General features: G+C 73.1%; 178 protein-coding genes, 5 tRNA genes and 2 pseudogenes (1 of these 185 only partly in view). 114 read left to right on the forward strand and 71 right to left on the reverse strand.

Annotated elements, in window-relative coordinates; translation table 11 throughout:
- The 7 genes from ACZ3IG_RS02000 to ACZ3IG_RS02030 form a co-directional block, all read left to right on the forward strand.
- Positions 1-463 carry the final stretch of a rod shape-determining protein gene (locus ACZ3IG_RS02000; protein ID WP_006133575.1) on the forward strand. Its footprint begins 557 nt before the window's first position, so 463 of the gene's 1,020 nt are visible here — the last part of the coding sequence; its start codon lies off the left edge, out of view; the stop codon is at positions 461-463.
- A gap of 231 nt (positions 464-694) precedes the next feature.
- The gene (gene mreC, locus ACZ3IG_RS02005) at positions 695-1,642 is read left to right on the forward strand and encodes a rod shape-determining protein MreC (protein ID WP_467428089.1); all 948 of its coding nucleotides are present in this window, start codon (positions 695-697) and stop codon (positions 1,640-1,642) included.
- 14 nt (positions 1,643-1,656) lie between these two features.
- Entirely contained in the window at positions 1,657-2,328 is a 672-nt protein-coding gene (mreD, locus tag ACZ3IG_RS02010) for a rod shape-determining protein MreD (protein WP_467428091.1), read from the forward strand.
- A 260-nt stretch (positions 2,329-2,588) separates the two neighbouring features.
- Positions 2,589-4,856, forward strand: coding sequence for a penicillin-binding protein 2 (gene mrdA, locus ACZ3IG_RS02015; protein WP_467428093.1), 2,268 nt, complete (start codon positions 2,589-2,591; stop codon positions 4,854-4,856).
- Positions 4,853-6,052, forward strand: coding sequence for a rod shape-determining protein RodA (rodA, locus tag ACZ3IG_RS02020; RefSeq protein ID WP_467428095.1), 1,200 nt, complete (start codon positions 4,853-4,855; stop codon positions 6,050-6,052). The genes mrdA and rodA overlap by 4 nt, the downstream gene beginning before the upstream one ends.
- A gap of 62 nt (positions 6,053-6,114) precedes the next feature.
- Entirely contained in the window at positions 6,115-7,626 is a 1,512-nt protein-coding gene (locus tag ACZ3IG_RS02025; RefSeq protein ID WP_467428097.1) for a CYTH and CHAD domain-containing protein, read from the forward strand.
- Between the two features lie 89 nt (positions 7,627-7,715).
- On the forward strand, positions 7,716-9,665 hold the full coding sequence (locus ACZ3IG_RS02030; protein ID WP_467428098.1) for a TIGR03960 family B12-binding radical SAM protein: 1,950 nt from the start codon (positions 7,716-7,718) through the stop codon (positions 9,663-9,665).
- A gap of 72 nt (positions 9,666-9,737) precedes the next feature.
- On the opposite strand, the gene ACZ3IG_RS02035 is transcribed toward ACZ3IG_RS02030, so the two are convergent.
- Positions 9,738-10,706, reverse strand: coding sequence for an SDR family NAD(P)-dependent oxidoreductase (locus ACZ3IG_RS02035; RefSeq protein ID WP_467428101.1), 969 nt, complete (start codon positions 10,704-10,706; stop codon positions 9,738-9,740).
- Positions 10,707-10,814: 108 nt separating this feature from the next.
- On the opposite strand from ACZ3IG_RS02035, the gene ACZ3IG_RS02040 reads away from it, so the two are divergent.
- The 13 genes from ACZ3IG_RS02040 (at position 10,815) to ACZ3IG_RS02100 (ending at position 30,711) form a co-directional block, all read left to right on the forward strand.
- Complete coding sequence (locus ACZ3IG_RS02040) at positions 10,815-11,480, forward strand: TetR/AcrR family transcriptional regulator (protein ID WP_467428103.1); 666 nt, start codon at positions 10,815-10,817, stop codon at positions 11,478-11,480.
- 117 nt (positions 11,481-11,597) lie between these two features.
- Positions 11,598-12,668 carry a hypothetical protein gene (locus ACZ3IG_RS02045; protein ID WP_467428105.1) on the forward strand — a complete coding sequence of 357 codons (1,071 nt, stop codon included), beginning with the start codon at positions 11,598-11,600 and terminating at the stop codon, positions 12,666-12,668.
- A gap of 48 nt (positions 12,669-12,716) precedes the next feature.
- On the forward strand, positions 12,717-13,493 hold the full coding sequence (locus ACZ3IG_RS02050) for a TIGR03936 family radical SAM-associated protein (RefSeq protein ID WP_467428106.1): 777 nt from the start codon (positions 12,717-12,719) through the stop codon (positions 13,491-13,493).
- A gap of 278 nt (positions 13,494-13,771) precedes the next feature.
- Complete coding sequence (locus ACZ3IG_RS02055; RefSeq protein ID WP_467428107.1) at positions 13,772-18,190, forward strand: Rne/Rng family ribonuclease; 4,419 nt, start codon at positions 13,772-13,774, stop codon at positions 18,188-18,190.
- A gap of 304 nt (positions 18,191-18,494) precedes the next feature.
- Positions 18,495-18,815, forward strand: a complete 321-nt coding sequence (rplU, locus tag ACZ3IG_RS02060) for a 50S ribosomal protein L21 (RefSeq protein WP_004931419.1) — start codon at positions 18,495-18,497, stop codon at positions 18,813-18,815.
- 14 nt (positions 18,816-18,829) lie between these two features.
- On the forward strand, positions 18,830-19,084 hold the full coding sequence (gene rpmA / locus ACZ3IG_RS02065) for a 50S ribosomal protein L27 (RefSeq protein WP_215169040.1): 255 nt from the start codon (positions 18,830-18,832) through the stop codon (positions 19,082-19,084).
- A gap of 103 nt (positions 19,085-19,187) precedes the next feature.
- On the forward strand, positions 19,188-20,624 hold the full coding sequence (gene obgE / locus ACZ3IG_RS02070) for a GTPase ObgE (protein WP_467428111.1): 1,437 nt from the start codon (positions 19,188-19,190) through the stop codon (positions 20,622-20,624).
- Between the two features lie 167 nt (positions 20,625-20,791).
- Positions 20,792-22,231, forward strand: a complete 1,440-nt coding sequence (locus ACZ3IG_RS02075) for an FG-GAP-like repeat-containing protein (protein ID WP_467428113.1) — start codon at positions 20,792-20,794, stop codon at positions 22,229-22,231.
- A 214-nt stretch (positions 22,232-22,445) separates the two neighbouring features.
- The gene (locus tag ACZ3IG_RS02080; RefSeq protein WP_467428114.1) at positions 22,446-23,999 is read left to right on the forward strand and encodes an alkaline phosphatase D family protein; all 1,554 of its coding nucleotides are present in this window, start codon (positions 22,446-22,448) and stop codon (positions 23,997-23,999) included.
- 136 nt (positions 24,000-24,135) lie between these two features.
- Positions 24,136-25,326 (forward strand): hypothetical protein, encoded by a 1,191-nt coding sequence (locus tag ACZ3IG_RS02085; RefSeq protein ID WP_467428116.1) that lies wholly within the window; start codon positions 24,136-24,138, stop codon positions 25,324-25,326.
- Between the two features lie 226 nt (positions 25,327-25,552).
- Positions 25,553-27,049 (forward strand): D-ribitol-5-phosphate cytidylyltransferase, encoded by a 1,497-nt coding sequence (locus ACZ3IG_RS02090; protein WP_467428117.1) that lies wholly within the window; start codon positions 25,553-25,555, stop codon positions 27,047-27,049.
- A 177-nt stretch (positions 27,050-27,226) separates the two neighbouring features.
- Positions 27,227-29,302 (forward strand): hypothetical protein, encoded by a 2,076-nt coding sequence (locus ACZ3IG_RS02095; protein ID WP_467429158.1) that lies wholly within the window; start codon positions 27,227-27,229, stop codon positions 29,300-29,302.
- A gap of 185 nt (positions 29,303-29,487) precedes the next feature.
- Positions 29,488-30,711: a glycosyltransferase family 2 protein gene (locus ACZ3IG_RS02100; protein WP_467428119.1), complete on the forward strand. Its 1,224-nt coding sequence runs from the start codon at positions 29,488-29,490 to the stop codon at positions 30,709-30,711.
- A 132-nt stretch (positions 30,712-30,843) separates the two neighbouring features.
- On the opposite strand, the gene ACZ3IG_RS02105 is transcribed toward ACZ3IG_RS02100, so the two are convergent.
- Both ACZ3IG_RS02105 and ACZ3IG_RS02110 read right to left on the reverse strand, forming a co-directional pair.
- Complete coding sequence (locus tag ACZ3IG_RS02105) at positions 30,844-32,988, reverse strand: hypothetical protein (RefSeq protein ID WP_467429159.1); 2,145 nt, start codon at positions 32,986-32,988, stop codon at positions 30,844-30,846.
- 176 nt (positions 32,989-33,164) lie between these two features.
- The gene (locus tag ACZ3IG_RS02110; protein ID WP_467428121.1) at positions 33,165-34,601 is read right to left on the reverse strand and encodes a polysaccharide pyruvyl transferase family protein; all 1,437 of its coding nucleotides are present in this window, start codon (positions 34,599-34,601) and stop codon (positions 33,165-33,167) included.
- A 183-nt stretch (positions 34,602-34,784) separates the two neighbouring features.
- Here ACZ3IG_RS02110 and proB point away from each other — a divergent pair, with 183 nt between their 5' ends.
- The 5 genes from proB (at position 34,785) to ACZ3IG_RS02135 (ending at position 39,754) form a co-directional block, all read left to right on the forward strand.
- Complete coding sequence (proB, locus tag ACZ3IG_RS02115; protein WP_467428122.1) at positions 34,785-35,915, forward strand: glutamate 5-kinase; 1,131 nt, start codon at positions 34,785-34,787, stop codon at positions 35,913-35,915.
- Positions 35,916-36,057: 142 nt separating this feature from the next.
- Positions 36,058-36,525, forward strand: coding sequence for a hypothetical protein (locus tag ACZ3IG_RS02120; RefSeq protein WP_467428124.1), 468 nt, complete (start codon positions 36,058-36,060; stop codon positions 36,523-36,525).
- A 110-nt stretch (positions 36,526-36,635) separates the two neighbouring features.
- Entirely contained in the window at positions 36,636-37,922 is a 1,287-nt protein-coding gene (locus ACZ3IG_RS02125; RefSeq protein ID WP_467428126.1) for a glutamate-5-semialdehyde dehydrogenase, read from the forward strand.
- 94 nt (positions 37,923-38,016) lie between these two features.
- The gene (locus ACZ3IG_RS02130; RefSeq protein WP_467428128.1) at positions 38,017-38,598 is read left to right on the forward strand and encodes an SCO2584 family spore wall biosynthesis protein; all 582 of its coding nucleotides are present in this window, start codon (positions 38,017-38,019) and stop codon (positions 38,596-38,598) included.
- Positions 38,599-38,686: 88 nt separating this feature from the next.
- Entirely contained in the window at positions 38,687-39,754 is a 1,068-nt protein-coding gene (locus ACZ3IG_RS02135; RefSeq protein WP_467428130.1) for an SCO2583 family membrane protein, read from the forward strand.
- Between the two features lie 11 nt (positions 39,755-39,765).
- Here ACZ3IG_RS02135 and ACZ3IG_RS02140 read toward each other — a convergent pair whose 3' ends face one another.
- Positions 39,766-40,950 carry a M48 family metallopeptidase gene (locus ACZ3IG_RS02140; RefSeq protein WP_467428131.1) on the reverse strand — a complete coding sequence of 395 codons (1,185 nt, stop codon included), beginning with the start codon at positions 40,948-40,950 and terminating at the stop codon, positions 39,766-39,768.
- A 125-nt stretch (positions 40,951-41,075) separates the two neighbouring features.
- Between ACZ3IG_RS02140 and ACZ3IG_RS02145 the strand changes: the two genes are divergently transcribed.
- From ACZ3IG_RS02145 to ACZ3IG_RS02185, 9 genes are all read left to right on the forward strand, one after another.
- Positions 41,076-41,237: a hypothetical protein gene (locus ACZ3IG_RS02145; RefSeq protein WP_467428134.1), complete on the forward strand. Its 162-nt coding sequence runs from the start codon at positions 41,076-41,078 to the stop codon at positions 41,235-41,237.
- A 173-nt stretch (positions 41,238-41,410) separates the two neighbouring features.
- On the forward strand, positions 41,411-41,575 hold the full coding sequence (locus ACZ3IG_RS02150; RefSeq protein WP_215169062.1) for a hypothetical protein: 165 nt from the start codon (positions 41,411-41,413) through the stop codon (positions 41,573-41,575).
- 60 nt (positions 41,576-41,635) lie between these two features.
- Positions 41,636-42,316: a nicotinate-nucleotide adenylyltransferase gene (gene nadD / locus ACZ3IG_RS02155; protein WP_215169064.1), complete on the forward strand. Its 681-nt coding sequence runs from the start codon at positions 41,636-41,638 to the stop codon at positions 42,314-42,316.
- A gap of 16 nt (positions 42,317-42,332) precedes the next feature.
- A complete protein-coding gene (locus ACZ3IG_RS02160; protein WP_467428135.1) occupies positions 42,333-44,099 on the forward strand; it encodes an LCP family protein in 1,767 nt (588 codons plus the stop codon).
- Positions 44,100-44,178: 79 nt separating this feature from the next.
- Positions 44,179-44,622, forward strand: coding sequence for a ribosome silencing factor (gene rsfS / locus ACZ3IG_RS02165; RefSeq protein WP_467428138.1), 444 nt, complete (start codon positions 44,179-44,181; stop codon positions 44,620-44,622).
- Positions 44,619-45,290: a histidine phosphatase family protein gene (locus tag ACZ3IG_RS02170; protein ID WP_467428139.1), complete on the forward strand. Its 672-nt coding sequence runs from the start codon at positions 44,619-44,621 to the stop codon at positions 45,288-45,290. The genes rsfS and ACZ3IG_RS02170 overlap by 4 nt, the downstream gene beginning before the upstream one ends.
- A gap of 89 nt (positions 45,291-45,379) precedes the next feature.
- Positions 45,380-45,452 (forward strand) — tRNA-Ala (locus tag ACZ3IG_RS02175).
- A gap of 307 nt (positions 45,453-45,759) precedes the next feature.
- Positions 45,760-45,993, forward strand: a complete 234-nt coding sequence (locus ACZ3IG_RS02180) for a hypothetical protein (RefSeq protein WP_215169073.1) — start codon at positions 45,760-45,762, stop codon at positions 45,991-45,993.
- Between the two features lie 129 nt (positions 45,994-46,122).
- Positions 46,123-46,195: transfer RNA gene (locus ACZ3IG_RS02185), tRNA-Ala, on the forward strand.
- Between the two features lie 57 nt (positions 46,196-46,252).
- Here ACZ3IG_RS02185 and ACZ3IG_RS02190 read toward each other — a convergent pair.
- Both ACZ3IG_RS02190 and ACZ3IG_RS02195 read right to left on the reverse strand, forming a co-directional pair.
- Positions 46,253-47,860 (reverse strand): NADH-ubiquinone oxidoreductase-F iron-sulfur binding region domain-containing protein, encoded by a 1,608-nt coding sequence (locus ACZ3IG_RS02190; protein ID WP_467428141.1) that lies wholly within the window; start codon positions 47,858-47,860, stop codon positions 46,253-46,255.
- The gene (locus ACZ3IG_RS02195) at positions 47,857-49,110 is read right to left on the reverse strand and encodes a cytochrome b/b6 domain-containing protein (RefSeq protein ID WP_467428142.1); all 1,254 of its coding nucleotides are present in this window, start codon (positions 49,108-49,110) and stop codon (positions 47,857-47,859) included. Before ACZ3IG_RS02195 ends, ACZ3IG_RS02190 begins: the two co-directional genes overlap by 4 nt.
- A 399-nt stretch (positions 49,111-49,509) precedes the next feature.
- On the opposite strand from ACZ3IG_RS02195, the gene leuS reads away from it, so the two are divergent.
- The 8 genes from leuS to holA all read left to right on the forward strand — a co-directional run bounded on the left by leuS (position 49,510) and on the right by holA (position 60,852).
- A complete protein-coding gene (leuS, locus tag ACZ3IG_RS02200) occupies positions 49,510-52,389 on the forward strand; it encodes a leucine--tRNA ligase (protein WP_467428143.1) in 2,880 nt (959 codons plus the stop codon).
- Positions 52,390-52,604: 215 nt separating this feature from the next.
- Positions 52,605-53,324: a hypothetical protein gene (locus ACZ3IG_RS02205; RefSeq protein ID WP_467428145.1), complete on the forward strand. Its 720-nt coding sequence runs from the start codon at positions 52,605-52,607 to the stop codon at positions 53,322-53,324.
- A gap of 119 nt (positions 53,325-53,443) precedes the next feature.
- Positions 53,444-54,289, forward strand: a complete 846-nt coding sequence (locus ACZ3IG_RS02210; RefSeq protein WP_467428147.1) for a DegV family protein — start codon at positions 53,444-53,446, stop codon at positions 54,287-54,289.
- 615 nt (positions 54,290-54,904) lie between these two features.
- Positions 54,905-55,621, forward strand: a complete 717-nt coding sequence (locus ACZ3IG_RS02215) for a ComEA family DNA-binding protein (protein WP_467428148.1) — start codon at positions 54,905-54,907, stop codon at positions 55,619-55,621.
- Positions 55,618-58,371: a ComEC/Rec2 family competence protein gene (locus tag ACZ3IG_RS02220; RefSeq protein WP_467428149.1), complete on the forward strand. Its 2,754-nt coding sequence runs from the start codon at positions 55,618-55,620 to the stop codon at positions 58,369-58,371. The genes ACZ3IG_RS02215 and ACZ3IG_RS02220 overlap by 4 nt, the downstream gene beginning before the upstream one ends.
- 211 nt (positions 58,372-58,582) lie before the next feature.
- Positions 58,583-59,464, forward strand: coding sequence for a YceI family protein (locus tag ACZ3IG_RS02225; RefSeq protein WP_467428152.1), 882 nt, complete (start codon positions 58,583-58,585; stop codon positions 59,462-59,464).
- 56 nt (positions 59,465-59,520) lie between these two features.
- On the forward strand, positions 59,521-59,766 hold the full coding sequence (locus tag ACZ3IG_RS02230) for a hypothetical protein (protein ID WP_467428153.1): 246 nt from the start codon (positions 59,521-59,523) through the stop codon (positions 59,764-59,766).
- A gap of 99 nt (positions 59,767-59,865) precedes the next feature.
- Positions 59,866-60,852 (forward strand): DNA polymerase III subunit delta, encoded by a 987-nt coding sequence (holA, locus tag ACZ3IG_RS02235; protein ID WP_467428155.1) that lies wholly within the window; start codon positions 59,866-59,868, stop codon positions 60,850-60,852.
- Between the two features lie 490 nt (positions 60,853-61,342).
- Here holA and rpsT read toward each other — a convergent pair whose 3' ends face one another.
- On the reverse strand, positions 61,343-61,609 hold the full coding sequence (rpsT, locus tag ACZ3IG_RS02240; RefSeq protein WP_467428156.1) for a 30S ribosomal protein S20: 267 nt from the start codon (positions 61,607-61,609) through the stop codon (positions 61,343-61,345).
- 266 nt (positions 61,610-61,875) lie between these two features.
- On the opposite strand from rpsT, the gene lepA reads away from it, so the two are divergent.
- Positions 61,876-63,744: a translation elongation factor 4 gene (gene lepA, locus ACZ3IG_RS02245; RefSeq protein ID WP_467428159.1), complete on the forward strand. Its 1,869-nt coding sequence runs from the start codon at positions 61,876-61,878 to the stop codon at positions 63,742-63,744.
- 239 nt (positions 63,745-63,983) lie between these two features.
- Entirely contained in the window at positions 63,984-65,861 is a 1,878-nt protein-coding gene (locus tag ACZ3IG_RS02250) for an AMP-dependent synthetase/ligase (RefSeq protein WP_467428161.1), read from the forward strand.
- Between the two features lie 52 nt (positions 65,862-65,913).
- Here the strand turns inward: ACZ3IG_RS02250 and ACZ3IG_RS02255 are convergent, their stop codons facing one another.
- On the reverse strand, positions 65,914-66,504 hold the full coding sequence (locus tag ACZ3IG_RS02255) for a response regulator (RefSeq protein WP_467428162.1): 591 nt from the start codon (positions 66,502-66,504) through the stop codon (positions 65,914-65,916).
- A 201-nt stretch (positions 66,505-66,705) separates the two neighbouring features.
- Between ACZ3IG_RS02255 and ACZ3IG_RS02260 the strand changes: the two genes are divergently transcribed.
- From ACZ3IG_RS02260 to ACZ3IG_RS02270, 3 genes are all read left to right on the forward strand, one after another.
- Positions 66,706-68,883: a SpoIIE family protein phosphatase gene (locus ACZ3IG_RS02260; RefSeq protein ID WP_467428165.1), complete on the forward strand. Its 2,178-nt coding sequence runs from the start codon at positions 66,706-66,708 to the stop codon at positions 68,881-68,883.
- 40 nt (positions 68,884-68,923) lie between these two features.
- The gene (gene hemW / locus ACZ3IG_RS02265) at positions 68,924-70,156 is read left to right on the forward strand and encodes a radical SAM family heme chaperone HemW (RefSeq protein WP_467428168.1); all 1,233 of its coding nucleotides are present in this window, start codon (positions 68,924-68,926) and stop codon (positions 70,154-70,156) included.
- A 100-nt stretch (positions 70,157-70,256) separates the two neighbouring features.
- Positions 70,257-70,835, forward strand: coding sequence for a Uma2 family endonuclease (locus ACZ3IG_RS02270; RefSeq protein ID WP_467428169.1), 579 nt, complete (start codon positions 70,257-70,259; stop codon positions 70,833-70,835).
- Here the strand turns inward: ACZ3IG_RS02270 and ACZ3IG_RS02275 are convergent.
- Together ACZ3IG_RS02275 and ACZ3IG_RS02280 are read right to left on the reverse strand one after the other, a co-directional pair.
- The gene (locus tag ACZ3IG_RS02275) at positions 70,813-71,628 is read right to left on the reverse strand and encodes a DUF3097 domain-containing protein (RefSeq protein WP_467428171.1); all 816 of its coding nucleotides are present in this window, start codon (positions 71,626-71,628) and stop codon (positions 70,813-70,815) included. The two genes, ACZ3IG_RS02270 and ACZ3IG_RS02275, sit on opposite strands and share 23 nt — an antisense overlap.
- Positions 71,629-71,662: 34 nt before the next feature.
- Positions 71,663-72,388, reverse strand: coding sequence for an MBL fold metallo-hydrolase (locus ACZ3IG_RS02280; RefSeq protein ID WP_467428172.1), 726 nt, complete (start codon positions 72,386-72,388; stop codon positions 71,663-71,665).
- A 161-nt stretch (positions 72,389-72,549) separates the two neighbouring features.
- Between ACZ3IG_RS02280 and hrcA the strand changes: the two genes are divergently transcribed.
- The 9 genes from hrcA to ACZ3IG_RS02325 all read left to right on the forward strand — a co-directional run bounded on the left by hrcA (position 72,550) and on the right by ACZ3IG_RS02325 (position 82,947).
- Positions 72,550-73,566: a heat-inducible transcriptional repressor HrcA gene (gene hrcA / locus ACZ3IG_RS02285; RefSeq protein WP_215169109.1), complete on the forward strand. Its 1,017-nt coding sequence runs from the start codon at positions 72,550-72,552 to the stop codon at positions 73,564-73,566.
- The gene (gene dnaJ / locus ACZ3IG_RS02290; RefSeq protein WP_467428174.1) at positions 73,567-74,703 is read left to right on the forward strand and encodes a molecular chaperone DnaJ; all 1,137 of its coding nucleotides are present in this window, start codon (positions 73,567-73,569) and stop codon (positions 74,701-74,703) included.
- 170 nt (positions 74,704-74,873) lie between these two features.
- On the forward strand, positions 74,874-75,959 hold the full coding sequence (locus tag ACZ3IG_RS02295) for a nitronate monooxygenase (RefSeq protein WP_467428176.1): 1,086 nt from the start codon (positions 74,874-74,876) through the stop codon (positions 75,957-75,959).
- Positions 75,956-76,699 carry a 16S rRNA (uracil(1498)-N(3))-methyltransferase gene (locus ACZ3IG_RS02300; protein WP_467428177.1) on the forward strand — a complete coding sequence of 248 codons (744 nt, stop codon included), beginning with the start codon at positions 75,956-75,958 and terminating at the stop codon, positions 76,697-76,699. Before ACZ3IG_RS02295 ends, ACZ3IG_RS02300 begins: the two co-directional genes overlap by 4 nt.
- Positions 76,700-76,770: 71 nt before the next feature.
- Positions 76,771-77,298 (forward strand): hypothetical protein, encoded by a 528-nt coding sequence (locus ACZ3IG_RS02305; RefSeq protein ID WP_467428179.1) that lies wholly within the window; start codon positions 76,771-76,773, stop codon positions 77,296-77,298.
- Between the two features lie 45 nt (positions 77,299-77,343).
- Entirely contained in the window at positions 77,344-80,544 is a 3,201-nt protein-coding gene (locus tag ACZ3IG_RS02310) for a S41 family peptidase (RefSeq protein WP_467428180.1), read from the forward strand.
- A 112-nt stretch (positions 80,545-80,656) separates the two neighbouring features.
- A complete protein-coding gene (locus ACZ3IG_RS02315; RefSeq protein ID WP_467428182.1) occupies positions 80,657-81,010 on the forward strand; it encodes a histidine triad nucleotide-binding protein in 354 nt (117 codons plus the stop codon).
- A gap of 3 nt (positions 81,011-81,013) precedes the next feature.
- Complete coding sequence (locus tag ACZ3IG_RS02320) at positions 81,014-81,919, forward strand: ribonuclease Z (RefSeq protein WP_467428183.1); 906 nt, start codon at positions 81,014-81,016, stop codon at positions 81,917-81,919.
- Between the two features lie 20 nt (positions 81,920-81,939).
- On the forward strand, positions 81,940-82,947 hold the full coding sequence (locus tag ACZ3IG_RS02325) for an adenosine deaminase (protein ID WP_467428185.1): 1,008 nt from the start codon (positions 81,940-81,942) through the stop codon (positions 82,945-82,947).
- Between the two features lie 21 nt (positions 82,948-82,968).
- Here the strand turns inward: ACZ3IG_RS02325 and ACZ3IG_RS02330 are convergent, their stop codons facing one another.
- Both ACZ3IG_RS02330 and ACZ3IG_RS02335 read right to left on the reverse strand, forming a co-directional pair.
- Positions 82,969-84,279 (reverse strand): MFS transporter, encoded by a 1,311-nt coding sequence (locus ACZ3IG_RS02330; protein WP_467428187.1) that lies wholly within the window; start codon positions 84,277-84,279, stop codon positions 82,969-82,971.
- A 288-nt stretch (positions 84,280-84,567) separates the two neighbouring features.
- Positions 84,568-84,966 (reverse strand): peptidoglycan-binding domain-containing protein, encoded by a 399-nt coding sequence (locus tag ACZ3IG_RS02335; RefSeq protein ID WP_467428190.1) that lies wholly within the window; start codon positions 84,964-84,966, stop codon positions 84,568-84,570.
- Positions 84,967-85,302: 336 nt separating this feature from the next.
- On the opposite strand from ACZ3IG_RS02335, the gene ACZ3IG_RS02340 reads away from it, so the two are divergent.
- The 8 genes from ACZ3IG_RS02340 (at position 85,303) to era (ending at position 92,700) form a co-directional block, all read left to right on the forward strand.
- The gene (locus ACZ3IG_RS02340; RefSeq protein ID WP_467428191.1) at positions 85,303-86,451 is read left to right on the forward strand and encodes a carbohydrate kinase family protein; all 1,149 of its coding nucleotides are present in this window, start codon (positions 85,303-85,305) and stop codon (positions 86,449-86,451) included.
- A gap of 232 nt (positions 86,452-86,683) precedes the next feature.
- On the forward strand, positions 86,684-87,763 hold the full coding sequence (locus tag ACZ3IG_RS02345; RefSeq protein WP_467428192.1) for a PhoH family protein: 1,080 nt from the start codon (positions 86,684-86,686) through the stop codon (positions 87,761-87,763).
- 12 nt (positions 87,764-87,775) lie between these two features.
- Positions 87,776-88,273 carry an rRNA maturation RNase YbeY gene (gene ybeY / locus ACZ3IG_RS02350; protein ID WP_215169129.1) on the forward strand — a complete coding sequence of 166 codons (498 nt, stop codon included), beginning with the start codon at positions 87,776-87,778 and terminating at the stop codon, positions 88,271-88,273.
- Complete coding sequence (locus ACZ3IG_RS02355; protein ID WP_467428193.1) at positions 88,270-89,538, forward strand: hemolysin family protein; 1,269 nt, start codon at positions 88,270-88,272, stop codon at positions 89,536-89,538. The genes ybeY and ACZ3IG_RS02355 overlap by 4 nt, the downstream gene beginning before the upstream one ends.
- Complete coding sequence (locus ACZ3IG_RS02360; protein WP_467428194.1) at positions 89,535-89,894, forward strand: MmcQ/YjbR family DNA-binding protein; 360 nt, start codon at positions 89,535-89,537, stop codon at positions 89,892-89,894. Before ACZ3IG_RS02355 ends, ACZ3IG_RS02360 begins: the two co-directional genes overlap by 4 nt.
- 244 nt (positions 89,895-90,138) lie before the next feature.
- Positions 90,139-91,287 (forward strand): methyltransferase, encoded by a 1,149-nt coding sequence (locus ACZ3IG_RS02365; RefSeq protein ID WP_467428196.1) that lies wholly within the window; start codon positions 90,139-90,141, stop codon positions 91,285-91,287.
- On the forward strand, positions 91,284-91,646 hold the full coding sequence (locus ACZ3IG_RS02370; protein WP_215169137.1) for a cytidine deaminase: 363 nt from the start codon (positions 91,284-91,286) through the stop codon (positions 91,644-91,646). Before ACZ3IG_RS02365 ends, ACZ3IG_RS02370 begins: the two co-directional genes overlap by 4 nt.
- A 94-nt stretch (positions 91,647-91,740) precedes the next feature.
- Positions 91,741-92,700: a GTPase Era gene (gene era, locus ACZ3IG_RS02375; protein ID WP_403541205.1), complete on the forward strand. Its 960-nt coding sequence runs from the start codon at positions 91,741-91,743 to the stop codon at positions 92,698-92,700.
- Here era and ACZ3IG_RS02380 read toward each other — a convergent pair.
- The 3 genes and pseudogenes from ACZ3IG_RS02380 to ACZ3IG_RS02390 all read right to left on the reverse strand — a co-directional run bounded on the left by ACZ3IG_RS02380 (position 92,582) and on the right by ACZ3IG_RS02390 (position 95,249).
- A pseudogene (locus ACZ3IG_RS02380) lies at positions 92,582-93,882 on the reverse strand (family 1 glycosylhydrolase). The gene era and the pseudogene ACZ3IG_RS02380 overlap by 119 nt on opposite strands.
- Complete coding sequence (locus tag ACZ3IG_RS02385; RefSeq protein WP_467428199.1) at positions 93,879-94,145, reverse strand: protealysin inhibitor emfourin; 267 nt, start codon at positions 94,143-94,145, stop codon at positions 93,879-93,881. Before ACZ3IG_RS02385 ends, ACZ3IG_RS02380 begins: the two are co-directional and overlap by 4 nt.
- A gap of 33 nt (positions 94,146-94,178) precedes the next feature.
- Complete coding sequence (locus ACZ3IG_RS02390) at positions 94,179-95,249, reverse strand: M4 family metallopeptidase (RefSeq protein ID WP_467428201.1); 1,071 nt, start codon at positions 95,247-95,249, stop codon at positions 94,179-94,181.
- 336 nt (positions 95,250-95,585) lie between these two features.
- Between ACZ3IG_RS02390 and leuA the strand changes: the two genes are divergently transcribed.
- The gene (gene leuA / locus ACZ3IG_RS02395) at positions 95,586-97,307 is read left to right on the forward strand and encodes a 2-isopropylmalate synthase (protein WP_467428202.1); all 1,722 of its coding nucleotides are present in this window, start codon (positions 95,586-95,588) and stop codon (positions 97,305-97,307) included.
- A gap of 185 nt (positions 97,308-97,492) precedes the next feature.
- The gene (locus ACZ3IG_RS02400) at positions 97,493-98,191 is read left to right on the forward strand and encodes a TerB family tellurite resistance protein (RefSeq protein WP_467428203.1); all 699 of its coding nucleotides are present in this window, start codon (positions 97,493-97,495) and stop codon (positions 98,189-98,191) included.
- Between the two features lie 25 nt (positions 98,192-98,216).
- On the opposite strand, the gene ACZ3IG_RS02405 is transcribed toward ACZ3IG_RS02400, so the two are convergent.
- Positions 98,217-98,783, reverse strand: a complete 567-nt coding sequence (locus tag ACZ3IG_RS02405; RefSeq protein WP_467428205.1) for a GNAT family N-acetyltransferase — start codon at positions 98,781-98,783, stop codon at positions 98,217-98,219.
- A gap of 335 nt (positions 98,784-99,118) precedes the next feature.
- On the opposite strand from ACZ3IG_RS02405, the gene ACZ3IG_RS02410 reads away from it, so the two are divergent.
- From ACZ3IG_RS02410 to ACZ3IG_RS02435, 6 genes are all read left to right on the forward strand, one after another.
- Entirely contained in the window at positions 99,119-99,868 is a 750-nt protein-coding gene (locus tag ACZ3IG_RS02410) for an SCO2525 family SAM-dependent methyltransferase (protein ID WP_467428207.1), read from the forward strand.
- Between the two features lie 68 nt (positions 99,869-99,936).
- Positions 99,937-101,781, forward strand: coding sequence for an SCO2524 family protein (locus ACZ3IG_RS02415; RefSeq protein ID WP_467428210.1), 1,845 nt, complete (start codon positions 99,937-99,939; stop codon positions 101,779-101,781).
- A gap of 4 nt (positions 101,782-101,785) precedes the next feature.
- Complete coding sequence (locus ACZ3IG_RS02420) at positions 101,786-102,703, forward strand: SCO2523 family variant P-loop protein (RefSeq protein ID WP_403541221.1); 918 nt, start codon at positions 101,786-101,788, stop codon at positions 102,701-102,703.
- Positions 102,700-103,692: an SCO2522 family protein gene (locus tag ACZ3IG_RS02425; RefSeq protein WP_467428213.1), complete on the forward strand. Its 993-nt coding sequence runs from the start codon at positions 102,700-102,702 to the stop codon at positions 103,690-103,692. Before ACZ3IG_RS02420 ends, ACZ3IG_RS02425 begins: the two co-directional genes overlap by 4 nt.
- 1 nt (position 103,693) lies before the next feature.
- Positions 103,694-104,677, forward strand: coding sequence for an SCO2521 family protein (locus ACZ3IG_RS02430; RefSeq protein WP_467428215.1), 984 nt, complete (start codon positions 103,694-103,696; stop codon positions 104,675-104,677).
- 74 nt (positions 104,678-104,751) lie between these two features.
- A complete protein-coding gene (locus ACZ3IG_RS02435; RefSeq protein ID WP_467428217.1) occupies positions 104,752-105,882 on the forward strand; it encodes a hypothetical protein in 1,131 nt (376 codons plus the stop codon).
- A 46-nt stretch (positions 105,883-105,928) separates the two neighbouring features.
- On the opposite strand, the gene ACZ3IG_RS02440 is transcribed toward ACZ3IG_RS02435, so the two are convergent.
- Complete coding sequence (locus ACZ3IG_RS02440; RefSeq protein ID WP_467428218.1) at positions 105,929-107,473, reverse strand: alpha/beta hydrolase; 1,545 nt, start codon at positions 107,471-107,473, stop codon at positions 105,929-105,931.
- A gap of 332 nt (positions 107,474-107,805) precedes the next feature.
- Between ACZ3IG_RS02440 and ACZ3IG_RS02445 the strand changes: the two genes are divergently transcribed.
- From ACZ3IG_RS02445 to ACZ3IG_RS02455, 3 genes are read left to right on the forward strand one after another with little or no spacing between them, the layout of a single operon-like run.
- Positions 107,806-108,021, forward strand: coding sequence for a hypothetical protein (locus tag ACZ3IG_RS02445; RefSeq protein ID WP_467428219.1), 216 nt, complete (start codon positions 107,806-107,808; stop codon positions 108,019-108,021).
- Positions 108,022-108,043: 22 nt separating this feature from the next.
- Positions 108,044-108,790, forward strand: coding sequence for a DNA repair protein RecO (recO, locus tag ACZ3IG_RS02450; RefSeq protein ID WP_215169164.1), 747 nt, complete (start codon positions 108,044-108,046; stop codon positions 108,788-108,790).
- 11 nt (positions 108,791-108,801) lie between these two features.
- Positions 108,802-109,638, forward strand: a complete 837-nt coding sequence (locus tag ACZ3IG_RS02455) for an isoprenyl transferase (protein ID WP_467428221.1) — start codon at positions 108,802-108,804, stop codon at positions 109,636-109,638.
- Between the two features lie 133 nt (positions 109,639-109,771).
- Here ACZ3IG_RS02455 and ACZ3IG_RS02460 read toward each other — a convergent pair whose 3' ends face one another.
- From ACZ3IG_RS02460 to ACZ3IG_RS02475, 4 genes are all read right to left on the reverse strand, one after another.
- Positions 109,772-110,179, reverse strand: coding sequence for a Fur family transcriptional regulator (locus ACZ3IG_RS02460; RefSeq protein WP_467428223.1), 408 nt, complete (start codon positions 110,177-110,179; stop codon positions 109,772-109,774).
- Between the two features lie 92 nt (positions 110,180-110,271).
- Positions 110,272-111,174 carry a metal ABC transporter permease gene (locus tag ACZ3IG_RS02465; protein ID WP_467428224.1) on the reverse strand — a complete coding sequence of 301 codons (903 nt, stop codon included), beginning with the start codon at positions 111,172-111,174 and terminating at the stop codon, positions 110,272-110,274.
- Between the two features lie 5 nt (positions 111,175-111,179).
- Positions 111,180-111,950: a metal ABC transporter ATP-binding protein gene (locus ACZ3IG_RS02470; RefSeq protein ID WP_467428225.1), complete on the reverse strand. Its 771-nt coding sequence runs from the start codon at positions 111,948-111,950 to the stop codon at positions 111,180-111,182.
- A 25-nt stretch (positions 111,951-111,975) separates the two neighbouring features.
- The gene (locus ACZ3IG_RS02475) at positions 111,976-112,947 is read right to left on the reverse strand and encodes a zinc ABC transporter substrate-binding protein (RefSeq protein WP_467428227.1); all 972 of its coding nucleotides are present in this window, start codon (positions 112,945-112,947) and stop codon (positions 111,976-111,978) included.
- Positions 112,948-113,096: 149 nt separating this feature from the next.
- On the opposite strand from ACZ3IG_RS02475, the gene ACZ3IG_RS02480 reads away from it, so the two are divergent.
- Positions 113,097-114,479: a glycine--tRNA ligase gene (locus ACZ3IG_RS02480; RefSeq protein WP_467428228.1), complete on the forward strand. Its 1,383-nt coding sequence runs from the start codon at positions 113,097-113,099 to the stop codon at positions 114,477-114,479.
- A 90-nt stretch (positions 114,480-114,569) separates the two neighbouring features.
- Here the strand turns inward: ACZ3IG_RS02480 and ACZ3IG_RS02485 are convergent, their stop codons facing one another.
- Positions 114,570-114,890 carry a hypothetical protein gene (locus tag ACZ3IG_RS02485; RefSeq protein WP_467428230.1) on the reverse strand — a complete coding sequence of 107 codons (321 nt, stop codon included), beginning with the start codon at positions 114,888-114,890 and terminating at the stop codon, positions 114,570-114,572.
- A 240-nt stretch (positions 114,891-115,130) separates the two neighbouring features.
- Between ACZ3IG_RS02485 and ACZ3IG_RS02490 the strand changes: the two genes are divergently transcribed.
- The 4 genes from ACZ3IG_RS02490 to ACZ3IG_RS02505 all read left to right on the forward strand — a co-directional run bounded on the left by ACZ3IG_RS02490 (position 115,131) and on the right by ACZ3IG_RS02505 (position 122,708).
- Positions 115,131-116,129, forward strand: coding sequence for an aldo/keto reductase (locus ACZ3IG_RS02490; RefSeq protein WP_467429161.1), 999 nt, complete (start codon positions 115,131-115,133; stop codon positions 116,127-116,129).
- A gap of 24 nt (positions 116,130-116,153) precedes the next feature.
- Positions 116,154-116,741: a TetR/AcrR family transcriptional regulator gene (locus tag ACZ3IG_RS02495; protein ID WP_467428232.1), complete on the forward strand. Its 588-nt coding sequence runs from the start codon at positions 116,154-116,156 to the stop codon at positions 116,739-116,741.
- Positions 116,742-117,232: 491 nt separating this feature from the next.
- Positions 117,233-118,339 (forward strand): hypothetical protein, encoded by a 1,107-nt coding sequence (locus ACZ3IG_RS02500; protein ID WP_467428234.1) that lies wholly within the window; start codon positions 117,233-117,235, stop codon positions 118,337-118,339.
- A gap of 13 nt (positions 118,340-118,352) precedes the next feature.
- Entirely contained in the window at positions 118,353-122,708 is a 4,356-nt protein-coding gene (locus tag ACZ3IG_RS02505; RefSeq protein WP_467428236.1) for an HAD-IC family P-type ATPase, read from the forward strand.
- Between the two features lie 125 nt (positions 122,709-122,833).
- Here the strand turns inward: ACZ3IG_RS02505 and ACZ3IG_RS02510 are convergent, their stop codons facing one another.
- Positions 122,834-124,282, reverse strand: a complete 1,449-nt coding sequence (locus tag ACZ3IG_RS02510) for an MFS transporter (RefSeq protein WP_467428238.1) — start codon at positions 124,280-124,282, stop codon at positions 122,834-122,836.
- A gap of 77 nt (positions 124,283-124,359) precedes the next feature.
- Between ACZ3IG_RS02510 and dusB the strand changes: the two genes are divergently transcribed.
- The gene (gene dusB, locus ACZ3IG_RS02515) at positions 124,360-125,502 is read left to right on the forward strand and encodes a tRNA dihydrouridine synthase DusB (RefSeq protein ID WP_467428240.1); all 1,143 of its coding nucleotides are present in this window, start codon (positions 124,360-124,362) and stop codon (positions 125,500-125,502) included.
- On the opposite strand, the gene ACZ3IG_RS02520 is transcribed toward dusB, so the two are convergent.
- Positions 125,503-127,149 carry an alkaline phosphatase family protein gene (locus ACZ3IG_RS02520; RefSeq protein WP_467428241.1) on the reverse strand — a complete coding sequence of 549 codons (1,647 nt, stop codon included), beginning with the start codon at positions 127,147-127,149 and terminating at the stop codon, positions 125,503-125,505.
- A 103-nt stretch (positions 127,150-127,252) separates the two neighbouring features.
- Positions 127,253-129,202: an amylo-alpha-1,6-glucosidase gene (locus ACZ3IG_RS02525; RefSeq protein WP_467428242.1), complete on the reverse strand. Its 1,950-nt coding sequence runs from the start codon at positions 129,200-129,202 to the stop codon at positions 127,253-127,255.
- A gap of 274 nt (positions 129,203-129,476) precedes the next feature.
- Here ACZ3IG_RS02525 and ACZ3IG_RS02530 point away from each other — a divergent pair, with 274 nt between their 5' ends.
- The 6 genes from ACZ3IG_RS02530 to ACZ3IG_RS02555 all read left to right on the forward strand — a co-directional run bounded on the left by ACZ3IG_RS02530 (position 129,477) and on the right by ACZ3IG_RS02555 (position 137,648).
- Entirely contained in the window at positions 129,477-130,772 is a 1,296-nt protein-coding gene (locus ACZ3IG_RS02530) for an ROK family protein (RefSeq protein WP_467428244.1), read from the forward strand.
- Positions 130,773-131,405: 633 nt separating this feature from the next.
- Entirely contained in the window at positions 131,406-134,126 is a 2,721-nt protein-coding gene (ppdK, locus tag ACZ3IG_RS02535; RefSeq protein WP_467428246.1) for a pyruvate, phosphate dikinase, read from the forward strand.
- Between the two features lie 276 nt (positions 134,127-134,402).
- Positions 134,403-134,867, forward strand: a complete 465-nt coding sequence (locus ACZ3IG_RS02540) for a hypothetical protein (RefSeq protein ID WP_467428248.1) — start codon at positions 134,403-134,405, stop codon at positions 134,865-134,867.
- Between the two features lie 10 nt (positions 134,868-134,877).
- Positions 134,878-135,240 (forward strand): DUF952 domain-containing protein, encoded by a 363-nt coding sequence (locus tag ACZ3IG_RS02545; RefSeq protein ID WP_467428251.1) that lies wholly within the window; start codon positions 134,878-134,880, stop codon positions 135,238-135,240.
- A gap of 102 nt (positions 135,241-135,342) precedes the next feature.
- Positions 135,343-136,557, forward strand: a complete 1,215-nt coding sequence (locus ACZ3IG_RS02550; protein ID WP_467428252.1) for a cytochrome P450 — start codon at positions 135,343-135,345, stop codon at positions 136,555-136,557.
- 8 nt (positions 136,558-136,565) lie between these two features.
- Entirely contained in the window at positions 136,566-137,648 is a 1,083-nt protein-coding gene (locus tag ACZ3IG_RS02555) for a type III polyketide synthase (RefSeq protein ID WP_467428253.1), read from the forward strand.
- Positions 137,649-137,650: 2 nt separating this feature from the next.
- On the opposite strand, the gene ACZ3IG_RS02560 is transcribed toward ACZ3IG_RS02555, so the two are convergent.
- The 7 genes from ACZ3IG_RS02560 to ACZ3IG_RS02590 form a co-directional block, all read right to left on the reverse strand.
- Positions 137,651-138,208: an excalibur calcium-binding domain-containing protein gene (locus ACZ3IG_RS02560; protein ID WP_467428256.1), complete on the reverse strand. Its 558-nt coding sequence runs from the start codon at positions 138,206-138,208 to the stop codon at positions 137,651-137,653.
- A gap of 97 nt (positions 138,209-138,305) precedes the next feature.
- Positions 138,306-139,463 (reverse strand): alkaline phosphatase PhoX, encoded by a 1,158-nt coding sequence (locus ACZ3IG_RS02565; protein ID WP_467428257.1) that lies wholly within the window; start codon positions 139,461-139,463, stop codon positions 138,306-138,308.
- A gap of 124 nt (positions 139,464-139,587) precedes the next feature.
- Positions 139,588-140,172, reverse strand: coding sequence for an ALF repeat-containing protein (locus ACZ3IG_RS02570; RefSeq protein WP_467428258.1), 585 nt, complete (start codon positions 140,170-140,172; stop codon positions 139,588-139,590).
- A gap of 149 nt (positions 140,173-140,321) precedes the next feature.
- Positions 140,322-141,266: an SMP-30/gluconolactonase/LRE family protein gene (locus ACZ3IG_RS02575; protein ID WP_467428260.1), complete on the reverse strand. Its 945-nt coding sequence runs from the start codon at positions 141,264-141,266 to the stop codon at positions 140,322-140,324.
- Between the two features lie 119 nt (positions 141,267-141,385).
- On the reverse strand, positions 141,386-141,754 hold the full coding sequence (gene nirD, locus ACZ3IG_RS02580; RefSeq protein ID WP_467428261.1) for a nitrite reductase small subunit NirD: 369 nt from the start codon (positions 141,752-141,754) through the stop codon (positions 141,386-141,388).
- The gene (gene nirB / locus ACZ3IG_RS02585) at positions 141,751-144,339 is read right to left on the reverse strand and encodes a nitrite reductase large subunit NirB (protein WP_467428262.1); all 2,589 of its coding nucleotides are present in this window, start codon (positions 144,337-144,339) and stop codon (positions 141,751-141,753) included. Before nirB ends, nirD begins: the two co-directional genes overlap by 4 nt.
- The gene (locus ACZ3IG_RS02590) at positions 144,339-145,553 is read right to left on the reverse strand and encodes an NAD(P)/FAD-dependent oxidoreductase (protein WP_467428264.1); all 1,215 of its coding nucleotides are present in this window, start codon (positions 145,551-145,553) and stop codon (positions 144,339-144,341) included. The genes nirB and ACZ3IG_RS02590 overlap by 1 nt, the downstream gene beginning before the upstream one ends.
- Positions 145,554-145,673: 120 nt before the next feature.
- On the opposite strand from ACZ3IG_RS02590, the gene ACZ3IG_RS02595 reads away from it, so the two are divergent.
- Positions 145,674-146,456 carry a sulfite exporter TauE/SafE family protein gene (locus ACZ3IG_RS02595; RefSeq protein ID WP_467428266.1) on the forward strand — a complete coding sequence of 261 codons (783 nt, stop codon included), beginning with the start codon at positions 145,674-145,676 and terminating at the stop codon, positions 146,454-146,456.
- A gap of 10 nt (positions 146,457-146,466) precedes the next feature.
- Here ACZ3IG_RS02595 and ACZ3IG_RS02600 read toward each other — a convergent pair whose 3' ends face one another.
- Positions 146,467-147,093, reverse strand: coding sequence for a class F sortase (locus ACZ3IG_RS02600; RefSeq protein WP_467428267.1), 627 nt, complete (start codon positions 147,091-147,093; stop codon positions 146,467-146,469).
- Positions 147,094-147,204: 111 nt separating this feature from the next.
- Positions 147,205-147,750, reverse strand: a complete 546-nt coding sequence (locus ACZ3IG_RS02605; RefSeq protein ID WP_467428268.1) for a hypothetical protein — start codon at positions 147,748-147,750, stop codon at positions 147,205-147,207.
- A 152-nt stretch (positions 147,751-147,902) separates the two neighbouring features.
- Here ACZ3IG_RS02605 and ACZ3IG_RS02610 point away from each other — a divergent pair, with 152 nt between their 5' ends.
- Positions 147,903-148,490 carry an NADPH-dependent FMN reductase gene (locus ACZ3IG_RS02610; RefSeq protein ID WP_467428269.1) on the forward strand — a complete coding sequence of 196 codons (588 nt, stop codon included), beginning with the start codon at positions 147,903-147,905 and terminating at the stop codon, positions 148,488-148,490.
- Positions 148,491-148,688: 198 nt separating this feature from the next.
- On the opposite strand, the gene ACZ3IG_RS02615 is transcribed toward ACZ3IG_RS02610, so the two are convergent.
- The 3 genes from ACZ3IG_RS02615 to ACZ3IG_RS02625 form a co-directional block, all read right to left on the reverse strand.
- On the reverse strand, positions 148,689-149,042 hold the full coding sequence (locus ACZ3IG_RS02615; protein ID WP_467428271.1) for a beta/gamma crystallin domain-containing protein: 354 nt from the start codon (positions 149,040-149,042) through the stop codon (positions 148,689-148,691).
- A 338-nt stretch (positions 149,043-149,380) separates the two neighbouring features.
- On the reverse strand, positions 149,381-151,612 hold the full coding sequence (locus ACZ3IG_RS02620; RefSeq protein WP_467428272.1) for a molybdopterin oxidoreductase family protein: 2,232 nt from the start codon (positions 151,610-151,612) through the stop codon (positions 149,381-149,383).
- 97 nt (positions 151,613-151,709) lie between these two features.
- The gene (locus ACZ3IG_RS02625) at positions 151,710-152,393 is read right to left on the reverse strand and encodes a SanA/YdcF family protein (RefSeq protein ID WP_467428274.1); all 684 of its coding nucleotides are present in this window, start codon (positions 152,391-152,393) and stop codon (positions 151,710-151,712) included.
- A 188-nt stretch (positions 152,394-152,581) separates the two neighbouring features.
- Here ACZ3IG_RS02625 and ACZ3IG_RS02630 point away from each other — a divergent pair, with 188 nt between their 5' ends.
- On the forward strand, positions 152,582-153,346 hold the full coding sequence (locus ACZ3IG_RS02630) for a sirohydrochlorin chelatase (protein ID WP_467428277.1): 765 nt from the start codon (positions 152,582-152,584) through the stop codon (positions 153,344-153,346).
- 80 nt (positions 153,347-153,426) lie between these two features.
- On the opposite strand, the gene ACZ3IG_RS02635 is transcribed toward ACZ3IG_RS02630, so the two are convergent.
- Positions 153,427-154,263, reverse strand: a complete 837-nt coding sequence (locus ACZ3IG_RS02635) for an enoyl-CoA hydratase/isomerase family protein (RefSeq protein WP_467428278.1) — start codon at positions 154,261-154,263, stop codon at positions 153,427-153,429.
- Between the two features lie 108 nt (positions 154,264-154,371).
- Between ACZ3IG_RS02635 and ACZ3IG_RS02640 the strand changes: the two genes are divergently transcribed.
- The 6 genes and pseudogenes from ACZ3IG_RS02640 (at position 154,372) to ACZ3IG_RS02665 (ending at position 162,208) form a co-directional block, all read left to right on the forward strand.
- A complete protein-coding gene (locus tag ACZ3IG_RS02640; protein ID WP_467429162.1) occupies positions 154,372-154,797 on the forward strand; it encodes a winged helix-turn-helix transcriptional regulator in 426 nt (141 codons plus the stop codon).
- A 49-nt stretch (positions 154,798-154,846) separates the two neighbouring features.
- Complete coding sequence (locus ACZ3IG_RS02645; RefSeq protein WP_467428280.1) at positions 154,847-156,115, forward strand: deoxyguanosinetriphosphate triphosphohydrolase; 1,269 nt, start codon at positions 154,847-154,849, stop codon at positions 156,113-156,115.
- 78 nt (positions 156,116-156,193) lie between these two features.
- Positions 156,194-157,456 carry an NAD(P)/FAD-dependent oxidoreductase gene (locus ACZ3IG_RS02650; RefSeq protein ID WP_467428282.1) on the forward strand — a complete coding sequence of 421 codons (1,263 nt, stop codon included), beginning with the start codon at positions 156,194-156,196 and terminating at the stop codon, positions 157,454-157,456.
- 29 nt (positions 157,457-157,485) lie between these two features.
- Positions 157,486-159,393 (forward strand): DNA primase, encoded by a 1,908-nt coding sequence (gene dnaG / locus ACZ3IG_RS02655; protein ID WP_467428283.1) that lies wholly within the window; start codon positions 157,486-157,488, stop codon positions 159,391-159,393.
- 82 nt (positions 159,394-159,475) lie between these two features.
- Positions 159,476-160,772: pseudogene (locus ACZ3IG_RS02660) on the forward strand (RNA polymerase sigma factor).
- Positions 160,773-160,909: 137 nt separating this feature from the next.
- Positions 160,910-162,208 (forward strand): SGNH/GDSL hydrolase family protein, encoded by a 1,299-nt coding sequence (locus tag ACZ3IG_RS02665; RefSeq protein WP_467428286.1) that lies wholly within the window; start codon positions 160,910-160,912, stop codon positions 162,206-162,208.
- 60 nt (positions 162,209-162,268) lie between these two features.
- Here ACZ3IG_RS02665 and ACZ3IG_RS02670 read toward each other — a convergent pair whose 3' ends face one another.
- The 4 genes from ACZ3IG_RS02670 to ACZ3IG_RS02685 form a co-directional block, all read right to left on the reverse strand.
- Positions 162,269-164,197: an ABC transporter ATP-binding protein gene (locus ACZ3IG_RS02670; RefSeq protein WP_467428288.1), complete on the reverse strand. Its 1,929-nt coding sequence runs from the start codon at positions 164,195-164,197 to the stop codon at positions 162,269-162,271.
- Positions 164,197-165,930, reverse strand: coding sequence for an ABC transporter ATP-binding protein (locus ACZ3IG_RS02675; RefSeq protein WP_467428290.1), 1,734 nt, complete (start codon positions 165,928-165,930; stop codon positions 164,197-164,199). Before ACZ3IG_RS02675 ends, ACZ3IG_RS02670 begins: the two co-directional genes overlap by 1 nt.
- A 115-nt stretch (positions 165,931-166,045) precedes the next feature.
- Positions 166,046-167,500 carry a xylulokinase gene (locus tag ACZ3IG_RS02680; RefSeq protein WP_467428291.1) on the reverse strand — a complete coding sequence of 485 codons (1,455 nt, stop codon included), beginning with the start codon at positions 167,498-167,500 and terminating at the stop codon, positions 166,046-166,048.
- Positions 167,501-167,550: 50 nt separating this feature from the next.
- The gene (locus ACZ3IG_RS02685) at positions 167,551-167,865 is read right to left on the reverse strand and encodes a YtxH domain-containing protein (protein ID WP_467428292.1); all 315 of its coding nucleotides are present in this window, start codon (positions 167,863-167,865) and stop codon (positions 167,551-167,553) included.
- Between the two features lie 139 nt (positions 167,866-168,004).
- Between ACZ3IG_RS02685 and ACZ3IG_RS02690 the strand changes: the two genes are divergently transcribed.
- From ACZ3IG_RS02690 to ACZ3IG_RS02700, 3 genes are all read left to right on the forward strand, one after another.
- A tRNA-Asn gene (locus ACZ3IG_RS02690) sits at positions 168,005-168,077 on the forward strand.
- Positions 168,078-168,083: 6 nt separating this feature from the next.
- Positions 168,084-168,156: transfer RNA gene (locus ACZ3IG_RS02695), tRNA-Asn, on the forward strand.
- Between the two features lie 200 nt (positions 168,157-168,356).
- Positions 168,357-168,430 (forward strand) — tRNA-Ile (locus ACZ3IG_RS02700).
- A gap of 90 nt (positions 168,431-168,520) precedes the next feature.
- On the opposite strand, the gene ACZ3IG_RS02705 is transcribed toward ACZ3IG_RS02700, so the two are convergent.
- From ACZ3IG_RS02705 to ACZ3IG_RS02715, 3 genes are read right to left on the reverse strand one after another with little or no spacing between them, the layout of a single operon-like run.
- Positions 168,521-169,141 (reverse strand): DUF742 domain-containing protein, encoded by a 621-nt coding sequence (locus tag ACZ3IG_RS02705; RefSeq protein ID WP_467428294.1) that lies wholly within the window; start codon positions 169,139-169,141, stop codon positions 168,521-168,523.
- Between the two features lie 15 nt (positions 169,142-169,156).
- Positions 169,157-169,591, reverse strand: coding sequence for a roadblock/LC7 domain-containing protein (locus ACZ3IG_RS02710; RefSeq protein ID WP_467428296.1), 435 nt, complete (start codon positions 169,589-169,591; stop codon positions 169,157-169,159).
- Positions 169,588-172,161, reverse strand: a complete 2,574-nt coding sequence (locus ACZ3IG_RS02715) for a sensor histidine kinase (RefSeq protein WP_467428298.1) — start codon at positions 172,159-172,161, stop codon at positions 169,588-169,590. Before ACZ3IG_RS02715 ends, ACZ3IG_RS02710 begins: the two co-directional genes overlap by 4 nt.
- 553 nt (positions 172,162-172,714) lie before the next feature.
- On the opposite strand from ACZ3IG_RS02715, the gene ACZ3IG_RS02720 reads away from it, so the two are divergent.
- Both ACZ3IG_RS02720 and ACZ3IG_RS02725 read left to right on the forward strand, forming a co-directional pair.
- Positions 172,715-173,107, forward strand: coding sequence for a DUF485 domain-containing protein (locus ACZ3IG_RS02720; protein ID WP_467428299.1), 393 nt, complete (start codon positions 172,715-172,717; stop codon positions 173,105-173,107).
- On the forward strand, positions 173,104-174,699 hold the full coding sequence (locus ACZ3IG_RS02725) for a solute symporter family protein (RefSeq protein WP_467428300.1): 1,596 nt from the start codon (positions 173,104-173,106) through the stop codon (positions 174,697-174,699). The genes ACZ3IG_RS02720 and ACZ3IG_RS02725 overlap by 4 nt, the downstream gene beginning before the upstream one ends.
- Before the next feature lie 55 nt (positions 174,700-174,754).
- On the opposite strand, the gene ACZ3IG_RS02730 is transcribed toward ACZ3IG_RS02725, so the two are convergent.
- The 3 genes from ACZ3IG_RS02730 to ACZ3IG_RS02740 all read right to left on the reverse strand — a co-directional run bounded on the left by ACZ3IG_RS02730 (position 174,755) and on the right by ACZ3IG_RS02740 (position 177,326).
- Complete coding sequence (locus ACZ3IG_RS02730) at positions 174,755-176,101, reverse strand: diacylglycerol/lipid kinase family protein (RefSeq protein WP_467428301.1); 1,347 nt, start codon at positions 176,099-176,101, stop codon at positions 174,755-174,757.
- 296 nt (positions 176,102-176,397) lie between these two features.
- Positions 176,398-176,553 carry a hypothetical protein gene (locus ACZ3IG_RS02735; protein ID WP_403541353.1) on the reverse strand — a complete coding sequence of 52 codons (156 nt, stop codon included), beginning with the start codon at positions 176,551-176,553 and terminating at the stop codon, positions 176,398-176,400.
- Between the two features lie 98 nt (positions 176,554-176,651).
- Positions 176,652-177,326, reverse strand: a complete 675-nt coding sequence (locus ACZ3IG_RS02740) for an ANTAR domain-containing response regulator (protein WP_467428305.1) — start codon at positions 177,324-177,326, stop codon at positions 176,652-176,654.
- A gap of 189 nt (positions 177,327-177,515) precedes the next feature.
- On the opposite strand from ACZ3IG_RS02740, the gene ACZ3IG_RS02745 reads away from it, so the two are divergent.
- Both ACZ3IG_RS02745 and ACZ3IG_RS02750 read left to right on the forward strand, forming a co-directional pair.
- Complete coding sequence (locus ACZ3IG_RS02745) at positions 177,516-177,809, forward strand: STAS domain-containing protein (protein ID WP_467429164.1); 294 nt, start codon at positions 177,516-177,518, stop codon at positions 177,807-177,809.
- Positions 177,806-178,771 carry an anti-sigma factor RsbA family regulatory protein gene (locus tag ACZ3IG_RS02750; protein ID WP_467428306.1) on the forward strand — a complete coding sequence of 322 codons (966 nt, stop codon included), beginning with the start codon at positions 177,806-177,808 and terminating at the stop codon, positions 178,769-178,771. The genes ACZ3IG_RS02745 and ACZ3IG_RS02750 overlap by 4 nt, the downstream gene beginning before the upstream one ends.
- 16 nt (positions 178,772-178,787) lie before the next feature.
- Here ACZ3IG_RS02750 and ACZ3IG_RS02755 read toward each other — a convergent pair whose 3' ends face one another.
- The 5 genes from ACZ3IG_RS02755 to ACZ3IG_RS02775 all read right to left on the reverse strand — a co-directional run bounded on the left by ACZ3IG_RS02755 (position 178,788) and on the right by ACZ3IG_RS02775 (position 188,496).
- On the reverse strand, positions 178,788-179,825 hold the full coding sequence (locus ACZ3IG_RS02755; RefSeq protein WP_467428308.1) for a rod shape-determining protein: 1,038 nt from the start codon (positions 179,823-179,825) through the stop codon (positions 178,788-178,790).
- 215 nt (positions 179,826-180,040) lie between these two features.
- Positions 180,041-185,206, reverse strand: coding sequence for an SAV_2336 N-terminal domain-related protein (locus ACZ3IG_RS02760; RefSeq protein ID WP_467428310.1), 5,166 nt, complete (start codon positions 185,204-185,206; stop codon positions 180,041-180,043).
- Positions 185,196-186,227: an AAA family ATPase gene (locus ACZ3IG_RS02765; protein WP_467428312.1), complete on the reverse strand. Its 1,032-nt coding sequence runs from the start codon at positions 186,225-186,227 to the stop codon at positions 185,196-185,198. Before ACZ3IG_RS02765 ends, ACZ3IG_RS02760 begins: the two co-directional genes overlap by 11 nt.
- 53 nt (positions 186,228-186,280) lie before the next feature.
- On the reverse strand, positions 186,281-188,137 hold the full coding sequence (locus ACZ3IG_RS02770; protein WP_467428315.1) for a VMAP-C domain-containing protein: 1,857 nt from the start codon (positions 188,135-188,137) through the stop codon (positions 186,281-186,283).
- Positions 188,134-188,496: a CU044_2847 family protein gene (locus ACZ3IG_RS02775; RefSeq protein WP_467428316.1), complete on the reverse strand. Its 363-nt coding sequence runs from the start codon at positions 188,494-188,496 to the stop codon at positions 188,134-188,136. Before ACZ3IG_RS02775 ends, ACZ3IG_RS02770 begins: the two co-directional genes overlap by 4 nt.
- A gap of 247 nt (positions 188,497-188,743) precedes the next feature.
- On the opposite strand from ACZ3IG_RS02775, the gene ACZ3IG_RS02780 reads away from it, so the two are divergent.
- A complete protein-coding gene (locus ACZ3IG_RS02780; RefSeq protein ID WP_467428318.1) occupies positions 188,744-192,388 on the forward strand; it encodes a S8 family serine peptidase in 3,645 nt (1,214 codons plus the stop codon).
- Between the two features lie 242 nt (positions 192,389-192,630).
- Here ACZ3IG_RS02780 and ACZ3IG_RS02785 read toward each other — a convergent pair whose 3' ends face one another.
- Genes ACZ3IG_RS02785 through ACZ3IG_RS02795 form a run of 3 tightly spaced genes read right to left on the reverse strand, consistent with a single transcriptional unit; the run spans position 192,631 to position 196,703 of the window.
- Positions 192,631-193,989, reverse strand: coding sequence for a carboxyl transferase domain-containing protein (locus ACZ3IG_RS02785; RefSeq protein WP_467428319.1), 1,359 nt, complete (start codon positions 193,987-193,989; stop codon positions 192,631-192,633).
- Positions 193,982-195,427, reverse strand: coding sequence for an acyl-CoA synthetase (locus ACZ3IG_RS02790; RefSeq protein WP_467428321.1), 1,446 nt, complete (start codon positions 195,425-195,427; stop codon positions 193,982-193,984). Before ACZ3IG_RS02790 ends, ACZ3IG_RS02785 begins: the two co-directional genes overlap by 8 nt.
- 22 nt (positions 195,428-195,449) lie before the next feature.
- Entirely contained in the window at positions 195,450-196,703 is a 1,254-nt protein-coding gene (locus tag ACZ3IG_RS02795; protein WP_467428323.1) for an SLC13 family permease, read from the reverse strand.
- A 113-nt stretch (positions 196,704-196,816) separates the two neighbouring features.
- On the opposite strand from ACZ3IG_RS02795, the gene ACZ3IG_RS02800 reads away from it, so the two are divergent.
- Entirely contained in the window at positions 196,817-197,554 is a 738-nt protein-coding gene (locus ACZ3IG_RS02800) for a FadR/GntR family transcriptional regulator (protein ID WP_467428324.1), read from the forward strand.
- Between the two features lie 23 nt (positions 197,555-197,577).
- Here ACZ3IG_RS02800 and ACZ3IG_RS02805 read toward each other — a convergent pair whose 3' ends face one another.
- The gene (locus ACZ3IG_RS02805; protein ID WP_467428325.1) at positions 197,578-198,177 is read right to left on the reverse strand and encodes an SMI1/KNR4 family protein; all 600 of its coding nucleotides are present in this window, start codon (positions 198,175-198,177) and stop codon (positions 197,578-197,580) included.
- A 120-nt stretch (positions 198,178-198,297) separates the two neighbouring features.
- Between ACZ3IG_RS02805 and ACZ3IG_RS02810 the strand changes: the two genes are divergently transcribed.
- The 3 genes from ACZ3IG_RS02810 to ACZ3IG_RS02820 all read left to right on the forward strand — a co-directional run bounded on the left by ACZ3IG_RS02810 (position 198,298) and on the right by ACZ3IG_RS02820 (position 200,924).
- Entirely contained in the window at positions 198,298-199,164 is an 867-nt protein-coding gene (locus ACZ3IG_RS02810) for an ATP-grasp domain-containing protein (protein ID WP_467428327.1), read from the forward strand.
- Between the two features lie 144 nt (positions 199,165-199,308).
- The gene (locus ACZ3IG_RS02815; protein ID WP_467428329.1) at positions 199,309-200,082 is read left to right on the forward strand and encodes an IclR family transcriptional regulator; all 774 of its coding nucleotides are present in this window, start codon (positions 199,309-199,311) and stop codon (positions 200,080-200,082) included.
- Positions 200,079-200,924 (forward strand): SMP-30/gluconolactonase/LRE family protein, encoded by an 846-nt coding sequence (locus ACZ3IG_RS02820; RefSeq protein WP_467428331.1) that lies wholly within the window; start codon positions 200,079-200,081, stop codon positions 200,922-200,924. The genes ACZ3IG_RS02815 and ACZ3IG_RS02820 overlap by 4 nt, the downstream gene beginning before the upstream one ends.
- 102 nt (positions 200,925-201,026) lie before the next feature.
- Here ACZ3IG_RS02820 and ACZ3IG_RS02825 read toward each other — a convergent pair whose 3' ends face one another.
- The 5 genes from ACZ3IG_RS02825 to ACZ3IG_RS02845 form a co-directional block, all read right to left on the reverse strand.
- Positions 201,027-202,427, reverse strand: a complete 1,401-nt coding sequence (locus ACZ3IG_RS02825) for an NAD(P)/FAD-dependent oxidoreductase (RefSeq protein ID WP_467428334.1) — start codon at positions 202,425-202,427, stop codon at positions 201,027-201,029.
- Between the two features lie 79 nt (positions 202,428-202,506).
- Positions 202,507-203,691: an MAB_1171c family putative transporter gene (locus ACZ3IG_RS02830; protein WP_467428335.1), complete on the reverse strand. Its 1,185-nt coding sequence runs from the start codon at positions 203,689-203,691 to the stop codon at positions 202,507-202,509.
- 88 nt (positions 203,692-203,779) lie between these two features.
- Entirely contained in the window at positions 203,780-205,096 is a 1,317-nt protein-coding gene (locus tag ACZ3IG_RS02835; RefSeq protein WP_467428338.1) for an MAB_1171c family putative transporter, read from the reverse strand.
- Positions 205,093-205,593, reverse strand: coding sequence for a toxin (locus ACZ3IG_RS02840; RefSeq protein ID WP_467429166.1), 501 nt, complete (start codon positions 205,591-205,593; stop codon positions 205,093-205,095). The genes ACZ3IG_RS02835 and ACZ3IG_RS02840 overlap by 4 nt, the downstream gene beginning before the upstream one ends.
- A gap of 10 nt (positions 205,594-205,603) precedes the next feature.
- Positions 205,604-206,833 carry a hypothetical protein gene (locus tag ACZ3IG_RS02845; protein WP_467428340.1) on the reverse strand — a complete coding sequence of 410 codons (1,230 nt, stop codon included), beginning with the start codon at positions 206,831-206,833 and terminating at the stop codon, positions 205,604-205,606.
- 204 nt (positions 206,834-207,037) lie between these two features.
- On the opposite strand from ACZ3IG_RS02845, the gene ACZ3IG_RS02850 reads away from it, so the two are divergent.
- From ACZ3IG_RS02850 to arfA, 5 genes are read left to right on the forward strand one after another with little or no spacing between them, the layout of a single operon-like run.
- Positions 207,038-208,396 (forward strand): extracellular solute-binding protein, encoded by a 1,359-nt coding sequence (locus ACZ3IG_RS02850; RefSeq protein ID WP_467428342.1) that lies wholly within the window; start codon positions 207,038-207,040, stop codon positions 208,394-208,396.
- Complete coding sequence (locus ACZ3IG_RS02855; RefSeq protein WP_467428344.1) at positions 208,393-209,334, forward strand: carbohydrate ABC transporter permease; 942 nt, start codon at positions 208,393-208,395, stop codon at positions 209,332-209,334. Before ACZ3IG_RS02850 ends, ACZ3IG_RS02855 begins: the two co-directional genes overlap by 4 nt.
- Positions 209,331-210,185 carry a carbohydrate ABC transporter permease gene (locus tag ACZ3IG_RS02860; protein WP_467428345.1) on the forward strand — a complete coding sequence of 285 codons (855 nt, stop codon included), beginning with the start codon at positions 209,331-209,333 and terminating at the stop codon, positions 210,183-210,185. The genes ACZ3IG_RS02855 and ACZ3IG_RS02860 overlap by 4 nt, the downstream gene beginning before the upstream one ends.
- Before the next feature lie 21 nt (positions 210,186-210,206).
- Positions 210,207-211,172 (forward strand): arabinan endo-1,5-alpha-L-arabinosidase, encoded by a 966-nt coding sequence (locus ACZ3IG_RS02865; protein WP_467428347.1) that lies wholly within the window; start codon positions 210,207-210,209, stop codon positions 211,170-211,172.
- A gap of 48 nt (positions 211,173-211,220) precedes the next feature.
- Positions 211,221-212,726 (forward strand): arabinosylfuranosidase ArfA, encoded by a 1,506-nt coding sequence (gene arfA / locus ACZ3IG_RS02870; protein WP_467428349.1) that lies wholly within the window; start codon positions 211,221-211,223, stop codon positions 212,724-212,726.
- Between the two features lie 7 nt (positions 212,727-212,733).
- Here the strand turns inward: arfA and ACZ3IG_RS02875 are convergent, their stop codons facing one another.
- Positions 212,734-215,427: a beta-galactosidase gene (locus ACZ3IG_RS02875; protein ID WP_467428350.1), complete on the reverse strand. Its 2,694-nt coding sequence runs from the start codon at positions 215,425-215,427 to the stop codon at positions 212,734-212,736.
- Between the two features lie 242 nt (positions 215,428-215,669).
- On the opposite strand from ACZ3IG_RS02875, the gene ACZ3IG_RS02880 reads away from it, so the two are divergent.
- The gene (locus ACZ3IG_RS02880) at positions 215,670-216,641 is read left to right on the forward strand and encodes a sulfite exporter TauE/SafE family protein (RefSeq protein WP_467428351.1); all 972 of its coding nucleotides are present in this window, start codon (positions 215,670-215,672) and stop codon (positions 216,639-216,641) included.
- Positions 216,642-216,689: 48 nt separating this feature from the next.
- Here ACZ3IG_RS02880 and ACZ3IG_RS02885 read toward each other — a convergent pair whose 3' ends face one another.
- From ACZ3IG_RS02885 to ACZ3IG_RS02920, 8 genes are all read right to left on the reverse strand, one after another.
- Positions 216,690-216,890: a type II toxin-antitoxin system VapB family antitoxin gene (locus tag ACZ3IG_RS02885; protein WP_467428353.1), complete on the reverse strand. Its 201-nt coding sequence runs from the start codon at positions 216,888-216,890 to the stop codon at positions 216,690-216,692.
- Between the two features lie 97 nt (positions 216,891-216,987).
- Positions 216,988-217,758: a type I methionyl aminopeptidase gene (map, locus tag ACZ3IG_RS02890; RefSeq protein ID WP_467428354.1), complete on the reverse strand. Its 771-nt coding sequence runs from the start codon at positions 217,756-217,758 to the stop codon at positions 216,988-216,990.
- 91 nt (positions 217,759-217,849) lie between these two features.
- Positions 217,850-218,746: an SDR family oxidoreductase gene (locus ACZ3IG_RS02895; RefSeq protein WP_467428355.1), complete on the reverse strand. Its 897-nt coding sequence runs from the start codon at positions 218,744-218,746 to the stop codon at positions 217,850-217,852.
- 154 nt (positions 218,747-218,900) lie between these two features.
- Complete coding sequence (gene sbnB, locus ACZ3IG_RS02900) at positions 218,901-219,902, reverse strand: 2,3-diaminopropionate biosynthesis protein SbnB (protein ID WP_467428357.1); 1,002 nt, start codon at positions 219,900-219,902, stop codon at positions 218,901-218,903.
- A 30-nt stretch (positions 219,903-219,932) separates the two neighbouring features.
- Positions 219,933-220,913: a 2,3-diaminopropionate biosynthesis protein SbnA gene (sbnA, locus tag ACZ3IG_RS02905; protein WP_467428358.1), complete on the reverse strand. Its 981-nt coding sequence runs from the start codon at positions 220,911-220,913 to the stop codon at positions 219,933-219,935.
- A 58-nt stretch (positions 220,914-220,971) separates the two neighbouring features.
- Positions 220,972-226,206 (reverse strand): non-ribosomal peptide synthetase, encoded by a 5,235-nt coding sequence (locus ACZ3IG_RS02910; protein ID WP_467428359.1) that lies wholly within the window; start codon positions 226,204-226,206, stop codon positions 220,972-220,974.
- Positions 226,203-229,505 (reverse strand): amino acid adenylation domain-containing protein, encoded by a 3,303-nt coding sequence (locus ACZ3IG_RS02915; protein ID WP_467428360.1) that lies wholly within the window; start codon positions 229,503-229,505, stop codon positions 226,203-226,205. Before ACZ3IG_RS02915 ends, ACZ3IG_RS02910 begins: the two co-directional genes overlap by 4 nt.
- Before the next feature lie 220 nt (positions 229,506-229,725).
- The gene (locus tag ACZ3IG_RS02920) at positions 229,726-230,661 is read right to left on the reverse strand and encodes an ornithine carbamoyltransferase (RefSeq protein ID WP_467428361.1); all 936 of its coding nucleotides are present in this window, start codon (positions 230,659-230,661) and stop codon (positions 229,726-229,728) included.
- Positions 230,662-230,686 lie beyond the last annotated feature (25 nt).

Raw genomic sequence — 230,686 nt, forward strand, 5'->3', positions numbered from 1 at the left:
CGCCATCATCCAGCACATCAAGAAGGAGTACTCCCTCCTGCTGGGTGAGCGGACGGCCGAACAGATCAAGATCACGATCGGTTCGGCGTACGACCTCGACACCGACGAGCACACCGAAATCCGCGGCCGGGACCTGGTCTCCGGGCTGCCCAAGACCGTCGTCATCTCCGCCGCCGAAGTACGCAAGGCGATCGAGGAACCGGTCAACGCCATCGTGGACGCCGTCAAGACCACCCTCGACAAGTGCCCGCCGGAGCTGTCCGGCGACATCATGGACCGGGGCATCGTCCTGACCGGCGGCGGCGCGCTGCTGCGCGGACTCGACGAGCGGCTGCGCCGGGAGACCGGCATGCCGATCCACATCGCCGAGGACCCCCTGGACAGCGTGGCGCTCGGCTCCGGCAAGTGCGTCGAGGAGTTCGAGGCGCTCCAGCAGGTGCTGGACGCCCAGCCCCGCAGATGACGTGACGCTTCGTTCCGCCGTACGAGACGATCTCCTCTCGTGCGGCGGATCGTTGATATAGAGACATGAGAACACCCGTGACGCGCGCCGCCGGGCGGGCCGGGTGTATCGCCGCACAACAGAAGAACCACTGACGTACCGGTTGCGTATCGCCCCAGGTATCACCTGTGTACCGCCTACGCACCACCGACGAATTCCCGAATTCCGACGAGGAAGGCACGGCCGCCGCACGTGAGGGACACGAAAGAGAGCCGGCTGCTCCTGGTGCTGCTGATCGCCGTAGCGTTCGCGCTGATCACGGTGGACATCCGCGGCGGGGAGGATTCCCCGGTCGACGGTGCCCGGCAGGCCGCGGCCACCGTCTTCGGCCCGATCGAGAACGGGGTGTCGTCCGCCGTCGACCCCGTCGGCAACGCGATCTCCGCGATCCGCGACTCCGGGGACCGGCACGACCGGCTCGCCCGGCTGGAGCAGGAGAACGCGGCGCTGAAGGCGAAGCTCGGCAGCGACGACCGCGGCCGCAGCCGGCTCGCTCAGCTCGACAAGATGCTCAAGATCGCCGGGGAGGGCCAGTACGGCATCAAGGGCGCCCAGGTCATCGGCATAGGAGCGGCCCAGGGCTTCTCCTGGACCGTCACCCTGGACGTCGGCGCCGACGACGGCATCGAGCGGGACATGACCGTCCTCAACGGCGACGGCCTGGTCGGCCGCGTCACCACCGTCGGCCCCAGCTCCTCCACCGTGCTGCTCGCCAGCGACCCCGACTTCACCGTCGGCACCCGCATGGAGAACGGCGACGAACTCGGCTTCGCCTCCGGCCAGGGCGACCGCCCGCTCCGCGTCGAACTGCTCAACGGCAAGGCCGAGGTGAAGAAGGGCGACCGCCTGGTCACCTTCGGCTCCCAGGGCGACAAGCCCTTCGTGCCCGGAGTCCCCGTCGGCGTCGTCTCCCGGGTCGACCCCTCCGGCGGCGACCTGACCCGCACCCTCTACGTCACGCCGTACGTCGGCTTCACCAAGCTCGACATCGTCGGTGTCGTCGTCCAGGCCCCGAAGAAGGACCCCCGCGACACCGTGCTCCCCGACCCGCCGAAGCCGACGCCCACGCCCACCGTGACGGTGACCGTGACGCCGTCCGGACAGGCGCCCGCCGACGGCCAGTTCCAGCCCGAGCAGTAGGAGCCACGAGTCCCATGCGCGTCAACCGCATCCTGCTGTCCGCCTCCCTGGTCGTCGTCGCCCTGGTGATCCAGGTCAGCGTCCTGGCCCGGCTCCACCTGCCCGGTGCCGTCCCCGACCTGCTGCTGCTCACCGTCCTCGGCCTCGCCCTGGTCTACGGCCACACCGGCGGCGCCCTGGTCGGCTTCGGCGCCGGCCTCCTCGCCGACCTGGCCCCGCCCGCCGACCACGCCGCCGGGCGCTACGCCCTCGTGCTGTGCGTCATCGGCTACCTGGCCGGCCTCGCCCGGCCCGACAACGGCCGCCTGAAGTCCGCCACGGGCCCGATGGCCGTCGTGGTCGTCGCCGCCCTCGGCTCCACCCTGCTCTACGCCGGGGTGGGCGCTCTGGTCGGCGACACCGCCGCCCGCCATGTGGGCCTGGGCGGACTGCTGTTCACCTCCGCCCTCTACGACCTGCTGCTCGCCCCGTTCGTGGTCCCCGGGATCATGGCCCTGGCCCGGCGCGCGGAGAACGACCCGCTCGCCGACACGGGCTCCGCCGCCCAGAGCACCGACATCTCCTCCGGCTGGCTCTCCGGCGGCACCGGCCTGCGCGTCGGCGGCCAGAAGAACGGCCTGCGGGTGAGGGCGGCCCGGGCCCGGGTCGCCCGCGCCGGACGCATCAAGGGGGTCAAGCGGCTGTGAGCCCGACGTATCACTGGACGGATCACCAGACACATCGGGGGCTTGGGGCCGTGGGCCGGACGTATCGGGGGCTTGGGGCCGTGGGCCGGATGTATCAGGGGCTTGGGGCCGGGAGCCGGACGCATCAGGGGCGAGCGGCGGTGAGAACGGGCGAGTTCACTCGAACGGGTGTGCCGGGGCGGAACGCGGCCGCACAGCCCGACCGTTCATCATTCGTACGCGCACACACGTCGGCGCACTGAGAGGGGGCGGCAACCGCAGTGACCAACATCCCCGAGACCGGTCGGAGCACACGCGTCCAGACCCGGCTCATCGTCATCCAAGTCCTCGTGCTGTCCCTGCTGTGCACCCTCGGCGGCCGGCTCTGGTACCTCCAGATCCGCGAGGGCGACGCCTACGCCAAGGAAGCCTCCGGCAACCACGTGCAGCAGGTCGTCCAGCCCGCCGTCCGCGGCTCCATCCTGGACGCCCGCGGCGTGGCCCTCGCGGACAACGAGACCCGCCTGGTCGTCTCCGCCTCCCGCACCGACCTGCTGAAGATGAAGGACGACGGCGAGGCCGTCCTCACCAAGCTCGCCGGGGTCCTGGGCATGAAGCCCAAGGACGTCATGGAGAAGGTCCGCCTCTGCGACGCCGAAACCCCCCAGCCCTGCTGGAACGGCTCGCCCTACCAGCCCATCCCCATCACCGACGAGGCCACCGCCAAGCAGGCCCTCCAGATCCGCGAGCGCTCCGAGGAGTTCCCCGGCATCACCGCCGAGCCCGAGGCCGTGCGCCGCTACACCGCGCCCGGCCAGGCCAACACCGCCCAGGTCCTCGGCTACCTCTCCCCGGTCACCGACGACGAGATCCAGCAGGCCCAGGACACCGACTCGCCCTTCCTGCGCTCCGACCAGGTCGGCCGCAGCGGCCTGGAGCGCCAGTACGACAAGGCCCTGCGCGGCAAGGCCGGCGTCACCCGCTACGAGGTCGACAACCTCGGCCGGGTCATCGGCGAGGCCGAGTCCGACGCCGCCCAGCCCGGCGACAACCTGGTCACCAGCATCGACGCCCGCGTCCAGCGCATCGCCGAGTACGAGCTGAACGAGGCGATGAAGGCCGCCCGCAAGGAACACGACCGCAACACCGGCACCACCTACAAGGCCGACTCCGGCGCGGTCGTGGTGATGGAGGCCAAGACCGGCCGCGTCGTCGCCATGGCCTCCAACCCGACCTACGACCCCAATGCCTGGGTCGGCGGCATCTCCGCCGCCGACTACAAGAAGCTCACCGGGAAGAACTCCAACTACCCGCTGCTCAACCGGGCCATCCAGGGCCAGGCCGCCCCCGGCTCCATCTTCAAGGTGGTCTCCACCTCCGCCGCCGTCGAGGCCGGCTACGACTTCGACGGCGGGTACGACTGCTCCAGCTCGTACTCGGTCGGCGGCCAGGTCTTCAAGAACTTCGAGTCCGCCAACTACGGCTCGATCGACCTCGGCCGCGCCCTGGAGGTCTCCTGCGACACCGTCTTCTACCGCCTCGCGCACCAGGAGTGGAAGAAGGACGGCGGCATGGACGGCAAGAACGCCAACGACTACTTCTACAAGGCCGCCCACCAGTTCGGCCTCGGCGAGGAGACCGGCATCGACCTTCCCAACGAGGTCACCGGCCGCGTCCCCGACCGCCAGTGGAAGCAGGACTACTGGGAGGCCAACAAGGACGCCTGGTGCAAGACCGGCAAGAAGGACGGCAGTTACGTCGAGAAGATCGCGTACGAGAACTGCCTCGAAGGCAACAAGATGCGCGCCGGTGACGCCATCAACTACTCCATCGGCCAGGGCGACACCCTCGTCACCCCCATCCAGATGGCCACCATCTACGCCGCCATCTCCAACGGCGGCACCCTCTACGACCCCTCCGTCGGCAAGGCCATCATCAGCGCCGACGGCAAGGACGTCGACGAGATCGAGCCCCAGTCCCACGGCAAGCTGCCGATAAGCAAGGACACGCTCGGCAAGATGGACGCCGCCCTCGCGGGCGTCGCCACCGAGGGAACGGCCGCCTGGCGGTTCCAGGGCTGGCCGCAGGACGAGATCCCGATGCACGCCAAGACCGGTACCGCGGAGGTCCACGGCAAGCAGACCACGTCCTGGTTCGCCACGTACACCGAGGACTACGCGATCGTCATGACGATCTCCCAGGGCGGCACCGGCTCCGGCGCCTCCGGCCCGGCCGTCCGCAACATCTACGACGCCCTGTACGGCGTCTCCGACGACGGCGACATCGACCAGAAGAAGGCGCTGCTCCCCACGCCGCAGAGGTCTCTGCCGAAGGTCAAGTCGGACGGCACCATCGCCGCGCCGAAGATCTCCGACGACCCGGTCAAGGACCAGCAGGCCACCGAGGAGGACGAGTACGCCCCGCTCGACGGCACCGAGCAGGGCGCGACCGTCGCCAACCAGGACACCGGCAACCGCCAGACCCGCCGCCGACGGCGTGGCGGCCGCCCCGGCGACCGCGGGCGCAGGACGCGGAGGATGCTCACATGACCGGGGCCAACAGCTTCCAGGTCTCCGGCTACGGACCCGAGCGCGCGGGCTGGACCCGGATCTTCGCCCGCGACTCGGTGGCCCGCCGGCTGGACTGGCCGATACTGCTGGCCGCCGGCGCCCTGTCGCTGCTCGGCACCCTGCTGGTCTACTCGGCCACCCGCAACCGCACCGAGCTGAACCAGGGCGACCCGTACTACTTCCTGCTCCGCCACCTGCTCAACACCGGCATCGGCCTCGCGCTGATGGTCGCCATAGTGTGGATCGGCCACCGCACGCTGCGCACGGCCGTGCCGCTGCTGTACGGCGCCTCCGTGTTCCTGATCCTGCTGGTGCTCACACCGCTGGGCTCGACCATCAACGGCGCCCACTCCTGGATCAAGCTCCCCGGCGGCTTCTCCCTCCAGCCCTCGGAGTTCGTCAAGCTCACCATCATCCTGGGCATGGCGATGCTGCTGGCCACCCGCGTGGACGCGGGCGACAAGCAGCACCCCGACCACCGCACGGTGCTCCAGGCGCTCGGCCTCGCCGTCGTCCCCATGCTGATCGTGATGCTCATGCCCGACCTCGGGTCGGTCATGGTCATGGTCGTCATCGTGCTGGGCGTGCTGCTCGCCTCCGGCGCCTCCAACCGCTGGGTGTTCGGCCTGATCGGCGCGGGCACGGCCGGCGCCCTGGCGGTGTGGCAGCTCGGCATCCTGGACGAGTACCAGATCAACCGCTTCGCCGCCTTCGCCAACCCCGAGCTGGACCCCGCGGGCGTCGGCTACAACACCAACCAGGCCCGCATCGCCATCGGCTCCGGCGGCCTCACCGGCTCCGGCCTCTTCCACGGTTCGCAGACCACCGGCCAGTTCGTCCCCGAGCAGCAGACGGACTTCGTCTTCACGGTCGCCGGCGAGGAACTGGGCTTCGTCGGCGGCGGACTCATCATCCTGCTGCTGGGCGTCATCCTGTGGCGCGCCTGCCGCATCGCCCGCGACACCCCCGACCTCTACGGCACGGTCGTCGCCGCGGGGATCGTCGCCTGGTTCGCCTTCCAGGCGTTCGAGAACATCGGGATGACCCTCGGCATCATGCCGGTGACCGGTCTGCCCCTCCCGTTCGTCTCCTACGGCGGCTCGTCGATGTTCTCGGTGTGGATGGCCGTCGGCCTGCTCCAGTCGATCACCGTGCAGCGGCCCATGTCGGCGTAGCGACGCCGGTCGCCTCCCCGCCGGGGAGGTGACCGGCGTCCGATGCCGGGTACGTACGCCCCATGGCGGACATCAAGCGTGAGATCGAGCGGAAGTACGAGTCCGACGACGACAGCGTCGGCCTGCCCGACCTGACGGGGGTGGCAGGCGTCGCGACCGTCGCCGATCGGGGCGTCGCCCACCTCGACGCCACCTACTACGACACCGCCGACGAGCGCCTCGCCGCCCGGGGCATCACCCTGCGCCGCCGCACCGGAGGCTCGGACGCCGGCTGGCACCTCAAGCTCCCCGTCGCCCCGGGCGAGCGCGAGGAGATTCACGCCCCGCTCTCCGGCACCCTCCCCGACGAGCTGGCCGCTCTGGTCCGCTCCCGGGTCCGCCACGCCGAACTGCTGCCCGTGGTCCGGCTGCGCTCGGCCCGGGACGTACGCGACCTCCTCGACGCGCGGGGCCGGCCGCTCGCCGAGATCGGCCTGGACACGGTGCGGGCCGAACGGCTCAGCGGCGGCGTCGGCGACGTCCGCTGGACCGAGATCGAGGTGGAGCTGGCCGACGGCGGCGACCCGGCCTTCCTCGACAAGGTGGAGAAACGGCTGCGCGAGACCGGTCTGCGCCCCGCCGCCCACTCCTCCAAGCTGGCCCGCGCCCTCGCCGAGACGGCCCCCGAGCGGACCCGGGGCCCCGCGCCCACCACCGAACCGGTGAGCGCCGGCGACCACGTCCTGGCCTATGTGCGGGAGCAGCGGGACGCGATGGTCGGCCTCGACCCGGCCGTCCGCCGGGACGCGGAGGACTCCGTGCACAGCATGCGGGTGGCGACGCGCAGGCTGCGCAGCACCCTCAAGTCGTTCCGCGCGGTACTGGACCGCTCCGTCACCGACCCCGTCGGGGACGAGCTGAAGTGGCTGGCGGGCGTCCTCGGTGAGGACCGCGACCGCGAGGTGCTGACCGCACGGCTGACGGCCACCCTCGACGACGTACCGCACGACCTGGTGCACGGCCCGGTCGCCGAGCGGCTGCGGAAGTGGTCCGGCGCCGAACACGGCGGTGCCCGCGGCCGGCTCCTCGCCGTCCTCGACTCCCACCGCTACCTCACCCTGCTCGACACCCTGGACTCGCTGCTCACCGCCCCGCCCCTGCGCGAGGCCGCCGGTAAGAAGCCCCGCAAGGTGCTCGCCGAGGCGGTCCGCAAGGACTTCCGCAAGGTCTCCGCCCTGGTCGGACAGGCCCTGGAGGCCGACCCCGGCACCGACCGCGACGTGGCGCTGCACGAGGCCCGCAAGAAGGCCAAGCGCACCCGGTACGCGGCGGAGGCGGCCGTACCGGCCCTCGGCAAGCCGGCGAAAGCCGTGGTCAAGTCGATGAAGGCGCTGCAGTCCCGGCTCGGCGAGCACCAGGACAGCGTGATGGCCCGCGGCGCCCTGCGCGAGCTGACCGCGGTCGCCCACGCCGCCGGGGAGGACACCTTCACCTACGGCCTGCTCCACGAACGCGAACGGTGCCGGGCGGCGGACCTGGAGGCCGCGCTGCCCGCCCTCTGGGACGACGTGAAGGACGCGGCGACCGCCCTGTGACCTGTCCGGCGTGCGAGTGGCCCTGCCGAGCCGCGTTAGGCTAGATGGTCACCCCTGTCAGTTCAGTCCAGCTCACGAAGGTGCGCGAGATGCCTGCCGAAGTCGCTGCGGCCGCGGAGTCCGTTTTCCCGCAGCTCGAAGCTCTGCTCCCGCATGTGCAGAAGCCGATCCAGTACGTCGGCGGAGAACTCAACTCGACCGTCAAGGACTGGGACTCCTGCGACGTCCGCTGGGCGCTGATGTACCCGGACGCCTACGAGGTCGGCCTGCCCAACCAGGGCGTCATGATCCTCTACGAAGTGCTCAACGAGCAGCAGGGCGTCCTCGCCGAGCGCACCTACAGCGTGTGGCCGGACCTGGAGGCCCTGATGCGGGAGCACGAGGTCCCGCAGTTCACGGTGGACAGCCACCGCCCGGTGAAGGCCTTCGACGTCTTCGGCCTGTCCTTCTCCACGGAGCTGGGCTACACCAACATGCTCGCCGCGCTCGACCTGGCCGGCATCCCCCTGGAGGCCAGGGACCGCGGCCTGGACGACCCGATCGTCCTGGCCGGCGGCCACGCCGCGTTCAACCCCGAGCCGATCGCCGACTTCATCGACTGCGCCGTGATCGGCGACGGCGAGCAGGCGGTCCTGGAGATCACCGCGATCGTCCGCGCCTGGAAGGCCGAGGGCCGCCCCGGCGGCCGCGAGGAACTGCTCTTCCGCCTGGCCCGCACCGGCGGCGTCTACGTCCCCGGCTTCTACGACGTCGAGTACCTCCCCGACGGCCGTATCGCCCGCGTCGTACCGAACAGGTCCGGCGTCCCGTGGCGCGTGTCGAAGCACACCGTCATGGACCTCGACGAGTGGCCCTACCCCAAGCAGCCGCTGGTCCCGCTCGCCGAGACCGTCCACGAACGCATGTCGGTCGAGATCTTCCGCGGCTGCACCCGCGGCTGTCGCTTCTGCCAGGCCGGCATGATCACCCGCCCGGTGCGCGAGCGCTCCATCACCGGCATCGGCGAGATGGTCGACAAGGGCCTCAAGGCGACGGGCTTCGAAGAGGTCGGCCTCCTCTCCCTGTCGTCCGCGGACCACTCGGAGATCGGTGACATCGCCAAGGGCCTGGCCGACCGCTACACCGAGGACAAGATCGGCCTCTCCCTCCCCTCCACCCGCGTCGACGCCTTCAACATCGACCTGGCCAACGAACTGACCCGCAACGGCCGCCGCTCCGGCCTCACCTTCGCCCCCGAGGGCGGCTCGGAGCGCATCCGCAAGGTCATCAACAAGATGGTCTCGGAAGACGACCTGATCAGGACGGTCGCGACGGCCTACGGCAACGGCTGGCGCCAGGTCAAGCTGTACTTCATGTGCGGCCTGCCCACGGAGACGGACGACGACGTCCTCCAGATCGCCGACATGGCGGCCAACGTCATCCAGAAGGGCCGCGAGGTCTCCGGCTCCGGCGACATCCGCTGCACCGTCTCCATCGGCGGCTTCGTCCCCAAGCCCCACACCCCTTTCCAGTGGGCACCGCAGCTCTCCGCCGAGGAGACCGACGCCCGGCTGCAGAAGCTGCGCGACAAGATCCGCGGCGACAAGAAGTACGGCCGCTCCATCGGCTTCCGCTACCACGACGGCAAGCCCGGCATCGTCGAGGGCCTGCTCTCCCGCGGCGACCGCCGCGTCGGTGCCGTCATCCGCGCCGTCTACGACGACGGCGGCCGCTTCGACGGCTGGCGCGAGCACTTCTCCTACGACCGCTGGATGGCCTGCGCCGACAAGGCCCTGACCCCCTTCGGCGTGGACGTCGACTGGTACACCACCCGCGAGCGCTCCTACGAGGAGGTCCTTCCCTGGGACCACCTGGACTCGGGCCTCGACAAGGACTGGCTCTGGGAGGACTGGCAGGACGCCCTCGACGAGACGGAGGTCGAGGACTGCCGGTGGACGCCCTGCTTCGACTGCGGGGTGTGTCCTCAGATGGACACCAGCATCCAGATCGGCCCGACCGGCAAGAAGCTGCTGCCGCTGACGGTCAAGAAGTCCGGCTGACAGCGCGAGCGCGGGCCTGGGGGAGGAGCGGGCCGCGCCGGTGCGACGCCGCTGCCGTCCCCCGGGAATCCGTCAGGCGTCTCGCCGGACGGGGAGCACGCGCGCCTCGTCGGCCGCGGGGAACGGGCCCTGCTCGGACTCGGGCAGGGGGAACCGCACCCCGGTGAGGTCTTCGGAGACGGCCCACAGCCGCTGCTGGACGGCCGCCTGGTACGACTGCGGGCTGGAGGTGACCAGCCGGGGGTGGCCCTTGACCTCGTTGCGTCCGCCGGGGCCGTAGTACTGGCCGCCGAGCACGGCGGGGTCGGTGGCGGCGCGCAGGGTGGGCAGCGCGCCCATCGCCGGCGTCTGGGTGATCAGCGGCGCCAGCCAGGTGACGGGCAGGCGGAGCGCGGCGGGGGCGTTGCGGATGAGCTCGGTGTTGGACACGCCGGGGTGGGCGGCGACCGCGACGGTCGTGCCGTGCGCGGCGAGCCGGCGCTGCAGCTCGTAGGTGAACATCAGGTTGGCCAGCTTGGACTGACCGTAGGCGGCGACCCGGCTGTACGACCGCTCCCAGTGCAGGTCGTCGAAGTGGATCGCGGCCCGGATGCGGTGGCCGGTGCTGCTGACCGTCACCACGCGTGAGCCGGGTACCGGCAGCATCAGGTCCAGCAGCAGCCCGGTGAGGGCGAAGTGGCCGAGGTGGTTGGTGCCGAACTGCGTCTCGAAGCCGTCCCGGGTGGTCTGCTTCGGGGTGTACATCACGCCGGCGTTGTTGATGAGCAGGTCGAGCCGGCCGAGCCGGGACCGCAGCGCCGCCGCCGCGGTCCGGACGGAGTCGAGCGAGGTCAGGTCCAGCGCTTGCACGGTCACGTCGCCGGTCATGCCGGCCGCGGCCCGCTCGCCCTTCTCGACGTCGCGCACGGCGAGCACCACCGAGGCCCCGCGCTCGGCGAGCGCCTTGGCGGTCTCGTACCCCAGGCCGGTGTTGGCCCCGGTCACCACGGCCACCCGGCCGCGCTGGTCAGGGATGTCCGCCGTCGTCCACTGTCCACTCATGTCGGGCTCCGCTCTGGTTACGTACCGTGGGTATCTTGTACCTGCGACGCTAAAGTACTCGCGGTACGTTGTCAACGTACCGGAGGTACCTAAGTTAGGGTGGTGATCGTGACTTTCCAGCGGGCGCGAACCGAGGAGCAGCGGGAGATCCGCCGGCAGGCGATCCTCGACACGGCGTCGGCGATGCTCGACGAGATGCCCGTGGCCGCGGTCACCCTGAACGAGCTGAGCCGCCGCGTAGGACTGGCGAAGCCGAACGTGCTGCGCTACTTCGAGTCGCGCGAGGCGGTCCTGCTGGAACTGCTGGACCGCCTCCTGCGGGAGTGGCTGACGCAACTGGAAGGCGAGCTGGCCGCCGGTGTCGACGAGGATCTGCCCATGGACGAGCGGGCGGCGGCGGTGGCGGAGGTCCTCAGCCGCTCCCTCTCCGGCCGGGTGGTGCTGTGCGACCTCTTCGGGGCACAGAGCAGCGTCCTGGAACGCAACGTCTCCGTCGAGGTCGTCGCACGCTACAAGCGCGCCTCCCTGGAGCGCCTGGCCACCATGACCGCCCTGCTCCAGAAGTGCCTGCCGGAGCTGGGCGAGAACGCGACGCTGTTCAGCCTGCAGACCATGCTCATGGCCGGCGCGCTGCCGGCGTACAGCACGCCGCCGCCCAGCCTGCGGGCGGCCTACCAGGCGGAGCCCGACCTGGGCCGCTTCCACCTGGAGATGAAGGACTCCTTGAAGCTCGCCCTGACCGCCACCCTCCTGGGCGTGCTGCCCCGCGGCTGACCCGCGGCGCACCGGAGCCGGCGGGACCATCATGACCACGGTGACCGGCAGGAAGCCGCTGCCGCTGACGGTCGAGCGAGCCGCATCCACAGGGGCCGGTCCGGCGTCTACTCCGGTATGGAACTCGAAAAGCCGCCCCGGAACGCGCGGGACGTGACGCCCGGGGCGGGGCAGTCCGCCGAAGGGTGCCTCACCGTCGCCGTCCGCGTTCCGGTGCGGATCGTGGCGCTCGTGCTGGTGCTGCCCGTGCGGATGGCGTGGGACGCGCTGGTGGTCGCCGGGCGGTTCCTGGGGCGCACGGTGCTGCGGCCGCTGGGGCGGGCGGCGCTGTGGCTGGCGCGGGCGGTGTTCGTCCGGCCGGTGGTGGCGCTGTGGCGGTACGTCCTCGTCCCCCTGGCCAAGGGGGCCGGATGGCTCGGGACGGTGCTGGTCGTCCGGCCGGTCCAGTGGGTGTACCGGTGGGTGCTGACGCCGGTGGGGCACGCGCTGGGGTGGGTGTACGCGCGGCTGGTCGTGCCGGTCGCGACGGGGCTGTGGGCGGCCCTGGTGTGGCTGGCGCGGTATCTGGTCGTGCTCCCGGTGGGCTGGCTCCACCGGTGGGTGCTGGCGCCGCTCGGGCGCGCGCTCGCCTGGTGCGGCAGGGCAGTGGCGTGGTGTGCGCGCATGGTGGTGACCGGGATGGGTACGGCTCTGTACTGGACCGGGCGGGTCCTGCTGGTGCTGCCCGCCCTCGCCCTGTGGCGGTGGGTGCTGGCGCCCGTCGGCCGGGTCCTCGCCGTGATCGGGCGGGAGGCCGGGGCCGCCCTCGGCCATGCCTGGCGGGTCGCCGGCCACATCTCCCGGGCGGTCGGACGGTTCCTCGGGACGCTGCTGCGGTGGATCTTCGTCGAGCCGGTGCGCTGGGTGTACCGGACGGTGCTGACGCCCGTGGGGCACGTGGTGCGCGACCACGTCCTGCGGCCGGTCGCCGAGGCGGCGCGGGGTGCCGGGCGGGCCGTGCGGCAGGGCCTCGCCTCCGTACGGGCCTCGGTGCGGCAGGCGCAGGCCGATGTGCGGCGCGCGCTGTTCGGGACGCCCCGGCAGGTGCGGCCGGTGGACCGGCGGGAACCTTCCGGTGCCGAGGCACGTACTCTTGGTAGTAGTACGACCGCTCTCACGAGTAGTACGACCGCTCTCACGAAGGACTGAACGACCCTGGGCAAGCGACAGCCCGAAGGCCCGCCGCCGGTACCCGCGGTGCAGCGCATCCGACTGCGCTACACCAAGCGCGGCCGCCTCCGGTTCACCAGCCACCGTGACTTCCAGCGCGCCTTCGAGCGTGCGCTGCGCCGCGCCGAGGTGCCGATGGCGTACTCGGCGGGGTTCACCCCGCACCCGAAGGTGTCGTACGCCAATGCCGCACCCACCGGCACGGGCAGTGAGGCGGAGTACCTGGAGATCGCGCTCACCTCGGCGCGTGACCCGGAGCAGCTGAGAACCCTCCTCGACGCGTCCCTGCCCGCCGGGCTGGACGTCGTCGACGCGGTCGAGGCCCGGACCTCCGGACTCGCCGACCGGCTGACGGCTTCCGAGTGGGAGCTGCGGCTGGACGGGGTGGACCCGGCCGAGGCCGGCCGCGCGGTGGACGCCTTCAACGAGGCGCCCGCGGTGGAGGTGCAGCGCCGCACCAAGAACGGCGTGCGCACCTGCGACGCCCGCTCCGCCGTCGTGCGCCTGGAGAGTGTTCAGCCGCACGGTTCCCCGGCTGATAGGCCGAGTGACCAGCCCTGTGCGATACTGCGGCTGGTTGTTCGGCACGTGACGCCTGCCGTGCGACCCGACGACGTCCTGTCCGGTCTCCGCGCCGTGGCCGACCTGGCGCCGCCGGTCCCCGTAGCGGTGACCAGGCTGGCGCAGGGGCTGCTCGATGAAGAGACCGGCACGGTGACCGACCCGCTCGCGCTCGACCGCGAGGCAGTAGCGACCGCGCCGCAGACGGCCGCCGCGACTGCCGCCGCGACGGCGCCGGCGTAAGGAAGGTCCCGCGAAGGGACGGACGTCGTAAGCGCCGCCGTCGAACTCGGGAGCCACCTGGGTCGGGCAGCGCCACCGACCACAAGACTTTCGCCAGGCCGTACGCGACAAGGTTGTACGGAACCGGTGAGACAGGACACAGCGAGCTCCCGAGCGGCGCCCGCGCCAACGGACGGCGGTATCCGCGCAGAGCGCGAGCCGCGGACGTCACCGGAGGTCGACGAGATCGACGCCGGACCAGGCGCGGCGCCCGGGAGCCTGACGGGAGATACGCCCGCATGCTCGAACCGACCGAATCCACGGAGTCCGTGACCGGCTCCGCACCCGACAACACCCCCAGCGACACCCTGCCGCCGCGCCGCCGGCGCCGGGCCGCGTCCCGGCCGGCGGGTCCGCCGGCCGGCTCCTCCGGTACTCCGGCGGAGACCGTGGAACCGGCTGTTCCGGCCGCCGGTACGGACCTTGCCGAAGACCTCTCGGACGAACTCGCCGACGAGGCCGTCGAAGAGGCGGAGGAGACCGAGCCGGCCGAGAAGCCGGTGGAGGAGCCCGCCGCCCGCCCGCGCCGTCGCGCGGTGCGCCGTGCCTCCGCGCCCGCCGGGGCCCCCACGTCCGCGACGGACGCCGAGACCGTGGTCCCCGCGACGCCCGCCGCCGAGGCGGCACCGGCCCGGCCCGTGGCGGCCGAGCCCGCCGCGTCCACCGCCTCCGACGACAGCGCCGCCGCTCCGCGTCGCAGCCGTCGGCGTGCCACCCGTAGCGTGGCGGCGCCTGTGGCGGCGGCAGAGAGCGCCGGGGCGTCCGTGACGTCCGAGGTGACCTCTGAGGCGGCGTCCAGGACTGCTGAGGCGCCGGCTGCCGAGAGCGCCCCGGCCGCCGAGGAGGCCGCTCCGCGTCGCGCCCGTCGGCGTGCCACCCGTAGCGTGGCGGCGCCTGCGGCGACCGCTGAGGCGACCGAGGCTGCCGGGACTGCCGGGACCCCTGCGCCGGCCGAACCGGCGCCCGAGACTTCTGTGACGTCTGAGGCGCCGGCTGCCGAGAGCGCCCCGGCCGCCGAGGACGCCGCTCCGCGCCGCAGCCGTAGGCGGGCGACCCGTCGGGTGACCGCCCCGGTCGAGACGCCGGAGGGCACCGACACGCCGGAGACCGTCGACACGCCGGAGAGCGCCAGGACGCCCGGCAGCGCCGCGGCGGAACCCGTCGCGCCGGCCGAGGACGCCGAGACGGCCCCCGCCACCGAGGCCCCCGCCGAGGAGGCCGCCCCGCGTCGTGCGCGCCGCCGGGCCGTCCGCAAGGCCGCCACCGGTTTCGCCGAGCCCGCGCGGAAGGCCGGGTCCGGCTCGGCGGGCGAGGAGCGGGCGGCCCGCCCGGCCCGTCCCGCCGTCGCGCTGTTCCAGCCGCCGGTGTTCACCGAACCCCAGTTCCAGACGCCCGAGCGGGCCGCGGCGGAGGCGGCCGCGGTGGCCGCCGGAGCCCGGGAGCCCGAGGACGAGCCGGAGCGCACGCCGGTCGCGGAGGCCACGGAGGCAGTGGAGGAGCAGCCCACCGGGTCGCGCCGCCGCCGTCGCCGGGGCGCCGCCGACGAGGCCGCCGAGGAGCGGCCCGTCGAGACCGCCGCCGAGGTGGACGAGCCGGAGGCCGAGGCGGACGCCGAGGAGCCGGACGAGGACGCGGACGGGGCCGACGCCGAGGAGGGCGGCTCGCGCCGCCGTCGTCGCCGGGGCGGCCGTCGCCGTCGCCGGGGCGACCTGACCGACGGCGACGCCGACCACGACACCGACGGCACGGACGCCGACACCGAGCACCTCGCCGCCGCGCAGGCCGCGCAGGACGCCGAGGACACCGCCGAGCAGGCCGACGAGGACGACACCGAGGACGACGACACGGACACGCGGGGCGGCGAGGGGACCGGCGGGTCCGGCTCCAGCAGCAGCCGTCGCCGCCGTCGCCGTCGCCGCCGGGCCGGGGACGGCTCCGGTGAGGCCGAGCAGTCCTCCGACGACCCCGAGCGGACCGTCGTCAAGGTCCGCGAGCCCCGGCCCCCGCGGGAAAAGGGTGCGGAGCCCTCCGACGAGGTGCAGTCCATCAAGGGCTCGACCCGCCTGGAGGCCAAGAAGCAGCGCCGCCGGGAAGGCCGGGAGCAGGGGCGCCGGCGCGTCCCGATCATCACCGAGGCCGAGTTCCTGGCCCGCCGCGAGGCCGTCGAGCGCGTGATGGTCGTGCGCCAGCACGGCGAGCGCACGCAGATCGGCGTCCTGGAGGACGGGGTGCTCGTCGAGCACTACGTCAACAAGGAGCAGGCCACCTCGTACGTCGGCAACGTCTACCTCGGCAAGGTGCAGAACGTGCTGCCGTCGATGGAGGCCGCCTTCATCGACATCGGCAAGGGCCGCAACGCCGTGCTCTACGCCGGTGAGGTCAACTTCGAGGCGCTCGGCATGGCGAACGGGCCGCGCCGCATCGAGTCGGCCCTGAAGTCCGGCCAGTCGGTCCTGGTCCAGGTGACCAAGGACCCCATCGGCCACAAGGGCGCCCGCCTCACCAGCCAGGTCTCCCTGCCCGGCCGTTACCTCGTGTACGTGCCCGAGGGCTCGATGACCGGCATCAGCCGCAAGCTGCCCGACACCGAGCGGGCCCGGCTGAAGACCATCCTCAAGAAGATCGTCCCCGAGGACGCGGGCGTCATCGTGCGCACCGCCGCCGAGGGCGCCAGCGAGGACGAGCTGCGCCGCGACGTCGAGCGGCTCCAGGCGCAGTGGGAAGAGATCAAGAAGAAGGCCAAGAGCGGCAACGCGCCGACGCTGCTGTACGGCGAGCCGGACATGACCGTCCGGGTCGTCCGCGACATCTTCAACGAGGACTTCACCAAGGTCGTCGTCAGCGGCGAGGACGCCTGGCAGACCGTCCACGGGTACGTCTCCCACGTCGCGCCCGACCTGGCCGACCGGCTGTCCAAGTGGACCAGCGAGGTCGACGTCTTCGCCACGTACCGGATCGACGAGCAGCTCGCCAAGGCGCTGGACCGCAAGGTCTGGCTGCCGAGCGGCGGTTCGCTGGTGATCGACCGGACCGAGGCGATGGTCGTCATCGACGTCAACACCGGGAAGTTCACCGGCCAGGGCGGCAACCTGGAGGAGACGGTCACCAGGAACAACCTGGAGGCGGCCGAGGAGATCGTGCGCCAGCTGCGGCTGCGCGACCTCGGCGGCATCATCGTGATCGACTTCATCGACATGGTGCTGGAGTCCAACCGGGACCTGGTGCTGCGGCGCCTGCTGGAGTGCCTGGGCCGGGACCGTACGAAGCACCAGGTCGCCGAGGTGACCTCGCTGGGGCTGGTGCAGATGACCCGCAAGCGGGTCGGCCAGGGCCTGCTGGAGTCGTTCTCCGAGACCTGCGTGCACTGCAACGGGCGCGGCGTCATCGTCCACCTCGACCAGCCCTCCGCCGGCGGCAACGGCGGCGGCAAGCGGCGCAAGCGGGCCCGCGCGGGCGGCGCCGAGCAGCCGCACGAGCACGAGCACGAGGCCGCGTTCACCGTCGAGACGCCGACGGCGGAGCAGGAGGCGGAGGCCGAGGCCGAGCAGACCGCGGAGCGCGTCACCGAGCCGATCGCCCTGCCGTCGCCCGACTTCGCGCCCGACGAGGAGCTGTACAGCAGCGTCTACGAGGCGGAGGCCGCGGCCAAGCGCGGCCGGAACCGGCGCCGGGCCGGCCGGCGCGCGTCGGCCCCGGCGAGCGCGCCGAAGCCGGAGGCCGTGGAGGTCTCCCCGGCCGCCGGGTCCGGCGAGCTCGCCCAGGCTTCGCAGGCCGCTCGGGCTCCGCAGGCCGAGGTACCGACGGCGCAGGACGTGACGGCGCGGGAGGAGACCGAGCGTCCGGTGCGGCCTGAGCCGGCCGCCGAGGCGCTGGCCGAGCCCGCGGCCGTGGAGGACGCGGTGGTCGGCACGCCGGAGGAGCAGGCGGCCCCGGCCGTCGCCGAGGCGCCCGCCGCGGAGGCCGCTCCCAAGGGCCGTACGCGCCGCAGGGCGACCCGTAAGGCGTCCGCCCCCGCCGGTTCGCCGGCCGGTGCGGAGGCCGCCGTGGTGACGGTTCCGGAATCCGCCGCCCCGGTGGAGCGGACCGAGCCGCAGGCGGCCCAGGCCGAGCAGCAGCCCGAGCCGGTGGCCGCCGAGCCCGCGCCCCCGGCCCGTCCGCGGCGCCGTGCCGTGCGCAAGGCCACCGCGCCCACCGCCGACGCGGAGGCGGCCGTCGTGGTCGTCCCGTCCGCCGAGGCCCCGGCCGCGGAGGCCCCGGCCGATGCGGAGGCCCCGGCCGCCGAGGAGGCCGCCCCGGCCAAGAAGACCGCCCGCAAGGCGGCCAAGAAGGCCCCGGCGAAGAAGACGGCAGCCAAGAAGACGGCGGCCACCAAGACCGCCGCCAAGAAGACGGCCGCCAGGAAGACGACGGCCAAGAAGGCGGCGTCGGAGGCGGCGGCCCCGGAGGCGGCGGCGACCGAGGCGGCGTCCGGGACGACGCCCGAGGCGGCGTCCGAGAAGGCGGCGGCCACCAAGACCGCAGCCCGGAAGACGACGGCGCGGACGACGGCGAAGAAGGCGGCGAAGACCACCAAGTCGGCCGCCAGGAAGACCACGTCGAGGAAGACCGCGGCGGCCGAGCAGTCGGCGCAGTCGGTGTCGGCCACGACGGAGGACTGAGCCGGACGCGACGGCGCGGGGCGCCGCCCGACCCGAGGGTCGGGCGGCGCCCCGCGCCGTTCCCGCCCGCGATCCGGTCGTCCCAGCCCGGTCGTCCCAGCCCGGTCGTCCCAGTCCGGTCGGCCGGACTCGGTTTGACCGGCGGATGCGGTCCCCGTAACCTTGACCGTCGGCGTGTCCATAGGCACGCCACATCCCCGTAAACCTCATCCTCCCGGGCGCCCGGCGTCCAGGGAGAGGCCGTCCGTTGGCTCGGGCGGCTGGCCTGCGGGGGTGCCGTTCTCCGAGCGAAAGAGAGATCCGCGTGTACGCCATCGTGCGCAGCGGTGGCCGTCAGCACAAGGTTGCTGTCGGTGACATCGTTGAGGTTGACAAGATTTCCACTGCCAAGGTTGGCGACACGGTCGAGCTCTCGACCCTGCTCGTTGTCGACGGCGACGCTGTGACCAGCGACCCGTGGGTGCTGGCCGGCATCAAGGTCCAGGCCGAGGTCGTGGACCACCACAAGGGGCAGAAGATCGACATTCTGCGCTACAAGAACAAGACCGGCTACCGCCGTCGTCAGGGCCACCGCCAGCAGTACACGGCGATCAAGGTCACTGAGATCCCCGCGGCTGCGAAGTAAGGGACTGAGGAGAGATGGCACACAAGAAGGGCGCATCGTCCACCCGGAACGGTCGCGACTCCAACGCCCAGCGGCTCGGCGTGAAGCGCTTCGGCGGTCAGGTCGTCAACGCGGGTGAGATCATCGTCCGCCAGCGCGGCACCCACTTCCACCCGGGCGCCGGTGTCGGCCGCGGTGGCGACGACACGCTGTTCGCGCTGCAGGCCGGTTCGGTGCAGTTCGGCACCGCGCGTGGCCGCAAGGTCGTGAACATCGTCCCGGTCGCCTGACCGGAGACTTTCGCGAGGCGGACCTCACTTCCCTTCCGGGAAGCGGGTCCGCCTTTCGCGTGTTGGATCAGGAAACACCCGTACGTAACTGGAGGCACATCCCATGACCACCTTCGTGGACCGCGTCGAACTGCATGTCGCCGCGGGTAACGGAGGTCACGGCTGTGCCTCCGTGCACCGGGAGAAGTTCAAGCCGCTGGGCGGCCCGGACGGCGGCAACGGCGGCCGGGGCGGCGACGTCATCCTCACCGTCGACCAGTCCGTGACCACCCTGCTCGACTACCACCACTCCCCGCACCGCAAGGCCACCAACGGCAAGCCCGGCGAGGGCGGCAACCGCTCCGGCAAGGACGGCCAGGACCTGGTGCTGCCGGTCCCGGACGGCACCGTCGTCCTGGACAAGGCGGGCAACGTGCTGGCCGACCTGGTCGGCCACGGCACCTCCTTCGTCGCCGCCCAGGGCGGGCGCGGCGGGCTCGGCAACGCGGCGCTGGCCTCCGCCCGCCGCAAGGCGCCCGGCTTCGCGCTGCTCGGTGAGCCCGGTGACCTCCAGGACGTCGTACTGGAGCTGAAGACCGTCGCCGACGTGGCGCTCGTCGGGTACCCGAGCGCGGGCAAGTCCTCGCTGATCTCGGTGCTGAGCGCCGCCAAGCCGAAGATCGCGGACTATCCGTTCACCACGCTGGTGCCGAACCTCGGTGTCGTCACCGCCGGGTCGACCGTCTACACGATCGCGGACGTGCCGGGGCTGATCCCGGGCGCCAGCCAGGGCCGCGGGCTCGGCCTGGAGTTCCTGCGGCACGTGGAGCGGTGCAGCGTGCTGGTGCACGTGCTGGACACGGCGACCCTGGAGTCCGACCGCGACCCGCTCTCCGACCTCGACATCATCGAGGAGGAGCTGCGGCAGTACGGCGGGCTCGGGGACCGGCCGCGGGTCGTCGTCCTCAACAAGATCGACGTCCCGGACGGCAAGGACCTCTCCGAGATGGTCCGGCCCGAGCTGGAGCAGCGCGGCTACCGCGTCTTCGAGGTGTCGGCCGTGGCCCACCTCGGGCTGCGGGAGCTGTCGTTCGCGCTCGCCGAGCTGGTGGCCGGGGCACGTGCCGCCCGGCCCAAGGAGGAGGCGACGCGGATCGTCATCCGGCCCAAGGCCGTGGACGACACGGGCTTCACGGTCACCCGCGAGGAGGACGGGCTGTACCGGGTGCGGGGCGAGAAGCCCGAGCGCTGGGTGCGGCAGACCGACTTCAACAACGACGAGGCCGTCGGCTACCTCGCCGACCGGCTGGGCCGGCTCGGTGTCGAGGACCAGCTGCTGAAGGCCGGGGCCCGGTCGGGCGACGGCGTCGCCATCGGCCCCGAGGACAACGCCGTCGTCTTCGACTGGGAGCCGTCGATGATGGCCGGGGCGGAGATGCTCGGCCGGCGCGGCGAGGACCACCGCTTCGAGGCGCCCCGGCCCGCGGCCCAGCGCCGCCGGGACCGGCAGGCCGAGCGGGACGAGGCGGACGAGGCGTTCGAGGGCTTCGACCCGTTCTAGAGGTGGGCGCGGTGGGTGCGGTGGCGCGGTGAACCTGGTGAATCAGGGGTGAATTCGCGTCACCTTCCAGGACAACCAATCCGGCGGCCGGTGAGTCGTACCGGGCAGCGCGGGACGGCTCTCTGATCCGTCCCGCGGCCGACTGCCGTACGACCACCGGAGATGACGTGTCCAGACGCCTCGATGCAGCACAGTCCGGCCGGGCCCTGACGATCGCCGTCGCGCTCGTGGCCGCGACCTCGGCCATGTCACCGCTCGCCCAGGCCCGGCCCGCCGGGGCGGTGGAGCTGCGGCAGGACTTCAACGGCGACGGATACGAGGACCTGGCCGTCGGTGCCCCGTTCGGCACCGTGAACGGCGTCACCGAGGCCGGTTACGTCGCCGTCCTGTACGGATCGGCGTCGGGGCTGTCGACCTCGGCGAAGAAGATCTACTCACAGGCCACCGCAGGCATACCCGGATCCCCCGAGCAGGGCGACGAGTTCGGGTACGCCCTGGACACCGCCGACCTCGACGGTGACGGCTACACCGATCTGCTGGTGCTGACGACGGAGGAGGAGTGGACCTCCGGCGGCAGGGAACGGCTGGGCAGCCGGACCGTGCTGTGGGGCGGCCCCGGCGGCCTCACCTCGGCGACCACCTTGCCGGCCGCCGGTGACGGCGCCTACCAGGACGGTCCGCTCGCCACCGGTGACTTCGACGGCGACGGCCAGGACGACCTGGTCCGCGAGGGGAGTCTGGAGACCGGCCCCTTCGGGCGGGACGGCACCCCCGCCGCCACCCGGGGGACCGCGCTCGCCGGTCCCGTCAACGAGAGCGTGACCGACCTCGCCGCCGGTGACGCCGACGGCGACGGCCGCACCGATCTCGTCGCGCGCGTCTCGGTGTACGAGGAGGGCGAGGCAGAGGCCGGCTACCAGGAACTGCACTACCTGCGCGGCGGCGGCGACGCCCCCCTCGCGTCGGCCACCGTTCTCACCAACGGCGACGGCGACCCCGCCAACGCGACCGGCATCGCGCTCACCCTCGGTGACGTCGACGGCGACGGCCGGGCCGATCTCCTGCTGGGCTACCAGGACATCCGGATCTCCTACGGCACCGCGAACGGCCCGGACACCGCCCACACCCAGGTCATCGACCAGGACACTCCGGGCGTGCCCGGCACCCAGGAGCCCGACGACACCTTCGGCAGCCACCTCACCGTGGGTGACGTGAACGGCGACGGCTACGGCGACATCCTGTCGGGCAACCCCTCCGAGGGCGTCGGCACCGTCCAGCCGTCCGGCTCCGTCGCCGTGATCCCCGGCGGCCCGGACGGACCCACGGGCGCCGGCGGCAGGGTCTTCCACCAGGACACCGCGGGCGTGCCCGGCACGGCCGAGAGGGGTGACGCGTTCGGCTCCGCCCTCGACCTGGTCGACGGCGACGGCGACGGCCGCGCGGAGCCGGTGGTGGGGGCGTACCTGGAGAACAGGGGAGTCGGCGCGGTGTGGGTCTTCCCCACGACCGCCGCCGGCGCCACCGCCACCGGCTCGTTCGTCTTCGGCCCCGGCAGCCTCGGCATGCCGAAGGACATGGGCTGGCTCGGTCACAACTTCCCGGACTGAGGCGCCGGGCGGCCGGTGACGGGGCGGGCCGCGGCGGGGGCGTGACGCCCCGTCGCGACCGGTTCCGTTCACCGTGAGGTCTCCGTGTCGCAACGGGACCCCTGCCGTCCATGTATTTGTCATGCACGCGAACGACTTGGTTCAGCGGCCCGACCACCCCGGAGCGTGAGCTTCCTGAGTGTCCACGAGGCCTGCGACACCAGGGAGTTCAGCCATGACCGGAGCACCGCCCACCGACCGTCGCCGCTTCCTGGCCGGCGGCGCCGCCCTGCTCGGCGCCGCGGCCACCAGCCAGCTCTGGCAGCCCGCCAGCGCCCAGGCGGCCGAGAGGCCGCTGTCGGAGGACGTGTTCAGCCTCGGCGTCGCCTCCGGCGACCCGCTTCCGGACGGCGTCGTACTGTGGACCCGCCTCGCCCCCGACCCGCTGGCCGGCGGCGGCATGCCCGCCCGGAACGTGCCGGTGCAGTGGCAGGTGTCCTCGGACGCGAAGTTCCGCAAGGTGGTCCGCAGCGGCTTCACCGTGGCCCGGCCCGCCTTCGGACACAGCGTCCACGTGGACGTACGCGGCCTGCGGCCGGGACGTACGTACTGGTTCCGCTTCCGGGCCGGCGGCCGGCTCTCGCCCACCGGCCGCACCCGCACCGCCCCGGCGGCGGACTCCACCGGCGCCGGCGGCCTGCGCGTCGCCCTGGCCTCCTGCCAGAACTGGCAGCACGGCTGGTTCACCCCGTACGCCGACATGCTCGAACAGGACCCGGACGTCGTGCTGTTCGTCGGGGACTACATCTACGAGTCCTCGCCGTCCGCGACCGCCGTGCGCACGCACGAGGGCACCGGGGAGCCCTACTCCCTCACCCAGTACCGCAACCGCTACGCCCAGTACCGCAGCGACCCCGACCTCGCCGCGATGCACGCGAACGCCCCCTTCGTCGTCACCTTCGACGACCACGAGGTCGACAACGACTACGCCGGCCAGGTCCCGCAGGACCCCGCCAAGCAGACGCCCGAAGACTTCGTGGACCGCGTCACCGCCGCCTACCAGGCGTACTACGAGCACATGCCGGTCCGCGCCACCGCCGTCCCGAACGGCCCGCACATCCAGATGTACCGGCGCCTGGAGTTCGGCCGGCTGGCCCGGCTGAACGTGCTCGACACCCGGCAGTTCCGCAGCGACCAGGCCACCAGCCAGGCCGGCGCCCAGGACCCGAAGCTGACGATGCTCGGCGCCGCGCAGAAGAGGTGGCTGCTGAAGGGGCTGCACGGCTCACCCGCCCGCTGGAACCTGATCGCCTCCCAGATCATGATGGCCGAAACCGACCTCAAGATCGGCGAGGGCAAGCTCTGGTACTACGACGCCTGGGACGGCTACCAGGCCGAACGCAACGCCCTGCTGAAGGAGTTCCGGAAGGTGAGCAACCCGGTCGTGCTCACCGGCGACCGCCACCTCACCATGGTCAGCGACCTGAGGACCGACTACGCCGACCCGAAGTCGCAGGTCGTCGGCGCCGAGTTCGTCGGCACCTCCATCTCCAGCAACGGCGACCAGGACCAGGCCGCCTTCCGCGCCCAGTTCGACCCGCTCAAGGCCGACAACCCGCACTGGAAGCTGATCGACGCCCACCGCGGCTACCACCTCTTCGACATCCGCCCGGACGGCATCGACGCCCGGGTGCGGACGGTGGACACGGTGCTCAAGCCCACCGCGACCGCCTCCACCCTGGCCCGGCTGCGGGTCGAGGCGGGCGACCCCGGGGTCTCCCTGGTGTGACCCGTGACATGACCCCGAGGCGTGTCCCGAGGCGTGTCCCGAGGTGCGCCCCGTGGTGTGAGCCGCGCCACCGTCGGCCGCACTCCTCGGCACTTCTCAGCCAACCCTCAGGAAGACCTCTTACCGTCTCCTGACCATGGAGACGGACTGTACGAGAGATGACGTCCCGGCCAACAGCGGGGTGTCCCCGTTCCCCGCCGGGACCCGACTGCTGCACATAGGCCCGCACAAGACCGGGACCACCTCGATCCAGGGCGCGCTGTTCGCCGCCAAGGACGCCATGGCGGCGCACGGCGTGGACTTCCCGGCCGACAGCCGGCACCCGATGTCGGCCGCCCTGGCGGTCTGCGCCCGCCCCGGGATGCTGGGCAACAGCAGACCCACCGAGCGGCACTGGGAGACCCTGGTCTCCCAGGTCGCCGCCACCGGCAAGCGGACCTCGGTGGTCAGCAGCGAGTTCTTCGCCGACGCCCCCGACGACGCGACCGTCGAGCGGATCGTCCGGGAACTGGGCGGCGACCGGGTGCACGTCATGGTCACCCTGCGTCCGCTGGCCAGGATCATGCCCTCGCAGTGGCAGCAGTACGTGCAGAACGGCCTGCGCATGGGCTACGAGAGCTGGCTGGAGCACATGCTCAGGAAGCCGCCGTACGAGAAGCCCAACCCCAGCTTCTGGCGCCGGCACCGGCACGACCGGCTAGTCGAGCGGTGGGTCCGGGCGGTCGGCCCCGAGCGGCTCACCGTCGTCGTGGTCGACGACCGCGACCGCGGCGGGCTGATGCGCACCTTCGAGTCGCTGCTCGGCCTGCCCGACGGACTGCTCCAGCCCGTCCCGGACACGGCGAACCGGTCGCTGACCCTCGCCGAGACCGAAATGCTGCGCAGGCTCAATGTGGAATTCCGCGGCAACGAACTCCCCGAGGAGCTGTATTCCTCGCTCATCCGCTACGGCGCCGTGCTGCACATGAAGAACGCGTGCGCCCCGGGCCCGGACGACGTGAAGATACACACGCCGCGCTGGGCCGCCGAGGCCGCCGCGGAGATCGGCGCCGAGATGGCGGACCGGATCGCCGCCATGGGCGTACGCGTGCTGGGCGACCCGGCGCTGCTGTCCGCCGTGCCCAAGCCCCCCGAGCCGGCCGGGACCAAGCCGCGCATCGACCCGGAAGTGGCCGCTCAGGCGCTGTACGGGGCGCTCGCCGCGGCCGCCGCCGCGCCCGTGCGCAACACCGCCGCGGTCACGTCGCGTACGGTGCACCAGACGTCCTCCAAGGATCTCGTCAAGGTGCTCGGTCACCGAGCCCTGAAGAAGCTGCGCCGGCACTAGCGGGCACCCTGGGTGTCACGCAGCGCGACGCCGGGCTCCTGTGGAGTTACTCACAGCGATTCCACGGGAGTTCGCGTCGCCGCCGTGAACGCTTCGCCCGTCACCAGGAGCGTCAGGTGAATGACAGGTTGCGCGCACATATGCGGCAGTGGTCGCTCACCTTGCACTGCGGTAACCACAAGTGGGACCATTTCGAAGTTCCCTGTCGCCCCAAGGTAGGTCACCTGTGTCCCAGCACATAGCCAAGCCCCGTACCACCGCAGTGATCCTGGCCGGTGGCACCGGTCAGCGGGTGGGTCTGTCGATCCCCAAGCAGCTGCTGAAGATCGCCGGCAAGGCAGTCATCGAGCACACCCTGACCACCTTCCAGAACGCCGACTCCGTCGACGACATCATCGTGCTGATGGCGCCCGGCTACGTGCCCGACATCGAGAAGATCGTCGCCAAGGCCGGCTTCACCAAGGTGAAGAAGGTCATCGAGGGCGGCGCGACCCGGAACGAGACCACCGAGCGCGCCATCGCCGCCCTCGGCGAGGGGCTGGGCGAAGGCGAGGACCTCAACGTCCTCTTCCACGACGCGGTGCGCCCCCTGCTGTCGCAGCGGGTCATCGACGACTGCGTGAGCGCGCTGGAGCGCTACGACGCCGTCGACGTGGCCATCCCGTCCGCGGACACCATCATCGTGACCCGCACCCACGGCTCGGACGGCGAGTTCATCACCGACGTCCCGGACCGCTCCCGGCTGCGCCGCGGCCAGACACCGCAGGCGTTCAAGCTGTCCACGATCAAGCGGGCCTACGAGGTCGCGGCCGGCGACCCGAACTTCCAGGCCACCGACGACTGCTCGGTCGTGCTCAAGTACCTGCCGGACGTGCCGATCCACGTCGTGGCGGGCGACGAGTACAACATGAAGGTCACCCAGCCCGTCGACGTCTTCATCGCCGACAAGCTCTTCCAGCTCGCCTCCAGCGCCGCCCCCGAGCAGGTGAGCGAGGACGCCTACCGCGAACTGCTGACCGGCAGGACCATGGTCGTCTTCGGCGGCTCCTACGGCATCGGCAAGGACATCGCGGAACTCGCCGAGTCCTACGGCGCCCAGGTCTACGCGCTCGGCCGCTCCACCACCGGCACCCATGTGGAGAACCCGGAGGAGGTCGACGACGCCCTGTCCAAGGCGTACGCCGAGACCGGCCGGATCGACTACGTCGTCAACACCGCCGGCGTGCTGCGCATAGGCAAGCTCGCCGAGACCGACAACGCCACCATCGAGGAGGCGCTGAAGGTCAACTACCTGGCCCCGGTGCAGATCGCCCGGTCCTCGTACAAGTACCTGGCCGAGACCAAGGGCCAGCTGCTGCTGTACACCTCCAGCAGCTACACGCGCGGGCGTGCCGAGTACAGCCTGTACTCCTCCACCAAGGCCGCGATGGTCAACCTCACCCAGGCGCTCTCCGACGAGTGGGCAGGCGACGGTGTCCGCGTCAACTGCGTCAACCCCGAGCGGACCGCGACGCCGATGCGCACCAAGGCGTTCGGCCAGGAGCCCGCGGGCAGCCTGCTCTCCTCGGACGCGGTGGCCCGTGCCTCGCTCGACGTGCTGCTGTCCGAGCTGACCGGCCACGTCATCGACGTACGCCAGCAGGACCCGACGGCGGGCGCGGCCAAGGCGTCCGGCTTCGAGCAGGCGCTGGCCGCGGTGCTGGACCGTCAGGACGGCGTGTAATAATCGTCGGCAAATAGACTTCTGCAATTCAGGCCTCTGTCTCCGCCCGTCAATGTCGCGATTGCCATTGACGGGGCGAAGGCAGGGGCCTGAATCAGTACCTTCACCGATCGCTCACAATCCGCAGCAGAGCAGAGCAGGTTCTCCGTGATATCCACCGCTATTCGCGTCGCCCGGGTGGGCAGCGCGGCCGAGCTGGCCGCGGCGGTCCTCATGATGCTGGGCTACCCCGGCCTCATGGTGGCCGCGCTCGTCCCGAGCGTCCCCGCCTTCGCCGCCGCGGCCGCCGTGACGTACCTGGCGGACCACTTCCTGCACCGCAGGAGCAGCTACCTGATCAACCGGCTCAGCAAGGTCCGGGCCGGCCTGTCGATCCGCTTCCTGATCCGGCAGCTGCTGCTGGTCCTCCTGCTGGCCCGGCTGTCCCTCGCGGACAACCTGATCTACTACGGCGCGATCGCCTGCTTCATCGCCTTCTTCGGCCTCCAGGCCCCGCACGGCGCCCTGGTCACCCTGATCCGCAACCGCCGCCGGCTGCCGGTCGCCACCCGCAACGTCGACCTGGCCTCGCGCGTCCGCATCCCCGACGCCCCGCCCCGCGCTCTGCTGCACCGCTCCGCCGAGAAGATCCTCCACCTCGACCTGTTCGCCGTCGTCGGCATACTGGCCGCCGCGCAACTGGACAGCTCCGCGGTCGGGTTCGCCGGCATCGGCCTCACAGTGTTCCTGGGCGCCTTGTACGTGCTGGCCCTGCTGCGCTACGTCCGCGGCCGCCGGGTCCCGCCGAAGGCCGAGACGGTGCTGGCCGCGGTCGACGACTGGCTGGGCGAGTACCGGCCCGAGACGGTGCTGTACTTCTCCGGCTCCAAGGACTCCGCGTACCAGGTCAACATGTGGCTGGAGACCATGGAGCAGCTGGAGACCCGGCCGCTGGTCATCCTGCGCGAGCGGGTCATCCTGCAGAACCTGGCGCCCACCACCGTCCCGGTGATCTGCGTGCCCGGCGGCGTGCACCTGATGAACATGGACCTGTCCACGGTCCGCGTCGCGCTCTATGCCGCCAACGTCGGCAAGAACATCCACATGCTGCGCGTCCCGACCATGAAGCACGTCTTCATCGGCCACGGCGACAGCGACAAGCTGGCCAGCGTCAACCCGTTCAGCAAGGTCTACGACGAGGTGTGGACCGCCGGGCGCGCGGGCCGCGACCGCTACGCCATCGCCGACGTCGGCGTCCGCGACGACGACATCGTCGAGGTCGGCCGCCCGCAGCTGGCCCCCATCCAGGGCTGGCACGGCGTCCCGGAAGGCCGGATGCCCACCGTGCTGTACGCGCCCACCTGGGAGGGCTGGGACGGCAACCCCGGCAACACGTCGATCGTGCTGGCCGGCGAGAACATCGTGCGGCGGCTGGTGACCGCCGACCCGCCGGTCCGCGTCCTGTACAAGCCGCACCCGTTCACCGGCACCGTCAGCAAGGAGGCCGGCGCCGCCCACCGGCGGATCACCGCCCTGGTGGAGAATGCCGCCGCCGAGCGCGCCGCAGCCGCCCGCTTCGCCGCCGACGCCTCCGCGCAGACGAAGGCCAAGGCGGAACTCGCCCGGGTCGAGGCCCGGCTCGCCGCGCTGTCCGGCGGCTCCGACAAGGGCGACGAGGCCGAGGCCAGCCGCGACGGCGTGGTCGACGTCCGCAGGCACGAGGAGATCGCCCGGCTGCGCGCCGAGTGGAACGACGCCTACTGGGCGGCCGTCCCGGCCTGGGAGCACCGGGTCATCACGGGCGCCGAGCCGCGCCTGTACGACTGCTTCAACGTCTCCGACGCGATGGTCTCCGACATCTCCAGCGTGGTCTCCGACTTCATCGCCAGCGGCAAGCCGTACGCGGTGACCGACTCGGGGGAGCTGGGCGAGGAGGAGTTCAAGCGGCAGAACACGGCGGTGCGCGCCGCGGTGATCCTCGACAACACCGCCGCCGGGCTCGACGGGCTGCTGGCCGCGGTCCGCGACCCGGCCCGGGACACGCTGGCCGAGGACCGGGGGGACCTCAAGCGCTACCTGCTCGGTCCCGACGAACCGACCTCCATCGAGCAGTTCAACGACGCCGTGGCGGACCTCGCGGTGAAGGCCGAGGCGCGCAACGTCGGCCAGGAGTCCCGGATCGTGGCCGGGGGCCCCGACGTGGAACTGGCGGACGCGCTGCCCGCGCAGCGGGCGAGCGGCGCCGGTGAGGCGGACGGCACGGGCGCCGGCTGACCGCGCACGCCCCGCACGGAACGGCTCGGCCCTCGGGGGCCGGGCCGTTTTCGCTGCGGAAACCGTGATGTCGATCACATGTCCCGAGGGGTTGAGCAACCTGCCGGCCCGGCCACCCGTCTCACGCATAGCCAAAGAGGTAATACGGGGAGAACTTCCCATGACCAGGTGACTAGGGAGTAGACGTGACCGGGACGCAACCTGATGTCACTGTGATCATCGGGGCGTACGAGGCGATGCCGTATCTGATCGAGTGCCTGGCCTCCGTCGAGGCGCAGACCATCGACCCGGCGCGCGTCGAGGTCATCGCGGTGGACGACGGCTCCACCGACGGCACCGGGGAGTGCCTGGAGCGGTTCGCCGCCCGTGCCCCCATGCCGGTCACGGTGATCCGGCAGGAGAACTCCGGCGGCCCCAGCGGCCCGCGCAACGTCGGCCTGGACCGGGCCACCGGACGCTACGTGTTCTTCCTCGACGCCGACGACCGGCTCGGCCCCGAGGCCCTTCAGCGGATGGTCGCCCTGGCCGACCGGGCCGGCACCGACGTGGTCCTGGGCCGCGTCGAGGGCGTCAACCGCGGCGCCCCCAAGTCGATGTGGGGCAAGACGCTGGAGCGCACCGACGTCCACTCCTCCACCATCAAGTTCACGCTCAGCGCCCAGAAGCTGTTCCGCCGCGCCCTGCTGGAACGTCACGGCATGCGCTTCGACGAGTCCCTGTTCACCGGGGAGGACGCGCTGTTCACGATGGAGGCGTATCTGCGGGCGGACGGCGTCTCGGTGCTGGCCGACTACACCTGCTACTACCTGGTGGGCCGCGACGACGGCAAGCACGTGACCAAGAGCGGGAGTTACGCCCTGCGCTTCGACTCCGCGCGCTCCCTGATGCGGCTGATCGCTGACCTCGTCCCCGCCGGTGAACAGCGCGACAAGCTCATGGTCCGCCCCTTCGCCATCACCCTGCTGCCCCAGTTCGGCCCGCGCTGGCTCAAGGACACCGAGGAGGTCCGTCGGCACAAGCTCGACCTGGCCAAGCCGCTGCTGGACGCCTACTGGACCCCGGGCGTCGCCCGGCTGCTGAAGGTCGACGAACGGCTGCGGATGCACCTGGTGGCACGGCAGCGGCCCGACCTGCTGGACGACGTCGTGGAGTTCGTCCGGGCCAAGCGGCAGGCGGCCGCCGTCCTGGAGAAGGGCGGCCGCCGCCTCTACCTCGTCTACCCGCACTTCCGGGACCGCGAGGCGGGCATCCCCGACGAGCTGTACCGGGCCCACGGACGCGAGGCCCGCCCCTTCCTCGGCTACGTGGAGCAGTCGGCCGACTCGCTGCTGCGCCGCGCGCTGCGCCGGGCCCGCCGGATCCTGCCGCGCTCCCGGCCCCGCGGCAACGACCGGCCGGCGGCGGCGTGACGGACGGGGGGACCGCCGTACCGGACGCGGATGTCTTCCTCCGGGGGGAGTCCGCCGCGCCGGGCCGGGCCGGGCCGGGTGGGTCGCCGGGCGCCGTCGTGGGTCGGCGGGCGCCGCCGGTCGCCACCGAGGTCACCGAGGGCGACCGGCCGGCGGCGGCGTGCGGGAGGCGGACGCCGCAGTGCCGGACGCGGAGGCCCCCGTCCGGGAGGAGCCCGGCTCCGTGCCGGGCGCGGGCGTCCCCGTGCCGGAGGGCGACTCCGCCGTGTTCTCCTGGCGCTGACCGGGCAGTTCCGCGGTGCGGCGGCCGGCCGTCCGGGCCCGGTGGTCGCGGGCCGACGCGCACAGCGCCCGCACGGCCGCGGCGAACCGCTCCTGCGCGGGCGGCTCGGCCGGGCCGAGCAACCGCAGCGCCAGCGCGGCCCGGGCCTCGGCGAACGCGTCCTTCTCCGGGCACCGCACCGCCTCCAGCAGCGCCGGCACCCCGGCGGCGTCCGGCGTCAGCACGGTCGCCGCCGCCACTGTCGGGAACGCCACCCGGAACGCCTCCTGGGCGAGCCCGCTGGTGTTCGCGACCGCGTACGGCTTCCCGCTGGCCAGGAAGTCACTGATCACGCTCGACACATCGCTGATCAGCAGGTCGGCCCGGTCGAAGCAGGAGTACAGCGCGGGCCGGGCCTCGGTGACGATCAGGTGCCGTCCCTCGGGCACCGACGCCCAGTACGCCTCGTTCCACCCCGCCGCCGCCCGGGCCACCGCCGCGGCCCGCCCCGGCTCCGGCGCCGACTGCGCCAGCATCCGCTCCACCATGTCCGCCCCGGCCCGCGGCGCGGACATGGTCAGCCGCTCCAACTCGGCCGCGTACCGTACGAGGTCGTCCCCGCCCGTCGGGCGCGGCGCCGGCCGCCGCTGGTTCGCCGCCCGGATCAGCTCCCGGATGCGCAGGTCGGCGGCCCCGGCCCGCGGGTCCACCGTCCCGGTCAGCGGATGCGGCTTGTACAGCAGCCGTACGCCCGGATCGGCGAGCAGCGCCCGGACCAGGTTCTCCCCGGCCGCGATCACCGAGGTGTTGCCGGGGTCGCCGTCCCAGCCCTCCCAGGTCGGCGCGTACAGCACGGTCGTGTACGGGCCGGTCGGCGGCCCCGCGTACGGGCGCACCGCGTCCAGTTGCGGGCGGCCGATCTCGACGACGTCCTTGTCCTCGACGCCGACCTCGGCCAGCGCGTACCGCTCGCGCGCCGCGGGGCCGGCCACCCACACCTGGTCGTACGCCTTGGCGTAGGGGTTGCAGGAGGACAGCTTGTCGCTCTCGCCGTGGTTGACGAAGGCGTGCTTGATGGTGGGGATGCGCAGGACCTGGGAGGTCTTGCCGGAGTTCGAGGGGTGGATGAGCACCTGGAGCGTGGAGTGCTCAAGCCGCATCAGCGTGGACACCTTCGGCAGGCACACCACCGGCAGATCGGTCGCCGCGAGCTTCTGCACCATGAACCGCTCCCGCAGCACGACCACCGGCCGCCCGCCGAGCCGGGCCAGCGGCTCCAGCCACATGTTCGCCTGGTACGCCGAGGACGCGCCGCCGGAGAAGTACAGCCCGACCGTCGGCCTGTACTCCGCCAGCCACGCGTCGAACCAGTCGAGCACCTCCTGCTCACCGGCGGGCCGGCGGCCCGGCAGCAGCCGCAGCAGCAGCGCGCCGAGACCGGCCACCGAGCACACCAGGGACACGGCCAGGCCCACCGCCCCGCACAACGGCGCGTCGGCCGCCACGGTGGCCAGCAGCCCGCCGGTCGCGGGCAGCCCGAGGACCAGCAGCCGGTGGCCGGGGCGGCGCAGCAGCACCGGCGGCGCCGGGGACAGCCGCAGCGCCGAGGCGTCGATGTTCCGGGTCACCACCGGCAGCGTGCGGCTGCGGCGGACCAGTACGGAGACCGCCTGGATAGCGCAGTGCAGCGCGTAACACGCGAGCAGACCGGCGACGAGCGGGGCGTACACCGTCTCGCGGTGCTGTTCGCCGAGCCGCAGCAGGCCCACCACGAGCAGCAGGTCACGCAGGACGTGCCGCACGGTGACGTCCGCGTGCGACTTGGTCAGCAGCGACAGCACGCCGCGCTGCCACCGGTACACCGCGCCCTCGGCGGCCAGTGACGAGGCGGTGGCCACCAGCAGCAGCGGCACGTTCGGCAGCAGCGCGCCGACGGCCTGCGCGGTGAAGGCCGTCGCCAAGGCGGCGAGGACGAGCAGCTTGGCGGTGATCCGGCGGTGGCGGGGCCGCGCCATCTGCCACCGGCGGGACGAGGGTTCGGGCACTGCGGTCACTCCAGGGTCGTCGCGAAGCGGACTTCCCGGTTAACGCGCGCCCACCTTCCGACGACACGCGCGTGTCGTCGGAACCCTGGAGTGAGGGCTCGTGCTATGCACCCCGCCGACGGTCCGGCGGGGTGCGTCACACGGGACTAACGGCCCGACTGGAAGGCGCGGCCCACCACGCGGCGGGCCCTGCGGATCACCGAACTGTCGGACTGCGCGGGCTTCTTCGCCGCGGCGGCCGTCGCGGCCTTCGCCTGGGCCTTGGCCTTGGTCTTCGCCTGGCTCAGCTCCCGCTTCAGCTTGTTGTTCTCGGAGGTGAGCGCGGCGACCCGGCCGTACAGGAAGCCGACCCGCTCGGTGACGGAGGCGGGGTCGCCGAGCCACGGCCGGACGCCGGGCGGGAAGGACAGCGAGCGCAGCTTCTTCTCGAAGGCCGCGCCGCCGTCGCCGTGCGTGAAGGTGTTCTCCAGGCCGTTCTTGTCGAGGAACCCGGTGAACCGGTCGAAGCGCTCGGCGTGGTTGCCGACCAGGCCGCTGAAGTCGGCCTGCTCGTACAGCCGGGCGGGGTCGAGGTCGTCGGGGAGCTGGTCTATCCGCTGGTGCGGTATCTCGAAGTACCGGCACAGCTCCAGCGTCCGCGAGTCGGCGGTCAGCACGGTCGCGGGCGTGCCCGCGAGCAGGGCGGCGATGTTGCCGTGGATGCGGGAGCCGAAGGAGAAGTCGTAGCCGCGCAGGTCGTCGATCCAGGTGACCGGGTCGATGTAGACGCGGACCTTGTCCTCGGCGTACATCGGGTGGTCCGGGTGCGACGGCATCCCGGTGACCTTGGCGTTCGGGTCGGTCATGTCCCGCCAGTGCAACTGCCGCGCGTCGCTGAGGTTCTGGCAGATGAACGTCAGGTTCGGGTAGCGCGCGTGGGTGCGCCGGATGATCTGGTCCAGGCCCTGGCCCTTGACCGCGGAGTGCGAGCCGTTGATGGCGATGCGGGAGGCGGTGGTCACCTCGGACACCCGCTTCTCCACGCGCAGTTCCCGGCCGTGCATGAACAGCGAGGGACAGCCGATCACCTCGACGTCCCGGAAGCCCATGTCCCGCAGGTACTGCTCGGTGAACTCGCCTCGCACGCCGATCGACGCGCTGTGGTCGAGCACCGCCGAGACGAACGAGCGGACGCTCGCCTCCAGGGGCTTCAGCCGGGCCGGATCGTTGTCGAGGCCGGCCTGGGCGCCGACGCCCAGCACCACCACGGGGATCCGCAGCTTGCGGATGAACTGGGTCATCCGCTGGAGCACCGGCTCGAACGACGGGCGGAAGGCGTTGGCGAGGGGCACCACGAAGGCGTCGTACTCCTCGTTGATCCGGGCCGCCGCGTTCACGTCGATCTTGTTCTTGTTGGAGACCACCTCGACGCCGGGCGCCTGGAGGATCTTGTGCGAGGCGTCGCTGAAGATCAGGTTGCCTGCGTTGGTGAGGATGACGTCCCGGTGCAGGGCTTGCTCGACGGGGACGACGTCGAAGGGGCTCTTGCCGGAACGAAGCAGGATGCGTTTCGTGCGGGGCGCCGCGGAGTCTGATGGTGACACGGTGTTCACAGTATGTTTGTCAGCCTTTTGATTTCTACTGGCATTCGGCACAACTTTCCGGCCGATTGCGTTGCGTGAGCGAACGGTCACGGGATGTCTGTCCGCAGCGTGGACCGCCGCACGGCGCCGGACCGGGTTCGCGTAGATTGCTGGAAAGGTCGGACGCGAGGGGAAAGAGTACAGGTGGCAGGGGCAAGGCAGGTCGTGGGTGAGGCCCGCAGGATCGTCGTCAAGGTCGGCTCCTCGTCCCTGACGACGGCGTCCGGCGGACTGGACGCCGACCGGGTCGACGCACTGGTCGACGTACTCGCCAAGGTGCGCGGCGCGGCGGGGGAGCGGGAGATCGTACTGGTCTCCTCCGGCGCCATCGCCGCCGGCCTCGCGCCGCTGGGCCTGAGCAGACGCCCCAAGGACCTGGCCCGCCAGCAGGCCGCCGCCAGCGTCGGCCAGGGCCTGCTCGTCGCCCGCTACACCGCCTCCTTCGCCCGCTACGGCGTCCGCGTCGGCCAGGTCCTGCTCACCTCCTACGACATGAGCCGCCGCTCCCACCACCGCAACGCCTCGCGCACCCTGGACGAGCTCCTCGCGATGGGCGCCTTCCCGGTCGTCAACGAGAACGACACCGTCGCCACCGACGAGATCCGCTTCGGCGACAACGACCGGCTCGCCGCCCTCGTCGCCCACCTGGTCCGCGCCGACCTGCTCGTCCTCCTCTCCGACGTCGACGGTGTCTACGACGGCGACCCGAGCCGCCCCGGCACCTCCCGCATCGCCGAGGTCCACGGCCCCGCCGACCTCGCCGGCGTCGAAATCGGCAGCGCCGGCAAGGCCGGGGTCGGCACCGGCGGCATGGTCACCAAGGTCGAGGCGGCCCGGATCGCGGCCGCCGCCGGCATCCCCGTGGTCCTCACCAGCGCGGTCCACGCCGCCGACGCCCTCACCGGCCAGGACACCGGGACCTACTTCCGTCCCACCGGCAAGCGCTCCACCAACCGCCTGCTCTGGCTCCAGCACGCCTCCGCCCCGCAGGGCGCGCTCACCCTCGACGACGGGGCGGTGCGCGCCGTCGTCGAGGGCCGCAAGTCACTGCTGCCCGCCGGGATCGCCGCCGTCGAGGGCGAGTTCGGCGCGGGCGACCCCGTCGAGCTGCGGGACGGCGCGGGGCGCGCGGTCGCCCGTGGCCTGGTCTCCTTCGACGCCAAGGAGATCCCCCGGCTGATCGGCCGCTCCACCCGGGAGCTGGCCCGCGACCTCGGACCCGCGTACGAACGTGAGGTCGTACACAGGGACGATCTGGTGATCCTGCACCCGTAATGGGTCGAAACGTCCCCGCACCGGTGGTGGACGTTCCGCGAAACCGCCTCCGCGAGCGCGCGGGGCCTGCTCCACTTTGTCGCAGGGACAACCGTCCGGGCCGACCGCGCCGGGACGACGCGCGAGCGCGAAGGAGGCCGTCGTGAGACGAGTGCGCCCGGGGGCGGCCGCGCCCCGCGGCGGTGCCGGCGCCCGCGCGGCCGGCGAGGAACGCGCCCTGACCAGCGTCGCGGCCGGGGACCGCTTCCCCGACCAGGGGCCCGAGGAGGTCCCGCGCCTGTGGCACGTCACCCTCAGCGTCTCCGGTGAGCGCACCCCCGTCGCCGAGGTCCGCCGCGCCCTCGAACAGCTCGCCCACGACCACCCCTTCCTGCTGACCAGCCGCTACGCCGGCGACCATGCCGAGATCCGGTACTGGGAGGAGGCCCGCGACCTGCACGACGCCGCCGCCGTCGCCCTGCGCCTGTGGGGCGAGCACCGGCAGACCGCGGGCCTGCCGCCCTGGGAGATCGTCGGCCTGGAGGTCATCGACCGCGTCACCTACCACCAGCGCATCGCCGCGGGCTACGGCCCCGCCCCGGCGACGCCGGTGGGCGTCCACCCCTTCTGAGGGGGCACATTCCGGGTCGTTCCAAGGGGCACATCCCGGGTCGCAGACGGCACGTCTCGGGGTGTGGGACATACGCCGGGTGACGCCGCCGGGCGCACTACCCTTCCCCCATGACCACGCTCTCGCCGTACGACTCGATGTCCCCGGTCACCCAGGCCGCCTACCGGGCCAAGGCCGCCGCCGCCGACCTCGCGCCGCTGCCGCGGGCCGTCAAGGACGACGCCCTGCTCGCCGTCGCCGACGCGCTGGAGGTCCGTACGAGCGAGATCGTCGAGGCCAACGCCCAGGACGTGGCCAAGGCCCGCGAGGCCGGGACCGCCGAGGCCATCGTCGACCGGCTGACCCTCACCCCGGAGCGGGTGCGGGCCATCGCCTCCGACGTACGGGACGTCGCCGCGCTGCCCGACCCGGTCGGTGAGGTGGTCCGCGGCAACACCCTCCCCAACGGCATCGACCTGCGCCAGGTCCGCGTCCCGCTCGGCGTGGTCGGCATCATCTACGAGGGCCGGCCCAATGTCACCGTCGACGCCGCCGCCCTCTGCCTGAAGTCCGGCAACGCGGTCCTGCTGCGCGGCTCGTCGTCCGCGTACCGGTCGAACACCGCCCTGGTCCGGGTGATCCGCGACGCGGTCGGCGGCGCCGGGCTGCCCGCCGACGCCGTCCAGCTGGTCCCCGGCGAGAACCGCGACAGCGTGCGCGAGCTGATGCGCGCCCGCGGCCTGGTCGACGTCCTCATCCCGCGCGGCGGCGCCTCCCTGATCAGCACGGTCGTCCAGGAGTCCACCGTCCCCGTCATCGAGACCGGCACCGGCAACTGCCACGTCTACGTCGACACCGCCGCCGACCTCGACATGGCCGTCGACATCCTGGTCAACAGCAAGGCCCAGCGGGTCGGCGTCTGCAACGCCGCCGAGACCCTCCTGGTCCACCAGGACATCGCCGCCGACTTCCTGCCCCGCGCCCTCGACGCCCTCGCCGACGCCGGCGTCACCGTGCACGCCGACGAGCGGGTGATGGCGTACGCCAAGGACTCCCGCGCCACCGTCGTCGAGGCCACCCCGGAGGACTGGGAGACCGAGTACCTCTCCTACGACATCGCCGCCGCCGTCGTCGACTCCCTCGACCGGGCCGTCGAACACATCCGGCTGTGGACCTCCGGCCACACCGAGGCGATCGTCACCACCTCGCAGCAGGCGGCCCGCCGCTTCACCCAGCTGGTCGACTCCACGACGGTCGCCGTGAACGCCTCCACCCGCTTCACCGACGGCGGCCAGTTCGGCTTCGGCGCCGAGATCGGCATCTCCACCCAGAAGCTGCACGCCCGCGGCCCGATGGGCCTGCCGGAGCTGACCAGCACCAAGTACATCGTCACCGGCGACGGACACGTACGGCGCTGAACCGGCCCCCGGTACGGATCCCGCCGGCCGGATGAAACCGGATGAATTTCCATACCGTCTGCCCAAAATGACCCCCCAGGTCTACTCTGGATGCGTGCCGGAGGACGTGGGGGGCACGCCGTTCCCTGACGGCTGGGAGCCCGACGACGACCACGACCGCGGGGTGTCGGACGAAGAGTTCGCCTCCGTGGTCTTCGACGAGGACTTCGTGCGTGCGGCCACGGTCCACGAGCCGACCGCCGTCGAACGTCTGCTGGCCGCCGCCGAGGCCAGAGCGGAGGCGTCCGAGGCCGAGGCCGCCCGCCGCGCCCGCACCAGGGGCGAGCGCTACGACGACGGATACGGCGACCTGGGCCCCGACCCGGCCGACCCCGACTACGACGACGACCCGGACGACGACGCCGACCCCCTGGACCGCCCCTACGGCGCCCCCGCGAGCTACGGCAAGCAGGTCCGCTGGCACCGTCCCGTCGCCTGGATGCTCGCCCTCGTGATGGGCATCGGCATGGTCGCGCTGGCCTTCAGCGCCGTCTACCGGGGGGCGTCCTCGGACCGCGACCGGGACCAGGTGCCGCCGCCCGCCTCCACCGGCCCCGAGCAGGGCGGCGCCGCCACCCCCTCGGCCTCCGCCGACTACTCCCAGCCGGCCGTCCCGGTGATCCCGCGCAGCCCCTGAGCGACGCCCGCGTCCCCGGTGCGAAGCTGTCCGAACTTGTCGTGTACCTGGGCGTTTACCCGACGGCCCGGCGACCCACTCTGAAGATATGGGAGGGCCTTCAGACCCGCCTGAGGGGACCCCCGAGGGCGCCCCCGGAGGCGGCGACGACGAGTACCGGTCCGTCGTCTTCGACGAATCGTTCGTCCGCGCTGCCCACCTCCAGGAGTTCTCCGCCCAGGAGCGCATCGCCGAGCACGCGCCCGCCGTGCGCCGCCGCCCGCCGCTGCGCCGCGGCGGACTGTCCCGGCAGGCCCTGATCCTGGTCGTGCTGATCGCCATAGCCTTCGGCACCGCCGTGTACATGGGCGTACGCCACCCCTACCAGAGCCCCGCCGCACGCCAGGCCGCCGAGCAGGTGCGGATGACGGTCGTCCCGCTCGTCCCGCGCGGCGAGGTGCCCGGCGCCGCCGACGCCGAGCGGCTGTACGCGCGCAGCCCCGCCGCGCAGTTCCGGGCCGGTGCCGCGGGCGTCACGCTGCCGCCCTACCGCAGCACCGCCCACTTCGCGGACGAGCAGGTCAGAAACGCCCTGCTCACCGCCAAGGAGTACGTGGTGCGCTCGTCGCTCGACCGGGAGGTGCTGGTCGGCGGGGAGACCCGCTCGGTGCGGGTGCTGCTCGCCCCCGACCAGACCGGCCAGTTCGACGAGAGCTTCAGCGACCCCGCCGCCGACGGCCGGCACGCGGCCACCGGATGGCTGGTGCGCTTCGACCCGGCCCGCGTCGAACTGGTCGCCGAGATCCGCGTCCGGGGCTCCCTGCGGGCCCTGGAGAGCGACTCCTCCACCCTGGAGGTCGTCGCCGCCCACACCGTCGTCTATCCGCTGCGGCCCACCGGTGACACCCGCGCCGAGGTGTCGCTGTTCACCGTCCGCCGCGAGCTGCACTTCCGCTTCGACCGGGACGACCTGCGGCTGCACCAGACCCGGCTCACCCTCACCTCGATCCAGGCGGGCCCGCTGTCCTGCGCCGAGGACGCGGCCGGATACCTGCGCCCGCTGCTCGCCGGGCAGAGCGCCAAGAAGGGCGGCCCGGCCGGCACCGACCCGTACGCCACGGGCGAGGCCACGGCCCTGTGCGGCACCCTGGCCGAGAGCGCGCAACCGAAGGGGTGACCGGGCCCCGGTCAGTCGCCGGTCCGGGGACCGTCCGGCCCGCCGGCCGAGCCGTCCTCAGGGCCCTCAGGGCCTCCAGGGCTCTCAGGGCCTCCAGGGCTCTCAGGGCCTCCGGGGCTCTGAGAGCCGTCCCGCGCGCCCTTCGGCCCCGGCTGCGGGGAGCCGAACCCGCCGAAGCCCCGCCGCACCCGCCCGCCGAGGTCCCCGGCCCCGCCGGCGATGTCGTTGACCAGCTTCATCAGCGGGTCCTTGGAGGTGCGCACATGCGTGGCGTAGCTGGACGCCGACTCCCGCCAGGAGTCGCGTACCGAGGTGTCCTTGTCCTCGTCGCGCCGCGGGTAGTGGCCGTCCATGATCCGCTGGTAGTCGCGGGAGGCCGCCCACTTCTTCAGCTCGGCGGCCCGCACGGTGGTGAAGGGGTGGGACCGCGGCAGCACGTTCATGATCTTCAGTACGGAGTCGCGCAGGTCGCCGCCGGCCTCGTACTCGTCGGCCTGCTCCAGGAACGCGTCCACGTTCATCTCGTGCAGGTGGTTGCCGCCCGCGATCTTCATCAGGCCGCGCATGGACGCCGTCAGGTCCTGGCCGACCAGCAGCCCCGCGCGGTCGGCGGACAGCTCCGACTTGCGGAACCACTCGCGCAGCGCGGTCACGATCGCCATGATCGCCAGGTTGCCCAGCGGGATCCAGGCGACCCGGACGGCCAGCGAGGTCAGGAAGAGCAGGATGGTCCGGTAGACCGAGTGCCCGGACAGCGCGTGCCCGACCTCGTGCCCGACGACCGCCCGCATCTCCTCCTCGTCGAGCAGCTCGACCAGCCCCGTGGTCACCACGATGATCGGCTCGTCCAGGCCGATGCACATCGCGTTCGGGTTCGGGTCCTGGTTGACGTACATCGGGGGGACCTTCTCCAGGTCCAGGATGTAGCAGGCGTCCCGCAGCATGTCGTTGAGGTGGGCGAACTGCCGGTCCGAGACGCGCACCGAGTCGGACAGGAACAGCAGCCTCAGGCTCCGCTCCGGCAGCAGCCCGCTGAGCGCCTTGAACACCGTGTCGAAGCCGCTCAGCTTGCGCAGCGCCACCAGCGCGCTGCGGTCGGCCGGATGCTCGTACGCGCGCGAGGAGATCCCCGGGAAGCGCCTGCGTGACCTGCCGGGCACCTGCTCGTGCCCGTTGCTCTGACGGCCGTCGGCCATGTCTTCCCCCAGGTGCGTCCTAGTGGCCCTTTGCGAACCCTTGTGCGGTCCTTTGTGCCCCCGAAGCAGAGCCCAGCCTAGGCGGAGTTACGGTGGACGGGCAGTACAGCTAAGGAGTCCGTGTCATGGAGCTTGTCCCCCACCCCGCCTGGCTCGCCGGGGCCGCGAACGCCGCCGAGCAGCCCGGGTCGGGCCATCTGCTCCAGATCGTGCTGATCGTGATGGTGCTGGGCTGTGTGCTCACCGCGTGGTTCCTGCTGCGGGGCTACAAGTCGAAGGACGACTGAGGCGGCCGTAAGGTTCCCCGGGCGGTCCGGACCCGTCCCCGCCGGCCTCCCGGCGGGTCCCGGCGGCTCCCGAGGGCTTCCCAACGGCGGAGTCGGCGTGATCGCGTGAGGGGGGCCCGCATACGATGAGCCCACGTCTTTATCCCGCCCACACGCGATAGGTCCTGCCGAAGATGAGCTTCCACAGCACCGCTGCCCAGTTGGTCACCCTTGCCGCCGAGGGCGAGGAGCACGGCGGCAACCACGAGAGCCTCAGCCCCTACGTCACCGGCATCGGCGCGTTCGTCATCCTGATGCTGCTGCTGTGGATCACCACCCGCTTCAACCGGGACCGCTGAGCGCCCCTCGGGTGAACAGGCGGCCGAGACGTTCAGCCGGGGCCGGTAGGGTCTGCACGCATGGGAGAGCAGGACATGCCTACCGGCCCGGTGAACGGCCCGGCCAGTGGCACACGGCACCGCCCCGGTCCCGGCACCGCCCCGTCACGACCGGGCAAGCGCCGGCTCGGCGTCATGGGCGGCACCTTCGACCCGATCCACCACGGGCACCTCGTCGCGGCCAGTGAGGTCGCCACACAGTTCCACCTCGACGAAGTGGTGTTCGTGCCCACCGGGCAGCCCTGGCAGAAGAGCCACCGCGCGGTCTCCGCGGCCGAGGACCGGTATCTGATGACGGTCATCGCCACCGTCGAGAACCCGCAGTTCTCGGTGAGCCGCATCGACATCGACCGCGGCGGCCCCACCTACACCGTGGACACCCTGCGCGACCTGCGCTCGCTCAACCCGGACACGGACCTCTTCTTCATCACCGGCGCCGACGCCCTCGCCCAGATCCTCACCTGGCGCGACAGCGAGGAACTCTTCTCCCTGGCACACTTCATCGGCGTCACCCGCCCCGGCCACCACCTGACGGACGCGGGACTGCCCGAGGGGGGCGTCTCCCTCATCGAGGTCCCCGCCCTCGCCATCTCCTCCACGGACTGCCGGGCGAGAGTCGCCAAGGGCGACCCCGTCTGGTATCTGGTGCCCGACGGCGTCGTGCGCTACATCGACAAGCGTCAGCTGTACCGCGGCGAGTGAGCCGAGAGGGGCACCGGTGAACGACCGATACGACGCGGGACACGGCGGCGGCCAGGAGGGCCCGTACGAGATCGTCGGCTACGACGAGTACGGCCGGCCGGTCTACCGCCAGGCCCCGGCACAGCAGCAGACGTACGACCCGTACGCGCAGGCCGGGCAGCAGACGCAGTACGCACAGCAGGAGTACGGCTACGACCCGTACGGCACCGGCGGACAGCAGCCCTCCGCCCCGTACGACCCCTACGCGAACTACGGCACCGGCCGGCAGGCGCCCGTGCCCCCGCAGGGCGCCTACGACACCGCTCAGCAGGAGCCCGTCCCCCCGCAGAGCCCGCAGAGTCCCTACGATTCCTACGCCGCCGCCGCCGGCGGCGGGCAGCCGCGGTCCCGGGTCGCCGAGCAGCCGGCCCGCATCCCGCAGCAGGCGGGCCCGCGCGAGGAGCCGGAGGGGACCGGGGCGGCGGGCCCGGCGGAACCCGGGGAAGAACCCGGTGCCGCGGGGCCGGAGTACCACACCGAGCAGTTCGCCTTCGTCGAGGAGCCGGACGGCGACTCCGAGGACGTCATCGACTGGATGAAGTTCACGGAGAACCGCACCGAGCGCCGCGAGGAGGCCCGGCGCCGGGCACGCGCGCGTGCCATCGCCCTGGTGGTCGTCCTCGCCCTCGTCGCCGTCGGCGGCATCGGCTACCTCTGGTACGCCGGAAAGCTCCCCGGCATGTCCTCGTCGGACTCCACGACCGGCGGCACGGCGGCGGCGGGCGCCCAGAAACGCGACGTGATCGCCCTCCACCTGCACGACACCGACGGCGGCTCCACCTCCACGGCGCTGCTGGTGAACAACACCACCACCCAGCAGGCCACCACCGTGCTGCTGCCCAACTCGCTGGCGCTGACCGGCGACGACGGCAGCGTCACCACGCTGGCCAGGTCGGTCGACGACGAGGGACCCGACGTCACCCAGGACGCGCTCGACTCCGTGCTCGGCACCGCCATCGAGGGCACCTGGCGCCTGGACACGCCCTACCTGCAGAACCTCGTCGACCTGGTCGGCAACATCGAGGTGGACACGGACGCGGACGTGCCCGACCCGGACGCCGAGGACGGCAAGGACGCCGCCGTCCTCGTCCACAAGGGCGCACAGCAGACCCTCAGCGGCAAGATGGCCGTGGCGTACGCCACCTACCAGGCATCGGGGGAGGCGCAGGACGCCCAGCTGGAGCGGTTCGGGCAGGTCATGCAGGGGGTGCTGCGCAAGCTGTCCTCCGACCCGCAGGCGGCGACGACCACCGTCCAGACGCTGGGCATGATCCTCGACCCGCCGCTGACCGACAAGGACCTCGGCTCCTTCCTGGCCGCCCTCGCCGACCTCGCCAAGGGCGGCGACCACAGGACGGCCCTGCTGCCCGTCCAGGACGACGGCACGGTCAGTGCCGAGGACAGCTCCGGCGTCGTCAAGGACGTTCTCGGCGGCACCGCCAAGAGCCCCGGCGAGGACGCCGCGGTCAGCGTCTCCGTGCAGAACGCCAGCGGTGACAAGAACAACACCGCCAAGGTCCGGATCACCCTGGTCAACGGCGGCTTCACCTTCGTGGAGGGCGGCACCGCCTCCACCGCGCGGGCCACCTCCGAGGTGCTCTACGCGGACGCCGCCGACAAGGAGAACGCCACCGAGGTCGCCAAGACGCTCGGCCTGCCGACCAGCGCGGTCGCCAAGGGCGACGTCTCCGCCAACGCGCGCGTGTCGGTGGTCCTCGGGCAGGACTACGAGCCCGCGTCGTGACCGGACGGTAACCGCATGGGCGGAGGTCGGCGGTCGTGAGACCCTTGGAGTCAAACGACCGTCGACCGAAAGCCTGGTAGTGACCGCGACCGACCGCTCCCTGGAGCTCATCAACACCGCCGCTCAGGCGGCCGCCGACAAGCTCGCCCACGACGTCATCGCCTACGACGTCAGCGACGTGCTGTCGATCACGGACGCCTTCCTGCTGGCCTCCGCACCCAACGACCGACAGGTCAAGTCGATCGTCGACGAGATCGAGGAACGGCTCAGCAAGCAGCTCGGCGCCAAGCCGGTACGCCGCGAGGGCGACCGCGAGGCCCGCTGGGTCCTGCTCGACTACGTCGACATCGTCGTCCACGTCCAGCACAGCGAGGAGCGCGTCTTCTACGCCCTGGAGCGGCTCTGGAAGGACTGCCCCGAGCTGGAGCTGCCCGCCGACGCCACGGCGACCCGCGGCAAGGGCGAGGAGCACGCCCGGACGCAGGCCGCCGAGTCCCCGGCTCCGGACGGGGACGGGTGGTGAGCGCCACCGGTGAGGTGACGGACCGGGGGGCCGGCCGGGGCCGCCGCGTCATCCTGTGGCGGCACGGCCAGACCTCGTGGAACGTGGAGCGCCGCTTCCAGGGGACCACCGACGTCGAGCTGACCGGGACCGGCGTCGCCCAGGCCCGCCGGGCCGCGCGGCTGCTGGCCGGTCTGCGGCCCGACGCGATCGTGGCCTCCGACCTGAGGCGGGCCGCCGACACGGCCGCCGAGCTGGCCGCGCTGACCGGCCTGGAGGTCGCCCACGACGAGGGCCTGCGGGAGACCTACGCGGGCGTCTGGCAGGGGCTGACGCACGACGAGATCATCGCCCGGTACGGCGAGGAGTACGCGGCGTGGAAGCGCGGCGAGCCGGTCCGCCGCGGCGGTGGCGAACTGGAGACCGAGGTCGCCGACCGCGCCGCCCCCGTGGTGCTGCGGTACGTGGACAAGCTGCCGCAGGACGGCACCCTCGTCGTGGTCAGCCACGGCGGCACGATCCGCACCACCATCGGCCGTCTCCTCGGCCTGGACGCGCACAGCTGGGAGGCCCTGGGCGGCCTGACCAACTGCTGCTGGTCCGTCCTCGGCGAGGGCGTGCGCGGCTGGCGGCTGCTCGAGCACAACGCCGGCAGTCTGCCGGAGCCGGTGCTCGGCGACGACGACTGAGCCGTGTGCGGACCCGGATTTCACTTTCCGGCAGGTCGCAGGCTAAAGTTCTTCTTGTTCGCCCCGCCGAGCGGGAAGAACACCAGCCCGGGGCTATAGCTCAGTTGGTAGAGCGCCTGCATGGCATGCAGGAGGTCAGGAGTTCAATTCTCCTTAGCTCCACAGAAGGACCAGAAGGTTCAGAAGCATCACGGTGAATCCCGTCCCCTTGAGGGGCGGGATTTTTCGTTGCCTCACTTGAGCACCAGGGACCCGCCGGACGTATGGCTCCATGGAGATCCGCGCCGGTCACCGTGTCCGTACTGGTACTGAGGCGTCGCTGACCGTGTCGGTCCAGGCGTGGCAGAATCAAACAGCCGAAGGGGGCGCGGCCCGACGGGAGGGAGTACCGATGCCTGCGAGCATCCTCGGGGACAGCGGCGGCGTCCCGTACGTGCGCACGGCCTGCGGCGACAGCTGGAGCTGATCGATGGGGGCACACAGGCGGAAGTGCGACTGGTGCGGCAGCGGCACTCCGATCGTCCGCGACATGGAACCGGTCAATCCCGAGTACCAGTACTGGTGCGAGGAGTGCGCGCGGGCGCTGATCATAAAAGGCGACCCCATCGAGACGTACCGGGAACTCGAGGGCGAGCCGATCTACGGCCGCCTGCTGGAGGAGCACTGCACGCTCAAGCGGTTCTACTCCTTCGTGGCCGCCTGACGGCTGATTGCCTGGTGGGCAAAGTGGTCAAATCGGGCAGACCGGAAACGATTTGGTGTTGGACCCGGTCGACCGTGTAATGTTGGCTTCGCCGCCGGGGAAACCGGGCGGAGCGAAGCGGTAAAACGCGGGGCTATAGCTCAGTTGGTAGAGCGCCTGCATGGCATGCAGGAGGTCAGGAGTTCAATTCTCCTTAGCTCCACAGGGAAACCCCCCGGATCATTGATCCGGGGGGTTTGTCGTGTGCGGCTCGTTCCGCTCAGCGGCCGAGCGCGCGCCGGCCGCGTCCCGGGGCCAGCACCGGCAGATTGGCCCGGGCCGGCGCCTGGGCGCGGGTGTCCTCCTCGATGCGCAGGGCGAGCGCCGGGCAGCGGCGCACCGCGCGCAGCGCCTTGGCCTCCGCGTAGCGCGGCACCTGCGCCTGCGCCACGGTGGGGAAACCGTCGGCGCCGAGCTGGAAGACCTCCGGGAGGATGTCCGCGCAGAGCCCGTGGCCGCGGCAGAGCGTCCAGTCGACGTAGATCTTCTGGCGGCTGGGGCCGTTCTCCGCGCCGCCGCCCGGGACGCCGGTCGGGGCCCTGCCCCCCTCGAAGAGCGGCAGCACACCCTGCACGGGCCGTCCGCAGCCGTTGCCGAGGACATGGGCGGCCAGGTCGTCCGTGAACGCCTTGACGGTCGATTCCAGGAACATCGCCGAGCCGTCCGGGTGCGAACACGCGCCGCGCCGCTTGACGTTCTTCGCGACCTGCTTGAGTGCCTCCAGGGCGGCCGGACCGCCGCCGTCCAGGACGTCCTGAAGGCCGCGCGCGGCGGCCGGCAGACCGAGGTAACAGGGGCCGCACTGGCCCGCGCTCTCCTCCGCCAGCCACTGCGCCACCCTCAGCGACTCGCCCAGCGGGCACGTCTCCTGACCGATCGGCAGAATGGCGCCCGCGCCCAGCGAACCGCCCACCGCGTCCAGCGAGTCGCGGGAGACGATCGCCTCGTCGACGGTGGCCGAGTCGATCCACTTGCCGTGGTAGCCGCCGGTCAGCACCCCCTGGGGCACCGGCGGGGCACCGGCCAGCTGGAGGACGTAGCGCAGCGGTACGCCCGTGGGGACCTCGATGACCATGGGGCGGGCGACCGCGCCGGAGACGGTGAGCATGACGGTGCCCGGCTCGTCGTAGAGGCCGGTGTTGCCGTAGCGCTCGGGGCCGATGCGGGCGGCGATGGCGAGCTGGGCGAAGGTCTCGGCGTTCGACAGCAGTGTCGGCGCGCCGCCCACGCCGCTCCTGGAGGCGCTGACCTTGCGGCCGGGCGGGATCGCCGGGCCGCCGTCGATGGAGCGGATCAGGGAAGCCGCCGCGCCGGTGACCATCCGTACGGGATTGCGCTGCACGCGCGCGCGGAGCGCCGAACGGCGGCCGTTGCCCAGGCCGCGTTCGGCGAGCGCGGCCTCCATGGAGCGCTGGGTGGACTCCCGGGTGACCCCGACGACGAGGGTGCGCGCGCCCATCGCCTCGGCGCACAGCAGCGCGCCGTCCAGGATCAGGTGCGGTGCGCGGTTGATGAGGACGGTGTCCTTGCGGCAGGCCGGTTCGTCCTCGCTGCCGTTGACGACGACGACCGGGCGGACGCCGCGCTTGATCGCCGCTTCGGCGACCGAGCGCAGCTTCTTGTGGAAGGGGAAGCCCGCGCCGCCGCGGCCCCTGAGATTGATCGCCTCGGCGAGTTTGGCGAGCTGTTCGCCGCCAAGGGGTTCGAGCGGGCCGTGCACCTTGAGGTGCATCGGGAGATCCAGCCGCTCGACAAGGTCGAAGCCCGACGTGAGCTGGGGAAGGCCGACGACGCGGACCTCGGGGACGTCGGGCAGGGCCTCGTTCACTTCATGCCTCCGGAAGGCGTGTTCCAGGGTTCACCCGACCCCGGTGCGTCGAAGTCGTAGGACGCGCCGGGGGCCGGTTCGGGGGCGGGACCGCTCGTGTAGGTGTCGTCCGGGTAGTACGCGCCGGGGACGGTGTTCTGCTCACCGGTGTCGTACACGTCACTCGGCCGGTAGCCGTAGCCGTCCGGATCGCTGTAGGCCGGGATGGTGTGTCCGGTGTCGGTCAGGGGGTCGTACGCCGACGGCGGGGCCTCGCCGACCGGTGGCGGGGACGGGACCGGCCAGCCGCCGGGGGGCATCGCCGCGCCGGGTGCGGTGGTGGGTGCCGCGCCGGGTGCCGTGGCGGGGCGGATGTCCGGCGGCAGGTCCATGGGGGAGGTCCGGCCGGGGGTGGCGGGCTGCTGCCAGGGGCGCTGCGGGGCGGAGACGGCGCGGTAGGCGGCGGCGAACCCGTTCGCGGGCTCCCGGGGCGCGGCGGCAGCGGGCTCGTACGGCGGCGGGGCGGCGGCGGTGCGCTGCCGGGGGACCCCCGCGTTCTCGTAGCCCGGCAGCGCGGAGCCCCGCGGGGTGGCGCCGGACGCCGCGAGGGCGCCGTCCCGGACCGGATCCTCGCGGTCCGGCCGGCCCTCCTGGTCCAGGAGGGCGGCCACGCGGTCGGCGATCCGGCGCTTGACCGGCCCCGGCGCCGCGCGCAGCGCCAGGGCCGCCATCACGCCGGCCACCGACAGGCCGTACAGGACCAGGAAGACCGGCTTGGCCGCGCGGCCCGCGTACAGCCCGTGCAGCAGGGCCGCGCACCAGGCCGGGTAGGCCAGCATGTGCATGGCCCGCCAGCGGGCCGCGACGGGGGCGGGGGAGGCGAAGCGGTTGCGCAGGGCGCCGGTGACGCCCACGAAGACCATGAGCAGACCGGCCAGGGTGCCGAGGCCGATGAGGAAGGCCCGGCCGCCGAACTGCTCGTCGTCCGTGAGCAGCAGGCCGAAGGGGATCACCGCGGCGACCCAGGTGGTGTGCGCCAGCGCCAGCTTGACCCCGACGTGCACGAGCAGGAAGACGATCGAGGCGGCGGCGGTGGTGCGGTGCACCGCCTGGGCGAGGAGGCGCTGGCGGGCCACGAGCAGGATCCGGTCCTGGGCGACCAGTCCCCAGATCACCGAGCAGCTGAGGCAGACCAGCGCCAGGACGCCGGCGCCGAAATCGAGGAACTCCGCGAACGAGTCGTCCGCCGTGGCGGCGAGGGATGGGTTCATGGGGGCACTCCGAGCGGTTCGGGGAAGCGGTCCCGGTGCCGCACTCTAGGTGGCGCCATACCCGTGGGTACGAGGTTTGAGTTATTGCGCTGTTATCAAATGACTATGCGGTCGTTGTGATGCCCCTTAGTGGCTGTTACGCGAAGTAAACCTTGACTGCGGTTCAGGCGCCGGAACCCCGTCGCGGCCCGCTCGGCGGCTGCGGTACCCTGACCCCATGCGTGCCGTACGCCTTCTGCTTAGCGGGCCGCGCTGATCAGTACCGACCGCCGGTGCTCCGGACGGTCGGCATCGGCGCGGCGTCCCCTCCTGTGCGAGGGGATTTTTCATTTCTGTCATTTCTGTCATGAGTGAGAGTCGCAGCCGCAGGCGAAGACGATCGATGGAGCTTTGAGGATCATGAGCGAGACGAACCCCGCCACCACCGCCGAGGCGGTGGCGCCGCACCGCTACACGGCAGCCCTGGCGGCCGAGATCGAGGCACGCTGGCAGGACTTCTGGGACGCCGAGGGCACCTACGCGGCGCCGAACCCGACCGGTGACCTGGCGGGCGCCCCGGAGGCGGTCGCCCGGCCCAAGAAGTTCATCATGGACATGTTCCCGTACCCGTCCGGTGCGGGCCTGCACGTCGGCCACCCCCTGGGCTACATCGCCACCGATGTCTTCGCCCGCTTCCAGCGGATGACCGGCCACAACGTCCTGCACACCCTGGGCTTCGACGCCTTCGGCCTGCCCGCCGAGCAGTACGCCGTGCAGACCGGCACGCACCCGCGTGCGTCCACCGAGGCCAACATGGAGAACATGAAGGCCCAGCTGCGCCGGCTGGGCCTGGGCCACGACAAGCGCCGGTCGTTCGCCACGATCGACCCGGACTACTACAAGTGGACCCAGTGGATCTTCCTGCAGATCTTCAACTCCTGGTACGACGAGGAGGCGCGGAAGGCCCGGCCCATCGCCGAGCTGGTCGCCGCCTTCGAGTCCGGCGCGCGTGAGGTTCCCGGAGGACGGGCCTGGAGCGAGCTGACCACCGCCGAGCGCGCCGACGTCCTGGGCGAGTACCGGCTGGCCTACGCCTCCGACGCGCCCGTCAACTGGTGCCCGGGGCTGGGCACCGTGCTGGCCAACGAGGAGGTCACCGCCGACGGCCGCTCCGAGCGCGGCAACTTCCCCGTCTTCAAGGCCAAGCTGCGCCAGTGGAACATGCGGATCACCGCCTACGCGGACCGGCTGCTGGAGGACCTGGACGAGCTGGACTGGCCCGAGGCCATCAAGCTGCAGCAGCGCAACTGGATCGGCCGCTCCGAGGGCGCCCGCGTCGACTTCCCCATCGACGGCGAGCACATCACCGTCTTCACCACCCGCCAGGACACCCTGTTCGGCGCCACCTACATGGTGCTGGCCCCCGAACACCCCCTGGTGGAGAAGTTCACGCCCGCCGCCTGGCCGGAGGGCACGCACCAGGTGTGGACCGGGGGTCACGCCACCCCCGCCGAGGCCGTCGCCGCCTACCGCGCGCAGGCCGCCGCCAAGTCCGACGTCGAGCGCCAGGCCGAGGCCAAGGACAAGACCGGCGTCTTCACCGGCGCGTACGCCACCAACCCGGTCAACGGCGAGAAGGTCCCCGTCTTCATCGCCGACTACGTCCTGATGGGCTACGGCACCGGCGCGATCATGGCCGTACCGGCGCACGACAGCCGTGACTTCGCCTTCGCGCGCGCCTTCGAGCTGCCGATGCGGTGCGTGGTCGAGCCCTCCGACGACCGCGGCACCGACCCGTCGGCCTGGGACGACGCCTTCTCCTCGTACGACGCGAAGATCGTCAACTCGTCCGGTGCGGACATCTCCCTGGACGGCCTGGGCGTGGTGGAGGCCAAGGCCCGCATCACCGAGTGGCTGACCGAGCGCGGCATCGGCGAGGGCACCGTCAACTTCCGCCTGCGCGACTGGCTGTTCAGCCGCCAGCGCTACTGGGGCGAGCCCTTCCCGATCGTCTACGACGAGGACGGCATCGCCCACCCGCTGCCCGAGTCGATGCTGCCGCTGGAACTGCCGGAGGTCGAGGACTACTCGCCCCGCACCTTCGACCCGGACGACGCCGACACCCAGCCCGAGACGCCGCTGTCCCGCAACGAGGACTGGGTCAACGTCACGCTGGACCTGGGCGACGGACCGAAGAAGTACCGGCGCGAGACCAACACCATGCCCAACTGGGCCGGTTCCTGCTGGTACGAGCTGCGCTACCTGGACCCGCACAACAGCGAGAAGCTGGTCGACCCCGAGATCGAGCAGTACTGGATGGGGCCGCGCGAGGGCCAGCCGCACGGCGGTGTCGACCTGTACGTCGGCGGCGCCGAGCACGCGGTGCTGCACCTGCTGTACGCGCGCTTCTGGTCCAAGGTGCTGTTCGACCTGGGGCACATCTCCTCGGCCGAGCCGTTCCACAAGCTGTTCAACCAGGGCATGATCCAGGCGTACGTCTACCGGGACGCGCGCGGGATCGCCGTACCCGCCGCCGAGGTGGAGGAGCGCGACGGCGCGTACTTCTACCAGGGCGAGAAGGTGTCGCGACTGCTGGGCAAGATGGGCAAGTCGCTGAAGAACGCGGTCACTCCGGACGAGATCTGCGCCGAGTACGGCGCGGACACGCTGCGCCTGTACGAGATGGCCATGGGCCCGCTGGACGTCTCCCGGCCGTGGGACACCCGCGCGGTGGTCGGCCAGTTCCGGCTGCTGCAGCGGCTGTGGCGCAACATCGTCGACGAGACGACCGGCGAGGTCACGGTCGTGGACACCGACCCCGCCGACATCGACGTGGACACGCTGCGGGCGCTGCACAAGGCGATCGACGGGGTGCGCGGCGACCTGGAGGGCATGCGGTTCAACACCGCCATCGCCAAGGTCACCGAGCTGAACAACCACCTGACCAAGGTGGGCGGCCCCCTCGCGCGGCCGGTCGCCGAGGCGCTGGTGCTGATGGTCGCGCCGCTGGCCCCGCACGTCGCCGAGGAACTGTGGCGCAAGCTGGGCCACCCGGACTCCGTCGTCCACCAGGACTTCCCGGTCGCCGACCCGGCCTACGTCGTGGACGAGACCGTCACCTGCGTGGTCCAGATCAAGGGCAAGGTCAAGGCGCGGCTGGAGGTCGCCCCGGACATCTCCGAGGCGGACCTGGAGAAGGCGGCGCTGGCCGACGAGAAGGTCGTGGCCGCGCTGGGCGGCGCCGGGATCCGCAAGGTCATCGTGCGGGCGCCCAAGCTGGTCAACATCGTGCCGGCGTGAGCTTGGCATGAGGGCGGCATGAGGGCGGCATGAGGGCGGCCTCAGCTCGGCATGGCAGGCTGGCCGGCTGGCCGGCTGAGGTGCTCAGGGCGGTCCCCTACGGGCAGGTTCGGGGTTTTTCTGGAACTCCGGGCCTGCCCGTTGCGTTTACGGTGGAAGAGAGTGGCGCGGTGGGCGCCGCGAGCGCCCGCGGGGCGGGCCGGAGGAGGAGCACCGTGGAAGCAGTGATCGCAGTCGTCGCCCTGCTCTTCGTGCTCATGATCGCCCTTGGCGCCTATGCCACGGTGAAGGCCGTCGGCGCCGCCAAGCGGGGCGTGGACCGCGGCATCACTCAGGCCCGCCGCACGGTGGAGGAGCACACGCTGCGCGCCAAGTCCCTGGTCCAGCCGGGATCGGCCGGTGAGGTCGCGCGGCTGCGGCTGTCGCTGCGCACGTCCATGCGGGCCACGCAGGACGCGCTGGACGCGGGCGTGGCCGAGGACGAGTCCCTCAAGGAGTCCCTGGGCCTGTTCGCGCGGCTCAGCGCGCACGGACACGAACTCGACGCCGAGCTGCGGCGGCTGGAGACCGAGCCGGACCGCGCCACCCTCGCGGAGCGCCTGCCCGGGCTGCGCGAGCGCACCGAGCGCATCACGCAGGCGGCCGACTCCCTGCGCTGGGCGGCCCGCGACCGTGCCCGCCGCTTCGCGGACGACGACCTGGACTCACTGAGCGCCCAGATCGACGTAGAGGCGGGCGCCCTGCGGCACTGGACCCGGACGGAGCCCGTCTCCCCGCCGCCCCCGTGGCCCGAGACGCCGGCCGCCACCGACGCGAGCGCCGGACCGGGGCGGCCGGCTTCCGCCGGGGAACCGGCGCGACCGGCGATCGACCCGGCCGGGCCGCGCCCGACGTACCCCTGGCAGAAGAAGGCCCGGCCGGAGAGCACGACGTGACAGTCCGGCCCGGCGGCCGGGCTCGGCAGCGCGGCCTGTTCGGTGCCGATGGCGGTGACCGGTGCTGGTGACCGGGGCCGGACTGCCGTATGGGCGCTACGGCAGGTAACCTCCAGCTCATGTCCCGCCATGTCGCGATCGTCACCGATTCAACGGCCTACCTGCCGCCCCGGACGATGGAGCGTCACGGCATCACCGCGGTGCCCCTGACCGTGGTTCTGGGCGACCGGGCGCTGGAGGAGGGCACCGAGATCTCGACCCGCTCGCTGGCCCAGGCGTTGCAGAAGCGACGACCGGTCACGACCTCCCGTCCCAGCCCGGAGACGTTCGCCGAGACCTACCGGAAGGCCGCCGGCTCCGGCGCCACCGGCATCGTCTCCCTGCACCTCTCCGCCGAGCTGTCGGGCACCTACGACGCGGCGGTGGTCGCGGCACGCGAGGCGCCCGTCCCGGTACGGGTCGTGGACACCGGCATGATCGCCATGGCGCTGGGTTTCTGCGCGGTCGCCGCGGCCGAGGCGGCCCGGAACGGCGGCACGGTGGACGAGGCCGTCACGGCGGCGGAGAAGCGGGCGGCGGGCACGTCCGCCTACTTCTACGTCGACACCCTCGACTATCTGCGCCGCGGCGGCCGGATCGGGGCCGCGCAGGCACTGTTCGGGTCCGCGCTGGCGGTGAAACCGCTGCTGCGGCTGGAGGACGGCCGGATCGAGCCGCTGGAGAAGGTGCGCACGGCATCCAAGGCCATCGCCCGCCTGGAGGAGATCGCCGCCGACCGGGCGGGCGGCGCCGAGGTCGACATCGCCGTCCATCATCTCGCCGCCCCCGACCGGGCCTCGGCCCTGGCGGACCGGTTGCGGACCAGGGTGCCGTGCCTGGCCGACCTGCACGTCAGCGAGGTCGGGGCGGTGATCGGGGCGCACACGGGACCCGGGTTGCTGGGGGTCGTCGTCTCGTCCCGGTGAAGCCCGTCACCCGTGCGGGTGGCGGAGATATCCACAAGCGGGCGTCGGTCCCCAGAAACCGACCATGATCATCGCGAGGGTGCCGGGTCGTCCGATCCTCGGCGCATGGCACTTCGATCAGGTTCTCGCGCAACGGCACCCACCAGCGGCCCTGGCCGCCGCCCCGCCTCCGACGGCCGCTTCCGTCACCGACGCCCACCGCAGGTCCACGGCCGGGTACGGCCCCCGGGCCGGGCACGGCACCACGGCCGCCGGGCTTCTGCTTCCGCGTCTGCTTCGGCTTCGGCCTCGGCTTCGGCGGAGGAGATTCGCGGGCGGGCGGAGGCGCTGTTCGGCGAACGGCCGGGATGGGCCGGCTCCGGGGAAGGGGGCGCTCAGCGGCGAGGGCCGGGGAAAGCGCCGCCCGGGCGGCGGGCCGCGGGCCCGGGCGCCGACGCCCCGCGGGCGGAGATCTGGGCGGACACCGGGGAGGCCGGGGAGGCTAGGGGCGTCGCGGATCCGGCGGCTGTTCCGGATGCCGGGGCCGCCGTAGGTACGGGAGCCGTCCCGGACGTCGGGGCCGCCCGTGACGCCGGGTCCCGTTGGGGGCGTGCCCGGCTGGCGCTGCGGGAGCGGATGCCGCTGTGGCTCCAGACCAGGTGCGGGCTGGAACGGCGCGGTGTGCTGGCGCTGACCGTGGTGCTCGTCGCCGCCGCGGGTCTCGCGGTGCAGCACTTCTGGACCGGCCGGACCCAGTCCGTGACCGCACCCGACCTGGTGCGGGCGGCGGCAGCGCCGTACGGCGGGCGGAGCGCGCCCGCGCAAGAGGCCGGGGCCACGGGCACGCCGGGTGGGACGGACCCGGTGACGGCCGGCACGCCGGGGGCGACTCCGGGCGCCGAGATCGTGGTGGACGTCAGCGGCAAGGTACGCGACCCCGGCGTCCACCGGCTGCCGCCGGGTTCACGGGTGGCGGACGCCCTGCGCGCGGCCGGTGGTGTACGCCCCGGCACCGACACCGGCGCGCTCAACCGCGCGAGGTTCCTGGTGGACGGCGAACAGGTCATCGTCGGCCCTCCCCCCGAGGACGCGGGTACGGGGGCCGGCTCCGTCGGCGGGCCCGGTGGCGGTACCGCCGGGGGACCCGGAGCGGGGCCCGCCGCCCCCGTCTCCCTCAACACGGCCACCGTCGACCAACTCGACACCCTGCCGGGCGTCGGCCCCGTGCTCGCCGGGCACATCGTCCAGTACCGCACCCAGCACGGCGGCTTCCGCTCCGTCGACGAACTGCGCGAGGTCAACGGCATCGGTGAGCGCCGCTTCGCCGACCTGCGCGACCTCGTACGGCCATGACGCGCCGCACCGAGCCGCCTCACGCGCCGGACGACCGGCACGGCGCACACCCGTCGGCCGAGCCGGTGCAGGCGCCCGCCGCGACGACCCGGACGCCCGCCGCGACGCCCCGGACGCCCGCCGCGACGACCCGGGCGCCCGCCGCGACGACCCGGGCCCCCGCCGCGGCGACCCGGACGGCCGTCCATGCCGCCTCCGGGAAGCGGCTCGGCGCCGCCCGTCCCCGGCAGGAGGGCCCGGTGGACCTGCGCCTGGTGCCGCCCGCCCTCGGAGCCTGGGCCGCGGCGGCCCTGTTCCTGGACAGGTCCGCCGGGTGGACCGTCTGCGCGGTGGTCGGCTGCGCGGTCACCGCCGGGCTCCTGCTGGCGTGCCGGGCAACCCGGCGCAGATCCCACGGCGAACGCTGGGGCCGGCACCGGCCCGCCGTCGCCGCCCTGCTGCTCTGTGTCGCCGCGTCCGCCGCCTCGGCCGGACTGCACGGAGCCGACCTGCGCCGGGGCCCGGTACCGGAACTGGCCCGGCGGTACGCCACCGTGACCGCCGAGGTGGAGCTGACCTCCGGCCCGCGTCTCACCCGCCCCCGCGTCCAGGGCAACCACGAGGCGCCGCCCGCCGTGCTGGTCGACGCCGACGTACGCCGAGTGGAGCAGGCGGACGGGACGGTGGCGACGACCCGGACACCGGTACGGATGATCGTCGACCTGGACGTGGGGACGCCGGAGCGGAATCCGGGGGCCCCGGTCCCGGGGGCACCGGAGCGCGACCCCGACGGCGCGGACCCGGGCACGGCCCCCGACCGGGCCCGCGCCTCGCCCTGGCTCGGGCTGCTGCCGACCACGCGGGTGCAAGTCACCGCCCGCTCGGCGCCCCCTGCGGTGGGCGGGGACCGTATCGCCGCCCTGTGGCGGGTACGGGGCGGGGCGACGCCGGACGTCGTGGCCGGACCGTCGGGGGCGCAGCGGGTCGCGGGACGGTTGCGTGCCGGGCTGCGGGCGGCCACCGACGACCTCCCGGCGGACGCCCGGGCGCTGCTGCCCGGGCTGGTCGTCGGCGACACCGCGCGGATCACCCCGGACCTGGAGGAGGCGTTCAAGGAGACCGACCTCGCGCACACGCTCGCCGTGAGCGGGGCCAACTTCACCATCCTGCTCGCCCTGCTGCTGGGCCCGCCCGGTCTGGCCCAGCTCAGCGAGCGCCGGGGACTGGCCCCCCGCCTCGGCGTCCCGCTGCGGGCGACGGCCCTGCTCGGGGCGGCGCTGGCCCTCGGGTTCGCCGTCGTGTGCGGCCCCGACCCGAGCGTGCTGCGGGCCGCGGCCTGCGGAGGCGTCGCGCTGCTCGCCCTGGCCACCGGCCGCCGCAGATCCCTCGTCCCGGCGCTGGCGACGGCGGTACTGTTGCTGGTGCTGTACGACCCGTGGCTCGCCCGGAGTTACGGCTTCCTGCTCTCGGTGCTCGCCACCGGTGGCCTGCTCACGCTGGCGCCGCGCTGGAGCACCGCCCTGCGCGGCCGGGGGGTGCCGCCCCGCCTGGCCGAGGCGCTGGCCGCCGCTGCCGCGGCCCAGGCGGTCTGCGCGCCCGTCGTCACCGTGCTGTCGGCGCGGGTGAGTCTGGTGGGCGTGCCGTGCAATCTGCTGGCCGAGTTCGCCGTCGCGCCGGCCACGGTCCTCGGCTTCGGCGCGCTGGCCACCGCCCCGGTGGCGATGCCCGTGGCCGAGGTGATGGCGTGGTGCGCGAGCTGGCCGGCCGGTTGGCTCGCGCGGGTGGCCCGGACCGGGGCGGCGCTGCCCGGCGCGGGAGTGGACTGGCCCGGGAGCTGGACCGGGGCGGCGTCGCTCGCGCTGGTGACCGTCGGTGTACTGCTCGCGGGGCGGCGGTTGACACGGCATCCCTGGTGGTGCGGTGTCTGTGTGCTGGCGCTGGTGGTCGCGGTGCTGCGGCCGGCGCCGCTGACCCGGGTGATCACGGGCTGGCCGCCCCCGGACTGGCGGCTGGTGATGTGCGACGTCGGGCAGGGCGACGCGATGGTGCTCGCGGCGGGCCAGGGCACGGGCGTGGTGGTGGACGCCGGACCCGATCCGGTCCTCGTCGACCGCTGTCTGCGGTCGCTCGGCATCACCCGGGTCCCGCTCGTCGTGCTGACCCACTTCCACGCCGACCATGTGGCCGGGCTGCCGGGTGTGCTCCGGGGGCGTTCGGTGGGCGCCATCGAGACGACCGGCTTCGAGGAACCGGCGGACCAGGTGGACTTCGTCCGCGCACGGGCGGCGGCACGGAAGATCCCGTTGCGGCACGCGGTCGCCGGGGAGCGCCGGCGGACGGGAGCGCTGTCCTGGCAGGTGGTGTGGCCTCCGCCGCCCGCGTCGAGTCAGCGGCTCGGCGTGGAGGGTCCGAACGACGCCAGCGTCACCCTGCTGGTCAGGACGGCCGGCCTCAGGCTGCTCCTGCTCGGGGACCTGGAACCGCCCGCCCAGCGGGCACTGGCCGGATCGCCGGTGGCCTCCGCGCTGGAAGGGGTGGACGTGCTCAAGGTGGCCCACCACGGCTCGGCCCACCAGGACCCGGGGCTGCTGCGCCGGGCGGCCCCGCGGGTGGCGTTGATCTCCTGCGGTGCGCGCAACATGTACGGCCACCCCGCCCCCGGCACGCTCGTGGCGCTACGGGCCCAGGGCGCCGCCGTCCTGCGGACCGACCGGGACGGCGCGCTGGCGGTCGCGGGCACGGAGGAGGGGCTGCGGGTGACAGGAAGGTGAGAGCTGTGCGGGCAACAGGCGTCGACTGTGCGGCAGTTGTGCAAACCGATACCGGAACCATCAATTCGGGCCACAGCGGGGCCACTCATACGCAGTGCTGTCACATGGGCCGCTTTGCTGTGATGTGCTTCCGTGTTGCCTGGAAAGCCTCAACGGTGATCGAATGCACCTTCGGCAGAGAAGATTCAGCGTCGTACAGAGGGTGTCGTAGATGATCGGCCGCTTGTTGGGAAGCCGCGCGAAGCGGGCACGACGGACGGGACCCCTGGCGGCGGTGCGGGTTCCGCCGAACGCGGGAGTGCTGAGCTGCAGGGTGCTGGACCCGGTCAACGAGCCCGTGGCGCACGCGAAGTTGACGGTGAGCGACAGCATGGGGCGCAAGATCGTCCGCGGCGGGACGGACCCCTACGGGTCGTTCGTCACGGCGGTGCCGGCGGGGGAGTACCGGCTCGCGGTGTCCGCCGAGGGATTCACCCCGTACCGGGCGTCCGCGACCGTGGTCGAGGACTCGCTCTCCTCGCTCGGTGATGTGACCTTGCAGGTCGCGGCGGTGCCGGAGCTGCCGAAGACGGGGGACTGGGAGATCGAGCCGGCGCACTCCTCGATCGGTTTCACCGCGCGGCACATCGGACTGGCCCGGATCCACGGGCGGTTCAACTCCTTCGCCGGGGCGGTGCGGATCGCCGACGAGATGGAGCGGTCGGCGATGCACGTGGTGATCGACGCGGCGTCCATCGACACCAATGTGCGGATGCGCGACGACCATCTGCGGTCGGCGGACTTCCTGGACGTGGCGAGGTATCCGACGCTGGAGTTCTACAGCGACCGGTTCGCGCACCGGGGCGGCAACCGGTGGGCGGTCACCGGCGGACTGTCGCTGCACGGCGTGACACGGACGGTGACGCTGGACGCCGAGTACCTCGGGCTCGGCAACGGCATGGAGGGCGAGGTGCGGGCGGCCTGCCGGGCCACCACGGAACTGCACCGGGACGACTTCACGGTCAGCTGGCAGACGATGCTGGCGCGCGGCATCGCCGTGGTCGGGCCCAGCATCACCATCGACCTCGACATACAGATCGTCCCCAAGGGCTGACCGGGCTGACCGGGCTGACCGGGCCGGCTGGTCGCCGGTGACGGACAATGTCCGGCGTGAGTGATGTGAGACATGTGCTGGTCCTGCCCGACCGCGATGCCGCGGAGGAGGTGGCCGAGGCACTGGGGGAGCGGTTCGGCGTCACCGAGGAGCCGCGGCTCCTCCGGGACGCGCTGGCCGGTGAGGACGACGCCGAGGACGCCCAGTGGCTCGTCGTCCTGCGGGACGAGGAGCGGCAGCTGGACGCCGGGGAACTGGACGAGTTCGCCGCGGAGTGGGACGGCTGGCGCGAGGAGCCCTAGCCTCGCCGCCCCTGCCCCCGCCCCCGCCCCTGCCCCCGCCCTCGACCGCCGCCTCCGACTCGGCGGCCGCTGTCAGTGCCGCGTGCGATGCTTGTCGCGATGGCCAGGAAGACTGCGAATGACGACCCTCTCGCCCCGGTGACCCTTGCCGTGGGCCAGGAGGACCTCCTGCTCGACCGTGCCGTGCGGGAGGTGGTGGCCGCCGCGAAGGCCGCCGACGCCGACACGGACGTACGCGACCTCACCCCGGACCAGTTGCAGCCCGGCACGCTCGCCGAGCTGACCAGTCCGTCGCTCTTCGCCGAGCGCAAAGTCGTGGTCGTACGCAACGCGCAGGACCTGTCCACGGACACGGTCAAGGACGTCAAGACCTACCTCGGCGCACCCGCCGAGGAGATCACCCTGGTCCTGCTGCACGCGGGCGGCGCCAAGGGCAAGGGGCTGCTGGACGCGGCGCGCAAGGCGGGGGCGCGGGAGGTGGCGTGCCCGAAGATGACCAAGCCGGCGGACCGGCTGGCCTTCGTGCGCGGCGAGTTCCGTGCCGCCGGTCGGTCGGCCACGCCCGAGGCGTGTCAGGCGCTGGTGGACGCCATCGGCAGTGACCTGCGGGAGCTGGCGTCGGCGGTGTCCCAGTTGGTCGCGGACGTCGAGGGGACCATCGACGAGGCGGTCGTCGGGCGGTACTACACCGGGCGGGCCGAGGCGTCCAGCTTCACGGTCGCCGACCGGGCGGTCGAGGGCCGGGCCGCGGAGGCGCTGGAGGCGCTGCGGTGGTCGCTGGCGACGGGGGTGGCGCCGGTGCTGATCACGAGCGCGCTGGCGCAGGGAGTGCGGGCGATCGGCAAGCTGTCCTCCGCGCGTGGGGGGCGTCCCGCCGATCTCGCCCGGGAATTGGGCATGCCGCCGTGGAAGATCGACCGGGTGCGGCAGCAGATGCGCGGCTGGACACCGGACGGTGTGGCCGTGGCGTTGCGGGCGGTGGCCGAGGCGGACGCGGGGGTCAAGGGCGGGGGAGACGATCCCGGGTACGCGCTGGAGAAGGCGGTCGTCACGGTCGCGCGGGCGGCGCGGTCGCGGGGACGGTAGGCGTGGTCGCGCGGGCGGTGCGGTGACGGGGACGACAGGCGCGATCCCGCAGGCGGCGCGGTCGTGGGGAGGGCGCGGTCACGAGGACGGTAGCCACGATGGCGCGGGCGGCGCGGTCGTGAGCACGGTAGCCACGATCGCGCGGATGGCGCGGTCGCGAGCACGGTAGCCACGATCGCGCGGATGGCGCGGTCACGGGACGGACGGCAGCCCGAGCCAGGGCGGCCCCGGGCATGAGCACCCCGACGGGCCCCGGGCATGAGCACCCCGTGGTGCCGGCCCCCTGGCCGTCGCCCCCCTCCGCCCCCGGACACACCAACGGACACACCAAAGCCCCGCCCAAGAAGGCGGGGCCTCGGGTCAAGCATCAGGTGAGCCCACACCCGCGTGGCGAACGCAGGCCGCGTGCGGGCTCGGGGTGCCGGTCGGGAGCGGATGAGAGAGGGCCCGCTCTGGGTCCTTCCGGCGGTCAGACGGACCAGATGAGGGTTCAGCCCTTGAGGGCGACGACCTTCTGCGCCAGCGCCGACTTCTTGTTGGCGGCCTGGTTCTTGTGGATGACGCCCTTGGAGACGGCCTTGTCGAGCTGACGCGCGGCGGCGCGCTGGTACTCGGTGGCCTTCTCGACGTCACCCGCGGCAGCGGCCTCGCGGGCCTTGCGGATCGCGGTCTTCAGGGAGGACTTGACGGCCTTGTTGCGCAGCCGCGCCTTCTCGTTGGTCTTGATCCGCTTGATCTGGGACTTGATGTTCGCCACGAATGAGCCTCTACAGGTTCAGGCACGGGGCCCACGGGTCCCGTACCGGTGATTTTCCAGAAGTCGTGCCTCACGCTGAGAGGGCAAGAGACACAGCCCCCCACACTACCAGCGGCCCGTCGAGGCACCCAAACCCGCCGTCGGCCGGTCCGTGACCGCCCCTCCCAGACCGCCCCCCGGTCCCCGCCCGTGGGACGATGGAAGCTACGTATCGATCCGACCCGAGACCGCAGACACTGCGGACGCCTCAAGAATCAGGACCCTGCGTGCCCGCGATCCCAAGCCATGTGCCCGAGCCGAGCCGTACCGACCCGGCTCTGATCCGCAACTTCTGCATCATCGCGCACATCGACCACGGCAAGTCCACGCTCGCCGACCGGATGCTCCAGCTGACCGGTGTGGTCGAGCAGCGGCAGATGCGCGCCCAGTACCTCGACCGCATGGACATCGAGCGCGAGCGCGGCATCACGATCAAGTCTCAGGCGGTGCGTCTGCCGTGGGCCCCCACCCACGCCAAGAACGACACGCACATCCTCAACATGATCGACACCCCGGGGCACGTCGACTTCACCTACGAGGTCTCGCGGTCGCTCGCCGCGTGCGAGGGGACCATCCTCCTGGTCGACGCCGCCCAGGGCATCGAGGCCCAGACCCTCGCCAACCTGTACCTGGCGATGGAGAACGACCTCACGATCATCCCCGTACTGAACAAGATCGACCTGCCGGCCGCGCAGCCCGAGAAGTTCGCCGAGGAGCTCGCCAACCTGGTCGGCTGCGACCCCGCCGACGTGCTGAAGGTCTCCGCCAAGACCGGCCTCGGCGTGGAGGCGCTGCTGGACCGGGTCGTCGCCGACGTCCCGGCCCCGGTCGGCGTCGCCGACGCCCCCGCCCGCGCGATGATCTTCGACTCGGTCTACGACTCCTACCGCGGTGTCGTGACCTACGTCCGGGTCATCGACGGCCAGCTCAACAAGCGCGAGCGCATCAAGATGATGTCGACCGGCGCCACCCACGAGCTGCTGGAGATCGGGACCAACTCGCCGGAGATGCTCCCCGCCGACGGCCTCGGCGTGGGCGAGGTGGGCTATCTCATCACCGGCGTGAAGGACGTCCGCCAGTCCAAGGTCGGCGACACCGTCACCAGCCAGCAGAAGGGCGCCACGGAGGCGCTCGGCGGCTACAAGGACCCGAAGCCGATGGTCTTCTCGGGGCTGTACCCGCTGGACGGTTCGGACTACCCCGAGCTGCGCGAGGCCCTCGACAAGCTCCAGCTCAACGACGCGGCCCTCGTCTACGAACCGGAGACCTCCGCCGCCCTCGGCTTCGGCTTCCGTGTCGGCTTCCTCGGCCTGCTGCACCTGGACGTGATCCGGGAGCGGCTGGAGCGCGAGTTCGGCCTCGACCTGATCGCCACCGCGCCCAACGTGGTCTACCGGGTGGTGATGGAGGACGGCAGCGAGCACACCGTCACCAACCCGAGCGAGTTCCCCGAGGGCAAGATCACCGAGGTGTACGAGCCGGTCGTGCGCGCCACGATCCTGGCGCCGACCGAGTTCATCGGCTCGATCATGGAGCTGTGCCAGACCCGGCGCGGCACCCTGCTCGGCATGGACTACCTCTCCGAGGACCGCGTCGAGATCCGCTACACCCTGCCCCTCGCGGAGATCGTCTTCGACTTCTTCGACCAGCTGAAGTCGAAGACCCGCGGCTACGCCTCGCTGGACTACGAGCCCACCGGCGAGCAGACCTCCAGCCTGGTCAAGGTCGACATCCTGCTGCACGGTGACAAGGTGGACGCCTTCTCGGCGATCACCCACAGGGACCAGGCGTACGCCTACGGTGTGCGGCTCGTCGCCAAGCTCAAGGAGCTGATCCCCCGGCAGGCCTTCGAGGTGCCGGTGCAGGCCGCCATCGGCTCCCGCGTCATCGCCCGCGAGACCATCCGCGCCATCCGCAAGGACGTCCTCGCCAAGTGCTACGGCGGTGACATCTCCCGTAAGCGGAAGCTGCTGGAGAAGCAGAAGGAAGGCAAGAAGCGGATGAAGATGGTGGGGTCCGTGGAGGTCCCCCAGGAGGCCTTCATCGCCGTCCTCTCCAGCGACGACAACGCGGGATCGGGCAAGGGCAAGAAGTAACCCCGGCACTCGGACACAAGGGGCCCGTCGCACGGAAGCGCGACGGGCCCCTGTCCGTCCCCGTGACCGCTGTCCGGAGGAAACAGTCGGGAAGTGACAGGGCGCGGGCCCTTACATACCGGCCGGTCGGGCCTTACTCTGATCCCCTGCTCGATAGTTACTCGCGAGTTAAACAAGAGAGTCAAGAGAGCCAGCCGCAACAGAGCCAGTACCGCACCGTCGCGGGCCCGGAGGATGTCGTGAGCGACACACAGACCCTGATCGATAACCGTCCGCCGTCCGTGGCGGGCCTCTTCCTGGAGCGCGTGGCGGCCACGCCGGACGCCGAGGCCTACCGTTATCCCGTACCGTCGGCCTCGGGCGAGGGGCCGGACGACTGGAGGTCGCTGACCTGGGCGCAGGCCGCCGAGCGGGTCCACGCCATCGCGGCCGGTCTGATCGAGCTGGGGATCGAGCCCGAGCAGCGGGTGGCGCTGGCGTCGTCGACCCGGATCGAGTGGATCCTCGCCGACCTCGGCATCATGTGCGCGGGCGCGGCGACGACCACCGTCTACCCGCAGACCAACGCCGACGAATCGGCGTACATCGTCTCCGACTCCGGCAGCCGGGTGCTGATCGCGGAGGACGCCGCCCAGCTCGCCAAGGCGAAGGAGAAGCGCGGCGAGCTGCCCGACCTGACCCATGTCGTGGTGATCGACCCGGCCGGCGCCGGCACCGGCGAGGACTGGGTCCTCACCCTCGACGAGCTGGAGCGCCGGGGCGCGGCCCGGCTGGAGAAGGACCCGGACCTGATCGAGAACCGGGTCGGCGCGCTCACCGAGGACCAGCTCGCCACCCTCATCTACACCTCCGGCACCACCGGCCGCCCCAAGGGCGTGCGGCTCCCGCACGACTGCTGGTCGTACATGGCGAAGGCGACCACCGCGACCGGGCTGATCAGCGCCGACGACGTGCAGTACCTGTGGCTGCCGCTCGCCCACGTCTTCGGCAAGGTGCTGACCTCCGGGCAGATCGAGGCCGGTCACGTCACCGCCGTCGACGGCCGCGTCGACAAGATCATCGAGAATCTGCCGGTGGTCCGGCCGACGTACATGGCGGCCGTCCCGCGCATCTTCGAGAAGGTCTACAACGGGGTCGCGGCGAAGGCGAAGGCCGGCGGCGCCGCCAAGTACAGGATCTTCCAGTGGGCCGCCGAGGTCGCCCGCGAGTACGCCAAGGTCACCCAGGACAACTTCCGCCGCACCGGCACCGCGAGCGCCCCCTTCGGCCTGTCCGCCAAGCACAAGGCCGCCGACGCCCTCGTCTACGCCAAGATCCGCGAGGCGTTCGGCGGCAACCTGCGCGCCTGCGTCTCCGGCAGCGCCGCCCTCGCCCCCGACATCGGCTACTTCTTCTCCGGCGCCGGCATCCACATCCTGGAGGGCTACGGCCTCACCGAGTCCTCCGCCGCCTCCTTCGTCAACCCCGGCGAGGCGTACCGCACCGGCACGGTCGGCAAGCCGCTGCCCGGCACCGAGGTGCGCATCGCCGACGACGGGGAGATCCTGCTGCGCGGCCCCGGCATCATGCAGGGCTACCACAAGCTGCCCGAGAAGACCGCCGAGGTCCTGGAGCCGGACGGCTGGTTCCACACCGGTGACATCGGCGAGCTGTCGCCCGACGGCTATCTGCGCATCACCGACCGCAAGAAGGACCTGATCAAGACGTCCGGGGGCAAGTACATCGCGCCCGCCGAGGTCGAGGGCCGGTTCAAGGCGGTGTGCCCGTACGTCTCCAACATCCTGGTGCACGGCGCCGACCGGAACTTCTGCACCGCCCTCATCGCCCTCGACGAGGCCGCGATCATGGCGTGGGCGCAGGAGAACGGGCTGGCCGGGAGGACGTACGCCGAGGTCGTCGCGGCCCCGGCGACGGTCGGGATGGTCCAGGGATACGTGGATCAGCTCAATGCCGGGCTCCAGCGCTGGCAGACGGTCAAGAAGTTCCGGCTGCTGCCCCGCGACCTCGACATCGAGCACGGCGAGGTCACCCCGAGCCTGAAGGTGAAGCGGCCGGTGGTGGAGCGGACGTACAAGCACCTGATCGACGAGATGTACGAAGGGGCGCGCGAGGCGTAGTCCCGGCGCGCGGGGCACGGCCGGCACCGAGGCGCCTGCCCCGCGCCGTCCGTCACGGCATAGGCCTCCCGCGTTCCCCGCCGCGCACGATCAAGCGCCGCAGCTCCCGCAGCCGCCGGCGCAGTTCCGGTACGTCCGGTGGCGCGTCCGCGTCCAGGTGGGCCTCCAGCGCGGCCAGCCCGGCCTCGATCGCCTCCTGCCCGGCTCGCTCGCCCGCCCGCAGCCGTTCCAGCTCGCGGTCCTTGCGGTGCAGGTCGAGGAAGACGCTGACCTTCGCGCGCAGCACCCAGGGGTCGAAGGGCTTGGTGACATAGTCGGCGGCCCCGGTGGCGTAGCCCCGGAACGCGTAGCCGGAGGCGTCCTCCGTGCCGGTCAGGAAGATGATCGGGACGTCCTTGGCCCGGTCGAGCCGCTTGATGGTGGCGGCCGTCTCGAAACCGTCCATGCCGGGCATCCGCACGTCGAGCAGGATCAGGGCGAACCGTCGGTTCAGCAGCGCCTGGATCGCCTCCTCGCCGCAACGGGCCCGGACCAGGGGCTCGTCGAGGGGCCCCAGGACGGCCTCCAGCGCGATCAGGTTGTCCTCCAGGTCGTCGACCAGGAGGATCGCGGCGCGTTCGGCTGTCGTCGGCTCGGCGGTCATGGTGACGGGGGCCTCACTGGGTTCCGTGACGCGGAACCGGTCGTCAGCCGGTCCCCGGGGCCCTTCGGGGCGCACAGATGTAGCACGGTTCTCACTCATCGCGGCCCACTTCGGTAACTCGACGCTTATGGGCGGGACCAGTCTGTCACTCTGTCGCCATCGACTGCGGCGTATTCGTACGAACTGCACGGGGAGCTGTCCATGGGGGTCATTCCGACGCAACGGGAGACCGTCTCCCTTGCCACCGGGGCGTCAGCCCACCCGCCGGAGACATCCGCGCGGGTCCGTGCCGAACTGCCCGGCACCTCCCTCGCGCCGGGCGCGGCCCGCGCGCTGGTCCGGGTGGCGCTCGCCGACTGGACGGAGCAGGCCCTGCCCGGCACCGAGTACCTGACCGACCGGCACGCCGACGACGCGCTGCTGGTCGTCAGCGAACTGGTCACCAACGCCGTCGTCCACGCCGGTACCGACGTCGGGGTGGCCTTCCGGCTGGAGCCGACGGGCACGCTCGTCGTCGAGGTGTCCGACCGCCACCCCGCGCGCGCTCCCCGCAGCACCGACGCCGAGTCCTCGGCCGAGACGCCCGAGTACGGTCGCGGTCTGCGGCTCGTCGCCACGGTCTCCGACGCCTGGGGGATCACGTACCGCACGGGCGTCAAGACCGTCTGGGCCGGCCTCCCGCCGGTCTGTGACGCGGTCGCCCTCGCCGTCGCCGAGGGCATCGAGGCGTACGCCGGGGAACGGGGCCCGCGGGTCCGCACCGCGGCCGGGGACCGGGCGCCGAGGGGCCCGTGGGACTCGGTGGAACAGTGGGCCCGGCAGGGCACGGGAGGTACGATCACGCCGACGGCGCCTCGCGCCGCAGGGAAGGCCGACGGGACCGGAGCGGGCCCAGAGGCCGGCGGGACCCGGGCGGGCGCAGGGACCGATGGGACCCGGGCGGGCGCAGGGACCGATGGGGCAGCAGTGGCCCCAGAGGCCCACCGGACCGAAGAGAGCCTGGAGAGCCGGGCGACCCCCGGCACCGTGACCCCGGGCAGTGCCGGTCAGCGGGACGCCGGCGACCGGCAGTGGCTGGGCCGCGGCGCGCTGTCCTTCCTCGCCGAGGCGTCCGACCTGCTGGCCGGGCAGCTCGACGAGGACCGGATCGCCTCCCTCGTCGCACAGCTCCTGGTGCCCCGGCTCGCCGACTGGTGCGCGGTCTGGCTGGAGGACGAGTCCCTGGGCCGCGCCGACTGGGGCGACGGCGGTACATCGGTGGGCGCCCGCCTGGCCCGGGTCTGGCACGGCAGCGAGCACCGCATCGAGGAGCTGCGCCGGGCCCTGGAGAAGGACCCGCCGCGCCCGCCCGCCCCGTGGCGTTCCGGGCCGGTCGCCCACCCCTGGCCGGGCGACGCGCTCGGCCCGCGCGGCGCGTGGGGCGCGGCGCTCGCGTACCGGCTGGTCGCGGGCGGCCGGCCGCTGGGCACGCTGGTCATCGGCCGGGCCGCCACCGTGCGCTTCCCCGACGAGATCACCGGCCTGGTCGAGGACCTCGGCCGGCGGGTGGCGCTCGCCATCGGCACCGCCCGCCAGTACGCCCGCCAGGCCACCATCAGCGCCGTCCTCCAGCGCGGCCTGCTGCCCGGCGCCGTCGCCGAGATCCCCGGGATGCGCAGCGCCCTCGTCTACGAACCCCGCGACCAGGGCGGACCCAGCGGCGACTTCTACGACCTCTTCCCGGCCGGCGACGGCCGCTGGTGCTTCGCCGTCGGCGACGTCCAGGGCAAGGGCCCGGAGGCCGCCGTGGTCATCGGGCTGGCCCGGCCCTGGCTGCGGCTGCTGGCCCGCGAGGGCTACGGCGTCGCCGACGTCCTGGACCGCCTCAACCAGCTCCTGCTCGACGACGCCACCGAGGCCGCCGACGCCGCCGCCCGGGCCCTGGTCGCCGTCGAGGGCCGGCCGGTTGCCCCGGGCGACGGTCCGCAGACACGTTTCCTTTCCCTGCTCTACGGCGAACTGGTCCCGTTCGACGGCGGGGTGCACTGCACCCTCGCCTCCGCCGGACATCCGCTGCCGCTGCTGCTCACGCCCGACGGCGACGTCCGCACGGTCGCGCGGCCCCAGACGCTGCTGGGAGTCGTGGAGGACGAGACGTACGCCAGTGAGAGCTTCGACCTGTGGCCCGGCGACAGTCTGCTGTGCGTCACCGACGGCGTCACCGAGCGGCGCAACGGCTCCCGCCAGTTCGACGACGACGAGGGGCTCGCCGTCGCCCTCGCCGGGTGCGCGGGCCTGGACGCGCAGCTGATCGCCGCACGCGTCAGAGCGCTGGTGCACGCCTTCGGCGACGGCCCGCCGGAGGACGACCTGGCCCTGCTGGTGCTCCAGGCCGAGTAGCGGCCGGTACGGGGGACGCGGATGCGGGACAATGGAGCCCATGCCCTCCGCACTTCCCGACGGCGAGCCCGTCCCCGCCGACGGCGCCCTGCCCGCGTCCGCGCTCGCCGGGGCCGCGAGCCGCCCCCTCGGCTTCTACCTGCACGTCCCGTACTGCGCGACCCGCTGCGGCTACTGCGACTTCAACACCTACACCGCCACCGAGCTGCGCTCCACCGGCGGCGTCCTGGCCTCCCGCGACAACTACGCCGACACCCTCACCGACGAGGTCCGCCTCGCCCGCAAGGTGCTCGGCGACGACCCCCGCGAGGTCCGCACGGTCTTCGTCGGCGGCGGCACGCCCACCCTGCTGGCCGCCGACGACCTCGTACGGATGCTCGGCGCGATCCGCGACGAGTTCGGCCTCGCGCCCGACGCGGAGATCACCACCGAGGCCAACCCGGAGTCCGTCGGCCCGGCGTACCTGGAGACCCTCCGCGAGGGCGGCTTCAACCGGATCTCCTTCGGCATGCAGAGCGCCAGGCAGCACGTCCTGAAGATCCTCGACCGCACCCACACCCCCGGCCGCCCCGAGGCCTGCGTCGCCGAGGCCCGCGCGGCCGGCTTCGACCACGTCAACCTCGACCTGATCTACGGCACCCCCGGCGAGACGGACGACGACTGGCGGGCCTCCCTGGACGCGGCCCTCGGCGCCGGACCCGACCACGTCAGCGCGTACGCGCTCATCGTCGAGGAGGGCACCCAGCTCGCCCGCCGCATCCGCCGCGGCGAGGTCCCGATGACCGACGACGACGTGCACGCCGACCGGTACCTGATCGCCGAGGAGACCCTCGCCGCGGCGGGCTTCGACTGGTACGAGGTGTCCAACTGGGCCACCTCCGACGCCGGCCGCTGCCTGCACAACGAGCTGTACTGGCGGGGCGCCGACTGGTGGGGCGCGGGACCGGGCGCCCACTCCCACGTGGGCGGCGTGCGCTGGTGGAACGTCAAGCACCCCGGCGCGTACGCGGCGGCGCTGGCGCAGGGCCGCTCCCCGGGCGCCGGGCGCGAGATCCTCACCGACGAGGACCGCCGCGTCGAGCGCATCCTCCTGGAACTCCGCCTGCGCGAGGGCGTCCCGCTCTCCCTCCTCCGCGAAGCGGGCCTCGCCGCCTCCCGCCGGGCGCTGTCGGACGGACTGCTCCAGGAGGGGCCGTACGGGGAGGGACGCGCGGTGCTGACGCTGCGCGGGCGGCTGCTGGCGGACGGGGTGGTCAGGGATCTGGTGGACTGATCACTCGGGGGAGTGAATAGCCTCGGAATGCCAGTTCGGCCCCTAACCTGGTTCTCAGGCCGCCGCCAAAAGGACGCGGCGGATCTGGAGGGCCACGGAGATGACAGCTGTGGACGAACGTGGAGTCGCGGAGTTCTTCGCGGGGTTCGAACCGCCCGAGGGGCTCAAGGCCGAGCTGCTCCGGGGGGAAATCGTGATGATGGCCAGCCCTGATCTGGTGCACAACCGGATCGTCACCTCTTTGATGGACCAGATCCCGCACCGGCGCTGGGAGCGGCTCCAGACTCAGGACATCGACGTCGTCGACGAGGCCAGCGAACCTGTGCCCGACCTGGTGGTCATGGAGTTCGGCATCGGCCCGGACTCAGGACGTCTTCTTCCGTCTCAGGTGATCACGTTGGTCGTGGAAGTGGTCTCGAAGACCAGCGTGGACCGGGATTATGGCGTCAAGCGTCTGATCTACGCTGCTGGTGAAGTGCCCGCGTACCTGATCGTCGACCCCATCATGGCCCAGTGTGTTCTGTACTCGGACCCGGTCGGACGAGGCGAGGGAGCTGACTATCAGGTGCAGCGGATCACCAAGTTCGGGGCGCCGCTGCCGCTGGAACAGTTGGGCGTCGAGCTGGACACCACCGTGTTCGGCACCTACAAGGGCGTCAAGCCACATCACCGCCCGTGACGAAGTCGATCAGCTCCTCCACCCGCCCCAGCAGCTCCGGCTCCAGGTCCTTGTACGAGCCCACCCGCGCCAGGATCGCCTGCCACACCGCCCCGGTGTTGTCCGCCGGCCACCCCAGCGCCCGGCACACCCCGGTCTTCCAGTCCTGACCGCGCGGTACCCGGGGCCAGCCGGGGATGCCCAGCGCGGCCGGCTTCACGGCTTCCCAGATGTCGATGTACGGATGGCCGACCACCAGCGCGTGCGCACTGGTCACCGACTCGGCGATCCGTGACTCCTTCGACCCCGGCACCAGGTGGTCCACCAGGACCCCCAGCCGCGCGTCCGGGCCCGGCGCGAAGTCGGCGACGATCGACGGCAGGTGGTCCACGCCCTCCAGGTACTCCACGACCACGCCCTCGATCCGCAGGTCGTCGCCCCACACCTTCTCGACCAGCTCGGCGTCGTGCCGGCCCTCCACGTAGATCCGCCCCGCCCGTGCCACCCGCGCCCGCGCGCCGGGCACGGCGACCGAACCGGACGCCGTACGGGACGGCCGTACCGGACCCGGCGACGACGGCTTGACCAGCGTCACCACCCGGCCCTCCAGCAGGAACCCGCGCGGCTCCAGCGGGAAGACCCGGTGCTTGCCGAAGCGGTCCTCCAGCGTCACCGTGCCCGCCTCGCAGCCGATCACCGCGCCGCAGAACCCGGTGCCGGGCTCCTCCACGACGAGACCGGGATCGGCCGGCACCTCGGGCACCGGCTGCGGCTTCTTCCACGGGGGCGTGAGATCGGCGGAGTACTGGCGCATTCTGCCGACGATACGAGGAACGCCACGCGGGTGATCAGTACGACACGCCGAACCGGGCCGCCAGCGCGTCCCGCTGCGCCCGGACGAACGCCGCGTCCACCACCGCCCCGTGACCGGGCACGTACAGCGCGTCCTCACCGCCCAGGCCGAGCAGCCGGTCCAGCGAGGCCGGCCACTGCCCGGGAAGCGCGTCGGGCCCCGCCTGCGGCTGCCCCGACTCCTCCACCAGGTCCCCGCAGAAGACGACCGCCGGACTGCCCGGCACCACGACCGCCAGGTCATGGGCGGTGTGCCCCGGGCCCACGGCGGCCAGCAGCACCCGCCGGCCGCCGCCCAGGTCGAGGGTCCGCTCGCCGTCCACCTCGTGCCGGACGGACACCAGCGCGTCCACCGCCTCCGCCGCGCGGCGTCGGTCCAGCCCGTTGGCCAGCGCGTCCGCCCGCAGCGCCGCCCGCCCCGCGCCGAGGGCCGCGTCCACCCCCGCCGCGCCGTACACCTCCGCCCCCGCGAACGCCGCCGCCCCGAAGACGTGGTCGAAGTGGGCGTGGGTCAGCGCGAGATGCGTCACACGCCGGCCGGCCAGCCGCAGCGCCTCGGTGCACAGCCGCGCGCCCTCGCCGAGGCTCGACCCCGCGTCGACCACCAGTGCCGCGTCGCCGCCGACCACGAGCCCCGCCGTGCAGTCCCACACCGGCAGCCGGCGCCGCCCCACCCCGGCCGCCAACCTCTCCCAGCCCAGCTCTTCCCAAGTCACCGTCATGGCGGCGACGCTAGCGGTGCGAGCCCGCCGGGGACGGCAGCACGGGGCGGCCCTTGCCGGGGGTGTACCCCACGGCCGTACACTGGGCCGGGGAAGTCTGGCACTCGCACGCGGTGAGTGCCAGGGCAGAAGTAGCCGGACGTGACCGGGAGGTGTGCGCGATGCTCAGTGAACGAAGGCTGCAAGTGCTGCGCGCCATCGTCCAGGACTACGTCGGCACCGAGGAGCCCGTCGGCTCCAAGGCCCTCACCGAGCGGCACAGCCTCGGCGTCTCCCCGGCGACTGTGCGCAACGACATGGCGGCGCTGGAGGAGGAGGGGTTCATCGCCCAGCCGCACACCAGCGCCGGGCGCATCCCCACCGACAAGGGCTACCGGCTCTTCGTCGACAAGCTCGCCGGGGTCAAGCCGATGACGGCCCCCGAGCGGCGCGCGATCCAGAACTTCCTGGAGGGCGCCGTCGACCTCGACGACGTGGTGGCCCGTACGGTGCGGCTGCTGGCGCAGCTGACCCGGCAGGTCGCCGTGGTGCAGTACCCGTCGCTGACCCGCTCGACCGTGCGGCACGTGGAGCTGCTCTCGCTGGCGCCCGCGCGCCTGATGCTGGTGCTGATCACGGACACCGGACGGGTCGAGCAGCGCATGGTGGACTGCCCGTCGCCGTTCGGCGAGACCTCGGTGGCGGATCTGCGGGCGCGGCTCAACAGCCGGGTCGCGGGGCGCCGGTTCACGGACGTGCCGACGCTGGTCGAGGACCTCCCCGACGCCTTCGAGGCGGAGGAGCGCGGTACGGTCGCCACCGTGCTCTCCACCCTGCTGGAGACGCTGGTCGAGGAGAACGAGGAGCGGCTGATGATCGGCGGCACCGCCAATCTCACCCGCTTCGGCCATGACTTCCCCCTCACGATCCGGCCGGTGCTGGAGGCGCTGGAGGAGCAGGTCGTGCTCCTCAAGCTGCTCGGCGAGGCGAAGGATCCGGGCGTGACCGTACGGATCGGTCATGAGAACGCCCATGAAGGACTCAACTCCACGTCCGTCGTGTCGGTGGGCTACGGTTCGGGCGGCGAGGCGGTTGCCAAGCTCGGCGTGGTCGGACCGACCCGCATGGACTACCCGGGAACGATGGGAGCGGTACGCGCAGTGGCACGGTACGTCGGACAGATCCTGGCGGAGTCATAAGTGGCCACGGACTACTACGCCGTACTCGGCGTACGCCGCGACGCGTCCCAGGACGAGATCAAGAAGGCGTTCCGGAGGCTCGCCCGCGAGCTGCACCCGGACGTCAATCCCGATCCGAAGACCCAGGAGCGGTTCAAGGAGATCAACGCCGCCTACGAGGTGCTGTCGGACCCGCAGAAGAAGCAGGTCTACGACCTCGGCGGCGACCCCCTGTCGCAGAGCGGCGGCGGCGCGGCCGGCGGTTTCGGCGCGGGCGGCTTCGGGAATTTCTCGGACATCATGGACGCGTTCTTCGGTACGGCGTCGCAGCGGGGACCCCGTTCGCGCACCCGCCGCGGCCAGGACGCGATGATCCGTATCGAGGTGGAGCTGGACGAGGCCGCCTTCGGTACGACCAAGGACATCCAGGTCGACACGGCCGTCGTCTGCAACACCTGCAACGGCGAGGGCGCGGCCCCCGGCACCTCGGCGCAGACCTGTGACATGTGCCGCGGACGCGGTGAGGTCTCGCAGGTCACCCGGTCCTTCCTGGGCCAGGTCATGACCTCGCGGCCCTGCCCCCAGTGCCAGGGCTTCGGCACGGTCGTGCCGACCCCGTGCCCCGAGTGCGCGGGCGACGGCCGCATCCGCTCCCGCCGCACGCTGACGGTGAAGATTCCGGCCGGTGTCGACAACGGCACCCGGATCCAGCTCGCGGGCGAGGGCGAGGTCGGCCCCGGCGGCGGCCCGGCCGGCGACCTGTACGTCGAGATCCACGAGCTGCCGCACTCGCAGTTCCAGCGCCGGGGCGACGACCTGCACTGCACGGTCACCCTGCCGATGACGGCGGCGGCCCTCGGCACCAAGGTGCCGCTGGAGACGCTGGACGGCCTGGAAGAGGTCGACATCCGCCCGGGCACGCAGTCCGGCCAGTCGATCCCGCTGCACGGCCGCGGCGTGACCCACCTGCGCGGCGGCGGCCGGGGCGACCTCATCGTGCACGTCGAGGTCCAGACCCCGACCAAGCTCGACCCCGACCAGGAGCGCCTGCTGCGCGAACTGGCCAAGCTGCGCGGCGAGGAGCGGCCCCAGGGGCAGTTCCAGCCGGGTCAGCAGGGCCTGTTCTCCCGGCTGAAGGACGCCTTCAACGGCCGCTGAGCCGGGTCCGGCGCGGGCCCGGGGCGCGTGCCGTACGGGCACCGGTTCGGTACCCGCGCGGGCACCGGTCCCGAGCCGTACGGACCCGCGCGGGACACCGGCCGGGCGCCCCGTTCCGGCGGCGGAAGCCCGGATTCGGACTTGTCCGGAGGACGTGGCACCATGCGGTCATGTCCTCCGCGCTGACCGATCTCTTCCCGTACCCGATCGTGCAGGCTCCCATGGCGGGCGGCGTCTCCGTGCCCCGGCTGGCCGCCGCCGTCTGCGAGGCGGGCGGACTCGGCTTCCTGGCCGCCGGGTACAAGACGCCCGACGGGATGTACCAGGAGATCAAGCAGCTGCGGAGCCTGACGGGCCGCCCGTTCGGCGTGAACCTCTTCCTGCCGCAGCCGGAGACGGCCGACCCCGCGGCCATCGGCGTCTACGCCCACCAGCTGGCCGGCGAGGCCGCCTGGTACGAGACGGAACTCGGCGACCCGGACAGCGGCCGGGACGACGGCTACGAGACCAAGCTGGCCGTACTGCTCGACAACCCCGTGCCGGTGGTGTCGTTCCACTTCGGCGTCCCCGGCCGCGAGGTGATCGACGCCCTGCACCGCGTCGGCACCTTCGCCGTGGTCACCGCCACCACCGCCGACGAGGCCCGGGCCGTCGAGGAGGCCGGCGCCGACGCGGTGATCGCACAGGGCGTCGAGGCCGGCGGCCACCAGGGCACCCACCGGGACGCCCCGGAGACGGACGGTTCCGGCATCGGGGTGCTGTCGCTGGTCGCCCAGGTGCGCGAGGCGGTGAACCTGCCGGTCATAGCCGCCGGCGGCCTGATGCGCGGGGGCCAGATCGCCGCCGTCCTCGCGGCCGGCGCGAGCGCGGCCCAGCTCGGCACCGCCTTCCTCGCCACCGCAGAGTCCGGCGCGCACGCCCTGCACAAGGCCGCGCTGACCAACCCCCTGTTCGTCCGCACCCAGCTGACCCGCGCCTTCTCCGGACGCCCCGCCCGCGCCCTGGTCAACCGCTTCCTGCGCGAGCACGGCCCCTACGCCCCCGCCGCCTACCCGGACGTCCACCACCTCACCGCGCCGGTGCGCAAGGCGGCCGGGCGGGCGGGCGACCCGCAGGGCCTGGCCCTGTGGGCGGGACAGGGCCACCGGATGGCCCGCGACCTGCCCGCCGGGCAGCTCATGGAGGTGCTCGTGTCCGAACTCACCGCCGCCGGGGCGGCGTTGTCGCACTACACCACCGGAGGCGCGGACCGATGACGGCACCGGTGTTCGTGGCCGACTCCCTCGACGGCCTGTCCGGCGGGGAGTACGTCCTCGACGGCCCCGAGGGACGGCACGCCGTCTCCGTGAAGCGGCTGCGGCCCGGCGAGGACGTCGTCCTCACCGACGGGCGCGGCCACTGGGCCGAGGGCGTCGTCAAAGCCGCCGAGGGCAAGGACCGCCTGGTCGTCACGGGGCTGCACGCCGTGGTCGAGGAGCCCGCGCCCCGGCCCCGTATCACCGTCGTGCAGGCCCTCCCCAAGGGCGACCGGGGGGAGCTGGCCGTCGAGACGATGACCGAGGTCGGCGTCGACGCGATCGTGCCCTGGGCGGCGTCCCGGTGCGTCACACAGTGGAAGGGCGACCGGGGCCTCAAGGCGCTCGCCAAGTGGCGGGCCACCGCCCGGGAGGCCGGCAAGCAGTCCCGCCGGGTCCGCTTCCCCGAGGTCGCGGACGCGGCGACGACCAAGCGCGTCGCGTCACTTCTGGCCGACGCCGACTTCGCCGCCGTACTCCACGAGAGCGGCGAGATCCCGCTGGCCGGCGCCGGACTGCCCGCCGAAGGCGACATCGTGCTCGTCGTCGGCCCCGAAGGCGGCGTCTCCCCCGAGGAGTTGGCGCTCTTCCAGGAGGCGGGCGCCCGGCCGTACGTGCTCGGCCCCACCGTCCTGCGCACCTCGACCGCGGGAACCGCCGCCGCCGCCCTGCTCCTGGGGCGCACGGGTCGCTGGGGCTGACCGCGCCGGGGTGGTGCGGAGTGGCCGTATGCGCCCTACCGTCCCGCCCCCGTCGGTGGCAGTCTGCCCGCATGGGGGTTTTGAGGCGTCTTCGGCTCGGGCGGCGCGGGGTACCGGCCGCCGTACTGGCCGTCGTGGTCGTCGGCTCCGTGGTGGCCTGCGATCCCGCCGGCGTGAGTTCCGCGTCGGTGGCGTACACCACCGACGAGACGGTCACCCGCGAACTGGAGCGGCGGGACACGGGCGTGCGGTGGATCACCTGCAACGCGTCCTACGACGGCGGTGCGAGCCCTTCCGCGGGAGAGCGGACCGTGGCGGAGATCGACTGCGAGGGGCAGACCGACGACGGCAAGGACATCACCGTCGACGGCCACGTCACCCGCGTCGTCGAGGGCGCCTGCGTGCGCGGCGAACTCACCGCCAAGGTCGACGGCAAGGAGCGCTTCCGGGTCAGCGGGCTGGGCGACTGCGACGCCACCCCCACCCCGCCGGTGAACAGCGACCCGACGCGGAACGGACCGGGGCCCACCGTCACCGTGACCGTCACCAAGACCGTCTACTGCCAGACCCGCCCCCAGTGCTGGCCCGAGGGCAAGTGATCCAAACCCCTGTCCCGCGCCGCCGCCGCTGCTTAGGGTGAGGGGGTGACTCAGTCCGCAGCTGCTGCCTACCTCCGGTTCCCGCATCCACACGGTGAGTTGACCGCGTTCACCGCCGAGGACGACGTGTGGCTCGCGCCCCTCGACGGGGGACGCGCCTGGCGGGTCAGCGCCGACAACACCCCCGTCACCCAGCCGCGCATCTCGCCCGACGGCACCACGGTGGCCTGGACCTCCACCCGGGACGGCGCCCCCGAGGTGCACGTCGCGCCGGCCGAGGGCGGCCCGTCCCGGCGGCTGACGTACTGGGGCAGCCTCAAGACCCAGGTCCGCGGCTGGCTGCCTGACGGCCGGGTGCTGGCCATCAGCACCTACGGCCAGGCCAGCCTGCGCCGCACCTGGGCCCGCGCGGTCCCGCTGGACGGCGGCCCCGCCGAAACCCTGCCCTACGGCCCCGTCGGCGACGTCGCGTTCGGCCCGCGCACCGTGCTGCTCTCCGCGCCGATGGGCCGCGAGGCCGCCTGGTGGAAGCGGTACCGGGGCGGTACGGCCGGCAAGCTGTGGATCGACACCGAGGACGACGGGGAGTTCGTACGGCTGCACCAGGACCTCGACGGCAACATCGAGTACCCCTTCTGGGTCGGGGACCGGCTCGCGTTCCTCTCCGACCACGAGGGCACCGGCGCGGTGTACTCCTCCCTCGCCGACGGCACCGACCTGCGCCGCCACACCCCCCTCGGAGGCTTCTACGCCCGGCACGCGGCCACCGACGGCACCCGGGTCGTCTACTCCAGCGCCGGTGAGCTGTGGACGCTGGACGATCTGGACGGCGCCGAACCCCGCCGCCTCGGCATCCGGCTCGGCGGGCCCCGCGTCGACCTCCAGCCCTACCCGGTCAACGCCGCCCGCTGGTTCGGCTCCGCCTCCCCCGACCACACCGGACGCGGCAGTGCCGTCGCCGTGCGCGGCGGCGTGCACTGGGTCACCCACCGCTCCGGCCCGGCCCGCGCGCTGGCCGCCACCCCCGGCGTCCGGGCCCGGCTGCCGCGCGCCTTCCGCGCCGACGGCGAGCAGTGGGCGGTGTGGGTGACCGACGCCGAGGGCGAGGACGCCCTGGAGTTCGCGCCCGCCACCGGCCTGCTCCCCGGCGCCACCCCGCGCCGCCTCGCCGCCGGACAGCTGGGCCGCGTCCTCGGCCTCGCGATGGCCCCCGACGGCAGCAAGGCCGCCGTCGCCTCGCACGACGGCCGGGTCCTGCTCGTCGAGCGGGCCACCGGCGAGGTCCGCGAGGTGGACCGCAGCGAGGACGGCGACGCCCGGGGCCTGGTCTTCTCGCCCGACTCCGCCTGGCTGGCCTGGTCCCACCCCGGGCCCCGGCCCCTGTCCCAGCTCAAGCTCGCCCACACCACCGACCTCACGGTCACCGAGGCGACCCCGCTGCGCTTCCAGGACTACGCCCCCGCCTTCACCCTCGACGGCAAACACCTGGCGTTCCTGTCCACCCGCTCCTTCGACCCGGTCTACGACGAGCACGTCTTCGACCTGGGCTTCGTCGAGGGCACCCGCCCGCACCTGATCACGCTGGCCGCGACCACGCCGTCGCCGTTCGGCCCGCAGCGCCACGGCCGCCCCTTCGAGACCTCCGACAAGGAGGGCACCCCCGACAGCGAGGGCGCCCCCACCACCCGCGTCGACCTCGAAGGGCTCGCCGACCGGATCGTGCCCTTCCCCGTCGAGGCCGCCCGCTACTCCGGCCTGCGCGCCGCCAAGGACGGCGTGCTGTGGCTGCGCCACCCGGTCACCGGCGTCCTCGGCGCGTCCCGGGCCACCCCCGAGGACCCCGACCCGGGGACCGAGCTGGAGCGCTACGACCTCGCCCAGCAGCGCGTCGAGCACCTGGCTTCGGACGCCGACCGCTTCACCGTCAGCGGCGACGGCAAACGCGTCCTGCTGTGGACCGACGGCCGCCTCAAGGTCGTCCCCAGCGACCGCCGCGCCTCGAACGACGACGACAGCGACACCAACATCACCGTCGACCTCTCCCGCGTCCTGGCCACCGTCGACCCGGCGGCCGAGTGGCGGCAGATGTACGAGGAGACCGGCCGCGTCATGCGGGACCACTTCTGGCGGCCCGACATGAGCGGCGTCGACTGGGACGGCGTACTGGACCGCTACCGCCCCGTCCTCGACCGCGTCGCCACCCACGACGACCTGGTCGACCTCCTCTGGGAGGTGCAGGGCGAGCTGGGCACCTCGCACGCCTACGTCGTCCCGCGCGGCGGCCACGGCCACGGCGCCCGGCAGGGCCTGCTCGGCGCCGACCTCTCCCGCCACGAGGACGGCACCTGGCGCGTCGACCACGTGCTGCCCTCGGAGACCTCCGACCCGCACGCCCGCTCGCCGCTGGCCGCACCCGGCGTCGCGGTACGCGCCGGGGACGCGATCGTCGCCGTCTCCGGCCGCCCCGTCGACCCGGTCACCGGCCCCGGCCCGCTCCTGGTCGGCACGGCGGGCACCCCCGTCGAGCTGACCGTCCTGCCCGTCGGCGGCGGCGAGGCCCGGCACGTCGTGGTCGTCCCCGTCGCCGACGAGGAACCCCTGCGCTACCACGCCTGGGTCGCCGGCCGCCGGGCCCGCGTCCACGAACTGTCCGGCGGCCGGCTCGGCTACCTCCACGTCCCCGACATGCAGGCCCCCGGCTGGGCCCAGATCCACCGCGACCTGGCCGTCGAGGTCGCCCGCGAGGGCCTGGTCGTCGACGTCCGGGAGAACCGCGGCGGCCACACCTCCCAGCTCGTCGTCGAGAAACTGGCCCGCCGCATCGTCGGCTGGGGCGTGCCGCGCGGCATGCGGCCCTACAGCTATCCGCAGGACGCCCCGCGCGGCCCGGTCGTCGCCGTCGCCAACGAGTTCTCCGGCTCCGACGGCGACATCGTCAACGCCGCGATCAAGGCCCTCGGCCTCGGCCCCGTCGTCGGCACCCGCACCTGGGGCGGCGTCATCGGCATCGACAGCCGCTACCAGCTGGTCGACGGCACGCTGGTCACCCAGCCGAAGTACGCCTTCTGGCTGGAGGGCTACGGGTGGGGCGTGGAGAACCACGGCGTCGATCCCGACGTGGAGGTGGAGCACCGCCCGCAGGACCACGCGGCGGGCCGCGACCCCCAGTTGGACGAAGCGGTGCGCATCGCACTTGAGGCTTTGCAGGCGGTACCGGCGAAAACGCCGCCGGGCTTGCCGACTTAGGGGCGCGGCTGTGTCCATGTGCGGCTCCGCCGCGTTGGCGCGACCAGCCACAACGCATCCGCAGTCGGCAACGGTACGATGCCCGAATCGGACCAACCCCGAAGGGAACCACATGCCAGGGGAACCCCAGGAAGACTGTCTCTTCTGCAAGATCGTCGCCGGCCAGATCCCGGCCACGATCGTCCGCGAGACGGAGACCACCGTCGCCTTCCGCGACATCAACCCCCAGGCCCCCACCCACGTCCTGGTGATTCCCAAGGCCCACTACCAGGACGCCGCCGCCCTCGCCGCCGGCGCCCCGGAACTCGCCGCCGACGTGCTGCGCGAGACCCAGGCCGTCGCCGACGACGAGAAGCTGGACAGCTACCGCATCGTCTTCAACACCGGAGCCGGCGCCGGCCAGACCGTCTGGCACACGCACGCCCACGTCCTCGGCGGTCGCGGCCTCCAGTGGCCCCCCGGATAAGCCTTGTCCGTACGTGAACTCGTCGTCCTCGGCACCGCCAGCCAGGTCCCGACCCGCCACCGCAACCACAACGGCTACCTGCTCCGCTGGGACAGCGAGGGCATCCTGTTCGACCCCGGCGAGGGCACCCAGCGCCAGATGCTGCGCGCCGGGGTCGCCGCCCACGACCTGAACCGGATCTGCGTCACCCACTTCCACGGCGACCACAGCCTGGGCCTGGCCGGTGTCATTCAGCGCATCAACCTGGACCGCGTCCCGCACGAGGTCACCGCGCACTACCCCCGCTCCGGGCAGCGCTTCTTCGACCGCCTCCGGTACGCCACCGCCTACCGCGAGACGGTCGCCCTCACCGAGGCCCCGGTCGACACGGACGGGGTGCTGGCCCGCACCCCCGCCTACACCCTCGGCGCCCACCGCCTCTCGCACCCCGTCGAGTCCTACGGCTACCGCCTCACCGAGCCCGACGGGCGCCGCATGCTGCCCGACCGCCTCGCCGCGCACGGCATCGAGGGCCCCGACGTCGGCCGCCTCCAGCGCGAGGGCGCGCTGAACGGCGTCACCCTGGACGAGGTCAGCGAACCCCGCCCCGGCCAGCGGTTCGCGTTCGTCATGGACACCCGCCTCTGCGACGGCGTGTTCGCGCTCGCCGAGGGCTGCGACCTGCTGGTCATCGAGTCGACCTTCCTCGACGAGGACGAGACCCTCGCCGTCGAGCACGGCCACCTCACCGCCGGTCAGGCGGCCCGCGTGGCCCGCGACGCCGGGGTGCGCCACCTCGTCCTCACCCACTTCAGCCAGCGCTACTCGGACCCGGAGGAGTTCGAGCGGCAGGCACGGGCCGCCGGGTACGAGGGCGAGCTGACCGTGGCCCGTGATCTGCTGCGGGTGCCGGTTCCGAAACGTCGGTAAAGTCCCCGTACCATGCTCTGATGCCCCTGCCCAAAGCTGAACTGCACCTGCACATCGAAGGCACCCTGGAGCCAGAGCTGGCCTTCGAGCTGGCCGCCCGCAACGGTGTCGCCCTGCGCTACCCGGACACCGAGGCCCTGCGCGAGGCGTACCGCTTCGCCGACCTCCAGTCCTTCCTGAACCTGTACTACGAGCTGATGGCGGTCCTGCGCACCGAGCGGGACTTCGAGGACCTGGCCAACGCCTACCTGGCCCGCGCCGCCGGGCAGGGCGTGCGGCACGCGGAGATCTTCTTCGACCCGCAGGCGCACACCGCCCGGGGCGTTCCGCTGGGCACGGTCGTCGAGGGGCTGTGGCGGGCGCTCGGCCGCAGCCGCGAGAACCACGGCGTCTCCACCCGGCTGATCCTGTGCTTCCTGCGCGACCAGCCCGCCGACGCGGCCCTGGAGACGCTGACCGCCGCCCGCCCCTACCTGGACCGCATCACCGGCATCGGCCTGGACTCCGCCGAGGTCGGCCACCCGCCGGCCAAGTTCCGCGAGGTCTACGCCGAGGCCGCGGCCCTCGGACTGCGCCGGGTCGCGCACGCCGGTGAGGAGGGCCCGCCGGCCTACATCACCGAGGCGCTGGACGTGCTCGGCGTCGAGCGGATCGACCACGGCCTGCGCTGCGCCGAGGACCCGGCGCTGGTGGAACGCCTGGTGCGCGACCGCGTCCCGCTGACCCTGTGCCCCCTGTCCAACGTCCGGCTGCGCACCGTCGACACCCTCGCCGACCACCCGCTGCCCGCCCTGCTCGACGCCGGGCTGCTGTGCACGGTCAACTCCGACGACCCGGCCTACTTCGGCGGCTACGCGGGCGACAACTTCGACGCCGTACGGGACACCCTGGGCCTCACCGACGAGCGCCTGCGCGAACTGGCCCGCAACTCCTTCCTCGCCTCCTTCCTGGAGGACGACGAGGAGCTGCGGGCGCGGTACCTCGCGGAGGTGGAGGCGTACTCCTTCCCCGCCGCTGGGTCCGAGTAGGAGCAGGAGCAGGAGCAGGGGTCAGCGCGCCGCTTCGCCGGCCGTGCCGTAGTCGGCCCGGACGGGAACGGCCGCGCCGTCCACCGGGATCTCCACGACCGGCTGCTCCGTCGCCCCGACCTCGGGCACCGCCCCGCTCGGCGTGCCGGTGGTCGCGGCGACCACGGCGGCCGCGTGACCGCCGCGCCGGCGGACCGCGCCGGGCAGCAGCGGACGCCCGCCGGTGTGCAGGGCCACGGCCGTCATCGGTACGGCGATCAGCAGCAGTCCGGCGCCGAGGACCAGGCCCATGCCGGCGAACCCGGCCTGAGCGGCCAGCACACTGCCGGTCAGCGGTCCGGCCGAGGTGCCCAGTGAGGACGCCGACCCGATGAGCACCGCCCACCGGCCGCGCGGGTCGAGCGAGGCGGCCAGGCCGATCAGATAGGACAGCACCACCGGGTAGAGCGTGTTCCAGACGATTTCCCCGGCCGTGAAGGAGACGGGCCCGGTCGCGGACGCGGTGAGCGCGATGCACCCGGCGATCAGCACCGTCCCGGCGCCCACCGGCACCGCGCGCCCCAGTCGGGCGCCGAGCGCCCCGGCGGTCAGCACGCCGACCAGTCCCGCGCCCAGCGCCGCCGCGAGGACCGCCCCGAGTGCGGCCTCGCCGAGGTGCGCCTGTTCCAGGCCGATCCGGCTGCTCACGCCCCACAGGGAGTTCTGCGCGAGCGACCAGCACACCATCGCGCCGGCGAGGACCAGTCCGGAGCGGCGGCGGGGGAGCGGGGCCCGCTCGTGGCCGGCGGTCGTGGCGCGGGTCGGGCCGGGCAGCCGGCCGGTCAGCGGCCACACGGCGAGCGCGGTCAGCGCTATGGCCGCCAGCGGCAGCCCGTGGCCGGCCCCGAGGTGCGGGACGGTCAGATAGACGGCGGCGGCCAGCGCGGAGACGGACAACAGGCCGAGCGTGGACGCCCGGTGGGGGTCCTTCTCCGCGGCGATCCGGGTGGCGGCGACCGTCGTCGCCGTACCCGACCCGAACCCGCCCACGACCGCGCCGGCCACGACGCCCGGTACGGAGGTGGTGAGCGCGGCGGCGCCGTAGCCGAGGGCGGCCAGGGCGAGGCCCAGCCGGGCCAGGGTCCGGGCGCCGGCCCGCTCCACGCGGGAGGCGAGCAGGAAACCGGCCGACGCCGAGCTGAGCAGCAGCGCGCTGCCGACGGCGCCGGCCTGGGTGGCGGTCAGGGGGAGCCCGGCGTCCAGTCTGCCGACGGTGGTGGGCAGCAGGTACGGGGCGAGGTACCCGGCCGTGAACAGGGCGACGAGGGGCCAGGGGGTGGTGCGGGCGAACACGGGCGTTCCCAAGGCATGCGAAAGGAAGCGGTCAGGGAAGTGCAAAGAAAGGAGAGACTGCGACCTTTGATCGACAGGCGCGCGGGCAATTTGTATCAAGCGCGAGCAGGCGCGAGCGAAACCAGATGATGTGATCTAGGTCACTGTATGGTTTGCGTACCGGCAAGCCGGGTAGAAGAGGGCGCCACCGCCGCCAGGCGGACCCGCTCGCACCGGAACGGACGCCTCCCGGCCCGGGGTCACCGCACCGGGTACCCGCCCCCTGCCGACGGGTACCCGGCCGCTCGGTCAGAGGCAGGTGTCGTACCAGAGGTCGGCGGACTCCGCCTCGTTCCGGGACAGCAGGAAGTCGCACATGGCGCCCCGGGTGTCCGGGTCGACGATGGCGTCGGCGGAGAGCCCGTAGTGCCGCTGGAAGCACGTCGTGGCGTTGGCCGTCTGCGTGCCGAAGTGGCCGTTCACGGTCAGGGTGGGCCGGCAGGTCTGCTCGATCTTCATGAAGAAGTTGAGGTCCTTCTGCCACAGCCCCACGGCCGAGCCGCTGGACCCCGGACCGATCTGCGGCAGCGCCGCCGGGGCGACCGCTCCCGCCGTGGCCGCCGGCGCGGCCTCGGCGGTCACCGCGCCCGTGGCCAGCGCCAGGGACGCCACCGCGAGGGTGAGCACGCCCCGGGACACCCTGTTCATCCTGCTCTTCCTGCTCTTCCTGTCTTCCCTGTTCTTCAGCTCGTTCTCCGGCATATGCCCTCTACCTCCCCGTCGCGGGCCCGGGCCCGGTGTCCGAGCCGGCTCGACGGCCCGCGTCACAGGAGAGGAGGCTAGGGCCCCAGCGCCGCACCCGGCATCCAGCGGTCGATGGAATCCCGGATACCACCAAGGGTTGAACGGCGCCCGCCCTGCAACTCGCGCGGTACGCGCACCGATCCGCCCAGGCCCGCCCCGGCGCCCGGCGCGACGGCCGACGGACTGTCGGTGCCGTGGTGCACACTGGCCTGCATCCGCACCACGTCAGGGAGCGCACACGTGACCGCGTCCATCGCGCCCTTCGGAGAGGGGCACCACCATCACCCGGGCGCCGGCCCGTCGGCCGACCCGCTGGCCGCCCTGCGCGCCCCCGGCGACCCGCCCGTCGACGTCTACCTCACCGGCACCGTCTTCCTCGACATCATCTTCACCGGCCTGGACTCCGCCCCGGTGCGCGGCACCGAGTCCTGGGCCCGTGGGATGGGGTCGAGTCCCGGCGGCGTCGCCAACATGGCCACCGCCCTGGCCCGCCTCGGCCTGCGCACCTCGCTCGCCGCGGCCTTCGGCGACGACCACTACGGCGACTACTGCTGGGACGCCCTCGAACAGGGCGAGGGCATCGACCTGTCCCCCTCCCGCACCGTCCCCGGCTGGCACTCGCCGGTCACGGTCTCCATGGCGTACGAGGGCGAACGCACGATGGTCTCGCACGGCCACGAGGCCCCCGCCGGGGAACAGCCCGCCCCCGGCTGCCCGCCACGCGCGCGCGGCGCCGTCGCCTCCCTCGCCCCCGGCGTCCGCGCCCCCTGGATCGCCCGGGCCGCCGCGCACGGCACCCGCGTCTTCGCCGACGTCGGCTGGGACGACACCGGTGCCTGGGACCTGGCCGCCCTGCCCGACCTGGCGCACTGCGAGGCGTTCCTGCCCAACGCCGAGGAGGCGATGCGCTACACCGGCACCGACTGCCCGCGCGCCGCCGCCCACGCCCTCACCGAGCACGTACCGCTGGCCGTCGTCACCCTCGGAGCCGAGGGCGCCTACGCGGTGGACCGGCGCACGGGGGAGACCGCCGAGGTCCCCGCCATCGCCGTCGAGGCCCTCGACCCGACCGGCGCCGGGGACGTCTTCGTCGCCGGGTTCGTCACCGGCACCCTGGCCGGCTGGCCGCTCGCCGACCGCCTCGCCTTCGCCGGGCTGACCGCCGCCCTCTCCGTCCAGGAGTTCGGCGGCTCCCTCTCCGCGCCCGGCTGGTCCGAGGTCGGCGCCTGGTGGCGCGAGGTCCGGTCGGTCGACGACCAGGACCCGGCGGCCCTGTCCCGGTACGCCTTCCTGGCCGACCTCGTGCCCGACGGCGGCCCCTGCCACGCGGCCCGGCCGTGGCCGCTGCGCCGCGCGGTCCCCACGATCGGCTTCCGCAGACCGCAGTGAACAGCCGCAGCGAACCGACCGCAGCGGTCAGCCGCAGCGAACCGACCGCAGCGGTCAGACCGCAGAGAACAGACCGCGGTGAGCAAGCTGTGAGCGGGCCGGAGCGAGCGGAACCCGGTGATACGAAAACTCCTACGGTGTTGTCAGTCCACCGTCGTACCCTGGAACACGCGAGGCCGCCCTCAGCGTGCGGCCATGACGAGGAGGAACCGCAGGCGTTGAGCGCCGGCCCATGACTCAGACACCCACAGCTCACAGCCCCGCGCAGCGGCAGGCGAGTGCACGGTTCACCGTCCCCGCCCAGCACCCCATGGTGACCGTCCTGGGGTCCGGCGACTCCCTGCTGCGCGTGATCGAGAAGGCTTTCCCGGCGGCCGACATCCACGTCCGGGGCAACGAGATCAGCGCGACCGGCGACTCCACGGACGTCGCCCTCATTCAGCGCGTGTTCGACGAGATGATGCTGGTGCTCCGCACCGGGCAGCCGATGACGGAGGACGCAGTGGAACGCTCGATCGCCATGCTCAAGGCGAGCGAGAACGGGGAGAGCGACGGCCAGGAGACCCCGGCCGAGGTGCTCACGCAGAACATCCTGTCCTCGCGAGGCCGCACCATCCGCCCCAAGACGCTCAACCAGAAGCGGTACGTCGACGCCATCGACCAGCACACCATCGTCTTCGGCATCGGCCCCGCCGGCACCGGCAAGACCTACCTGGCCATGGCCAAGGCCGTCCAGGCCCTCCAGTCCAAGCAGGTCAACCGCATCATCCTGACCCGCCCCGCGGTCGAGGCCGGCGAGCGCCTGGGCTTCCTGCCCGGCACCCTCTACGAGAAGATCGACCCCTACCTGCGCCCGCTCTACGACGCCCTGCACGACATGATGGACCCGGACGCGATCCCGCGGCTGATGGCGGCCGGCACGATCGAGGTCGCACCGCTCGCATACATGCGCGGTAGAACGCTCAACGACGCTTTCATCATCCTGGACGAGGCCCAGAACACCAGCCCCGAGCAGATGAAGATGTTCCTCACCCGCCTCGGCTTCGACTCGAAGATCGTGATCACGGGTGACGTGACCCAGGTCGACCTGCCCGGCGGCACCAAGTCCGGGCTGCGCCAGGTCCAGGACATCCTGGACGGGGTGGACGACGTCCATTTCTCCCGGCTCTCCTCCCAGGACGTCGTCCGGCACAAGCTGGTGGGCCGTATCGTCGACGCCTACGAGAAGTACGACAGCGACCACGGCACCGAGAACGGCGCGCACAAGCCGCGCGCCAAGTCCTCCGGCGCCAAGGGCACCAAGGGGAAGTAGACCAGCACGACCATGTCGATCGACGTCAACAACGAGTCCGGAACCGAGGTCGACGAGCAGGCGATCCTCGACATCGCCCGCTACGCGCTCGCGCGGATGCGTATCCACCCGCTCTCCGAGCTCTCGGTGATCGTCGTGGACGCCGACGCCATGGAGCAGCTCCACATCCAGTGGATGGACCTGCCGGGCCCCACCGATGTCATGTCCTTCCCGATGGACGAGCTGCGTCCGCCGTCCAAGGACGACGACGAGCCGCCGCAGGGCCTGCTCGGCGACATCGTGCTCTGCCCCGAGGTCGCCGAGAAGCAGGGCAAGGAGGCCGAGACGCGGCACACCATGGACGAGGAGCTGCAACTGCTCACCGTCCACGGTGTGCTGCACCTGCTCGGCTACGACCACGAGGAACCGGACGAGAAGGCCGAGATGTTCGGCCTCCAGGCGGCCATCGTGGACGGCTGGCGCGCGGAGAAGGGCCTGACCGGCCCGTCCCCGGCCCCGACCGTCTCATGAGCCTGCCGCTCATCGCCGGTGCCGTCGCCCTGATCGTCGTCGCCTGGCTCGCCGCGAGCGCGGAGGCCGGCCTCGCCCGCGTCTCCAGCTTCCGCGCCGAGGAGGCCGTACGGTCCGGGCGGCGCGGCAGCGCCAAGCTCGCCAAGGTCGCCGCCGACCCGACCCGCTACCTCAACGTGGCGCTGCTGGTCCGCGTCGCCTGCGAGATGGCCGCCGCCGCGCTCGTCACCTACGGCTGCCTCAACGAGTTCACGAACACCACCGAGGCGCTCCTCATCGCCATCGCCGTGATGGTGCTGGTGTCGTACGTCGCCGTCGGCGTCTCGCCGCGCACCATCGGCCGCCAGCACCCGCTGAACACGGCCACCGCGGCGGCGTACGTCCTGGTCCCGCTGGCCAGGATCATGGGCCCGATCCCGCCCCTGCTCATCCTCATCGGCAACGCGCTCACCCCCGGCAAGGGCTTCCGCCGGGGCCCCTTCGCCTCCGAGGCGGAGCTGCGCGCGCTGGTCGACCTCGCCGAGAAGGAGTCCCTCATCGAGGCCGAGGAGCGCCGCATGGTGCACTCCGTCTTCGAGCTGGGCGACACCCTCGTACGGGAGGTCATGGTCCCGCGCACCGACCTCGTCGTCATCGAGCGCTACAAGACCATCCGCCAGGCCCTCACCCTCGCCCTGCGCTCCGGTTTCTCCCGCATACCGGTCACCGGCGACAGCGAGGACGACATCGTCGGCATCGTGTACCTGAAGGACCTGGCCCGCAAGACGCACATCAGCCGGGACGCCGAGAGCGAGCTGGTGTCGACGGCGATGCGCCCCGCGTACTTCGTACCCGACACCAAGAACGCCGGCGACCTGCTGCGCGACATGCAGAAGGACCGCAACCACGTCGCCGTCGTCATCGACGAGTACGGCGGCACCGCCGGCATCGTCACCATCGAGGACATCCTGGAGGAGATCGTCGGCGAGATCACCGACGAGTACGACCGGGAACTCCCGCCGGTCCAGGACCTCGGCGAGGACCGCTACCGGGTCACCGCCCGCCTCGACATCGGCGACCTGGGCGAGCTGTACGGCCTGGAGGCGTTCGACGACGAGGACGTGGAGACCGTCGGCGGCCTGCTCGCCAAGGCGCTGGGCCGGGTCCCGATCGCCGGGGCGTCGGCCCCGGTCGGCCTGCCCGACGGCCGGACCCTGCGCCTGACGGCGGAAGCCGCCGCGGGCCGCCGCAACAAGATCGTGACCGTCCTGGCGGAGCCGGAATGAACCCACCGGACCTGCGCGCGTTCTGCCTCTCCTTCAACGCGGCCGTGGAGGACTTCCCCTTCGGCCCCGACTTCTCCGTCTTCAAGGTGCTGGGCAAGATGTTCGCCCTGACGGCCCTGGACGCGCGCCCGCTCACCGTCAACCTCAAGTGCGACCCGGACGACGCGGTCCGCCTGCGCCGCGAGCACCCGGGCCTGGTCGTCCCCGGCTGGCACATGAACAAGCGCCACTGGAACACGGTCACGGCCGACGCCGACCTCCCGGACCGCCTGGTCCGGGAGCTGGTCGAGGACTCCTACGACCTGGTCGTCGCCGGCCTGCCGCGCGCCGACCGCCTCCGCCTCGACCGCCCCTGAGCGCGCCCGGCAACCGGCTTGCCCGCGGCGGGAACGCCGTGCGAACCTCTTACGTCACCTCTCCGGAAGGGCTGGTCATGACGCTCGGCATGGTTCTCGGCGACTCCTCCTCTCGCGCTTCGACGCGGGAGCGGTAGCCCGGCCTGCCCGACCCACCCGCCCGTGCCGCGCACGGGCCGGTCCCCCCTGCTCCTCGTCGCAGTGCTCTCCGTGCCCCCGCACGTCCACTCACGAGGAGTACCTGGTGAACACCATCCACTGGACCGAGACGAACACCTCCCGCTCCGCCCGCTGGCACTCCGAGAGTGCCGCACCACCTCCGGTCCGCGTCATCGGCGCCGACGACCGCATGAACGCCGCTACGGCCCACCGGCTGGCCTGCGAAGGCACCGCCCTGCTGTGGCGTGGCGACTTCCCGGGCGCCCGGCAACTGCTGCGGGCGATGGGCCGCCGGGTCGACCGGAAACCTCCCCGGCCGGGCGAGAACCCCGCCGACACCTTCCACCGGTACCGCAGGGCCCGCGGCCACCGCGCCCGCGTGCTGGGCAGGCTCCTCGTCCTGCTGGAGGACGACTACCGCCTGGACCTGCGCCGGGCCCCCGAGGTACGCCGGGCGTGCGCGGAGGCCTACGGCCCGCCGTCCGGGCCGATGGCCGTCTCCCTCACCGAACTGCTGGGCGTGATCGGAGCCCACCAGTGGCGCGCGAAGGGCGTGGAGGTGCCGGCCCTCGGCGCCCGCGTCCATCCGCACTACGGCGTCTTCTCCCCGGTCAGGGGCGAGTACGTCGACCTCGTCGCCCACACCCCGCTGCCCGCACCGCCGCCGGGCCGCCGTACCGCGTTCGACCTCGGCACGGGGACGGGAGTGCTCGCCGCCGTCCTGGCCCGGCGGGGGATCGACCGGGTCGTGGCCACCGACAGCAGCCCACGCGCCCTGGCCTGCGCGCGCGACAACGTCCGCAGGCTGGGCCTCACCGGGCGCGTCGACGTCGTGGGCCCGGGCCTGTTCCCCGAGGGACGCGCCGACCTCGTCGTCTGCAACCCGCCCTGGCTCCCCGCCCGGCCCACCTCCACCCTGGAGCAGGGCGTCTACGACCCGGGCGGCGGCATGCTCCGCGACGTCCTGGACGGGCTCGCCGGCCGTCTCGCGCCGGGTGGCGAGGGCTGGCTGATCCTTTCGGACCTCGCCGAGCGCCTCGGGCTCCGTACCCGCGCCGAACTCCTGGCGCGCATCGAGGCGGCGGGCCTGCGCGTCGTGGGCAGGACCGACATCCGGCCCCGGCACCCACGGGCGAGGGACACCGCCGATCCCCTCCACGCCGCCAGGGCCGGAGAGGTCACCTCCCTGTGGCGTCTCGCCGGTGGCGGACGCTTTCGTATGCTCACCCCATGACCGACAGCAGCGCGCTCGCCCCCCTCGCCCCCGAGGACCAGAAGATCGTCACCCTGGCCCGTTCCGCCCGGGCCCGCAACCAGGTGCCCGAGGGCGCCGCCGTGCGTGACGAGACCGGCCGTACGTACGTCGCCGGCACCGTTGCCCTGGACTCCCTGAACCTCAGCGCGCTGCGCACGGCGGTGGCGATGGCGGTGGCCTCCGGCGCGACCTCGCTGGAGGCGGCGGCCGTGGTGACCGGCGCCGGCGGTGTCTCCGACGAGGACCGGGCGGCCGTACGGGACCTGGGCGGCCCCGGGACGCCGGTGCTGGTGGCCGGACCCGACGGCGAGGTCCGGGAGACGCTCACCGCCGGCTGAGCCCCGGAGGCGCCGGGCCCCGGACGCCCGCGTTCCGCGCGGGTGCCGGGGCACTGGTGCGGCGGGGCCCTGTGGATCAGGGACAATGGGCGCCATGAGCGTTCGCAGTCAGTCATCCGAGCCGTCGGAAACGTCCGAGGCCGCACACCGGGCGGGCTTCGCCTGTTTCGTGGGCCGCCCCAACGCGGGCAAGTCCACCCTCACGAACGCTCTGGTCGGGCAGAAGGTGGCGATCACCTCCAACCGCCCGCAGACGACCCGGCACACCGTGCGGGGCATCGTGCACCGCCCGGACGCCCAGCTGATCCTGGTCGACACCCCGGGCCTGCACAAGCCGCGCACCCTCCTCGGCGAGCGGCTCAACGACGTGGTGCGCACCACGTGGGCCGAGGTCGACGTGATCGGCTTCTGTCTGCCCGCCAACGAGAAGCTCGGCCCCGGCGACCGCTTCATCGCCAAGGAACTCGCCGGGATCAAGAAGACCCCGAAGGTCGCCGTCGTCACCAAGACCGACCTGGTGGACGGCAAGACCCTCGCCGAGCAGCTCATCGCCGTCGACCAGCTCGGCCAGGAGCTGGGCATCACCTGGGCCGAGATCGTCCCGGTGTCGGCCACCGGCGACAAGCAGGTCGACCTGCTCGCCGACCTCCTCGTCCCGCTCCTGCCCGAGGGCCCCGCGCTCTACCCCGAGGGCGACCTCACCGACGAGCCCGAGCAGGTCATGGTCGCCGAGCTGATCCGGGAGGCGGCGCTGGAGGGCGTACGCGACGAACTGCCGCACTCCATCGCCGTCGTCGTGGAGGAGATGCTGCCCCGCGAGGACCGCCCCGCCGACAAGCCGCTCCTCGACATCCACGCCAACGTGTTCATCGAGCGCCCCAGCCAGAAGGGCATCATCATCGGCCCCAAGGGCAAGCGCCTCAAGGACGTCGGCATCAAGTCCCGCAAGCAGATCGAGGCGCTGCTCGGCACGCCCGTCTTCCTCGACCTGCACGTGAAGGTGGCCAAGGACTGGCAGCGCGACCCCAAGCAGCTCCGCCGCCTGGGCTTCTGACGCACGCCTGGGCCCTCAGCACGTCCCGGAACCAGCCGTACGACGCCTTGGGCGTGCGCCGCTGCTGCCGCCAGCGCCTCGTGCAGGGCGCGCAGGTGGCCGTCGAGGTAGGCGATGCGGGCCTGGTCGTCGAGGCCGTCACGGGCGCAGCCGTTCTCGGTGATCAGCCCCCGGCGGGAGCCGGTCGCCGTAGCGGGCGCGGAAGCCGGTGAGCAGTTCCGTCAGGGCCTCGGGGACGACGGGCCGGCCGGAGCCGGTCACCGGGCGGCCCTCGATCCGGCGGACGGAGAAGGGCAGTTCGGCGCCGGACTGATCCTCTCCGGCAGGGGCGCCCACCCGGGTCGGCGCGCAGTAGTTCACGCCGTAGGAGTCGAGGGGCTCGGCGACCACCGCCAGGTCGGCCGCCACGTCGCCCGGCTTCAGCTCGCCGATGCCGTCCGGGGAGCGGGCGAGGAGCAGCGGGTCGGCGAACGTCCGGTTGAGCAGGACGTCGTAGAAGTCGGCGGCCTCGCGGTCGGCGGGGTCGTCGGAGGCCGGCCAGGTCGGGCCGTGCGAGTTGGCGATGCCGATGCCGGCGGCGCCCGCCGCGCGCAGCGCCCGTACCGCCAGGCCGTGCGCGAGGAGCTGGTGGTGGGCCACCGGCAGCGCGTCGAACAGCAGCCGCTCGCCCGGCGCGTGCACGCCCGGGGCGTGGCCGAGGAGGGTGTGCTCGGCGGGTTCGTCGAGGGTGATCCATGTGCCCACCCGGTCGCCGAGCCGGTCCGCGACCCGCTCGACGTACGCCGCGAAGCGGTCCGCCGTGTCCCGCTCGCGCCAGTCGAGGCCGAGCGGCAGGTCCCAGTGGAAGAGGGCCGGCACCGGGGGGACGCCCGCCGCGCACAGCTCGTCCGTCAGCCGGTCGCAGAAGTCCGGCCCGCCGGGGGGAGTTCACCCGCGGTCAGAACACCGGGAAGCGGTACGCGTCCACGCCCAGGCCGGCCAGCAGCGCCACGTCCTCGCGGTGGCGGCGGCAGTGGTCGCAGGCCACCGCCGCCGTCGTACCGTCCCGGACCCGCCCCGGCAGGTCGGTGAGGCGTCCCACACCGACCGTTCGCGGCTCTCCACGGCGCCCTCGATCTGGTGCGCCGAGGTCGACACACCCCACAGGAAACCGGCCGGGAATCCCGGTATCGGGCCGCTCACACGCCCTCCTTGAGCACCCGGGAGATCAGCTGCCGCTGTTCCTCGGTCAGCCGGGGGTCGGCGGCGTACACCGTCCGGCCGTCCACGGTGATCCGGTAGCCGAACCCGTCCGGGACCCCGACGGGCGGGGTGGTCCGGGCGCCCTCGACGGCCCGCGTGGCCAGCGCGTGCCACTCCTGCGCGTCCGGGCGGCCCCGGGTGTCCACCTCCGCGTGGCGTTCGATGCCCGCGAAGCCTCCTGTGCGCGTCACCTGAATCCGCATGGGTCCATGTGTAGTACGGGTGCGGTACGGAAACTAGGACGTGGGGACCCCGACCCGTTCCCAGGCCTTGCCCACCGCGTCCAGTTCCTCCGCGTCGCCGTAGCGTTCGCGGGCCGCCGCCAGGGTCAGCCCGGCGAACTCCTCGAACGTCGCGTCCTGGCCCAGCTCGCCGCCGGTCAGCACGTCGTACCAGACCTGCCCGGCCCGCTCCCACGCCTTGCCGCCGAGCGCCGTGGCGAAGAGGTAGAAGGCGTGGTTGGGGATGCCGGAGTTGATGTGCACGCCGCCGTTGTCCGAGCCGGTGTTGACGTAGCCGTCCATCGTCGCGGGCTGCGGGTCCTTGCCGAGGACGTCGTCGTCGTAGGCCGTGCCCGGCGCCTTCATCGAGCGCAGCGCCACCCCGGTGACGCGCGGGGCGAGCAGCCCGGCGCCGATCAGCCAGTCGGCCTTGTCGGCGGTCTGCCCGAGCGAGTACTGCTTGATGAGGGAGCCGAAGACGTCCGACACCGACTCGTTGAGGGCGCCGCTCTGGCCGAAGTAGGTCAGGTTGGCCGTGTACTGGGTGACGCCGTGGACGAGTTCGTGGCCGATGACGTCGAGGGGGATGGTGAAGTCGAGGAAGATCTCGCCGTCCCCGTCGCCGAACACCATCTGCTCGCCGTTCCAGAACGCGTTGCCGTACTCGCGGTCGTAGTGCACGGTCGCGTCCAGCGGCAGGCCGTTGCCGTCGATGGAGTCGCGGCCGTACGCCTTCAGCAGCACCTCGAAGGTGGCGCCGAGGCCCGCGTAGGCGCGGTTGACGGTGGCGTCCTTGCCGGGGTCGTCGCCCTCGCCGCGCACCTTGGTGCCGGGCAGGTCGGTGCCGTTGCGGGCGTCGTAGATGGTGCGGTGCGGGGTGCCGGCCTCGGCGGTGGCGGGCGCGGCCGCCGCGCGGGCGCCGACCACCGTGGTCAGGCGGCGCTGGGTGCGCTCGTACGCGTCGCGCTGGAGGGTGCGGCGGGCGGGTCCGGCGAGCACGGGGTCGTCGGCCTGGGCGAGCTTGTCCAGGACGTGCGGTGGGACGATGGTGCAGAAGACGGGCTCGAAGCCCCCGTTGGTGTTCATGTACAGAACCATCGCACTGTGTAGCGCACCTGTCACCAGCCGCAACCATGATTGGTGAAATGGGCCGTCGCCGGGTGACCGTGACGCCCCTGAAGTGGTATGCGGCACTTTTTGTCCCGGTTCCCCCACGGGTCCCGCATACTGATACGGACCCGCGTATCCGGCACGGCTGGGCTAGGCTGCACAGCACCATGCGTTTCGGGCTGCTTCTCCTTAGCTGCCGCGGCGAGGGCCTGTAGTCGAGGCCGACTCCCTCCCCGCGGAGCTTCTGCGTTGCCGTCGGCCGTCCTTCCGGACTCGCGGACACCGCGGACACATCGAGGAGCCCACGCCATCATGGCCAACCGCCAGCAGCCCAGTTCCATGCCGATCCAGAAGTACCGCGGCTACGAGCAGGTTGACATCGCCGACCGCACCTGGCCGAACCAGCGCGTCACCAAGGCCCCCCGCTGGCTCTCCACCGACCTGCGCGACGGCAACCAGGCCCTGATCGACCCCATGTCGCCCGCCCGCAAGCGCGCGATGTTCGACCTGCTGGTGAAGATGGGCTACAAGGAGATCGAGGTCGGCTTCCCGGCCTCCGGCCAGACCGACTACGACTTCGTCCGCTCCATCATCGAGGACCCGGACGCCATCCCCGACGACGTCACCGTCTCCGTGCTGACCCAGGCCCGCGAGGACCTGATCGAGCGGACCGTGGAGTCGCTGCGGGGTGCCAAGCGGGCCACCGTCCACCTGTACAACGCGACCGCGCCGGTCTTCCGCCGGGTCGTCTTCCGCGGCTCCAAGGACGACATCAAGCAGATCGCCGTGGACGGCACCCGGCTGGTCATGGAGTACGCGGAGAAGCTGCTGGGCCCGGAGACGGTCTTCGGCTACCAGTACAGCCCGGAGATCTTCACCGACACCGAGCTGGACTTCGCCCTGGAGGTCTGCGAGGCGGTGATGGACGTCTACCAGCCCGGCCCGGACCGCGAGATCATCCTCAACCTGCCCGCGACCGTGGAGCGTTCGACGCCGTCCACGCACGCGGACCGCTTCGAGTGGATGCACCGCAACCTGTCCCGCCGCGAGCACGTGGTGCTCTCCGTCCACCCGCACAACGACCGCGGTACGGCGGTGGCGGCGGCCGAACTGGCCCTGATGGCCGGCGCCGACCGCGTCGAGGGCTGCCTGTTCGGGCAGGGCGAGCGCACCGGCAACGTCGACCTGGTCACCCTGGGCATGAACCTGTTCTCCCAGGGCGTCGACCCGCAGATCGACTTCTCCGACATCGACGAGATCCGCCGTACGTGGGAGTACTGCAACCAGATGGAGGTCCACCCGCGTCACCCGTACGTGGGCGACCTGGTCTACACGTCCTTCTCCGGCTCCCACCAGGACGCCATCAAGAAGGGCTTCGACGCGATGGAGGCCGACGCGAAGGCTCGTGGCGTCACCGTCGACGACCTCGAATGGGCCGTCCCCTACCTGCCGATCGACCCCAAGGACGTCGGCCGCTCCTACGAGGCGGTCATCCGGGTCAACTCGCAGTCCGGCAAGGGCGGCATCGCCTACGTCCTGAAGAACGACCACAAGCTGGACCTGCCGCGCCGGATGCAGATCGAGTTCTCGAAGATCATCCAGGCGAAGACGGACGCCGAGGGCGGGGAGATCACCCCGAAGGCGATCTGGGAGGTCTTCCAGGACGAGTACCTGCCCAACCCGGACAACGCCTGGGGGCGCATCCAGGTCAGGACCGGCCAGACGACCACCGACCGGGACGGCGTGGACACCCTCACCGTCGAGGCCACGGTCGACGGCGCCGACACCGTGCTGACCGGCTCCGGCAACGGCCCCATCTCGGCGTTCTTCGACGCCCTGGGGGCCGTCGGCATCGACGTACGGCTGCTGGACTACCAGGAGCACACGATGAGCGAGGGCGCCTCCGCGCAGGCCGCCTCGTACATCGAGTGCGCCATCGACGGCAGGGTTCTGTGGGGGATCGGAATCGACGCGAACACGACGCGCGCCTCGCTGAAGGCGGTCGTCTCCGCCGTCAACCGAGCGGCGCGCTGACCAGCCGGACCAGTGGTCCGCCGCCCCGCCTCCCCGCCGCGCGGGAGGCGGGGCGGCGTCGGGTACCGGCCATGTACGTGTGCGGGTCACGGAAAGGTCTCGTACGGGGTACTGACTCCGCGTCGGCGATGTGGCTAACATCACGCCAGTACGGCGATGTTGCCGTGCGGTTACGGAGGTGCGACGTGCTGCCTGGACGGGGACGGAACGGCCGAGCTGCCCGGCCGCCGCGCATCCTGGGGACCCGCACCGCGTGGACGGCCGTCGGCGACGGCGAGTTCTTCTGCCCCGCCTGCGGAGGAGACCGCAACTACCGGCGCCTCACCGGCCGCCGCCGGCTCGCCCTGCTCGGGATGCCCCTGCTGCCCCGCGGGGACACCGGTCCGGTCGTCGAGTGCGCGGCCTGCCGGCGCCACTTCGGCACCGACGTCCTCGACCACCCCACCACCACCCGCTTCTCCGCGATGCTCCGCGACGCCGTGCACACCGTCGCCCTCGCGGTGCTGGCCGCGGGCGGCACCTGTTCCCGTACGGCGCTGGCGGCGGCGGCCGGGGCGGTGCGCGCGGCGGGCTTCGAGGACTGCACCGAGGAGCGGCTGGAGGCGCTGGTCGAGGCGCTCGCGGCGGACACCGGGCGGATCCGGGGCGGACCCTGCGGGCCCGGCCTCGCCATAGAGCTGCACGAGGCGCTGGACCCGCTGGCCCCGCACCTCGCCGCCGGCGGCCGCGAGTCGGTCCTCCTCCAGGGCGCCCGCATCGCCCTCGCCGACGGCCCCTACACCCCCGCCGAACGCGACACCCTCGCCACCGTGGGCGCGGCCCTGACCATCTGCGCGCACGACGTGACCCGCCTGCTGGCGGCGGCGGCGCGGACGCCTTCCTGACCTCGCCCCTCCCGGACGGCGCGGCTCACTCCCGCGGGACCAGGTCGAGCCGCATCACCCGCCGGTGCATCCCCGGGCCGAAGTAGTCGCGCCGCAGGCCCTTGCCGGGGGGTTCGGGGCGGAAGTCCAGGGAGCGGTAGAGGCGGATCGCGGCGCGGTTGGAGGGTTCCACGGTGAGGCGGACCCGTTCGACGCCGGCGCCGCGCAGCCGTACCAGGATCTCCCGCATCAGCTCCCGCCCCAGCCCGTGCCGCCGCCGGTCCTGGGTCACGCACAGGCCCAGGATCCAGCTGTCCCGGTCCAGCGCCGTCGTGCCGGCCAGTACGTAGCCCCGCAGCCGGCCCCGGCCGTCGTCCAGGACCAGGAAGTGCTCGGCGTACATGTCGTACAGCTGGCGCAGCAGGAAACCGGGGTAGGCGACCTCTTGGAAGACCTCCTCGTCCAGCCGCCGCAATTCGGGCAGGTCGGTCTCCCGCGCCGTCCGCAGCACCAGCGTCCCCGGGCCCGGCGCGGCCCGTGGGTCCGGTACGCGGACGGGTGCCCTGAGCTGCCCGTGGCGATTGAGGAAACGTTCCAGCGGTTCGGCGGTCATGCCACCCCCCGGTCGGGATATTGCGGACGGAAGTCAACTCGGCGGCTGCGCGATTCACCCCTTGAGGGAATGCGGACCCGTGTGGCGGCCCGTGTCGGCTTCTGGCTAGAGTGTGCTGTCAACTGCCGCTGTGCAAGGGCGAGTTCGGGTGTGCGACGGTGCGCCCGACATGCGCCCGGCCGAAGAGGACTGGCGTATTCCGCGCTGGCCGCGCCCTAATGGGTGGCTTACCGTGCGAAATAAAGATGTGCCGTTTTCGTCCGTCGATGTCCCGGGGAGATCACGCGCACGGCACATGGTCGGTCGTAAGACGAATGGAAAGCGGCAGGGTGACTATGGATCGTAACGCCGACGCGCCTTGGTCGAAGTTCGATCCGGAGGCATATGTCGACGTCAATTATCGCACTCCACTCGACGTCGATCTGCTGATCCTGCGGTCGATGCGCGACCATTTCAGCCGCTGTTTCGGGGGAAACGTCCCGCAATCGGTACAGGGCGTCGACGTCGGCGCCGGTGCGAACATGTATCCGGCGCTGGCCATGCTTCCGTGGTGCGAGAAGATCGTACTGCTCGAATACGCGCAGCCGAACGTGGAGTATCTGGAACGGCAGACCACCGGGGGCGGGCTCGACGCGACGTGGGACGCGTTCTGGGACGTACTTCTGGAAAATCCGGCCTACCGCGGTGTCGACCCGGCCGGCCGGGTCGCCGAGATCGTCCGCGTCGAGCGCGCGAACCTCTTCGACCTGGGCGGCCGGCAGCGCTACGACCTGGGGACGATGTTCTTCGTCGCCGACTCGATGTCCGAATGCCCGCAGGAGTTCCGGCGGGGCGTGCGGTGTTTCATGAACACCTTGTCACCGGGCGCTCCGTTCGCCGCCGCGTTCATGAAGGAATCGGTCGGCTACCAGGTCGGCGACCAGCACTTCCCGGCCTATCGGGTGAACGAGGAGAGGGCCAGGGAGAGCCTCGCCCCGTTCGCCGCGGAACTGGAGATCCACGATCTCCACCAGGTGGTGCGAAAGGGACACGAGGGAATGCTGCTCGTGCTCGGCCGACGCAATTCCGTGGTAGCCGTTCCCTGAAACCACGGGAACGGGGACCATGGCTGCACACAGGACAAGGCAATGAGATCTGTGCGAGGGGTGCGGGGATGCAGATCAAGCCACGCCAGCATCTGCTGGACGTCTGGCGGGCGGTGGCCCGTTACTCGTTCGACAACGGGAAATACCTCATGGGGGACACCGGCGGACTGAGCAGCGTCGCGGACGCGGAACGCCTGCTCTGCCTGCTGTACCCGGCCACCGAGGTCCCCGCCTTCCGGCTGGACCAGCCGGACACCACCGACCGGGACGTCCTGCGCGTCCTGGAGGACGTCGGCGGCCGGCTGGAGATCCCCGCCAACCTGATCACCGCCCTGACCCAGTACATGCGGACCCACACCGGACCGGACGACAGCCCCGCCTTCTCCGGCGGGTACTACTTCAAACCGGCCGAACCCGGAGTCGAACTCACCCACCAGCAGGCCCAGTTGGGCGTGGTCGACTCCTACTCCATGTCCGTCACCCTCTGCCTGGCCACCCTCGGGTTCCTCAAGGTCTACGAGGGCACCACCACCCGGCCCGAGATCCACGCCGCCATCGGCGAGCTGAGAGAGGCCACCAACACCCGGCTCACCGCCGCGATGATCAGCCTGCTGCGCTCGTTCACGGTGAACGTCTTCGACTCCGAGTCCGAGCAGGGCAAGCGGCTGATCGAGGTCATCGGCCAGAACAGACAGTCCGACCGGAGCGTGCTCCAGCAGTTCGCCCGCCGGCTGCGCCCGCTGCGCGCCACGATCATCGAGAGCCTCACCCGCGGCATCCAGGTCGACGAGTCCATCCGCGACGAAAGCCAGCTCTTCGAGTGCGGCTGGGCCTGGGGCGTGGTGCGCGGCGCCCCGGAGGTCACCGGCCTCGACATACCGGTCCCCGGCCAGCCCGAGGGCATCGCCGACCGGCTGCCCTACGTGTACTTCACCGTCGTCGCCCTGGACGGCATCCAGGACCTCTTCTCCCACCGCACCCTCACCCTCGGCCTGCTCGACGAGGACCAGCAGAAGCTCGCCGAGATGCTGCGCCTGCGCTGGGAACTGAGCCAGCAGTACTGGTCGGCGATCGCCCGCTTCGGCGCCGACCGGTGGCCCCTGGAGGACCTGCCCTGGCAGACCACCGGCCTGCGCCTGGAGTCCGAGTACTTCTCCCTGACCGTCGCGGCCATCCTCGTGCACGACCTGGTCCGCCGGAACGCCACCGACGACGACCTCACCCGCACCGTCACCATCATGGAGCGCCTCGCCGACCGCGGCCGGGTCAACAGCCGGATGACCAAGGACGACCCCACGATCCGGCTCCACCACCCGGGCGTCACCATGCCGCTCGCCGGATCCGAACGCTCCGGCGGGCTCCTGCAGTGGCGGATGACGGACTACTCGGCCCAGCTCCTCAAGCGCACCGTCCAGCTCGCCATCCTCTCCCAGAACATCAACTCCCAGGGCCGTCTGCTGCGCCTGGCCGAGCAGACCTTCGAGCACCTGTGGCACCGGCGGATCAGGTCCGACGAGGGCGCCGACCTCTGGGACGACGTACGCGCCGTCTACCCGGACGCCCGCGGCGTCGACCGGCGGCTGTCCTGGAGCGTCACCGAGCGTGTCACCGAGTGCCTGGTCGCCGCCCGCAACCTGTACGAACAGCAGCCCATCCCCAGCGACGACCTGGCCCAGCTCGCCCGCGAACTGCTCAGCGAGGCCACCCACCTGTTCGGCAAGGAACAGCTCCAGGCCGCCGCCGGCGTCGGCGGCAACCGGGGCCGCGCGATGCGCAGCGTCGAGAACCGCCTCGACCGGGCCCGCGTCCTGGTCGACACCCAGCCCGCCACCGCCTTCGCCCTGGTCCTGCCGGTGCTCCAGGAACTCGACACCCTGGCCCAGGCCAGGGACGCCGGCGTGAAGGAGGGGTGAGCCGGTGCTCGTCTTCGCCGCCTCCGACAAGGGAGGCACCGGGCGCTCGGTGACCAGCGCCAACCTCGCCTACCAGCGCGCCCTGAACGGGGACCACGTCGCCTACGTGGACTTCGACTTCGGCTCGCCCACCGCCGCCGCCGTCTTCGACGTGCCCAGCGCCCTGCGCGGCACCGAGGCGCGGGGACTCCACTCCTACCTGGAGGGCGGCACCCCGGAGCCCGCCATGATCGACGTATGGCGGCAGACCGAGCACCCGCACCTGCACGCCTGGCCCAACCAGTCCGGCCGCCTGGTGCTGTTCCCCGGCGACCTCGGCGGCGGTGAGTTCGCCACCGACGACGACGCCCTGGAGCGCTGCGTCGACCTGCTGCTGCGGCTGAACGGCGAGTTCGACGTCATCATGGTCGACCTCAGCGCCGGCCGCAGCTACGCCGTCGACATGGCGCTGGCCGCCACCGCCCACCCCCGGATGCGCAACGTCCCCTTCCGCTGGCTGGTCTTCCACCGCTGGACCCGGCAGCACGTCATCGCCGCCTCCGGCCTGGTCCACCGCGAGCACGGCATCATCAAGGGCGGCGTCGAACGCGGCCACGACGAGAACGCGCTGCGGGCCGCCGTCCGGTTCGTACGGGCCGCCGTGCCCGACCCGGAGTCGGCCGTCTGGTCGCAGGGCTCGCCCGCGCAGGCCGCCTGGATGCAGTCCTGCGACGAGGCGCTGCGCCGGCTCGCCGCCGAGCACGCCATCGGCGACAGCGTCGTCCTCGGCGTCGTACCGCTGGAGCCCATCCTGCAGTGGCGCGAGCAGCTCATCACCGAGGAGGACGTCCTCGCCACACAGATAGCCAACAAGGAGACGCTGGAAGCGCTGGAGGAGATCGCCCGGCGGCTGACGGACGACGCGTACTGGGGGCTGCCGTGACCGAGCCCGCGCCCGTGTCCGCGACCGCGTCCGAGTCCGTGTTCCGGGAGACCGCCGCCGACCCGCGGACCCAGGCGGTCGGGCTGTCCCACCTCTCGCTGGAGCTGGGACACCTGTACATGGAGGACTTCGAGGCCGGACCCGGGCGGCTGCGGGACCACTTCGCCCGGGTGGCCCCCTGGGCCGGGGCCGCCCGCGCCGCTGCCGCGGCCATCGCCGGAAAACGCGCCCGGATCAGCACCTGCTTCCTGATCGACGACTACTTCGCCCGCTTCTCCAGCCCCGCCGAGATCGTCCCGCTCATCGTCGACGAGGCCGCGCGGGCCGGGCTGACCGTCGACTACCTGGCCCGCGAGTCCGGCTGCGCCGTCACCGGCAAGGTGCCGGTCGCCGAGGCGGTGGCCGGCCGCATCGTCGAGTCCCCGCCGCCCGGCAGCTACGGACTGCGCCCGCCCGCCGCGCAGACCGGCTGGCTGGCCAACGGCGAGCGCAGCCCGGTCGCCCGAGCCCCCCAGGCGATGAAGCGGGCCGCCCCCTGGGAGCCGCCCAAGGAGACCGCGGCCCGCCGCCACTCCGTCTTCCTGGACGTCGAACTGTGGAGTGACGACGCCGACGGCCACCGCCTGTGGTCCTGCCCCTTCCTCGCCGCCGTCTGGCAGCTCGCCCGCCTCGGCCTGCTGCGCAACGAGGGCGAGGCCGTCTTCGTCCCCGAGCGGCCGCCCGACGCCGGCTTCCCCGACGACTGGGACGAACTGCCCTCCCTGATCCGGCTCAACCCGCGCGCCGACCCCTTCGCCGCCTACCGGACCGCCTCCGTCCTGCCCAGCCGGTTCCTGCCCGTCGAGCACGCCGTCCGCGTCATCCTCGACCAGCTCGACGTGGACCACGGCGCCCTGCGCCAGGTCGCCGAACGCTCCGCCCGCGAGCACGCCGCCGTTCCCGACTCGGTCGCCGACCGCGTCTCCTACGTCTTCTACCCGGGACCCTGACATGGCGCGGCCCGAGGCCACCGCACCGGACGCCGTCCTCGCCTGCGGCGAGGTCCGCACCCGCCTGCTCCCCACCCGGCAGGCGCTCGACATCCGCACCGCCGCCCAGTTCCTCGCCCTGCGCGCCGACGAACGCGTGCTCGTCTCCGAACGGCCGGGCCTCTACGCGCGTTCCCCCCAGACCCTCACCGGCGTCGACTGCCCGCTGCCCAGCGCCAACGGCTCCCGCGTCCGCGCCGTCGGCACCGTCGCCGCGCGGGCCGCGCTCACCGAGGGCCGCGTCCTGCAGACCTCCGCCTGGTTCCGGCTGCCGCCCGCCGGACCCGACCGGCGCCGGCCCTGGGGCCAGTACCTGGTGCGGCCCGGCACGGTCGAGCCGTTCGGCAAGGCCCAGCCCGAGGCCGTCGCCGACGGCGTCCTGACCGGCGGGCGCCACGGCGACCTCGACGTCGGGCTGATCGCCGACGGCCTGCTCACCCGGCTGCTGCGCCACCCCCTGCTCGACCAGCGCCCGCCGCTGCGGTCCCGGCCCACCCGGCTGCGCTGGGCGGCCCTGCCCGCCGCCCCGGGCCAGGGCCCCGCCCTGGAGCGGTTCACCCTGGCCGAGGACGAGCTGCGCACCGTACGCCTCAGGGTGCCCGCGGGCACCCCGCCCGACCGGATCGCCGGGCTCTGCGACGACCTCGCCCTGCACGACTGGCTGCTGACCACCGTGGTCCACCTCCTCGACGGCGTACGGCTCGGCGCTCCGGAGCCGTCCGGCCGGCCCGCCGTCGTCCTGGCGCTGCGCCCCGCCGTCGACCACCTGCTGCACCTGTGGATGCCACGGGCCCGGGTGGCACCCGAACTGGCCCCGCTGTGGGAGACGCTCGAAGAACGGCCGGGCTTCACCCGGCAGTGGCAGGCGCTCGTACAGCGCATCCGCGACCAGCTCACCCTGCACGCGGTCCCCGCGCTGTACCGGGAGGTGGAACCGGCCCCCTGACGCCCGCCGCCCAGCCGCCCCCAGCACATCACCGCACCTCGATCCGAGCCCATCCCGACGGGGGGAGAAGCGAGATGAGCACGGCACAGTCACCTCGATCCGAGGAGTCCGGACCGCCGTCCGGGCCCCTGACCGCCCGGATACGGGCCCTCGGCCACCGACGTCCCGGCGCGGACGGCCTGTGGTCCCGCCGGCTGGCGGCCGGCCTGGTCGTCGGCGCCCTCGCCTGGGGCGTCGCCGCGCTGCTCGGCCCCGAGGTCGCGGTGGCGCGGCAGGCCACGGCCGCGCTGCTGTGCGCCGCCGCCGCGGTCGCCGTCCAGCACGTCCTCGGCCTGGACCGGCGGGTACGGGAACAGGAGCGCCGGACCCGCGGCGCGCCGGCCGAGACCGCCGCCGCGGTGCGGGAGGGGCTGCGGCGCCGAGACGACGAACTGGGCGCCGCCCTGGCCCGGGCCACCGAGGACCTGCGGCACCTGGTCGACACCCGGCTGCCCCCGGCCGGCCCGAAGGACGACGCCGCCCACCAGCTCCAGGTCCGTACCGACGCCGACGGCGTACCCGACCTGGCCCGCAGTTTCGCCGAGGTGCTCGCCCCGGGACCGGCGATCCTCGGCACGTTCGTCCGCATGGAGATGAAACGGGTGGTCTCCCACCTGTCGGACCTCACCAACCTGACCGCGGAGTGCCCCGGCGAGAACCACGACTGGATGCTCACCCTCACCCGCGCCGCCCAGCACTCCATCTGCGCCATCAGCACCTCCGTCGACCGCGAGTTCTGGAACAGCGAGCCCGCCAGCCGCTACCTCCAGGCCCAGAAGGAGGTCATCGAGGAGCGCGGCGTCCCGGTGAGCCGCCTCTTCCTGCTGCAGAGCGCCCGCGAACTCGACGACCGGCTGCTGCGCCTGTGCGACGAGCAGGAACTGCTGCGCATCGAGGTCCGCGTCGCCGTCCTGCCCGAACTCCCGCCGCACCTCCAGCGCGGCACCACCGACGACTTCATCGTCTACGACGAGGAGGTCACCTTCGAGATCGAGCAGGACCTGCGCGAGGTCAACGTCCGCACCCGGCTCAACGCCCGCCAGGACCACGTCCAGGACCGGATGAAACGGTTCCGGGAACTGTGGGAGGCGGGCATGAACCTCCGCGAGCTGGAGGTCCGGGTCGACGACGAGGAGGACGGCACCTGGATGGTCGACCGGGGCTGACCAGGGCTGACCAGGCTGCCCTGGGGGGGGGCGAACAGGCGGCGGCTCAGCGGCAGTACGTGTCGCCGTCCGGCCGCTCGCCGGCCGCCAGGAAGCGGGAGACCGCGGCGTCCCCGCAGGCGTTGCCGTGGGCCAGGTAGGCGCCGTGGCCGGTGGAGTCCACGGTGACCATGACCGCGCGCCGCCCGAGGGCCTCGCGCAGTTCGCGGGCGCCGGCGAGCGGGGTGGCGACGTCCCGCGCGTTCTGCACCAGCAGGACGTTCGACGGCCCCCGGCCGGTGACGCGCACCGGCTCCCGCTTCGGCGGGTAGGGCCAGGCGGCGCACCCCATCGCGTTGCGCGGCATGCCCGCCGTGAGCGGGTACCGCGTCCGGCTCTCGGTGACGTCCGCCTGGTACGCGGCGGCCGTCCGGGGCCAGGCGACGTCGTTGCAGACGGTCCCGAAGGTGACCGCGACGACGTTGTGCAGCGCCTCCTCGGAGGGGCCGGCCGGCACGGGCGGCACCGTGCCCGCGCGGGCGGCGTCCATCAGCTCGGCCAGCACCGGGTACCTGGCCGGCGCGTACAGGCTGTCCAGCATCGTCTGCCGCAGCACATTGCCGTTCAGCTCCGCCGGGGAGGCGCCCGGCCACGGCAGCGGCTCGCGGTCCAGCCGGGCGGCGAGCCTGAGGAACAGCGGCCGGACCTCGGCGGCCGTCCGCGCCACCCGGTGCTTCCCCGGCCGGGACGCCCACGCCGCGAAGTCGGGGAAGACGTCCTCCACGCCCCGCTCGTACCCGGCCAGCCAGGCGCGGGAGACCCGCTCGGGATCGGGGTCGTCGTTGCTGTCGAGGACGATCCGGTCGGTGCGGTGCGGGAACAGCTGACCGTAGACCGCGCCGACGTACGTCCCGTACGACACGCCCCACGCGGAGATCCGGCGCTCGCCGAGCGCGGCCCGCAGCAGGTCGATGTCGCGGGCCTCGGCGACCGTGCTCAGGTGCCGGATCAGCTCCCCGCCGCCCCGCGCGCAGGCGTCCGCCATGCGCACGGCGGTGGCGAGGTTGCCGTCGACCGACCCGTCCGGGGCGGGCCAGGGGCGGGTGACGGACGGGGCGAGGTCGGCGGGGTCCAGACCGCAGCTGACGGCGGTGGAGGGCGCCACACCGCGCGGGGCGAAGCCGATCAGGTCGTAGGCGTCCCGTACCTCCCGGGGCAGTCTCCGGCCCTTGCCGGAGGGGTCGTTCAGGCTGGAGCCGCCCGGTCCGCCGGGGATCAGCAGCAGGGAGCCGCGCCGGGCGGCCGGGTTCTCGCTGGGGATGCGGGAGACGGCGACGTCGACCGTCCGGCCGCCGGGGCCGGCGTGGTCCAGCGGGACCTTGAGCGTGGCGCACCGCTGCCGGGGGTCGAGGTCCGCCGCACCGGGGCACGCGGCCCAGGCGAGCGGGGCGGGGGCGGAGGTGGCGGACGTGGTCGCGGCGGCCGTCATGGGCGCGGTCGGGCCCAGCAGGACGGCGGCGGCGCCCACGAGGGCGGCGGCGCGCCGGACCCGTGGGGCAGCCGTGGCCCGCCTCGACCGGACGGTCCGCGTCGGGTGTGTGGTCTGCGTCATACGGGCAGAGTCGCCGAGACGGGCCGCGGTCCCCATCCCGGCAGCACCCGGTTCTCCCCGGGGGCAAACCCCCGCCACCGCACCCGATCGGGTCCCGCGCTCGAACACCGTCGGGTCCGGCCATCACATGCTCGAACGGTACGTTTCTGCATTCCCCGGCGGCCCTCCCGAACTCCCGTCCCGCCCACCGCACTTACGGCGCGCGACGGCTCCTCGGGGCAGGTGCTGAAACGTCACCTTGGGGAGACGGGGCGCGGAACCGAAAAACAGAGGGGGACCCGGTCGGACAACGATCGGCCCGGAGTGAAGGGGCCGAGGGAGCGGAGGACGCGGTGCTGGAACCCGTCGGTGCGTACGTCGTGGACACCCGGAACGGAAGGGTGGGGATCGTCATGGGGCACGAGGGACCGTACGTCCAGCTCCGGCCGTGCGGCGGCGGGCGGGAGTGGGACGCCGAACCGGGAGCGGTGCGCCGGGCGACGCCCGCCGAGCGGATCGGCGCGGGGACGGCGTACGTCAACGCCCGCAGCCGGGGCGAGGTGCCCTGAGGCGTGGGTGACAATGGGTGCCATGAGTCTGTTCCGCGACGACGGCATCGTGCTGCGCACCCAGAAGCTGGGTGAGGCGGACCGGATCATCACCCTGCTCACCCGCGGGCACGGCCGGGTGCGCGCCGTGGCCCGCGGCGTGCGGCGCACGAAGAGCAAGTTCGGTGCCCGGCTCGAACCCTTCTCCCACGTCGACGTGCAGTTCTTCGCGCGCGGCAGCGAGCTGGTCGGCCGCGGGCTGCCGCTGTGCACGCAGAGCGAGACCATCGCGCCGTACGGCGGCGGCATCGTCACCGACTACGCCCGGTACACCGCCGGGACGGCCATGCTGGAGACCGCCGAGCGGTTCACCGACCACGAGGGCGAGCCGGCCGTGCAGCAGTACCTGCTGCTGGTCGGCGCGCTGCGCACCCTCGCCCGCGGTGAGCACGCGCCCGGCCTGGTCCTGGACGCGTTCCTGCTGCGCTCCCTCGCGGTCAACGGGTACGCCCCGACCTTCGGGGACTGCGCGAAGTGCGGGATGCCGGGCCCGAACCGGTTCTTCTCGGTCGGATCGGGCGGATCCGTCTGCGCCGACTGCCGGGTGCCCGGCAGCGTCGTACCCTCGCCCCAGGCCCTGGAACTGCTCGGCGCGCTGCTTGCGGGAGACTGGGGCACGGCGGACGCGGCCGAGCCGCGGCACGTCCGGGAGGGCAGCGGACTGGTCTCCGCCTACCTGCACTGGCATCTGGAGCGGGGACTGCGCTCCCTGCGGTACGTCGAGAAGTAGGAGAACCTGACATGGCCGTACGCGGGATTCTGGGGCGTCAGCGCCGGGAGTACCGGACACCCGAGCCGCACCCGTCCGGCGCCCGGCCGCCGAAGCTCCCCGGGGAGCTGGTCCCGGAGCATGTGGCCATCGTCATGGACGGCAACGGCCGCTGGGCCAAGCAGCGCGGGCTGCCCCGCACCGAGGGCCACAAGGTCGGCGCCGAGCAGGTCATGGACGTGCTCCAGGGGGCCATCGAGATGGGCGTCGGGAGCATCTCCCTGTACGCCTTCTCCACCGAGAACTGGAAGCGCTCGCCCGAGGAGGTGCGCTTCCTGATGAACTTCAACCGCGACTTCATCCGCAAGTCCCGCGACACCCTCGACGGGCTGGGCGTGCGGGTGCGCTGGGTGGGCCGGATGCCCAAGCTGTGGAAGTCGGTCGCCAAGGAGTTGCAGGTCGCCCAGGAGCAGACCAAGGACAACGACCGGCTCACGCTCTACTTCTGCATGAACTACGGCGGCCGGGCCGAGATCGCCGACGCGGCGCAGGCCATCGCCGAGGAGGTGCGGGCCGGGCGGCTCGACCCGTCCAAGGTCACCGAGAAGACGGTCGCGAAGTACCTGTACTACCCGGACATGCCGGACGTCGACCTGTTCCTGCGCCCCAGCGGGGAGCAGCGCACCTCCAACTACCTGCTGTGGCAGAGCGCGTACGCGGAGATGGTCTTCCAGGACGTGCTGTGGCCGGACTTCGACCGCCGTGACCTGTGGCGCGCGTGCCTGGAGTTCGCCTCCCGGGACCGGCGCTTCGGCGGGGCGATCCCCAACGAGGAACTGCTCGCCATGGAGGGCCGTCAGCAGAGCTGACCTTCTTCGCCGCGCTTCCGCCTCATGGTCATGGACGTGAACATGGACATGGGGCGGGAAACGGGCGCGGACGCCGGCCGGCCGCGCGGTCCCGGACCGGCACCCGACCCGGGTGTGACGGACGGGGCGGAGGTCAGTGCGCGCAGTCCGCGCACGTACCGAAGATCTCCACGGTGTGCGCCACGTTGACGTAGCCGTGCTCGGCGGCGATGGCCTCCGCCCACTTCTCCACGGCGGGTCCCTCCACCTCGACGGCCTTGCCGCAGGTGCGGCAGACCAGGTGGTGATGGTGGTCGTCGCTGGAGCAGCGGCGGTAGACGGACTCGCCGTCGGCGGTGCGCAGGACGTCGACCTCGCCGGCGTCGGCGAGGGACTGCAGGGTGCGGTAGACGGTGGTGAGGCCGACCGAGTCGCCCTTGTGCTTGAGCATGTCGTGCAGTTCCTGGGCGCTGCGGAACTCCTCGACCTCCTGCAGAGCCGCCGACACGGCGGCGCGCTGCCGGGTGGCACGGCCCTTCACGGGTGGTCCTGCGGTGGTCACCGGTTGCCTCCTCACGTCTGCGCTGCCGGGGCCATTGTGCCAGCCCCGGCTGCCGTCGGTCGGACGCCGATCGGATGCCGGGCAGATACCGGTCATACGCCCACCTCGTCGCCCGCATCCCGCCCGGCCGGGATCCGGCACTCGGCGGGGTCGGCGGCGGCGTGCGCGGCGGCGGACGCCCGCGCGCGCCGCCGGGCCACCGGGGCGGCCAGCACGGTCAGCACGATGAACGCGCCGAGGGCGAGCAGCACGATCGTCGCGCCGGGCGGCACGTCCTGGTAGTACGAGGTGACCGTGCCGCCGAGGGTCGCCGCGACGCCGATCGCGACGGAGATCGCGAAGGTGGCGGCGAAGCTGCGGCTGAGCTGCTGGGCGGCGGCCACCGGGATCACCATCAGCGCGGAGACCAGCAGCAGGCCGACCACGCGCATGGCGACGGTGACGGTGACGGCGGCGGTGACGGCGGTCAGCAGGTTCAGCGCGCGCACCGGCAGCCCGGTGACCCGCGCGAACTCCTCGTCCTGGCTGACCGCGAAGAGCTGCCGGCGCAGGCCCACGGTGACCAGCACCACGAAGGCGGCCAGCAGGCAGATCGCGGTGACGTCCGACTCGCTCACCGTCGACAGCGAGCCGAAGAGGTACGAGGTGAGGTTGGCGTTGGAGCCGCCCGGGGCGAGGTTGATGAACATCACGCCGCCGGCCATGCCGCCGTAGAAGAGCATGGCGAGGGCGATGTCGCCGCGGGTGCGGCCGTACCAGCGGATCAGTTCCATCAGGACGGCGCCCAGCACGGAGACCAGGGTGGCCATCCACACCGGGGACCAGGAGAGCAGGAAGCCGAGGCCGACGCCGGTCATCGCGACGTGGCCGATGCCGTCGCCCATCAGGGCCTGGCGGCGCTGGGCGAGGTAGATGCCGATCGCGGGGGCGGTGACGCCGACCAGGACGGCGGCCAGCAGGGCCCGCTGCATGAAGGCGTAGTTCAGGATGTCCATGGCGGTCAGCTCAGCAGTCCGGTGCGGATCGGTTCGGCGCCCGAGGTGTCGTGCGGGTGGACGTGGTCGTGGCCGGGCAGGGCGTGCTGGCCGACCGCCTCGGGGGGCGGGCCGTCGTGCAGGACGCAGCCGTCGCGCAGGACGACGGCCCGGTCGATCAGGGGCTCCAGGGGGCCCAGCTCGTGCAGGACCAGCAGGACGGTCGTACCGGCCGCGGTCTGCTCCCGCAGGGTCTCGGCGAGCACCTCCTGGCTGGCCAGGTCGACGCCGGCCATCGGCTCGTCCATGATCAGCAGCTCGGGGTCGGAGGCGAGCGCGCGGGCGATCAGGACGCGCTGGTGCTGGCCGCCGGAGAGGGCGTTCACCGAGTCCTTGGCGCGGTCGGCCATGCCGACCAGGTCCAGGGCGCGGCGTACGGCCTGGTGGTCGGCCTTGCGCAGGACGCCGAAGCGGGCCCGGGACAGCCGCCCGGAGGAGACGACCTCGGTCACCGTGGCGGGCACGCCGCCGGCGGCCGTGGTGCGCTGCGGGACGTAGCCCACCCGCGCCCAGTCGCGGAACCGGCGCAGCGGGGTGCCGAACAGCTCGACCTCCCCGGCCGTCGCCGGCACCTGGCCGATGGCGGTGCGCACGGCGGTGGACTTGCCGGAGCCGTTCGCGCCGAGCAGCGCGACGACCTCACCGTGGCGGACGGCGAGGTCGATGCCCCGCAGGACGAGGCGCGAGCCCAGTTCGGCGCGGACGCCGCGCAGGGATATGACGGGCTCGTCGCTCACGAGGGCCTCCGTACGGTCGGAACGGTCACTTGGCGCCGAGGGCGGTCTTCAGCGCTTCGAGGTTGGACTGCATGACCTCGATGTAGTCCTCGCCCTTGGACTTGTCGGTGATGCCTTCGAGCGGGTCGAGGACATCGGTCTTCAGGTTCGCGTCCTCGGCGAGGGTCTTCGCGGTCTTGTCCGACACCAGTGTCTCGTAGAACACGGTGGTCACGCCGTCGGCCTTGGCCTCCTGCTGGAGCTCCCTGATCCGGGCGGGGCTGGGCTCGCTCTCCGGGTCGAGGCCGGTGATGGCCTCCTGGGTCAGGCCGTAGCGCTCGGCGAGGTAGCCGAAGGCGGCGTGGTTGGTGAAGAAGACCTTGGTGTCGGTGTTCTTCAGACCGTTCTCGTACGCCGTGTCCAGACCGTCGAGCTTGGTCGTCAGCGCGTCGGCGTTCTTCTTGTAGTCGGCGGCGTTGTCCGGGTCGGCCTTCTCCAGGGCCGTGGCGACGCCCTCGGCGATCTCGGCGTACCTGACCGGGTCGAGCCAGACGTGCGGGTCGAGGGTCGACTCCTCTTCCCCGGACTCGGCGTGCTCCTCCTCGCCCCCGTGGTCGTGCTCGACGTCGCCGTGGTTCTCCAGCTCGGTCAGCGTGGCCGCGTCGATCTTGGTCTTGACGTCGGACTGGGTGACCGCCTCGTCCACGGCGGGCTGCAGCGACTTCAGGTAGAGCACCGCGTCCGCCTCGCCCAGCTCGGCGGTCTGCTTGGTGCTCAGCTCCAGGTCGTGCGGCTCCTGGCCGGGCTCGGTGAGGGTGGTGACGTTCACGTGGTCCCCGCCGATCTGCTCGGCGAGGTACTGCATGGGGTAGAACGACGCGACGACGTCGAGCTTGCCGCCGCCGTCCCCGCCGCTCGCCTCCGCGCTGTCGCTGGAGCAGGCGGAGAGGGTGCCGAGGCCGAGAGCGGTGACCGCTGCGACCGCTATGCCGGATATAGGGCGTCGTCGTACGTTCATGACACTCATTTTCAACAAATCTGGAAACGATTGTCAACAAAGAGCGGAGCCGGGGCCGATTTGGTCGAGGGCCGGGCAACGCCGGTAACCTGAATCATTCGCTGGAAGCATCTCGCTTCGTCGCCCGTCGTCGTAATGAAGAGAGCACCGTGGCCGCCGACAAGATCGACACCATCGTCAGCCTGAGCAAGCGCCGTGGCTTCGTTTTCCCCTGTAGTGAGATCTACGGCGGCCAGCGTGCCGCCTGGGACTACGGCCCGCTCGGTGTCGAGCTCAAGGAGAACCTCAAGCGCCAGTGGTGGCGCTACATGGTCACGTCGCGCGAGGACGTCGTCGGCATCGACTCGTCCGTGATCCTCGCCCCCGAGGTCTGGGTCGCCTCCGGCCACGTCGCGACCTTCACCGACCCGCTGACCGAGTGCACCGCGTGCCACAAGCGGTTCCGCGCGGACCACCTGGAAGAGGCGTACGAGGAGAAGAAGGGCCGCGCCCCGGAGAACGGCCTCGCCGACGTCAACTGCCCCAACTGCGGCAACAAGGGCCAGTTCACCGAGCCCAAGCAGTTCTCGGGCCTGCTCTCCACCCACCTCGGCCCCACCCAGGACAGCGGCTCCGTCGCCTACCTGCGCCCCGAGACCGCGCAGGGCATCTTCACCAACTTCGGCCAGGTGCAGACCACCTCGCGCCGCAAGCCGCCGTTCGGCATCGCCCAGATGGGCAAGTCCTTCCGCAACGAGATCACGCCCGGCAACTTCATCTTCCGTACCCGCGAGTTCGAGCAGATGGAGATGGAGTTCTTCGTCAAGCCGGGCGAGGACGAGAAGTGGCAGGAGTACTGGATGGAGCAGCGCTGGAACTGGTACACCGGCCTCGGCCTGCGCGAGGAGAACATGCGGTGGTACGAGCACCCCAAGGAGAAGCTCTCCCACTACTCCAAGCGCACCGCCGACATCGAGTACCGCTTCCAGTTCGGCGGCAGCGAGTGGGGTGAGCTGGAGGGTGTCGCCAACCGCACCGACTACGACCTCGGCGCCCACTCCAAGGCGTCCGGCCAGGACCTCTCCTACTTCGACCAGGAGGCCGGCGAGCGCTGGACCCCGTACGTCATCGAGCCGGCGGCCGGTGTCGGCCGCGCGATGCTCGCCTTCCTGCTGGACGCCTACATCGAGGACGAGGCGCCCAACGCCAAGGGCAAGCTGGAGAAGCGCACCGTGCTGCGCCTCGACCACCGCCTCGCCCCGGTGAAGGTCGCGGTGCTGCCGCTGTCGCGCAACGCCGACCTGTCCCCGAAGGCCAAGGGCCTCGCCCAGGCGCTCCGGCAGAACTGGAACATCGACTTCGACGACGCCGGCGCCATCGGCCGCCGCTACCGCCGCCAGGACGAGATCGGCACGCCGTACTGCGTGACGGTCGACTTCGACACGCTGGAGGACAACGCGGTGACGGTGCGCGAGCGTGACTCCATGAAGCAGGAGCGCGTGTCGCTGGACCAGATCGAGGGGTACCTGGCGAGCCGCCTGGTCGGCTGCTGAGGTCCCTGCTTCCCGCGAACGCCGGATGAGCCGCAGGTGCGGCTCATCCGGCGTTCGGCTTTCGTGGCCCACGGGCGCTCGGGACCTGGCTCAGCCGATGACGCGCACGGACAGGGGGTTGTTGAAGGCCACCGCCTGGCCGGGAGGCAGATCGCCCGTGAAGTTGCCGCAGTTCGCGTTGAAGAAGTAACTCACCGTCTTGTCCGTGTTGTTGGCGAGCAGCTGGGCCCGGACCTGGAGGTTGAGGCAGACGTTGTCCGGCGGGTTGACGATCTGGAACTCCTGTCCCGAAGCGCTGAAGTACCGGATCGTTCCTGTGGCGGCCTGCGCGCTGGAGGTCAGGCCGACGGCCAGTGCGGCCGCGGTGCCGATCGCCAGGCCGAGTCTGCCCAGACGTGCGATGCGGGGCATGAGAGGTGTCTCCTTTCCCGGCGGCCCGGATCCTTCGTGTCCGAACCCGTCGGGGGAGGTGTTCCGCTGAGTGGCGTACTCCAAAGGAGGCGCGCCGAACTATCGCCTGGAACGGTGATAAGTCATGTCATCGGACCGGTCGGGTCAGCTCCGCCCCGACATGGCGGACGGCAGGCGACGGGCAGTGGGCTGACAGATATTGAAATCTGTCAGCTGTCATGCCAAGGTGGACGCATGACGATGTCAACGCGCTCTCTTGGAACCACCGGCCCCCAGGTCTCCGCCCTCGGCCTCGGCTGCATGGGCATGTCCGCGCTCTACGGGGAAGCGGACCGGGGCGAATCGCTCGCCACCATCCACGCCGCCCTCGACGCCGGGGTCACCCTGCTCGACACCGGTGACTTCTACGGCATGGGGCACAACGAGATGCTGATCGGCGAGGCGCTGCGCACCGCCCCCGCCGCCGCGCGGGAGCGGGCGCTGGTCAGTGTGAAGTTCGGCGCGCTGCGGGACCCGGACGGCGGCTGGGCGGGGTACGACGGGCGGCCCGCCGCCGTGCGGAACTTCGCCGCCTACTCGCTCCAGCGCCTGGGCGTCGACCACATCGACGTCTACCGCATCGCCCGCCTCGACCCCGACGTGCCGATCGAGGAGACCGTCGGCGCCATCGCGGAGCTGGTCGAGAAGGGGTACGTACGGCACATCGGCCTCAGCGAGGTCGGGGCCGGGACCGTCCGGCGGGCCGCCGCCACCGCGCCCATCAGCGACCTGCAGATCGAGTACTCGCTCATCTCGCGCGGCATCGAGGACGAGATCCTCCCCGCCGTGCGGGAGCTGGGGATCGCTGTCACCGCGTACGGCGTGCTCTCGCGCGGGCTGATCTCGGGGCACTTCACCCCCGACCGGCAGCTCGCGGCCACCGACTTCCGCGCCCACTCCCCGCGCTTCCAGGGCGACAACCTCCAGCACAACCTGGGCCTCGTCGAGGCCCTGCGGAAGATCGCCGAGGGCAAGGGCGTGAGCGTCGCGCAGGTCGCCATCGCGTGGGTGCTGTCGCGCGGTACGGACATCGTGCCGCTGGTCGGCGCCCGTACCCGGGAGCGGCTCGGGGAGGCGCTGGGCGCGCTGGACGTGACGCTGGACGCCGCCGACCTCGTCGCGATCGAGGACGCCGTGCCGGCCGGTGCCGCCGCCGGCGAGCGCTACCCGCAGGCGCAGATGGCCCACGTCGAGCGCTGATCCGCGCCGGGTACGGTCTAGGACATGGCACCGACCTCCGAGACCCTGACCGCCGAGCGCATCCTCGAAGCCACCGAGGAGGTGCTGCGCCGCCACGGCCCGGCCAAGGCCACCGTGGTGGACGTGGCCCGCGCGCTCGGCGTCAGCCACGGCAGCGTCTACCGGCACTTCCGGACCAAGGCGGCGCTGCGCGAGGCGGTCACCAAGCGGTGGCTGGACCGTACCTCCGAGGCGCTGGCCGGGATCGCCGCCGCCGACCGTGATCCGGAGGCCCGGCTGCGGGACTGGGCGCGGGCCCTGTTCGAGGCCAAGCGCCGCAAGGCGGGCGACGATCCCGAGCTGTTCGCCACGTACTCGGTCCTGGTGGGGGAGAACGGCACGGTGGTCGGGGAGCATCTCGACGACCTGACCGCCCAGTTGACCCGGATCGTACGGCTCGGTACGGAGGCGGGCGCCTTCACCGCCGCCGACCCCGAGGCCGCCGCGAGGGCGTTCTTCCAGGCCACCGACCGCTTCCACGACCCCTGCCACGCGGCCGAGTGGCGGCGGCCGGAGATCGACGAGGAGTTCGAGGCCGTGGTGGGGCTGCTGGTGCGGGGGCTGCGGGCCTGAGCCGGGGCCGGACGGCGGTGAACAGGACCGCGCCGCCGAGCATCGGTGACGTGCAGCGGTGTCCAGGTCCTCGACGCGCTCGCCCGCGCCCTGCCGCTCGACCCGGCCGAACGCGTGCCTCCTCCGGCGGGCCGGGGCCGTCGACCGACGCCGGCGACCGCGTGCTCGCCGGCACGGCGTCCTCGCCCGCGATCGCACCGACGGGCTGCTCCCGTGCGACCTGGACGCGGTGCCGCCCGAGGGCGGCGGCCCGGTTCCGCGAGGCGTGGCAGCGGCACGAGGTCCTCGCCCACCGGGGCAAGCGGTGACGTACGCGCCGGCCGACGACGCCACCCGGCGGCGGCTGGAGGCGCCGCACGCGCTCGCGCGGGAACGGCGTCCCGTGGCACAGGAGTGACCCGGCATCACGTGGATGACCATCCGAAGTGCGGGAACCCGGCGCATACCGGAAGGTGATGTTGCCAGGGCGAGCACGCGCGTGGAGGACGGTCATGGCTGAGCAGAAGTCGGCGGCACACGGGCTCCCGGGGCCGCTCGGTGCCGCCGTCACGGTACTGGAGCGGGTGCCGGGTGCCGGGACGGTCGGCAAGGTGGCCGGCGGAGTGCTGGAGCGGGTGCCGGGCGCCGGAACCGTCGGCAAGGTGGCGGGCGGGGTGCTGGACCGGATCGGCGCGGTGTCGCCCCGCGGGCGGCGGCTGGCCGTGTACACCGGCGCCGGGGTGGCGGGCGTCGCCGGTCTCGTGGAGTGGCCCGTCGCGCTCACCGGAGCGGCGGTCGCCTGGTTGACGCGGCCTCGGCGACAGGAGCCGGCGGAGGCGGGCGCGGCTGCGGGCGCGGGCAAGGGCGGGAGCAAGGGTGCGGCTGGGGCTGTTGCTACGGCCGTGAGTGCCGGGGGCGGTGAGGCGGTCCGGGACGGTACGTCGAGGAACGCCGCCGCGGCCGGGACGGCGGCCGGAGCCCGTAAGGCGGCGGCCGGAGCCCGTAAGGCGGCGGCCGGGGTCCGCAAGACGGCGGCCCGGTCCGCCACGGCGGCGGCGGGTGCCGGGAAGACGGGTGCCGGGGCTCGCAAGACCGCCGGGGCGGCCAGGGCGGCGGCCGTGAGCCCGGCGGCTCCCCGGACGACGGGCACCGCCGGCTCCAAGGCGGCGGCTGCGGCGGCGCGTAAGACGGCTGCCGCCGCGACGAAGCAGACGGCTGCCACCGCGACCAGGAAGGCGGCTGCCGCCCCGGCGAGGAAGACGGCTGCCGCCCCGGCGAGGAAGACAGCCGCCGCCGCGACGAAGCAGACGGCGACCGCCGCCGCCAAGAAGGCGGCGTCCGACCGCACCAGGCCGACGACTGCCCGCACCGGGCCGAGCAGGGCCGCCGCCCCCGTCACTCCCACCGACACCGGAATGAGCAGCGGCGTCCGCGCGAAGAACACGGCCGTGGCCAAGGGCGCCGGTGCCGTGGCCCGGAGCGGGGCCGCGACGAAGAGCGGCTCGACGGCGACGACACGCGCCGCCACCGCCCGGAAATCCACGCAGAAGAAGACCGCCAAGACCGCGAAGTCGGTCAAGTCGGGCAAGGCGGCCGGGACGAGCCGGAAGGCAGGCTGAGGGGGCGTTGGTGATGGGGGCTGGACTTCTGAACCGTACGTCCGGGGCCGCGGCCGGGTTCGTCCTCGCCGGACCCCGGCTGCTCGCGCGCACAGCCGCGCCCGCGGCCGGTCTCGCGGCCGGTGCCGTGGCGGGCGGCGCGCGGGCCGGCGTACGGACCGCGGACTTCGCGGCGCGGGCGGCCAGGGTCGCCCGCGCCGCGCTGCCGGGCGGCACCGGCGACTGGCGGGCCGGCACCCGCGCCCACCTCGCGCTGCGGCCGGTCGAAGAGGGGAAGGTACGACGGGCGGGCGGCGTCGCGGGGGCGGCCCGGCGGGTGGCGGCGGTGCTGGCCGACCACCCGGACGTGGCGCTCGCCTACTGGGACGAGGGGCTGGCCCGCCTGGTGGTGACCGCCACCGAGGAGGCGCTGACCGACCGGGTGGTGGACCGGGCCACCGACCTCGCCGAGGAGCACGGGCTGACCCGCGGCGAACCCGCCGAGCCCGTCGAGGAACTGTCCCACCCCGGCGACCCCACCTCCGTGCGGGTCGCCGCGGCGGCCCTCGGCGCCGACGCGCTCGGCGTCGCCGCCGGACTGACCGCCTCCGCGCTGCGGCTGCCGCCCTCGCCCCGGCTGGTGACGGCCGTGGCCACCCTGCTGCGCGAGAACCCCGCCTTCCGGTCCTGGCTGCGCGGCCGGCTCGGCACCGCCCGGATGGACGTGACGCTGGCCGTCGCCAACGCCGCCGTGCAGGGCGCGGGCCAGAGCCCGGCCTCGCTGATCCTCGACGGGGCGCTGCGCGCCTGCCAGTTGGCGGAGGCGGTGGCCCGGACGGCCACGTTCGAGGTCGTGCACGACCGGCTGTGCGCCCCGGAGCGGGGCGGTCTGCCCGGCGACCCGGCGCTGCGCCCGCCGCTGCGTTCCTCGCCCGCCCTCACCTACGCCGCCCACGCCTCCACCGGCAGCGTGGCGGGCGCGCTGGCCACCCTGCTGGTCAAGCACGACCTCAACGAGGCGGCAGAGGCGGTGCTGGCGGGTTCGCCGAAGGCCGCCCGGTACGGGCCCGCCGCCTTCCACGCCGTCCTCAGCGGCGCGCTGTCCCGGTCCGGCGTGCTGGTCCGCGACCCCGAGCGGCTGCGGCAGCTGGAGATGGCCGGCACGGTCGTGCTGCACCCGAGCGCGCTGCGGCGGCCGGGCGAGGGCGCGGACCCGTGGACCGAGGAGGTCCTGGACGCGGCCCGCCGCGCCGGACTGCGCGTGGTGATGGTGGAGGACCCGGCGCTGGCCGACTTCACCGGCCTCGCCGACCAGGTCGTCGGCGCCGGCCGGCCGCTGCGGGAGGTGGTGGACGCCCTGCGCGAGGAGGACGGCGGCGTCATCACCGTCGTACGGCCCGGCCTCGACGCCGGTGACCCGCTGCTCGCCGGGCTGCTCGGCGGGGACGTGGCCGTCGCTCTCGCCGACGGGGACGGCCCGGTCGCCTGGGGCGCGGACGTACTGGCCCCGCACGGCCTCGCCGATGTGTGGCGGCTGCTGCGGGCGGTGCCGGCGGCCCGCGGGGTGGGCCGGCGGTCGCAGGTGCTGGCCCGGTCCGGCGCCGCGCTGTCGGGGCTGCTGGTGGCGGTCGGGGAGGCCCGCAGGGAACGCGGTTCGCCGCTGTTGCCGGGGCTGCGGCACGCCCCCGTCGACGCCGGCGCGCTGGCCGCCCTGGTGTCCGGGGCGCGGGCCGCGCTCACCGTGGCGGCGGCCCGCGCGCCCCGCCCCCGGCCCCGGGTGGCCTGGCACGAACTGGACCCCGACGACGTACGGGAGAGGCTGGCCGGGCAGCGGGAGCCGGAGCCGTCGGCCGCCGAGCAACTGACCGCGCGGCTGCGGGCGGCGACCCGGAAGGCGGCCCGGACGCCCGTGCTCAAGCCGGTCGCCTGGACGGCGCAGCTGGCCGGTGCGGTACGGGGCGAGCTGGACGATCCGCTCACCCCGGTCCTCGCGGTGGGCTCGGCCGCCGAGGCGATCCTCGGCTCGGTGATGGACGCCGCGCTGGTCGTCGGCGCCCTCGACCTCAACGCGCTGGTCGGCGGGTTGCAGCGGCTGCGCGCCGAGCGGGCGCTGGCCGGGCTCCTCGCCCAGCAGAAGCAGAAGGCCCGGGTGAGCACGGCGGAGGACGGCGCCGAGGAGCGGCCGGACCGGGTCGTGGACGCCGCCAGGCTCCGCCCGGGGGACGTCATCGCGCTGAACACCGACGACGTGGTGCCCGCCGACGCACGGCTGCTGTGGGAGGACGGTCTGGAGGTCGACGAGTCGGCGCTGACCGGGGAGTCGCTGCCGGTGGACAAGTGTCTGGACCCGACGCCGCACGCGCCCGTCGCGGAGCGGCACTGCATGGTCTTCGAGGGCACCACCGTGGTCGCCGGGCGGGCCCGGGCCGTCGTCGTCGACACGGGGGAGCGTACGGAGGCCGCCCGCGCCGTGTCGCTGGCCTCCCGCACCCCGGCCGCCGCCGGCGTACAGGCCCGGCTCCAGGAGCTGACCGGCAAGGCGCTGCCGCTCACCCTGGCCGGCGGGGCCGCGGTGACCGGGCTGTCGCTGCTGCGCGGCACGCCGATCCGGCAGGCGGTCAGCGGCGGGGTGTCGGTGGCGGTGGCCGCCGTGCCCGAGGGGCTGCCGCTGGTGGCGACGGTCGCGCAGCTCGCGGCGGCCCGGCGGCTCGGGCGGCGCGGCGTCCTGGTCCGCACCCCGCGCACGCTGGAGGCGCTGGGCCGGATGGACACCGTCTGCTTCGACAAGACCGGCACGCTCACCGAGAACCGGCTGCGGCTGGTCCGCGTCACGGACGAGAGCGGCACGGTGCACCGGACGTCCGCGCCGGAGGCGGCCGGGACGGTACGGGTCGCCGCCCGCGCCTGCCCCCGGCTGGACGGCGACGGCACCCGGCCCACCCACGCCACCGACGAGGCGGTCCTCGACGCCGCCGGAAACGACGCCGAGTGGGAGCAGATCGAGGGGCTGCCGTTCGAGACCTCGCGCGGTTACGCCGCCGCCGTCGGCCGCGCCGGGGACGGCACCCCGGTCCTGGTCGTCAAGGGCGCCCCCGAGACGGTGCTCCCGGCCTGCCCCCGCCTGCCGGAGCACGCGCACGACGGCGCCCACGACCTGGCCGCCGCCGGGCTGCGCGTCCTGGCGGTCGCCCACCGGCAGCTGACCGGCGGCGAGGACCCGGCCGAGCTGCTCGAACGCCCCCTGGACGAGCTGGACCTGAACTTCACCGGGCTGCTCGGCCTGTCCGACGTGGCCCGCGAGACGTCCCCGGCGCTGGTGCGGGGGCTGCGCGAGGCGGGCGTACGGCCGGTGGTGCTGACCGGCGACCATCCGCAGACCGCCCGCGCCATCGCCGCCGAGCTGGGCTGGCCCGAGGACGCGGTCGTCGTCACCGGCGACGAACTCGCCGCCGCCGACCGCCGGGGCCGCTCCCGGATGCTGCGCGACGCCGATGTGGTGGCCCGCGTCGCGCCCGAGCAGAAGCTCCAGGTCGTCGAGTCGCTGAGGGACGCCGGGCGGGTCGTCGGCATGGTCGGCGACGGCGCCAACGACGCCGCCGCGATCCGCGCCGCCGACATCGGCGTCGGCATCAACGCCCGCGGCTCGGCCGCCGCCCGCAACGCCGCCGACCTGGTCGTCACCGGCGACGACCTGCTGGTCCTGGTGGAGGCGGTGCGCGAGGGCCGCGCCCTGTGGCACAGCGTCGCGGACGCCATCGCCATCCTCATCGGCGGCAACGCCGGCGAGGTCGGCTTCGGCATCCTCGGCACGGTCCTCGGCGGCTCCGCGCCCCTGTCGACCCGGCAGATGCTGCTGGTGAATCTCTTCACCGACCTGTTCCCGGCGATGGCCGTGGCGGTGACGGAGACCGGCGACCCGGAACAGGAGGACGCCGACGCCGGCGCCCCGCTGGGTACGGCGGTCCTGGGCGAACCCCTGATCCGGCAGATCCGGCACCGGGCGCTGACCACGGCGCTGGGCGCGACGATCGCCTGGCTGTTCGGCCGGTTCACGCCGGGCACCCGCCGCCGGTCGACGACGATGGCGCTGTGCGCGGTGGTCGGCACCCAGCTCGCCCAGACCCTCGCCGACCGGCGCGGCAGCCGCCTGGTGCAGCTGACGTCGCTCGGTTCCGCCGCCGCGCTGGTCGCCCTGGTGCAGACGCCGGGCGCCAGCACCCTCTTCGGCTGCACCCCGCTCGGTCCGCTGGCCTGGGCGGGCGTGGCCCTCGCCATCACCGCCGCGCTGGCCGGGCAGCGGGCCCTGCCGCACGTGGAGGCGGCGGTGGCGCGGGTGTGGCCGCAGGTGGCGGAGCAGGTGACGGCACGGCTGCCGGAGTTCGCCCGCTGACGATGTCCCGGGCGAGGCCGGCGAGGCCGTCCTCGGTGCGGGCGGTCCCGCCGGCCGCGGCGTCCTCCTCCTGAGGGGAGACGGACCCCGTGCCCGGGACGGCCGGGGTGACGGGGACCGCCCCGTCACACCCCCGCCCGAGCCGCCTCACGCGCCTCCGGTTCCGACGCCAGCCGCCGCGCCGCCCGTTCCGCGCTGCCGCGCGCCCACCGGCCCGTCGTCACCCCGCCGAGCACCAGCACCGCCAGACCGCAGACGGCCAGGATCCACCAGCCGGGCCGGGCGGCGGAGACGAAGGTGTCCGCGTACGACGACCCGCTCACCCCCGCGGCCAGCACCGCGCCGATCACCGCCACGCCGAGGGTCTGGCCCAGCTGCCGGCTGGTGGAGGCGACGGCGGCGGCCACGCCGGCCTGGGCGCGGGGCATGCCGGAGACGGCGGTGTTGGTGATGGGCGCGTTGACGAAGCCGAAGCCGACGCCGAACAGGACGAAGCCGAGGAAGAGGGTGACGTCGGAGGTCTCGGCCTCGAAGGCGGCGAACAGCACCCCGCTCACCGTCATCGCGCCGCCCGCGACCAGCAGCGAGAGCCGCGGCCCCCGGCTGCCCACCAGCCGCCCGGACAGCGGCGCGCACAGGAACATCGGCAACGCCATCGGCAGCATCCACAGCCCGGCGTGCAGCGCGCCGAGCCCCCGTACGTTCTGGAGGTACAGCGTGGACAGGAACAGGAACCCGCCCAGCGAAGCGAACGCGCCGATCGCTATGAGCGTCGCCCCGCTGAACGGTGCCGAGCGGAAGAACCGCAGGTCGATCAGCGGTTCGCGGCGGCGCGGCTCGTAGATCAGCAGCCCGGCCAGCGCGGCGACGGCGACGCTCGCGTACGGCAGCACGGCCATGAGCCCGGCGTCCGGCGCCTCGATGATCGCGTACGTCAGGCTGCCGAACAGGGCGATCACCATCACCTGGCCCAGCGGGTCCGGGCGGCGTGCCTTCGGGGCGCGGGACTCGGGGACGTAGCGCAGGGTGAGCAGCAGGGCGGCCAGCCCCACCGGGAAGTTGATCCAGAAGATGGAGCGCCAGCCGACCGACTCCACCAGGACCCCGCCGACCAGGGGACCCGCGGCCATCGAGATGCCGACGACGGCGCCCCACGCGCCGATCGCGCGGGCGCGCTCGCGCGGGTCGGTGAAGGTGTTGGTGATGATCGACATGGCGACCGGGTTGAGCATCGAACCGCCCACCGCCTGCACCATCCGGAACACCACCAGCGACGACAGGTCCGGGGCGAGGGAGCACAGCACCGAGCCGACGGTGAAGACGGCCAGGCCCGTCATGAACACTCTCTTGCGGCCGATCCGGTCGGCCGTCGACCCCGCGAGCATCAGCAGCGCGGCGAGGACGAGGGTGTAGGCGTCGACGGCCCACTGGAGGCCGGAGGTACTCGCGTCCAGGTCCCGTTGCAGGGCGGGCAGGGCGACGTTCAGGACCGTGTTGTCGATGCTCACGATGAGCAGGCTCATGCAGCAGATCGCGAGCACGAGCAGACGGCGGCGACGGGTCGGCTCGGGCATGGGTTCATCGTACGCCGATATCGATAGTGTGCCTAACTAATTAACTTTGCCTTTTCATTACACGGCACAATGGAGGAATGTCCACGCCCGGCCCCGCGCCCCTCCAGATCGGTCCGCACACCGTCCAGCCGCCCGTCGTCCTCGCCCCGATGGCCGGGATCACCAACGCGCCCTTCCGCACCTTGTGCAGGGAGTTCAGCGGGGGCAAGGGCCTGTTCGTCAGCGAGATGATCACGACCCGGGCGCTGGTCGAGCGCAACGAGAAGACCATGCAGCTGATCCACTTCGACGCGACCGAGAAGCCGCGCTCGATCCAACTGTACGGCGTCGACCCGGCCACCGTCGGCAAGGCCGTCCGCATGATCGTGGACGAGGACCTCGCCGACCACATCGACCTCAACTTCGGCTGCCCGGTCCCCAAGGTGACCCGCAAGGGCGGCGGCTCCGCCCTCCCCTTCAAGCGGCCCCTGCTGCGCGCGATCCTCCGCGAGGCCGTCACCGCCGCGGGCGACCTCCCGGTCACCATCAAGATGCGCAAGGGCATCGACGACGACCACCTCACCTACCTCGACGCCGGCCGGATCGCCGTCGAGGAGGGCGTCACCGCCGTCGCCCTGCACGGCCGTACGACCGCCCAGCACTACGGCGGCACCGCCGACTGGGAGGCCATCGCCCGCCTGAAGGAGCACGTCCCGGAGATCCCGGTGCTCGGCAACGGCGACATCTGGTGCGCCGAGGACGCGCTGCGGATGGTCCGCGAGACCGGCTGCGACGGCGTGGTCGTCGGGCGCGGCTGCCTGGGCCGGCCGTGGCTCTTCGCGGACCTGGTGGCCGCGTTCGAGGGCCGGGAGGACCGCGCGCGTCCCACCCTCGGCCTGGTCGCCGACGCCATGGTCCGGCACGCCACCCTGCTCGGGGAGTGGATCGGCGACGAGGCGCGCGGCGTGATCGACTTCCGCAAGCACGTCGCCTGGTACCTCAAGGGGTTCGCGGTCGGCTCCGAGATGCGCAAGCGGCTCGCGATCACCTCCACCCTGGCGGACCTGCGCGCCGGGCTCGACGAACTGGACCTCACCCAGCCCTGGCCGGCCGGGGCCGACGGTCCGCGCGGCCGTACCTCCGGCAACAACCGCGTCGCCCTCCCGGACGGCTGGCTAAAGGACCCGTACGACTGCGCGGGCATCGGCGAGGACGCGGAACTGGACACCTCCGGCGGCTGATCAGCTCCCGGAGGGCGTGGTGCCGTAGGCCGTCAGGAAGCGGTCGCGGAAGGCGCTCATCCTCCAGACCGGGGCGTCGTGGGCGGGCTTGAGGCCCTCCGTCCAGTTCCAGCCGTCGATCGCGTCCAGGACCGCCGGGTCCCTGGCCACGATGGAGACGGGCACGTCCCGGCTCGCGTGGTCGCCGCTGACCCGGGCGATGGGCTGGTGGTCGCCGAGGAGGACCAGGACGGTGTCGTCGGTGCCGTAGCGCTCCAGCCACTGGGTGAGACTGGTGACGGAGTACTGGACGGAACGGCCGTACGCCCGCTTGGACCGGTCGCCGTCGGCGACGACGTCGGCCGCCTTCTCGCCCGCCTCCTCGATCGGGCCGAACACCCGTCCGTCGCCCAGCTCGTCCCAGCCGACCAGCTCCGGCACCGGCGCCCACGGCTGGTGACTGGAGGTCAGGACGATCTCCGCCATCAGCGGCCGGTCGCGCTCGCGGCCGTGCTCCAGACGCTGGAACGCCTCCAGGGCGTACTGGTCCGGCATGGTCGACCAGCTGAACTTCGGTCCCCGGTAGCCCAGCCGGGACGCGTCGTAGACCGTGTCCAGGCCGAAGAACTCCGCCTCCGGCCAGCCTTTCCGCACGCCCGGCATGATCCCGACCGTGTCCCACGCCCCCGTCCGCCGGAACGCCTCGGTCAGGGTGAGCCGCTCGCTCGACGTCACCGTCCGGTAGCGCTGCTGGTTGTCGACCCACAGGCCGGACAGGAACGTGGAGTGTCCGAGCCAGCTGTTGCCGCCGTACGTCGCCGACGTCAGCCAGCCGCTCTCGGCCCGGAACCCCGCCTTCGCCAGCTCCCCCGTACGCGCCTCCAGCGTCCGGTCCACGCCGGGCGCGATCAGCGGGTCCTCGACCGCGCAGCGGCCGTAGCTCTCGACGAAGACGAACAGGACGTCCTTGCCGCGCAGGTCCGGGACCAACTCGGCGGCGGGGGTGGCGCCGAAGGCGTCGTTCCCCGTCTCCTTCTCGAACGCCGCCTCGTCCCGGACGGTGTCCACCACCCGCCGGGCCTGCAGTTCCAGCGCCCCGGTGGCCCGGTCCGAGGCGAGGGGCGTCCCGAACGGCTGGAGACCCAGCGCCGAGCAGCTGATCCACACCGTGGCGGCGACCAGCGCGCCCCGGCCCGCCCGCTCCCGGTGCGCGGCCAGCACCTCGCCGAGCCGGACCACCGCCAGCGCCATGACCACGGGCAGCAGCACGGCGACGGCGACGGCGCCGGCGGTCGCCCAGGCGGCCGTCGCCCCGCCCAGCGAGTCAGCGACGTAGGACCGCGCGTCGTCGAGCAGTTCCCAGTCCAGGACGGGATTGAAGCCCCGGCCCAGATAGTCCCGGAACCCCATGTCGAGCACGTTGAGCACGGTCAGTGCCCCCAGCAGCGCCCCGCCCAGCGCGGCCACCACCCGCCGGGCCCGCCCCGGCAGCGCGAGCAGCACCACGGCCCCGACGACAGCCTCCCCGGGGATACGGACGAACCGGTCGGGCCGCAGCGCGGCAAGGGTGTTGGGCAACAGCAGCGCCCCGAGGACCAGGAGGAGGGCCAGCCCGGTGACACCCGGCCGCACCCACCTCCGCCGGCGAACTCCCACGAAGACAACCACGCCGTCCAGTACGGGCGACTACGCGGAGGCGTTCACACCAACGCCCCTGGGGGGCGCGGCCAACCGCGCGATCAGCCACGACGAGCCCGCACCCGGAAAGAACCTACGCACCCCCCACCGCACTCAAGAACGCCAGCGGGGCCGCCGCCGCCCGGGACTCCCGTACGCACGCGTGCGGGTACGGCACCGGCTCCGGATGGCTCTCCCGCCCGTACCCGGCCAGCACCTCCGGCAGCCGGTGCCCGACCGCCGTCGCCGCGTCGACCATGCCGTGCGCCACCGTCCGCGCCTCGTCGTGCAGCCCGTAGCGGGCCAGCCCGAGCGCGATCAGCGCGTTGTCGTGCGGCCACACCGACCCCCGGTGGTACGACAGCGGGTGGTACGCCGGCTGCCCGGACGCCAGCGTCCGCACCCCCCACCCGGAGAAGAAGTCGGGTTCGAGGAGGCGCCGTCCGACCAGCTCGCCGTACTCCTTGTCCAGCAGCCCCGACCAGAGCAGGTGCCCCGCGTCGGAGGCCAGCGCGTCCACCTGGCGCCCCTCGCCGTCCAGGGCCAGGGCGGGGAAGGAGTGCTCCGGCATCCAGAAGTCCCGCTGGAAGCGGTCGCGCAGATCACCGGCCGCCTGCTCCAGCAGCCCTGCGTACTTCTCGTCCTCCCACACCGTGCGGGCCAGCCACGCCGTGCGGCGCAGGGCGTCGTACGCGTACCCCTGGGCGCCCGCCGCCGCGACCGCGCCGGTGGGCCGGGTGCCGTCGGCGTGGCAGACGGCACCGGGGGAGTCCTTCCAGTTCTGGTTGGCGAGGCCGCCCCGGTCGGCGCGGTAGACCAGGTAGCCGCGCGAGGTCAGCCCGCCGTGGTCCAGCATCCAGCCGACCGCGGCCCGGGCGTGCGGCTGGAAGCGGCGGGCCGTCGCCGTGTCCCCGGTCTGCTCCACGTACGCGCCGAGCAGCACCAGGAACAGCGGTGTGGCGTCGACCGACCCGTAGTACCGCCCGTACGGCACCTGACCGAAGTGCGCCAGCTCCCCGTACCGCACCTCGTGCACGATCTTGCCGGGCCGGGCCACGCCCGGGTCGGTGCCGGACGCCGTCCGCGCCGTCGCCTGCGTCGCCGCGAGCGCGGCCAGCGTGGCGGCGGCCGGCCCGGTCCGGTAGGGGAGCGTGAACAGGGAGGTCAGCAGGGCGTCGCGGCCCAGCAGGGTGAGGAACCAGGGGGCGCCGCCCGCCGGGACGCGCAGTTCCTCGCCGTCCGGGCCCCGCGCCGGGACCTGGAGCGAGGCCAGGTCCGCGAGGCCCCGCGCGCAGGCCGCCGCCAGCTCCGGCCAGCCGGTCGGGAAGGCCACGCCCCGGGCGAACGCGTCCTCCTCGGCGAGCAGCCGCCGGACAGCGGCGGCGGGGGAGCGCGGCACCCGCACCGCCCGCCGGTGCCCGTGCGGCCGGGCCACCACCCGCAGGACCAGCTCCGCCGTGCCGTGCGGATCGAGGCCGAGGGTCCACACCAGGCGCCGGGCCCCGGTGCCGGTCTCCTCCACCGCGTCCGGCGCGGGCTCGGAGGTCACCGTGGTGACCGAGCGCCACTCGCCGCGCCGGTAGGCGAACTCCACGCCGTGCGGCAGCACTTCGCGGGAGCGGACGGCGCCGGGCTTGGCGTAGGTGCGGTGGTCGGCGCGCAGCTCGAACTGGTCGGCGAAGTCGGCGTCGGCGGTGACCGCGAGGTGGATCGTGGTCGGCACCGGGCGGTTGCTGGTCACACGCAGCGCCTCGACGAACGAGCCGTCCCCGACGGCCTGTTCCCGGAAGACGGTGTACGCGGGCGGCTCGTCGCGTCCGCCGCGCGGCACCAGCACACAGCGGGCGGTGTCCCCGCCCGCGACGGGCGTGAGGGCATCCGGCACGGCGCCGTCGACGGTGAGCTGCCACCGGCTGAGGTGCCGTGCGTCCCGGACGAACAGGCCGTCCGGTCCGCTGCCGCCCCGCACCCCGCTGATGTCGCCGTGGTCGCCGACGGCCACGAACGTGCCGCCGTGCACGAGCAGTTGATGACGTCCCGTCATGCCGGGCCCCCTCCCTGGCCGCCGCCATACTGGTGTCCGGGGTGCGCGAAGGAGTCCGTGGGTGGGGGAGGTGGGGCGGGGTTCTGGTGTGTGGTGGCGCGGGTGGTGGATTGGGCGGTGGTGCGGGTGGTGGTGGGTCGGGTCATGCGATCCACTCGGGACTCCCCGAAGACGTCCGGCCTGCCGATTCGGCGGTGGCTACCATAGAGTTACGTCTATTTAACACGCATAACTCACTATGTAATGCAGGGTTGGGAAACACAAGGGGGTGCGCATGACCGAAGAGCCCGGCAGGACCGGGGCGACCCCGACCGGGGCACCAGGCAGAGGCATCACCAGAACGAGTGGTCAGGCGAGCGCCGGTGACCTGCTCGCACTCGTGCGCAGCGGCCGTGCCACCACCCGCGGGGCGCTCCAGCAGGCCACCGGCCTGTCCCGGGCCACCGTCGGCCAGCGCCTCGACCGGCTGTTCCGCGCGGGCTGGCTGCGCGAGGGCGCCGGCGGCCCCGTCGACTCCCCGCTGGGCGGACGCCCCTCCATCACGCTGGAGTTCGACGACGAACACGCCGTCGTCCTCGCCGCCGACCTGGACACCCGGCACGCCCGTGCGGCCCTCCTCACCCTGACCGGCGAGATCATCGTCGAGCACAGCGGCGCCCTGGTCGTCGAGGACGGCCCCGAGGCGGCCCTCGGTGAGCTGGGCCGCTGGTTCGCCGGGCTGCTGGAGAAGGCCGGGCGCGGCATCGACGAGGTGTGCGGCATCGGTCTCGCCGTCCCCGGTCCGGTCGACCGTGACGCCGGCCGGGTGGTGCAGCCGCCGATCATGCCGGGCTGGGACGGCTACGACATCCGGGGGCGGCTGGCCCGCGCCGTCACGGAACGCGTCGGGGCCGCCGCCCCCGTCCAGGTTCCGGCTTCGGTCCAGGTCCCGGTCCCGGTCCTGGTGGACAATGACGCCAACCTCATGGCCTACGCCGAGCAGCGCGCCGCGTACCCGGACGCCTCGGCGTTCGTCCTGGTCAAGGTGTCGACGGGTATCGGCGCCGGGGTCGTGGTGGACGGTCACATCTTCCGCGGGACGGACGGCGGGGCCGGGGACATCGGCCACATCCGCGTCCCCGAGGGCGCCCAGGCGCTGTGCCGGTGCGGCTCGTACGGCTGTCTGGCCGCCGTCGCCAGCGGGGGCGCCGTGGCGCGGCGGCTGACCGCGGCCGGGGTGCCGGCGGAGTCCGGCTCGGACGTGCGCAAGCTGCTGGCGGGCGGGCATCCGGAGGCGGTGGCGCTGGCCCGGGAGGCGGGGCGGCTGGTCGGGGACGTCCTGGCGACCGTGGTGACCCTGCTCAACCCCGGCGTGCTGATGATCGCCGGGGATCTGGCCGGCACCCCCTTCCTCACCGGTGTGCGTGAACTGCTCTACCAGCGGGCGCTGCCGCGTTCCACCGCCCGTCTGGAGGTCGTCACCTCGCGGCTCGGCGAGCGGGCCGGGTTGATCGGGGCGGGGGCGCTGGTGGTGGAGCACCTGTACGCGCCGCGGCGGGTGGAGGAGCGGTTGTCGGCGCTCGGGGTGTGACGGGGGCGTACGCGCGTAACAGTGGCCGCCGGGGCCGCTCGCTTCTTGGCAGTGTCGTGCTTCCACGGTCCGCGTCGAGGGCGCTGCGCGTCGCCTTCGGCGACGGGCCCGCGGCCCACCCTTGACCCGGGCCGTTCCAGCACGGGGGAGAAGCGAGCGCGCGGCCCGGGAGAGCGGGTGTCCGGGCTCGACGGGCCCTCAGGTTTTCGGCACCCCATTCCATACGGCCGTTGGCCGTAGTGGCCGTAGTGGCGTCCGCATCGTGGAATGCGGGGTGGTGGGGCGGCGTGATTCTCGCCACCCTTGATAAGGAGGTCGCTCAGATGAGCGGATCATGGGCGGGTGCACTTCTCCAAAGGGTGGCACTGGGTGTCATGTCTTGATCGTTCATCGATCGAACTCAATAGAAGGGAAAGGTGCTCATGTGAGCGCCGAGGATGGAGTGTGTCGGTTCCTGTGTTCAAGAAGTGAAAACGGGGAGGGGCGGCTGCTTGCCAAGGCTTGACTTTCGATCCGCTGGCGGACGGGTGGTTACAGGCGTATGACGCGCAAGTAGACGTACCCAGGCGCCTTTGATCTGGGTACATTCCTCGCCGTCAGGGCAGCCACCGCGTCCTCGAGGAGTCGAGACCCGTGTCGGAAAACAAAGATCCCCAGGTAGCGAAGTTCGTTTACGACTTCACCGAGGGCAACAAGGACCTCAAGGACCTGCTCGGCGGCAAGGGTGCCAACCTCGCCGAGATGACCAACCTGGGTCTCCCGGTCCCGCCCGGCTTCACCATCACCACCGAAGCCTGCAAGACCTACCTCGACAGCGGCGAGGAACCGGCGGCACTGCGTGACGAGGTGAGTGCGCACCTCGACGCCCTCGAAGCGCGGATGGGCAAGAAGCTCGGCCAGCCCGACAACCCTCTGCTGGTCTCCGTCCGCTCCGGCGCCAAGTTCTCCATGCCCGGGATGATGGACACGGTCCTCAACATCGGACTCTCCGACAAGTCCGTGCAGGGCCTGGCCGCCCAGGCCGGCGACGAGCGCTTCGCGTGGGACTCCTACCGCCGCCTCATCCAGATGTTCGGCAAGACCGTCCTCGGTGTCGACGGCGACCTCTTCGAGGAGGCGCTGGAGAAGGCGAAGACGGCCAAGAAGGTCGCGGTCGACACGGAACTGGAGGCCGCCGACCTCAAGAAGCTGGTCACCACCTTCAAGAAGATCGTCAAGAAGGAGGCCGGCCGGGACTTCCCGCAGGACCCGCGCGAGCAGATGGACCTCGCCATCAAGGCGGTCTTCGACTCCTGGAACGGCGACCGCGCCAAGCTCTACCGCCGTCAGGAGCGCATCCCGCACGACCTCGGCACGGCGGTCAACGTCTGCTCGATGGTCTTCGGCAACCTCGGCCCGGACTCCGGCACCGGCGTCGCCTTCACCCGCGACCCCGCCTCCGGCCACCAGGGCGTCTACGGCGACTACCTCCAGAACGCCCAGGGCGAGGATGTCGTCGCGGGCATCCGCAACACCGTCCCGCTGGCCGAACTGGAGCGGATCGACAAGAAGTCGTACGACCAGCTGATGCAGATCATGGAGACCCTGGAGAACCACTACAAGGACCTCTGCGACATCGAGTTCACCATCGAGCGCGGGCAGTTGTGGATGCTCCAGACGCGCGTCGGCAAGCGCACGGCGGGCGCGGCGTTCCGCATCGCCACCCAGCTCGTCGACCAGGGACTGATCGACGAGGCCGAGGCGCTCACCCGGGTCAACGGCGCCCAGCTCGCCCAGCTGATGTTCCCCCGCTTCGACGACACGGCCAAGGTCGAGCAGGTGGGCCGGGGCATCGCGGCCTCGCCGGGCGCGGCGGTCGGCAAGGCGGTCTTCGACTCGTACACGGCCGTCAAGTGGTCGCGTTCGGGGGAGAAGGTCATCCTCATCCGCCGGGAGACCAACCCCGACGACCTGGACGGCATGATCGCTGCCGAGGGCATCCTGACGAGTCGCGGCGGCAAGACCTCCCACGCGGCCGTGGTCGCGCGGGGCATGGGCAAGACCTGTGTCTGCGGCGCGGAGGAGCTGGAGGTCGACACCAAGCGCCGGCGGATGACGGTGCCCGGCGGGCACGTGGTGGAGGAGGGCGACGTCGTCTCCATCGACGGCTCCTCCGGCAAGGTATACCTGGGCGAGGTCCCGGTGGTCCCGTCCCCGGTCGTCGAGTACTTCGAGGGCCGGATGCACGCGGGCGCCGAGGACGCCGGCGAACTGGTCGAGGCGGTCCACCGCATCATGGCCTTCGCCGACCGCAAGCGCCGGCTGCGGGTGCGCGCCAACGCCGACAACGCCGAGGACGCGCTGCGCGCCCGCCGCTTCGGCGCCCAGGGCATCGGCCTGTGCCGCACGGAGCACATGTTCCTCGGTGACCGGCGGGAACTGGTCGAACGCCTGATCCTGGCCGACACGGAGGCCGAGCGCGAGGAGTCCCTGAAGGGACTGCTTCCGCTGCAGAAGCAGGACTTCGTGGAGCTGTTCGAGGCCATGGACGGCCTGCCGGTCACCATCCGGCTCCTGGACCCGCCGCTGCACGAGTTCCTCCCCGACATCACGGAGCTGTCGGTGCGGGTGGCCCTCGCCGAGTCCCGGCAGGAACCGCACGAGAACGAACTGCGTCTGCTCCAGGCGGTCCACCGGCTGCACGAGCAGAACCCGATGCTGGGCCTGCGCGGCGTACGCCTCGGTCTGGTCATCCCCGGGCTCTTCACGATGCAGGTCCGCGCCATCGCGGAGGCCGCCGCCGAGCGCAAGGCGGCCAAGGGCGACCCGCGCGCCGAGATCATGATTCCGCTGGTGGGCACGGTGCAGGAGCTGGAGATCGTCCGCGAGGAGGCCGACAAGGTCATCGCCGAGGTCGAGGCGGCCTCGGGTGCGGGCCTGAAGCTCGCCATCGGCACGATGATCGAACTCCCGCGCGCCGCGCTGACCGCCGGGCAGATCGCGGAGTGCGCGGAGTTCTTCTCCTTCGGCACCAATGATCTGACCCAGACGGTGTGGGGCTTCAGCCGGGACGACGTGGAGGCGTCCTTCTTCACGGCCTATCTGGAGAAGGGCATCTTCGGGGTGTCGCCGTTCGAGACGATCGACAAGGACGGCGTCGGCTCCCTGGTCGCCGCCGCCGCGAAGGCCGGCCGCGCCACCCGTCCCGACCTCAAGCTCGGCGTCTGCGGCGAGCACGGCGGCGACCCGGAGTCCGTCCACTTCTTCCACCAGGTGGGCCTGGACTACGTCTCCTGCTCCCCGTTCCGCATCCCCGTCGCCCGCCTGGAAGCGGGCCGCGCCGCGGTCCAGTCCACGGGCAGCGATCACCGCTAGCCCCACCGGAAACGCCGGTCCGCCGCCCGTCATCCGGTCACCCTCACCGATCGGCGGCGGCTCCGGTCCGCGAGAAGGGGGCGGCACCCTTGTGCGGGGGTGCCGCCCCTTCGGACGCGTCCTGCGGCGCCCGGTGGTGAAGTCGCCTCGCGGGCGCTGCGGCGCGCGGCGGTGAGCCGTCCCCCACATGGATGACTCGGCGGTGGCGTCCGGCTGACGGCATCGGGTGCGGGCAGCTTCCCCGGGACCGTTCAGGCACGTCTGGAGGAGACCGTCTTGAGCACTCCCGCACCGTCCTCGTTCCGGATCACCACCGCTCCCGACCTCGTGTACGGCGTGTGGGACGCCGAGAGGTTCGAGACCAGGTCGGCCGACTGGGTCCAGGTGCCCGGCGCCGAGGTGCACCTGATGCTCGGCCAGGGGTGGCCGTCGTACGGGGCGCAGTTCGTGGCGACGTTCAGTGCCGAGGCCCTGTGTTCCGACAACGACAAGGACGGACAGGGCGTGCTCCAGGCCACCGTGTTCTTCGGGGACACGCAGGCCGAGCCGGTCAGCGGCAACCACCGTTTCGTGACCGCGCGCGGCAACCCGGAGTGGTCGAGCCACACCTTCATCCGGACGGTGCGGTTCGAACCGGACTCCGCCGTGCGGGACGTCTCGGCCCGGGTCAAGCTCAAGGCGAGCGGGGCCGAGGGCGGCGTGCAGAACTGGTTCCTGAAGATCGAGCGATTCAGCATCTGAGGGGGCCCGCATGCTCTATCACGCGGCCTCCCTGGAGGCCTGGCTCACCGACCCGGACCAGCCCTACTCCTCCCACACGCTGCGCACCGACGGATCCGTGCACTGTTCCGTCAGCGAGGACGCCCTGCTGGCGGCCGTGCCCCACATCCAGAAGAAAGGCCCGCTGGTGGCGCTCGTCATCGACGAGGCGCGACTCGACGCGCCGGTGACCTGGGAGACCGGGGCCGGCGCGGCGCCGGTACCGCGCATCCGTGGTCCCGTGAACCGGGACGCGGTCGTCGCGCTGAGGGAGATCGCCCTGGACGGCGACGGCCGGGCCACCGGGCTGGCCCCGCCGAAACGGGCCTCGCCAGGGTGCGAAGACCACCCTTAAGAGCGGTTTATCGCTTAATGCGGTGTTCGCGGCTGGTGGCGGGTATCGGCCCGGCAGGCCCGTGATTCGGCGGGCCTCGCGCTGAAGGGGGGAATCACCGCGATGACTGCCGCGGAGATCGAAACGGAAAGGGCGTGCCCGTTCCGGCACGACGACGCCCTGGAGCCCGACCCGTTCATGACCCGGATGCGGACCGAGGCCCCCGTGGCCCGGGTCCGCATGCCGTACGGGGAGGGCGAATGCTGGCTGGTGACCCGCTACGAGGACGTACGGACGGTCACCTCGGACCGGCGGTTCAGCCGGGCCGCGCTGATCGGCCGGGACTTCCCGCGGATCACCCCGGCGCCCATCGCCCAGTCCGAGGCGATCAACCTGATGGACCCGCCCGCGCTCAACCGGGTGCGCCGACTGGTCGTCAAGGCCTTCACCACACCCCAGGTCGAGGCGTTGCGGCCCTGGACCCAGCGGACCACGGACGCGCTGCTGGACGCGATGGAGGAGCACGGCCCGCCGGCCGACATCGTCGCCCACCTCGCCGACCGGCTCCCTCTGATGACGATCAGTCAGCTCATGGACATCCCCGACGAGGACCGCCCGCGGCTGCGCCGGTGGGCCATGGCGATGATGTCGATGAGCGCCGCCGACCGGACCTCGGCGGTCGAGGCGAAGGCCGCGCTGCGTGCCTACTTCGCCGAGCTGACCGCCGCGCGGCGCCGCGCCCCGGGCGACGACCTGATCAGCTCGATGGCCACCGCCCGCATCGGCGAGGAGACGCTGGACGCGGACGAACTGACCGTCCTGGCCATGCTCCTGCTGGTCACCGGCCACGACACCACCACCTACGACATCTGCAACAGCGTCTACACCCTGCTGACCCACCCCGACCACCTGGCCCAGCTGCGGGCGCGCCCCGAACTGCTGCACCAGGCCCTGGAGGAACTGCTGCGTTTCATCCCGTTCCGGCAGGGCGTCGGCATCCCCAGGGTGGCGCTGGAGGACGTGGAACTCGGCGGGCAGCTCATCCGCGCGGGCGACACGGTGCACGTGTCGTACCTGACCGCCAACCGCGACGAGGCGGTGTACGAGCGGCCCGACGAACTGGACTTCGAGCGGCGGGAACCGGCCGGGCACATGGCCTTCGGCTACGGCAGCCACCACTGCCTCGGCTCCCACTTGGCCCGCATGGTCCTCCAGGTGGCCATCGGCACGCTCCTCACCAGGTTCCCCGGGCTGCGGCTGGCCGTACCCGCGGACGAGGTGCGGTGGAACACGGTGTCGATCTGGCGCTATCCGCTCGCCCTCCCGGTGACCTGGTAGCGGCGGCCATGGCCACGTTGTGCAGGCCGGCCGTCGCCGTGCCCGAGTACGTCATCACCCGCGAGCAGACCCTGGACCTGGCCAGGGAACTGCACGCCGACCACCCGCAACTGAAACTGGCGCTGCGTCTGATCGCCAACACCGGCGTGCGGACCCGTCACCTGGTGCAGCCCATCGAGGACACCTTGCGCCACCCGGGCTTCACCGCGCGCAACGCCCGGTACGAGGCGGAGGCCAAGAACCGGGTGCCCGAGGCCGCCCTCCGCGCCCTGGCCCACGCCGAACTCACGCCCCGCGACATCGACATGATCATCTACGTGTCGTGCACGGGGTTCATGATGCCGTCGATGACCGCCTGGCTCATCAACACGATGGGCTTCCGGCCGGAGACCCGGCAACTGCCGATCGCTCAGCTCGGCTGCGCCGCGGGCGGCGCCGCCATCAACCGCGCCCACGACTTCTGCACCGCCTATCCGCGGGCCAACGTCCTGATCCTGTGCTGCGAGTTCTGCTCGCTGCTCTACCAGCCGACGGACCTGGCCGTGGGTAACCTGCTGTCCAACGGGCTGTTCGGTGACGCCATCGCCGCCGCGGTCGTCCGCGGCCGGGGCGGCAAGGGCGTACGGCTGGACCACAACGGCTCCCACCTGGTGCCCGACACCGAGGGGTGGATCTCCTACGCGGTCCGCGACACCGGCTTCCACTTCCAGCTCGACAAACGGGTGCCCGGCACCATGGCCGACCTCGCCCCCGCGCTGCGCGCGCTGGCCGAGCTGCGCGACTGGAACGTCTCCGACCTCGCCTTCTACATCGTCCACGCCGGAGGTCCCAGAATCCTGGACGACCTGTGCACGCACTTGAACGTGGAGCCGGAGATGTTCCGCTACAGCCGGGCCACCCTCACCGAACGCGGCAACATCGCCAGCGCCGTCGTCTTCGACGCCCTGGACCGCTTCTTCGACGACGGCGGCGCCGATCACGCGGCCCAGGGCCTCATCGCGGGCTTCGGTCCCGGCATCACCGCCGAGATCACCCTCGGCACCTGGAGCCTCAAGGAGGAGCCGGACCGGCCGCCGGTCCCCGTGGGCTGACGCTACTGGCAGCCGACCCCGTCCCCGTCCCGGTCCAGGTGTCCGCCGTAGCCGGGGTCGCCCGCGTGGACGGGGGCGGCGCCGGCGGCGCGGGCGGCGTCGCAGTTGCGGTAGTGGACGGAGCCGCCGGCGTCGCTGTCGTCGTCGGAGGACGTGCCGGTGTCCGTGTCCGCGACCGCCTCCTGCGTCACCGTCTTCGTGACGGTGACCTCGACGGTCTCCTTGGCGGTCACCGTCCCGGCCGGCTCGGGCCTTGGAGTCTCGGTCGCCGTCTCCGTCACGGTCACCGTCGGCCGGGCGGCGGCGGCCACGGCCTTCGCGTCGGCCTGCGTGCCGTCCTCGCCGGCGCCGTCCCCGCCGCCGATGCCGACGCCGACGAACAGGGCCAGCGCCAGGGCGGGCAGGACGTACCGCTTCCGGGCCCACTTGGGGGCGGGCCCGGAAGCGGGCACGGGGGGAGCGGGGTACGGCGGGAACGGCGGTCGCTGGGGCTGCGGGTGCTGTGCGTGCCGCGGGTACTGCTGGTTGTGCGGGTTGCGCGGGTCGTACGGGCCGGCCATGAGGTCCCCCCCTGCGGTCGTGCGTGAGGGGACGACCGTATGGCGGGTGCATCGGTCTGTGGAGGGGATGTGATGAAGCCGTGATGCGACTGTGTCGTCAGGTGCGGAAGGGGCCCCGCACCTCGTAGGTGATCCCGCCCGACGAACTCCCGCTCGTCCCCCGCTGGCTGGAGAAGTACAGCCGCGTGCCGTCCGGGGAGAACGCCGGGCCCGTGATCTCCGAGCCCGACTGGCCGTCGATGCGCAGGAAGGGGGCGATGACGTCGTCCGGGGTGATGACGCAGATGTCCATGGTGCCGCCGTCCTCCGCGACGAACAGGTCGCCGGAGGCGGAGCCCGTGACGTTGTCGACGCCGGTGAGGGGGGCCGTGGAGCCGGTCACCAGGGAGTCGTCGTAGGCGAGTTCGATGGTCTGGGCGGCGGCGTCGTACTGCCAGACGCGGTTGTCGCCCTTGGTGGTGAACCAGCAGGTGCCGTCGGTGTAGTAGCAGCCCTCGCCGCCGTTGAAGCGCTTGGCGCCGAAGACCTGGTCGCGGGTGGCGGTGGCGCCGGCCGGGTCGGGGACGCGGGACCAGGTCACCGGGCCGCTGGTGGCGGTGGAGCCGACCAGGACCTCCAGGGTGCCGGCGGACAGGTCGCCCCAGGTCGTCGGGCGGAAGCGGTAGAAGCAGCCGTCGGTGACGTCCTCGGTCAGGTAGACGGCCTTCCGGACCGGGTCGGCCGCCGCCGCCTCGTGCTTGAAGCGGCCCATCGCGTCCCGGCGGACGGCCGCCTGCACACCCCACGGGTCGGTCTCGTAGACGTACCCCCGGTCCACCTCCTCGCAGGAGAGCCAGGTGTTCCACGGGGTCTTGCCGCCCGCGCAGTTGGTGCGGGTGCCGGACAGGACGCGGTAGGCGGCGGTGATCGCGCCGGTCGAGGAGAACACGACGGCGCTCGCCCCGCCGCCGGGGTTGATCTCCGAGTTGGAGACGTAGATCCAGCCCGGGCCGTCGGCGTAACAGGCGCCGCCGTCCGGGGCGTCGTGCCAGGTGTACGACGTCCCGGGGACCGTCTGGCGGGACCGGGCGACGACCCGGCTGGTGAAGCCGGACGGGAGTCTGATGCCGTTGGCGTCGGGGGAGCCCAGCGCCCCGTACGGACCGGTGCCGGGCCGGGCCAGGGCGGCGTACGCGGCGCCGCGCCACAGGGTGCCGCCCAGGGCGGCGGAGGTGCCGCCGAGAGCGACCGCACGAAGGAGAGTACGACGTTCCACTGTCACTCCTGAGGTGCCGTGACCGCCCCGCCGCCGGGTGACGACGGGGTCGTGCGGTCAGGCACCCTAGGAGAGCGCGATGGACAGGTCATGGACATGCCGTGACGGGCCGCCGTACAAGGCCCTAGCCGTCGACCTCGTACCGCCCGACCTCCAGGAAGTACCGCAGGCCCTCCGGGGTGTTGTCGTCCAGCGCCGCGCTCGCCGCCGCGCGCAGGGCGTCGCTGCTGGCCGGGTCGGCGAGGATGCGGGTGATGGCGACGCGGTCGTCCTCGGCCTGGGCGAGGCGGTAGCCGGTCTCCAGCCAGGCGCGTATCTCGTCGGGGTCGTTGTTGTCGAGGAGCTGGTTGACCTCCGCGATGACGCGCCTGCCGCTGTCGGGGTCGGCGAGGATGCGGGTGACGGCGACGCGGTCGTCCTCGGCCTGGGCGAGGCGGTAGCCGGTCTCCAGCCAGGCGCGCATCTCCTCCACGGTGCCGTTGTCGAGGAGCGCGTTGGCCTCCTTGATCACGCGCTTGCCGCTGTCGGGGTCGGCGAGGACACGGGCGATCGCCACCCGCAGGTCGTCCGCGTCCATCTCGTCGTAGGGCGAGTCCGCCACCGCCACGGCGGTCACCGGGGCCGCGGCGGCGAAGGACGGGGTGGCGAGCAGCAGCGCCGGGGCGAGGGCGCCGGCGGCCACGGCGAGGGTCACGCGGGTCAGTCTCACGGAGTCAACCACCTTGTGTCGTAGTCGCGGGACGAGGCGACGGCATCGTCCCAGCGGGGACGGGCCGGGGCACTGCCCGGACCGGGCAGTTCCCGCCGGTCATCATTGCCGGTGGCCCGCCCTGTGTCAGCACGATTTCCGCCGGGGCGCTACAGCGGTACCGCCACCGCGTCGAACGTCGTCTCCGGCGTCTGCGGGCTGGTGAACCGGGCGTTGACCAGGTACAGACGGTCGCCGTGGCGGGCGGCGGTGGTGGGGACGTCGAAGCGGGGGTCGGTGATCGTGCGGCGCAGGGTGGCCGTCGTCGCCCGGGCGTCCAGCTCCCAGACGCTGACCAGGTTCAGGCGGTTCTGTACGACGTACAGGGTGCGGCCGATGCGCAGCAGGCCGTCGCCGTTGACCACGTCGGCCGCGCCGGAGAGCCTGATCCGGCGGGCGGCGCCGGTGCGGAGGCTGACGCGGTACAGCTCGCCCGGCGTGCTCTTGACGACGATCAGACCGGTGCCGTCGGGCGAACCGGCCAGGCCGTTGGCGTTGTTGACGTCCGGGAGCTGTTCCCAGTCGCCGGTCAGCGGCAGCGCGCGGACCTCGCCGCGCCGGCCGCGCGGGACGCCGTACAGGACCGCCTCGCGGGAGTCGGTGAACCAGGCGCGGTCGCCGAGCAGCACGACGTCGTTGACGAAGTGGCCGGTGGGAGACGTGAGTCGGTGGGTGTGCAGCAGCGTCCCCGTGCGGGCGTCCAGGACGCGGGCCGTGCCGCCGCCGCCCCCGGCGACGTACAGCAGGCCGTCCCGGTCGAGTTTCAGGCCGATGGACGCGAGACCGCTGCCGCCGCCCCACAGCACCTCGCCCGCGCCGGTGCGCAGGTCGGTCCGGTAGACGGCGCCGTCGGCGCGCGAGCCCAGGTACGCGTACGGCCGGGTGCCGATGGTGATGCCCTCGGGGAGCCAGCCGTCGGGCAGCGGGAACCCGGTGGGCCGGCCGCGCCCGGGGGCGGCCTGGGCGGAGCCGGTGCCGGCGGCCACCGCGAGGGCGGCGACGGCGGCCCCGCCGAGCAGCGCGCGGCGGGACGGGCGCGGGCGGTTCTCGGTCATGGTGCGCCTCCGTGACGGGGGTGACATGAGCGGATCCAGTGAAACGCCGGCGCCCCGGTTTCACGACGCGCCCGCCGAACCCGACAGGAAACCGACAGGGCGCGGCGGGCGGCGGGGCGTCAGACCACCGCCGTGGCGGCCAGCGCCCGCACCTCGTACGCCGTCACCCGCACCGACTCGTCGTCCAGGCACTGCCCGGTGGCGAGGTCGAAGCGCTGCTTCAGCAGCGGGGAGGCGACGAACGGGCGGCCCCCGTGGGTGCCGGTCAGGCCCCGGGAGAGGACCGCCGCGCCGGTGAACGGGTCGCGGTTGTCGATGGCGTACAGCGTGCCGGCGCGGTCGCGGAAGAGGGCCGCCTGGGTGCCGTCGGGGAGCAGGGCCGCCACGCCCCGGCCGGGGAACAGGCGGTTCAGGTCGCAGACGGTGAACCAGTCGTCCGCCAGGCGGAGCTGGACCGACAGGTCGGTGGTCTCGGGGGCCAGGGTCATCGCTGGGAGGTTCCTTCCAGGGGGCGGTGGCCGATGGAGAGCAGCGGCAGGTCGGGCTTCATCTGGTCGCGTTCCGGTACGAAGCCGACGACCGGGTCGGGGGTGTCCGGCGCGTTGACGAAGGACACGAACCGGGCGAGCTTCTCGGGGTCGTTGATGGTCTCGGCCCACTCGTCGCGGTAGCCGGCGACGTGCGCGGACATCAGCCGCTCCAGCTCGTCGCAGATGCCGAGCGAGTCGTGCACGACCACGTCGCGTACGTGGTCCAGGCCGCCGGGCAGCCGCTCCAGCCAGGTCGAGGTGCGCTCCAGCCGGTCGGCGGTGCGGATGTAGAACATCAGGAACCGGTCGATCAGGCGCACCAGTTCGGCGTCGGACAGGTCCTGCGCGAGCAGGTCGGCGTGGCGCGGGGTGGCGCCGCCGTTGCCGCCGACGTAGAGGTTCCAGCCACTGGAGGTGGCGATGACGCCGAAGTCCTTCGACTGGGCCTCGGCGCACTCCCGGGCGCAGCCCGACACCGCCGACTTCAGCTTGTGCGGCGACCGCAGCCCCCGGTACCGCAGCTCCAGGTCGATCGCCATCCGCACCGAGTCCTGCACGCCGTACCGGCACCAGGTCTGCCCCACGCACGACTTCACCGTCCGCAGCGACTTGCCGTACGCGTGCCCGGACTCGAAGCCCGCGTCCACCAGCCGCGCCCAGATCGACGGGAGCTGTTCCACCCGCGCGCCGAACATGTCGATCCGCTGACCGCCGGTGATCTTCGTGTAGAGCCCGAAGTCCCGCGCGATCTCACCGATCACGATCAGCTTCTCCGGCGCGATCTCCCCGCCGGGGATCCGCGGGACGACGGAGTACGAGCCGTTCTTCTGGAGATTGGCCAGGAAGTGGTCGTTGGTGTCCTGGAGCGCGGCCTGCTCACCGTCGAGGACGTAGCCGCTCGCGCCGATCGCCGGGGCGAGGGAGGCGATGATCGAGCCGACCGTCGGCTTGCAGACCTCGCACCCGTCGCCGCCCCGGGCCGCCTCCCGGCCGTACCGGTCGAGCAGCTCCTGGTAGGAGGTGATCCGCAGGGCGAGGACGATCTCGTACAGCTCCTCGCGGGTCTGGCCGAAGCAGCCGCACAGGCCCTTGTCGACCTCGACGCCGCTCGCCTCCAGCTCGGCGGTGACCAGCTGCCCCAGCACCTTCACGCACGAGCCGCAGCCGGTGCCGGCCCTGGTGCACTTCTTCACCTCGGGCACCGTCACGCACTGGTGCTCGGTGACCGCCCCCCGGATCGTGCCCTTGGTGACGTTGTGGCAGGAGCAGATGACGGCGTCGTCGGGGAGGGCGGCCGGGCCGAGCTGCGCCGGCGCCCCCGCCCCGGCCGGCAGCACCAGTGACTCCGGCGAGACCGGCGGCACCGACCCGGTGAACGCCTTCAGCGTGCCGTACGCCTCCGCGTCCCCGACCAGGATGCCGCCGAGCAGCGTGCCGTCCCGGCCGATGACCAGCTTCTTGTACAGCCCCGCGCGGGAGTCGGAGTACACCACGTCCAGGCAGCCGTCCGCCGTGCCGTGCGCGTCGCCGAAGGACGCCACGTCCACGCCGAGCAGCTTCAGCTTGGTGGACAGGTCGGCGCCGGTGAACGCCGCCTCGTCCTCGGCGATCGTCGCGGCGGCCGTCGCCGCCTGCTCGTACCCGGGCGCGACCAGCCCGTACACCCGCCCGTCGGAGGCCAGCGCGCACTCGCCGATCGCGAAGACGCGCGGGTCGGACACGGTCCGGCACTGCTCGTCCACCGCGATGCCGCCGCGCTCGCCGACCGTCAGCCCGCACTCCCGGGCGAGCTGGTCGCGGGGCCGCACCCCGGCGCTGAACACGACCAGGTCGGTGGCGAGTTCGGACCCGTCGGACAGCTTCATGCCCCGCACGGCGCCCTCACCGTCGGTCACGATCTCCTGCGTGCCGACGCCGGTGTGCACGGACAGCCCCATCTCCTCGATGGTCCGCAGCAGTGCGGCGCCCCCGCCCTCGTCCACCTGTACGGGCATCAGCCGGGGCGCGAACTCCACGATGTGCGAGGTGAGCCCGAGCCCTTTCAGCGCACCCGCCGCCTCCAGGCCCAGCAGCCCGCCGCCCACCACCGCGCCGGTCGTCGCGGTCTTCGCGTACTCCTCGATGGCGAGCAGGTCCTCGATCGTGCGGTACACGAAACAGCCGGTGGCGTCCTTGCCGGGGACCGGCGGCACGAAGGGGTACGAGCCGGTGGCCAGCACCAGCACGTCGTACCCGACGACCAGCCCCGACCGCGCCGTCACCGTCCTCGCCTCCCGGTCGACCGACTCGGCCGGGTCACCGACGTACAGCTCGATGCCGTGCTCCGCGATGAACGCCGGGTCGGTCATCGACAGGTCGTCGGGCGTCTTCCCCGAGAAGTACGAGGTGAGGGCGACCCGGTCGTAGGCGGGACGCGGCTCCTCGCACAGCACGACCACGCGGTGCGTGGCGGTCAGGCCGCGCTCGGCGAGCGCTTCGAGGAAGCGCTGGCCGACCATGCCGTGGCCGACGAGCACGATCGTGGCCGTCTTCTCCGTGGACATCAGGAGCCTCCGTCGTTGGTGAGCAGGTGGAGCAGGGGGCCGTCGTCGGGGAGCGGCTCTGCTCCCTCCCAGGCGCGGGCGAGGGCGCCGACGGTGCCGAGTTCGCCGACCAGGACCCCGCCGACCAGCCGGTCGTCGCGGACGACGACCTTGCGGTACGTGCCCCGGGTGGCGTCGGCGAGCTGCACGACGTCATCGCCCGGGAGGGGGTCGGTCTCACCGAACGCGGCGAGGTCGAAGGGGCTGTCCGGCCCGGTCAGGGTGAGCCGGGTCAGCGAGCGGGTGCCGCCGTAGCGGGCGGCCGGGTCACCGGCCAGCGACCGGGCGAGCGCGTCGGCCTGTTCCAGCGCCGGCGTGGCGAGCCCGTACAGGGTGCCGGCGTGCTGCGCGCAGTCGCCGATCGCGCGGACGCGCGGGTCGCTGGTGCGCAGCTCGTCGTCGACGACGACGCCTTTGCGTACGTCGAGACCGGCCTGCGCCGCGAGACCGGTACGCGGCCGGACCCCGCACGCCAGCACCACCAGGTCGGCGTCGAGGGCGTATCCGTCGGCCAGCTCGACCGACCGCACCGCGCCGCCGACGCAGCGCACATCGCGCACCCGGCACTCGGTGTGGACCTCGACGCCGAGGGCCTCCAGGTGCCGGCGGACCAGCCGGGAGGCGGCCGGGTCGAGCTGCCGTTCCATCAGCCGTTCGGACTGCTGGGCCAGCACCACCTGGGCGCCGCGCACCGCGAGCGCCCGCGCGGCGGACACCCCGAGCAGCCCGCCCCCGATCACGACCGCCCGCGCCCCCGGCCGCACCGCCCGCGACAACGCCAGGCAGTCGTCCAGGGTCCGGAACGCGTGCACGCCCCGGGGCAGCTCGTGCCCGCCGGTGAACAGCCCCCGCAGCGGCGGCAGCACGGCGTTGGACCCGGTCGCCAGGACCAGCGTGTCGTATGCGATCACCGAGCCGTCGGCCTGGGTGACGGTCCGCGCGTCCCGGTCGATGCCGGTGACCCGGCCCCGGACCAGCCCGGCGGGCTCCGGCAGCGCGATCACCTCGGCGCCGTACCGTCCGGCCAGCACCTCGGCGAGCAGCACCCGGTTGTACGGCGGGTGCCGCTCCTCGCCGATCAGCAGCGCGGGCACGCCCAGCTCGCCGAGGCGCCGGGTGAGGGTGACACCCGCGAGGCCGGCGCCGATCACCACCACACGCGTATTCGAGGTCATGCCACCGAGCGTGCGGTGCCGGTGTTACCCGGCCGCATCACCTCTGTTTCCCGCGCGGAACGCTGCCCTCAGTGGCGGCGGGACGCGGGTGTGAGGGAACGCCGCGTTATCGTCATGATCATGCCCGACATCACGCTGACCATGATCATTCTTCTCTGTCTGGCGGCCCTGGCCGCCGGCTGGATCGACGCCGTGGTCGGCGGCGGCGGGCTCCTGCTGCTGCCCGTCCTCCTGCTCGGCCTGCCCGCGGGCACCCCGGCCGCGCACGCGCTGGGCACCAACAAGGCGGTGGCGATCGTGGGCACCACGGGCGCCGCGGTGACGTACGCCCGCAAGGCCCCCGTCGACGTCCGGCTCGCCGTCCGCATCGGCCTGGCGGCCCTGGCCGGCTCGTCCGGCGGGGCGTTCTTCGCGGCCGGCATGAGCACCGAGGTCCTCAAGCCGGTCATCATGGTGGTCCTGCTCGCGGTCGCGGCGTTCGTGATCCTCCGCCCGGCCTTCGGCACCGCCCCCGCCACCGGCCCGGCCACCCGCCGCCAGATCCTCGCCGCGATCGGCCTCGCCGGTCTCGGCATCGGCTTCTACGACGGCCTGATAGGCCCCGGCACCGGCACCTTCCTCGTCCTGGCGCTCACCGCCGTCCTCCACCTCGACCTGGTCACGGCCTCCGCGACCGCCAAGATCGTCAACTGCTGCACCAACGCCGGCGCGCTCGCCACCTTCGCCTGGCAGGGCGCGGTCCTGTGGCAACTGGCCGCCCTGATGGCCGCCTTCAACCTCGCCGGCGGCATGCTCGGCGCGCACACGGCCCTGAAGAAGGGCAGCGGCTTCGTCCGGATCGTGCTGCTGACGGTCGTCTTCGCCCTCGTGGCGAACATGGCGTACGAACAGTGGGTGGCCTGACCCGCACGGCTCACCGGCGGCTGCCGGTCAGATGGGCGAAGACCACCACGTTCCCCTGATAGCCCGTTCCGCGCGACCAGCCGCCCCCACACGTGATGACCCGCAGCTCGGCCCGCCCGGCGCGGCCGTACACCTTCTCGTCGGGGAAGTCCGCGGCGTCGTACACCTCCACCGCGTGCACGGTGAACACCGCCACCGACCCGTCCCGCCGGTCCACCTCCACCGTGCTGCCCCGCTTCAGCGCGCCGAGCCGGTAGAAGACGGCGGGCCCCCGCGTGTTGTCGACGTGCCCGGCGACGATCGCGGTCCCGGTCTCACCGGGCGTGGTGCCGGCCTCGTACCAGCCGGCGAGGTTGTCGTCCTCCGCGGGCGGCACCTCCAGGCTGCCGCCGGCGGTCAGCCCGAGGCCGGTCAGCGGGGCGCTGACGCCGATCGCGGGGATACGCACACGGTCGGGCGGGGAGGGCGGCAGCGGCGGGGCGTCGGGCGCCTGCCGGCCGTGCCCGGCGCGGGCCTCGACGGCGGAGGGCTGCGGCGGGGGCCCGGACCCGGCGCCACCCCACAGCAGCCAGGCCCCCGAGCCGAGGGCGAGGACGGTGACGCCCGCTATGACGGTGTTGCCGACCCTGCGGCGCATGAGGAGGACCCTTCTCCCTTCGCCCCGGGCCCCCTCCGGGCCGCGAGGGGCGTCGGACCCGGAGGGGGTGGGGAAGTGCGGTACCGGCGGACGGGCGGCGGAGGGTGCCCGTCAGATCCCGTCGCCTCTCGCCCGGCGATGCAGGAGCCAGGTACCGCCCGCGGCGGCGACGGCCAGAGCCGCCACACCGGCCGCGGTCCGCACGGGATCGGGGCCCAACGCGCCACCGACCCCCGTCTTCACGCTCCCCTTCGGATACACCTGCGCCCCCGCCTGAGCCCCCGCCGACAAGGTGACCACCAGATCCCCCGCCACCCGCTTCCCGCTCCCCGCACAGGTGGCGACGATCTCGTACGTCCCCGGCTGCGCACCCGGCGGCACCCGGAACCCACCGGTCGTCGTCCCGGCCCCGTCGTCCGGCGCCAGCGTGAACGCGCCGGCCCCCACGGCACTGGCGTCCCCGGCCGCCGTACCGCCCTGTCCGCAGGCATCCGTGTCCACCGCCGCCCGGTCGCCCGGCACGACCGAGGCCGGCCGCAGCAGCAGCCCACCGGACGGATCGCCGGGCACGCCGCCGTACGCGGGCCCCGCGACGATCAGGCCGGCACCGGCCGCGGCGAGTGCGGTACCGGTCAGCAGGCGGGCGGTACGTCGCATCAGCAGTACTCCTTCGAGGTGGCCGGCTCGGGCTGTCGGTGACCCCTGCGCCTCCGAGCAAAGTGGCAGCGGGCGCGCCCCGCTCCCTGGGCCGGGTGAACGGGTGACCTCCACTTGACCTCAACCAAACGTGAGGTACGAGGCTGCTCGCCATGAAGACGACAGACGCCCCCCTGCGCACCACCCTCGTCATCGGCAGCAACCGCCACGGCCGCTTCGCCCCCGTCGTCGCCGACTGGCTCCTGGACCGCCTCCGGGCCCGCGCCGACCTGGCCCCGCGGGTCATCGACGTCGCCACGGCGCCCCACCTGCCGACCACCTTCGCCCGCTCCCCCGAGACGGACACCGCGCTGGCCTCCGTCACCCCGGACCTGGCCTCCGCCGACGCCTTCGTCGTCCTCACCCCCGAGTACAACCACTCCTTCCCGGCGGCCCTGAAGAACCTCATCGACTGGCACTACACGGAATGGCAGGCCAAGCCCGTTGCCCTGGTCACCTACGGCGGCCTGGCCGGTGGCCTGCGCGCCGCCGAGCACCTCCGTCAGGTCTTCGCGGAACTCCACGCCGTGACCGTCCGCGACACGGTCTCCTTCCACAACGCGGGCGCCGCCTTCGACGACGAGGGCCGCCTGAAGGACCCGTCCGGCCCGGACGCGGCGGCGAAGGTGATGCTGGACCAGCTGACGTGGTGGGGGAGGGCCCTGCGGGAGGCGAGGGAACGCCGCCCGTACGGCGGTTGAGGCCGTGGGCATCGAATGAGCGGCCCGTGAGCACTCCAGGCCGGAGTGCTCACGCTCTGGAACGCGAGGCCGACCACGGCTCCCAGGCCGGCGGAACAGCCACCGGCGCGCCCAGGCCGAGGGCCGCTCCTCCGCGGCGGGGATGCCGGTGCGGAGGAGCGGCCCTCGGTGCGCGTCACGACGCCTGCGGGAAGTTCCTCACAGGATTTCGATGGCGTTGACCTTCGGCGGGCGGTTCGGGAAGTTGATCACCGTATTCCGCGCGATCTTCACCACGTCGCCGTTGTTGTCGTAGTACTTCACGTCGTTGTTCCCGGTGGAGATCTTGTCGACCCACCACCCGCCGAAGTTCGTCTTCCCGGCGTTCGCGTAACAGTCCACGCTGTCGGTGCCGTTCATGTGGGACCAGATCTTCAGGAACGCCTTGTCGGGGTCGCAGGTGACCTTGTTGATCGCGTGCGCGGTCCCGGTCGGCCCGACCAGCGTGAACGCGGCGGCCGCGGCGATCGCCGAGGCCAGGGCCCGCACGACGCTCTTCTTCTTCGAGTTCATGTTCTCTCCCAGAGCCGGATGCAGAACGGTGCATTCCGCAGCCAACTTTCCTGTCCTCCCCGGCGCGAGAACAAGACTTGCCCGGGCATATCACCCCTTCGGGTGGAGCGCTGAAAGCGGAGGAACCGCAGACCGCATTCCGTCGATCCCGCATTGCCGTAAACCCGTTACCCGGGAATTCGCACAGCGCTCGCAGATCGAACGTCCGGACGTGAAATCCGGGCCCGGCCGCGACTTCCCGCACAACCTCGGCAAAAACGAATCGCCCCGAATCCGGCGGACCTGTTCGCGAACCCGATGACGCAGAAGCGCCTGGTGCGAACTGGACGTCCAGCGCGCTACGACACCGCCTCCACCCGCACCGCGCACACCTTGAACTCCGGCATCCGCGACGTCGGATCCAGCGCCGGGTTGGTCAGCACATTCGCACGCCCCTCACCCGGCCAGTGGAACGGCATGAACACCGTGTCCGGACGGATACCGGTCGTGATCCGGGCCGGGGCCACCACCCGCCCCCGCCGCGACACGACCGCCACCGGGTCACCCTCCGCCGCCCCCAGCCGCGCCGCCAGCCGGGGATGCAGCTCCACGAACGGCCCCGGCGCCGCCGCGTTCAGCTCGTCCACCCGCCGGGTCTGGGCGCCCGACTGGTACTGCGCCACCACCCGCCCGGTGGTCAGCAGCACCGGGTACTCCTCGTCCGTCTCCTCCGCCGCGGGCCGGTGCGCGACCGGCACGAACCGGGCCCGCCCGTCCTCCGTGGCGAACCGGTCGAGAAACAGACGCGGCGTGCCGGGGTGAACCCCCGCACTCCCCGGACCCACCGCATCCCCGCCGACCGCATCAAGACCCACCGCATCCCCGCCGACCGCATCGAAACCCACCGCATCCCCGCCGACCGCATCGAGACCCGCCGCATCCGCGCCGACCGCATCCGGACCCCCCGCGTCCCCCGCCGGACACGGCCAGAACACCCCGCCCTCCTCGGCCAGCCGCCCGTAACTGATCCCGGAGTAGTCCGCGACCCCGCCCGCACTCGCCCGCCGCAGTTCCTCGAACACCTCCTCCGGATCGGCCGGGAACCCCTTCTCCACCCCCAGCCGGTCGGCCAGCTCCCGCAGCACCTCCAGGTCGCTGCGGACCCCGTCCGGCGGCGTGATCGCCCGGCGCCGCAGCAGCACCCGCCCTTCCAGACTGGTCGTCGTCCCCGTCTCCTCCGCCCACTGCGTCACCGGCAGCACCACGTCCGCCAGTTCCCCCGTCTCCGACAGCACCACGTCGCACACCGCCAGGAAGTCCAACGACCGCAACCGCGACTCCACATGAGCCGCCCGCGGCGCCGACACCACCGGGTTGGACCCCATGACCAGCAGCGACCGCACATCCCTCCCCAACGCGTCCAGCAGCTCGTACGCGCTGCGCCCCGGCCCCGGCAGCGACTCCGGGTCCACCCCCCACACCTCGGCCACATGCCGCCGCGCCGCCGGATCGGTCAGCTTCCGGTAGCCGGGCAACTGGTCGGCCTTCTGCCCGTGTTCACGCCCGCCCTGCCCGTTGCCCTGTCCGGTCAGACAGCCGTACCCGGAGTACGGCCGCCCGGCCCGCCCGGTCGCCAGGCACAGGTTGATCCACGCGCCCACCGTGTCCGTGCCCTTGGACTGCTGCTCGGGCCCGCGCGCGGTCAGCACCATCGCCGCCGGTGGCGCGCAGAACATCCGCACGGCCTCCCGCAGCTCCGGTACGGGAACCCCGGTGATCCGCTCCACGTACTCCGGCCAGTGCGCCATCGCCGCCGCCCGCGCCTCCTCCCAGCCGGAGGTCCGCTCGGCCACGTACTCCTCGTCGACCCGCCCCTGGGCCACCACCAGGTGCAGCAGGCCCAGCGCCAGCGCCAGATCCGTACCCGGCCGGGGCGCCAGATGCAGGTCGGCCTGCTCGGCCGTCTTCGTGCGGCGCGGATCGACGACGATCAGCGTGCCGCCGTTCTCCTTCAGCTCGCGGAAGAAGCGCATCGACGGCGGCATGGTCTCGGCCGGATTCGACCCGACCAGGATCACGCAGCCCGTCCTCGGAATGTCCTCCAGCGGAAACGGCAGCCCCCGGTCGAGGCCGAACGCCTTCGTGCCGGCCGCCGCCGCCGACGACATGCAGAACCGCCCGTTGTAGTCGATCTGCGAGGTCCCCAGCACCACCCGTGCGAACTTCCCCAGCGCGTACGCCTTCTCGTTGGTCAGCCCGCCCCCGCCGAACACCCCGAGCGCGTCCGCGCCGTACTCCGCGCGGACCGACCGCAGCGCCCCGGCGATCCGGTCCAGCGCCTCGTCCCACCCCGCCTCGACCAGCGTCCCGTCCGCCGCCCGCACCAGCGGCGACGTCAGCCGCACCCGCGAGGACAGCACCGCCGGCGCCGTCCGCCCCTTGCCGCACAGCGCACCCCGGTTCACCGGGAAGTCCACCCGCTCGGAGACCTCCACGGTCCCGTCGGCGGCCGACGTCAGGTTCATGCCGCACTGCAGGGCGCAGTACGGGCAGTGCGTCGGCGTGGGTGTCGGCGTCGCGATGTTCTGCATGTCACCCACAGTGCGGCGCGCGTGTTACGCGGCCCGGCGGCTCCCTGTTACGCGGCCGGGACGGCGACCTCCCCGTCACCCCGGCCCCGCCGTGAGGTCAGCGGCCCGCGGCCTCCAGCGCCCGCCGCACCCCCGGCTCCTTCGGCCCGAGGAAGCGCGGGTCGGGTTCGAACACCACGTCCAGCGCCGCCTTCCCCGCCGCGAAGATCTCCCGTACGGCCCCGTAGTACCAGGTCAGGTCGTGCCGGTCCGCCGCCGCGACGCCGTACGGCGTCACCCCCGCCGCCTCGCACAGCGCCACCGCCCGCCGGAGGTGGAAGCCCTGGCTGATGAGAACGGCCCGGTCGACACCGAAGATCTTCTTCGCGCGCACGCAGGAGTCCCAGGTGTCGAACCCCGCGTAGTCGCTGACGATCCGCGCGTCGGGCACCCCGTGCCGGACCAGGTACGTCCGCATGGCGTCCGGCTCGTCGTACTCCGCGCGGCTGTTGTCCCCGGTGACCAGGACCACCTCGATCCGGCCCGCCCGGTACAGCTCGGCCGCCGCGTCCAGCCGGTGCGCCAGGTAGGGCGACGGCTCGTCGTCCCAGAGCCCGGCGCCGAAGACGACGGCCACGTCGGTGCGGGGCACGTCGTCCACGGCACGCAGCCGGTCGCCCGTCACCAGGCGCAGCCACGCCCCGGGCAGCAGCGCCAGTACACACACCGCCACCAGGACCCGCGTCAGCCGCCGCCACCCGGCCCGGGTGCGCGGCAACCGCGGTCGCCACCGTCTGCGCATCGGGCTCCCTCCCAAGACGGCCCTCCTGGTTCTCAGGGACGTCCCACCGTCCCCGACGGTTCACAGCAGCTGCGAAAACCCGGGCCCGAGCCACCTCACACCGCCCACCCACCCCGCCGTGATCCCCCCGAAAACACCCGTGACGCCCGTGCAACGGGCCGGCAACCTCCCCCGGCGACGATCGACCCATGACGACGACCACCCTTCCCACCCCGCCGGGCTCCCCGCACGACCCCGACCCCGCCCTGGTCGTCGTGGCCCACGGCAGCCGAGATCCCCGCGCCCTGCGCACCGTACGCGCCCTGCTGGACCAGGTCCGCGCCCTGCGCCCCGGCCTGCCGGTCCACCTCGGCCACATCGAGCTGAACGAGCCCCCGCTCCCCGACACCCTCGCCGCCCTCGGCGACCGGGAGGCCGTCCTCGTACCGCTGCTCCTCAGCCGCGGCTACCACGTCAAGCGGGACATCCCCGAGATGGCCGCCGCCTCCCCGGTACGGGCCCGGGTGGCCGCCCCGCTCGGTCCGCACCCGCTCCTGGTGGACGCCCTCCACGCCCGCCTCGCCGAGGCCGGCTGGCACCGCCGCCGGGGCGACGCGGTCGTCCTGGCCGCCGCCGGCTCCCGCGACGCCGACTCCGCCGTGGACACCGGCCGCACCGCCCGCCTCCTCGCCGCCCGCCTCGGCGTCCCCGTGGTCCCCGCCTATGCGTCCACGGCCGCGCCGGCCGTCCCCGACGCGATCGCCGCCCTCACCGCCGCCGGCCACCGCCGCGTCGCCGTCGCCTCCTACTTCACCGCCCCGGGCCGCTTCGCGACGGAGACGGCGGCGGCGGCCCCGTGGACCGCCGCGGCCCCGCTCGGCACCCATCCGGCGATGGCCCGCCTGATCCTCCACCGCTACGAGGAGGCGGCGTCGGCCGCGCCGACGGCGCCTCTGGAGCTGGCGTCGGCCTGAGAGCATCCTCGCGCGGCGGCCACTGGCTCCACGGTCCCTGCCGGTCCGCGCCGGTCCCTACCGGTCGGCAGCGACGCTCCCTACCGGTCGGCAGCGACGCTCCGCATGACCGACTCCAGGTCGCGCTCGCCCGCCGGGGTCTGCGCACCGCGCTCCAGAGCCCCCGTCATGAGCCGGGCCGGCAGGTCACCGCTCACCAGCGCCGCCCATGCGTCGTGCTCGGCGCGCAGGCCGTCGGTCAGGTCCGCCGGAGGGACCAGCCGCTTGGCGGCGGCGATGAGCTCCGGGGAGAGCGCGGCGACCTTCTCCGCCACCCCGTCGACGAACGCGTCCAGCTCCGCCGCGGGCACCGCGCGGTTGATCCACCCGTAGGCGGCGGCGGTGTCCGCGTCCACCAGGTCACCGGTGAGCAGCAGTTCCAGCGCGCGGTTGCGCCCGACCCGCTCGCGCAGGTACTGCGTTCCTCCGCCTCCCGGAACGATGCCCATCAGCACCTCGCTCTGGCCGAGTCCCGCGGTCTCCCGCGCGGCGAAGGCCAGGTCGGCCGCCGCGACGAACTCGGCGCCGCCGGCCCGGGCCCTGCCCGCCAGTTTCACGATCGTCACCTGCGGCTGGTGGCGCAGCAGCTCGCCGACGCCCTGGAACAGATTGGCGTCCGGGTTGCGGTCCGCGATCTCCCGCAGCCCGTCCATCTCGTCGCCGATGCGGATGTCGACGTGCGCGATGAAGAACTCGGGGTTGGCGCTGGAGAACACGATGACACGGACCGCGGGGTCGTCCCGCAGCGCCCCGAGGACGTCGTGCAGTTCCCGGATCAAGGTCCCGCTGAGCACGTTGACCGGGGGATTGTCCAAGGTGATCCGTGCGACTCCGGCATCGATGCCGACACGGAGCGTCGTGTACTGGTCCAGGTGCATGAGTGTCCCCAAGTGTGCGGTGGGCTAGTAGGTTTGCAACGCATACCAACCCTGGGACCCGCGCCATGAAGCGGTCAATAACGCACTTATGGACAACCAAGGATCATGATGGATACCAATCCCTCGCCCCAGCAGTCCCAGTCCCAGCAGTCACGGCCGCCCCAGCCGCCCCGTGGCACTCCTCGGTTCAGCGCGGAGTGCCCGAGCCGGCCCATCCTCGATCAGATCTCCGACAAGTGGTCGATGATGGTCCTGGCGGTCCTGGAGCGGCCGACGCGGTTCAACGAGATCAAGCGGCAGCTGGAGGGCGTCACCCAGCGGGTGCTGACCCAGACGCTGCGCAGGCTCGAACGCAACGGCATGATCCGGCGCCGGGTGCTCGAAACCTCCCCGCTCGGCGTGGAGTACTCCCTCACACCCCTCGGTGAGTCGTTCCGCGCTCCCTTCACACGCCTGTACGAATGGACGGTCGAGCACAGCGACGAGATCCTGTCGGCGCGGCACGCGTACGACGCGCGGTCATCGGGGCGGTAACGCTCCGGACGGAGCGTCCCCGCACGCGCGCACCACGTACTGTCGATCCATGGAAGGCACCGCACCCCACACCCCCTACGACCCCACGTCAGTGGCCCGCTGGGCCCCCGAGCCCGACAAACGCCCCGGCCGCACCGCCTTCCAGCGCGACCGCGCCCGCGTCCTGCACTCCTCCGCGCTGCGCCGCCTCGCCGGGAAGACGCAGGTCGTCACCCCCGGCGACCCCACCCCCGCCTGGGACGCCAGCCCCCGCACCCGTCTCACCCACTCCCTGGAATGCGCCCAGGTCGGCCGCGAACTCGGCGCCGCCCTCGGCTGCGACCCCGACCTCGTCGAGGCCGCCTGCCTCTCCCACGACCTGGGACATCCCCCCTTCGGCCACAACGGCGAATCCGCGCTGAACGAGTTCGCCGAGGACTGCGGCGGCTTCGAGGGCAACGCCCAGTCCCTGCGCCTGCTCACCCGCATCGAACCCAAGCGCTTCACCCCGGACGGCCCCGTCGGCCTCAACCTCACCCGGGCCACCCTCGACGCCGCCACCAAGTACCCCTGGCCCAGAGGCGCCCACCCCACCGACCCGGCGTCCCCCAAGTTCGGCGTCTACGACGACGACCGCCCCGTCTTCGACTGGTTCCGCGAAACCGCCCCCGCCCCCGGCCGCATCTGCTTCGAGGCCCAGGTCATGGACTGGTCCGACGACGTCGCCTACTCCGTGCACGACGTCGAGGACGGCCTGCACGCCGGCCACATCGACCCGGACCGCCTGCTCGCCGACCCCGAACGCCGGGCCGTCTTCGACACGGCCCGCGCCCGCTACGCGCCCCCCGGCACCGACCCCGCCGAACTCGCCGCCGCCCTCGACCGGCTCCTCGCCCAGGAGTGGTGGCCGCACGGCTACGACGGCACCGCGCTCGCCCAGGCCCGTCTGAAGGACGCCACCAGCCAGCTCATCGGCCGCTTCTGCCTGGCCGCCGAGGCCGCCACCCGCGCGGCGTACGGCACCGGCCGCCTCACCCGCTACACCGCCGAACTGGTCGTCCCCCGCGCCACCCGCCTGGAGTGCGCCGTCCTCAAGGCCGTCGCCGACCGGTACGTCATGCAGCGCGACGAACAGGAACGCCTCCGCGCCGACCAGCGGATCGTCGTCGCCGAACTGGCCGCCGCCCTCACCCGCCGGGCACCGGACGGCCTGGACCCCCAGTTCCGCGCCCTGTTCGACAAGGCCGTCGACGACCGCGCCCGCAAACGCGTGATCGTCGATCAGATCGCCTCCCTCACCGACGCCTCCGCCCGCTCCCTCCACGCCCGACTGAGCTGATCGGACCACCCCTCTTCCCGCGGCCCGCTCCGTGCGGGACGCTCGCAGGTGGCGGAACGCTGACGAGGAGGCAAACAAGTGGTCGACGCTGATCAGACATTCGTCATCGTCGGAGGAGGACTGGCCGGCGCCAAGGCGGCCGAGACGCTCCGCGCGGAGGGCTTCTCCGGCCGGGTGATCCTCATCTGTGACGAACGCGACCACCCCTACGAGCGCCCCCCGCTCTCCAAGGGCTACCTCCTCGGCAAGGAGGAACGCGACAGCGTCTTCGTGCACGAACCCGCCTGGTACGCCCGCAACGACATCGAGCTGCACCTCGGCCAGACCGTCGTCTCCGTCGACCGCGCCACCCGCACCGTGCACTACGGCGACGACGGCACCCGCGTCCGCTACGACAAGCTGCTCCTCGCCACCGGCGCCGAGCCGCGCCGCCTCGACGTCCCCGGCACCGGCCTGGCCGGCGTCCACCACCTGCGCCGCCTCGCCCACGCCGAACGCCTCAAGGGCGTCCTCGCCGCCCTCGGCCGGGACAACGGCCACCTGGTGATCGCGGGCGCCGGCTGGATCGGCCTGGAGGTCGCGGCGGCGGCCCGGGAGTACGGCGCCGAGGTCACCGTCGTGGAACGCGCGCCGACCCCGCTGCACGGCGTCCTCGGCCCCGAGCTGGGCGCCGTCTTCGCCGAGCTGCACCGGGCGCACGGCGTCCGCTTCCGCTTCGGCGTGTCCCTGACCGAGATCGTCGGCCAGGACGGCGTCGTGCTGGCCGCCCGTACCGACGACGGTGAGGAGCACCCCGCGCACGACGTGCTCGCCGCGATCGGCGCCGCACCGCGCGTCTCGCTGGCCCGGGCGGCCGGTCTGGAGATCGCCGGCCCGGCCGACGGCGGCGGCATCGTCGTCGACGAGGCCCTGCGCACCTCGGACCCCGACATCTACGCGGCGGGCGACGCGGCCTCCTCCCCGCACGCCTGCGGGACCCGCCGCCGCGTGGAGCACTGGGCCAACGCCCTGAACGGCGGCCCGGCCGCCGCCCGCTCCATGCTGGGCAAGGAGATCACCTACGACCGCGTGCCCTACTTCTTCTCCGACCAGTACGACCTGGGGATGGAGTACAGCGGATGGGCGCCGCCGGGGACGTACGACGAGGTGGTGATCCGGGGGGACGCGGGCAAGCGGGAGTTCATCGCGTTCTGGCTGAAGGACGGGCGGGTGCTGGCCGGGATGAACGTGAACGTGTGGGATGTCACAGAGGACGTCCAGCGGCTGATCCGCACCGGAACCCCGGTGGACGCGGAGGCGCTGGCCGATCCGCGCGTCCCCCTCGGAAGCCTCGGCGCCTGAGTGCCGTACCGCCCCCGTAGAATTCACGCGTGGCTGGACGGATCAACGACGAGGACGTGAAGGCGGTACGGGACGCGGTCCCGATCGACGCCGTCGTCTCCGAGTACCTCCAGCTGCGCAACGCGGGCGGCGGCAACCTCAAGGGGCTGTGCCCGTTCCACGACGAGAAGTCCCCGTCCTTCCAGGTCAGCCCCAGCAAGGGACTGTTCCACTGCTTCGGCTGCCAGGAGGGCGGCGACACCATCACGTTCGTGATGAAGATCGACCACCTCACCTTCTCGGAGGCGGTCGAGCGGCTGGCCGGCCAGGCCGGCATCACCCTGCGGTACGAGGAGGGCGGGTACAACCCCTCCCACCAGCGCGGCGAGCGCATCCGCCTGGTCGAGGCCCACAAGGTCGCCGCCCAGTGGTACGCCGAGCAGCTCGCGACCTCCCCCGAGGCCGACGCCGGCCGGGTCTTCCTCGCCGAGCGCGGCTTCGACCAGGCCGCCGCCGAGCACTTCGGCGTCGGCTACAGCCCGCAAGGCTGGGACCACCTCACCCGCTACCTGCGCGGCAAGGGCTTCAGCGACAAGGAACTGCTGCTGTCCGGGCTCGCCCAGGAAGGCCGCCGCGGCCCCATCGACCGCTTCCGCGGCCGGCTGATGTGGCCGATCCGCGACATCGGCGGCGAGGTCGTCGGCTTCGGCGCCCGCAAGCTCTACGAGGCGGACAACGGGCCGAAGTACCTCAACACCCCCGAAACCCCCATCTACCGCAAGTCCCAGGTCCTCTACGGCATCGACCTGGCCAAGAAGGACATCGCCAAGGCGTCCCGCGCGGTCGTCGTCGAGGGCTACACCGACGTCATGGCCTGCCACCTCGCCGGCGTGACGACCGCGATCGCGACCTGCGGCACGGCCTTCGGCACCGAGCACATCAAGATCCTGCGCCGGCTGCTGATGGACAACGGCAGCGCCCGCGTGATCTTCACCTTCGACGGTGACGCCGCCGGGCAGAAGGCGGCCCTGCGGGCCTTCGAGGACGACCAGAAGTTCGCCGCCGAGACGTACATCGCCATCGCGCCGGACAACATGGACCCCTGCGACCTGCGGCTGGCCAAGGGCGACGAGGCCGTCGCCGACCTGGTCGAGCCGCGCACGCCGCTGTTCGAGTTCGCCCTGCGGCAGATCGTCTCCCGCTACGACCTGGACACCCCGGCCGGCCGCGCCGCCGCCCTGGACGAGGCCGCCCCCGTCGTCGCCCGCATCAAGAACAGCGGCGCCCAGCACGAGGTCGCCGTCCAGCTCGCCGGGATGCTCGGCATCCTCGACACCCAGTTCGTGGTCAAGCGCGTCGGCCAGCTCGCCCGCTGGGCCCGCGAGCGCGGCGGCAGCGCCGACCGGGGCCCCGCTCCCGGCGGCCCCCGGCAGCAGCAGTACGCCCCCGCCCCGGCCGCCCCCAGCGGCCCCTCCCTCACCCTGCGCAACCCCGTCTACGCCACCGAACGGGAACTGCTCAAGCTCGCCCTCCAGCGCCCGGAGCTGGTCTCCCCGGCCTTCGACGCGTACGGCGTCGACGAGTTCACCGCCCCGCCCTACGCCGCCGTACGCCAGGCGATCCTGGACGCGGGCGGCGCCGAGCCCGGTGTCGAGGACCCGCAGGAGTACCTGGTCAGGGTCCGGGAGGCGGCCCCCGACGACACCGTGCGCGCGATGGTCACGGAACTCGCCGTCGAGGCGATCATGCGCCGCGCCGTCGACGAGGTCTACGCCGGCGAGGTGCTGGTCCGGGTCCGCCGCCGCGCCGTCGAACGCCGCATCCGCGACATCCACGCCACCTTCACCCGCCTGGGCAACGGCGGCGACCCCGCCCACCTGGCCACCGTGCAGAACGAGCTGTGGGTGCTGGAGAAGTACGACCGCGCCCTGCGCGACCACGGCGCCGCCGCCCTCTGATACCGCGCGGTCACGGACCGGACGCAAAAAGTCACCGCACGCCCCTCGTGGCGGAGTTGTGTCGTACCCCACACTGGTGCCGGTGCCTGAGTCCTCGGAGCGCGGCCGATCCGTCCCCGACGGGTCCGGAGAACCCCGCGGTTCCGACCATCGCGTACGGGACGGACAGCGGCGAGGCCGCCGACTCCGTCCCCGAAGTACCGCTGCCGCACGGCCGGGCAGCGATCACCCTGGAGGTCGCACCCGTGCAGACCCAGACCCTCGCGCAGAGCGGCGCACAGACCCGCGCGGAGGCCGGCGGCGGCGCCGACGGCCCGGAACCGGAGGCCGCCGCGGACGTCCTCGCCGCGCTGCCCGGCCAGCACCGCGCCGCGCACCACCCGGAGGACCCGCCGCCCGCCGAAGCCGTGGAACCCGCCGCCGAGCCGGAGCCCGTGGACGCGCCGCCCGCCCGGGCCGACACCAGCGGCCCCTCCTCGGACCTGTTCCGCCAGTACCTCCGTGAGATCGGCCGCGTCCCGCTGCTCACCGCGGCCGAGGAGGTGGAACTCGCCCGCCGCGTCGAGGCCGGCCTGTTCGCCGAGGAGAAGCTGAGCACCGCCACCGACCTGGACAGCCGCCTCGCCCATGACCTGGACCGGCTGGTCGTCATGGGCCGGATGGCCAAGCGCCGCCTCATCGAGGCCAACCTGCGCCTGGTCGTCTCCGTCGCCAAGCGGTACGTGGGACGCGGACTGACCATGCTCGACCTGGTCCAGGAGGGCAACCTCGGCCTGATCCGGGCCGTGGAGAAGTTCGACTACGCCCGCGGCTACAAGTTCTCCACGTACGCCACCTGGTGGATCCGGCAGGCCATGTCCCGCGCCCTGGCCGACCAGGCCCGCACCATCCGGGTCCCCGTCCACGTCGTGGAGCTGATCAACCGGGTCGTCCGGGTCCAGCGCCGGATGCTCCAGGAGCGCGGCTACGAGCCGACCCCGGCCGAGGTCGCCGCCCACCTCGACCTGCTGCCCGAGCGGGTCAGCGAGGTGCTGCGGCTCGCCCAGGAGCCGGTCTCGCTGCACGCGCCGGTCGGCGAGGAGGACGACGTCGCCCTCGGTGACCTGATCGAGGACGGCGACGCCGCCAGCCCCGTCGAGTCGGCCGCGTTCCTGCTGCTGCGCGAGCACCTGGAGGCGGTGCTCTCCACCCTCGGCGAACGCGAACGCAAGGTCGTCCAGCTCCGCTACGGCCTCGCCGACGGCCGCCCCCGCACCCTGGAGGAGATCGGCCGCATCTTCGGCGTGACCAGGGAACGGATACGCCAGATCGAGTCCAAGACCCTCAACAAACTCCGCGACCACGCCTTCGCGGACCAGCTGAGGGGCTACCTGGACTAGTGAGACGGCGCCGATCGTGAGTTTGTTCTTGAGGTGAGCGGGACAAGAAAGCATCGTCCGCAAGCCAAGACAGAGTCGTCCCCGGCGAGGCGCTGATGTTCCTGATTCCCGAGCGAGCCCCGCGACCGAGCACGCGGGTGAGACGTACGGCGGCGGCCCTGTTCCTCACGCTCACCACGGCGGCCTCCCTGATCTCGGGCACGGCGGCCCCGGCCACGACGGCCTCCGGCCCGACCGCCGAGGCCACCGGCGACGCCGCCGCCTCCCAACGCTCCGGCGCCCGCGCCTGGTTCACCTCCTGGTCCAGCTCCCAGCACGACCTCGCGCCCACCACCCTCACCGACCAGACGGTCCGCATGGTCACCCACCTCAGCCAGGGAGGTGACGCCGTGCGCATCCGCGTCCAGAACACCTTCGGCAAGACCCCCCTCACCGTCGACGCCGCCACCGCCGCGCTCACCGACGGCGGGAGCGCGGCGACCCAGGGGCGCCCGCGCCCCGTCACCTTCGAGGGCCGGCGGCACGTGGTCGTCCCCGCGGGCGGCGAGGTGTGGAGCGACGCGACCCGGCTCGCGACCCGCGCCCAGAGCGACGTGGCGGTGTCCCTGTCCGTCTCCGGCACCGTCGTACCGGGCCGGCACGACACCGCCTTCCGCACCAACTACCTCACCGAGCCCGGCACCGGCGACCACACCGCCGACACCGACGCCGCCGCCTACACCAGGACCACCGGGTCCACCTACCTCGTCACCGCCGTCGACGTCCACAACCCCCGCCTGAAGGGCACCGTCGTCGCCTACGGCAGCTCGGTGGTCGACGGCATCGGCTCCACCGACTGCGGAACCGGCTGCACCGAGCTGGGCACCAACCGGCGCTGGACGGACGACCTGGCCCGCCGGGTCACCGCCGAACTGCCGCCCACCCGGCAGCTCGCCGTCGCCAACGCCGGCGTCAACGGCACCACCAGCGCGGCCGACTGCCCGAACCTGGGCGACGCCGTCCGCGGCCTGGACGCCGGAGCCCGGCTGGAACGGGACGTGCTGTCCCTGCACGGAGTCACCGCCGTCCTGTACTACTACGGCACCAACGACCTGCCCGCCGGCTGCGACGCCGACCAGATCCTGGCCTCCTACCGCTCCACGTTCCAGCGCCTGCACGACGCGGGGATCGAGGTGTACGTCACCCCGATCACCCCGCGCCCCGGCTACACCGACCAGCACAACCGGACCCGGCACACCGTCAACACCTTCGTCACCAAGTGGAACGGCTGCGCCGGCACCTGCGACGGCATCCTCGACTTCGACCAGGTCCTCAAGGACCCGGTGCGGCCGAACAGCATCAACCCGCCCTACGACACCGGCGACGGCGTGCACGCCAACATCACCGGCCAGCAGGCCCTGGCCGACACCGTCTCCCTCCCCATGCTGGTGCCCTAGGGCCTGTCGTCACATTCCCGCCCCCCCTACGGGCGGACGACCGGAAGGTGACGACAGCCCCTAGTCGACCTCCGCCACCGCCTGCGCGAACTGCGCCTGGTACAGCCGCGCGTACGCCCCGCCGGCCGCGAGCAGCTCGTCGTGCGCGCCCTGCTCCACGATCGACCCGTTCTCCATGACGAGGATGGTGTCCGCGTCCCGGATGGTGGAGAGCCGGTGGGCGATGACGAACGAGGTCCGCCCGTGCGCCAGCTTGGCCATCGCCTTCTGGATCAGCACCTCGGTACGGGTGTCCACCGACGACGTCGCCTCGTCCAGCACCAGGATCACCGGGTCGGACAGGAACGCCCGCGCGATGGTGATGAGCTGCTTCTCACCGGCGCTGACCCCCGTGCCCTCGTCGTCGATCACGGTGTCGTAGCCGTCGGGCAGCGTCCGTACGAACCGGTCGGCGTGCGCGGCCCGCGCCGCCTCCTCGACCTCCCCGCGCGTCACCTCGCGCGCGGCCCCGTACGCGATGTTCTCCGCGATGGTGCCGCCGAACAGCCAGGTGTCCTGGAGCACCATCCCGATCCCGGCGCGCAGTTCGTCCCGCGACATCTTCGCGATGTCGACCCCGTCGAGGGTGATCCGGCCGCCGGACACCTCGTAGAACCGCATCAGAAGGTTCACAAGGGTCGTCTTGCCGGCCCCCGTCGGGCCGACGATGGCGACCGTGTGCCCCGGCTCCACCTTCAGCGACAGATCCTCGATCAGCGGCTTCTCGGGGTCGTACCGGAACGACACGTGCTCCAGCGCCACCCGCCCCCGCAGCTCGGCCGGCTTCTCGGCGGGCACCGGGTCCGCGCTCTGCTCCTCCGCGTCCAGCACCTCGAAGACCCGCTCGGCGGAGGCGACGCCCGACTGCACCAGGTTGGCCATCGACGCGACCTGCGTCAGCGGCATCGAGAACTGCCGGGAGTACTGGATGAACGCCTGTACGTCGCCGATGGACAGCGAGCCGGACGCCACCCGCAGTCCGCCGACCACGGCGACCAGCACGTAGTTCAGGTTGGACACGAACATCATCAGCGGCTGCATGACCCCGCTGTTGAACTGCGCCTTGAACCCGGCCTCGTACAGCGCCTCGTTCTGCTCGGCGAACCGCGCCGCCGACTCCTCCTGCCGCCCGAACACCTTCACCAGGGTGTGCCCGGTGTACATCTCCTCGATGTGCGCGTTCAGCTTGCCCGTGGTGCGCCACTGCCGCACGAAGTGCGGCTGCGACCGCTTGCCGACGCGGGTGGCCACGAGGAACGACAGCGGCACGGTCACCAGCGCGACCAGCGCCAGGATCCAGGAGACCCAGAACATCATCGCCAGGACGCCGATGATGGTCAGCAGCGAGTTGATCAGCTGCCCCATGGACTGCTGGAGGGTCTGCCCGATGTTGTCGATGTCGTTGGTCGCCCGGGACAGCACCTCACCGCGCTGCCGCTGGTCGAAGTAGGACAGCGGCAGCCGCGACAGCTTGGTCTGCACGTCCTCCCGCAGCCGGAACATCGTCCGGTTGACCGCCCGGTTGACCAGCCGGGTCGCCACCGCCATCAGCAGTCCGGCGACCAGGAAGGTGCCGAGCGCCAGCAGCAGTACGTGTCCGACCGCCGTGAAGTCGATGCCCTCGCCCGGCGTGAAGTCGGTGGAGCGCAGCATGTCGGCGACCTGGCCGTCCCCGCGCTCCCGCATCGACTCCAGCACCTGCTCCTTGCTCGCCCCGGACGGCATCTCCCGCCCGATGATCCCGGCGAAGACCAGGTCGGTGGCGTTGCCGAGGATCTTCGGCCCGATCACATTGAGCCCGACGCTGACCACCACGCACAGCAGCAGCACACCGATCGTCAGCCGCTCCGGCCGGAACTGCCCGACCAGCCGTTTGCCCGACCCCTTGAAGTCCATGGAGTGCTGGTCGGGTCCGCCCCCGGCCATCATCCGCCCCGCCGGCCCGGCCATCAGGCAGCCTCCGCTTCCGTGAGCTGGGAGAGCACGATCTCCCGGTAGGTGTCGTTGTCCGCCATCAGCTCGTGGTGCCGTCCGGTGCCGACGACCCGGCCCTCGTCGAGAACGACGATCCGGTCGGCGTCCCGGATCGTCGAGACCCGCTGCGCGACGATGACGACGGTCGCCTCCGCCGTCTCCTGGGCGAGCGCGGCGCGCAGGGCGGCGTCGGTGGCGTAGTCGAGCGCGGAGAAGGAGTCGTCGAAGAGGTAGATCTCCGGCCGCTGGACGAGCGTCCGGGCGATGGCGAGCCGCTGCCGCTGCCCGCCGGAGACGTTCGTGCCGCCCTGCGCGACGGGCGCGTCGAGCCCGCCCTCCAGCCGCTCCACGAACGGCTTCGCCTGCGCGACCTCCAGCGCGTGCCACAGCTCCTCGTCGGTGGCGTCCGGATTGCCGTACCGCAGGTTGGTCGCGACGGTGCCCGCGAACAGATACGGCTTCTGCGGCACCAGCCCGACCGTCTTGGCCAGCACCTTCTGGTCGAGGGTCCGTACGTCCGCGCCGTCCACCAGCACCTCCCCCTCGGTGGCGTCGAACAGCCGGGGGACCAGCCCGAGCAGGGTGGACTTGCCGCTGCCGGTCGAGCCGATGACGGCGGTCGTCTCGCCCGGCCGGGCGAGAAGCTCGACGTTCCTCAGCACCGGCTCCTCGGCCCCCGGATAGCGGAAGCCCGCCCCCCGGATCTCCAGCTGCCCGTGCCGTCGCAGCTCGGTGACCGGCGCGAGCGGCGGCACCACACTGCTCTCGGTCTCCAGCACCTCCATGATCCGCTCGGCGCACACCTCCGCGCGCGGCACCATCATGAACATGAAGGTGGCCATCATCACGGACATCACGATCTGCATCAGATAGGCGAGGAACGCCGTCAGGTCGCCGATCTGCATCCCGCCGCTGTCGATCCGGTGCGCCCCGAACCAGACCACCGCGATCGACGACAGGTTCACCGTGGTCATGACCACCGGGAACATCAGCGCGAGCAGATTGCCGGTGCCGACCGCCACCTCGGTCAGCTCGCCGTTGGCCTTCCGGAACCGCTTCTCCTCGTACGCGTCCCGCACGAAGGCCCGGATGACCCGGTTGCCGGTGATCTGCTCCCGCAGCACCCGGTTCACGGTGTCCAGACGCACCTGCATGGCCCGGAACAGCGGCCGCAGCCGCCGTACGATCAGCGTCACGCAGATGCCCAGCACGGGCACCACCGCGACCAGCACCCCGGACAGCGGCACGTCCAGGCCGAGCGCCAGCACCACGCCGCCCACGCACATGATGGGCGCCGACACCATCAGCGTGAACGTCATCAGGACCAGCATCTGGACCTGCTGCACGTCATTGGTGGTCCGGGTGATCAGCGACGGCGCGCCGAAGCGGGCGACCTCACGGGCGGAGAAGGACTGCACCCGGTCGAAGACGGCACCGCGCACGTCCCGCCCGAGCGCCGCGGCGGTCCGCGCGCCGTAGTACACGGCACCGATGTTGCAGACGACCTGCACCAGCGAGATGCCGATCATCAGGGCGCCGTAGCTCAGGATGTAGCCGGTGTCGCCGTTGACGACACCCTGGTCGATGATGTCGGCGTTCAGGGTCGGCAGGTAGAGGGTGGCGCAGGTCTGCAGGAGCTGCAGGGCCACCAGCAGAGCGATGGGCTTCTTGTAGGGCCTGAGACAGGTCCGCAGCAGTCGTATGAGCACGCTCGGTCTCTCGGAGTCGGCGGTGGGGCGAGTGGTTGCCCTTGGCCCCTATCGTCGGACACTCCACCCGCGTTACCTCAACCGATTAACCCAACAGGCCCCCTCGGGCGACGGCTCAGACGCGGAACGCGCCGGGGTGCGTCTGCTCCCGTACGGACACGTACTGCTGTCGCACCGCCTGACCCACCGCCAGCTCCTCGCCGGGCTCCAGCACCTGCGCCACCGCCCCCTGCCAGGCCGGGGGAGTGCGCGGGTCCAGCGTGCCCTGCGACACACCCAGCGCCCAGGCCGCCTGCCGCGCCGCCCCGATCGCCGCGTAGTCCGCGGGCTGCGGCACGACGACCTGTACGCCGAACAGCGCGGGCGCCGCCGCCTGCACGGCCGGCAGCTCGGCGGCCGGCCCCAGCAGGAAGATCCGCCGCACGTCGGCCCCCCGGCCGCGCAGCACGTCCAGCGCGTCGGCGAGCCCGCACAGCATCCCCTCGAACGCGGCCCGCGCCAGGTGCTCCGGCCGCATCGACTCCCGCCTGAGCCCCGCCAGCGTCCCCGCCGTGTGCGGCAGGTGCGGCGTCCGCTCACCCTCCAGGTAGGGCAGCAGCACCAGCCCGTGCGCCCCCGGCGTCGACTTCGTCGCCAGCTCGGACAGGCTCTCCAGATCCGGCAGCCCGAGCAGCTCGGCGGCCCCGCGCAGGGTCCGTACGGCGTTCAGGGTGGTGACGACCGGCAGGTGCATGCCGGTCGCGTCGGCCAGCGCGGTGATCATCCCGGACTGGTCGACGAGCGGCTCGGCGTGCACCGCCATCACGGACCCCGACGCGCCCAGCGAGACGACGGCGTCCCCCAGCCCGATCCCGAGCCCGAGGGCCGCCGCCTGCGTCTCGCCGGTCCCGGCGGAGATCAGCAGCCCCTCCGGCGTCGTACCGGCCGCGTCGGCCGGACCGATCACCTCGGGCAGCATCGCGTGGTGCCCGAGCGCCAGCTCGACGAGATCCGGCCGGTACCCCCCGCTCGCCGCCGACCAGTAACCCGTCCCGGACGCCCCGCCCCGGTCCGTAGTCCTCCGGACCGGCCGCCCGAGAAGCTGCCACACCAGCCAGTCGTGGGCCTGGAGCAGTACGGCGGTCCGCGCGGCGTTCTCCGGCTCGCTGCGGGCCAGCCAGCGCAGCTTGGTCACCGGCTGCGCGGCCTGCGGCACACACCCCACGGCCTGCGCCCAGGCCTCCCGCCCGCCGAGCGCGTCCACCAGGTCCGCCCCGGCGACCTGCGCCCGCTTGTCGCCGCCGACCATGGCGGGCCGCACGGTGTTCCCCTGCGCGTCCAGCGGCACGACGGCATTGGCCTGCGCCGACACGCCGATCGCCTGCACGCCCTCCAACAACCCCCCGCCGGCCGCCTCGCCCAGGGACAGCAGCCACGCCTGCGGGTCGACGTCGGAAGGACGGCCCCCACCCTCGGGACCGTCCACCGGATGCGGCGCGTACCCCTGCCTGAGTACGGCCCCCGTGTCCGAGTCACAGACGACGATACGAGTGAAATCGGGCGAACTGTCCAACCCGGCGACTATCCCCATGACCGAAATTCTGCCGTACCGCACGGGGTGGGCGTGCCGGGTGGGGGCCCTCAGGTGTTGCTGGTGCCCCAGTCGTCACCGGCCGAGCCGTTCGCGCTCCGCTCCCGCAGGGACTTCACCCGCTGGGCCACCGAGTCCGGCATCCGGTCCCCGACCTTGTCGCTGACCACGTGGTACGCCTTGTCCGCGAACTGGCGGCCCTGCAGCGCGGCCGACTCCGCGGTGTTGCGCACCGCCGGGTTCTGGGAGACCTGCCGAGCGGCCTTCCTCAACTGCTCGTAACGCTCCCGTCCGGCCTTCGTGCCCAGTACGTACCCCACGGCGAGTCCGACGACGAACGTGAGCCGGTAACGCATGACGGCCATCCTTCCTTTGCCTTCTGTCTGCGATGCCGGGGAGGACCGATTGGCGGAGCACCCCCCTGCTTGCGCTAATGTATGTGTCGCAGCGAACGCGCGCCCCCTGGCGGATACCCAGGGAGCGACGTTCGATGCGACGAGGCGATCCTCGGTAGCTCAATTGGCAGAGCAGCCGGCTGTTAACCGGCAGGTTACTGGTTCGAGTCCAGTCCGGGGAGCTTCGATCTTCCGTAGCTCAATTGGCAGAGCAGCCGGCTGTTAACCGGCAGGTTACTGGTTCGAGTCCAGTCGGGAGAGCATGGTGAACGAGGACCCTTCGGGGTCCTTTTTCATGTCCGCCCAAGGTCTCCGGCCGGGTCCGGGAACCGCGCGGGCCGCCCCGGAGTCCTCAAGGTCAGGAAGCCGCAGCGGGGAAGCCGACCACCCGGAGCAGGAGATCGTATGAGCGGCTATGCTGCGGCAGACGGCGCGCACACGTGTACGCGACACGCCGCTATGGGGCGGTAGCTCAGCCGGTTAGAGCAGCGGACTCATAATCCGCCGGCCGTGGGTTCGAGTCCCACCCGCCCCACCGAGCGTCCCCAGGCAGAATCGTTCTGACCTGGGGAGTCGTGTTTTCCGGGGCTGGTGGCCCAGGCTGCCCGCCCGGTCGGGGCGGTCGTCAGAGCTGGCGCAGTCCGATCAGCACCCGTTCCATCAGCGCGTGGGTCGGGGCGTCGCCGAAGTCGGTAGCCGTCTCGTGGACGACGATCAGCCCGCGGTCCGCCAGGTCGCCGAGGAGGACCTTGGCCACCCCCAGCGGTACCGCGACGAGCGCCGCCACCTCGGCGACCGACCGCGGTTCCCGGCACAGGTCGAGCACCGCGTGGTCCCACTGGGTGGCGGCGCCGGGGGCGCCGGCCGGATCGGTGGTGGTGACCAGGGTCTCGACCTCGAAGTGGTGGTGCGACCTGGTCCGGCCGCCCGTCCACGCGTAGGCGCGGACGAACGAGGCCGGTGCCCCGGGCTCCCCGTCCCCGGTGGCCCCGGTGTCCCCGGCGTCCCAGGCGGACGGCTGGTGGTGCGCCTGGGACGCCGGACCGTACGGCTCGGGGGCGGGCGGCGGCGGGGCTTCGCCGCTTCCGTCGCGCGCTCTGTCCGGCGGTGCGTCGCGTCGGCCGGAGGTCTTCCGCCTGCGCCGTCCGGTGCCGAGACTGAACGCGTTGAGCACGTCGGCGAAGGTCTGTTCGTCCTCCGCTTCCCGATCTCTTCCAGGGCCGGACGGGCCTCCACCGGTGCTCATCTTCTCCTCGTCCGGCTATCGGGCAGCAGTCTGCTGGAACTGCTGCAGCTCGGTGCGGAGTTCCGGGGTCAGCAGCTCGCCGACCTGGTCGACGAGCATGGCCATCTCGTAGGCTATCTGGCCGATCTCGCAGTCCGGAGCCGCCAGAGCGACCAGGCACGAGCCGTCCCGGATGGACATCATCAGCATGTTGCCGTGCTCCATCTGGATCACTGTGCGCAGCGCGTTCCCGGTGTCCAGGCAGTGGGCGGCGGCCTGGATCAGGCTGATGGCGCCCGCCGCGATGGTGGAGAGCTGCTCGGCGCGTTCGGCCGCCAGTTGGTCCGACGCGGTGAGCAGCAGTCCGTCGGCCGAGATCACGACGGCGTGCGCCACATTGGGGACGCGCTCCGTGAAGTTGGTGACCAGCCATCCGAACTGGCTCACCTCCGAGGAGTGGGGTGATGTCATGGGTTCTTCCTGCCCGTCGCCGATGGATTGTGCGTCTGGTCGGGCCGCGCCCGACGGATGCCCGACTGGTAGCTGCTGAGGAAGCTGTGGGCGCGGCCGGCGTTCCGGCTCGCGGCCGTCCCGCCCCCGGTGGCGGGCCGCTCGGTCCGGGCCGGAGCGGGCGGCGTACGCGGTACCCGCCTGGGCAGCCCGGCCTGGGTGCGGTCGGCCGGCCGGTCGGGTTCCCGCGTACCTCCTCCGGCCGGGCGCCGGACGGCGAGCGCGGGCTTCTCCGCCGCGGCGCGCGGCGCCGGCGCGTCCGTGCTGTCGCCGGTGTCGCGGGCCGCCGCCGTTGCGGGGAGGGCGAACCAGGGCGGGCCGGCGGCCTTGTGCGGCGCGTCCCTGTCGGGCGGGACGGGCCGTGGTGTGAAGGCAGTGGTCGTGGTGGTGGCTGGGGTGGTGGTGGCGGTGGCGAACGGGGGGCGTGGCGGGCGCGTCGCCGGGGTCGCGCCGTCCGGACGGCCGCCGCGCGTCCGTGTCGGCAGCGTCGGCGGCGTGGCAGCGGGGCGGTCGGTCCCGGTGCCGGGCCGGGCCGGGCGGGCCGGTGTCTGTGCCGTGACCAGCCTGGCCGGTACCAGGACACGGGCCCGCAGTCCCCTGACTCCCGGCCGCGGGCTCAGGCTGACGGCGATGCCGTGCCGGCCGGCCAGGCGGCCGACCACGGACAGTCCCAGTTGCCGGGACGCGGGGGCGTCCGTGGCGGCGTCCGTCGCCACGCGCCGGTTGGCCCCGGCCAGGTCGCTCTCGCTCATCCCGATCCCGTCGTCCAGGATCTCGATCAGCAGCGAACCGTCGCGCTGCCGGGCGCCGCCGACGAGCACCTGGGTGTGCGGCGGGGAGAACGCGGTGGCGTTGTCGAGCAGTTCGGCGACGAGCCGCCCCAGGTCACCGGCCGCGTACCCGACCACCTCGACGGATGGTCCTGGCTGCACGAGTACGCGCTGGTACTGCTCGATCTCGGAGACGGCACTCCTCAGCACGGCGTCCAGCGCCGCACCCCGGGAGGAGCGCACCAGAGCGCTGCCGCACAGGACCATCATGTTCTCGTTGTTGCGCCGCATCCGCGTCGCCAGGTGATCGAGCGCGAAGAGGCTGGCCAGCTGCTCCGGGTCCTCCTCGTGCCGTTCCAGCTGTTCCATCATCAGCAGCAGCCGGTCCACCAGGCTCTGGCTGCGCCGGGAGAGGTTGACCAGGGAGTTCCTGAGGTCGCCGCGGAGTGCGGCCTGCTCCGCCGCCAGGCGTACGGCCTGGGAGTGCACCGTGTCGAAGGCCCTGGCGAGCTGCCCGAACTCCTCCGTGGTGTGGACCGGTACGACGTCGACCACGGCGTCCGCCGCCCGCCCCTCGCGCATGCTCTCGACCGCGGCGGGCAACCGGTGTTCCGCCACGTCGAGCGCGGTCGAGCGCAGGACGGCCAGCGACCGCAGCAGATGCCTGCCGATGCCCAGACCGACGGCCAGGGCGAGCAGGAGTACGGCGAAGAGGACGACGGACGCGACGCCCGCGCTGTCGCTCGTGCGGTCGTGCAGCTCGGCCGACGAGGCGCGCAGCCTGTCGAGGAAGCCGTCCGACACCTTGTCGACGAGCGCGCCGGTGGCCTCCGAGTCGCTGTTCCAGCGGTCGACCGGGACGGTCAGCCACGTGGTGGCGTTCGGCCGCGCGCCCGACGCGAGGGACCCGGCCAGTGCGTCGCTCACCGCGTGCGCGCGCCGGCTGACGGCGGCGCCGGTGACCGTCCGCCGGTATGCGTTCAGCTCCGCGGGGGTGGCCAGGGCCCGGAAGTCACCGAGCTTGTCCCGCAGGCGTACGTCGGCCTCCCGCAGCGCCTCGACGAGTTCCGGGGTCATCGGACGGTCGCGGCCGGGGGCCTGCAGCAGAATCGCGTGCTGCACGTGGATCTGCTCCTCGACGGCCTCCAGGTCGTACAACGCCGTCGCGGACCTGGTGAGTTCCGGGGTGGTGAACTTGCCGGCGAGCGCCTGGTCCAGATCGAGCACTCCCGCGATGATCGCGCCGTAGTCGCCGAGCGCGGCCCAGGCACCGATGTCGCCGGACGCCACCCGCGAGCGCAGGGCGGGCAGGCGGTCCAGGAGACCGACGGCGTCCCGGTAGCGGTGGGCCGCGACGCCCGTGAGGGGGGCTCCCCGCTTCCCGCTGCCGGTGACGGCGGTCCGGGCGCTGTCGACGCTGTGCTGCTGCCGGGACAGACCGGCGTGGGCGCCGGCGGAGTGGTCGCCGGCGGCGTCGCCGGTGCTCAGCCGCTGGACGGACATCGTGCGTTCCATCTGCAGGGTGTCCAGCAGGGTCCGCAGCTCACCGCGCAGGGCGGCCAGGCGTTGCATGTCCGCGTAGGAGTTGGCGCGGGCGACGTCGTCATGGATCCGCACGACACCCAGGCAGACGGCGAACACAGCGGGTACGAGCAGCACCGCCGCCAGCTTCACCAGCAGCCGCCAGTTCCGCCACTGCACGAGGGCGGCCCACCGTGACGGCCGTACCGGACGTGTGGCCGCGTGCCTGGCCGCGGTCACGACATGGGCTCCGTACTCGGCACGGCCGGCTCGCAGGTATCGGTCACGATGCTGTTTTCTCCCGGCTTTTCACCTGAGCACGACGGGGACGCCCGGCAGCACGAGGCGGTGCCGGTGGGACGGCGCGACTTCTTGCGGTCATGCCACGGTGTGCGAACCCGGGCGTGGGCGTATGTCCCGGGTACGCCCATGGAAATGCATTGTCCCGTCTCCCCGTTCTCGGATGCGAAACGATCCCCGCACGCCGTGTGCCGACCTGTCACGTGCTGAACTCCGCGCGAGTTTAGGGCAGTCGGGCGGGCGCTAACAATGCGGCTCCCCCTCTCCGGTGCCGACGGGCCGAGCCGTCACGCACATGTTCTCCACATTCGGGGGGCGGGTCGATGGCGTCGTGCGGGTTCGGTGAATGCTGGGCAAAATTAAGATCAAGCCGCCTTCAGTTCGCAACCGCTGGCGGCTTTGAATGGTCGTGGGCTACGGTTCGGCTCCTTCCACCTCGCTCGCCGCAGGGGCGCCCGTGCGCCGTCCTGCCCGCATCCACGGAAAGAGGAACGTGACCAGACCGGCAGGGGCGCCCGCCTTCGACGTGTCCGAGCGGCCCGCCGGACGGGATGCCGGCGCTTCCCGTCAGGACGGCGAGCCCGGCTACCTCGCGATCCAGCAGAGCGAGGAGTTCATCCGGCTGCGCAGACGGCTTCGGCTGTTCGTCTTCCCCATGAGCGCCCTTTTCCTCTGCTGGTACATGACGTTCGCCCTGCTTTCCGCGTACGCCCACGATTTCATGAGCCGCAAGGTCTCGGGCGCGATCAACATGGGCACCGTCATCGGTCTGATGCAGTTCGTGTCCACGATCCTGATCGTCCTGGCGTACCGGCGTTTCGCCCGGAAGAAAATCGATCCGGAAGTGGACAGGATTCACGAACTGGCGGGAGTGGACAAGGAATGAGACGGCAGCTCGCCGCGGCGGCCACCGGCAGCCCCCTGCTCAATCTGAGCGTGTTCCTGGTATTCGTCGTCATCACTCTGTTCGTCGTCTACAAGGTCACCACCAGAAACCAGACGGCGTCCGACTACTACGCCGCGGGCAGCGCCTTCACCGGTGCGCAGAACGGTATCGCGATGTCCGGCGACTTCCTCTCCGCGGCGTCCTTCCTGGGCATCTCCGGGGCGATCGCCGTCCATGGTTACGACGGGTTCCTCTACTCCGTGGGGTGGCTCGTCGCCTGGCTGGTCGCCCTCCTGCTCATCGGTGAGGGACTGCGCAACACCGGACGGTTCACCGTGGGCGACGTCATGGCCTTCCGCATGCGGCAGCGGCCGGTGCGGGCCGCCGCGGCCAACGCCAGCCTGGTGATCACGTTCTTCTACATGCTCGCCCAGATGGCCGGCGCCGGTGGGCTGATCGCCCTGCTGCTGGACGTGCACACCCGGGGCGGGCGGGCGCTGCTCATCAGCGGCGCGGGGATCGTCATGCTCCTCTACGTGCTGGTGGGCGGAATGAAGGGCACGACCTGGGTGCAGATCATCAAGGCCGGCATGCTCCTGGTGTGCGTGACCTTCATCGCCGTCTTCCTCATCGGCAAGTTCGGATTCAGCTTCTCCGCGCTGCTGCAACAGGCCACGGAGAACAGCCCGTTGGGCGAGCGACTGCTCGAACCGGGCAGCCTGTACGGCCAGAACGGGACGAGCAGGATCGAATTCGTCTCACTGGCCCTCGCCCTGGTTCTCGGCATCTCCAGCCTGCCGCACGTGCTGATGCGCTTCTACACCGTGCCGAACGCCAAGGAGGCGCGCAGGTCGGTGGTGTGGTGCACCTGGTCGATGTTCACGTTCTATCTGGGAATCCTGGTCGTCGGTTACGGCGCCACCGCCCTGGTCGGCGCGGAGGCGATCGTCCACGCCCCGGGCGGGGAGAACTCCGCGGCGCCGCTGCTCGCCTTCCACATCGGCGGGGTCGTGCTCCTGGGAATCGTCTCGGCGGTGGCCTTCGCGACGATCCTGGCGGTCGTGGCCGGTCTGACGCTGGCCGCCTCGGCCTCGTTCGCCCATGACGTCTACGCCAACGTGATACGGCGCGGCAAGGCCGATCCCCGGTCCGAGATACGGGTGGCCCGGCTGACCGCGGCCGTGGTCGGGCTCCTGGCCATCGTCGGCGGCATCGTGGCCGACGGCCAGAACGTCGCCTTCCTCGTGTCGCTGGCCCTGGCCCTCGCGGCCTCCGCCAACCTGCCGACGATGCTGTACACGCTGTACTGGAAGCGCTTCAACACCTCGGGGACGCTGTGGAGCATCTACGGCGGTCTCGTCTCCTGCCTCGTGCTCATCGTCTTCTCACCGGCCGTCTCGGGCACCCCCACGTCGATCTTCGAGAGCGTCGACTTCCACTGGTTCCCGCTCACCAACCCCGGCATCGTGTCGATTCCGCTGTCGTTCGTGTGCGGATATCTCGGCACCGTCCTCAGCCGGCGCCCCGCCGATCCGGACAGGCAGGCGGAGATGGAGGTCCGGGCGCTGACCGGGATCGGCGCCCGGCTGTAGCCGGTCGCGGCCGAAGCGGCGGGCACGGCCTCCGCCGGGCCGCGCGCCGCGGTGGTCAGCGGCGGCCGAGGGCGAGGGCCGTGATGCGGCGCCAGTCCAGGGGCGGGGGCGGCGGCTCGGCGCCCGGCCGGTCGCGGGGGACCAGGACGCGCAGGGCGCGGGGGCGGACGGTGCACACCACCGGGGTGGGCAGGGTCAGGGCCTCGCCGTCGACGGCCACCGGGATGCTCCCGGCGGTGCCAGTGCCGGTCGCGGTGACCTCGACCCGGCGGGAGGCGAGGACGGTCAGCGCCGGGGAGAGCGTGCCGCGTACGGCGAGGTCGGCCGCCTGGGCGGCACCGTCCACGCGGATGCCCAGCACGCCGAGTTCGCCCCGGTCCAGCCGGGGCCTGCGCCCCACGTCGAGGGGGTCGGCCGTGGCGTAGGGGTTGTTGCTGACCAGCAGGGCCTGCTGACCGTCGACCGGGCGGTCGTCGGCGCGGGCGTCGAGGCGTTCACCGGAGCCGCCCGCCAGCAGGTCGGGCAGCGCGTCCAGGGCCGTACCGGCCTTGGCGTCGCGGTACTCGGGGCGCCGCACGATCTCCGCGTACACCCCGAACGACACCGTGTTGACGAACGCCCGGCCCGCCACGTCGCCCAGGTCGACCCGGAACTCCACGCCGTCGGTGAGGGCGTCCAGACAGCGGGACGGGTCGTCGCGGTCCAGGCCGAGGTCCATGGCGAAGTGGTTGCGGGTGCCGGCGGATATCACCAGGAACGGCAGGTCGTGCTCGGCGGCGACCGCGGCGACCAGCGCCTGGGTGCCGTCCCCGCCGGCGACGCCGAGCAGGTCGGCGCCCTCGGCGACGGCCTTCCGGGCGAGTTCCGCGACGTCCGTGCGGGTGCCCGGGGTGAGCAGGACGACCCGGGCGCCGAGGGCCTCGGCGCGCTCGACGAGGCCGAACCGCTCGACCTTTCCGCCGCCCGAGGCCGGGTTCATGATGAGGACCGCCCGGCGGTGCGGGGGGTGCGGCCGGGCCGCCGCCGGCGCCGGGTCCGGCCGGCGCTCCGCGCGCAGGGCGGCGCGGGCGCAGGTCAGGGCGAGGGCCCACAGCAGGACGGCGGCCAGTGCCGTGAACCACATGCCGCCGCTCAGGAAGAGAACGAGCACGGCCACCGGAGCCGCCACGGCCAGCACTGCGCCGAGTACCCGCAGCGCTCCCCGGTGGGCCAGGAACCACCAGGCGCCGACCGCGCACACCGCCAGCCCGGCCAGTGCGCCCAGGATGACCAGGGAACCGCCGTCGCCGAGCGACAGCAGGACGACGAGGACGGCCGCGGCGGCCGCGAGCAGCGCGCGACGGGCCGACGTCCGGGCCCGGTCCCGGTTCCGGTCTCCGTCCGACGGAACGACCTTGCTCACCTGCGCGCTCCCCACCCACCGCACCGAGGCTCCGGGCGGCGGCCGGGAGCCGCAGGGCAGCCTACGGCCTCCGGGCGGGCGCGGACGACACCGCCGGCCGCGGGGCCCGGTGCCGTCCTGCGGTGTCCGGCGTTGCTCCGCCGCACCTTCCGGCCGGGGCGTCGCGGGTGCCCGTGCGCCCGTGCGTCCGTGCGTCCGTACCCCCGTGCGCTGACCGGCGTGGCCGTGCGCGCCGGCGGGCGTCACGGCCGGGGTGCCGTGGCGGCCCGCTGTCGGTTCCGGGGGGCGGCCGGGGGTCAGAGGCGGGGGCCGGGCTTCTCGTCCTCGCGGTCGTCGTCGCGTTCGCCCTCCGCCTGGGACGGGGTCGGGTGCGGCGGTGACTGGCGCTCGGGCGTGCCCGGCTCGTCGTCACGCTCGCCCTCGGCCTGCGAAGGTGTCGGTTGGTCGATCATGGTGCCTCCTGCTGCCGGGGCCCGGCCGTCGGTCCGGCGGGCCGGTCGCCGAGTACCCCGCCCGGCGCCGGCACCACCCGCCCCGGTGCCGGTTCCCCTCACCGTCCGTGCCGGGCCACCGCGGTCCGCAGGGCCGTGCGGATCTCCGGTGGCGGGGGCGGGCCGTCGTTGCCCGCGCTGGCGGTGACCGCCTCGGCGACCGTGCGGAGCTTGGTGTTGGAGAGCTGGGACGCCTCCCGCAGGATGTCCCACGCCGCCTCGGACGTACAGGAGTGGACGGCCATCAGCACGCCCCGCGCCTGGTCTATCACCGGACGGGAGACGATCGCCTGGCGCAGCTGCTCCACCTCCTCCTGGAGGTCGTGCAGCCGCTCCGAGCGTTCCAGCGCCACCGGCGAGGAGGAGGACGAGAGGGCCGGCCGTGGTTCCGAGGTGCGCAAGGGGTCGTCGGTGTCCAGGCCGGCCAGCTCCAGGGTCCGGCGGGGCTGGCCGCGCCAGTGCCCCGTGGTCACCGTCAGCGGCCCGCGGTGGCCGTGGCCGTTGAGGAGGTCCAGGAACTGGAGCCCCGCCGTGTCCATGAACATCACGTGCCGCATGTCCACATCGACCCGGCAGGTCCCGGGCGGCAGCCCGGCGAGCGCCTCGGCCAGGAGTTCCGTACACCCCTGGACCAGCTCGCCCCGGGGGACGAGCAGCGCCCGCTCCTCCTCCACCCGGCACTCGATGACCAGGCCGGCCGGCCTGTCCGTCAGACGTGGTGCCGCTGAGGTCATGTCACCGCCTTCTCGGTCCTCATCGGTGTCGCAAGTGCGCCTGCCCGTCGATCGCGTGAGTACACCCGCCTGCGGGGTTGGACCGGCGGGAGCTGGGTAGGGGCGCATGGTCCGGGAGTAGGGGAGAACACAGTGGGCACTCAGGGCGAGGCGTCGTCCGGGTCCGTGCGAGCGGCGCCGGGGCTGACGGTGTCCCCGTTGCCCGGGCGCGACGGCGTGCGGGCGGCGGGGGAGATCGTGCTGACGACGCGCGAGACATGGCAGCGGGCGCTGGAACAGGCGGTGCGTGAGGGTGGCGACGTGCATGTGGAGATGTCGGGCGTGACGTTCGTCGACGTGGACGGGGCGCACACTCTCGCGGACGCCGCCCGCCGGCTCCCGGAGGGCCGGCGGCTCGTGCTGCACCGGCCGCCTGCCACACTGCGACGGGTGCTGGAGATGTTCTGGCCCGACCAGCCGGCGATCGAGGTGTCGATGTCATGAGTACCGTGACCGAACCGGCCGCCGGCATGCCGGGACCCGGCGACAGCGACTTCGTCCACCCCGCGCTCTTCTACCGGGGCGACGACGAGTACCTGGCCGGTACCGTCCCCTTCGTCCGCGAGGGCCTGGCCGGCGGTGAGCCCGTCGCCGTGGCGGTCCCCGGCGAGCGGCTCGCACTGATCCGTGACGCGCTCGGCTCCGACGCCGCCGCGGTACGGCTGCTGGACATGCGGGAGGCCGGACGCAACCCCGGCCGGATCATCCCCGGCGTGCTGCGCGCCTTCGCCGACGCCCAGCCGCCCGGCCGCCGGGTGCGGATCATCGGCGAGCCGATCTGGGCCGGCCGCAGCCCCGCCGAGTACCCCGCCTGCGCCCAGCACGAGGCGCTGATCAACGACGCCTTCCGGGGCCGCGCGGTGACCATCCTGTGCCCGTACGACGCCGTGGGCCTGGACGCGCACGTCCTCGCCGACGCCCACGCCACCCACCCCGTGGTCATCCCGGCCGGGTCCCGCGCCGAGTCGGCCAGCGCCGCCTACGACCCCTCCGGCGTCGTCGCCCGCTACAACGAGCCGCTGCCGCCGGCGCCGGACGTGCCGGTCGTCTCCTTCACGGCCGACACGCTCCCGGACGCCCGGCACACGGCCACCGCCGAGGCCGCGCGGCTCGGCCTCACCGGGGTCAAGCTCGACGACCTGGCACTGGTCACGGCCGAGCTGACCACCAACAGCGTGGTGCACGGCGGCGGCGCCGGCACGCTGCGGGTGTGGGCCGAGGACGGGTACGTGGTGTGCGAGGTGCGGGACAAGGGGCGGCTCGCCGACCCGCTCGCCGGGCGCCGGCCCGCCGCCCGCGACCAGCGCGGCGGCCGCGGCCTGCTGCTGGTCAACCTCGTGTCGGACCTGGTCCGGGTGCACACCGGCCCGGACGGTACGGAGGTGCGCTGCTGGTTCGCCGGGTGACCGGCGGGCCGTGACGTCAGTCGGCGGTCGCGTGCAGGTCCAGCGGCTCGACCTGGCCCTCCAGCATGGTGCCCAGCCCCTGTACGGCGCAGATGTCCGGCCGTTCGGCGATGTGCACCGGCATGCCCGTCGCCTGGCGCAGCATCTGGTCGAAACCGGGCAGCAGGGCGCTGCCGCCGACCATCATGATCCCGCGGTCCGCGAGGTCGGCGACCAGGTCCGGCGGACAGTCCCGCAGCACCTTGCCGAGCCCGTCCAGGACGGCCGTCAGCGGCGTCTGGATGGCGTTGCGCACGGCGGCGGTGTCCACCCGCACGCTGCGGGCGAGGCCGGTCGCCACGTCCCGGCCGTGGATCTCGGTGGAGGCGGGGCCCTGCGCGGTGAGCCCGTTGCCGCACAGGGCGACCTGGAGCGGCCGTACGGACTGGCTGGGCAGCACCAGTTCGTGGTGGTGGCGCAGGTGCTGGACGATCGCGTGGTCGACGGCCTCGCCGCCGACCGGGATGCGCGCGGCGGTCACGATCGAGCCGAGGGAGAGCACCGCGAGCTGCGTGGCGTGCGCCCCGCACACCATGATCATCGTGGCTTCGGGCTGCTCCACGGGCAGGCCGCAGCCGACCGCCGCGGCGATGAGCGTGTCGACCAGCTCCACCCGGCGGGCGCCGAGTCCGACGAGCGTCTCGACGGCGGCCCGCTGGGCCAGCGGATCGGCGCCGTGCGGGGTGCAGACCGCCGCCCGCAGCCGGGGCTTGCGGCGCAGCGAGCGGCGCACCTTGTCGCCGAGCAGGTGCCGCAGCATCCGCTGGGCCATCTCGATGTCGACGATCGTGCCGCCGGAGACGGGCCGTACGACCCGGATGTAGTCGGGGGTGCGGCCGGTCATCTTCTCCGCCAGCTCGCCGACCGCGATCAGCGCGCCGGTACGGGTGTTGACGGCGGCGGCGGACGGCTGGTCGACGACGAGCCCGGCGCCCTTGACGTACACGCGGGTCCGCGCCGCCCCGAGGTCGACGGCGAAGTGGCAGCGGCGCAGCTGCTCCAGAGTGGCGGTCATGGCAGATCCTCCCGAGAGCGCAGACCGTGGGGCCGGCGGGGGGCCGGCCTCCCTGGCATCGTGCGGGCGGACCCGGACCGGCGCCTGTCCGAGGGGGCCGGGCGGGGGGCCGCTGAACGGGCGGTCGTGGCGTCGGCGCCGCCGGGGCGGCGGGCGGCGGCGGGTGCGGCGGCGGGTTCCGGGAGGCCGTGCCGGTGCCGTCGGGTGGCGTCCCGTCAGCGCTGTTCCGCCGCCGTGAGCAGCGCGCGCAGGTCCGGTACGAGGGGGACGCCGGGGTCGGCGGCGCGCAGCTCGTGCCGGACGCGCTCGGAGCGCCAGTAGCCGATGAACGGCAGCCCCGCGGTACGGGCCGCCGTCTGCTCGGCCACCGAGGAACCCACCAGCACGCACTCGCCGGGCGCGGCGCCGACCGTCTCCAGGGCCCGGTGCAGCACGTCCGGGTCCGGCATGAGCCGGGTGAGGTCCGCCTCCCGGCCGTGCACCCCGCCGGTCACCCCGTCCAGCAGCTCCCGGCGCCGCAGATACGCGGTGACCGGCGCCGCCGCCCGGTCGGTCACCACGGCGACCGGCACCTCCCGCACGTGCAGCGCCCGGATCAGCCGGCCCACGAGCGGGGTGGCCCGCGCCGTGCGCGCCGCCCGCTCCTCGTGCCGGGCCAGCCGCTGCCGTACGTCGGCGTCGACGCGGTGCCCGGCCAGCGCCCGGACGAAGTCCAGGGTCCCGGCGTACCCCTGCGCCCGCGGGCCGTCCCCGGGCAGCGGCGGCACCCCGGACAGCGCCTCCTCGGGATCGCGGTCGTCGACGACCAGCCGCGCGATGTCCAGCAGCACCTCGCGCTCCGCGCCCGGCCGGTACAGCCGCGCCACCACGTCGTCGAAGCCGAGCAGCACACAGCGGGCGCCGGTGATCAGCGGCTCCGGCGCGGGCTGGGCGCGGTGGCCGCCGCCGGCCGCCACGGGCCGCGGAACGGCCCAGTCGACGGCGTAACCGGGGACGGCGGACCGCGCCAGGGCGGCGGCGAGACCGTCGCCCGCGGCGCGGCGGGCGCGGCGCAGGGCGTCGGCGAGCAGCACCGCCGGACCGGGCCCGGCCGCGGCCCGCACCGGGTCCTCGACGCGCCAGGCCGCCGCCACCCCGGACGCCGCGTCGACGACGAGGTGACGGGTCCGCAGGTCGACCTCGCAGTACCGCCAGCCGGCCCGTTCGGCGGCGGACGCCGCGCGGACCCGTTCGGCGTCCGGCCCCAGCGGCGTGCCGTCGGGCGGCAGCACCACCACGGCCTCGGACGCGTCGCGCGGCGGCGGCACCCAGCCGTCGGCGGGCATCGGGAACGGCCCCCGCACCGGGTGCCCGGCGGGGTGCGTCCGGGCGGTGCCCGGCACCAGGTGGCACCAGCCCGTCTCGTCGTCCAGCCGCCGGAACGCCTGCGGCGGGAAGAAGAAGTCCTCGTCGGCCACCTCGTCGTAGTACAGCGCGTCGGACACGGCGACGACCGCCTGCGCCCCGGAGTCGTCCAGGGCCGCGGCCACGGCCTCGGGGCCGGCCCGGAAGACCTGCTCCTCACCGCCGTCCGGCCGGAACTCCACCTGCCAGAACTCCGCCCGCAGCCGCAGTCCGCCCAGCCGCGCCAGCCGCCCGGGCAGCCGGTCGACGGTCGCCCGCAGCAGTTCCACGGCCGGCACCCGCGGCTCCAGCCGGACGAGGACGCCCTCGGGGCCCGCGGGCGGCAGCCGGTAGGCGTCGCCGTCCAGCCCGCTGTCCGTCAGCAGGTCGGCGACCAGCGCGGTGAGCGCCGCGTGCGCCTCCGCGCCGCGGGGGCCGTCGGCCAGCGTGTAGCGGACGCAGGCGTGGTGGTCGGTCTCGTACTCCTCCAGGAAGTCCAGGGAGTTGAGGGAGTCCAGAGAGCCCAGAGAGCCCAGAGAGTCCAGAGAGTCCAGGGGGGACCGCTGTGGCGGCTCGGGGCCGGATTCTCGGGAGCCGAGCCAGTCCTCCAGTTCCTCCGGTCCGTCCCCGTCCTCCGGTCCGTCCCCGTCCTCCTGGCCGTCCTGGCCGTCCTCGCCGTCCTCGCCGTCCTCGCCGTCCTCGTCCTCCCGTCCCTCCGGGTCGAACGGCGGGTAGCCGACCGGCGTCCGCGGCGCGTCCCCGGTCGGCGGGAAGGCTCCGGCCGCCTCGTCCGGCAGGTCCTCAGGTTCCGACAGCAGCGGCGACCAGCGGTCGTCCTCCGTCGGGAACGGGCCCTCCGGCAGTTCGTCCGGCGCGGCCATGTCCGGGGACCCGTCCGTCGCGTCCCCCTGGTAGGCCTCGGGGCCGTCCACCGGTACGGCGTGGTCCTGGCGCAGTTCCCGGCCGAGGGCCAGCAGCTCCGGGTTGCCGCCGCCGGACAGCTCGTACTCCTCGTACGCGTCCAGCGCCTCGTCGAGGCGGCCCAGGCGGCGCAGCGCGATCAGGTGGAGGCGGAGGAAGGTCTCGTGGAGCGGGTGCGTGCGCAGCAGGCCGGCCAGGTTGCGGGCCGCCCGTTCGGCCTCGCCCAGCGCCAGGTCCAGTCCGGCGAGCCGGGCGTGCAGGGCGAGGCGGAGCTGCTGGAGGCGGCCCCGGGCGGTGCGGGCGGCGGGGCCGGGCAGGCCGGGGAGCGGGTCCCCGGAGCGCCAGAGCGCCAGCGCCTCGGCGACCAGCTCGCGCGCCTCGGTGTCGGCGCCCGCCGTCTGCGCCCGGTCGGCCGCCCGGACCAGTTCCTCGCAGTGCACCACGTCCACGAAGTCGGCGCTGGTGTGCAGCGCGTACCCGTGCGAGGGGGTGGCGAGCACGCCGGGGCCGAGCGCCTCCGTCAGCCGGTCCACCGCCCGGCGCACCCGGGACCGCCAGTCGGGCGGTTCGTCGGCGGGGTCCCACAGGCCGTACCGCAGCTCCTCGTGGGTGACCGTACGGCCGTGTTTGAGCAGCAGTACGGCGAGCAGCGCGCCCGCGTCCGGCGGCAGCTCGGGGGAGCCCTGGGGTCCGTCCACGCGCAGCGGGCCCAGGGCGTAGTAGAACCGCTGGTCGTACGCCTCCCGCGCCAGCCGGGGCAGCTCCGGGTCGGTGAGCAGGTCCCGGCCCTGGACCTGCGCCCCGAGCGACGGCGACATCAGCAGGTCCAGGGCGTGCGCGAACGGGCCGCGCAGGGCGGGCGGCAGCAGGACGAGCCGCCGGGAGTCGACGGGCACGGTCAGCCGCGAGGTGCCCGACGTCAGCAGCAGCACCACCTCGCACAGCGCGCGCAGGTCCGCCGACCGGCCGCCCGGACGCCCGCCCCGGCCCGGCGCGAAGAGGCTGAGCCGCACCGTGCCGTCCGGCAGCAGCACCAGCCGGGACAGCTCCGGCGCGCCGTGCACGGTGCCCGCCTCGTGGACGGCGGTGAGCGCCCGGGCCAGCTGCGCGGCGACGCCCACGGTCAGCGGCGCGGGCAGCCGGTTGCCGTAGGGGCGGGTCAGGGTGTTCAGGGCGATGCCGTCGAGGTGTTCCATGACGACGTAGGGCGTGTCGTCGTCGTCCACGCCGGCGTCGAGGACGGCGACCACGTTCGGGTGCCGGATCTCCCGCAGCAGCCGGGCGTCGCGCAGGAACGCCTCGCGCCGGGCCCGGTCGGTGACGGGGTCGTGCCGCCTGACCGTCACCGTCCGGCCGGTCGCGGTGTCCTCGGCCAGCCACACCCGGCCGGTGGGGTTGAGGCGCCGGACCAGCCGGTAGCGGTCGGCCGGGCGGCCGGGGGACGACCGCGGCGGGCGGACGCCGCCGGTGTCGCCGACGCCGCTCAGCCACCGGGCGCCGCGCTCGCTGATCTCGGCGATCGCCTCGCCGCGCGGGCCGGTCTCGGTGCCGTCCGCGGCCGGGGTCAGGGCGGGGATCTCGCCGGGGAACCGGCCCGCCCGCTCCTCGATCAGGTCGCCGGTGCGCAGCAGCAGGTCGCGGGTGCGGGCGCGGGCGGTGCGCGGCAGCCCGCGCAGCAGCAGGTCGCGGACGCCGGGCCGCCAGGCGTACGAACCGGGCGGCCCCGGCAGGGCGGAGAGCAGGCCGCTGAGGATCACCTCGGCCAGGTGCGCGGGCCGCGGCTCCGGTTCCACGGCGGCCTGCACCAGCCGCATCACCGGCAGGTCCGGGCGTCCCAGCGCGAGGTGTCCGGCCAGCCGGTACGCCTCCGGGGACGCGGTCGCCCGGAACCTGAGCACCAGGTCCTCGGCGGGCAGCCGGGCCACGTCGGTGCGGTCGTCGGCGTCGGCGGGCAGCGGACGCAGCAGCGCCGCCGCCGCGCCGGGGTGCCCCGCGCCGCCCGGACCGGCCACCAGCGCCGCCCAGTTGGCCAGCCACTCGGGGCCGGGTTCGAGGACCGGCACGGGCACGGCGCCCTCGGGCGGGGCGTCCTCGGCGGTGTCGTACGGGGTGAAGGCCAGCGCGGCGCTGGGCGCGGCCCGGTAGGGGGCGGACAGCCGGCCGGCGACCGGCGGCAGCGCCGTGTCCCGCCACAGGTGTTCGGGCAGCGGCTGGACGACGGCCAGCGGCATCCGGCGCGCCCAGCGGCGCAGCGCGGCGAACCAGCGGGTGCCGGCCGGCCCGGCCCGCCACTGCGGGCCCATGCAGTCGCTGATCAGGAGGGTGACGCTCCGGCCGTCGGTGACGGCGTGCACGCCGTCACCGGCCACCGTGCCGTCGGGCAGCGCCCGGTGCAGGGTGACCGTGCGGAAGACGCCCGACTGGGCGAGGGCGGTGTGCAGTTCGCGGACCAGGGGACGCCAGACCGGCATCGTCGGCCCGTCGTCGTACACCAGGTCGAGCCTGAGCCAGCGCTCCTGGGCGGGGCGCATGACCGGCAGCCACCAGCGGGGGTCGGCGCCGAGCCGGGCGATGCGGTCGGCGGTCGCCGCCTCGTCGACCTCCCGGACGGCGGGCGCGTCGGTACGGCGCCGCAGCGGGCGCAGGGAACGCTGGAGGGCCAGCGGGTGCGGCAGCATCGGCGGCGCCGGGGCCAGCACGGCGGCGTGCGGCTGGAACCGCGGCGTGCCCGTCCCCGGCGCCGACCCCGTCGCCGGGGTCCGGGACGGCAGGTGCAGCGGGGCGCGCGGCGGGGCCGGGGGGCTGGGCGGGGACGGTGGTCGCCGCTCCAGCGGGCGGGTGTCCGTCCCAGGTGCGCGCGGCGTGGGCGGGGCGGCCGGCGCGGGGATGTCCGGGGGCCGTGCGTGCGGGGGTGCCGGGGACGGGACGGTGCGGTCCGGGCCGGGCGCCATGTGCCCGGCCAGCCACAGCACTTCCGCCAGTTCCAGCGGGGTCGGGCGCGTGCCGGAGGCCGCCCGGCCGAGAACGTCGGCCAGGCGGGCCACGGGCTCCGGAACGCCGGAGGGGTCAGAAGGCATGCGGCTGCGGGGACTGCCCCAGGTACGGCATCAGCTGCTCGGCCAGTTCGTCGAGGGAGCCGGCGGCCAGACCGGAGGCACGGGCCAGGTAGATGGCGTTGAGGAGCTGGTCGGTGGCGAGGTCGCCGCTGCCCACCCGGGACAGGAACCGGTCGATGAGCTGCCGGGCGTAGGCGTCCGGCTCGCCCAGGTGCGCCCGGACGATCTCGGCGAGGTGCCGGTCGTCGGGCTGGCGCAGCCGCAGGGTGACACAGCGGCGCAGGAAGGCGGGCGGGAACTCGCGCTCGCCGTTGCTGGTCAGCACCACGAACGGGAAGGCGTGGCAGCGCACCCGGCCGTGCCGCACCGGGACCCGCCGGTCGGTGCCGTCGGCCATCACCTCGGTCCGCCCGTCCGGGACGTCCCGGGCGGCGCGCACCAGTTCGGGGATCTCGTACTGGCCCTCCTCCAGCACGTTCAGCAGGTCGTTGGGCAGGTCCAGGTCGCTCTTGTCGATCTCGTCGATGAGCAGGGCCCGGGGCCGGGCGTACGGGAGCAGGGCGGTGCCCAGCGGGCCGAGCCGCAGGTGGTTCTCGACGCCGGCGCCGGAGGCCGCCCCGGAACCGGCGTCCTCCTTCGCCGCCTGCCGGGCCGCGTAGAGCCGGGAGAGCGGGTCGTACTGGTAGAGCCCGTCGTGCAGGGTGCTGCGGCTGGTGATGTTCCACCGCAGGACCGGGCCGAGGCGCAGTTCGCGGGCGACCGCGTACGCCAGCGACGACTTGCCGGTGCCGGGCGGTCCGGTGACCAGCAGCGGACGGCGCAGGTACAGGGCCGCGTTGACCAGTTGCACCGTCTCCTCGGTGGCCTGGTAGGTGCGGGCGCGGTGGGTGCGGTCGGGCGAGGTGGCGGCGGCGTCGTCGTGCTCGTCGGGCGGATCGAGCACGGGGTGTCCGTCGAAGGCCCGCCACGGCGGCGGCGGGGGCAGCCGGGTGATGCCGTCGTGCGGTTGCGTCGCTCCGGTGTAGACGGGCCACAGGGCCATGGGGTTTCTCTTTCGGGTTCGGGGCGCGGCGGTGCGGCCCGGCGGGTGGTTCGTCAACCGATGGGTGCGACGGGCGAGTGCAGGCAGGCGGCGGGTTCCAGGAAGCAGCGCGGGTCGTCCCACAGCAACTGCACCTCCCGCGCCCAGTGACCCTCCGGATCGTCGGCCGCGTACGCCTCCTCGCGCAAGTCCAATATCCGGCGCGGCAGTTCGGCCGGAGGCACGCCGTCGACGGACTCGGTGAGCCGGTCCAGGAACGCCGTACCGGCGCACGGGCCGCCGCGGTCGGCGTGGTGGTTGCCGTGGTCGTCGTCGGGGCAGTCCGAGCGGCGCCACAGCAGGACCGGGACCGGCAAGTGCAGGCCGGTCTCGAAGTGCTCCTTCACCGCGGCGGGCGGGGCGGCGAACCCGGTCAACGCCGCGTCCCGCAGCCGCGGGCGCAGGCTGCGGGAGTTCTCCCGGGTGCCGCACTCCACCCGGTGCAGCCGGACGGCCGACGCGCCGTCCAGCTCCTGCCACCGCTTGGTCAGTTCGTGGCGGAGCCGGCCGCTGCGGTGCCGGGCGCGCTCCGCGACGACCAGGGGGTGCGCGCAGCCCAGCGGGGTGGAGTCGTAGGCGCTGCACGCCCAGTGCGCCACCGGCTCGTTCAGCCACTCGGCCGGCAGGACGAAGGTGATCAGCGCCTCGGCGTCGCGGTCGAGGTGGTTGAACGCCTCGTCCACCCGGTCCTGGACGTAGGAACGTACCGCGTCCTGCGGCAGCCGGCGGGTGCCCACCGGACGGCGGTGCCCGCCGCGGTAGGCGGACACGTCCACGGTGACCTGGTCGGGACCGGCGCCGCTGCGGACGAGTTCTACGACGATGGGGGCCCAGGACGGTCCGGGGGCGGGCGCGGACGCCCCGGCCGGCCCGCGCGGGGCCCGTCCGGCCGGCTCGTGGCGCGGGCCGCCGGAGGTGCGCGGGCGGGCGGTGTGGCCGTCGGCCGGGTGCGGGTGGCCGGGGTGCCGGTCGTCCGCGAACCGGTGGCCGGGGGCCGGGGCCGCGCCCCGGGGGCCGGGCGCGTGGCGCGGGTGGCCGGCCGTCCACTCGTCCAGGACCCGCTGGAGTCCGTCGGCGAACCGGTCCTCGGCGGCCAGGTCCGGGACCTCGGTCCGCACGTACTCGGCGGCCTGGCGCAGCGAGGTGAACGGCCGCTCGGGCTGCGGGGCGAAGAGGTCCACGGCGGAGGCGTACAGCCGGTTCGGATCGCAGTCCGGGCGGACCCGCTCGGCCCGCCGCAGCAGCGTCTCCAGCCGACCCGTGTCCGGGCCGGGACGGGGCGCCGGCATCAGGTCGCCGAGCCCTTTCCAGTAGCGGGCCATGACCTCGACGGGCAGCATCCTGCCGACGTGCGAGCCCGTGGTGGAGACGACCATGCCGACGACCGAGTGGTCGCGGAGCGTCACCGCCGCCCCGCTGAACCCGCCCACCAGTGTCTGCCCGTGCGCCGTGAGCGCCTCCAACTGCATCCACTCGTCCGCGATGAGCGGTCCGGGCACGGCCCGGTAGGTGGCGAGCACACCGTCGTCCAGCCGGGACGGGAAGCCGTAGGCGACCAGTTCGGGGGCGTGGTGTGCCGCGCCGGGCGGGGCGAACACGGCGGGGCGCACGGGCACCTTCCGCGCCAGTTCGAGGACCACCAGGTCGCCGCGGTCGTCGGACTCCTCCCGCCAGGGTCCCCGGTCGACGACGCGGGCGGTCAGGTCGCCCAGGTCGCGGTGGCCCGGGAAGGAGACCGTGACCGGCTCGGTGTCGTGCCGTACGACGACGTGGGCGCAGGTGAGCAGCAGGCGCTCGGTGACGAGGAACCCCGCGCCGACCTCCCGGCCGCATCTGATCCGGGCGTGCCAAGCGGCCGTGGTGCCGGTCACGATCCGGCGGCGGCCTCCCCGTCCGCCGGTGCCGTGGGGGCCGACGCCCCCGGTGACCAGTGCAGTCTCACCACCAAGTGGCCTTCCGCGGTGCCCTTGGCGATGACCGCGCCGGCCTCCGCGCTCAGCCGCACCCCGAACTCCAGCTCCACCGAGTCGGGTCTGAGGCTGCCGTCCCGGAAGACCCGCAGCGCGGAGGAGGCCGCCGCGCGCACGCCCTCCAGAGCGCCCTCGAAGGTGCGCGCCGCCTGCGCCGGGCCGTCGCCCCGGGAGACCAGGCGGACGCCGGTCTCCTCGTCGACGGCCTCCACCACCACCTGGGCACCGTCCTCGGTCTTGAACTCCAGCAGTCCGTCCATGGTGCCGTTCGCTCCCCGTTGTGCCGTTCTTCCGCGCGTCTTCCTCACGCGGACGGACCTCATTGTGACGGACCGTGCTTGCTGGTGTCCTCTGTTGTGCCGGTCGTCCACCGGGGCGCTGGCGGAAAACCGCCACTGCGCGCATCCGCCAGGTCCGGGCAACTCCCCTGTGGCGCACGGGGCCTGAGACTCGTCCGGAGCGAAGTCACGGAGAGGGGCGTGGATGATCACGACAGGCGCGAGGCGCATGAGACGCGTGGGACGCGGGGGTTCCGGCCCGGCCCTGGCGGCCGTCGGACTGGTGTGCGCGCTGCTGCCGGCCGGCCCGGCGGCGCCGGCGGCGACCGCCACCACCGCGACCGCGACGGCCCCGGAGCCCGCCGCGCGCGCGGACGGCCGGACCGTCACCCTGATCACCGGCGACCGCGTCACCGTCACCGAGGCCGGGGGCGGGAAGAAGACGGTCACGGTGGAGCGGCCCAAGGGCGCCACCGGCGCCGTACGCACCCAGAACGCGAACGGCTCCGTCACCGTCGTACCGGACGAGGCCCTGCCCCACCTGCGGGCCGGCACCCTCGACGAACGGCTCTTCGACGTCACCGGGCTGCTGCGGCAGGGGCTCGGCGACACCGGCTCCGGCGCGCTGCCGCTGATCGTCACCTACGAGAAGGACGCGCCGGTCGTCACGCCGCGCGGTGCCGAGCGGACCCGGGCGCTGCCCAGTGTGCGCGGCGCGGCCGTCGAGGCGGACAAGGGCCGGGAGTTCTGGCGGGACTTCACCCGGCACAGCGGGGACGTCGACGGCGTCTGGCTCGACGGCCGGGTCAGCGCGGAGATGGCCGAAAGCAACACCCAGATCGGCACCCCGGCGGCCTGGGACGCGGGCCTGACCGGCAAGGGCGTCACCGTCGCCGTCCTGGACAGCGGCGTGGACGCGGACCACCCCGACCTCAGCGGCCGGATCGCGGCCTCCCGCAGCTTCGTCGAGGGCGAGGAGGTCGCCGACCGGCACGGCCACGGCACCCACGTCACCTCCACGGTCGGCGGCAGCGGCGCCGCCTCCGACGGCAAGGAGCGGGGCGTCGCGCCCGGCGCCACGCTCGCCGTCGGCAAGGTCCTCGGCGACCAGGGCTCGGGCAGCGAGTCACAGATCATCGCCGGCATGGAGTGGGCCGCGCGGGACGTGAAGGCGGACGTCGTCTCGATGTCCCTCGGCTCCACCGAGCCCAGCGACGGCACCGACCCGATGGCGCGGGCCGTGAACACCCTGTCCGCCGAGACCGGCGCGCTCTTCGTGATCGCCGCCGGCAACACCGGCAGCCCTTCGTCCATCGGCTCGCCGGGCGCCGCCGACGCCGCGCTGACCGTCGGCGCCGTGGACTCCGCCGACGCGGCGGCCTGGTTCACCAGCGCCGGCCCCCGCTTCGGCGACCACGCCCTCAAGCCCGACCTGTCCGCCCCCGGCGTCGGCATCCTCGCCGCCCGCTCCACCCTCACCGAGGGCACCGGCGCCTACACCTCCATGGACGGTACGTCGATGGCGACCCCGCACGTCGCCGGGGTGGCCGCCCTGCTCGCCCAGCGGCACCCGGACTGGACCGGCGCGCGGCTGAAGGACGCGCTGATGTCGACGTCGAAGCACCTCGGCGCCTCCGCCTACCAACTCGGCGCGGGCCGGGTCAGCGTGCCGGACGCGGTCGGCGCCGACGTCACCGCCACCGGAAGCGCCGACCTCGGCTTCCACTCCTGGCCGTACGAGGAGAACGAGCCGGTCACCCGGACCGTGACCTACTCCAACTCCTCCGACACGGACGTGGAGCTGAGGCTCTCGGTGCACGGCGCCCCCGAAGGCGTCGTCACCCTCGCCGACACCGCCCTCACCGTCCCCGCCCACGGCACCGCGTCCACCACCGTGACCGGCGACGGCACGGACGCGCCCGTCGGTGCCACCAGCGGCCGGATCGTGGCGGCCGACGCGGCCGGGAAGACCGTCGCGCACACCGCGTTCGGCCTGGTCAAGGAGGAGGAGCGGTACACGCTCACCGTCCACGTCAAGGACCGCTCGGGCGCGGGCACCGCCGCCGGCCTGACCGTGCAGCGGCTGGCCGAGGGCGTCGACCCGGTCCCGGCGTACGTCGGTGACTCCGGCACCCTCGCACTGCGCCTGGCGCCGGGCACGTACAGCCTCTCCACCTTCCTCGACGTGCGCGGCGCCCACGGCGCGGACTCCCTCGGCCTCGGGTTCCTCGCCGCCCCCGAGGTGGTCGTCGACCGGGACCGCGAGATCACCCTCGACGGCCGGGCGCTCCGCGAGATCCGCGCCGACGTGGACCGGCGCACCGAGACCCGGCAGCTGCTCATGGAGTACGACCGCAGCGCGCACGGCGCCGACCTGTTCGGCGCGGTCCAGGTGCCGGTGACGTACGACAGCGTCTTCGCGGCGCCCACCGGCCCGGAGGTCACCGAGGGCGGCTTCGAGTACCGGACCGTGTGGCGGCTGGGCAAGCCGCTCCTCACCGTCAAGGGCGTCGGGGAGGCCACCGTCCAGGCCGGCGGCACCCTGGCCGAGGGCCGCACCCGGCTGCCGCTGGCCGACGTCGGCGACGGGCCGGTCACCGGGGCCGAGGGCAAGGCGGTCCTCGCCCGGCTCACCGACGGCACCGACCCGGCCGCCCTCGCCCGGGCGGCCCAGGACGCGGGCGCGCGGGCGCTGTTCGTGACCGACGACGCGCCCGGCCGGCTGTCGGCCTGGTGGGGCACGGACGACAACGCCGACCGCCCGCTGACCATCGCCACCGTGAACGCCGCCGACGCGGCCCGGCTACGGCAGGCGGACCGCGTCGACATGACCGGCACGCGCGACACGCCGTACACGTACGACCTGTCCGAAGGCCATCCCGGCGCGGTCCCCGACCGGGACCTCACCTACCGCCCCGGCAAGCGGGACCTGGCCGTCCTGGACGCCAGGTACCACGGTGCCGAACCGTCCACCGGGGGCGAGTTCCGCTACTCGCTCACCGGCACCTTCCCCCTCGGCCTCGGTTTCAAGGAGCGGATCGGCTTCCCCGCCGAGCGCACCGAGTACGTCTCCACCGGTCCCGGCCAGCTCTGGCACGAGTCGGTGGACTCGGCCGGCGGCGCGCTGGAGCAACGCGGCGGACCGGTCGCGTACGCGGGCGGATCGCGTGCCGCGCTGAACTGGTTCAAGCCGGTCTGGCACCCCTACCTCGGCACCGGCCTCGGCTGGGGGCAGCAGCGCGCGGGCGACCGGATGCGGTTCAACGCGCCCGGCTGGGGCGACTCGGGTCCGGACCACACCGGGTTCGGTGACGTGTACGGCGCGGACAGCGGCCTGTCCCAGACCACGGCGGTGTACCAGGACGGGGAACTCGTCGACCGGATGAACGGGTCGACCGCCTACGTCCAGGACGCGCCGGCCGACGAGCACACGTACCGGCTCGTGACCGACACCGCGCTGGACGCGGAGCGCTGGGGGACCGGGGCGACGGGCCACGCCGAGTGGACCTTCCGGTCCTCGGCGACCCCGGAGGACCGTTACACCCACCTTCCGCTCATCAACCTCTCCTTCGACGTCGGCACCGACCTCGCGGGCGCGGTGCGCGGCGGCCACCGGCTCGGCATCGGGCTGGGCGCGGAGTACGTGGCGGGGGCGCCGGACACCGGGACCCTCGGCGGCGGGCAGCTCGCCGTCTCCTACGACGACGGGACGACCTGGACGTCCGTCCGGCTGACCGGCGGGAAGGGCGCGACCTGGCACGGGACGCTGGACGTGCCCCGCGACGCGGACTCCGTCTCGCTGCGCGCCTCGGCCCACGACGACCGGGGCGGCTCGGTGACGCAGTCGCTCATCGGCGCGGTGGGCGTCCGTTAGGGAACACACGGACGGCGCCGCCTCCCTGGGACGGGGAGACGGCGCCGCCGTTGTTCTGCCGTACGTACCTCAGACCAGCCAGCCCACGAAGTGGACGAGGCCGGCGAGGATGTCGGTGAGAACGTTCATGTGAGTACTGCTCCTTGCGTGATTACCGCGGTGTGGGACCTGCGCCGACCACGGTCTGCAGCCCGTCGCTTGCGCACCGTCAGTCTCGTCGGTCTCACCGGCCGCACGCGCGCTCATGAGCGACGATCACCTGTTCCAGGGAACATCTGCTCGCTTGTTCGGATCACGCCAAGGCGCACCCCGTCCTGCGGGCGCAGCCGCAGTTGGTCGGCGGTCTCGTCCGCCCGCTCCGGCGGCCGCTTCAGGATCGACGCCGCCGCCTCCGGCCCGATGACCGAGAAGTAGCTGTCCGGGGTGGCCCAGGTCCGGCCCGGTGCCGCCAGCGCCAGCGCCCCGCCCGAGCCGCCCTCGCCGATGAGCAGCGTGGTCACGGGCGTGCGGGCGACGGCCACCGCGCCGAACAGCTCGGCGATGGCCGGCCCCGCCCCCTGCCGTTCGGCCTCGGCGTCGTTGGCGGCGCCCGGGGTGTCCACCAGCGTCAGCACCGGGATGCCGAGCCGGTCCGCGAGCCGGATCAGCCGGGCGGCGGTGCGGTACCCGGCGGGGCGGGTCGCGGTCCCGGTCTGGGCGGCGTAGGCGACGGTCCTTCCGGCACGGGTGCCGAAGCCGCACAGGATGCCCTCCGGGTCGGTGCCGCCGCAGCGGTCGCCGCTGATCTCGGCGCGGTCGGTGAAGTAGGCGTCCAGGTAGGCGCGGGCCCGCGGACGCCCCGGCGCGCGCGCCCGGCGCACCGCCTCCCGCCCGCTGTCCGGCGGTGCGGTCGCGCCGAGCGGCGCGGGGACGGGGGCCGGTCCGGTGGCGGGCCGGGTGAGCAGCCGCAGCCAGTGGCCCAGCGTCCGGCGCAGCTCGCCGGGGGGTACGACGGCGTCCGCCGAGCCCGCCGCGACCTGCGCCTCGGCGGTGTACGCCGCCGGGTCGGCGTCCGGCGGCCGGACCCGGGACCCGGCGAAACCGACCTGCGCGCCGGGCAGCGCCAGCACCACGTCGGCACCGGCCCCGAGGGTCGCCCAGCCGCCCCCGGTGGTCGGGTCGCGCAGGACGGCGATCTGCGCCAGCCCGGCCTGTCCGGTCAGCGCCGACTGCCGGGCCACCCGCTGGAGCTGGGCCAGCGCCGGCATGCCCTCCTGCATCCGGCTGCCGCCGGTGGCGACCAGCGGGACGACCGGCAGCCGGTGGGCGCGGGCGTAGGTGTACGCCGCCTCCAGCCGGTCGCCGGTGCGCTGTCCCAGCGAGCCGCCGAGGAAGCCGAACTCGAAGGCGATCAGCACCGCCGGGGTGCCCTCGACCCGGCCGGTGCCGCAGACGACGGACTCGGACTCGCCGGTGCGCTCGGCGGCACGGGCGCGGGAGGCGTCGTAGCCCGGCCAGCCGAGGGGGCCGTCGGGACCGTACTCCCTTGTGGGATACGGGAGTTCGGTGAAGTCGTCGGTGAGCCGGGCGAGCAGGCGGCGGGCGGGAAGCCGCTCAGTCATGGCTCAGCGACCGCTTCATGATCTTCCCCATGTCGTTGCGGGGCAGGGCGTCGAGATGGCGCAGGACCCGGGGCCGCTTGTGCGGGGCGAGGCGGGCGGCGACGTGGCCGGCCAGTTCCTCCAGCGCGGGCGGGGCCCCTGGATCGGCGGGCACCACCCACGCCACGATCCGCTCGCCGAGGTCGGGGTCCGGTTCGCCCGTGACAGCCGCCTCCCGCACCGCCGGGTGTTCGAGGAGCGCGTTCTCGATCTCCCCGGCGCCGATCTTGTACCCGCCGCTCTTGATGAGGTCGGTGGCCTTGCGGCCGACGATGCGGACATAGCCGTCGGGATCGCGGACCGCCATGTCGCCGGTGCGGAAGAAGCCGTCGGCGGTGAAGGCGGCGGCGGTCGCGTCGGGGCGGTTGAGGTACTCGGTGAACAGGTTGGGCCCGCGCACCTGGATCTCGCCGACGGTCTCCCCGTCGTACGCCGTGACCTTGGACCCGTCCTCCTCCACCAGCCGCAGCTCCACCCCCGGCAGCGGCACGCCCACCGTCCCGGCGCGGGCCTCGCCGTCGGCGCGGACGCTGGTGTTCATCAGCGTCTCGGTCATCCCGTACCGCTCGACGACCCGGCGTCCGGTGGCGGCGGCGATCCGCTCGTGGTCGTGGACGGGCAGCGCGGCGGAACCGGAGACCAGCAGCCGGGCCCCGGCCAGCGCCTCGACCAGCTCGGGTTCGGCGGGCAGCGCCTCCGCGATCCGGTGGTACATGGTCGGCACGCCGAAGAGCATGGTGGCGCCGTCGTTCAGCTCGCGCGCCACGCCCTCGGTGGAGAACCGCCCCAGGTGCCGCACCGACCCGCCGCGCCGGACCGGCCCGAGAACGCCGAGGACCAGCCCGTGCACGTGGAACAGCGGCAGCCCGTGCACCAGGACGTCGTCCCCCGTCCAGCCCCAGGCGTCGGCGAGCGCGTCGAGGGTGGCGGCGACGGCCCGGCGGGGCAGCACGGCGCCCTTGGGCGGGCCGGTGGTGCCGGAGGTGTAGACGACCAGCGCGGGGTCGCCGTCCGCGGCGTCCGGCGCCGGCACCGGCCCCCGGGCGGCCACGTCGACGTCGGCGCGGGGCAGGCCGGCGAGCGGCGCAGGGAGCCGGTCGCCGGGGGCGGCCAGGACCAGCGACGGCGCGCTGTCGGAGAGGATGTGCCGCAGCTCCTTCTCGCCCGACTTCGGGTTGAGCGGTACGGCGGGCACGCCGGCCAGCAGCGCGGCGACCACGGCGACGGCGGTCTCCAGCGACGGGGTCGCCCAGACGGCCACCCGCCCGGCCCCGCCGAGCCGCCGGGCCGTGGCACCGGCCGCGGCGGCCAGTTCCGCGTAGGTCAGGGAGCGTGCGCCGAACCGCAGGGCGGGCCGGTCGGCGGGGGCGCCGGTGAGGGCCGGGAAGAGTGAGGACACGAGTACTGCTCCTTTGCTCCGCTTACGAGTTGGGCACGACCAGCACCAGCCACGCCAGGGCCGGCACCACCGCCACCACGACTCCTCCGTACACCATCAGCTGCCGGAAGAAACGGTCACGGTCGACGTCCGGTGCCGCCGCCAGCACCAGCGCCCCGTTGGTCGAGAACGGGCTGACGTCCACGACCGTCGCCGACACCGCCAGCGCCGCGACCATGCCGACCGCCCCGATCTCGCCCTGCGCGAGGAACGGCACGGCCAGCGGGATCAGCGCCCCCATGATCCCCACCGAGGAGGCGAACGCCGACACCAGCGCGCCGATGTAGCACAGCAGCACGGCCGCCAGCAGCGGGACACCGATGCCACCGACGCCCTCGCCGGCCCAGGTGATGGTGCCCATCTCCTGGAGGACACCGACGTAGGTCAGCACACCGCAGATCAGCAGCACGGTCGACCAGGCGATCTCGGTCACCGCGCGGCGGCTGTCCTCGGGCCAGAGGGTGCTCAGGACGACCGCGAGGCTCACGGCGGTCAGCCCCGCGTCCAGGTCGAAGCCGAGGACGGCGACGACGAGGGCGGCCAGGGCGGCGAGGGTGGCGACACGGGCGGGGGAGAGCCGCACCGGGCCGTCCTCGCCGTCGTCCGCCACGGGGTCGCCGGCGGCCCCCCGCGTCCACAGCTTCCGCCCCCCGAACAGCGCGAACACCACCCCGGCGATGACGAGGTTGGCGAGCAGCGACGCCAGGAACAGCCCGATCTCGCTCCCCGGTAGCTCCTCCCGCTCGACGATCCCGTTGACGATCGACCCGTAGATGCTGATCGGTGAGAACCCGCCGGCCTGGGCGCCGTGCACGACCATCGTGCCCATCAGCAGCGGGCTGATCCGGTACCGGGTGGCGAAGCTGAGGGCGACCGGCGCGACGATCGCGACGGCCGCCGGACTGACCGCGCCGATCGCGGTGAGCGCCCCGGTGAGCGCGAACATCACCCACGGGATCAGCGCCACCCGCCCCCGCACCAGCCGCACCGCGGCGTGCACCAGCCAGTCGGTGGTGCCGTTGGCCCGCGCGATGGCGAACAGGTACGTGACACCGACCAGGACGACGAAGAGATCACCGGGGAACCCGGCGAAGATGCCGTCCGCGTCGAGGTCCGCGACGAGGGTGCCGACCCCGAAGGCGGCGGCGAAGGCGAGGGCGCCCATGTTGACGGAACGCGTGGTGGCGACGGTGAACACCACGACGAGCACGAGGATCGAGACGAGTTCGGGGGACATGCGGGCTCAGCGTGGGCCCGCCGCCGGACACCGTCAAGGGGTCGCGCATGAATTGGCTCAGCCACTCGGCCACTTCGCCAGGGTGTTAACCTCCCGTCGGGAGGGGGGAAATCGTGACCGACGCCTTGCGCCCGATGCCCCGGCGGCGCCTGTACGAGCAGGTGCTCCAGCGGCTGCGGCAGTACGTCGCCGAGGGCGGCCTGCGCGCCGGCGACCGCCTCCCGCCCGAACGCGACCTCGCCCAGCGGCTCGGGGTCAGCCGGGCCTCGGTGAAGCAGGCCATCGTGGTCCTGGAGGTCCAGGGCCTGGTGGAGGTGCGGCACGGCGGCGGCACGTACCTGGTCCGGGACAGCCTCGACGTGGAACCGGTCGAGGAGATGGTGGAACGCCGCCGGCGGCTGCCGGACGTCCTGGAGGCCCGCGAGGCCCTGGAGACGAAACTCGCCGAACTGGCCGCCGAGCGCCGCACGGACGCCGACCTCACGGCGATGCGTTCCGCGCTGGAGGTGATGGCGGAGGAGATCGCGGCGGGCGGGCACGGCGTCGAGGGCGACCGTCTGTTCCACGCGGCGGTGACGGCGGCGGCGCACAGCGGCCTGCTCGCGGAGTTCATGCGCTCCATCGCCCCGCAGATCGCCGAGAGCCGCACGGAGTCCCTGCGCCAGCCGGCCCGCCCGGCCCGCTCCCTCGCCCAGCACCGCGCCATCCTGGACGCGATCGCCGCCGGCGACCCCCGCCGGGCGGCCACCGCCATGCGCCGCCACGTCCGTACGGTGGCGAAGGTCAGGCTGCTGGACTGGGAGCCGGAGGGCGGGGGTTCAGGGGAGGGCGAGGGACCGGGGGAGGGCTGAGACGAGCGGCGCCGTCCCGCGCCTCACTCCAGGAAGTCCCGGCTGTGGCGGAAGAGCCCGGCGAAGTTCGGATACGGGTCCAGATCACCGTACTTCGGGGTGAAGAGGTAGGCCGCCCACTCGCCGTCCGGGGCGACGTCGGTCGGGTCGAGCAGCCAGACGTCCTCGCCGAACGCGACCTGCAACGACCGCCGGAACACCGCCACGTAGTCGCGGGCCAGGTCGTCGTCGCCGTCCTCGCCGTCCTCGTGCTCCGAGTAGAGGGACACGAAGTCGCCGCCTTCCTCGGTGTCGCGCATCCAGGCGACCTCCGCACAGGAATGGACGTCGTCGATCCAGTCGAGGAGCGCGTCCCATCCGTCCGAGGCCAGCAGGAAACTGCGGTAACCGGGGGGAAACCGCACGCCGAGCCGCCGCTCGGCGTCCGCCACGCTCTCCTCGGTGGCCGGCGCCCGTCCCAGCCAGCCTTCGGCTATCTGCTCCTCGTCGAATGCGCGGAGGTGGAAATCGTCCGCCGTGCCGATGTACAGCGCGCTGTAGACGCGAAGAAAGTCGCGCCACTGCTCGGGGGTGTCCAGGGCGGCCGCCGGCCCGCCCTCGCCCGTCTCTTCGGTGCCGCTCATACCTCTCCCGAGTCAGCCGGTGGGGAGCACGAGGATACGGCCGGGCCACTCCGCCCGCCGGGCCGGCGGGTTGCTAGCCTGCCCGGCGGTCAGACCGTCCTACGAGAGCGGAGTCCGCCCGTGCCCCGTACAGCACTCGTCACCTGCCGTCCCGGGCCGCAGGTCGGTGTCGATCGTGATCTGCCGGTGCTGGAGAGCGCGTTGCGGGAGGCCGGGGCCGACGTGTCCGTCGCCGTGTGGGACGACCCCGGCGTCGACTGGGACCGGTTCGACCTCGTGCTCATACGCTCGACCTGGGACTACAGCTGGCGGGCGGAGGAGTTCGTCGCCTGGGCGGAAAGGGTGCCGCGGCTGGCCAACCCCGCCGGGATCGTGCGGTGGAACGCCGACAAGCGGTATCTCGGGGACCTCGCGGACGCCGGTGTCGCGGTCGTCCCCACCCGGTACATCGCCCCCGGCGACCCCGCCGGCCTCCCCGACGACCACGAGTACGTGATCAAGCCGGCCTCCGGCGCCGGGGCCCGCTACGCCGCCCGCTACACACCAGGCGAGCACGCCACCGCCGTACGGCACCTGGAGCGGATGCACGCCGAGGGGCTGACGGCGATGGTGCAGCCGTACCAGCGGGGTGTGGACACCGGCGGGGAGCGGGCGTTCCTGTACTTCGGCGGGGAACTGCTGCACGTCAGCCGCAAGGGGGCGGTGCTCGCGCCCGGGACGCCGTTCGACGAGCGCAAGGTCGCCCACCCGGGCCTTGAGCCGTGGACGCCGTCGCTGGAGGAGGCGGCGGTCGCGCGGCGGGCGCTGGCCGGCGTACCGGGCGGGGAGGAGCTGCTGTACGCGCGCGTGGACCTCGTCGACGGGGAGGACGGGCGGCCGCGGGTGATGGAACTGGAGCTGGTCGAGCCCAATCTCTTCCTGTGGCTGCACCCGGGGTCCGTGGAGCGGGTGGTCGCGGCGGTGCTCAGGGCCGCGGGCGGTCACTGACCCCGTGCGGTGCGGACGGCGTGGAGTCGTCGTGTCGCACCGCGTCGCAGAACCGTTGCCCGCGCGGAAGGCGTGTGGTTAGCCTTTGTTCGCGATTCCGATCGCCTGTTGAAATATCGAACGCTGAGAGAGGGGGAGCCGTACATGGGACGTCTCGTACCAGCCGTGACCAGGGCTCTCGACATCCTTGAGCTCTTCCTCGACGGGGACGGCACACTCTCCGCCCCCGACATCGTGCGCCGGCTCCAGCTGCCGCGCACCACCGTGCACGAGCTGGTCACCACGCTCGCCGCCCGCAAGTACATCGTCCCCGTCTCCGGGCAGCCCGGACGGTACCGGCTCGGCGTCCGTCCCTACCAGCTCGGGGCGCGCTACGCCGAGCACCTCGACCTCGCCGCCGAGGGGCAGCAGGTCGCCCGGACCGTCGCCGAGACCTGCGACGAGACGGTGCACGTGGCGATCCTGGAGGACACCGACGTCATCTACATCGCCAAGGTGGACTCCACGCACGCCGTGCGGATGGTGTCGGCGGCCGGGCGGCGGCTGCCCGCCCACTGCACCTCCGTGGGCAAGATGCTGCTGGCGTCCCTGCCCGCGCACGAGCTGGCGGCCCGCCTGCCGGACGACGCCGAGCTGACCGGGATGACGCCGAACAGCATCACCGACCCGGCCGCCCTGCGCGAGGCCCTGGCGGAGATCCGGGAGCGCGGCATAGCGGTGGAGAGCCGCGAGTCCAACCCGGACGTCAGCTGCGTGGCGGCCCCGGTCCGCGACCGCACCGGCCGGGTCGTGGCGGCGCTGTCCATCTCGGTCCCCATGATCCGCTGGAGCGACGAGCGCCGCGCGGAACTGGAGCGACTCGCCGCCAAGGGCGCGGCTGACCTGTCGGAACACCTCGGATACCGGAGCGCGGCATGACGACCATCGACGTGGCGGTACGGGCGGAAGCGGAGCTGGGCGAGGGGCCCACCTGGGACGCGGAGGCCGCCCGGTTGATCTGGGTGGACATCCTCGGCTGCCGGGTGCACACCTACGACCCGGCCACCGGCCGCCGTACCGTCCGCACGACCGAGCAGCACGTGGGCGCCGCCAAGCCGCGCGCGGGCGGCGGTCTCGTCCTCAACCTCCGGGACGGCATCGCGCTGCTCGACCCCGACGGCTCGCTGCGCGTGGCGCACCGCGAGGCCGTCCCGGGCCGCCGCGCCAACGACGCCGCCGTCGCCCCGGACGGCAGCCTGTGGGCCGGCACCATGCGCTACGACGAGACACCGGGCGGCGGCACGCTCTCCCGGCTCACCGCCGACGGCACGCACACCACCGTCCTGGACGACGTCGCGGTCAGCAACGGCACCGGCTGGAGCCCCGACGGGCGGCTGATGTACTACATCGACTCGCCGACCCGCCGCGTCGACGTCTTCGACCACGACGGCGGCCGGATCTCCGGGCGGCGGACGCTGGCCGTCGTCGAGGACGGCGCCGGGTTCCCGGACGGGCTCACCGTCGACGCCGACGGATGCGTGTGGGTGGCGCTCTGGGACGGGGCGGCCGTCCGCCGGTACACGCCGGACGGGCGGCTGGACCGGGTGGTCGAACTGCCCGTGCCGCGCGTGACGGCGTGCGCCTTCGGCGGCGCCGGCCTCACCGACCTGTACGTCACCACCGCCCGCACCGGTCTCACCGCCCCGCACCCGCTCGCCGGGTCGGTCCTGGTGCTGCCGGGGGCGGGGAAGGGGCTGGCGCAGCCGCCGTTCGCGGGGTGAGCGGCGGGTGACGGGCCGGTCGGCGGGCCGCCGGCGGGCTGTCGGCGGGCGGCCGGTGGGGTGTCGGCGGGCGGCCGGCGGGCGGCCGGTGGGGTGTCGCCGTCAGCCGCCGACGCGGTCCAGGCCACGCAGGACCTCCCGTTCGCCGGGGGTCAGCGGCGGCTCGGCGGCGGGCGGCAGCGCCGGTCCGCCGAGGGTGGCCAGCAGGGTGCCGGGGCGCAGCAGCCGCCCCGGCCCGGTGCGCAGGCTCGTCACGTCCCACAGCGCGGCGGCGGCCGGGTACGAGCCGGTCGCCGTCCGCGTCAGCCGGCGGGTGTACGCGGCGACGAGGTGGTCGGCGGCGTTCGGCCGGCCGCCGCGCGCCCCGGGGTACCGGACGTCCTGGCTGACCGCCATCGCCCAGGCCGCGTCGACCGGCCGGGCCGCCCCGCGCTGCACCCGGCGGGCCAGCCCCGGCACGTCCACGCCGCCGCGCCGCACCTCGCGGCCGAGCACCCGCGCGCCGAGCGCCGCCACCGACATGCCCTGCCCGTAGGCCGGGTTGAACGTGGCCAGCGCGTCCCCGAGGACCACGAACCGCTCCGGCCACTGCCGGGCCCGCTCCACATAGCGCCGTACGTTGCTGGTGGACCGGCTGACGTGGACGTCGGTGAGGGGCTCCGCTCCCGAGATCAGCCGGCCGACGATCGGGTCGGGCAGGTCCAGGGTGTACTGGAGGAAGCCGTCCGGGTCGGCGGGGGGTTCGCCGCCCCGGGTGCCGGCCAGGCTGACCATCCAGCGGCCGTCCTCGATCGGCAGCACCATGCCGCTGCGGCCGGGCAGGCCGGAGTGCGGGTCGGCCTGCACGATGGTCAGCGGGAACCGCTCGGCGCCCTCGGGCATCCGGTAGACGCGGGTGGCGTTGACCAGACCGGCGTCCACGGTCCGCTCGCGCACCGCCGGGACACCGAGCCCGCGCAGCCAGTGCGGGAGACGGCTGCCGCGTCCGCTCGCGTCCACCACGAGGTCGGCGTCGAGGTCCGCCTCCCCGTCCCCGGCCGCGATCCGCACCCCCGTCACCCGCCGCGCGTCGCCCGCCGGACCCCGTACGTCGGCCTCGCGGACGGTGACGCCGGTGGTGCTGTCGAGGACGGCCCGGCGTACCGCCCAGTCCAGCAGGGCGCGGCTGCACGTGATCATGCGCGGCCCCTCGCGGCGCCAGCGGCGCAGCCAGCCCTCGGGGCTGAGCGCCAGCATGCCCGAGGCCAGGGGTATCTCCCGGGCGCCGGCGGCCAGCAGCCGCGCCCGCAGGTCCAGGCCGGGCACGAGGTCGTCCATCGCCGCCAGACCGCCGGCCATCAGCAGGTGCGCGTGGCGGCCCTGGGGCACGCCCCGGCGGTGTACCGGACCGTCGGGCAGGGCGTCGCGTTCCAGTACGACCACCTCGTCGACGGCGGTGGACAGGGCCGCCGCGGCCAGCATGCCGGCCAGGCCGGCACCGATGACGACAGCTCTTCGCGACATGGGTCTCCCTTGGTCCGGCCGGTCAACGGCCCTGGTGTCAGCCTTCGTCCGGGACCCGTTCAGCCCCGTTCAGCCCTGGTCAGCCCTGGTCGCGGCCGTGGGCGGCCCTCACCGTACCCTCGCGCACCGCGCCGGCGGATGATCGTTCCATGGCCTGGGCCAGTTCGACCAGACCGCCGGTGCCGGAGACCTCCGTGGCCCGCAGCCGGTAGGTGCTCGGGCTGTCCAGGGGTTCCTCGCGGGCGGCGGCGCGGCGGGCGGCGTCGGTGAGCATCGCCGCCTCGGCGGCCAGCCGGGCCCGGTGCGGGTCGCTGCCCGCGCGCAGGGCGGCGTCCCGGGCCGTGACCCGTACCCGGTCGTCGAAGTAGGGGGCGAGCGCCAGCAGGGCGTCGTGGATGGACACCTCCCGCCACTGGAGGCGCTCGCGCGGGGAACGCCACCAGGAGGCGGCGGGCTTGGGGGCGGTCGGCACGAACCGCAGCAGCGCCGCCAGCGGGGCCAGCCGCCGGTAGTCGCCCAGGCCCCGCCAGTGCGCGGCGGCGCTCGGCAGCAGCCGCGGCAGCACGAACCCGGCGGAGCAGGTCAGCGCGCCGAGCGAGGCCATGGGCGGGGCGACGTAGGTGGACAGGAAGTCCAGGTCGTGCCCGGTCAGCCGGGCGACGACGGCGGTGTACTTGGTCGCCTGGAAGCCGATCGTGTCCAGCAGCACGCCCACCATGATCAGCCGCAGCCCGGTGCGCAGCAGGCCGGTGACCTCGCGGCCCCACTTGAGGCACATCACGCACATCGCCAGCGTCGCCGCGGTGTGCCCGGCGAGGTAGAGCAGGATCATCTCCCGCAGGTACGGCGTGTTCGCGTAGTAGGTGTCCAGGTCGGAGAGGCGCTCGGTGTCCGCGTCGGCCAGCACGAACAGGACGACGAGGGCGGCCACCAGCAGCGCGTACGCGGCGATGGTGCCCAGCACCAGGCGGCGCACCCGGTCGCCCGGGCCGCCCCGCCACAGGATCAGCAGCACCACCAGCGAGCAGCTGTACGCCGAGAGCATCCCGTAGGTCAGCGGGGCGCCGAAGTTGGGGACGCCGGTGAGGTCGTTGACGGTGGCCAGCGTCAGCGGGGCCGCGCAGACCAGGACGAGGGCGCCGAGGAGGATGGTGGCGCAGGTGGACAGGACCGTGGGGTTGCGCACGGCGGTGGCGGGCCGGCGCAGCAGTACGACACAGGACAGCCCGAACACCAGGGCCGCCACGTACACGACGACACTCATACCGGCCTCCGCGCGTGCCGTCGCGTGTGTTGTCGCGTGTGCCGTCTCGGGTGTCGTCGCGCGGGCACGCGCGCGGGTGCCGCCGTGTTCACGGGGTCCCCGTGGGGGTGGGCGCGGTGGCGTCGAGGGCACGGGCGGCGGCGCGGGGCAGCGGGCCGGCCAACGCGTCGGCGACCCGCGCGAGCCCCTCCGGACCGGGCACGCGCAACGGCCCCCGGTCGCGGCGGTCACGGACCGACGCCCGCGCCGCCGTGCCCAGCTCGACGGCGGGGCCCGGCCCGACGGCCGGGCTCGTGTCCGGCCTCGGGCCCACGCCCGCTCCGGTGCCCGGCCTGGTGCCCGGCCTGGTGCCCGGCCCGGTGCCCGGCCCGGTGCCCGACCCCGTCGCGTCCCGTTCCACCGCCTTCACGATGATCACCGCCCACGCCAGGGCATCCGCCCGTTCCGGGTCCCCCGTCTCGCGCAGGGCCGCCCGGCGGGCGCGGTCGTACAACTCGGCGTCGAGGTGGGCGTCGAGGTGGCCGAGCGCGTTGTGGATGCTGGTCTGGCGCCACATCAGCCGCGTCGCCGGGGACGCGCGGCGGGGACGGGGCAGGCGCAGGGCGCGGCGGGTGAGGACGTCCTCCAGGGCCCGTTCCAGCGGTTCGAGCCGGGCGTAGGTCCGCCGGGCCCGCCGCCTCCGCGTCACCCACGGGGCGGCCAGCGGGATCAGCACCCCGGTGACGGTGAGCAGCGCGCCCAGCCCGGCGGCGGCCGGGGAGACGCCGGTGACCAGCACTGACCAGTCCCGTCCGGTCCAGCGGGCCAGCACGGCGACGAGCTTGGCGACGCTGTACCCGGCGCTGCACAGACTGCCGACGCCCAGCAGGGCCAGCCCGGTCCGCAGCAGGCCGTCCACCTGCCGGGCCCAGCGCAGCGCCGACACCGTGGTGACGCCGGCGGCGGCGAGGTGCCCGGCCAGGTACAGCACGATCATCTCGGCGAGGTACGGCGTGGTCGCGTAGTAGACGTCCAGGTCGGTACGGCGTTCCACGGGTGCCTCGCCCAGCGCGAACGTCACCGCGATGCCGACGACCACGCCCGTGTAGGCGAGGATCCAGCGCCGGGCGACCCGGTGCACCGCCGGTCCGCCGCGCCAGTACACGATCAGCACCTGGGAGGCGGCGCTGTACGCGGTGATCGAGGCGTACGTCAGCGGCGCGGCCAGGTTGGGGGTGCCGCCGAGCCGGTTGACGGCGCCGACCGTCGGCGGGGCGCCCAGGAAGAAGCAGAGCCCGGCCAGGCCCAGCACCGCGCAGATCGCCCGCAGGTACGGGTCGCGCCGGTGCCGGAGCAGGTCCGGCGCCTTCACCGCCAGGCAGATCCACAGGACGGTGCAGCTCACGTAGTTGAGCAGGGCGCTCATCCGCGCTGCCCGCGGTAGTTGAGCGCGGCGCCGATCCGCCCGGCCAGCCCCTCGGCGTCGGCGCCCTGGTCCGCGTACCCGCTCTCCTCCGCCTCCTGGAGCCAGGTCCGCAGCCGGCGGCCCATCAGCATGCCGAAGCGGTCGGCGTCCTGTTCCTCGGCGAGGCTGAAGTCGGTGCGGGCGGCGGCGGGCCGGGGCGCGGCGCCGGGGGCGGGCGGGGCGTCCGCGTCCCGGCGGCTCATGTGCCAGACCTCGTGGCACAGGATGACGATCTGGTGCCACACGGCGGCCCGCCGGTCGACCACCACCACGTCCTGGCTCGCGCCCTCCAGCCACAGCCCGCTGGCGGTGTGCGGCGGGAACGTCTCGCGGCGCACGACGAGTTGGCGGCCCCGCCAGGCGGCGACGGACTCCACCAGCGCCTCGAACAGCACCTCGGGGTCGGCGGGCAGCGGCACCCGGATCGGGTCGATGAGCGCGTCGGCGAGGCGACGCATCTGCCTGCTCTTACGCACCGCTTTCCCCTTGCTCGACCATGCCCGTGCCCGTGCCCGTGCCCATGTCCGTGCCCGTGCCCACGCTCGTGTCCACGCCCGTGCCCGCCCGGCCTCGCGCGCGGGGGCGGCGCGCGGTCACCCGTGCAATATGCCAAGCCGGCCGGCCCTTCGGCCACTCCTTCCCGATCACCGGAACCCTCCCGCTCACTCGGCCACCCGTGCCGGACCCGCCGCCGGGTCCCGCACCGGGCCCCGGTGCGGGGCCACCCGATCGCGCACCGCCCGCACCTCCTCGGTGCGGCGCAGGGCGCGGGAGACGGCGGCGATCTCCCGCAGCGACTCGGCCGTCCCACCGTCCCGCACGCCACCGTCCCGCACGCCACCGTCCCCCGTGCCGCCCGTGCCGCCCGTGCCGCCCGTGCCGGTCCCGCCGCCGGGCCCCGCCGCCCCCGCCCCTCGCGGCCCGCCCCGCCCCGGCGCGGTCCCGGACGGCCCCCGAGGGGCCCCGAACGGCCTCCACGGAGTCCACGACCGCCACCGCCGCGGCCGGCGCCCTCGCCCGGTCCGGGGCGTGGCCGAGGGCGCGGGCGGCCTCGTAGGCCCTGCGGCGCAGGTCCTCGTCGAGGCACCGGGCCAGCGGCAGCAGCGCGTCGCGGACGAACGTCTCCTGGCGGGTCAGCCGCAGTTCGCGGTGGGCGAGCCGGACCCGCCACCGGTCGTGCGGGTGCTGTCCGGCGCGCGGCAGGATGAAGCCGGCCGCGATCAGCACGGCGGAGACGCACGCGGCCGCCGGGGCCACGTCCGTGTTGAGCCGGGCCAGGTCGTGCCCCGTCCAGCGGGCGGCGCGACGGGTCGCGCCCGAGTGACCGGAGCGGCCTGGGTGACCGGAGCGGCCGGGGCGACCGGAGCGGCCGGGGCGACCGCCCAGGTCACCCCGCCCGCCCCGCCAGGCGATGACCAGCAGCAGACACGACCCGCAGAACGCGGTGAGCAGCGAATACACCCAGGGCGCCGAGATGTCGGGCACGCCGGTGAGCCGGTTGACGCGGGCGATGGCCGAGGGTGCGACGAAGACGGACACCGCGCAGGCCGGCAGCGGCAGACCGCCGACCGCGGGCGGCATCGGGTCGGCCCGGAAACGGGTGATCACGGGCAGTTCGATGGTCAGGGCGGCGGCCGGCACGGCGGCCGGGACCCACCAGAAGTCCGGGTAGGAACCGCTGAGGACCGCGAAGTCCATCGCTCCCCCTTCGCGATCCCTCCGGCCCGCCGTTCGGCGGGGTACAGAGCGTACGCGCCTGTGGATGTGCGCGTCATCGTGTCCAACCCATTGACGTGGGAGGGGTTCGACTTTACGGTCCGTTCGAAGTTACGGGCGTCATTCGAGATACCGAACATCAGAGGGCCGGTGCGCCCGGTCACCGACGGACAGATGGGGCAGGGCATGGGACGACCTGGCCTGAATCGCAGGCAACTCCTCGCCGGACTCGGCGGGTTGACGGTCGCCGGAAGCTTCGGCTTCGCGGCGCTCGGAACCGGAGCCGACGCGCTCGCCTCCGGAGCGGACACCCGCGTGCGCTACTGGAACCTCTTCAGCGGCGGCGACGGATACAACATGATCGCGATGCTGGACTCCTTCCGTAAGGACAATCCGGGCATCGAGGTGAAGGACTCCACCCTCCAGTGGGGCAGCCCCTTCTACACCAAGCTCGCCATGGCCGCGGCGGGCAACCGGGCACCGGACCTCGGCGTGATGCACCTGGGCCGCGTCACCGGCTTCTCGCCCGGCCGCCTCCTGGACCCCTGGGACGTCGACCTGCTCGCCAAGTACGGCGTACGCGAACAGGACTTCAACCCCGAGCTGTGGAAACGCGCCGTCATCGACGGCAAGCTCTACGCCCTCCCGCTCGACATCCACGTCCAGCTCTGCTTCTACCGCAAGGACGTGCTGAGGAAGGCGGGCCTGCTCGGCGCCGACGGGCACATGGTGTCGCCCACCTCGGTCGACGAGTGGTTCGCGATGCTGAAGGAGGCCAAGGCGGCCACCAAGAAGGGGCTGCAGACCATCGGCCTGTGGCACAACGACATGAACTTCCAGTGGTGGTTCTTCGTCGCCTTCTACACCCAGCTCGGCGGCACCTGGTTCAGCGCCGACAACACCGAGGTCACCTTCGACACCGACAAGGCCACCCAGGTCCTGGAGTTCCTGCGCCGGCACCTCGCCGAGGGGTACGCCGACCCGGGCTTCGGCGGCTCCGCGGGCGCCGAGCAGTTCGTCAACGGCTCCCCCTTCTGCTGGGAGGGCAACTGGTCGGTGCCGGTCTTCGACAGCGCAGAGGTCGAGTACGGGGCGGTCCCGCTGCCGCCCGTCTTCGGCAAGCGGGCCACTCACGCCGAGTCGCACTCCTTCGTGCTGCCGCACCAGTCCGGCCGCGGCGGCGCCACCGACGAGGGCGCCCACCGCCTCGCCGCCTACGTCGTCACGCACGCCCGGCAGTGGGCGGCCGGCGGCCACATCCCCGCCTACACCCCCACCCTGACCACGGCCGCGTACCAGAAGCTCCAGCCGCAGAGCGAGTACGTCACGGCGATGGACCACCAGGCCACCGAGCCCAAGGTGTGGTTCGCCGGGTCCACCGGCATCCTCGCCCAGCGCGTCGGCCCGGTCGTCGTCTCCTCGACGACCGGCTCCGCGAAGCCGGACGCCGTCGCCCGCACGATGAAGAGCACCCTGGCCACGCTGCTCGCCATGAAGAACCCGATGGACGGCAGGACCGCCGCCGAGGGAGGTGCGGTCGCATGACGACGACCAGCGCTGAGACCGTCCTCCGCCCGGCGCGCGCCAGGACCGCCGCCGACAGCGTGACCGTCCGCCGCAAGCAGGGCTTCCAGCACGGCGGCTGGTTCGTCGCCCCGTTCCTGCTGCTGTTCACGCTCTTCGTGATCTGGCCGCTGCTGCGCGGCGTCTGGCTCAGCTTCACCGACGCCAACATCTCCGGCGACGCCGCGAGCTTCGTCGGCCTCGACAACTACCGCGAGGCCCTGGGCGACTCGCTGATGTGGGACGCGCTCGGCCACAGCGCGTTCTTCACGCTGCTGGTGGTGCCCTGCATCACCGTCCTCGCCTTCCTCCTCGCGATGCTGGCCCACCACATCGAGCGCGGCACGTGGCTGTGGCGGCTCTGCTTCTTCCTGCCGTTCCTGCTGCCGTCCACCGTCGCGGGCAATCTGTGGCAGTGGCTGTTCAACCCCGGCAACGGCATGATCAACCACGTCTTCGGCCTGGAGACGCCCTGGCTGACCGACAAGTCGTACGCCATGTTCGCCATCGTCATCTGCACCCTGTGGTGGACGGTCGGCTTCAGCTTCCTGCTCTACCTCGCCGCTCTCCAGGGCATCCCCGCCCACCTCTACGAGGCCGCGCGCCTCGACGGGGCCAACGCCTGGCACCGCATGGTCCACATCACCCTGCCGATGCTGCGCAACATCACCGGCCTGGTCGTCGCCCTGCAGATCCTGGCCTCGCTCCAGGTCTTCGACCAGGCCGTGGTGATGACCGACTTCACCACCGGCCCGGAGGACAGCACCCGCACCTTCGTGCAGTACACCCTCGAACAGGGCTTCACCAGCTACCGCGTGGGCTACGCCTCCGCGATCTCCATCATCTTCTTCGTGCTCATCGCGGCCGTCGCCCTGGGACGGATGTGGCTGCTGCGCAACCGTGAGGAGGGCGGCCGATGACGAGCACCGCCGTACACACCCGTAAGCGGTCCTGGACCCCCAGCCAGATCGTCCTCACGCTCCTCGGCGTCGCCGTCTCCGCGGTGATGCTCTCGCCCCTCCTGTGGGCCCTGTTCACCTCGCTCAAGTCGGAGACCGAGTCCGTCGAGGTGCCCACCCACTGGCTGCCCGAGGACTGGACCGGCCAGGCGTGGTCGGCCCTCTTCGAGACCGGCAACATCGCCAACTGGTTCGTGAACTCCCTGGTCGTCTCGGTGTGCGTGACCGCCGTCGTCCTCCTGGTCGCCAGCCTGGCCGGATACGGCTTCGCCCGCACCGAGTTCCGCGGCAAGGGCCTGCTCATGGGCGTGGTGATGGCGGGGCTGATGATCTCCCCGGCCGTGCTCGGCGTCCCCCTGTTCACCACCGTCCAGCAGATGGGGATGGTCGACACCTACTGGGGCATGATCCTGCCGCAGTGCGCGCCCGCCGCGATGGTCTACATCCTCTACAAGTTCTTCCAGGGCGTCCCGCGCGAACTGGAGGAGGCCGCGTTCATCGACGGCGCCGGCCGCTGGCGCGTCTTCTTCACGATCATCCTCCCGCTCTCCCGCCCCTCCCTCGCGGCGGTCGGCATCTTCACCTTCATCAGTTCCTGGAACAACTTCCTGTGGCCGTACATGGTGACCAACAACCCCGACCTGATGACCATGCCGAACGGCATCGCGACCGTCATGAACTCCTACGGCATCCAGTGGTCCCAGCTGATGGCCGGCGGCCTGATGGCGGGCCTGCCCCTGATCGTCGTCTTCGTCTTCTTCCAGCGGCAGATCGTGGCGGGTGTCGCGCACACCGGCCTCGCCGGCCAGTAACGCATCCCGAGGGGACCCGACTTGAGACGTCTGAGACTCGCGGCTCAGCTCGCCGCGGCCGTCGTCGCCCTGCTCCCGTCCACGGCGACCGCGGCCACCTACCCCGACCCGCGGCCCGTCACGGGCCAGCAGATCATCCACGACCCGACCGTGGTCCGCCTGAAGTCCGGCGGCTACGTGGCGTACTCCACCGGCGGGGTCATCGGCGCCCGCACCTCCACCGACCGTGAGCACTGGGAGGACGCGGGCAACGCCTTCGCCACGCCCCCGTCGTGGTGGTACGAGTACAACGACACCGGCGACCCGTGGGCGCCGGACATCAGCTACCGGGCCGGCCGCTACTGGCTCTACTACGCCGTCTCCTCCTGGGGCACCAACCACTCCGCGATCGGCGTGGCCACCTCCCCGACCGGCCTGCCCGGCACCTGGACCGACCAGGGCAAGGCCTTCACCTCCGGGACCACCGACACCTGGAACGCCATCGACCCGGCGCTGATCCGCGCCGACGGCAGGCTGTGGATGGCGTTCGGCTCGTACTGGTCGGGCATCCGCATGGTCGAGCTGGACCCGCGTACCGGCAAGGCGCTCCCCGGCACCACCGTCCACCACCTGGCCACCCGCCCCGACGAGCCCTACGCGGTGGAGGGCCCGTACATCGTCAAGCACGGCCGCTACTACTACCTCTTCGCCTCCTACGACGCCTGCTGCTCGGGCGTGAACTCCACGTACAAGATCCGCGTCGGCCGCTCGGCGTCGGTCACCGGCCCCTACACCGACAGCACCGGCACCCCGATGCCGGCGGGCGGCGGCGACCTCCTCCTGGCGGGCCACGGCCGCTACCTCGGCACGGGCGGCCAGTCCGTGTTCCGCGACCGGGGCCGCGACGTCCTCGCCTACCACTACTACGACGCCGAGGACGAGGGCACGCCCAAACTCGGCCTGAACGACCTGACCTGGCAGAAGAACGGCTGGCCGGTGGTCCGTTAGACACCGCCCCCTCCCCGGACCGGACACCCACCCCCCTGGAAGGAAACCATGCGCACCGCCCGCTTCACCCTGGACCCCGCCTTCACCGTCGCCGAAGTGAACCCCCGCCTCTTCGGCTCCTTCGTCGAACACCTCGGCCGCTGCGTCTACACCGGCATCTACGAGCCCGGCCACCCCACCGCCGACGAGGCCGGCCTGCGCCAGGACGTCCTGGACCTGGTCAGGGAACTCGGCGTCACCGCCATCCGCTACCCCGGCGGCAACTTCGTCTCCGGCTACAAGTGGGAGGACTCCGTCGGCCCCGTCGAGGACCGCCCCCGCCGCCTCGACCTCGCCTGGCGCTCCACGGAGACCAACCGCTTCGGCCTCTCCGAGTACATCGCGTTCCTGAAGAAGATCGGCCCCCAGGCCGAGCCGATGATGGCCGTCAACCTCGGCACCCGGGGCGTCGCCGAGGCCCTGGAACTCCAGGAGTACGCCAACCACCCCTCCGGCACCGCCCTGTCCGACCTCCGCGTCGGACACGGCGACAAGGACCCCTTCGGCATCAGGCTGTGGTGCCTGGGCAACGAGATGGACGGCCCCTGGCAGACCGGCCACAAGACCGCCGAGGAGTACGGCCGCGTCGCCGCCGAGACCGCCCGCGCCATGCGCCAGATCGACCCCGGCGTCGAACTGGTCGCCTGCGGCAGCAGCGGCCAGGCCATGGAGACCTTCGCCGAGTGGGAGGCGACGGTCCTCAAGGAGACCTACGACCTCGTCGACTACATCTCCCTGCACGCCTACTACGAGCCCCTCGACGGCGACGTCGACTCCTTCCTGGCCTCCGCCGTGGACATGGAGTCGTTCATCGAGAACGTCGTCGCCACCTGCGACCACATAGGCGCCCGCCTGAAGTCCAAGAAGAAGATCAACCTCTCCTTCGACGAGTGGAACGTCTGGTACCTCTCCCGCACCGACGCCGAGGTCGCCGCCCTCGACTGGCCCGAGGCCCCCCGCCTCCTGGAGGACAACTACAGCGTCACCGACGCCGTCGTCTTCGGCTCCCTGCTGATCGCCCTGCTCCGGCACGCCGACCGTGTCACCGTCGCCTGCCTCGCCCAGCTCGTCAACGTCATCGCCCCGATCATGACCGAGCCGGGCGGCCCCGCCTGGCGGCAGACCACCTTCTTCCCCTTCGCCGCCGCCTCGAAGTACGGCCGCGGCCAGGTCCTCGACGTCCGCGTGGACTCACCGACGTACGAGACGAAGAAGTACGGCGAGGCCGACCTGCTGCACGCCACCGCCGTGCGCGCCGAGGACGGCACGGTCACCGTCTTCGCCGTCAACCGCTCCCGCACCGACGCGCTGCCCCTGGACGTCACCCTCGCCGGTCTGGGGGTGAGCCGGGTCGTCGAGCACAGCGCCCTCGCGGACGCCGACCCCGAGGCCCGCAACACCCTCGCCGAGCCGGAGCGCGTCGTCCCGCACCCGGTGGACGGCACGGCCCTGGACGGCGGCCGGCTGACCGCCACCCTGGAGCCGCTGTCCTGGAACGTGATCCGCCTGGCCTGAGCCGCGCTCAGCGGCCGGGGGAGGACACCGCCTGAAGCGGCGCGCCCCCGGCCGCGCCGCCCAGCACCGTCAGCCGTACTGCGGCGGGCCCGGCGTCCGTCGTCCCGTCGGTCAGCACCGCCAGCGCGAGGGTGTTGGCGGCGCGGGGGCGCAGGATGCCGTTGGGCAGGACGAACGTGTGCTGGGCGCCGTCCTGTCCGGGGGCGTACTGGCCGATGTTCCAGCCGTTGAGGAAGATCTGGGCGCGGCAGGCGCCGCCGCCTTCCAGGACGAGCCCGAAGGAGGCGTCCACCCCGGCGGGCACGTCCGGCCGGAAACCGGTCCGGTACCAGGTCTCGCCCTGGCGCCGCCCGGTCCGCGCCGACTCCACCGGCTCCCAGCCGTCGCCGTCGGCGCCCGGCAGGTGCCAGCCCTCCCGTTCGCCGTGCAGCCCGCCGTTGTTCAGGGGCCCGCGCACGGGGTCGGGCGTGCCCGCGCCCCGGATCCGCCACGCGGCCCGCGGCGCGGCACCGCGGAAGGAGACCTCCGTCAGTCCCCGGGCCGTCTTGCGGCCGTCGTGCGGTCCCGGCCGGACCAGGACGGCCAGTACGGCCTCCCCGTCCCGCTCCCCGTCCCGCTCCGCGAACCGCTCCCGCAGGGCTTCGGGCAGCCTGAGGAGCGTCCTCGCCTCGCCCTCCGCCCCGCGTCCGCCGCCCAGCGGCTCCCCGTCCAGCCAGGCCAGCACCAGCCCGTCCGGGCCGGTGCGGTGGGCCAGGGACACCGACGTGAGCCCGGCGGTCCCGGTCAGCCGCGCCCGGTACCAGACGTCGCCGTAGTGGCAGCCGTAGTCGTCGGCGAAGAGCACCGGCCCCCCGGCGGGCACGGGCGTCGCGCTGTACGACTCCGTGCGGTCGGCCCGGGTCCAGTCCGCGTCGTCGAAGCCGGGGGCGGACTCCGGGTTCCCCCCGCGCCGCCGCCAGCCGTCCAGCGCGGGCGGCGGCACCGGGGGCGCGCCCGGCAGCATGCCCTCGATGGTCAGGCTGCCGGCCCGGCTGACGTTCGCGCGCCGCGCGGTGCCGTTCCAGGTGACGGACGCCATCCCCGTCGGCCCCCACACCTCCAGCCCGGTCGCCCCCGTCGTGTCCCCGGTGAGGTGCGCGGTGGAGCCCTTCAGCGCCACGCCGCGCAGCAGCGCCGGGCCGTACACGAGGAAGGTCCCCGAGCCGGTCTCGTACGGCCACATCCGCAGCGAGGTCGCGTCGTCGGCGAAGAGCAGGATCAGCGTCCGGTCGGACCCGCCGCCCGCCACCGACACCCGGGTCAGGCCCCCGATGCCGAGCGGCACGTTGACGTTGAGCCGGCCGTGGTCGTACGCCCAGGCCGCCTCCGCGTCCAGCCGCATCGTCTCCGGCTCGCTCGGGCACTCCAGCACCACCTGTGCCATCTCACCGTGCCGCCCGGCGAACACCGCGATGTCCTGGCCGCCCACGTCGCTCAGGAACATCATCGGCTGCGCGGTGGAGTACGCCAGCTTGCGCTCCCCGCCCATCGGCAGCCCGGTGGCGAGCAGCTTGGCGTCCCGCGCCGCGACCTTCACCGGCGCCTCGACGGCGGTGCCCGGCAGGGTGGTGGTGACCTCGTCGCCGGAGTCGTTGCGCAGGACGTAGACCTGGGTGCCGGTGTCCGGGTTGGCCAGGTGCCGCACGCTCACCCGCCGGTCGCCCGCCCGTACCCGCGCCGCCTCCTCCAGCCGGGCGAAGTCGGGCACGTGCCGGGTCAGCCGGCCGAGCTGATGGACCGGGGCCAGCCGGGACGTCGGCTTCCGTCCGCCGTCGAAGGCGGCCCCCTCGTCGTACCGGGTGGGCAGCGCCGGCGCGCCCAGCCACCCCGGGCTGATCCCGCCGAAGGCCAGCGACCCGGCCGGCACCGCCGTCCCGCCGCCGAGGTCCGCCAGCCGCAGCCGCCGTTCCTCCTCGGGCCCCGAGGTCCGCCGCACCTCCGTACCCCCCGCGACCAGGGGTACGTCGATCCCGTCCGCGCGCACCTTCCCGCGCACGTGCCGGGCCAGCGCCCGCGCGTCGGCGGAACCCCCCGCCTCCTCCAGCCGGTAGAGCAGGACCGTGCCCTTGCCCCGGGTGTACAGGTGCCGCCGGACGGTCGCGTCGACCCGGGTCAGCCACGCGTCGGCGTGCCGCAGGTAGGCGGCGTCGGTGGTGCGCGGCCGGGCACCGGTCCCCGCCAGCCACCCCGGCAGGCCGCCGCCGTCCACGTCCGCGCCGATGTACGGGCCCGGCCGCACCACCACGTACAGGCCGGCCCCGGCGGCCGTGCGCAGGAACAGGTCCAGGTCGCGGACGCCGGTGAAGTCGTAGCGGTCCGGGGCGGGGGAGTGGACGTTCCAGGCCACCGGGACCTCGACCGCGTTGTAGCCGTGCGCCCGCATCTTCTCCAGCAGGTCCCGCCACAGCGAGGGGCTCGGCAGCCGGAACGGGTGCAGTTCGCCGGGCCACAGCACCAGACGCCGACCGTCGACCAGCAGCGAGTGACGGTCCCGGCCGACCCGGTGCCGGACCCCGTCGGCCCGGGGCCTCGGCGGCGGCGGGCCGGTGGGCACCGTCAGGCCGGCCCCGTCGGGCACCGCGCCGCTGCTCCCGCCGCCGAGCACGAGACCGAGGACGGTGGTGCCGGCGAGGGCGCTGAAGGTACGTCTGGTCAGCTCCAAGGGGGAGCGCCTCCCATCGAGCGCCGCCGTCGGCGCGGGTTCATGCGCTGTTCATGTGCGGCCCCATTCTGTACAGCGGACCCCCCAATGGTCATATGGCCAGGTGAGAAGGGGTGCGTCGAACTCTCAGGTCCCGCTCAGGTTGGTGCCTTACCATCATCCCCGGCCTTTCCCTACCAGTCCGATGGGAAAGCCAGGGAACTGTGCTACTCCGCGAACCCGGAAAGGACGGCGGGCCGACGATGCGCACGCTGATACTGCTCGCCCTCGCGGGCCTGGGAGCCCAACTGGTCGACGGCAGCCTCGGCATGGCCTACGGGGTGACCTCCACCACCCTGCTGCTGGCGATGGGCACCAACCCGGCCGCCGCCTCCGCCACGGTCCACCTCGCCGAGATCGGTACCACCCTGATGTCGGGCGCCTCGCACTGGCGCTTCGGCAACGTCGACTGGAAGGTCGTCGCGAAGATCGGCGTCCCCGGCGCCGTCGGCTCCTTCCTCGGCGCGACCGTCCTGTCGAAGCTGACGGCCGAGGTCGCCGAGCCGGTGATGTCCCTGATCCTGCTCGGCCTCGGCCTGTACGTCATGTCCCGCTTCACCCTGCGCGGCCTGCCCAAGGACCGCCTCGGCAAGCCGCTGCGCCGCCGCTTCCTGACCCCCCTCGGCCTGGTCGCCGGGTTCCTCGACGCGACCGGCGGGGGCGGCTGGGGCCCGGTCGGCACCCCGGCGCTGCTGGCCAGCGGCCGGATGGAACCCCGTAAGGTCATCGGCTCCATCGACACCAGCGAGTTCCTGGTGGCGATCGCCGCGAGCCTCGGCTTCCTCTTCTCCCTCGGCTCCCAGGGCATCGAGTGGACCTGGGTCCTCGCCTTCCTCCTGGGCGGCCTGGTCGCCGCGCCGATCGCCGCCTGGCTGGTCCGGATCTTCCCGCCGCGCGTCCTCGGCTCGGCGGTCGGCGGCGTCATCATCGTCACCAACGTCCGCACCCTGATCAACAGCGACTGGGCCGGGGTGTCGGGCACCCCCGCCGTCCTCCTGTACGTCGCCCTGTACGTCCTGTGGGCGGCGGCCCTCGCGTACTCGGTCCGGGCGCACCTGCGGGAGCGGGCGGAGGAGGAGCGGACGGCCGCCGGTGCCGCGGCCGTCGAGGGCGCGGCCGGCGGCGTCACGGCCGGCGGACCGGCAGGGCGGGTGCCGCAGCCGGTCGGCGAGTAGGCCGGTGTGGAGGGGTCCGAGGGCGGCCGGGCCCGAGGGCGGCCGGGATCAGGCCTGCGGCTCCTGGGGCTTGGCCTCGACCTCGCGCAGGCCCTGCTCCTTGAGCCCGGTGCGCGCCTCGGTGCGGTGTCCCCGGGCGATGTAGTCGCGTACGACCGCCTCGACGGCGTCCTGGGGCGAGCCGACTCCGGCCAGGACCATCACCTCCACCACGAGTTCGGCGTCGAGACTGATGTTGACCTTCGCCATGAGCTGCCCCCTTCGTCGGTGCGGGACCCGGACGCCCGCGCGGCGGCGACCGGTTCGGGCACCGGGCCCCGCTCGGGGGAGCATGTCACGGCCGCGCTCACCTCGGCAGGGTGAGGATCTCCGCCCCGTCGTCCGTGATGGCGATCGTGTGCTCGCTGTGGGCCGTACGGCAGCCCGTCGCGCTGCGGAGCGTCCACCCGTCGGCGTCGGTGACCAGCTCGGCGGTGTCCGCCATCACCCACGGCTCCAGCGCCAGCAGCAGTCCGGGGCGCAGGGGGTAGCCGCGGCCTGGCCGGCCGGTGTTCGGGACGTGCGGGTCCTGGTGCATCGTCGATCCGATGCCGTGGCCTCCGAAGTCGGTGTTGATCCGGTACCCCGCCTCCTTCAGCACCGTGCCGATGGCGTGCGAGAGGTCGCCGATGCGGGCGCCGGGCCGGGCGGCGGCGATCCCCGCGGCCAGCGCCCGTTCGGTCGCGTCGATCAGCGCGACGCTCTCCGGGGGCCTCGCCTCACCCACGACGAAGCTGATGGCGGCGTCAGCGGCGACACCGCCGAGGGAGACGGCGAGGTCGAGGGTGAGGAGGTCGCCGTCGGCCAGCGTGTAGTCGTGCGGCCGTCCGTGCAGTACGGCGTCGTTGACCGCCGTGCAGATGTAGTGCCCGAACGGGCCGCGGCCGAAGGACGGCGCGTAGTCGACGTAGCAGGACTGCGCCCCCGCCTCGATGATCATGGCCTTGGCCCACCGGTCGATGTCCAGCAGGTTCGTGCCGACCGTGCTGCGGCGCTTCAGCGCGTGCAGGATGCCGCCGACGAGAGCGCCGGTGCCTTTCGCCCGGGTCAGCAGGGTGGGGTTGAGGATCTCGATCACGGGGCGTCCTTCTGGTGCGGCCAATAACTATACCGGCCATACTATACCGGTATTGAAATTGACCGCTGGGGCGGTCGGGCCGCCCGCCCGCTCACCGCCCCCCGTACGCGCCCGCGTCGATGTCCTCCAGCAGGGTCGGCCCGGTGGGCGTCCAGCCCAGCAGTTCCTGGGTCGCGGCGCTGGTCGCGGCCCCGTTCATGCCGAAGAACGGGCCGATCCAGCCGAAGTGGCTCTGTGTCTCGGCCGGGTCGACGGAGGCGGCGGGCAGGTCGTAGGCGCGGCCGATCGCCTCCGCGATGGCGCGGGTCGGGACGCCCTCCTCCGCGATGGCGTGCAGCCGGGAGCCCGCCGGTGCCTTCTCCAGGCCGAGCCGGACCATGCGGGCGGCGTCGGTCACGTGCACGGCGGCCCACCGGTTGGTGCCGTCGCCCGGGTAGCCGGAGACGCCCTTGTCCTGGGCCACCGAGGCGATGACCGAGATGAAGCCGTGGTCGCCGGTGCCGTGCACGGTGGGTGCGAAGCGCAGGCTGACGCTGTGCACACCGCGCTCGACGTAGTCGAGGGCGAGGTTCTCCGTGCCGCCGCGCGGCGAGTTCGGGCCGTGGGCCGGGGACGGGTCGTCCTCGGTGGCGGGCCGGTCCTGCGCGAGGCCCGCGATCCCCGCCGCGAGCAGGAACGGCCGGCCGCTCCCGGCGAGCGCGTCGCAGATGGTCTGTACGGCGGCCCGCTCGGCCGCGGCGGTCGCCACCGGGTTGGCGAAGTCGTGCTTGTTGGCCAGGTGGATGACGGCCTCGGCGGCCTCGGCGCCGACCCGGATGCCGTCCAGGTCGTCGAGGTCCCCGCGGCGGACCAGGGCGCCCTTCGCCTCCAGGGCCGCGGCGGAGGCGTCCGACCTGGCCAGTCCGGTGACCTCGTGATTCGCGGCGAGCAGTTCGTCGACGACGGCGGAGCCGATCCAGCCGGTGGCTCCGGTGACGAAAACGCGCATGACGTGCTCCTTGTGATCGGACATGCGGTGATGTCTGTGACTGACGTCAGTCACAGACATCACTGTACGCCGGTACGTCAGTCACTGTCATCACCGGGCGCGCCGCCGCACCCCGCCCCGGCCCGGGACGGCCGGGGGCGGAGGACGGCTTGCCTCACCAGCGCGTGGTCTCGCCGATGAAGTCGGGAATGTCCACCACGCCGCCTCGTGCCTTCGCCGCGTTCAGAACGTGATGGCCCACGGCCAGATCGAGGATCCCGAGCCCGAACGGGGAGAAAACCGTGGGCTTGGCGGGGTCCGCGGTCACCTTGCCCTCCAGCAGGCCCCCCAAGGTGCCGGTGATGAAGTCGCGGGCCCCGGTGAGCTGTTCGGCCAGGTGGGGCGAGGTCTGGGCCTTCAGGCAGTGGTCGACGTCGTCGACGATGTTGTTGCAGCCCAGGAGGAGTTCGGGAGCGAGGTCCCGCAGCGAGATGTTGAGGAGCACCTGACCGGGACGCAGCGGAGTGCCGGCGGGTACGTAGGGCGTGGCGGCCGTGGTGGCGAAGACGACGAGGTCCCGGCTCAGCGCCTCGGCCAGGGGGCCCGTGGTGGCCCGGACCCCGAGTCGCTCGGTGGCGTACTGGGCCAGATGGCCGGCGCTGGTGGCGTCGAGGTCGTGCACGAGCACGTCCGCGATGGCGACGTCGTTCGCCTTGAGGTAGTCCAGGATCGTGCGGGCGATGACTCCGGCGCCGATGACCGCGACGCTCACTTCCCCCTCGTCGGGGGTCAGTTCCCGGGCGGCGACGGCCGCCGAGGCCGCCGTACGGGCCGCGCTGATGCCCGCCGCTTCGAGGCAGGCCAGCGGGTAGCCCGTCGCGTAGTCGTTCAGGAGCAGGGTGGCGGAGGCCCTCGGCAGGCCGTGCCCGATGTTGTCGGGAAAGCTGGCGATCCACTTCATGCCGATGGTGTTCACCTCGCCGCCGAGGTAACAGGGCAGCGCGATGACCCGGGCGCTGGGCTTCTCGGGAAAGCGCAGGAAGTAGCTGTCGGGGTTCACCGACATCCCCTGCTCGTGGGCGAGGTACGTCTGGGCGACGATGCGCAGGACGTCCTCGTGGGAGTCGGCGAGGATGCCGGACACCACCGAACCGGGGACCACGGAGAAGGTCGTCACGGAGGTCTCTCTTTCTCTGCTTGCGATGAGTCAGCCCGCGGTGGCGTGGCCGAGGCCGGCCAGGTCGGGAGTCCTGGTGTAGCGCTCGGCGACCCACGTGTCGGAGTAGACGGTGTCCACGTACTTGTCGCCCATGTCGGGGGAGATGGCGGCGACGCGGCAGCCGGGCGCGAGCGTCGGGGCGAGCTGCTGCACGGCGGCGAGGACCGTTCCGGTGGAGCCGCCGACGAGCAGTCCGTAGCGCGCGGCGAGCATCCGGCACATGGCGACGGTGTCGGCCTCCTCCACCAGCACTTTCTCGAAGGCGCCGCTGTCGACGTAGATCTCCGGCCGCCGGCTCGTGCCGAGCCCCGGGATGAAGCGCGGTGCCGCGCCGCCGCCGAAGGTGACCGAGCCGACGGTGTCCACGGCGATGATCCTGGTCCGCGGGCTGTGCTCGGCGAAGTACTCCACGCAGCCCATCAGTGTTCCGGTCGTGCCCGCCCCGACGAACAGGGCCTCGATGTCGCCCAGTTCCTGGTGCACCGCCTTCGCGGTCCGCTCCCGATGGGCTCCGGCGTTCGCGGGGTTGGCGTACTGGTTGAGCCAGACCAGTTGGGGCTCGACGGCGAGCCGGCGGTGTATGTAGTCGAGCCGGGTCCGCAGATAGCCGCCGTGCGCGTCCCGGTTGGTGACCTCGACGACCTCGGTGCCCAGGCTCTCCATGACGCGGATCGCCTGTCTCGCCGCGTTGGGGTCGGTGACCACGGTCAGCGGGTAGCCGCGCGCGGCGCACACCACGGACAGGGCGATGCCGAGGTTGCCGGAGGACGACTCGATCAGCCGGATCTCCGGCCTGAGCGTGCCGACGGCCTCCGCCGAGTCGACCAGCGCCACGGCGGTCTTCAGCTTGACCGACCCGGCCGGATTCAGTCCCTCCAGCTTCAGGAGCACACTCACGTCGGGAATGAAGTCGGACAGGCGCAGGAAGACGTCGTCGAGGACGACGTCGGAAGCGCTTTCGAAGATCATTTGTGGTAGGCCCTTCCGGTTCGCCGGCACCCCGGCCGTGCCGGGGTGCCGGCGAACCTCAGCTGCGAGAGTCCGAGGTGTTCCGCGCGGCGCCGAGGTGCTTCTCGACGACGGCCGCGATCTCGGAGAGGGGCTCGGGGTCGGCCATGGCCAGGTGCTCACAGTCGACCTCGTGGTGGTCCACCCGGCCCTGGACGAACGGGGTCCACAGCCCGGGCAGGGAGGACGCCTCGGGCTCACGGCCGGCGGTGAAGAACAGCAGGTCGCCGTCGAAGGACGTCCGCGGCGGCTCCGCACCGATGCCGGCCTCGTTCCGGTAGACGCCGTAGACCGCCCTGAGCACCTGCTCGTCCAGGCCGGCCAACGACGAGCCGGACTCGACCAGTTGGGCCGTGAGCGGCGAACCGCTGTCTTCGAGCGCCGTGCGCAGCCGTCCCAGGGTGAGAGGCTCGTCGTCTCCCAGCGCGTCGCGGTCCAGGCCCAGCTCGTGGAGGATGTACGCGACGAACTCCTCCTCACCGGGAGGGGCGCTGTCCGCGGCCGAGGGCCGGGAGTCGAGCATGGCCAGCAGCGCCACCTCGTGGCCGAGTTCCCGCAGCCGGACGGCGACCTCATGGGCGATCCGGCCGCCCCATGACCAGCCCAGCAGGTGGTAGGGACCCTCGGGCCGCACGGTGCGGATGTGCTCGATGTAGCTGTCCGCCATCTCCTGGACCGTGCGCGGTGCCAGGTCGGGGCGGGTGATGCCGCGGGCCTGGATGCCGTAGATCGGCTGCTCGGCGTCGAGCATGTGCACGAGCCGGGCGTACGGCCAGGCCAGGCCGCCCGCCGGATGGACGCAGAACAGGGGCGGTCGGCTGCCCCGAGGGCGCAGCGGGAGCAGGACGCCGAGTCCGGCCTCGCGGTCCTCGGCGCCGAGCCGGGCGGCCAGGGCCTGGACGGTGGGCGCCTCGAACAGCACGCGAACGGGCAGTTCCACCTCCAGCACCGCGCGCACCCGGGAGGCGAGCCGGATCGCCAGCAGCGAATTGCCGCCCAGGTCGAAGAAGCTGTCGTCGACGCCGGCCCGCTCGATGCCGAGCACTTCGGCGAAGAGCCGGCACAGCGTCTCCTCCCGCTCGCCGCGGGGCCGGCGGTTCGACGCCGTCGTGGACGGGCCGGGAGCGGGCAGCGCCTTGCGGTCCAGCTTTCCGTTGGGTGTCACCGGCAGCTTGTCCATGACCACGACCGCGCTCGGCACCATGTAGTCGGGCAGTGTCCGGCTCAGGTGGCCGCGTACGGAAGCGGCGAGTTCGCCCGTGCGGCGCGCGCCCGCCGGGTCGTTGACCGCGGACTGCCAGGTCTGGGCGCCGGCCGGCGGGACGTACACGTCGGTCAGCGCCGCCGATTCCTCGGCGGTTGCCAGGACGACGGCGTCGAAGGCATGGGCCGCCGCGCGCGACCAGGTGGTGTACACGCCGCGGCCGTGTGTCCGTCCCCAGGCGTGCACCGCTTCGGGGTCGACCGCGTCGCCGGGTGTCCGGGCGAGCAGGGCCCGGACCCGGGACAGCGAGGCTCCCTCGGCCAGGGCCTCGGCCGCGGAGACCTCCGGGAGGAGCCTCGCGTTGGGGATTCCGGTGATGCGCACCGGGCCGTCGTACCGGGCCAGCCGGCCGGTGAGCCCGTCGAGGCCGTCGACGTCCCGCCCCCAGGCCAGCTCGGGCAGCCCGGCGCAGGACTCGGCGACCACGGGTGCCTTGTGCAGCACCACTTCGTACCGGTGGCGGGTCAGCTCGTTGTGCGGTGTGCCGCGCTTCAGCCGGATGTCGACTCCGGCCACCCTTCCGTCCGGCTGGGCGGCGAGCGCGGTGAAGAACTCCGGGTCGATGACGAGTTCCCGCTCCAGGAGCGTGGCGCGCTCGACCGTGGTGGCGAGCCGGCCGCTGTCCTGTCCGTCGGCCGCGCGGCCCGCCTGTATGGCTGTGTGGAAGGCACGCAGGGTCGTGGCCCGGCGCACGTCTCCGACGAAGACGCGACCGCCGGGTGCCAGCAGGTCGAGCGCCTGCTCGATGACCTGACGGAGGTAGGCGCCGTTGGGGAAGTACTGCACCACCGAGTTGATGACGACGGTGTCGAAGTAGCCGGCCGGCAGCCCGTCCGTCACATGCGCGGGCTGGCTGCGCAGCCGCACCTTGCCGGTGAGGCCCTGCTCGCGGATGTGCGCCTCCAGCAGGGTGATGGCGGTCGGCGAGAGGTCGATGCCCCAGTACTCCTCGACCCGGTCGACCAGTTTGGCCAGGATCAGGCCGGAGCCGACACCGATCTCCAGCACCCGCGCGGGATCGTGCTCGGCGATGCGCCGGACCACCTCGGCCCGCCACTGCCGCATCTCCGGAAGCGGAATCGGGTCGCCGGTGTAGCTGGAGTCCCAGCCGCCGAAGTCCTCGCCGAACGGAAGGGGCGCCGTGTCGTCGGTGTCGATCGCCTCGTGCACCTGGAGCCACTCGTCGAGCTGCCGCTCCGCCGCGTCGTCCGCCGCCACCTCCGGCTCCGGGCCGGCCGGGGTCGCGGACGGCACCACGTAGGCGACGAGCTGCGGGTTCCCGAGCGTGTCCTCCCGGGTCACCACGACGCCCTGGTCGACCGCGGGGTGCTGCTGGACCACGGACTCGACCTCACCGAGTTCGACGCGGAAGCCACGCACCTTCACCTGGTCGTCGGCGCGGCCCACGTATACGAGGTTGCCGTCCGGCAGCCGGCGCACGAGGTCACCGGTGCGGTACATGCGCTCGCCGGCGCCGCCGTAGGGGCAGGGCAGGAACCGGTCCGCGGTCAGCCCCGGCCGGCCGAGGTAGCCGCGTGCCACCTGGGCGCCCGCCAGGAAGAGTTCACCGACGGTGCCGATCGGCGCGAGCGCGAGGTTCTTGTCCAGGACGTAGGCTCGCGTGTTCCAGACCGGACGGCCGATGACCTGGCCCCGGGGCGCGTCGAGCCGGTACGACGTCGCGTCGACCGTGTACTCGGTCGGACCGTAGAAGTTGTACGTCACGGTGTCGCGCGCCTGTGCCAGCTCCTCCAGCAGCGAGGCGGACACCGGCTCTCCGCCCACCACGAGCAGGGCGGGACGGGGACCGGTGAGCAGTCCGGCCACGACCAGTTGTTCGGCGAAGGAGGGCGTGACGTCCACGACGTCGATGCGGGCCGCCGCCGCGTACTCCACGAACGCCGCCGGGTCGTAGCGGCGTCGGTCGTCGACGACGTGCAGTTCGTGACCGTCGAGCAACCACAGCAGGCCGGCCACCGAGGCGTCGAAGGAGACCGAGGCCGCCAGGGCCACCCGGAACCGGTCGGCCCCGGCCCGCGCCGTCTCCGGCCGGTACAGCTCGGCGCGATGGTCGTGGAAGAGGTTGACGACGTTGCGGTGCGCGACCACGACGCCCTTGGGGACACCGGTCGAGCCGGACGTGTAGATGACGTAGGCGGCGTTGTCCGGAGTCGGCGCGGCGGCGCGTTCGCCGTGGCCGAGGTCCGTGGCGGGACTGTGTTCCAGCGACGCGGCGGTGTCGGCGGCGTCGAGGACGAGCACCGCCGTGCCCTCGGGCAGGACCGGCCGCAGTCCGTCCACGGTGACGACCAGGGTCGGCCGGGCGTCGGTGACCAGTCGGGCGATTCTCGCCGCGGGGTAGCCGGTGTCGATCGGTACGTAGGCGGCACCGGACTTGAGGACGGCCAGGATGGCGACCACCAGGCCGGCCGACCTGGGCAGGGCGAGCCCCACCAGGTGTTCGGGACCGACGCCCTGGCTGACCAGGACGCGGGCGAGCCGGTTCGCTTCGGCGTTCAGCTCGGCGAAGGTGAGCTGTTCGCCGTCCGAGACGACGGCCACCGCGTCGGGGGTACGGGATGCCTGGGCTTCGAACAGCTCCGGCACCGTGGTCGCGGGCACCTCGTGGGCGGGGCCGTTCCACTCCACGAGGAGCCGCTCCCGCTCGCCGGGATCCAGGACATCGACGGCGGACAGCGGTTGCAGGGGGTCGGCGGCGACCGCTTCGATCAGCCGTACCAGCCAGCCGAGGAGCCGCTCGGCCGTGTCCCGGTCGACGGCGTCGGGCTGGTGGTCGAGGCAGAGCCGCAGCGTCTTCCCCGGGAAGACGGTCAGACCGAGCGGGTAGTGCGTCGCGTCGACGCTGTAGGCGTCGACGAGCCGGACGTCCCCGGCTGTCCGCTGCTCGGCGGTGGGGGCGGTCGGATAGTTCTGGAACACCATCAGGGTGTCGAAGAGGGTCCCCATGCCCACCTGCTGGTGGATGTCGGTCAGGCCCAGGTTCTGGTGCGGCAGCAGCCGCCCCTGGTCCTGCTGGAGCTCCCTGAGCAGTTCGACCAAGGTCGCCTCGGGCCTGATCCGCAGCCGCGCCGGAACGGTGTTGATCAGCAGGCCGATCATCCGCTCGACGCCTTCGACCTCGGTGGGCCGTCCGGAGACGGTGACGCCGAAGACGACGTCGTCACGGCCCGTGAGGCGGGACAGTGCCAGTGCCCAGGCGCCCTGGACGACCGTGTTCAGGGTGAGCCCGTGACGGCGGATCCGCGCGGTCAGCGCCGCGGTCGTGCGCTCGTCCAGGCCGGACTCGATCGTGCCGGGAAGCGTCGGAGGCCGGCCCCCGCCCGCCGGCACCACGAGCGTGGGCTCGTCCACGTCGGCCAGGGACTGCTGCCAGGCCCGGCGGGCCGCGGCCCAGTCCCGTCCGGCCAGCCAGGCGAGGTAGTCCTTGTAGGGGGCCACCGGGGGCAGGCCGGTGGGGTCACCGCCCTGCCGGTACAGCGTGAGCAGCTCACCGATGAGTACCGGGATCGACCAGCCGTCGAGCAGCACGTGGTGATGGGTCATCACCAGGCGTTGGCGGCGCTCGGCATGGCGGATGAGCATGAACCGCAGCAGCGGGGGGCGAGTCAGGTCGAACCGCTGTGCCTGGTCCTCGCTCATCAGGCGGGAGATCTCGGCCGCCTGCTCGGCGTCCGGGAGAGCGGCCAGGTCGTACTCGCTCAGCAGCACGTCCACGTGTGCCGGGATCAGCTGGACCGGGGCACCACGACGGGTGCGGGTGCGGAAACAGGCGCGCAGGTTGTCATGGCGCGCGAACAGGGCCGCGATGGCGCTGCGGAGGACACCGGCGTCGACGTCCCCGTCCAGCTCGATGACCATCTGTGGCATGTACACATCGATGCCCTGCTCGTCGTACAGGGAATGGAAGAGCATTCCCTCCTGCAGCGGCGACAGGGGCAGGATGTCGGTCAGGCCGGAGCTCTCACTCATTCCCACTCACTCACAAGGTCGTCGATTTCGTCCTGACTCAGGGAGAGCAGGGACAGGTCGGAAGGCGTGTGTCCGCCCGCGTCGGGGCGGGCGCCGTGGGCCGCGATCCCCTCCATCGCTTCGGCCCACAGCGCGGCCAGCTCCGCGACGGCGTGTTCGGTGACCCGCCCGGGGAGCCAGGACCACGTGGTGCCGAGCCGCGGGGCGTCGGGCGGTCCGCTCCGGGCCGCGGTGACCTCCAGCGCGTGGCCCGGGGTCATGCGTTCGCCGCCGAACTCCACGTGGCGTGCCGGGTCCGTCCGTCCGGCCGCGGCGTCGAGGTCCGTGTGCCGGAAGCCGATCTGCGGCGTGGCGCGGCCGGAGAGCCCGGGAGCGATGTCCGTGGTCGGGAAGTACGGCCGGCCGAAGGCGGCGCCCCGGCCGGGAACCGAACGCACCTGTTCCTTGACGCGTTTGACGGCCTCGCCGACCCGGCGGCCGCCGGCCCGGACCTCGTCCCAGGGCGGGAGCCCCGCGTCCAGCGCCACCGGGTGGTCGTCGGCGAGGAGTCCGACGGTGCGCGAGAGGTCGACGCCGGGCGCGAACCCGGCACGGCCGTCGTTCTCCAGATCGAGGAGTACGGCGCCGCCGGCCGGCCGCCCGTTGCGCACCCGCCACTCGGCGACCGCCAGCGCCAGCCCGGTCAGCAGCATGTCCTGAGGCTGCGCCCGGAAGGCCGCCGGCACGGAGGTGAGCAGCGGGGCACTCACCTCCGCCGGGAGACGGACCGTCAGCTCACGGGCGGGGGCGGCGGGCTCCGCGCCGGCCACGTCCACGCACAGCGCCGGATCAGGGACCGAGAGCGTCCTGGCCCACCAGTCGGCCTCCTCCTCGCCGTCCGGTCCGCTTCCCGCCTCCACCGTGTGCAGTGCCCAGCGCCGGTACGACGTGCCGACCGGTGCCGGCGTCACCGGCTCCCCCGCCCGCAGGGCCGTCCACGCGGTCTCCAGGTCGGCCAGGAGCACGTCCCAGGACGCGCGGTCCACGACGAACCGGTGGGCGACCAGCGCGAGGCGTCCAGGTCCGCCGTCCGTGTCGAACAGCACGGCGCTCAGCACCACGGCCTTCGATGGGTCCAGCCCGGCCGCGGCGTTCCGCACCTCGTCGTTCACCGCCGCACGGACGCTGTCGTCGTCGCCGGCCGCGATCCGGACCCGCCGCACGGCGGCCCGGACGTCGACCGACCCGGGCGGCAGCACCTCCGCGTCCCACCGCTCCGGATGGTCCGGGGCGCCGCTCCACCTCGACCGCAGGGCGCCGTGGTGGTCGACCACCGCCTGCAGCGCGCGGACGAGCAGGTCCGGGTCCAGGCCGGCCGGAGCGCGGAAGACGACGGACTGCCAGGAGGCGGCCGCCCCGGGACCGAGCGCACCCGCCCTGGCCACGGGCGGGGTCAGCGGCAGCGGCCCCAGCGCGTCACCCGGCTCCTCGGCGACCGTGCCCGACGCCGCGGCGACCGGCTCCACCAGGGGCGCCAGCTCCGCCACCCGCTGGTGGGCGAACACGTCGGAGGGCTCCAGCACCCATCCCGCCTGCCGGGCCTTGGCGGCGAGCTGAATGGTCAGGACGCTGTCCCCGCCCAGGTCGAAGAAGCGGTCGTCGACACCGACCCTGTCGAGCCCCAGGACCTCGGCGAACAGAGCGCACAGCAGTTCCTCCCGGGGCGTCGACGGCGTGCGGCCGGACGACAGGGCGGACAGGTCGGGGCTCGGCAGCGCGCGGCGGTCCAGTTTGCCGTTGGTGTTCAGCGGAAACGCGTCGAGAACGACGACGGCCGAGGGCACCAGGTAGTCGGGGAGCCGGCCGGCCAGGTACCGCCGCAGCTCCGCGGGACGCGGCACGGCGTTCCGCGCCGGAACGACGTACGCCACCAGGCGCTTGTTGCCCGGCTGGTCCTCCCGGGCCGTCACCAGGGAGGCCGACACGGTGGCGTGCCGGTCCAGTACGGCCTCGATCTCGCCCGGCTCGATGCGGAATCCGCGGATCTTGACCTGCTCGTCCACCCGCCCGAGGAACTCCAGGTTCCCGTCCGCGCGTCGGCGTACGACGTCCCCCGTGCGGTACATGCGCTCGCCCGGGCCGCCGAACGGGCTGGGCAGGAACCGCTCGGCGGTCAGTCCCGGCTGCCCCCGGTAGCCCCGGGCCAGGCCGGCCCCGGCGATGAACAGCTCGCCCGCCTCTCCGACCGGTACCGGGCGCAGACCGGAGTCCAGCACGTACGCGCGTGTGTTCACCACGGGGCGGCCGATCGGCGGCACGGACGTCCCGTCGGTGACTTCCACCGCCAGGGCGTCCACGGTGGCCTCGGTCGGACCGTAGGCGTTGAACATGCGACGCCCGGTCGCCCAGCGGGAGACCAGTTCGGCGGGGAGCACGTCGCCCGCGGTGGCGATCGACTTCAGGGACGGGTGGTCGGCGGGCGGCAGGGCGGCGAGGACCTGCGGCGGAATGGTCATGTGGGTGGCGCCGGTCCGCCGGATCAGTTCCCCCAGCTGGTGCCCGGACAGGCAGTCCTCGGGCCGGACGATGAGGGCCGCCCCGGAGGCCAGGGCCATCACCATGTCGCCGACCGAGCAGTCGAAGTTGAACGAGGCGAACTGCAGCACGCCGTCGCCCGGCACGATCCCGAACCGCTCGATGTGGTCGACGGCCAGGCTGGCCAGACCGCGGTGCGGAACGACGACGCCCTTGGGCGTGCCCGTCGATCCCGAGGTGTGGATGATGTACGCGGCGTGATCCGGGACCAGTGGTGCGCGGCGCTCCGCGTCGGTCACGTCGTGGCTGGCATGTCCGGCCAGGGAGCCGGCGGTCTCCGCGTCGTCGAGGACCAGGACCTGGGTACCGTCCGGCAGCCGGCGCGCGGTCTCGCGGGTGCTCACTGCCAGGAGCGGCTGTGAGGAGGCCAGCAGCCCGGTGATCCGGGTCTCGGGGTACCCGGGGTCGACCGGAACCCAGGCGGCTCCCGACTTGGAGACCGCCAGGATGGCGATCAGCGTCTCCGCCGAGCGCGGCAGCGCGATCGCCACCCGTTCCTCGGGGCCGGCGCCCCGGGCGATCAGCAGACGTGCCAGCTGATTGGCACGTGCATTGAGTTCCCGATAGGTGAGGACCGTCGAGTCGTATACGACCGCGGTCGCCTCCGGAGTACGTAAGGCCTGGGCCTCGAACATCTGCGGAAGTGTCAGCGACAGCCCGCTTCGAGCCGTGTCGTTCCACTCCTGCCGCTCGTCGTCCAGTGCGGCGGCGGACTGTGATATCACCTGTGATTCCCCCGTGTGCATTTTTTTGCGCATGCCTGACAGGCACCGCGTCAGATACTCGGGTGCAGCATGAACATTGCTTTGAACCGACTGGGAATGACAAAGAAAGCTGTCGACGGGATTCGTTGATTCCTGTCGTCGGCCTCAGGAACAGCAGGCCTCAGGAACAGCCGGCGTCAGGAACAGCCGGCGTCAGGAACAGAAAGAGATCGAGGCGAGGTCAGCGCCGGTCGGCGCACCATTCGAGAACAGCCATCGCGGCGTACATTTTGTTCTCGGCCTGGTCGAAGGCCAGGCTGTGCGGCCCGTCCAGGACCTCGGCGGTCACGTCCTCGCCGCGGTGCGCCGGCAGATCGTGCAGGAAGACGGCGTCCGGGCTCTTGTCCCAGAGCGCGGAAGTGACCTGGAAGGGCGCGAAGACATCGCGCCAGTCGGGGTCGGGCTTGTTCGTGCCCGTCGTCTGCCACCTGGTCGTGTAGATGGCGTCGAAGCCGTCGGCGGCGCCGTCCATGGTGTGGGACTCCACGACGGTCGCTCCGCTGTCCGCGGCGCCGGCCGTCGCGGCGCGGAGCACCGAGGCGTCGAGCCCGTAGCCGGGTGGTGTGCGCAGTTCCAGATGAACGCCCTTGAACCTGCTCAGGGTCAGCGCCAGCGCCGCCGCCGTGTTGTTGCCCTCGCCCACGTAGCAGACGCGCAGGCCCTCGATCCGTCCGAAGCGGCGCAGCAGGGTGACGAGATCGGCCACGGCCTGCGTGGGGTGCTCGTCGGCCGTCATCGCGTTGATCACGGCCATCCTCTGCTGTCCGGCCAGGACGCGCAGGTCGGCGGGGTCGCCGGCGGTCCGCACGACGAGCAGGTCCAGCATCCTGGACAGGACCTCGGCCGTGTCCTGGAGGGTCTCGCCCGTGTTGGTCTGCAGGTCGTCCGGCCCGAAGGACACGATCTGCGCGCCCAGTCGCAGCGCGGCCGCCGAGAACGACGTACGCGTGCGGGTGGAGGTTTTCGTGAAGTAGATGCCGGCGACCAGGCCGGACAGCTGGTCACCGCCGCGCGGGGAACCCGAGGAGAACTCGGCCCCTCGTTCGACGAGCGAGGTCAGCTCGCTGTCGGTCAGGTCGCGCGTGGATATGAGGTGCCGTACCGCACCAGCGTTCATGGGTGTCACTCCAGTGCATGAGGGC

Source organism: Streptomyces sp. NPDC016677, assembly GCF_055562815.1.

Excerpts from the sequence above, each read along its gene's own strand:
- mreD (WP_467428091.1), top strand. The coding sequence starts at position 1,657 with ATGCGCGTCAACCGCATCCTGCTGTCCGCCTCCCTGGTCGTCGTCGCC.
- rodA (WP_467428095.1), top strand. The coding sequence starts at position 4,853 with ATGACCGGGGCCAACAGCTTCCAGGTCTCCGGCTACGGACCCGAGCGC.
- ACZ3IG_RS02025 (WP_467428097.1), top strand. The coding sequence starts at position 6,115 with ATGGCGGACATCAAGCGTGAGATCGAGCGGAAGTACGAGTCCGACGAC.
- ACZ3IG_RS02030 (WP_467428098.1), top strand. The coding sequence starts at position 7,716 with ATGCCTGCCGAAGTCGCTGCGGCCGCGGAGTCCGTTTTCCCGCAGCTC.
- ACZ3IG_RS02035 (WP_467428101.1), bottom strand. The coding sequence starts at position 10,706 with ATGAGTGGACAGTGGACGACGGCGGACATCCCTGACCAGCGCGGCCGG.
- ACZ3IG_RS02045 (WP_467428105.1), top strand. The coding sequence starts at position 11,598 with ATGGAACTCGAAAAGCCGCCCCGGAACGCGCGGGACGTGACGCCCGGG.
- ACZ3IG_RS02055 (WP_467428107.1), top strand. The coding sequence starts at position 13,772 with ATGCTCGAACCGACCGAATCCACGGAGTCCGTGACCGGCTCCGCACCC.
- rpmA (WP_215169040.1), top strand. The coding sequence starts at position 18,830 with ATGGCACACAAGAAGGGCGCATCGTCCACCCGGAACGGTCGCGACTCC.
- obgE (WP_467428111.1), top strand. The coding sequence starts at position 19,188 with ATGACCACCTTCGTGGACCGCGTCGAACTGCATGTCGCCGCGGGTAAC.
- ACZ3IG_RS02080 (WP_467428114.1), top strand. The coding sequence starts at position 22,446 with ATGACCGGAGCACCGCCCACCGACCGTCGCCGCTTCCTGGCCGGCGGC.
- ACZ3IG_RS02085 (WP_467428116.1), top strand. The coding sequence starts at position 24,136 with ATGGAGACGGACTGTACGAGAGATGACGTCCCGGCCAACAGCGGGGTG.
- ACZ3IG_RS02105 (WP_467429159.1), bottom strand. The coding sequence starts at position 32,988 with ATGGCGCGGCCCCGCCACCGCCGGATCACCGCCAAGCTGCTCGTCCTC.
- ACZ3IG_RS02125 (WP_467428126.1), top strand. The coding sequence starts at position 36,636 with ATGACCACGCTCTCGCCGTACGACTCGATGTCCCCGGTCACCCAGGCC.
- ACZ3IG_RS02135 (WP_467428130.1), top strand. The coding sequence starts at position 38,687 with ATGGGAGGGCCTTCAGACCCGCCTGAGGGGACCCCCGAGGGCGCCCCC.
- ACZ3IG_RS02140 (WP_467428131.1), bottom strand. The coding sequence starts at position 40,950 with ATGGCCGACGGCCGTCAGAGCAACGGGCACGAGCAGGTGCCCGGCAGG.
- ACZ3IG_RS02145 (WP_467428134.1), top strand. The coding sequence starts at position 41,076 with ATGGAGCTTGTCCCCCACCCCGCCTGGCTCGCCGGGGCCGCGAACGCC.
- ACZ3IG_RS02150 (WP_215169062.1), top strand. The coding sequence starts at position 41,411 with ATGAGCTTCCACAGCACCGCTGCCCAGTTGGTCACCCTTGCCGCCGAG.
- nadD (WP_215169064.1), top strand. The coding sequence starts at position 41,636 with ATGGGAGAGCAGGACATGCCTACCGGCCCGGTGAACGGCCCGGCCAGT.
- ACZ3IG_RS02180 (WP_215169073.1), top strand. The coding sequence starts at position 45,760 with ATGGGGGCACACAGGCGGAAGTGCGACTGGTGCGGCAGCGGCACTCCG.
- ACZ3IG_RS02195 (WP_467428142.1), bottom strand. The coding sequence starts at position 49,110 with ATGAACCCATCCCTCGCCGCCACGGCGGACGACTCGTTCGCGGAGTTC.
- leuS (WP_467428143.1), top strand. The coding sequence starts at position 49,510 with ATGAGCGAGACGAACCCCGCCACCACCGCCGAGGCGGTGGCGCCGCAC.
- ACZ3IG_RS02210 (WP_467428147.1), top strand. The coding sequence starts at position 53,444 with ATGTCCCGCCATGTCGCGATCGTCACCGATTCAACGGCCTACCTGCCG.
- ACZ3IG_RS02215 (WP_467428148.1), top strand. The coding sequence starts at position 54,905 with ATGCCGCTGTGGCTCCAGACCAGGTGCGGGCTGGAACGGCGCGGTGTG.
- ACZ3IG_RS02220 (WP_467428149.1), top strand. The coding sequence starts at position 55,618 with ATGACGCGCCGCACCGAGCCGCCTCACGCGCCGGACGACCGGCACGGC.
- ACZ3IG_RS02225 (WP_467428152.1), top strand. The coding sequence starts at position 58,583 with ATGATCGGCCGCTTGTTGGGAAGCCGCGCGAAGCGGGCACGACGGACG.
- holA (WP_467428155.1), top strand. The coding sequence starts at position 59,866 with ATGGCCAGGAAGACTGCGAATGACGACCCTCTCGCCCCGGTGACCCTT.
- ACZ3IG_RS02255 (WP_467428162.1), bottom strand. The coding sequence starts at position 66,504 with ATGACCGCCGAGCCGACGACAGCCGAACGCGCCGCGATCCTCCTGGTC.
- ACZ3IG_RS02260 (WP_467428165.1), top strand. The coding sequence starts at position 66,706 with ATGGGGGTCATTCCGACGCAACGGGAGACCGTCTCCCTTGCCACCGGG.
- hemW (WP_467428168.1), top strand. The coding sequence starts at position 68,924 with ATGCCCTCCGCACTTCCCGACGGCGAGCCCGTCCCCGCCGACGGCGCC.
- ACZ3IG_RS02270 (WP_467428169.1), top strand. The coding sequence starts at position 70,257 with ATGACAGCTGTGGACGAACGTGGAGTCGCGGAGTTCTTCGCGGGGTTC.
- ACZ3IG_RS02275 (WP_467428171.1), bottom strand. The coding sequence starts at position 71,628 with ATGCGCCAGTACTCCGCCGATCTCACGCCCCCGTGGAAGAAGCCGCAG.
- ACZ3IG_RS02280 (WP_467428172.1), bottom strand. The coding sequence starts at position 72,388 with ATGACGGTGACTTGGGAAGAGCTGGGCTGGGAGAGGTTGGCGGCCGGG.
- hrcA (WP_215169109.1), top strand. The coding sequence starts at position 72,550 with ATGCTCAGTGAACGAAGGCTGCAAGTGCTGCGCGCCATCGTCCAGGAC.
- ACZ3IG_RS02295 (WP_467428176.1), top strand. The coding sequence starts at position 74,874 with ATGTCCTCCGCGCTGACCGATCTCTTCCCGTACCCGATCGTGCAGGCT.
- ACZ3IG_RS02300 (WP_467428177.1), top strand. The coding sequence starts at position 75,956 with ATGACGGCACCGGTGTTCGTGGCCGACTCCCTCGACGGCCTGTCCGGC.
- ACZ3IG_RS02305 (WP_467428179.1), top strand. The coding sequence starts at position 76,771 with ATGGGGGTTTTGAGGCGTCTTCGGCTCGGGCGGCGCGGGGTACCGGCC.
- ACZ3IG_RS02315 (WP_467428182.1), top strand. The coding sequence starts at position 80,657 with ATGCCAGGGGAACCCCAGGAAGACTGTCTCTTCTGCAAGATCGTCGCC.
- ACZ3IG_RS02325 (WP_467428185.1), top strand. The coding sequence starts at position 81,940 with ATGCCCCTGCCCAAAGCTGAACTGCACCTGCACATCGAAGGCACCCTG.
- ACZ3IG_RS02335 (WP_467428190.1), bottom strand. The coding sequence starts at position 84,966 with ATGAACAGGGTGTCCCGGGGCGTGCTCACCCTCGCGGTGGCGTCCCTG.
- ACZ3IG_RS02345 (WP_467428192.1), top strand. The coding sequence starts at position 86,684 with ATGACTCAGACACCCACAGCTCACAGCCCCGCGCAGCGGCAGGCGAGT.
- ybeY (WP_215169129.1), top strand. The coding sequence starts at position 87,776 with ATGTCGATCGACGTCAACAACGAGTCCGGAACCGAGGTCGACGAGCAG.
- ACZ3IG_RS02355 (WP_467428193.1), top strand. The coding sequence starts at position 88,270 with ATGAGCCTGCCGCTCATCGCCGGTGCCGTCGCCCTGATCGTCGTCGCC.
- ACZ3IG_RS02360 (WP_467428194.1), top strand. The coding sequence starts at position 89,535 with ATGAACCCACCGGACCTGCGCGCGTTCTGCCTCTCCTTCAACGCGGCC.
- ACZ3IG_RS02370 (WP_215169137.1), top strand. The coding sequence starts at position 91,284 with ATGACCGACAGCAGCGCGCTCGCCCCCCTCGCCCCCGAGGACCAGAAG.
- era (WP_403541205.1), top strand. The coding sequence starts at position 91,741 with ATGAGCGTTCGCAGTCAGTCATCCGAGCCGTCGGAAACGTCCGAGGCC.
- ACZ3IG_RS02385 (WP_467428199.1), bottom strand. The coding sequence starts at position 94,145 with ATGCGGATTCAGGTGACGCGCACAGGAGGCTTCGCGGGCATCGAACGC.
- ACZ3IG_RS02390 (WP_467428201.1), bottom strand. The coding sequence starts at position 95,249 with ATGAACACCAACGGGGGCTTCGAGCCCGTCTTCTGCACCATCGTCCCA.
- leuA (WP_467428202.1), top strand. The coding sequence starts at position 95,586 with ATGGCCAACCGCCAGCAGCCCAGTTCCATGCCGATCCAGAAGTACCGC.
- ACZ3IG_RS02405 (WP_467428205.1), bottom strand. The coding sequence starts at position 98,783 with ATGACCGCCGAACCGCTGGAACGTTTCCTCAATCGCCACGGGCAGCTC.
- ACZ3IG_RS02410 (WP_467428207.1), top strand. The coding sequence starts at position 99,119 with ATGGATCGTAACGCCGACGCGCCTTGGTCGAAGTTCGATCCGGAGGCA.
- ACZ3IG_RS02415 (WP_467428210.1), top strand. The coding sequence starts at position 99,937 with ATGCAGATCAAGCCACGCCAGCATCTGCTGGACGTCTGGCGGGCGGTG.
- ACZ3IG_RS02430 (WP_467428215.1), top strand. The coding sequence starts at position 103,694 with ATGGCGCGGCCCGAGGCCACCGCACCGGACGCCGTCCTCGCCTGCGGC.
- ACZ3IG_RS02435 (WP_467428217.1), top strand. The coding sequence starts at position 104,752 with ATGAGCACGGCACAGTCACCTCGATCCGAGGAGTCCGGACCGCCGTCC.
- ACZ3IG_RS02440 (WP_467428218.1), bottom strand. The coding sequence starts at position 107,473 with ATGACGCAGACCACACACCCGACGCGGACCGTCCGGTCGAGGCGGGCC.
- recO (WP_215169164.1), top strand. The coding sequence starts at position 108,044 with ATGAGTCTGTTCCGCGACGACGGCATCGTGCTGCGCACCCAGAAGCTG.
- ACZ3IG_RS02455 (WP_467428221.1), top strand. The coding sequence starts at position 108,802 with ATGGCCGTACGCGGGATTCTGGGGCGTCAGCGCCGGGAGTACCGGACA.
- ACZ3IG_RS02465 (WP_467428224.1), bottom strand. The coding sequence starts at position 111,174 with ATGGACATCCTGAACTACGCCTTCATGCAGCGGGCCCTGCTGGCCGCC.
- ACZ3IG_RS02475 (WP_467428227.1), bottom strand. The coding sequence starts at position 112,947 with ATGAACGTACGACGACGCCCTATATCCGGCATAGCGGTCGCAGCGGTC.
- ACZ3IG_RS02485 (WP_467428230.1), bottom strand. The coding sequence starts at position 114,890 with ATGCCCCGCATCGCACGTCTGGGCAGACTCGGCCTGGCGATCGGCACC.
- ACZ3IG_RS02490 (WP_467429161.1), top strand. The coding sequence starts at position 115,131 with ATGTCAACGCGCTCTCTTGGAACCACCGGCCCCCAGGTCTCCGCCCTC.
- ACZ3IG_RS02495 (WP_467428232.1), top strand. The coding sequence starts at position 116,154 with ATGGCACCGACCTCCGAGACCCTGACCGCCGAGCGCATCCTCGAAGCC.
- ACZ3IG_RS02500 (WP_467428234.1), top strand. The coding sequence starts at position 117,233 with ATGGCTGAGCAGAAGTCGGCGGCACACGGGCTCCCGGGGCCGCTCGGT.
- ACZ3IG_RS02505 (WP_467428236.1), top strand. The coding sequence starts at position 118,353 with ATGGGGGCTGGACTTCTGAACCGTACGTCCGGGGCCGCGGCCGGGTTC.
- ACZ3IG_RS02510 (WP_467428238.1), bottom strand. The coding sequence starts at position 124,282 with ATGCCCGAGCCGACCCGTCGCCGCCGTCTGCTCGTGCTCGCGATCTGC.
- dusB (WP_467428240.1), top strand. The coding sequence starts at position 124,360 with ATGTCCACGCCCGGCCCCGCGCCCCTCCAGATCGGTCCGCACACCGTC.
- ACZ3IG_RS02525 (WP_467428242.1), bottom strand. The coding sequence starts at position 129,202 with ATGACGGGACGTCATCAACTGCTCGTGCACGGCGGCACGTTCGTGGCC.
- ACZ3IG_RS02530 (WP_467428244.1), top strand. The coding sequence starts at position 129,477 with ATGACCGAAGAGCCCGGCAGGACCGGGGCGACCCCGACCGGGGCACCA.
- ACZ3IG_RS02545 (WP_467428251.1), top strand. The coding sequence starts at position 134,878 with ATGCTCTATCACGCGGCCTCCCTGGAGGCCTGGCTCACCGACCCGGAC.
- ACZ3IG_RS02550 (WP_467428252.1), top strand. The coding sequence starts at position 135,343 with ATGACTGCCGCGGAGATCGAAACGGAAAGGGCGTGCCCGTTCCGGCAC.
- ACZ3IG_RS02555 (WP_467428253.1), top strand. The coding sequence starts at position 136,566 with ATGGCCACGTTGTGCAGGCCGGCCGTCGCCGTGCCCGAGTACGTCATC.
- ACZ3IG_RS02560 (WP_467428256.1), bottom strand. The coding sequence starts at position 138,208 with ATGGCCGGCCCGTACGACCCGCGCAACCCGCACAACCAGCAGTACCCG.
- ACZ3IG_RS02575 (WP_467428260.1), bottom strand. The coding sequence starts at position 141,266 with ATGACCGAGAACCGCCCGCGCCCGTCCCGCCGCGCGCTGCTCGGCGGG.
- nirD (WP_467428261.1), bottom strand. The coding sequence starts at position 141,754 with ATGACCCTGGCCCCCGAGACCACCGACCTGTCGGTCCAGCTCCGCCTG.
- nirB (WP_467428262.1), bottom strand. The coding sequence starts at position 144,339 with ATGTCCACGGAGAAGACGGCCACGATCGTGCTCGTCGGCCACGGCATG.
- ACZ3IG_RS02590 (WP_467428264.1), bottom strand. The coding sequence starts at position 145,553 with ATGACCTCGAATACGCGTGTGGTGGTGATCGGCGCCGGCCTCGCGGGT.
- ACZ3IG_RS02595 (WP_467428266.1), top strand. The coding sequence starts at position 145,674 with ATGCCCGACATCACGCTGACCATGATCATTCTTCTCTGTCTGGCGGCC.
- ACZ3IG_RS02600 (WP_467428267.1), bottom strand. The coding sequence starts at position 147,093 with ATGCGCCGCAGGGTCGGCAACACCGTCATAGCGGGCGTCACCGTCCTC.
- ACZ3IG_RS02605 (WP_467428268.1), bottom strand. The coding sequence starts at position 147,750 with ATGCGACGTACCGCCCGCCTGCTGACCGGTACCGCACTCGCCGCGGCC.
- ACZ3IG_RS02610 (WP_467428269.1), top strand. The coding sequence starts at position 147,903 with ATGAAGACGACAGACGCCCCCCTGCGCACCACCCTCGTCATCGGCAGC.
- ACZ3IG_RS02615 (WP_467428271.1), bottom strand. The coding sequence starts at position 149,042 with ATGAACTCGAAGAAGAAGAGCGTCGTGCGGGCCCTGGCCTCGGCGATC.
- ACZ3IG_RS02620 (WP_467428272.1), bottom strand. The coding sequence starts at position 151,612 with ATGCAGAACATCGCGACGCCGACACCCACGCCGACGCACTGCCCGTAC.
- ACZ3IG_RS02625 (WP_467428274.1), bottom strand. The coding sequence starts at position 152,393 with ATGCGCAGACGGTGGCGACCGCGGTTGCCGCGCACCCGGGCCGGGTGG.
- ACZ3IG_RS02630 (WP_467428277.1), top strand. The coding sequence starts at position 152,582 with ATGACGACGACCACCCTTCCCACCCCGCCGGGCTCCCCGCACGACCCC.
- ACZ3IG_RS02635 (WP_467428278.1), bottom strand. The coding sequence starts at position 154,263 with ATGCACCTGGACCAGTACACGACGCTCCGTGTCGGCATCGATGCCGGA.
- ACZ3IG_RS02640 (WP_467429162.1), top strand. The coding sequence starts at position 154,372 with ATGGATACCAATCCCTCGCCCCAGCAGTCCCAGTCCCAGCAGTCACGG.
- ACZ3IG_RS02645 (WP_467428280.1), top strand. The coding sequence starts at position 154,847 with ATGGAAGGCACCGCACCCCACACCCCCTACGACCCCACGTCAGTGGCC.
- ACZ3IG_RS02670 (WP_467428288.1), bottom strand. The coding sequence starts at position 164,197 with ATGGCCGGGCCGGCGGGGCGGATGATGGCCGGGGGCGGACCCGACCAG.
- ACZ3IG_RS02680 (WP_467428291.1), bottom strand. The coding sequence starts at position 167,500 with ATGGGGATAGTCGCCGGGTTGGACAGTTCGCCCGATTTCACTCGTATC.
- ACZ3IG_RS02685 (WP_467428292.1), bottom strand. The coding sequence starts at position 167,865 with ATGGCCGTCATGCGTTACCGGCTCACGTTCGTCGTCGGACTCGCCGTG.
- ACZ3IG_RS02705 (WP_467428294.1), bottom strand. The coding sequence starts at position 169,141 with ATGAGCACCGGTGGAGGCCCGTCCGGCCCTGGAAGAGATCGGGAAGCG.
- ACZ3IG_RS02710 (WP_467428296.1), bottom strand. The coding sequence starts at position 169,591 with ATGACATCACCCCACTCCTCGGAGGTGAGCCAGTTCGGATGGCTGGTC.
- ACZ3IG_RS02725 (WP_467428300.1), top strand. The coding sequence starts at position 173,104 with ATGAGACGGCAGCTCGCCGCGGCGGCCACCGGCAGCCCCCTGCTCAAT.
- ACZ3IG_RS02735 (WP_403541353.1), bottom strand. The coding sequence starts at position 176,553 with ATGATCGACCAACCGACACCTTCGCAGGCCGAGGGCGAGCGTGACGAC.
- ACZ3IG_RS02740 (WP_467428305.1), bottom strand. The coding sequence starts at position 177,326 with ATGACCTCAGCGGCACCACGTCTGACGGACAGGCCGGCCGGCCTGGTC.
- ACZ3IG_RS02750 (WP_467428306.1), top strand. The coding sequence starts at position 177,806 with ATGAGTACCGTGACCGAACCGGCCGCCGGCATGCCGGGACCCGGCGAC.
- ACZ3IG_RS02755 (WP_467428308.1), bottom strand. The coding sequence starts at position 179,825 with ATGACCGCCACTCTGGAGCAGCTGCGCCGCTGCCACTTCGCCGTCGAC.
- ACZ3IG_RS02760 (WP_467428310.1), bottom strand. The coding sequence starts at position 185,206 with ATGCCTTCTGACCCCTCCGGCGTTCCGGAGCCCGTGGCCCGCCTGGCC.
- ACZ3IG_RS02765 (WP_467428312.1), bottom strand. The coding sequence starts at position 186,227 with ATGGCCCTGTGGCCCGTCTACACCGGAGCGACGCAACCGCACGACGGC.
- ACZ3IG_RS02775 (WP_467428316.1), bottom strand. The coding sequence starts at position 188,496 with ATGGACGGACTGCTGGAGTTCAAGACCGAGGACGGTGCCCAGGTGGTG.
- ACZ3IG_RS02780 (WP_467428318.1), top strand. The coding sequence starts at position 188,744 with ATGAGACGCGTGGGACGCGGGGGTTCCGGCCCGGCCCTGGCGGCCGTC.
- ACZ3IG_RS02785 (WP_467428319.1), bottom strand. The coding sequence starts at position 193,989 with ATGACTGAGCGGCTTCCCGCCCGCCGCCTGCTCGCCCGGCTCACCGAC.
- ACZ3IG_RS02795 (WP_467428323.1), bottom strand. The coding sequence starts at position 196,703 with ATGTCCCCCGAACTCGTCTCGATCCTCGTGCTCGTCGTGGTGTTCACC.
- ACZ3IG_RS02805 (WP_467428325.1), bottom strand. The coding sequence starts at position 198,177 with ATGAGCGGCACCGAAGAGACGGGCGAGGGCGGGCCGGCGGCCGCCCTG.
- ACZ3IG_RS02815 (WP_467428329.1), top strand. The coding sequence starts at position 199,309 with ATGGGACGTCTCGTACCAGCCGTGACCAGGGCTCTCGACATCCTTGAG.
- ACZ3IG_RS02820 (WP_467428331.1), top strand. The coding sequence starts at position 200,079 with ATGACGACCATCGACGTGGCGGTACGGGCGGAAGCGGAGCTGGGCGAG.
- ACZ3IG_RS02825 (WP_467428334.1), bottom strand. The coding sequence starts at position 202,427 with ATGTCGCGAAGAGCTGTCGTCATCGGTGCCGGCCTGGCCGGCATGCTG.
- ACZ3IG_RS02830 (WP_467428335.1), bottom strand. The coding sequence starts at position 203,691 with ATGAGTGTCGTCGTGTACGTGGCGGCCCTGGTGTTCGGGCTGTCCTGT.
- ACZ3IG_RS02835 (WP_467428338.1), bottom strand. The coding sequence starts at position 205,096 with ATGAGCGCCCTGCTCAACTACGTGAGCTGCACCGTCCTGTGGATCTGC.
- ACZ3IG_RS02840 (WP_467429166.1), bottom strand. The coding sequence starts at position 205,593 with ATGCGTCGCCTCGCCGACGCGCTCATCGACCCGATCCGGGTGCCGCTG.
- ACZ3IG_RS02845 (WP_467428340.1), bottom strand. The coding sequence starts at position 206,833 with ATGGACTTCGCGGTCCTCAGCGGTTCCTACCCGGACTTCTGGTGGGTC.
- ACZ3IG_RS02850 (WP_467428342.1), top strand. The coding sequence starts at position 207,038 with ATGGGACGACCTGGCCTGAATCGCAGGCAACTCCTCGCCGGACTCGGC.
- ACZ3IG_RS02855 (WP_467428344.1), top strand. The coding sequence starts at position 208,393 with ATGACGACGACCAGCGCTGAGACCGTCCTCCGCCCGGCGCGCGCCAGG.
- ACZ3IG_RS02860 (WP_467428345.1), top strand. The coding sequence starts at position 209,331 with ATGACGAGCACCGCCGTACACACCCGTAAGCGGTCCTGGACCCCCAGC.
- arfA (WP_467428349.1), top strand. The coding sequence starts at position 211,221 with ATGCGCACCGCCCGCTTCACCCTGGACCCCGCCTTCACCGTCGCCGAA.
- ACZ3IG_RS02880 (WP_467428351.1), top strand. The coding sequence starts at position 215,670 with ATGCGCACGCTGATACTGCTCGCCCTCGCGGGCCTGGGAGCCCAACTG.
- ACZ3IG_RS02885 (WP_467428353.1), bottom strand. The coding sequence starts at position 216,890 with ATGGCGAAGGTCAACATCAGTCTCGACGCCGAACTCGTGGTGGAGGTG.
- ACZ3IG_RS02895 (WP_467428355.1), bottom strand. The coding sequence starts at position 218,746 with ATGCGCGTTTTCGTCACCGGAGCCACCGGCTGGATCGGCTCCGCCGTC.
- sbnA (WP_467428358.1), bottom strand. The coding sequence starts at position 220,913 with ATGATCTTCGAAAGCGCTTCCGACGTCGTCCTCGACGACGTCTTCCTG.
- ACZ3IG_RS02910 (WP_467428359.1), bottom strand. The coding sequence starts at position 226,206 with ATGAGTGAGAGCTCCGGCCTGACCGACATCCTGCCCCTGTCGCCGCTG.
- ACZ3IG_RS02920 (WP_467428361.1), bottom strand. The coding sequence starts at position 230,661 with ATGAACGCTGGTGCGGTACGGCACCTCATATCCACGCGCGACCTGACC.